Genomic DNA, 230686 nt, shown 5'->3' with positions numbered 1-230686 from the left:
TGACGAAATCTTCATTTTCCACTACTTGACCCGCAACTTCCGAAGCCGCTGTATTATAAAGCCCCGCAATGTAGGTCGCTGGATAATGATCATCAGAAATCGTCATCTCAGGGGTCGTGCCGCGCAAGCCTAAAAAGCCATTGCCGACAGTTAACAGGGACTCCACCGCATATTCATTTTTCCCAGGTACGTAGCCATAATAATCTAAATGCCAAGCCAGATACTGCCGTTTTTCTTCAAATGCTGCCAGCAGATTCGGTGCCGCCGCTTGTTCGGCCGCCGTTATAAGTGGCGTGTTCAGCTGTTCCGCAAACGCTTGAATCACCGCTTGTGGAACTAACGCCAACGTTTCCTCTGGCGAAAAGAAATCCGCTGGGAAATCAGCCACAATCCCCCCCAGAATCGGCGCAGCCTCTGCCAAAATCAATTGACACAATTCAGGAACTGTTTCTTCGATGGTTAAAGCTTCAAAAGGGAACGTTTTTTGGTGAAGCGGTTCCAATTTATGGTTAAAAAAAGTCGTCGTTAGTTGGTTCGTTGCAAATGATAATTCTAAAATGGTCATGTTTGGCGCCTCCTTGTGAACTTGTATAGACATGTTGTGTTTGACTACAGTATAGTATGAACGAATCAGAATTACAAGGATTTTCCCTAGATTCTTAAGAAAAGTTTTCCAGAAGGGCGCTGTAACAGACTGCGCTAGTTTCGAAAAAAAGGCTATAAATCCGCGGTTTGACTGTAGGAGTCAGTAGTGTAAGAAGAGCAGAAAGTGCGGGGGATTTTTCTGACCAGCTCTAGGTTTTTCGGAGGGAATATGCTATGCTTTTAGAAAAGAAATTGTTGGTAGAGGAGGATCGGCATGAACAAGTTTCATGACATATTTTTAGAATTAGAACAACAAATTGTCCAAGGTGAGTATCAGCCGGGCGATTTATTACCTAGTGAAAATCAATTAGTTGAAACCTACAATGTTTCCCGTGAAACAATTCGAAAAGCTTTAAATTTACTGATTAACGCTGGCTACATTCAGAAAAAACAAGGCAAAGGCTCGATTGTCTTAAACTTTAAAAAATTTAATTTTCCTATTTCAGGAGTGACCAGTTACAAGGAGTTACAACAAACGCAACATATTGAAAGTCATACTCATGTGGTTTCCTTAGAAGAAATTCCTGTGGAGCGCAACTTGGCTCAGTTGACTGGTTGGAGGGAAGGGGCCCCTGTTTGGCGCTTAGTTCGGCAACGGGAGATTGAAGGGGAAGTTGATATTTTAGATATTGATTACTTGATTAAAGAGATTGTCCCTGAACTGCCGAAGCATCGTGCCGAAGATTCGATTTTTGATTATTTGGAAAACGACCTTGGCTTGGCGATTAGTTACGCCCAGAAAGAAATTACCGTGGAACCGCTCACAGAGATGGACAAGCAGCTGATTGGTGAAGTCGAAGGCAATCATGTCGTCGTGGTCCGCAGTATCATGAACTTGGAAGATACCCGCTGTTTTGGTTATACGGAATCCCGTCACCGCTTAAACAAATTTAAGTTTGTGGAATTTGCGCGTCGCCGTAAATTGTAAGTCTTAGTGACGAACAAATACAAAAACGGCTGTCATTAAATGGAAATTGACGGTTTTTTCGCAAGAACCGCCGGTAAATGTATAAGATTTTAGGAGAAAACGTCAAAAAGTAGAGGTCCAACTCTTACTTTTTGACGTTTTCTCCTTGTTTTTTAAACGAATTTGACGAAAAAATCATTAAATAACATTTGTAAATATCAAAAAATGCTGAAATTAAAGCTTGAAATCAGTAGAAATGCTTGGTTTTAAAGGAATCATCGATTTTTACAGATGGCTGTTAAATATTTAAAATTACGACGAGGGCAGATTCTTGTATAATAAGGCTATAGCTTCAGAAGTGCCGCAGAAATGATCAGCGCTCTCTGGAAATTCATAATAGTTAAAGGAGACGTACATAGAATGAAAAAGAAAATCTTAGCAAGTTTATTGGTTGGTAGTGCGGTCGTTGGCGCTAGTTTATCACCTCTTTCGGCACAGGCAACTACGACAGGGAAAACACCGGTGACGGTGGGGATTGAAGGGGGATCTTTAGAAAATCAGGAAGATAATGGCAATGGGACAAGTAATCCTGATCCAAATGAATCAAATACCGATTTTGATTTACTAAATATTCCTACAGATATGACCTTTAGTACTAAAAAAATTACAGATGATACATCAGCCATTCCAATTAGGGCATGGGAGTATACCTCACCTACTGGACCAGCTCATACTTATAGTCGTTTTTTTAGTATTGGTGACGTGCGAGGAACGAAAGAAGGATGGCATGTTACTGCTCAAATTCCCAGTATGACCAGTAAAACTGATACATTACAAGGTGCTATTAACTTTACTCAAACAGGAGGGTATGCTGTATATAACTCTGAAACGAAAGTCTATCAACAGTCTAGACCCGGTTTTTCTTCAGATCCATCTGCACCAATTTTTTCAGGTACCAGTATAACTATTGGTACAGATGCATCACTAATGGTAAATGCGGGCGCGGGTAAAGGGCAAGGGCTTTGGACAGGAGAATTGAGTAAAATTAGTTTGAACATTACCACACCTACACCTCAACTAGCAGCAGGCGCCTACACCGGCAACATCACCTGGAACCTCGTCGCAGGACCATCTATCTAAGACAAAACAAAAAAGTCATCCCGTCAGGATGACTTTTTGCTTATTTCTCTGTGAAAGTGCTGTCTGTTTTGACAGTTTCAGCAGGCGGTGTTTGCGCTGCTAATAAATCGCGAATTTCTTTTAAGTAATCTTCGCTCGTTGGTACCACTTCTTCTTCTGCCGCTTCTTCTTTTTTGCCACGGTTTTTCATTTTGTTGGCCGCTTTGACAATCAAGAAGAGGACGAAGGCCGTAATTAAAAATGTAATAAGTGCACTAATCACGCTACCAATATTGAATTCAACGCCTTCGACTTTATAGACAAGGGCACCCAACGCATCGTCAGCGCTCTTTTTCCCAGTCGTCAAGACAAAAATCAGACTAATTAACGGGGTAATCAAGCCTTCCACCACTTGTGTCACAATTGCCGTAAACGCACTACCAATGACAACACCGACGGCTAGGTCTAAGACACTTCCGCGCATGATAAACTCTTTAAATTCTTTAATCATTCCTGTTTCCCTCCTCACTTTAAAAACAGTATACCGAATCTTCTTGAAAATTTGAACTGAAAAACTCTTATCATTCAGAAAGCACCTGAAGCTGTGTTATAATGGAGCTATTGGAAAAAACATTAAAAAATGCTTTAGAATTTACGCGATACATATATTTCACAGCATTCTTTAGGTAAGATGAAGCAAATGAAGGAGCGATGCGGCAATGTCTGTTCAATTAGTTAAAGGCGTGAATTTACACGTCATTCCTACAGAAAAATATAAAACGGTGCGTCTTTTAGTCCGCTTTAATACACGATTAAATCATGAAACTATTACAAAAAGAACGCTGTTGTCCAGTTTGATGGAAACCAACAGCTTAAATTACCCGAATCAAGTCAAGTTAAGTGAGCGTTTGGCGGAACTTTACGGCGCCAGCTTTGGGATTGGCGTTTCCAAAAAAGGCAATCAACATTGGTTTAATATTTCTATGAACATTGTCAATGATCATTATTTACAGGATAGTCAGGTCCTGGCCGAAGCGGTGGACTTTTTGAAGGAAATTATTTTTGCCCCCAATATTCAAGCGGGCCAATTTGAAGCGGAAACCTTCCAACGGGAGAAAGAGAACTTGAAAGCGTACTTGGAAAGTATTGTGGAGGATAAGCAAACCTATGCCTCATTGGCGCTTCAAAGTGTTTATTTTAATCAATCGGAGGATCAAAAAATCCCTAGTTTCGGGACCGTTGCGGCGTTAGCTGAGGAAACAGCGGCATCATTAGCGGCGTATTATCAAAAAATGCTTGCGGAAGATCAAGTGGATATTTTTGTCTTAGGCGATGTCAATGAGGCGGAGTTAGTGCCATTATTCAAGCAATTATCGTTTACGCCTCGTGAAGAAGGCAAAGCTGCGATTTTCTACAATCAACCAATTCGCAATGTGATTGAAGAACGGACCGAGCGTGAGGTGTTAGCCCAATCGAAATTAAACTTGGCTTACAATACGGATATTTATTATGGCGATAGCTATTATTTTGCGTTGCAAGTGTTTAATGGGATTTTTGGCGGTTTCCCGCATTCTAAATTATTTATGAATGTCCGTGAAAAAGAACATTTAGCGTATTATGCTTCTAGTAGTATCGATACCTTCCGTGGCTTGATGACGGTCCAAACAGGAATCGATGGCAAAAATCGGAATCAGGTCTTGCGTTTGATTTCGACAGAATTGGAAAATATTCGCTTAGGTAAGATTAGCGAATTAGAAATTGAACAAACGAAAGCAATGCTAAAAAATCAGTATATCTTAGCGTTAGATAATGCCGGCGCGTGGCTGGAAAAAGAATACTTGAACGAATTAATGCCGCAGACGATGCTGACGGCGGAGGAATGGATTGCGCGGATCAATGCCGTAACTATTCCAGAAATCCAAGAAGTAGCCAAACGCTTGGAACTTCAAGCGATCTTCTTTTTGGAAGGAGAAACGGAAAATGATTAAAAAAGACTATGCACAAATTAAAGAAACATTGTATACAGAAACACTGGCGAATGGTTTAAAAGTTTACCTATTACCGAAAAATGATTTCCAAAAAACGTATGGCTTGTTTACGACCGATTATGGTTCAATTGACAACACGTTCGTGCCAATTGGTCAAGAGGAAATGATTGAAGTACCTGACGGAATCGCCCACTTTTTAGAACATAAAATGTTTGAAAAAGAAGATGGCGATGTCTTCCAAAAATTTGGGCAACAAGGGGCTTCAGCGAATGCCTTTACCAGTTTTACGAAGACGAGTTATTTGTTTTCAACGACGGATCAAGTGACGCAAAATCTAGAAACATTGCTTGATTTTGTGCAATCGCCGTATTTCACGAAGGAAACGGTCGAAAAAGAAAAAGGCATCATCGGACAAGAAATTCAAATGTATTTAGATGATCCTAACTGGCGCTTGTTCTTTGGTATTTTAGGCAACCTTTATCCGAAACATCCATTGCATATTGATATTGCCGGTACAGTGACAAGTATCGCGGAAATTACCGCAGAAGATTTGTATACATGCTACAATACGTTTTATCATCCAAGTAATATGACCTTATTCGTGGTAGGGAAAATGGATCCTGAAGCGTTAATGGCTTTCATTCGTGAAAACCAAGCGGCGAAAGAGTTTCCTGCCGCCCAACCCATTCGTCGGCATTTTCCAGAAGAAACAGCTGCTGACATTGTCAAAGAGAGCGCCATTGAAATGGCGGTCACACGGGCAAAAGTGCTTGTTGGCTTGAAAGGCTTAGACGAAGTACCAACAACGGGTCGTGACTTAATGAAATATCAAGTCACCGTGAATTTGTTGTTACAATTATTGTTTGGTAATACCTCTCAAAACTATTTGGCTCTTTATGATGAAGGCTTGTTAGATGATAGTTTTAGTTATGACTTTAATCTAGATCGCAGTTTCCATTTTGCGGATATTGGCGGCGATAGTGAGCAACCAGAAGTTTTAGCAGAACGAATTGAAGCTATTTTATTATCTGCCACAACAAGTCCAGAATTAACGGAAGAAAATTTGACCTTATTGAAGAAAAAAATGATTGGTAAATACTTCCAATCCTTAAACTCTTTAGAATATATCGCCAACCAATTTTCACAATCATTGTTTGGGGAAACCACGCTGTTTGATAAGATTGAAGTCATTGAAAGCATTCAATTAGCAGATGTCCGCCAAGTAGCAGAGACCTTTATTCGTGAAGAAGGACTGAGCCGTTTCTACATGTATCCTAAAGGAGAAACCGAGCAATAAACCAACTGTTTAAGAAAAAGAAAAATCTTTGAAATCTTTCAATTTTGTTATCCTCAGTTGGCTTCTTTTGTGGTATTCTTAAAGGACGGGAATGTTTTCCTTGGCAATTGAAAAAGACTGATGAGACAATCGATAAATTAACAAAATAGACTGGAGAAGATGGACGAGTGGCCAGCGTAAATATTGGAGAAACACTAAAAGAAGCAAGATTGCAGAAGAACATCTCAATTGATGAACTGCAACAAATGACAAAAATTCAAAAAAGATATTTAGAAATTATTGAACAAAACGATTTTGAGTCCTTACCAGGCACCTTTTATGTGCGGTCGTTTATCCGCCAATATGCAAGTGCGGTTGGCTTAGATGGCAATCAATTGGTAGATATCTATGATGGCAAAGAACCAGCAATTGTCGAAGAGCCCAAGCCAGTGTATGAAGAGCTTGAAGGGTCACGTAAGCAATTACATGACGAAGAAAAGCAAGCCAGTTGGTTACTGCGTAATTTACCGGCCATCGCCTTTTCGTTAATTGGTTTAGCTATTGCGGTCGTGGTGCTGTATATTATGTGGCAAGATCAAAAAGCCGAACCGATTATTCAAACACCGGCAACTAGTGCCAGTGTGGAAAAACCCAAAGAATCAAGTCAAGCCCCAGAAAGTAGCACACAAAGTAGTACACCGCCGTCTTCTTCAAGCGAACCAGAGAAGAAAACAGCTGTGGCTGTGGTGAGTGATGCCAACAATCAAGTAACTGCAACGGTTAAAGATGCGAATAGTCCAATCAATATTACCTTTAAAGGAACTGAAGGCTCTTGCTGGATTGGCGTGATGGTCGATGGTAACTATACTTACCAACACACTCTGCAAGCAGGAGAGACCCAAACAACAGCTTTACCTGCGAATGCCGCCAATGCGACACTGATTTTAGGCGCCTCAAATAACGTCGCCATTCAAGTCGATGGCGCCGATTTAACACTGGAAAAAACGCCAGTTTTAATTCGTAAGGATGTTACATTAGGGATTACGTATCGTTAGAAATGGTGTAAGAAGAATCTGGATAAACTGTCAAACGGCAATTATTCCAGATTCTTTTCTTTTTTTCGTGACACTGCCAGCAAGATAACGTAAAATAGAACAGGAGAAGGAAGGGGCAATTGAAGTGAACTTACCAAATAAATTAACTGTTTTAAGAATATTTATGATTCCGATTTTTATTATTATTGTATCAGTACCAATGGACTGGGGAACGATTAGTTTTGGCGACACAACGTTAGCCGTTACCCAATTAGTGGGCGCGATTATTTTTGCAGTTGCTAGTTTTACAGACTGGCTGGATGGCAAAATTGCCCGTGCGCAAGGCTTGGTGACGAACTTCGGAAAATTTGCGGACCCATTAGCGGACAAAATGCTAGTGATGACCGCTTTTATCGTCTTAGTTGGTCAAGGCAAAGTACCCGCTTGGATTGTAGCAATTATTGTTTGTCGTGAATTGGCAGTAACTGGTTTACGGTTGTTATTAGTCGAACATGGCGAAGTGATGGCAGCAGCTTGGCCAGGAAAAGTAAAAACAGCTACCCAAATGGTTGCAATTATTTTGCTGTTCATTAACAACATTCCATTTTCAGCACTCCATCTACCACTAGATCAAATCATGCTATATGTCTGCTTGATTTTCACCATTTACTCTGGTGTTGATTATTTTGCTAAGAATAAAGATGTTTTTAAAGGTTCGATGTAATGAGAGAATCAAAACGCTTGGCTTATGCCAAGCGTTTTTTAGTATTTTCTTTGAACCAATTGATGAGTTGCAAAATAAAGCAGAGCGGAAAAATTTTTATTTAGCGAAATCTAAAGATAAAGAAAAAAGTAACTAGTAGCGTACAAAAAACTTAGTTAAGAGACCTACAGAAGAGGCAATAATTTTTATGTTTTTAAAGAAGTGTTGCAATAGCTTATGCTTATGTAATAACTCTAATTCTTTTTTATATAAAATTTTGTGTAACAGTATTTTTAATAGTAAAATTAACATGTAAGATAATTGTAAAAAGGAATCAAGTAAATAAATATGGTAAAGGAGAAGTTGTATTCATGGAAATGACATTTATTTATATCGATGCCCCAGATATTGATCTAAAAAATTTTAGTCTGGATGATTTTTATACAGTAACAAAGGAGCTGGATGATGATGATTCAATAACAGATATAGCTAGAGATATAGCTAAGAGGTGTACTGAACATAAAATGAGTAATTTTAAAGGAAAGATAATCAACCAATTTGTTTATCTTTCTCTTAATCCAATAAAAGGACAAAATCTTTATGATAGTATGCTTAACTATTATTTTAACGAAAAAAATGAAGTGATATTTCTTGATATTTTTGATAACGTCAAACATAATTGGAAGCTAAAAGAATTAAAGAATTTGAAGGAAAAAGGACATATAAGAAACGATATTTCTGTCATATATATATATGTACCAAAAGGTATGGGGGCAGCGGCAGGGTCAGGCTCTTTTCTTGAAGTAATAATAAACAATCTTAGTAACATAATGTTTCAAGTTTTTTTAGCATTAGCGGTTGATTATGTAAAAGATAACTTGAAGAATTTACAGTATAAATTAAAATATAAAGATATTCAAAAAATAGCTGAATATTGGGTAAATAAACAAGGAATACGATCTTCAAGGCAACTAAGGGAGTTTATTATAAATAAAGGGAACTGGGAACTTAACGAATTAGCAATCAATTTGAATATTTCTCAGGAGTATGCGATGATTCTTTTGGAGTCTTTAGGATATGAATTAAAGGGTGATCAATTTGTACCTAGTTATTCTGAAGAAGCGATTCGAAGAAGGAAGATTTGGGAAGAAAGAGAAAAATTACAATAGTTAATTTAATACCTAGAGACTAATGAAAACGGAGCTTTGTGGAGTTGATACTGTTTAACACTCTCAAAGGCTTGAATACATTGATTAATTATACATGTCATCTATTGTTCCATAAATAGGGAACTGTTGTTTATCTTAAAATTTAAGGCTATGAAAGTAGTCATGTAAGTTCTTTTTTCTAACTTATTTTTACCCACAAGATAAAAAGCGACCAAAAAATTGGTCGCTTTTTAAATACCTCCATGGGAGTTCACTTGCTTCATAAAATGTAGATTCACGGTGTCAAGCCAATTTGCGAGGCCCCATATTACAAAAAGAAGCACCATTCAGATCTTTACGACAAATAATGTGGATCGGTCTTAGTCGTGCTAATGTTATCACGGATTTTTTTCAAGGAATCGGCATTTTGATCAAAATTGTGATACATCGTATTTGTATATAAAATATCCATTACCGTTAAGTAACTAATCCGTGAAGCCAAGGATTCCGCACGAAACAAACCTTCTTCGGTGACGACAATAATTGCTTCATCGGACAAGCCTGCCAATTCTGAGCCGCTGTTGCCGGTTAACGTAATCATTTTTGCGTTGGTTTTTTTAACTTGTCGTGCTAGGTTGATTGATTCTTTGGTTTTGCCTGAATGGGAAAAAATAAACACGCAATCTTCACTGGTTAATTTTGTGACAAAACTTAACTGCATGTGGTAATCAAAAATGTAGTTGCACCGATAGTTGGTCCGAATGAATTTATGGAAACTATCAAAAGCCACAATCGAAGAGCCACCTTGCCCAAAAAAATGAAGCGTTTTGGCAGAGTACATCAAAGCCAACACGTTATCTAACAACTCTTTTGTTAAGAACTGTGTGGCGTTGCTGAGGGAATAAATATTGGCTTGTAAGACTTTTTTAGCAATCGTAATACTATCATCATCTGGTGAAATATCATCGGCGCCATTCACGCTATTGACGTTTTGAAAAGTCGGCTGATAATTAGAATTTCTGGCGATATCAATTTTAAATTCTTGGAACCCAGAATAGCCAATCTTTTTTACAAATTGATACACGGAAGATTGGGAGACGCCAATTTCGTTGGCCAGACTTTCTAACGTCATTTGTGTCAATAATGATTCAGAATGAACAAAGTAATCGGAAATTTTCTTTTCTGTGAGGCTCAAATTCGGTTTTTTGATCCGAATCCGTTGATCCAAATAGTGGTTTTTCATTAACACGTTCCTCCAATCTTATTTTTTAAAAATAGAATGAATGCCTTTTCATTGTTGGTATAGACTGATTATAGTGGAAAAAGAAGACAAATACAATTTCTCTTTTTCTCCACAAAAAAGAAATTCTTTAAAAAAAGCCAAAAAAAATAAATAATCTTTTTTCTGAAAAATGAGGGAGTCTTGAAAATCCTTCGATCAATTAAAGAAAGTAGCCAGTAAAAAGAACGTGAAACCAAGAGATTTACTTGTGTTTTTTGTATGAAAGCTCCTTAAAAATAAAAACGTTTTACCTTTTGAGTAGGCAAGTTTTTTGCTAAAAAATAAAAAATATTTTTTAATTAGTGTAATCGTTTACATTATTTTTTTTATCCTTTATGATTGAAGTATCAAAAGAGGCAGGTGAAAGAAAAATGGACATTGGCTTTATTGGACTTGGGAAAATGGGTTTGAACATGGCATTAAATGTTCACGAACAAGGCTGGCCCATTATTGGCTTTGATGTAACAAAGGAAGCAAGAGCGACTGCTAGAGAACAGGGTCTTTCCGTTGTAGATTCATTGCCGAAATTATTGAAAGCGCTTAACAACAGGAAGGTGATTTTTTTAAGTACCCCCGCTGGTCAGATTACCAATCAATTAGTGGCAGAATTGGTAGAGCAATTAGCACCAGAGGATATCATTGTGGATAGTGGCAATTCAAATTTTCATGATAGTGTCTCGAATGCTCAGCTTGCCAAGGAAAAAGGGATTTATTTTATTGATTGTGGTACTTCTGGTGGCATCAAAGGAGCGCGGGAAGGAGCCTGTTTAATGGTTGGCGGTGCGCCTGAAGCTGTCAAAGTGTTAACCCCGTTTTTTGAAGATTTAGCTTGTGAACAAGGGTATCTTTATGCTGGAAAATCAGGAGCTGGTCACTATTTGAAAATGGTGCATAACGGGATCGAGTACGTCATGATGCAAGCCATGGGCGAAGGATTCAATTTATTAGAAGCCGCCGAATATGATTTTGCGTTGGAGAAAGTAGCCGATGTGTGGAATCACGGCTCGATTATTGAAGCTCGCTTGATGGGCTTAGCGAAAGAGGTTTTTGCGGAAAATCCTACGTTGGCCAATCTAGAAGGGAAAGTTGCAGCAAATGGCGAAGCCAAATGGATGATTGAAGAAGCTTTGCGTTTGGAAATGCCCGTCCCTACTACGGCGTTGTCCTTATTTACTCGAAATGAAAGTATGCTAGCGAATCATTTTTCAAACAAAGTGGTCGCTTCTTTGCGACAAGGATTTGGTGGGCATGAAGTCGTAAAAAGTCAGTAAAGGAGTTTAGTCATGTTAAAAAAACAAAAAATTGCCATAGTGAATTCCAGTAGTTTTGGTCAAATTTTTCCCGAACACTTGACGCGCTTAGAAAAAATAGGCACCGTGAAGCATTTTACAGTCGACAGTGAAATTGGTGGCAAAGAGTTAGCGGAATGTTTACAAGGATATACGATTATTATTGCTAGCGTGACGCCATTTTTCACGAAAGAGTTTTTTGAACATAAAGATGAATTGCTGCTGATTTCTCGCCATGGCATTGGGTATAACAACATCGATTTAGACGCTGCGAAACAGCACGAGACAATTGTTTCCATTATCCCGGCTTTAGTAGAACGAGATGCCGTGGCGGAAAACAATGTCACAAATTTACTAGCTGTTTTACGGCAAACCGTGGCTGCAGATGCCAGCGTTAAAGCGGATCAATGGGAAAAACGAGCGAATTTTGTCGGTCGGACGTTATTTAACAAAACTGTGGGTGTCATTGGTGTTGGGAACACAGGAAGTTGTGTCGTTGAGACGTTACGAAACGGATTTCGCTGTGACGTGTTAGCGTATGATCCCTATAAATCTGACACTTATCTGCAAAGTTATGGAGCCAAAAAAGTAGACTTAGATACGTTGCTAGCTTCAGCTGACATCATTTGTTTATGTGCCAATTTAACTGAAGAAAGTTATCACATGATTGGCTCGGCGGAAATTGCCAAGATGAAAGACGGCGTCTATCTTTCCAATAGCGCACGAGGCGCCTTGATTGATGAAGAAGCCATGATTGCCGGCTTAGAATCGGGCAAAATTGCTGGGCTTGGGACAGATGTTTTAGAAGAGGAACCAGGTCGGAAAAATCATCCTTATCTTGCGTTTGAAAATGTAGTAATGACGCCGCACACCTCCGCTTATACCATGGAATGCTTACAAGCGATGGGAGAAAAATGCGTGCAAGATGTGGAAGACGTGGTGCAAGGTATTTTACCTCAACGGGCAGTGCAAGAAGTCAGTCGTTATGTTAGTTAAGAAGGAGGAGGAGTATGTTAACTGATTTAAAAGTGAAAGTTGGACCGCAATTTTATCGTTACCACGAAGGCGCCTTAGCTTCGGTGCCGTCACTTTTCAAGGAATATCACGCCCAACGAATTTTGGTGGTGCATGGCACCGTATCCTTTGAAAAAGCTCAGCCATTTTTGCCCTTCTTGGCAGATTCAGAGTATCAATTTTTCTATCACACTTACACAGGAGAATGTAGTTATTTTGGCGCCGAACAAATTTCACAGCAAATAAAGGAACACCAGATTGACTTTCTTGTGGGAGTCGGCGGCGGTAAGTTAGCCGATTTAGTGGGCTACAGCGCCCATTTAAACAATCTGAATTTTGGTTTGGTCCCCACTTTGGCTAGTAACTGTGCGCCGTGGACACCGTTAGCTGTGATGTATCAAGAAAATGGCGCGGCCGAAGGCAAAACGGAACATTTCTTTCGCCAAGCTGCGTTTTTAATCACCGATCCTAAGTTGCTGCTTGATGCGCCCCGTGATTATTTTGTCGCTGGTTTAGCTGATACGTTAGCGAAATGGTATGAATCAGAGACCATTTTACGCCAAGCCCATTTGCAAGGAGAACCCTTTTTACAATTAGCGGGAGCGACCGCCAAGCTTTCGCAAGAAGCGATTATGCGGGACTCGAAAGCAGCCTTAGCAGCGATGGACGAGGGCAAACTCACGCCTGAATTTGTCCATCTTTCAGAAATTGTTTTCGCCGTTTCCGGATTAGTCGGCGGCTTTGGCGACAAATACGCCCGCAATGCAGCAGCACACGCCATGCATGATGCTATGAGTAAATTTTTACCCAAAAGTCATGACTATTTACATGGCGAAAAAGTAGCTTACGGCATCTTCTATCAATTAGCATTGGAAAAAAGGTGGGCCATCATAGACGCATTAATCCCCTTTTATCAAGAGCTAAACTTGCCCATGTCGTTACGACAAATGGGCCTTTACCCAGAAGAAGCAGTACTCGATGCAATGGTTCAATTTATTGATTCAAAAGAAAAGGTTCATTTAATTCCTATTGAGATTTCGGAAGAACGTTTACGTCAAGGGATTGAAGAGCTAGAAAAGTATATCCAAAACCAAGGATAAGAAGGAGGAACTATGGAAACGTTAAGTGTTTTACAAAGTTTGATAATGGCGCTTTGGGTGGCAGCAATTATGTCCAGATGGCTCGGAGGAGGAGCAACGTTAACGTTGCGTTTCTCGCCCTTAATGACAGGGTTAGTAGCAGGTTTAGTGATGGGTGATGTCCCGAAAGCGATGATTGTCACCGCAGCATTACAAATGATTTACATGGGTGTTTTTTCACCAGGTGGTTCTATGCCAGCAGAACCATCAATTGCGGCAGCGATTGCTGTACCAGTTGCGTTGCTAGGGAATTTGAAACCAGAAGCGGCTATCGCCGTAGCGGTTCCTGTCGGTCTTTTAGGAAGTTATTTATATCAATTCCGTTTCTTTATTAACACGTTTTTAGGGAAGTATACCGATCGTGCGGTAGCTGAACTAAATTCTAAAAAAATTGCCCGCTCAATTATCTGGTATCCAACGATTGCCTCATTTATTTTATTCGTTCCATTAGTCTTTTTTGCTCTTTATTTAGGGGCACCAGTCATTGCCGATATTATTAAAGCATTAGAAGGAACCGTTGTGATTCACGTGTTAGAAGTAGTCGGTGGTGGTTTAGCCGCAATTGGGATTGCGACAACGGTCTATGTCATTGGTCGAAAAGATTTCTTGGTTTTCTTTTTCCTTGCATACTTCATGAGTATTGTCTTTAAGTCATTGGAAATTACCATGGTAACATATGCCATCTTTGGCGTAATTATTGCGTTAATTTTTGTGCAAGTTCAAAAAGGAAAACCTGTAGCAGAAAGTGCTGGTTCCGCGAGTGCCACCACTGATTTTGATGATGATGACGATTACGATGACGGGTTTTAAAAGAAAAAGGAGGAACTGAAATGACGGAAACAACAGAAAAAGTCGTGCCGAAAACAACGAATTTAGCACCAGAAGAAATTACCAATAAAGATGTTACAAAAGCCTATCTCCGTTGGCATTTTGCCAATGAAATTCCCCATTCCTTTGAACGTTACTTGGCGCCTTCGTTATTGTACGCAATGATGCCACTTTTAAAGAAATTATATAAAGACGATGAACAATTAAAAGCCGCTTATATGCGTCAACTGCTGTTTTTCAATACGCAATTAAGTTGGGGTGGCGGGGTCATTACTGGGTTGATGGCTTCCATGGAACAAGAGCGGGCCAAAGAAGAACATGAAGGCCGCGAAATCATGATGCAAGATGATTTAATGTATAACACCAAAGCTGGATTGATGGGCGCGTTAGCTGGGATTGGTGATGCGATTGACTCAGGCACGGTTCAATATATTTTTATTGCGATTGCGGTGCCGTGGGCGCAACAAGGTAGCGCATTAGGTGCGATTTTCCCCTTTGTGGCGTTTGCTCTTTATCAAGTACTGTTAGGTGTCTTCTTTGCGAGACAATCCTTCAAAATGGGGCGGAATGCCACAGGCTTAATGCAAAGTGCTGGCATTCAAAAAGCCATTGAAATGTTATCTGTTTTAGGGTTGTTCATGATGGGGATTTTAGCTGGTAATTATGTCAAAGTTTCTTCAACCCTTCAATTTAAACTTTCTGGCCGTGAGTTTGTGGTCCAAGATATTCTTGATCAGATTGTCCCAGGACTCTTACCGCTAGCTGTCGTAATGGGCGTGTATTGGTTCTATACGAAAAAAGGCTTGAAAGTTACGCAAGCATTATTGTGGTTAACAGGTATTTTAATTGTCTTAGCAACAGTCGGTATTTTATAAAAAGAAAAGGACGTGAATCAGATGGGCGTAGTAAATTTAGCAAGAGTAGATGAACGATTAATTCATGGACAAGTGATGGTGACCTTGTCCCAAAAAAGTGGCGTTAATTCCATTTTCGTTGTCGATGAAGTGGTGGCAAAGGATAAATTTATGCGTGATTTATACAAAAGTGCAGGCAGTCGGACAGGACAAAAAACCATTGTCATTACGCCGGAAAAAGCTAAATTTTATTGGGATGAATACCAATTCAAAGAGTACAACTGTATTTTAATCGCTAAAACCGTCGCTGTGATTTATGACTTAGTAAAACACGGAGTTCCTATGAAGGAGTTAAACATCGGCGGCATTGCACAGAAGAATCCAGAAAAAGATTTATTAGTAACCAAATCTGTTTATTTAAATAAAGAAGATGCCGAAAAATTAAAAGAACTACATGAGGTGTACGGCGTAGAAGATATTTATTTCCAAGCAACGCCTTCTGCACCAAAAACTAGTTTAAAAGAGGTTTTAGGCAAATTTAATTTATAAAAAAGGCCAGTCGCTTGAGTCATTGCATGACTGTTTGAAGTAATGACTCAAGCCACTGAATTGAAGGAGGAACTTTTATGTTAGGGATTGTGATTGCTACACATGGTGCACTAAGTGACGGTGCGAAAGACGCAGCTACCGTGATTATGGGCACAACCGAAAATATCGAAACCGTTAATCTAAATAGTGGAGACGATGTCCAAGCACTAGGTGGACAAATTAAAACAGCGATTGAAAATGTCCAACAAGGGGATGGCGTGTTGGTCATGGTTGACTTATTAAGTGCGAGTCCTTACAATCAGGCAGTTTTGGTGATTAACGAACTCGAACCAGCACTACAAAAGAAAATCTTTGTGGTGAGTGGCACCAACTTACCAATGGTCTTAGAAGCGATAAACCATCAATTATTGGGCACGCCGATTGCTGAAGCGGCGCAAGCGATTGTTGCGCAAGGCAAAGAAAGTGTGCAAGCATGGGATATTTCTATGACTTCATTTGAGGATGAAGAGGATGAGGACGATGATTTTTAAGAATGTAGTAAAGGGTGAAAGCAATGAAATGGGGATTTAGATGGTACGGAGCGGCAGGCGATGCCATTCCGTTAAAACACATTCGACAGATTCCAGGAATTACTGGCGTTGTCGGTACCTTGTTAAATAAACTACCAGGCGATGTTTGGACAGTAGCCGAAATTCAGGCACTTAAACAATCGGTAGAACAAGAAGGATTGGCACTTTTAGGAATTGAAAGTGTCGCTATTCACGATGCCATTAAAGCGGGGACGGATCAACGAGACCACTATATTGATAGTTACCGCCAAACGTTGCGTAACTTGGGGAAATGCGGAATTTCCTTAGTGTGCTACAGTTTCAAGCCTATTTTTGGTTGGGCTAAAACGGACTTGGCGTATGAAAATGAAGATGGCAGCTTATCGTTGTTATTTGATCAAGCTGTGGTAGAGAACATGCAGCCAGAAGACATGTATCAATTAATTCACAGTCAGTCAAAAGGCTTCCGGTTACCAGGTTGGGAAGAGGAGCGTTTGCAACAATTTCAAGAATTGAAAGCCATGTATGCCGGCGTAACGGAAGAAGATTTGGTCGAAAATTTGCGCTACTTTTTAGAACGTGTGATTCCTGTCTGTGAAGAAGAAAATATCAAAATGGGGATTCACCCCGATGATCCGCCTTGGGAAATTTTTGGTTTGCCAAGAATCACCAAAAATTTAGCGGATTTGAAACGGATCCTTTCCTTAGTGGACTCACCAGCAAATGGGATTACATTTTGTACAGGTTCCCTCGGTGCGGACCCGACGAATGATTTGCCTACTATGATTCGTGAAATAGGTCACAGAATTAATTTTGTTCATTTCCGCAATGTGAAGTATTTAGGCAAGCATCGTTTTGAAGAAACGGCGCATCCTAGTGTCGCTGGTTCGTTAGATATGGCGGAATTAATGCAAGCACTGGTAGACGTAGGGTATGAAGGCGTTATTCGCCCTGACCACGGGCGGGCAATTTGGGAGGAAACAGCGATGCCTGGTTATGGTTTATATGATCGAGCAATGGGGTTGACCTATATTCAAGGACTGTACGAAGCAACCAAAGCCAAACAAAATAGGAAGTGACAGAATGGAAACAAAAGTTGAAAAAAATCAACTGTATCAACAATTAGCGACATGTAAACTTTTACCACTATACACTGCAACAGATTTACGCTATTTGCCACAAGTAGAATCAGTCTTAGTAGAAAACGAATTACCGTTTATTGAAGTCACTTTTCGGAGTCAGCTGGCCTTGCCTGCCATCAAACAACTTGCTGCTTCAGGGAATTTAATTGTGGGCGCAGGAACTGTTAGAACCTTGAAAGAAGCCCAAGAGGCAGTAGCGAACGGCGCACAGTTCATTGTTTCACCAGCGATTGTTCCGGAAGTCATTGATTTTTGTCTGGCAAAGGAGGTTCCTATTTTTCCAGGAACAGCTACGCCTGGGGAGATTCAGCGAGCGCTGGCGTATGGCTTACGAGTGGTTAAATTTTTCCCAGCCGATATTTACGGCGGGTTAAAAGCTATCAAAAGTTTAAGCGGCCCGTTTTATGATGTTCAATTTTTACCAACTGGCGGGATTGATGAAACAAACTTTATAGAGTATGTGGAAGCGAAAGAAGTGTTAGCAGTGGGCGGCTCCTTTATTTTATCGGAAAAGATGCTTCAAGAAGATGAAGCTTCAGCACGCCAGCATGTTCAAACTTTACTCACGAAAATCAAAGAACGACAGTCAAAATAAAAAATGGGCTAAGTTTTGTTACTTAGCCCATTTTTTATGGCCAAACGTTACTGACATTATTTTAGTTTTCATTTTGTAAAAATAGTATAGGAGAAAAGCAATCAGTTATGTATAATTAGTGAAAGAAGGTTGCGTGAAGTAAAAATAAAAAGGAGAGCAAAGAAATGTTAAAAAATGTAGAAGTGTTCTGGCAAAACTTTTTAGATAAACATGAATTAGATATGTTGATGCCTGATGTTTGGATGTTTGGTGATGGCTCTTCTGAGATGGGCAATCGTTTGGGTCAATTGGTTGTTTCTGGTCGTAAAACAGCGACATGTTCTTCTTTAGATATTTATAAGATGGAAGAAGAACAACTCCCGCAAGCTGGTCAATACGACATAATTTTAGATGGCCAGTCTCAACCGCTAGCTATTATTCGAACAACCAAAGTTGAAATTATGCCCATGAATAAGGTCTCAGAATCTTTTGCGCAAGCGGAAGGTGAAGGAGATTTGACGTTGGATTATTGGTATGAAGAGCATGCACGGTTCTTTAAAGAAGAATTGGCCCCCTATCAGTTACAATTTTATCCCGACATGCTGTTAGTTTGCCAAAGTTTTGAAGTAGTGGATCTTTATACAGAAAAAGAATAGACAGAGAAGCGGTGACTGACACCATTGAAACGAGCAGTCGCCGCTTTTTTTTACTGATTTTTTGAAAAAGTTGCGTATGTTTATATAGACAGGGTGATAGAAAAGAGATGTGTATTTTAAGTGTCGAGGAAAAGATGGTACAATAACCTAAGGAATACTAACAAGGAGTGAATGTTATGAAAGAAGAATTTTCATATGAAATTTTAGAAGAAGTCGCTGTGTTATCTGAGAATGCTCGTGGCTGGCGTAAAGAATTGAATTTAATTAGTTGGAATGGTCGTCCACCAAAATTTGATTTGCGTGAATGGGCCCCTGATCACGAAAAAATGGGTAAAGGCATCACCTTAACCAACGAAGAATTTGCTGAATTAAGCAAAACAATTAAATCCATGTAAAAGGAGCACCCTGTCAATGAAAAGTATGACTGGATTTGGAAAAAAGACCATTCAAAATGAAAATTATCAATTGGATATCGAAGTCAAAAGTGTCAACCAGCGGTTTTTAGATATTCAGTTGCGTATGCCAAAGGAACTGAATGCCTATGAACTGGCGATTCGGCAAGTAATCAAACGCACGTTAAAACGTGGACGTGTGGAAGTCTATGTAAATCTCCAAAAAATCGGCAACAATCAAAAAGAAGTGCGGGTGCAGTGGGACTTAATTGATCAATTGTTAACATCGGTGGATCAACATTTAAAGAAAAACTATCCGGAAGCAACGTTTGATGCAGGGATTACGGTTAACCATTTATTAAAGCAAAATGATTTTGTCGAAATAGTGGAAGCGGAAATCGTTGATCAGACATTTGAAACATTTCTTGTTCAAGTATTTGAAGCAGCCATTGCTAGTCTTGACCAAAGTCGGGTGCAAGAAGGAACGCAAATTAAACAAGTCCTGTTTGACTATGTAGCAGTGTTGACCCAATCAATTCAAGAGCTACAAGCATTTGTTGACGTTTTTGAACAGGAATACCGTCAGCGCTTTGAAGCGAAATTAAACGAATGGTTAGGGAGCCAAGTGGATGAAACACGTTTATTAACAGAAATGGCCATTTTATTGGAAAAAGGCGATATTCATGAAGAATTGGATCGTTTGGATATCCATATTGATAAATTGCATCAGTTGCTTGATGAAACAGAACCAGTGGGACGAGAACTAGACTTCTTAATTCAAGAAATGAACCGTGAAGTCAATACGATTGGTTCGAAATCAAGTCCAATTGAAATAAAAAATAGTGTCGTTCAAATGAAAACAACCTTAGAAAAGATTCGCGAACAAATTCAAAATGTCGAATAGAGAAAATGGTTTCGTGTTTTTCCAGAAAACGCTATAATATAGAAGTAACGAATAAATGACAGAGGTGAAAGCAATGACTAAATTTTATGATGTAACCTTTCAAGAATTAAGTGGTCGTTCTGTGGTAAAAACAGAAGTCGCTTCAGACAGAGAACCATTTGACGTCTGGCAAGATGCTTGTGCAAGCTATTCTGAAACAGAATTAAATATCCAAATTAACGAAGACACGTTTGTAACCTTAAATCGTCACTTTGTTGTTCGCATTGACGTGAAAGAAGTCGACGGCCCTGTCGACAAACAAGTTCGTCGTCGCGATGAATTGATGAACGTGGTCAATACGCTTTCTAATATGGGCTTATAAAAAATACCACCAAGCATTTCACGCTTGGTGGTATTTTTTTTAAAATTAGAATAAAAGAAACAAGCCAACGGCGCATAGGAAAGAAAGAACTGCGGCACTTAAAAAGATTGTCCGCATGGATGCAGTTTTACTGCTTTCTTTGCCGTGTTTTTTCTGACGTTCTACACGTTTTTGAAGCTGACGGGTAATTACTGAGAAGATCAGCCCGAAAAGGACTAAAACACTTGTGGCAATCGATTTGGGAATAAAATGATTCGGTTCTGCAACGGTGGTATCCCCAGAATGTTCGTTTGATTCTTCCGCAGCTTCAGCTGTTGTTTGTTTTGGCTTAACTTCTTGGTAAGCCACTTTAGGCGCTTGAACAGTACTATTTAACAAGGTCAAGGGCGTGTCGACTTGCACCTGCCCTGCTACTAATTTAAAAGTAGGCTGACTGCCTTTGGGAACGACACCGTATAAATCGTTAGCCAAAGTGACTTTTTTGTGATCAATGGTTTGTGGTCCTTTGTCTAAAAGCTTTTTGCGTTCATACGTTGTATAGGCATAGTCTAGCAAAGCATTCCCAGCCACATGCCGTTCGTATTCACCATCTTGGTTTTGCCAATTACCAACGCCTAAAATGACTTCAATTAAACGGAAATCTCCTTGTTTGACAGTCGCAATATAGTTAAACCCGCCTGTTGGACTAGAGCCTGTTTTTAAACCATCCACGCCTTGGTAGCCATACTTAGCGCCTGGCAAAGAATAATTGTACGCTTCAAAGGTTTCCTCGTAAGGCGTACCAACCATTGTTTTCACCACTGGCTTATTGGTGATTTCTAAAATTTCTGGATAATTTTTCAGAAAATGATAAGTTAGTGAAGCTAAATCTCTAGCTGTAGAGACGTTATCGCCATTTGGGTCAATTCCCTGCATTTGATACAGGCCATTAAAGGCACTTGCTTGCGCTCCACTGCAGTTGTAATAGGTAGTGTTTGTCATCCCTAATTCGGCCGCTTTTTGATTCATTAAATGAACAAATTCAGTAGGCTGGTTCCCTGAAATTAAATTTGCCAACATGAGAGTCGCCACATTAGAAGAGGGGACAGCAATCATTTTTAATAGTTCGCGGACTGGGTAAGCAACACCTAACGTAATTTTGTTATTACTAATGGCATATATTTTAGAAATATCGACATCTTTTTGCGTAGCAGTCACAGTGGTATCCATTGTAAATTTTCCTTGTTCCATTGCTTCAAAGGCCAAGTACATAGTCATCACTTTGGCAATACTGGCAGGATTCCACGCTAAATCTGGTTGTTGCGACCAGAGAATTTCTCCAGAATCGGCATCAACAACGATAGCTGCTTTGGGAATGCCATCCGCTTTCAGGGTCGTCCCCATTTTTTTAGCAATCGCGGTAATATCTTCTTCTGCATGAGTCACAGTAGGTTGGGCGAAAAATGCCCCACAACTGACGACTAAGCCTAGCAGAAACAATGTAAATGGTTTAATTCGTGCGATGTTTCTCAGTCCTTTCTTATTCACGTTTTTTCATCCTAAAGGAGTCATCACTTTATTTTACTTAAAAAATGGCTGTCTGTATAGGAATTCTAGATAATTTGTTTAAAAAAAGAACAAGTTATGAAAGCCAAATTAAAGAAGAAATGTTATTTTTTCAGTGAATCTCTAAGAAAGCCTTGAAAATTGCAGAAAAAAAGTGCAAAATAGAACTAATACTGTGAAATTATGTTTTGAAAGGAAGTCGTTATGTCAGAGCGCGGGTTATTAATCGTATTGTCAGGTCCTTCAGGAGTGGGGAAAGGAACTGTAAGAAAGGCTATTTTCGACAGTGAAGAAAATGATTTTCAATATTCAATCTCAATGACCACTCGGAAACAGCGAGAAGGCGAAGTGGATGGAGTAGATTACTATTTCCGTTCAAGAGAAGAATTTGAAGCGATGATTGAAGCTGGTGAAATGTTGGAATATGCGGAATATGTTGGTAACTATTATGGGACACCATTAACGTATGTTAACCAGACGCTAGATGAAGGCAAAGACGTCTTTTTAGAAATCGAAGTCCAAGGGGCTAAACAAGTCAAAGACAAAGTGCCTGATGGCGTATTTATCTTTTTGACACCCCCCGATTTAGCGGAATTAAAATCAAGAATTATTGGCCGCGGAACAGACGAAATGTCTGTGATTGAAGAACGAATGGCTGTGGCTAGAGAAGAAATCGAAATGATGGCGCTGTATGATTATGCGGTAGTGAATGATGAAGTTCCTTTAGCCGTGCAACGAATTAAAGACATTATCGCGAGTGAGCACTTCCGTGTTGACCGTGTAATTGGAAAATATATTAAAATGTTAGAGGAGATGTAGCCTTATGATGTTAAAACCGTCAATTGACTCATTGTTAAAAGAAGTCCCTTCAAAATATTCTTTGGTTATTTTAGCAAGCAAACGTGCGCATGAATTAGATGAAGGCGTTCAACCAACCGTTGAATCCTTTGATTCTGTAAAAAGTGTAGGTCGTGCGTTAGAAGAAATCGAAGCAGGAACAGTGATCAGTGATCCAAATCCTGAAGAAAAACGCGAACGTCTACGCATTGAACGTGAAGAACGCAAACGCCAACGTGAACAAGAACAAAAAGAATTAGAAAACCGTTTACGTGACGAAAAAAATTAATTGAATGATTGTCAACGAATGGAGAAAGCCGTCTGTCTATTTCAGAGGCTTTCTCTTCGTTTATTCTGAAAGGTGCCAACGAGACACACAAGACAAATCAGTCAATCTTTAGTACAATAGGCAAAGAGAATTTACATAAAAAGGAGGACGCACCATGCAAAAAGTAGCCAAAGTTATTGTGGATGTACCAACGATGCAAACCGATCAACCATTCACTTATTTAGTTCCTGAAAATTTAAATGAGCAATTGGCTGTCGGCATGCGTGTAGAAGTGCCTTTTGGTAACGGTAATCGACATGTACAAGGGTTTGTTTTAGCCATTGAACCAATGGCTGCAACGATTCTTGACGAAACCAACGTTCAGTTGAAAGAACTAGTGGCGGTATTGGACTTAAAACCTGTCTTAAATACAGAAATGTTGGCTTTAGCTGATTATATGAAGGAAAAAACGTTTGCCTTTAAAATCACTTGTTTGCAAACCATGTTGCCTAGCGTAATGCGTGCCGATTACCAAAAATATATTTATTTAACTGATGAGCTTTCTGAAGAATTACAAGATCAGTTATTTTATGGTTTAGAGGAAATTTCGTGGGATCAAGCCCAAGAACGTGGGCTTTTGCCTCAACTAATGGCGTTGCGTAAACAGCAAAAAGTCGATATTCGCTACGAAGTCACGACGAGAAATAAAGTCAAAATGGTCCGCTTTATTCAAGCTGCTAAGGAATTTGAACAATTAGAGGAAATTCGTTTGGGTTTACGCAAGGGAGCTAAGAAGAAGGAGCAACTTCTTTACTATTTACAACGCTTGGGCACTGAAAAAGTCACCGCCGTGAAGGAAATGAAAGAATTAGGTTTCAGTACCGCACTTTTAAATGAAGCGGCCAAAAACGGCTGGTTAACGTTCATTGAAAAAGAAGCGTATCGTGATCCGTTTGCCAATCAGACGTTTGAAAAAACGACTGCGTTATCTTTGAATGCAGAACAACAGGTGGCTGTGGAAACAATCTTACAATCGGTCCAAGAACAGCAAAGTCAAACCTACTTATTGGAAGGTATTACAGGAAGTGGGAAAACAGAAGTTTATCTACAGGTCATTGCAGAAGTTCTTAACCAAGGCAAAACAGCCATTATGCTTGTCCCTGAAATTTCTTTAACTCCGCAAATGGTGCAACGCTTTAAAAGTCGCTTTGGCGAACATGTTGCTGTAATGCACAGTGGCTTATCGCAAGGTGAAAAATACGATGAGTGGCGGAAGATTGAACGAGGAGAAGCGGAAGTGGTGGTTGGCGCGCGTTCTGCCATTTTTGCGCCAATCGAAAACATCGGTGTGATCATTATTGATGAAGAACACGAGGCAAGTTATAAACAAGAAGAAACCCCCCGCTACCACGCGAGAGATTTAGCGATTTGGCGTTCGGAGTACCATCATTGCCCTGTTGTTTTAGGTAGTGCCACGCCGTCCTTGGAATCACGTGCTCGCGCACAAAAAAATGTTTATCAGCGGTTACGATTAACACAGCGTGCCAATCAAGCGGCAACCTTGCCCACGATTGATGTAGTGGATATGCGGCAAGAAGTAGAAAATGGCAATGTCTCTTCTTTTTCCATGTCGTTGCAAGAAAAACTCCAAGAACGTTTAGAGAAAAACGAACAAAGTGTTCTCCTACTTAATCGCCGTGGCTATTCGTCATTTGTGATGTGTCGCGATTGCGGCTATGTGTTACCGTGTCCGAATTGTGATATTTCCTTAACTTTGCATATGGATAGCAAAACAATGAAATGTCATTATTGTGGACATGAAGAACGGATTCCTTATCGCTGTCCCAACTGTGGCCAAGATAAAATTCGCTACTACGGAACAGGCACACAAAAAGTAGAAGAAGAATTACAAACATTATTACCAGACAGTCGTATTCTCCGAATGGATGTTGATACGACCCGTCGCAAAGGTGCGCATGAAAAGATTTTGCGAACGTTTGGTGAAGGACAAGTGGATATCTTATTAGGCACACAAATGATTGCCAAAGGACTGGATTTTCCAAATGTGACGTTAGTCGGTGTGTTAAATGCTGATACTGCCTTGAATTTACCCGATTTTCGTTCCAGTGAACGGACCTTCCAATTATTGACACAGGTCAGCGGCCGAGCTGGTCGCGCTGAAAAACCTGGGGAAGTCATCATTCAATCTTTTAACCCCGAGCATTATGCGATACAATTGGCAAAAGCCCAAGATTATGAAGATTTTTATACAAAAGAAATGTATATTCGTCATCGTGGGGATTATCCGCCGTACTATTTTACGGTCCAAATTACGGCTAGCCATCCTGAAGAAAATGAAGCAGCGAAACAAATGTTTCAAATTGCGACGAAATTAAAACAAGGTTTATCACCGCAAGCCATTTTGTTGGGACCAACGCCCAACGCAATCATGCGTGTCAATAATCGTTACTTTTATCAAGTGATTATCAAGTATAAGCAAGAACCAATGCTTCAACCATTATTGAAAGAAATTTTAACCGATACACAACGAGCAACGGCTCGTGGTTTAAAACTTTCTATTGATGCAGAACCCATGAATTTTATTTAAAAAATACAGCTTTGAAAGGAGCACTTATGCGCTATCCAGTTGTGATTCACCCGAACGAACACTTAAAAATGAAGGCTCAACCTGTGACGATTATTACCGATGAAATTGTGCAGTTACTAGAGGATATGTATGAAACAATGCTGGCCCATGATGGGATTGGCTTAGCAGCCCCGCAAATTGGTAAAAATTTGCAAATGGCAGTGATTGAAATCGATGAAGAATCTGGTCGTTTTGAACTAATTAATCCTGTGATTATTGAAAAAAAAGGAACCAGTATTGATGTGGAAGGCTGTTTAAGTATTCCAGAAACATATGGAACCGTTGAACGAGCAGATGAAGTGACTGTCCGTTATTTTGACCGTGAAGGTGAAGAAATGGAAGTTACGGCTTACGGCTATTTAGCTCGAGCTTTTCAACACGAAATTGATCATTTGAATGGCGAGTTATTTATCGACAAAATGATTGAGAAAATTGCACCAGAAGATTTAGAAGCGTATATGGAGGAACATTTTGATGACTAAAATTGTATTTATGGGCACACCAGCCTTTTCTGTTCCGATTTTAGAAAGTTTAATCGAGGCAGGCTATGACGTTCAAGCGGTTGTCACGCAACCAGATCGACCAGTTGGCCGAAAAAAAGTGATTACCCCAACGCCTGTCAAAGAAGCAGCTTTAAAACATAACTTATTAGTCTTACAACCAGAGAAAATTTCAGGTTCTCCTGAAATGGAAAAAGTGATTGACTTAGCACCAGATGTAATTGTGACAGCAGCCTTTGGACAATTTTTACCAGAGAAAATCTTAAAAGCGCCCAAACTAGGTGCGATTAATGTTCATGCTTCACTTTTACCAAAATATCGTGGCGGCGCACCTGTACATTACGCGATTATTGAAGGAGAAAAAGAAACAGGCGTCACGATTATGGAAATGGTGAAAAAAATGGATGCTGGCGCGATTTTATCGCAACGTGCAATTCCGATTACGAAACAAGATGATGTAGGGACCATGTTTGAAAAATTAAGCGTTCTAGGAAAAGAACTTTTATTAGAAACGTTACCTAGGCTAATTGCTGGCGAAATCACGCCTATTCCACAAGTGGAAGAAGCGGCTACTTTTTCACCAAATATTAGCCGGGAACAAGAACGAATTGACTGGCAAAAAAACGCTGAGGCAATTGACAACCAAGTGCGTGGTATGCGTCCTTGGCCAACAGCATTCACAACCTATCAAGGGACCAACTGGAAAATTTGGGCAGTGACACCACTGACTGAAACAACAACCAGCGCCCCAGGAACGATTATCCAGCGTAGTAAAAAAGCGCTATGGATTGCTTGTGGCGAAGGGACAGTCCTTCAAATTGATCGCCTGCAACCAGCAGGTAAAGGTCAATTAACGATTCAAGAATTTTTAAATGGCGTTGGTCAAAATGTCGCAGAAAAAGATAAGGTGGACTAACAAAAATGGCTGAAAAAATCCCCAAGAAATTAAAACGTTCTGTTCGATACGTGGCTTTAGAGACCATCGAACGTGTGGATAAAGGTGGGGCGTACTCCAATCTTTTACTTAATGAAATGATGACAAAATCAGAACTAAGCGAGAAAGATGGCCGCTTGTTTACAGAACTTGTCTACGGCACAATTAGTCGTAAATTATTGTTGGAATACTACTTAACACCATTTGTCAAGAAACCGCAAAAAGTCGATAATTGGGTGAAAAATTTATTGATTTTATCGTTATATCAATTACTTTATTTAGATAAAGTGCCTGATCATGCAGTCATTAATGAAGCGGTTGAAATTGGCAAACGTCGTGGCAATCCTGGGATTGGTAAATTCGTGAATGGCGTGCTGCGGGCGTTCCAACGAAATGGAGCACCTAGTTTGGCAGCAATTAGTGATCCAGTTGATCGTTTAGCAACGGAAATTAGTATGCCACGTTGGTTAACAGAAAAATTACTTGCCCAATTAGGCGAAGAAGAAACACGGCAGTTGGGTTTGTCATTATTTGAAAAAAGCCATGCGAGTGGCCGAGTAAACACACGGTTTATTTCACGAGAAGAAGCGCTGGAAGAATTACAAGAAACAGGGATTGCCGCGAAGGAAAGTCAACTTTCCCCTTATGGTGTTGTCGCTGAAAAAGGCTACTTAGCTGGCAGTGAACTGTTTATTAACGGTTGTTTAACCATTCAAGATGAAAGCTCTATGCTCGTGGCTCCAGCGATGCAAATTGAACCGCATCATCGTGTCTTGGATGCTTGTGCGGCTCCTGGTGGTAAAACGACCCATATCGCAACTTTTTTAGAGGCTGAAGCAGGTGGTCGTGTGACATCTTTAGATATTCATGCCCACAAAATTAAGCTAATTAATGAAAATGCGCAACGCCTCCATGTGGCGGATGTCGTTCAAGCAGAAAAGCTCGATGCGCGACAAGTGGCCGAAGAATTTCCCGCAGAAACCTTTGATCGGATTTTAGTTGATGCACCATGTTCAGGCTTAGGGCTAATGCGCCGTAAACCAGACATTAAATACCATAAAACGGCCAATGATTTTCAAAATTTACCTAAAATTCAGTTAGAAATCTTAGAAAGTGTTGCCCCAACATTAAAACAATGGGGTATAATGGTCTATAGCACTTGTACTATTACGCCAGAAGAAAATCAGGAAGTGGTGGCAGCCTTTTTAGCCAAACACCCTGAATTTGAAAAAATTGAAATTGTTGCAAATGAAAACGTCCAAGCAGTAGTAAAAGAGCAAGAACTGGTTCTGTATCCCCATCAATACATGACAGATGGCTTCTTTATTTGCTGTATGCGGAAAGTTAGTTCAAATGAGGTGAAATAATTTGGAAATCAACGTTCAATCAGATGTCGGTCGCAAAAGAAATACGAACCAAGATTATGCCAACGTTTTTGAGAACCAACAACACATAACCTTTGCTGTTTTAGCAGATGGCATGGGTGGTCACCAAGCAGGTGATGTCGCTAGCCAAATGGCAGTTAATAATTTAGGTGAGAGTTGGTCCAATGCGTCTGTCGACTCAGCTGAAAAATCTGCACAGTGGTTAATTCAAGCAATTCAAAAGGAAAATGAAAAAATTTATGAACGCGGACAATCGAAACCAGAGTATTTAGGAATGGGGACAACCGTGGTTGGTGCCATCCTTTTACCGGATTCATTTGTCTTAGCAAATGTGGGGGATAGTCGCGCTTATTTAGTTCGTGACCAACACATGTTACAATTAACAGAAGATCATTCTTTAGTGAATGAACTAGTAAAATCAGGGGAGATTACTCGTGAGATGGCTGCAAATCATCCACGAAAAAATGTCCTAACACGTTCTTTGGGAATGCCTGGCACTGTCGAAGTCGATGTAACCAATCATGAGTGGCTGCCTAATGACTATTTACTGTTATGTTCGGACGGTTTAACCAATATGGTTCCTGAGACAAAAATTTTAGAAATTTTAGAGACGTCAGATCCCTTAGAATCCAAATTAAGCCAACTCGTTGCCCAAGCAAATGAAGCGGGTGGTTTAGATAACATTACCGTGTTAGCGATACACTTTGACGAACAGAAGGAGGAAAACCAATGATAGAAATCGGCAAGAAGCTGAACGGTCGATATCACATTATTGGCAGCATCGGAAGCGGCGGCATGGCCAACGTCTATTTAGCACACGATTTAATTTTAGACCGAGACGTTGCAGTAAAAGTCCTGCGCTTTGACTTCCAGAACGATCAAGCCGCCATCCGACGTTTTCAGCGTGAAGCACTAGCCGCAACTGAGCTGGTTCACCCGAATATCGTCAGTGTGTACGATGTAGGCGAAGAAGATGGACTACAATATTTAGTCATGGAATATGTGAAAGGAATGGACTTAAAACGTTACATCCAAACGCATTTTCCAATTCCTTATTCCACAGTTGTGGACATTACGCAACAAATTTTATCTGCTGTCGCAATGGCACATGAACATAGAATTATTCACCGGGATTTAAAACCGCAAAACATTCTGATTGACGAACACGGCACAGTCAAAATTACTGACTTTGGGATTGCGATTGCCTTGTCAGAAACGTCAATTACGCAAACGAACACAATGTTAGGTTCGGTGCATTACTTATCACCAGAACAAGCGCGCGGAAGCATGGCAACCAACCAATCAGATATTTACGCTGTAGGAATTATTCTCTATGAAATGTTAACGGGGAATGTACCTTTTGATGGCGAATCAGCCGTAACGATTGCTTTAAAACATTTTCAAGAAGAAATTCCTTCTGTCAAAATGTTTGATCCAGGGATTCCTCAATCATTGGAAAATGTGGTTCGTCACGCAACCGCAAAAGATCCAAGCGATCGCTACAAAACAGCGAATGAGATGGCAGAAGACTTATATACGTCCTTGTCAGCCAGTCGTTTAAACGAACCTGCGTGGGAACCAACGGCTTTATTAGGAGAAACAAAAGTATTAACACCGATTCCCGAAGACATCGCTGAACCGGAAGAGACAACGCCTGTCGAAGTCCCAGAAGATATCGCGGATGATATTTTAGCTGAACAACCGCCAAAGAAAAACCGCAAAAAAATGTGGATTGGCTTAGCAATTGCGGCATTAATTGCTTTAGCAATAGGTGGCTTAGCCTTTGCAATGTCGGGCGGCAAAGATGTTGAAGTTCCTGATGTTACGGGGAAAACGGAAGTGGCGGCTTCACAAGCGCTGCAAAGTGCCGGGCTGAAAGTCGATAATGAAACCAAAAAAATTCCCGACGATAAGATTGAAGAAGGCAAGGTGGTCAAAACAGACCCCGAAGCAAAATCATCTGTGAAAAAAGGCCGATCTGTTACTTTATACATCAGCTCTGGAACAGAAAAAATAGAGATGGCTGATTATGTAAACGAATCTTATGAGTCTACTGTTGAAGCCTTGAAAAAACTAGGGTTTTCAGAAGACCAAATTACAACGAAAAAAGAATACAGTGATTCTGTGTCTACGGATAACATTATTAAACAAAAACCAGCTGCAGGTGAAAAAGTTGATCCGAAAAAAGACAAAGTCACTTTAACGGTCAGTCAAGGACCAGAAGCGGTTACTTTGCCTAGTTACGCTGGTTATTCTTACACAAATGCAGTAAATGCACTGGCACAATTAGGCATTTCTGAATCTCAAATTACGCGTGTCGACCAAGCAAGCGATACGGTAGAACAAGGTTTAGTCATTACGCAAGACCCCGCACCAGGTGGCACCGTGGCACCTAAGAATGGTCAAGTGACGTTATATGTAAGTAAAGGTAGCGACAAAGTGACTCTTTCTGATTATAGCGGAATTTCTTACGATAATGCGGTAAGTCGCTTAATTGCTTTAGGTATCCCAGAATCTCAAATTAAACGAGTGGACGAAGAAAGCGACAAAGTTGAAAAAGATACCGTGATTAGTCAAGAGCCAGCTTCTGGTACTGCTGTTGATCCGAAAAATGACACGATTACTTTACATGTCAGCAAAGGCAGTGACTCAGTAACTGTTCCTGATATTTCAGGCTATTCGCCAAAAGCTGCAGAAGACAGCATCAATAACGCTGGCCTTAAAATCAATGAACAAGGGTTATCTGGCTCTGGCGATGGCCAAGTCGTTGAACGAACTAGCCCATCCGCTGGCAGCAAAGTCAAAAAAGGCGACTCTGTTACGGTTTATTATTCAAAAGCAAATGATTCAAAAAGCACCACTAGTGAAAGTAGTACGAGTAATTAAGACAAGAGGTTGGGACAGGAGTGTTTAGCTTCAAGAACCAAGTAGGTACTGTTTAACATCTATTTGCTTTTCAAATAGTGTTTCTCAGCAATAAGAAGAAGCTGCTCCTGTCCCACCGTTTATCTTAAGATTTAGGTCTAGGAAGGTAAGTCATTTCGACTTATGTCCTAGGCTCTTTTTAATTAATAGAATCGAGAGGCTCCCTTGATTTCTCTGCCACTATCCTGTATATTCGAAAGTAGTTAGGAGTGGTTTATCTGAAAGGTCAAATCAGAAAAGCGTTAAGCGGTTTTTATTATGTATACGCAGATGGAGAAACATATCAAACAAGAGCGCGAGGGAATTTTCGTAATCGCAAAATTACGCCACTCGTGGGAGATGAAGTGCTTTTTGAGAGCGATAATTTAACAGATGGTTATGTGTTGGAAATTTTACCAAGACGAAATGAATTAGTGCGCCCGCCTGTTGCAAATGTGGATCTAGCCGTGGTTGTTATGAGTATGGTTTCGCCAAATTTTTCGTTTAATTTGTTGGATCGTTTCTTAGTCAGCTTAGAGTATAAAGATATAGAACCAGTTATTTATTTAACGAAAGTTGATCTATTAGATGAGCCTCAACGTCAAGAAGTCACTGAAATTAAACAGATATATGAAGCGTTAGGTTATGCGGTAATCGCTTCGGAAGACGTAGAAGCCACCAAAGAATTAGAACGCTTTTTCCCAGAACGGTTAACAGTTTTTATGGGACAATCAGGCGCTGGAAAATCAACATTGTTGAATCAAATTTCACCAGAATTGCAACTAGCGACTGCGGAAATTTCCCAATCTTTAGGACGGGGCAAACATACGACCCGTCACGTGGAGTTGATTCCGCTATACGATGGTTTGGTCGCTGATACGCCAGGATTTAGTGCCATCGATTTCTTGGAGATGGAAGCGGTGGAATTACCGAAGCAATTTCCTGAATTTGTTGCCGCGGCCTCTCACTGTAAGTTTCGTGAATGTATGCACCACAAAGAACCTGGTTGTGAAGTGAAACGCCAAGTGGAAGCGGGAACCATTGCGACGAGTCGTTACGAAAATTATTTACAGTTTTTAATGGAAATCGAGAATCGACGACCTGTTTATAAGAAAAAATCATAGCAAATATAAAGGGAGCGAGCCAAATGAAACTAGCACCATCCATTTTAAGTGCCGATTTTGCCAATTTAGAAAGAGATATCCGTTTAGTAGAAGAATTAGGAGCAGATTATATTCATGTTGATGTCATGGACGGTCAATTTGTGCCCAACATTACCTTAGGACCGAATATCGTTTCAGCGATTCGTCCAGTGACAAAACTACCATTGGATGTTCATTTGATGATTGTACAACCTGAAAATTATATCAATGCTTTTGCGGAAGCTGGTGCGGATATTATTACCGTCCATCAAGAAGCAACACCCCATATTCATCGTGCCTTACAAATGATTAAAAATGCGGGCGTGAAAGCTGGCGTAACTATTAATCCTGGGACACCACTTTCGATGATCGAAAATGTATTAGACTTAGCAGACCAAGTCTTGGTAATGACTGTCAATCCAGGCTTTGGTGGGCAATCATTTATTGAAAACTCACTAGAAAAAATTGCTCAATTGAAAGAATGGAAAGAAACAAAAGGGTACACCTACGAAATTGAAGTCGATGGCGGGATTGTTCCTGAAACTGCCGCACGTTGTAAAGAAGCCGGTGCGGAAGTGTTTGTTGCAGGCTCCTACATTTATAATGCTGAAAATCCTCAAGAACGAATCGATGCACTGAGAGCAGTGCTAGACAAATGAGTCGTGTCTTACTGGTAGCTGGCGGCAATCCAAGTGATTGGCCAACCATTGAACCAGCTGCGTATGATTATTTCGTAGGTATTGATCGCGGCTGTCTCCATTTATTAGAGGCTGATTTACCGTTACAATTAGGGGTGGGCGATTTTGATTCATTATCACGAGAAGAATACCATTTTGTCCAAGAAACTGCCGAAACACTCATTCAAGCACCTGCTGAAAAAGATGATACAGACACACAATTAGCGCTTCAAGAAGCTTTACAACGATTTCCACAAGCAGAGATGACGATTATCGGTGCGACAGGCGGCAGAATTGACCACCTGTTAGCCAATCTTTGGTTACCCTTTGAACCACGATTTCAAGGCGTACTTCGCCAAATCCGTCTATGCGATCGTCAAAATAGCATCCAGTATTACGCCCCTGGTTCGTATATCGTACCAAAAGAGCCAGATAAAGAATATCTGGCCTACTGCTGTTTGACGCCTGTAGAAAACTTGACGCTACGACGCAGTAAATATTTATTAACCAATCAAGATGTTCCTTATCCAACATCGTATGCAAGTAATGAATTTATCGAAGAAGCCGCTGCTTTTTCCTTCGATGCAGGGATCATTGCGGTTATTCAAAGTAAAGACAAGTAAAAAGAGGTTGGACCTTCATCACTTTGTTGAAGGTCCAACCTCTTTTTTTATGCAATAAAAAAAGCCGAACAACGAACGTCCAGCTTTGCTTATTTAAGTTTATTAAACACGTTCGATTTTACCAGATTTCAAAGCACGAGTTGACACCCAAACTTTTTTAGGTTTACCATCGATTAATACGCGAACTTTTTGTAAGTTAGGTTTCACAGTGCGTTTTGTTGAGTTCATCGCATGTGAACGGTTATTACCACTTGAAGTCTTACGACCAGTGAAGTAACATACTTTTGCCATTTTAAGTTTCCTCCTTTGCCTTGATCTTGGAGCGATAATATTCAGCTCATACTAACTTAATTTATCATATTAGGCACTGATTTGCAAGAAGATTTTTAGTGACTAACAACAAAAGTAGCTTGTCAGGTGATAGTTTTTCATTGTCTAATTTTAAATACTTAAGAAATCCATGCACAAACGTAAGACGATAAAGATGAAAATTTAAGAGTTCAAGAAAAAAATGTAGTGGTCCGTGTTTGATTAATATAATTAAAGTACTTAGATAAATGAAAAAGGAGGAAAATATGAGCTTAGAAATCAAAAAGTTGAAAAAGAAAATGAATGAGCAGGAAATTATTAAAGGAATCAATTTGACTATTCCAGAAGGAGAAATTTATGGCTTCTTAGGCGCAAACGGTGCAGGTAAAACTACTATTTTCCGCCATATTTTAGGCATCTACTCTCCTGATGAAGGGGAAATAACATGGCAGGGACGTAAAGTTGATCGCTTTGATGCTAAAGAAGTCGGTTATCTTCCAGAAGAGCGTGGACTATATCCGAAAAGAACGGTGAGACAACAATTAACTTTCTTTGGGAAGCTCCGTAAAATGAAAAAGAAAGAAATTGAAAAAAGTATCCTCTTTTGGCTGGATTTTTTTAAGATACAAAAGAACGTAGATCGAAAAATTAGTGAATTGTCAAAAGGGAATCAACAAAAGATTCAATTTATTGCGTCGATCATTCATGGACCCAAGCTTGTCATTTTGGATGAACCATTCTCTGGGTTAGACCCGATTAATGCGAATCAACTAAAAGAAGCAATTCTTTTTTTGAAGGAAAATAGTGCTACGATAATTTTCAGCTCTCATCAAATGGCAAACGTAGAAGAAATCTGTGAAAACATTTGTATGATGAAAAAGGGTGAGGTTCTTTTAGAAGGAAATTTAAAAGAAATCAAAGATGAAACGGATAAAAGAAAAGTGAGTGTTCAGGCTGATTTTGACAGAGAAATATTAAAGCTAGATTTTGAAATAGAATCGTATAAAGAAGAAAATGATGTTATTTCTTTTTATGTAAAAGATGAATGTACTGCGAAGAAAATTCAAAAATTTATTTTTCAATCAGAAAATATTCAGCAATTCAGAATTGAGCCAATCTCGTTAAATGATATTTTTCTAGAAAGAGTGGGTGAGTAAAGTGAAAAATATAGTGACGATTGCTTTAGAAACATACAAACAAAAAGTCGTGTCAAAAGTGTTTGTTAGTATACTGTTGGTTTTGATGGTAGGGACATTCTTGGGAATGAATTATGAAGGGATTCTAAAAAAAGAGGAACCAAGTAAAGAAACCATCCTTGTTGTTCCAAATAATCAAGAAACTGTTACTATGCTGAAAGAAGTTGGTAAAGGTACCAATCTGAACTTTGTTGACGGCGGTCAAAAGTTATCAGATGCTGAGAAAGAGCTGAAAGATAGAGCGAGTAAAACCATTTTGAAAATTGAAAAGAGTAGCGCTGGTCTATACGAAGGAAAAATTTATTACGAAGGAGCTCTCCAATATAATGTGTCTGAACAATTACAAAGTCTTGTAACCACTGTAAATCAATCGATTAAATTAAATCAATTAAATATTGATGCGGCGCAACAACAGTTTTTGAATGAAAGCACACGTTTATCCTTAGAATCTTTAGCTGGAAATCAAGATAATTCGGTTCAAACGTTAATACTAGTTTATATTGTTGGTTTTATTCTCTACATTGCAGTTATGCTCTTTTCTACAATGGTTGCCCAAGACATTGCGGTGGAAAAGAGTTCAAGAGTTATGGAAATTTTACTCACAACAATTACACCAGTTCAGCATTTAATTGGTAAAATTGTTGGCATTGGGCTAGTTGGGGTGACGCAGGCAGTAGCAATTTTTGGGGCTGCGTATGCATCTTATGGGATTTTTGGGGATAGTGTAGGGGTATTTAAATTTTTGAACGCAGGCAAAAATAGTCAAGCTCTCCTTTTAGCTATGATTTGTTTTGTTTCAGGTTATTTGATTTACTCAGTTGCTGCGGCTATTTTAGGATCAGTGGTTTCTTCTGTCCAAGAAGTACAACAATTGATGTATATTTTGATTATCCCTCTATTTATTGCAATGTTTATGGTAGTGATTCTTGCAACTGGTTCAGGAAGTAACCAAGCGATTATCATTTCATCGTATGTGCCGTTTCTATCACCGATAGTCATGTATGCACGGTATATGCTGGGTGATGCATCGCTAAGTGCTTTTGCTATAGCAATGGGAATTAATCTAGTTTTTACCATGTTTTTAGCCTTTTTAGGCAAAAGTGTTTATCAAGGAGGCGTATTTATCTATAGTGGGGATAAATTTACAAATGTTTTGAAACAAGCCTTCAAATCTGGCAAATATTATGTTAGATGAGTAAAAAAACTTATCACAACTCTCACGTATAAAACATTTATTTTGATAAATAAAAAAGTAATTAAAATTGTACACTCAGTATAGCAAGTGTACAATTTTTGTTTATAGCGTAATAGTCGGGCACTGAAATCTACTTTTTCTCAGTTTCACTTGTAAAGAAAGCTTGAATTGTTTTTTTATTAGAGTATATACTTTTTTTATTAACTGAAATATAAGGAGGTTTTAATTTGGTGAGGTTTATTTTTATTCTAAGTAATATCACGGCAGTGATTCGAGTGTTTTTTGATTATATAAAGTTAAAAGTAGTAATGATTAATAAAAAAATTACTCTACATGGTATTTTCGGCTTGATGGTTATTGCAATTTTGAATGGCAAAATAATTTCCGCTATAGGAATGTATGGATTTGCTTGGATTTACTTGAGTATAATAATTTTAGGTTATTTTTTTATCTCTAAAAGCCTCATTAAAGTTTTGGGTATAAATTCTTATATAGTCATTATTTCTGCTATAAGTGGTCAACTTGCATCCTTTGTAAAGGAAAAAATATTTGGCACAGAACTAATTTTTTCAAGTAATTTAACTATGTTTTTACATAGTACATTTCGGCTAGCGCTATCAGTAATTCTGACGATATTAATGATAAAGGGGATAAAAAAACTAGAAAAAAAGTTTTCTATTATCAATGAATGTCTTCTGCTGTTTAATTTGATTGGAATCGGCACAATGATTATCTACTATACCAGCCTGATTTTAGGAAAATATCTGGGGAATAACAAGGAAATAATTGTAGTAAATTCAATCTTCCTCACGCTCTATTTAGTTGTTTCATTAATTTCTTTTATTGTGTATCTTAGTTCGCTCAAAAATAAATATGATATTCAACAGAAGGAAAGAGAATATTTAGAAAATCAGAGATATATGGAGGCGATGGAGAAACAATTCAAGGAAATTCGGAAGTTTCGGCATGATTATAAAAATATCCTAAATTCATTAGAAGATTTTATTGTAAATGGAGATTACGAGAGTCTTAATGACTATTATTTTAGTAAAATAAAGAAAGCATCAAAATGCATTGACCAAAATGGGTTCAAGTTAGAAGCGATTGGAAACATTCGAGTAAGAGAAGTTAAAAGTCTCCTTGTGTCTAAGCTGATTTCAACGCAAGAAAAAGGAATGGATGTACAGTTAGAAGTGACTGAACCAATTGAAGAATTAGCCATTGATTCAATTTCTTTAGTTAGAATACTAGGTATTTTTTTAGATAACTCTATAGAAGAAATCGAATTTTTAGGTGAAGGTAAGCTTGTAATCGCTGTATATAAAGATGTCTCTGCTGTACATATTATTATCCAGAATTCATGTAGGAAAAATTTGCCAAAGTTCCATCTACTTAAGCAACGCGGTTTTTCATTAAAAGGCACTGATAGAGGAATAGGGTTGAGTAATGTTCAAGAATTGCTTCGAAATCTAAAAAATGTTCAGTTAGCTACCTCCATCAGTAATGGATGGTTTACTCAAAAATTGACGATTGAAAATAATAGGAGGTGCGAATGAGGTGATTTCTGTTATTATTTGCGAAGATGATTGGCGACAACGACAAATGTTGGAAACCTATGTTAAAAATTACATAATGATGGAAAGTCTTGATATAGAACTGGTTTTTTCAACTGGAAATCCGATAGAAGCACTTGAGTTTGTTAAAAGTCAGCCTAGAATAATTGGGTTATATTTTCTAGATGTTGATTTACAACATGAAATGTCAGGATTAACCTTAGCAGCTAAAATCAGAGACTACGATAATTTAGGTAAAATCGTCTTTGTCACAACACATGGGGAACTTTCGTATCTGACTTTTACGTATAAAGTGGAAGCGCTGGACTATATCATTAAAGACAACAAAGAAAATCTACAGCAGAAAATTTGTGAAAATATTCAATTGGCTCATGAACGTATAACTAGTGAGCGTAGAAATACAAAAAAATTATTTAAATTTAAGGACGGCGATACCATTCGGTCTGTAGATATGGCAACAATCATTTTTTTTGAATCTTCTTCCGTATCGCATAAAATCGTTTTACATTTTGAAAACGGAGAAATTGAATTTTATGGTTCCTTAAAGGAGATTGAAGAACAGTGTAATGATTTTTATCGTTGTCACAAATCATATTTAATCAACCGCAAGCATATAAGTAAAGTTATAAAAAGCGAACGGATTGTCGAAATGAGTAATGGAGAAAGATGTTTAGTATCAGTGAGAGCCATGAAAAACCTCTAAAATCACCAGACAAGATTCAATGAACCAAGTCGAATCTTGTCTTTTTCTGCATTGACAATGTACGACAAACGTTGTAAATTGTACAAATGTTGGTAATTATGAGGAAGGGTCTATAATATCTGACGAACTTCCTTTTAATTAAAGGCTGGATATGATAAAATGTTATGGAAGAAAATAGGGCGAATGTGCTCTTATAAGGAGGCTTTCATCAATGGCTGTAAAAATTCAAACACCCGCAGGTACCATTGAGATTACCAATGATGTGATCGCTACAGTAGTTGGCGGAGCTGCGACAGATATTTACGGAATTGTCGGAATGGCAAGCAAAAATCAAATTAAAGATAACTTAAACGATATTTTACGTCGTGAGAATTACTCACGTGGTGTCGTTGTTCGTCAAGAAGACAACGGAATCGCAGTGGATGTCTACACGATTGTTAGTTATGGTACAAAAATTTCTGAAGTTTCTCGTAACGTCCAAGAAAAAGTAAAATATAATCTTGAAACATTATTAGGTGTCACTGCGAATTCAGTTAACGTTTTTGTTCAAGGAGTTCGTGTATTACCGGATTAGAGGTAGTGTACTGTCAACGATGCAATTGCACAAGGAAATCGTGTGTTGCCGTTAGCGGTAAATCTGAAGGAGGATTTTTTAGGTGAATGTAACAGAAATCAGCGCAGGTCAGTTCCAGGAAATGGTCCAGGCAGGTGCGACTCGTCTGCATACAAACGCAGAATATGTCAACTCATTAAACGTTTTCCCTGTACCCGATGGTGATACAGGAACAAATATGAACTTATCAATGACCAGTGGTGCAAAGGCTGTGGCCGATTCTCGCTCTGAAAAAGTAGGAGAATTAGCAGGTGCGTTATCCAAAGGGTTACTAATGGGGGCTCGTGGAAATTCTGGGGTTATTTTATCTCAATTATTCCGTGGCTTCTCAAAACAAATTCCTGAGGTTACAACATTAAATGCCAAAGACTTGGCCGCTGCCTTTACACATGGTGTAGAAACAGCTTATAAAGCAGTGATGAAACCCGTTGAAGGAACAATCTTAACTGTTTCTCGTGAAGCAGCGCGTTCAGGTGAACGTAAAGCGAAAGAAACAGATGACTGTATCGAAGTCATGACAGCTGTTGTAGCAGGTGCCAAACGTGCCTTAGCGAAAACACCTGATTTATTACCTGTCCTAAAAGAAGTCGGCGTTGTAGATAGTGGAGGTCAAGGACTACTATTTATCTATGAAGGATTTTTAGAAGCACTTAGTGGTGAATTTTTACCAACTGAGACATATGAACCAAGTCCTGCCGAAATGGACGAAATGGTGAATGCTGAACATCACCGTGGTGTTAGTGGCCACGTTGCGACAGAAGACATTAAATTTGGCTATTGTACAGAAATTATGGTTCGTATCGGCGAAGGCCCAACTGTGGACAGCGCTTTTGATTATGAAACATTCAGAAACTACTTAAATGAACTAGGCGATTCTCTATTAGTCGTTAACGATGACGAAATTATCAAAGTTCACGTACACACTGAGCATCCAGGTGAAGTGATGAACTACGGCCAAAAATTTGGTTCGTTAGTAAAAATAAAAGTAGACAATATGCGTTTACAACATGAAACGTTAGTTGAACGCGATGCTCAGCAAGAAGCGTTGACTGAAAAAGTTCGCGTACCGTTTGCTGTGATTGCTATTGCAGCCGGTGAAGGCGTTCAAGAATTATTCCGAAGTTTAGGTGCAAGCTACATTATTAGTGGTGGCCAAACAATGAACCCAAGTACGGAAGATATTTTAAAAGCAGTCAAAGAAGTGAATGCAGAGCAAGTCATTATTTTACCAAACAACAAAAACATCTTTATGGCGGCTGATCAAGCAGCAGAAGTTGCCGATGTACCAGTAGCAGTTGTTCCATCTAAAACCATTTCTCAAGGGATGACAGCAATGTTAGCTTTCAATGATCAACAATCATTAGAAGAAAACAAAGCAAGTATGACGGAAATGTTAGACAGCGTTGTGAGTGGTCAAGTAACCACAGCCGTTCGTGACACAACAATTGATGACGTTGAAATTAAAAAAGATGACTTCTTAGGAATGATTGATGGTAAAATCGTTGTATCTGAAGCAGATCGTTTTAATGCATCATTAGACACGTTGAACCGCATGATTGATGAAGACACTGAAATCGTGACAATTATTGTCGGCGAAGATGGTTCGGTTGAAGAAGCGGAAAAGCTAATTGCTATTTTAGTTTCTGAAAACGATGAACTAGAAACAGAACTTCATGAAGGTGGACAACCTGTATATCCATACTTATTCTCAGCAGAATAGGTTTTCATGATGAAGAAATAAAAACAAATAGGCTGGTTTATTAGCTAGGGCTAATGAACCAGCCTATTTAATGAATGATCCATTTTTTTGCGTATATTAATGAGGAGGGGATTTTATGGACATCACAGATTTAGTCAGCGTATTGCCCGGTGTTGGCCCAAAACGTGCTGAAAATTTACAAGAACTGGGGATTACTACAATTGAAGACTTATTGACGTACTATCCCTTCCGCTACGATGATATCCAAGAAAAGGATTTAAGTGAGATTCAGGATCAGGAAAAAGTTACGCTAAAGGGACTAGTGGTTTCGGAGGCAGTCGTTAGTCGGTACGGTTATAAGAAGAGCCGGTTAACGTTTCGAATGATGCAAGAACATGCGGTCATTAATGTTTCCTTCTTCAACCAACCTTTTTTAAAAGACAAAGTAGTTCTTTCCGAAGAAATTGCTGTTTATGGCAAGTGGGATGCCAAGAGAAAATCATTGAATGGCATGAAAATCTTAGCTTCTAAAGGAGACAATGAAGATTTCGCCCCCATTTATCATGTGAATAAAAAAGTCCGCCAAAGCACGTTGGTTCAGTTAATCCGCACTGCTTTTGAAGAGTATGGTTCGCTGATTGAAGAGATTTTACCGAATGATTTATTAGAAAAGTACCGCTTGATGCCTAGAAAAGAGGCAATGTGGGCGATGCATTTTCCCAATAATCCAGAGGAAAGCCATCAAGCCAAACGCCGAGTAGTCTTTGAAGAGTTTTTCCTTTTCCAACTTAAAATGCAAGGGCTGAAGAAACAAGAAAAAGCGGAAAAAAATGGTTTAGCCATTCAATATGACGTGGATCGCTTAAAAACATTCACACAAGGACTGCCTTTTGAATTGACAGGTGCCCAAAAAAAAGTGACCAATGAAATTTGTCGAGACTTGCGAAGTCCGAAGCATATGCAACGATTGCTTCAAGGTGACGTGGGGAGTGGGAAAACGGTAGTGGCTGCGATTGCGCTATACGCCACCATGACCGCTGGCTTTCAAGGAGCGTTGATGGTTCCGACTGAAATTTTAGCGCAGCAACACATGGAAAGCTTACAGCAGTTGTTTAATCCATTAGAAGTTCGAACGGCCTTATTAACAGGTTCCACCAAAACGAAAGAACGTCGTCTAATTCTCGAAGAACTGGCCAATGGCGAGATTGACATTGTGGTAGGGACCCATGCTTTGATACAACAAGATGTCAGTTTCCATCAATTAGGTTTGGTAATCACCGATGAGCAACATCGTTTTGGTGTGAATCAGAGAAAAATATTAAGAGAAAAAGGCTTAAAACCAGATGTTTTATTCATGACGGCCACTCCGATTCCTCGAACGTTGGCAATTACAGCCTATGGCGAAATGGATGTATCAATCATTGATGAAATGCCAGCTGGACGGATTCCAATCGAAACACGTTGGATTCGGCCACCGCAGTTAGATACTGTTTTAGAATGGATGGAAAAAGAGCTGGCTCGAGGACACCAAGCTTATATTATTTGTCCCTTGATTGAAGAATCAGAAGCCTTAGATGTGAAAAACGCAACAGAAATTTTTGAACATATGCAAAGCTTTTATTCCCCAAGATATCAAGTGGGATTACTACATGGTAAAATGAAAAATCAAGAAAAAGATGACATTATGCAGGAGTTCAAAGACAATCAGCTGCAATTATTGGTTTCTACCACCGTTATTGAAGTTGGCGTGAATGTACCAAATGCCACGGTGATGTTAATTATGGATGCGGACCGGTTTGGGTTAGCACAGTTACATCAGTTACGGGGACGTGTGGGGCGTGGCTCCAGTGCTTCTTATTGTATTTTAGTGGCCAATCCGAAAAATGAAATGGGCGTTGAGCGTATGAAAATCATGACAGAAACCACCAATGGTTTTGTCTTGAGTGAGCGTGATTTGGAACTTCGCGGACCTGGGGAAGTGTTCGGTGCACGGCAATCAGGGGTGCCTCAATTTGCGGTAGGAGATATCGTGACGGACTTTAACATTTTAGAAGTTGCGCGCCAAGAAGCAAGTGCCCTATGGCAAGTGAAAGAGTGGTGGCAATATCCTGCTTACCAAGGCTTAGCCAATCGAGTGAAACCCCAAGATGAGGCGGCCCAATTTTTCGATTAGAAGAGGTAATTTTTGAAGCCAGAAAGTAAAAGCCAATGCGTATTTCTTTAAAAAAAATATGTTATACTTGTTAGGAAACAAAAAAGTAGGAGGGAATCACTCATGAAAATTGCTGTAGATGCAATGGGTGGAGATAACGCCCCACAAGCAATTGTTGAAGGGGTTATGCTAGCCAAACAAGACTTCCCAGACATTGAATTTCAATTATATGGAAAAGAAGCCGAAATAAAAAAATACATCACCGATGAAAAAAACATTACGATTATTCATACCGATGAAAAAATTGCTAGTAACGATGAGCCAGTTAAAGCAATCCGTCGTAAGAAAACGGCTTCCATGGTTTTAGCAGCGCAAGCAGTTAAAAATGGGGAAGCCGATGCGATTTTTTCTGCCGGCAACACCGGAGCGCTATTAGCAGCGGGTCTGTTCATTGTCGGCCGCATCAAAAATGTGGAACGTCCCGGTTTGATGTCAACTTTACCTGTCATGGGAGAACCAGACAAAGGGTTTGACATGTTAGATTTAGGAGCCAATGCAGACAATAAACCAGAACATTTGGTTCAGTATGCCGTTTTAGGTTCATTCTATGCTGAAAAAGTTCGGAACGTTCAGAATCCTCGTGTCGGTCTATTGAATAACGGAACTGAAGAAACCAAAGGCAGTGAATTAACGAAAAAAGCCTTCGAATTGTTAGCAGCTGATGAAACGATTAATTTTGTCGGAAACGTTGAAGCACGAGAATTATTAAATGGCGTAGCTGACGTGGTGGTGACAGACGGCTTCACAGGAAATGCCGTTTTGAAATCCATTGAAGGCACCGCTATGAACATGATGAGCTTACTGAAAACAGCGATTCTTTCTGAAGGTGTCAAAGGAAAAATGGGCGCCTTGTTATTAAAGAATGCGCTACATGGCATGAAAGATGAAATGGACTACTCAAAACATGGGGGGGCAGTTTTATTTGGCTTAAAAGCGCCAGTCATTAAAACGCATGGGGCTACGGGTCCTGATGCCGTCCGCTATACCATTCGTCAAATTCATACAATGTTAGAAACCCAAGTTGTCCCACAATTAGTGGAATATTATGAAGGCAAAGCAGAGTAATTTGCAATTGTCTTGACATCAGTTTGTTACTCAAATGAAAAAAAGATGGACAAATACCTAAATTGTGAGTACAATGTATCTTAGCGTTTTAGTAAAAGAAAGAACCTTTTTTCAAAAGCAGTGGAGGTGAATACAGTTGACTCGTGAAGAAGTACTTCAAAAAGTAGCGAAGATTATCTCAAACCACTTTGATATTGAAGCGGATCAAGTAACAGATCAATTAAACATTAAAGATGATTTGAACGCTGACTCAATTAGCGTAATGGAGTTTGTTTTAGAACTTGAAGATGAATTTGGAACAGAGATTTCAGATGAAGATGCAGAAAAAATTGAAACAGTTGGTGCCGCTGTAGATTATATTGTGAGTAATTCATAAAAAATAATAAGACAAAGTCGATTAACAGTCCTGTTAATCGACTTTTTTTTTGCGTACATAATGGTTCTTTTATTAAGCAATAAGACTATTTTTACACATATTTTTGTAAAAAAAATCATACATGTAAAAAAATAACTGCGAAAAAAGTTATTTTATCTTGCTTTTTATGGAATAATTCTATAAAATTATGAAAAAACAATGAGCTGTAAATTAACATTGATAAAAATTAGAAAGTGCTATCATTAAATATTAGTTAATTTATATAATGTTTTTGAAAGGACGTAAGGGGTGCGTATGGATGCAAGGAAATGAACAATTACTAGAGGTTTCAGGATTAGAAACAGCATTTAGAATCAAAGATGATTATTATAATGCCGTCGATGATGTTTCATTTGAATTGAAGAAAAATGAGATTCTGGCAATCGTCGGAGAATCTGGTTGTGGAAAAAGTACCTTAGCAACAACGATTATGGGCTTACATGATCCCAATCATACCAAAATTACGGGGGAAATTTTATACAACAATTTAAATTTAACCACGTTTAATGAAACATTGTACAACAAAGTCAGAGGAAACGATATTGGGATGATTTTCCAAGATCCGTTGTCTGCACTGAATCCGCTCATGCGAATTGAAGACCAAATTAAAGAAAGTCTCACGTATCATACCAAAATGACCGCACAACAAAAACAAGTACGGGCCATTGAACTGTTAGAACAAGTAGGGATTCCCAACCCAGAGCGTGTCGGGAAACAGTATCCTCATGAATTGTCTGGCGGCATGCGCCAACGGGTGATTATTGCCATTGCAATCGCGTGTAAACCACCGATTTTAATTGCAGATGAACCAACAACGGCCTTAGACGTTACCATTCAGGCACAAATTCTCGATTTGTTAAAGGATTTACAAGAAGAAACGGGAAGCGGCATTATTTTAATTACCCATGACTTAGGTGTAGTTGCGGAAATGGCTGATCGTGTAGCGGTTATGTATGCGGGTCAGTTTGTAGAAGTAGCCACTGCTGAAGAATTGTTTAGTCATCCGAAACATCCATATACACGTTCCTTACTTCAGTCCATTCCCCAAGAGAATTCCGATGAAGAAGAACTTCATGTGATTGAAGGGATTGTTCCTTCGTTAACCAAATTACCTCGAAAAGGTTGTCGATTTGCCCCACGAATTCCTTGGATTGATGCATCGGAACATGAAGAAAATCCAACATTACATGAAGTTGCACCGAATCATTTTGTTCGTTGTACATGTTATAAACATTTTCATTTTAGAGACGGGGAAGGGGAAGCGTAATGACAGAAATTATTCAAATTAAAGATTTAAAAGTTCATTATCCAATTCGCAGCGGCTTCTTCAATCGAATCACTGATCATGTTTTGGCGGTTGATGGTGTGGATTTCATGATTGAACAAGGTAAAACGTATGGGTTAGTTGGTGAGTCGGGTTCTGGAAAATCAACGACAGGAAAAGCAATTATTGGTTTAGAAAAAATTACAAATGGTGAAATTATTTATCAAGGACAAGATGTAACCAAGCCGCGCAGTCGAAAAGCGATTGGATACAACAAAGATGTTCAAATGATTTTCCAAGATTCGATGTCAAGTTTAAACCCTAAAAAAAGAGTGTTAGATATTATCGCCGAACCAATTCGAAATTTTGAACGATTAAGTGACCAAGAAGAAAAGAAAAAAGTCAAAAGTTTGTTGGACATTGTGGGGATGCCAGAAGATGCGTTGTACAAATATCCTCATGAATTTTCTGGTGGGCAACGCCAACGTTTAGGCGTCGCCCGAGCGGTGGCTACTAGCCCCAAATTGATTATTGCGGATGAACCTGTTTCAGCACTGGACTTATCTGTGCAAGCACAGGTATTGAATTTTATGAAGAACATTCAACAGGAGTATGGCTTAAGTTACTTATTTATTTCCCATGATTTGGGCGTAGTTAAACATATGTGTGACAACATTGCTATTATGTACAAAGGCCGTTTTGTAGAAATCGGTACACGCCAAGATATTTACACTAATCCACAACACATTTATACCAAACGTTTACTTTCAGCAATTCCTAAAATTGACGTAGCGAACCGAGAAGCTCACAAAGAAGAACGAAGAAGAGTTGAGCAAGAATATCGGGAAAATCATAAAGACTATTATGATGAAAATGGGCGGGTTTATGACTTACATGCGATTAGTCCAACCCACCAAGTAGCGTTAAAAAATGGAGGTGCTGAATAATGTGGAAAACAATTTTACGCCGTTTGTTATTGATGATTCCGCAAGTGATTATTTTAAGTGTCTTGATTTTCCTGTTGGCTAAAATGATGCCAGGTGATCCGTTTACAGGATTGATTAATCCGAACCAAGACCCGAAAGTGATTGAAGCCATGCGCGAAGCTGCCGGGTTAAATGATCCTTGGTACGAACAATATTTCCGTTGGATTGGCAATGCCTTACATGGGGATTTTGGGCATAGTTTTATCTTTAAATTACCTGTGTCTACACTCATTGCTGGTCGGGTGGGGAATACGATTGCATTAGCTGCTGTATCAGTCATAATCACGTATTTAATCGCCATTCCTTTCGGTTTAATTGCTGGCCGTTACCAAAATTCATGGTTTGACAAAATGGTGGTTATCTACAACTTCTTCAGTTTTGCTGTGCCATTATTCATCTTTGCCTTGATTATGCTCTTTATTTTTGGGTATCGCTTAGACTGGTTCCCAACGAGTGGAACCGTGACTGTCGGTTTGGCTGAGGGAACGTGGCCGTATTATTTAGATAAACTGAAGCATTTAATTTTACCAGGGGTCACTCAAGCGTTGCTGGGGACAGCGGTCACTATTCAATATTTGCGCAGTGAAGTGATTGATGTTAAAAACATGGACTTTGTTCGTACTGCTCGTTCAAAAGGAGTGCCAACGAATAAAATTTTTAATCGACACATTTTTAGAAATGCAGCATTACCAATTGCCTCTCAATTAGGTTATGAAATTACTGCTTTGATTGCCGGATCAGTCGTTATTGAAAAGATTTTTGCTTTCCCAGGAATTGGAAAATTATTTATTGATAGTATCATTCAACGTGACTATTCCGTTATTACCGCTCTCGTGTTGATTTTGGGATTGGCAACCCTTATCGGAACCTTAATTTCTGATATTGTAATGAGTATTGTTGATCCAAGAATTCGAATTCAGTAGAAAAAACACGAAGAAAGGGTGATAAAAATGGAATTGACAGAAGAAAAAAGAGAAGAAGTCTTACAAGAAAGTATTCCGCCAATGGGCTTTCGGATGATTGCGCGAGAATTCGTCAAAGAAAAAATGGCGATGTTTTCTTTAATCCTTTTGGTCATTATCTTATTAGCCGTTTTTATCGGTTCGTTAGTGTTAGACCAAAGTGCCGTTATGCATGTAAGTATTTTAGATAAATATGCGGAACCAGGTACCGTTACAATGAATGGCACCAAGTTCATTTTAGGTGCCGATGAAGGTGGTCGTGACGTTTTAGGTCAATTGATTATCGGGGCTAGAAACTCGATTTTAATCGGCTTTGCCATTACGATTATTACGTCTATTATCGGGGTCGGTTTAGGGATTATTTCCGGTTATTATGGAGGCATGATTGATAATATTTTGATGCGTATCGTGGATTTTATTATGATTTTGCCAATTATGTTAATTATTATTGTGTTCGTTTCCGTGATTCCTAAATATAGTATCTGGTCCTTTATTTGGATTATGTGTGCGTTTTATTGGGTTGGAAAAGCACGATTGTTCCGCAGTAAAACGTTATCTGAAGGGCGCCGAGATTACGTCAGTGCCTCTAAGACAATGGGAACAAGCGATTTTAAAATTATGTTTCGAGAAATTATGCCGAATTTAAGTTCATTAATTATTACGAACTTAACGATTAATTTCGCGGCCAATATCGGGATCGAAACAACGTTAACTTTCTTAGGCTTCGGGTTACCACAAAGTGTCCCAAGTTTAGGAACCTTAATTGGCTACGCCAGCAGTGGGGATGTCTTAGTCAATAAACAATGGGTTTGGTTACCTGCATCAATTCTAATTTTAGTCTTGATGTTAAGTATAAACTATGTTGGACAAGCATTTAAGCGCTCAGCAGATGCACGACAACGATTAGGCTAATTAGCCAAAAAATGAGGGAGGAAAAGAGATGAACAAGAAACGGATTTTAGGTGCAATCACGTTAGCTTCTGTGTTAGTATTCGGGTTAGCTGCATGTGGTGGCGGCAATAAAGGCGGGGGCAATAAAGCAACGGAAACAGAAGACATTTCAAAAATGCCAATCGCTGTTAAAAATGATAAAAAAGCAATTGATGGCGGGATATTAGATGTCGCTGTAGTTATGGATACACAATTCCAAGGACTTTTCCAGCAAGAATTTTATCAAGACAACTATGATGCACAATACATGCTTCCAACGGTACAGCCATTATTTAACAATGATGCAGACTTTAAGATTGTCGATGGGGGTCCTGCGGATCTGAAATTAGATGAAGAGGCCAATACAGCAACCATTAAATTACGTGACAATTTGAAATGGTCTGACGGTAAAGATGTGACGGCAGATGACGTGATTTTCTCTTATGAAGTCATTGGTCATAAAGACTATACAGGGATTCGTTATGATGATAACTTTACGAATATTGTTGGCATGGAAGACTACCATGATGGTAAATCACCAACCATTTCTGGCATAGAAAAAGTCAATGATAAAGAAGTTAAAATCACTTATAAAGAAGTTCACCCAGGAATGCAACAATTAGGTGGTGGTGTTTGGGGTTCAGTTTTACCAAAACATGCCTTTGAAGGAATTGCTGTTAAAGACATGGAATCAAGCGATGCAGTTCGTAAAAACCCTGTAACTATTGGACCATACTACATGAGTAATATTGTGACAGGCGAATCTGTTGAATACCTACCAAATGAGCATTACTACGGTGGCAAACCTAAATTAGATAAATTAGTGTTCAAATCTGTTCCTTCTGCGAGCATTGTAGAAGCGATGAAAGCGAAACAATACGATATTGCATTATCAATGCCAACAGATACGTATCCAACATACAAAGATACTGAAGGGTATCAAATCTTAGGACGTCCCGAACAAGCCTACACGTATATTGGCTTTAAAATGGGTACGTTTGACAAAGAAACAAATACAGTGAAATACAATCCAAAAGCTAAAATGGCAGATAAAAGCTTACGTCAAGCCATGGGCTATGCAATTGACAATGATGCAGTCGGCCAAAAATTCTACAACGGCTTACGAACAGGCGCAACAACGTTAATTCCACCAGTCTTCAAGAGCTTGCATGATAGCGAAGCGAAAGGCTATACGCTTGATTTAGACAAAGCGAAAAAATTATTAGATGATGCTGGCTATAAAGACGTAGACGGCGATGGCATTCGCGAAGACAAAGAAGGCAAACCACTAGAAATCAAGTTTGCTTCAATGTCAGGCGGCGAAACTGCACAACCACTTGCTGATTACTATGTCCAACAATGGAAAGAAATTGGCTTAAACGTAACGTATACAACAGGACGCTTAATTGATTTCCAAGCATTCTATGATAAATTGAAAAATGATGACCCAGAAGTAGATATCTATCAAGGCGCATGGGGCACAGGTTCAGATCCTTCACCAACCGGCTTATATGGTCCAAACTCAGCCTTTAACTATACACGTTTTGAGTCAGAAGAAAATACTAAATTACTTGATGCGATTGATTCAAAAGCATCATTTGATGAAGAAAAACGTAAAAAAGCCTTCTACGATTGGCAAGAGTATGCCATTGATGAAGCGTTTGTAATCCCAACACTTTACAGAAATGAAGTCTTGCCTGTCAACGACCGCGTAGTTGACTTTACATGGGCAGTTGATACGAAAGATAATCCATGGGCAACGGTGGGTGTCACTGCGGAAAAACGTTAAACAACGTTCCGCTGATTTAATAGAGATAGAACGAGGTCGGGACAGAAGTGTTTAACTCCGAGAAATAAGAAGGAGGTGCTTCTGTTCCAGCCGTTTATCAGTTTTTGAGCGTGGCGCAAAAATCCAAAGTGATTTTTGTCCCACGCTCTTTCTATCTCTTACGTAAACAAACGCTTTTGTCTCAGTCATAGCTCTATTTATTTATTTTTTTCTAAAAAATAATGAGAACACAGTGAATAACAGGCTTTTTCTGAATAGAACCATTTAAAAAAAGTGAAAAAAAAAGTATAATGAAACAAGGTGTAAATAAATGTAAAGGAATGTGGAGAATGGACAATCAGTTAACAACAGAGTTAAAAGAACGTTACGGCATTGTTTTCCATGATGTCAATCTATTAGAGCAAGCTTTTACTCATTCATCCTATGTGAATGAGCATCGCTATTTAAAATTATCCGATAATGAACGTCTTGAATTTTTAGGAGATGCAGTTTTAGAATTAATTGTTTCACAATATTTGTATTTAAAATTCCCAGAACTTCCAGAAGGAAAATTAACGAAGATGCGCGCAGCCATCGTTCGGGAAGATAGTTTAGCCAAATTTGCGAAAGAATGTCATTTCGACAACTACATTTTATTAGGTAAAGGAGAAGAAGCATCGGGCGGACGAACACGTGCATCATTATTATGTGACTTATTTGAAGCCTTTTTAGGTGCCCTCTACTTAGACCAAAAAGTTGGCGCAGCCAAGAAATTTATTGAAGACGTTATTTTTCCGAAAATCGATGCCGGTGCTTTTTCACATGAGATGGATCACAAAACACAATTACAAGAAGTTTTACAACGCAAAGGCGATGTTTCAATTGAATATCGCTTAATTAAAGAAGAAGGCCCTGCTCATGACCGTACCTTTTTCACCGAAGTTTACATGAATGGTGAACTCATTGGGTTAGGCCAAGGAAAATCGAAGAAGTTAGCTGAACAGGATGCCGCTGAGCGGGCACTGAAAAGTATTCCTCAGTAAGGCTGGAAGGAGCAATATTCGTGTATTTAAAACGAATTGAAATTACAGGATTTAAATCATTTGCAGATAAAACCATTATTGAATTTGAAGATGATGTGACAGCAGTGGTTGGTCCGAATGGAAGTGGGAAAAGTAATATCACGGAAGCCGTTCGCTGGGTATTAGGTGAACAATCTGCGAAAAACCTTCGCGGTGGCAAAATGAACGACATTATCTTTGCCGGTTCGGAAGGTCGTAAGCCGCTAAATATTGCGGAAGTTACCGTGACGTTAGACAACAGCGACCATTATTTAGCATTGGATTACAGTGAGATTAGTGTCACCCGGCGTTTAAAACGAACAGGCGAAAGTGACTTTTTTATTAATAAACAAGCGTGCCGTTTAAAAGACATTCAAGATTTATTTATGGATTCAGGGTTAGGCAAAGAATCTTTTTCAATTATTTCGCAAGGGAAAGTTGAAGCGATTTTTAATAGTAAACCTGAAGACCGTCGAGGGATTTTTGAAGAAGCAGCGGGCGTTTTAAAATACAAACAACGGAAGAAAAAGGCTGAACAAAAGCTTTTTGAAACCGAGGACAATTTAAGCCGTGTTCAAGATATCATTTACGAGTTGGAAGACCAATTGGTTCCTCTAGCTGCTCAAGCAGATGCGGCTAAAAAGTATTTAGCTTTGAAAGAAGAACTTACCGAAATTGATGTCAATTTAACTGTGACCGAAATTCAAGAAGCAAAAGCTATTTGGGAAACGAAAACGCAAGAATTAACAGCCATTGAAGAAAAGTTAGCTGGCGCAAGTAAGCAAGTCCATGACTTAGAAGGCAAATTGGTACGTTTACGAAGCAAGCGCAATCGTTTAGATGAACAAATTGAAACGGAACAACAACAATTATTACAAGTGACAGAAGCGTTGAAACAAGCAGAAGGACAAAAAAATGTTTTAATTGAACGTTCCAAACACACCTCCCAAACGGCAAGCGAATACGAAGAGACATTGGCAGAAACGGCCGAAAAAATTGTTCGTTATCGAGAAGAATTGCAGACGCTGGAAACAGCAATCGCAGAAAAAACGGCACAACGTCAGACGTTAAAAGAAGCATTGGCTTTGGCAACGAAAGATGTGGAAAAATATAGTAAGTCTTCTAAAGAATTGATGGAAGAGTTGCGCAGTCAGTATGTGGAAGTCATGCAAGAACAAGCCAATACAGCCAATGACTTAAAATATTTAGAACGACAATATCAACAAGAAACAGCTAAAAATCAACAATCGCTAGCAAAACATGAAGCGCTAGAAGAACAGATGGTTGAAGCTCTCGCAATGAAAGAGACGCTAGAAAAAGAGCAAAAAGTCGCAAAACAAGGCTTACAAGAACAGCTGGAAGAATACACAGCGTTGAAAGCAACGCTTGAAGCTAAACGTGAACGATTAGCACAGCGTCAAAACGATATGTACCAAGCGATGAATCAAGTGCAACAAGCGAAGGCACGCCAAAAAAGTTTGCAAGAAATTCAGGAAAATTACGCTGGCTTCTATCAAGGCGTGAAAGCTGTATTGCGTCATAAAAACCAATTAACTGGGATTGTTGGTGCAGTGGCTGAGTTAATTGAAGTGCCTAAAGAATATACGTTGGCGATTGAAACGGCCTTAGGTGGCGCGGCGCAACATATTGTTGTGGAAAATGAGAAAGATGGTCGAGCAGGTATTACCTTCTTAAAACAACAACACAGTGGCCGGGCAACCTTTTTACCATTGACCACCATTAAGCCGCGCTCTGTATCAGCGATGGTTCAGAATCGTTTGGCCGGTGCACCGGGCTTCATAGGGATTGCCAGTGAGTTAGTTCGTTATCCAGAACAAGTACAAACCGTTATTCAAAATTTATTAGGTGTCACGATTTTAGCGGCAGATTTAACGAGTGCCAACCAGTTAGCAAAATTAGTCAATTACCAATATCGCGTTGTCTCATTGGAAGGCGATGTGATGAATCCTGGCGGTTCGATGACTGGGGGAGCCAATAAACGTGGCAACCAAGGAAGCCTATTTTCACAAGCGCAAGAACTTCAAACAATTACTGAACAAATGACTCAATTAGAAACACAACTAAGAAGTGTAGAACAAGAAGTCCAAGCGCTCTCGCAAGAAGTGAAAACAGCCACGGAACGTGCAGAAATGTTGCGCTCTGCTGGTGAACAAAATCGTTTAAAACAACAAGAAATTGACAATAAATTAGCCAATCAAACAGAAACGATTACTCGTTTAACAAAAGAAAAACGCTTGTTTGAATATGAATCACGGGAATTGCATCAATTCTTAACCGAATATCAAGCGAAAAAAGCCACATTGACAGAGCAACAAGCAAGCTTAACGGCAACGAAAGAACGTTTAGATGCTGAAATGAAACAAGTGGAACAAGAAGCTAGCCAAATGGAAACCTTTAAAGCCCAAGCGCAAGAACGCTTGACGACAGTTCAAGCAGAACAAGCAGTAGCGGCGGAACAATGTGCCCATTTTGCTCGTCAAAAGCAAGACAAACAAGAACAATTGGACGAATTGTTGATTCGAGAAACGGCCATCCGTCAACAGCTACAACAACTAAGTAGCCATTCTAGCGATCACCAGTTAACCGAAGAAGGCTTAGCGGCACAAGTCGCGCAATTAGCGGAGAAACAAACAGCGTTGCAAACATCTTTACAAACGGCACGCAGTCAACGACAAGCGTTACAAGAAGAAGTAGACGAGTTAGATACAAAATTAGCGGAAGAAAACAAACGCCAACAACAGTATTTAGCAGATAAAACACAAATCGAAGTCCTAAAAAATCGCGCAGAAATGCAATTAGATAGCTCATTAAGTTACTTACAGGAAGAATACAGCTTAACCTTTGAAGCTGCCTATGAAGCGTATTTCCCAATCGATGATTTGGTGCAAGCGCAGCAAACAGTGAAGCGCCTAAAACAAGAAATTGAGCGGTTAGGACCCGTTAACTTAAGTGCCATCGAGCAATTTGAACAAGTCGATGAACGTCACCAATTTTTAGTCAGTCAACGAGATGATTTATTAAATGCGAAAGAACAATTATTTGAAACCATGGATGAAATGGACCAAGAAGTGAAAGAACGGTTTAAAGAAGTCTTTGAAGCAATTCGTGGCCAGTTCAAAGTGGTATTTCCTAATATGTTTGGTGGCGGACGGGCAGAACTGGTGCTAACCAATCCAGAGGATCTCTTGAATACAGGGATTGAGATTGAGGCACAACCACCAGGGAAAAAATTACAACATTTAAGTTTGTTGTCTGGAGGCGAACGGGCATTAACGGCGATTGCGTTACTCTTTTCAATTATTCGTGTTCGACCTGTTCCGTTCTGTATTTTAGATGAAGTAGAAGCAGCTTTAGATGAAGCCAACGTTGCTCGTTTTGGCCATTATTTAAGCGAATTTGAAGATGGCACACAGTTTATTGTAGTGACACATCGTAAAGGAACAATGGAAGCCGCAGATGTTTTATATGGCGTGACTATGCAAGAATCTGGGGTTTCAAAAATCGTTTCAGTTCGTTTGGAAGAGGTCAAAGAAGGTGGCGCAATTGAAAAAAGCAAGTAGCCAGAAGCAAGGAGGAGCGAACGTTTGATAAAATTAGTTGCTATTGATTTAGATGGAACATTATTAAATAGCCAAAAAGAGATTTCTTTACGGAATAAACAAGCACTGATGGCTGCGAAACAAGCAGGAGTGAAAGTTGTTATCTGCACAGGTCGACCTTTGGCAGCCATTGGTCCTTACTTAGAAGAATTAGGGTTACAAGATGAAGGCGATTATAGCATTACTTTTAACGGTGGGTTGGTTCAAAAAAATGATACAGGGGCCATTATTGAGAAAACACTGATGCCTTTGGAAGCAATTCATGAGCTCTACCAATTAGCAACCACACTCAACATGCCGTTTGATGTCTTATCAGATGAGGTCGTGATGCAACTGCCTTCTGCACCAAATTATCCTTCAATTTATAGTTCTCTAAACAAATTATTAACCTTTGAGTCCTACAAATTAGAAGAATTAACCCCAAATCGAATTTATAATAAAGTTGTTGTTGCGATTGATGAAGCGTATTTAAATGAACGCATCAAGGAAATTCCGGCCTCCTTTTATGAGCGCTTTGAAATTATTAAAACGCGAAATAACTTATTAGAATTTATGCCAAAAGGGATTACGAAAGCCTATGGTATTTCCTTGTTAGCCAAAGATTTAGGAATCCGTGCAGAAGAAATCATGACCTTAGGGGACGAAGAAAATGATTTACCGATGATCGAATACGCTGGCTTAGGTGTCGCCATGGCAAATGCGATTCCATTAGTTAAAGAAGCCGCAGATGTCGTTACAGACACGAATGACCAAGATGGTGTTGCCAAAGCGGTCGAAAAATATATTTTAACGCCGTTGGAAGGAGGCCAATAAGAATGGGATTTTTTGATAAAATTAAAAAAGCTTTTTCCGCTGAAAAAAAGGAAGAAGAAAAACAAGAGATAATTGAAGAAACAGTAGACGAAACACCTAGTGATGAATCAGCGCCTACTGAATCAAAAGAAACCGCAGTAGAAGAGGCGCAAACAACGCCAGAAACGACAGCGGAAGAAGTCACAGAAACAGCCGATTTAACAGATAACGCTGAAATGGAAAAATTAGCTGGCGTAGAAGAAGCGTTAGAAGAAGAGCCAGAAGAAATCCTGACAGAGGAAACACAAGAAGTTGTTGTGGAAGCGCCTGAGGAAGAAAGTAGTGTCGTGACTCCGTTGGCAGAACCAACAGACACGCAGGTTTCAGAAGAAATTGAAGAGTCAAAAGAAGAGCAAGTCCAAGAAAAATATGAAAAAGGTTTGGAAAAAACGCGTAAGACATTTGGTCAACGGTTAAATGAATTGTTTGCTAATTTCCGGAGCGTCGATGAAGATTTCTTTGAAGAATTAGAAGAAACATTAATTGGTGCAGACGTAGGCTTTGATACATCCTTAAAAATTACAGAAGCCTTGCGACAAGAAGTGAAACTGCGAAACGTGAAAAAACCAGCTCAAGTTCAAAATACCATCATTGAAAAAATGGTTGATTTGTATGAAGAAGCAGGAATTAATGAAAATAATGCAATTAACTTACAGCCAAATGGCTTAACCGTGATTTTATTTGTCGGTGTTAATGGAGTTGGTAAAACAACCAGCATTGGTAAATTGGCGCATCAATACAAGCTGGAAGGAAAGAAAGTTTTAATGGCAGCTGCCGATACGTTCCGAGCGGGCGCCATCGATCAATTAGTTGTTTGGGGCGAACGGGCTGGCGTTGAAGTTGTACGTGGGAATGCTGGCGGCGATCCAGCAGCGGTCGTTTTCGATGCAGTGGAACGTGCCAAAGCAGAACAGGCCGATGTTTTATTAGTGGATACAGCAGGTCGTTTACAAAATAAAGTCAACTTAATGAAGGAATTAGAAAAAATCAAACGAGTCATCCAACGAGAAATTCCAGATGCGCCTCACGAAGTTCTCTTAGTCGTGGACGCAACTACTGGGCAAAATGCGATGACACAAGCCAAACAGTTCAAAGAAACAACCGATGTCACTGGTTTAGTTTTAACCAAACTAGACGGAACAGCCAAAGGTGGTATTGTCATTGCTATTCGGAATGAATTACACTTGCCAGTGAAATTAGTTGGTCTAGGTGAAGGCATTAACGATTTAGAACCATTCAATGCCAACGATTTCGCTATGGGCTTATTTAAAGGCTTATTAAAAGATGTTTAGTTGTAGAAAATAACAGGTTTGGGAAGAACGTGGGACAGGAGTATTTAGCTTCAAGAATGAAGAAGCTACTCCTGTCCCGCCGTTTATTTTAGGATTGGGACGGATGTTCTAAGTTCTTCCTAAATCGTTTCTGAAAAAATGAAGGAGTGAGGTAGAAGATGACAGAACAAATGTGGATTGAGAAGTTAGGATTAGAAGCGCATCCTGAGGGCGGTTATTTTAAACAAACCAATAAAAGTGAACAATTGATTCCGACCAAACGAGGCGAACGGGCGTTGCATACAGCAATCTTATTTCTATTAAATACAGAAAGTCCGTCACATTTTCATCGTTTAAAAGCGGATGAATTATGGTTTTTTCACGATGGTCAGCCGTTAACCGTTCACTGTATTTTTCCTGATGGAACGTATCAAGCTGTTCAGTTAGGGAAAGACTTAGTTCAAGGACAACAGCTTTCGTTCTCAGTTCCTGCCGGCACAATTTTTGGCTCTACAGTAGCGACAGGATTTGCGTTAGTCAGTTGTGTGGTTACACCAGGCTTTGAGTTTGAAGACTTCGAGTTATTTACTCAAGCGGAGTTGTTAAACGATTATCCACAACATAGTGAAATCATTCAGCACTTAGCTTATCGAGAATTACCTTAAGAAAACGTTTTAGTAACATTTCTTTTATGAATATGCTAGTATAAATCAAACAAGCTTATTGATTTTGGCGCAACGCACAGTTAGCTGTCGTAGATGATTAAAAGAAAGGGATGAATCACATGGGCACAATGGTTTTTGTTAACTTCCCAGTAGCGGATGTCCAACGTTCTACAGCATTTTATGAAAAACTTGGATTCAAAAAGAACGAGGAATTTTCAACAGAGGAAGCTAGTTCGATGATGTGGGATGATCAATTTTGGATTATGTTGTTGAACCATGATTTTTATGGAAAATTTATCCAAGAAAAGCAAATTATTGATGCGCAAACAACCAGTGGAGCATTAATTTCCTTTAGTTTAGAGAGTACCGAAGCCGTAAAACAGTTTGGCGAAACTGCCAAAGCTAACGGAGGCAACTGTTACCGAGTTGATATGGGAATACCAGAAGAGCAAATGTATGGCTTAGAGGTGCAAGATTTGGATGGCAATAGCTTAGAACCAGTCTGGATGAAGATGTAAAAAGAGCCGCAAAATCTCTACAGAAAAAATATTATAATCAAACAAAAATATACGCCATTCTTCAAACTTAGATTAAAAAGTCTAACTTTGAAAATGGGGTATATTCTTTTACATTTGAATTACTTCATCAAATTTACTCGAAATATCATTGTTTACATGATGAAGAACAGCAAGGACTGTTTTAGAACTTTCAGCTAAGAGGGATAAAACTTTTTCAGTATTTTCTTTATCTGTTGAAGAAGTTGGTTCATCTACCAATAAAAATGGACGATTTTCATATAGCGCCCGAGCCAAGGAAACCAACATGGCCTCACCACCGCTGATTGTGGCAGTAGATTGATTGAAAATTATTTCAAAATTGGCACCAAAAACTTTTTTACCAATTTCATATAACTTCTCTTTATTAGGTTTATTGAAAGAAGTAATATTTTCCGCGACTGTCCCATCATAAAGCTTGGCTTTTTGGGAAACATAGCCAATCATTGTCGAGAAGTCGACTGTGCGTAATTCTTGTTGTTGATTCAATAATATTTTTCCTTGATACTGATTTATCTCTTGTGTCAATAATTTTAGGAAAGATGATTTTCCACTTCCGTTTTTACCAATGATTATATACTTTTTTTCTGAATATAATTCTAAATTAATCGGACCAATATTTTTTTCTTCATAAGTAATCAAAACATTATTAAATAAAATTGTTTTGGGAACTATAGAAGAATGAAGAAGTTCAGGTTCGGTGGAAAGCAAGACATCATTAACTTTGCGAATCTCTTTTATAGAATAAAGTTCTGTTAATACAGTTGAGAGCCAAAAAATAGGAGTAGTAATTGTTTCGACAGATTGTGTTATCGCTAATAGTTCGGGAAAAGTCAATTCTTGCTGGCGAATTAAAAAAATACCTATTAATAACAAACCAATTTGAATAAACCACCCACAAGTATCATTAATAACTGTTATCGTTGATTGGAAAAAATTATTCTTGAAAAAATGTTTTTCAGCTTCTTTGTTTTTTTGAGAAAAACGAGGAAAGAGACGTTTGCCAATAGAAAAAATTTTTAATACTGCTAAGTCTTCAAAAATATCTTGCAATGTTTGTACAATATTAGCTTGTGAATCATTAAATTTTTTTTGATGTATAGCGATTTTTTTGACAAAATGTTTCGTTGTAAAAAAAGAAATCAACGTTAAGCCTAATAAATAGAGCCAAATATGCCAATTAATTGTCAGAATTAATAGCGAACCTAGAGAAAATGAACAAATAAAATAAATCAAACTAATTAGCGCACCTAGATATTTTTTTATCACAAAAGGATTATCAATCGTCATTATTTTAACAACTTTTTCTGTAGGATATTTTTTTATTAAAGTAGCCAGCGGTAACCGAATCAAAGCTTGGTACATTTGATTATTCATTTTTTTTAAAGAACTGGCAAAAAAATGTTGTTGAACAATTTGTGATCCTAAATTAATTAAAACAAGACTAAATAGAATTCCTAAGTTGATACAAACTAAGATGTAAAAAGGTAAAGTTTGTTCTTGTTTAATATAATTGGAGTCAAATAAAATCAGTAGCGAAAAAATCGGTTTGTAGGTAGCGAAAAGTAATGTCATCAGAAATGTAGCAAGGAATAACTTTCGATTTTTACTGAATAAAAATTTAAGCATCGAGGTGGGATGTCCTTTCTATGAATAATCTAAAAGTGTGAAATTGTCTATTAAAAAAATTGGTAAACTTAATCACCTCCAGTCTATATTTGTATTTTTCTGAATTTTTGATTAGAATTATCTTAACAAATAAAATTAAGAAAAAATCAGTTTGTACACTTTAGTCACAAGTATTATAAAAAGGAGTGATAGTGGTGAAATGGAATTTTGGGAAAGTTTATAAGGAGGTCAGAGAGTCTAAAGGTATTTCGCAGAAAAAAATTTGTCATGAAGCATTATCCAGAACAACTTTATCCAAATTAGAAAATTGTAAAATAATGCCAAGTTATCAAACTATGGAGTATTTATTACAACAAATAAATATGAGTTTTTCTGAATTTGAGTATATATGTAATGTTTATCAGCCCCAAGAAAGAGAGTGTATCATTGAAGAATTCAATTCTTTAATAAATAATACAGACAGAGTGAATATCAAGGACTTGCTAAAACGATGCGAAAAATTTTTAAAAATAACGGATGATTATTATATCAAAGATATTCAGATGCTATTAAAAGCTCAGTTAGCCTTCCAGTTAGAATCAATCAATAGCAATGTGTGTAAATCGAAACTACTAATTAGTCAAATTTGGAGTAGAATAGAGAAAATGGATGTATGGTATTATAATGAGATTCGCTTACTTAATGGTATTTTGTTTTATTTCCCACTTGAAACAATCGAAGCCATATCCGATAAGTTATTGTATTCTTTAAAGAAATACAGTACATATGCTAAAATTAAAGATCTTGAAATATCTATATTGACTAATTTATCAACCATTTATTTGAAAAATTGTAAGATGGCTGAGTGTGAAATTGTTTTACTTCGAATGAAACAACTAGCACTAGATTTAAAAAGATATGACTTTTTGGGCGTTTATTTTGTTAGAATGGGAATTTGCGAAACAAATAGTGTACTAATAGAGCGAGGAATGAAAATCTTAACATTAACCGATGAAAACGAATTAATCGAAGAACTGAATAAAGAAATCGAATTTTTTAAGATGACTAAACAATAGAGTATAAATTAAGAGCCGCAAAATCTCTACAGATTTTGCGGCTCTTTTCCTACAAAAAACTATTGTAAATTATTGGCATTAGTAGCTTCAACACCATAAGAATCAGCTACTTTTTTCAAGCTGAATCCTTTTCCGTAGACTTCACTCGCACTCATTGAAATTAAAAAGGCTTCTTCATCAATCTCAAGAATAGCTTCTTTTAAGCGGGGAAAATCTTTTTCACGAATGACGGTCATTAAGAGCATGCCTTTCGCGTTTCGGTAACCGCCTTCGATTGGCACCAAGGTCACACCTTTATCTAGTTCACGTAATAGGCGTTCTTGAATAGCGACATATTTTGGCGAAATAATCATCACGTTCTTCGAGCGAACCAGACCAACTTGAATCATGTCAACGACACGACCAATTGTAAATAAACAAATTAAAGAGAATAACACAATATCCGCATTAAAAGCATACATTGCTGATAAAATGACTAAACCATCGACGAATAAAATGGCAATACCTAAAGAAACTTTGAAATATTTATTGACGATTTGTGAAATGATGGCTGTCCCACCAGTTGAGGCGTTACCACGGAACACCAAGCCTAGGCCAGCACCTGTAATAATACCGCCAAATAATGCTGCTAGAAAAATATTATGTGTTAAAACAGGCATCCCCGAAGTAATTCCTACAAAAAATGGATAAATAAGGCTGCCATAAATGGTTTTGACACCGACCTCTTTCCCAAGAAGTAAGAAACAAAGCACTAAAAGAGGAATATTGATGGCGTAAAGAACAATGGCGGGACTAATCCCGAAAACATAATTAATAACAATACTAATGCCATTGGCTCCGCCTGCGACAAGTTTATTTGGCAATAAGACCGCATTGATTGAAATGGCCAAAATGAATGCACCGACTGTTACATAGGCGGTGTCTTTTAAACGTTGGGCTGTAAAAAATTTGTTCATAAAATACCTCCAATTATTTATTATTTTAGTGAATGATGACATAAAAAAAGACAGAATATGAGAGACAAGCCTAATCAACTTATGTCCCACACTCTAAATCTTCAACTAATCAACTGAACACTTTTTCCTTATACTAACATGAAATCCGACAAGAAAACATAGTGAACAAACAATTTTTTGGAAAAGAGGTCGGGACAGAACCGTTTAGCTCCGAGAAATAAGAAGAAATTTCCGAAAATTGCTCTTTAATTTTTGGAGAATTTCGGCTTATTTCCGAAGGAGTTGGTTCTGTTCCCGCCGTTTATCAGGTTTTGAGCACGGAACAAAAATCCAAAGTGATTTTTGTCACAGGCTCAAAAAAGTCAAAAAGCGGCCAGCCCAAATGGCTTCATGGTGTTGGATAATTTGTGCCGCGGTTAAATGTTCATTATCCAAGGTGGAAGTGGTTTTCGGTGTCATCAAACACGCATAGCCTAAACCATGAGCCATCCGAATTGTAGTGTCCACACAAAACTCGGTTTGGACGCCAGCGATTTCTAACGTTTGAACGTCTTGTTCCGTCAATAAATCATTTAAATTTGTTTGGTAAAAGGCATTCGCATGTGTTTTGCTGATGAAAAAATCTGTGGGCTGTGCCTCCAACTTTTCAAAAAGTTGCCAAGAGTCTGAGCCAAAAGGTAGTTCAGCTTCTTCATGTTGAACAAAAATAATGGGCGCATGGTGTTGGCGGTAAACAGCAATACGCTGATTGACCTTTTCCAACACTGCTGGCAGACGGTACAATTGCTGCGTCGGACTTTCGATGCCTTTTTGAAAGTCAATTAAAAGTAATGCACGATTTTTCATGAGCAATCCCCACTTTCTATAAACTAGTTGTTTTCAGTATAACGGAAAAAGGCGCTCTCTAAAAGTGTCTCGAAAATTCCCAAGCGAACGTTCAAAAAAACAGCATATTTACTCGTTTTCCTATATAATAGTAAGAGAAACAGATAGTTTGTAGAAAGAAAGGCGACAAGATGAATTATAGAGAATTAATGCAAAAGAAAAATGTTCGTCCTTACGTATTGATGGCTCGTTTTGGTTTAGAAAAAGAAAACCAACGTAGTACACGAGAAGGGCTTTTAGCGACAACTGATCATCCAACGGTTTTTGGTAACCGTTCTTATCATCCATATATTCAAACAGATTTTAGTGAAACACAATTAGAATTAATCACACCTGTAGCAAATAGCGGCACAGAAATGCTTCGTTTTTTAGATGCCATTCACGATGTGGCTCGTCGTTCGATTCCAGAAGATGAAATGCTGTGGCCATTAAGTATGCCGCCACAATTACCAACAAAAGATGAAGAGATTAAAATCGCTAAATTAGATCAATATGATGCAGTGTTATATCGTCGTTATTTGGCAAAAGAGTATGGCAAACGAAAACAAATGGTCAGCGGAATTCATTTTAATTTTGAATATGATCAAGCCCTGATTCAGCAGTTATATGATGAACAATCCGAAGTGACAGATTGCAAACAATTTAAAACGAAAGTGTACATGAAAGTTGCCCGTAACTTTTTACGTTATCGCTGGTTAATTACGTATCTTTTTGGGGCTTCACCGGTTAGTGAAGACGGCTACTTTAGAGACTATGATGACCAACCGCAAGAACCAATTCGCAGCATTCGGAATAGTACGTATGGCTACCGAAATCATGACAATGTGAAAGTATCGTATGCCTCATTGGAACGCTATTTAGAAGATATTCATCGCATGGTGGAAAATGGTTTACTTTCTGAAGAAAAAGAATTTTATGCGCCTGTGCGCTTACGTGGTGGGAAACAAATGTCTGATCTGCCTAAAACAGGTATTCGCTATATCGAGTTGCGTAATTTAGACTTAAATCCTTTTTCACGTTTGGGAATTACGGAAGATACCGTGGATTTCTTACATTATTTCATGTTGTATTTATTGTGGACAGATGAAAAAGAAGAAGCGGATGAATGGGTGAAAACTGGCGATATTTTTAATGAACAAGTGGCTCTCGGTCATCCTCATGAAACCATTAAGTTAATTGCAGAAGGCGATCGGATTTTTTCAGAAATGATTGATATGTTAGATGCTTTGGGCATTCGTAAAGGCAAAGAAGTCGTCGGTAAGTATTATCAACAACTGCGGAATCCACAAGACACCGTTTCTGGCAAAATGTGGACGATTATTCAAGAGAATTCCAATAGTGAACTGGGGAATATTTTTGGAAACCAATATCAAAGTATGGCCTTTGAACGCCCTTATCAATTAGCTGGTTTCCGTGAGATGGAATTATCCACACAAATTTTCTTGTTTGATGCGATTCAAAAAGGTTTGGAAATCGAAATTTTAGATGAACAAGAGCAATTTTTGAAACTGCAACATGGCGAGCACATTGAATATGTCAAAAATGCCAACATGACTAGCAAAGATAACTACGTGGTACCATTGATTATGGAAAACAAAACCGTGACCAAGAAAATTTTGTCTGCAGCGGGTTTCCATGTGCCTGGCGGTGAAGAATTTTCATCTTTTATTGAGGCACAAGAAGCACATTTACGCTACGCCAATAAAGCATTTGTCGTGAAACCAAAATCAACAAATTATGGCCTAGGAATTACCATTTTTAAAGAAGGCGCTTCGTTGGAAGACTTTACGGAAGCGTTACGGATTGCTTTTAAAGAGGACACAGCGGTTTTAATTGAAGAATTTTTACCTGGAACAGAATATCGGTTCTTTGTGTTAGATAATGATGTAAAAGCCATCATGTTGCGCGTGCCAGCCAATGTTACCGGGGATGGCAAACACACTGTAGAAGAATTGGTGGCCGCTAAAAATAGTGATCCATTGCGGGGCACCAATCACCGTGCACCACTAGAATTAATCCAGTTAAATGATTTAGAAAAACTAATGTTGAAAGAACAAGGTTTAACTATCTATTCTGTGCCAGAAAAAGAGCAAATCGTGTACTTGCGAGAAAATTCTAATGTTAGCACGGGCGGGGATTCGATTGATATGACCGATGTCATTGATGATAGTTATAAACAAATCGCCATTGAAGCAGTTGCGGCGTTAGGCGCGAAAATCTGTGGCATTGATTTAATCATTCCTGACAAAGACGTAAAAGGCACACGTAATAGCTTAACGTACGGCATTATCGAAGCAAACTTTAATCCAGCTATGCATATGCATGTTTACCCTTACGCTGGAAAAGGACGCCGTTTAACAATGGATGTTTTAAAATTATTGTATCCAGAAGTGGTTCAATAAAAAAGAATACCGCTAAAAAATTCATAATAGATTTTTGGCGGTATTCTTTATAAAAACGTTTTCTTGACGAACCTAATAGGTTATACTAAAGCTATTATCAATGAAAGTTGTATGACGGTGGCTCTGAGTTAGAGAGGCAGGTGATGCCTATGTGTATCCGATGCACTTTAACGAAAGGAGCATTTTTTTGTCAATCGAAGCGACATTGGAATTGATGATTAGTTTTGCGACCCTTGTTGCGTTACTGATTTTCGGTATCCTTGAAGCAACGAAAAACGATAAAAAATAACCGTTCATAAGCTTGACAGGCCGAACGGTTAAGATTCAAAACTTAACTCAGTAAGCCACCAGTTCTTATAACTGGTGTTGGTATAAAGGAGAGGTATGTAGTAGCATACCTCTCTTTTTCATCTTTATAATAGCACAATTCTATTATAAATGGAAGCGCTCCTAACTTATGTTTAAACAATCCAATGACTCGTAACTTTCCTCGAGCTTTTTATAAGTGAAATAGCTTTTGCCAAAAGCCTTTTTTAGCTGTTGGCTCTTCTTTTGGCGTTTCTGTTGCTTGAGGATATTTTTCTGCAACGTCAATCACAGGTTCATCGACTGCGTGTTTTTCAGCTAACAGTAAGCCGAGAGAGTCAGGGGTGTTCTCCACAAAGTTGTTAACAATTTTAAACGTTGCGCCATGTTGATTTAATAATTTAATGTAGGTATTTTGCAAATCTGAAGAAATCTCGCCGTTTAAAAGTACAGTAGCTTCAGGATGTTTAGCTAATTCTTCTAACAAATGTTGTTGGTTCTGTACATCTTTCATTTCAGCGACAGTCATGGAGAGACGGCAGCGTTCACGAAATGTGCCCATATATTTGTGTTGTTCTTCAGGATTGACGAGGGGCGTACCGTACATTCCTTTATCCAGACGTTGTTGTAAGTCATCATTCGCCATTCAGTAACACTCCTTTCCTCATGTTTCCCTCCATTATAGCATATCTTAGATAAGTCGTTGAGCAGTCGGATTGAGAAGAAGTTTTTAATAAAGGAAAAAAAGTGGTTGCATTTGTGATGGTTTTCTCATACACTGTAACTAAGAATGAGAATCATTCTCAATTAAATAAAAATGGAGTTTTCTCATGAAAAAGATTGGTTTGTTTGTTCTACTATTACTTTTCAGCTTATTGTCATTAGTGATAGGGGTGAAGGACATTGCACTTTCTCAGTTGTTTCAATTAGATGCACAGCAACAATTTGTTTTATTTACCACCCGTGTTCCCCGCACGTTGAGTTTAATCATTGCTGGTAGTACGATGAGTATTTCTGGATTGATTATGCAGCAACTCACACAAAATAAATTTGTCGCTCCTAGTGTCGCTGGCACCACCGATAGTGCAAGGTTGGGTATTTTAGTCGCGATGTTATTTTTCCCAACAGCTCCGTTTCTCTATCGAACGGCAATTGCTTTTATTTTTGCGCTAAGCGGGACCTTATTATTCTTAGCGCTCATTCGATTATTACCAAGTAAGAATCAAGTGATGGTTCCTTTGGTGGGGGTGATGTTTGGTAACATTCTAGGCTCAATTGCCACATTCTTTGCCTATCAATACCAATTGGTTCAAAATATGTCTGCTTGGTTACAAGGAAATTTTTCCACAGTTATGAAAGGGAATTATGAATGGTTATTTTTAATGATTCCTTTGTGGTTTGTTATTTATTTATTTGCTTATCATTTCACTGTCGTTGGTATGGGTGAAGCATTTGCAAATAGTCTTGGTGTCCACTATCAGCGAATTCAGTTTTTAGGTTTGACGCTGGTTGCTTTAGCAAGTGCCATCGTTTTATTGATGGTGGGGAATATTCCGTTTTTAGGGGTTGTGATTCCCAATCTCGTGTCTTTACGTTATGGCGATCATATGAAAAATACCTTGTGGTTAACTGGGATTTGTGGGAGTTTATTCTTGTTAATCTGTGATATTTTAGCACGAGTATTGATTGCCCCCTATGAAATTCCTGTCAGCGTGGTTGTCGGAACATTAGGGAGCATTTTGTTCATTTTATTATTACTAAGGGGGCGCAAACGATGAAACGGCCTTTAAAAAAATGGCTTTCATTACTTTTGCTTTTAGCTGCCGTAGTAATTGTGAGTCTTTGTTATTTAACTTATAACACGTATGGCAATTGGTCCTTTGCTTTGGCGTTACGAGGGAAAAAGTTGTTGGCTTTTATTTTTGTCGGAATCGCTGCGGCTTTTTCAACCATTAGTTTTCAAACGGTCACGCAAAATCATTTCCTAACGCCAAACATTTTAGGAATGGATTCCTTGTATGTCTTTGTGCAGACGGTGTTATTTTTTCTTTTAGGAGGCGCACAAGCGTTAGGTCAAGTAAGTCTTGGATCGTTTTTGATGAACGTCTTTTTAATGGTGTTTTTAAGTACTAGTTTATCGTATTTTCTATTACGCAAAAATCAATCCGACTTATTTTTATTATTGATGATTGGCATGATTTTAGGTACTTTTTTCAGTAGTATTAGTACGTTTTTACAAGTGATTATGGATCCTAACGAATACGACTTACTCCAAGGAAAGTTGTTTGCCAGTTTTGGTAACGTCAATAGTCAGTATCTCATTTTCGTTGGTGTGGCGGTGCTCATGATTTGTGGGATACTTTGGCGGGAAAGTTACCGTTTAGACGTTTTACATTTAGGGAACCATCAAGCACAGAATTTGGGGATTGCTGTGAGTCAGTTTCAATTAGTGTTGTTGTGTTTAATCAGTAGTCTGGTCGGCTTATCAACAGCATTAGTGGGACCGATTACATTTTTAGGTTTTATCGTGGCCAATATGAGTTATCAATTCATGAAAACCTATCGCCACCGAGAACTGTTTGTGGCCGGGAGTTTAATAGCAGTCTTTTTACTGGTGTTCGGTCAATTGATGGTTGAACAGGTCTTTCATTTGAATACCCCGCTAAGTGTGGTGATTCAATTTGTTGGGGGCGTTTATTTTATATGGAAAATTATTGCAGAAAGGAAGCAACGTACATGATCCAGATGAGTGATGTATCAAAAAAATATGGCGATAAATTTGTCGTTTCAGACATTGATTTACCTATTTCTGAAGGCAAATTAACGGCCTTTATTGGGCCGAATGGCGCTGGGAAAAGCACGCTGCTAGCCATGATGAGCCGCTTAATTCCCAAAGATACCGGGGAAATTTATCTGGACAAGCAAGAAGTAAAAACCTGGAAGCAATCGGCTCTTTCGCAAAAAATTGCCCTTTTAAAACAAGCCAACGGTGTGCAACTCAAATTAACCGTGCGCGAACTTGTTAATTTTGGTCGTTTTCCTTATTCCAAAGGTCGCTTAAAAAGCGCTGACCATGAAAAAGTAACAGAAGCACTGGAACAATTGGGCTTAACTGAAATGGCGGAAGAATACATTGATACCCTTTCTGGGGGCCAATTACAAAGGGCGTATATTGCCATGATTTTAGCCCAAGATACCGATTATATTTTATTAGATGAGCCCTTAAATAACCTCGACATGAATTATGCGGTTCAAATGATGCAGATTCTTAAACGCTTAGTGGATGAACTAGGAAAAACGATTCTGATTGTTCTACATGATATTAATTTTGCCGCAAGCTATGCAGATGAAATTGTCGCCATGAAAGGCGGAAAGCTTTATGCGCATGGCGCAACAGAAGAAGTTATTCAAACAAGTATTTTAAATGATCTTTATGAAATGAATATCCGGATTTGTGAAATTGAAGGAAAACGCTTTTGTCTTTATCACTAAATCGGGCAATTTAAAAATAACGTTTTTGGAGGAAAAGAATGAAAAAGAAATTTTTAGCAATGATGGCAGTTTCAATGATGGGACTGTTGCTGTTAAGTGCTTGTCAAACAAATAAAAAAACAGCAGATTCTACAACAACGGAAACAACAACTAAAACGGAAGTCACAGTCAAAGATACCAATGGTCAATTAACCGTTCCCAAAAATCCTAAGAAAGTCGTTGTTTTTGATAATGGTTCCTTGGATACAATGGACGCACTAGGTGTCGGTGACCGCGTGGTAGGTGCGCCAACCAAAAATATCCCTGCATATTTAGAAAAATACCAAAAAGTTGAATCAGCAGGTGGTATTAAAGAACCAGATTTAGAAAAAATCAATCAACTAAAACCAGACTTAATTATTATTTCTGGTCGTCAACAAGATTATCAAGAACAATTAAAAGCGATTGCGCCAACCATTTACTTAGCTGTAGATGCCAAAAATCCTTGGGCATCAACGAAACAAAATATCGAAACGTTAGGCACTATTTTTGATAAAGAAGAGATAGCCAAAGAAAAAATTACCGAATTAGAAAAAGAAATTGCTGACGTGAAAAAACAAGCAGAAGCTAGCGCGAATAATGCGCTTGTTGTGTTAGTTAACGAAGGACAACTTTCTGCTTACGGAAAAGGCTCTCGTTTCGGTTTAATTCATGATACATTTGGCTTCAAAACAGCAGACGATAAGATTGAAGCTTCCACTCATGGGCAAAGTGTTTCTTACGAATATGTTTTAGAAAAAAATCCTGGAATTCTCTTTGTGGTAGATCGCACCAAAGCAATTGGTGGCGATGATTCGAAAGATAACGTTGCAGCAAACGAATTGATTCAAAAAACCGATGCTGGAAAAAATGATAAAGTCATTATGCTTCAACCAGATGTTTGGTATCTAAGCGGTGGTGGATTAGAATCAATGCATTTGATGATAGAAGATGTTAAAAAAGGATTAGAATAAAATTGTTTTAGAAAAGAGGAATTGAAACCTCTTTTCTTTTTTTAATGAAAAACAAAAAAGTTTTAAATTAAAAATGTGGTTGACGGCCTCGAAAATGTTTGCTAAACTATCCGTAAATCAGTATGATTGATGAAACAAATAAAAGAACAAAATGTGATGAGAAGGAAAGTACTTTTTAAAATAGCTTGCAGAGAGCCTCGTTTGGTGAGAAGAGGTAGTGACGTTAAAGGGGAAAATGGCCTTTGAACAGGTTGGTTGAAGCAGTTTGCTTAAACCAATTCAGGTGCGCCTGTTATAGCGCTACAGTATGATTGTACTGGAAACGAGCGGATCTTTTTTAGCGAAGAGATCAACAAAGGTGGTACCGCGATTGCATAAGCATTCGTCCTTTTTAGGACGAATGCTTTTTTTATTTGTTTAAAAAATATGAGGGGGCAACAACATGAAATTGGGGAAAAAAGTAGTAGGTTTGATTGCAACTGGGTTTCTTTTAGCCGCATGTGGCGGAACTAAAGAAGCGGCAGAGAAAGTAGATTCGGGAAATTTAGCAGCTGAACAAAAAATCAGTATTAGTTCACCAGCACCAATCTCAACATTGGATACAACACAAACAACAGATAAAAATACCTTTACAATGGCGCAACATTTATTTGAAGGCCTTTATCGGTTTGATGATGATAGTGCCACGGTGCCAGCTCTAGCTAAAGACGTCAAGATTAGTGACGACGGGCGTAAGTACCACTTTACCTTGCGGGAGGGGATTAAGTGGAGCAACGGCGAACCAATCACGGCCCAAGATTTTGTTTATTCTTGGAAAAAACTAGTGACACCAGCAACGATTGGACCGAATGCTTATTTACTAGACAGCGTTAAAAATAGTTTTGAAATACGCAACGGGGAAAAGCCAGTCGATGAATTAGGAATTTCGGCCCCTAATGACAAAGAATTCATTGTTGAATTAAAACAGGCCCAACCTTCCTTCTTAGCAGTCGTTTCGATTGCTTGGTTAGCGCCACAAAATCAAAAATTTGTCGAAGCGCAAGGCAAAGATTATGCCTTGGATAGTGAACATCTACTTTATAGCGGGCCGTTTACGCTAGCCAATTGGGATGCGACTTCAGATACTTGGACATTGAAAAAAAATCCAGAATACTATGATGCGGATCAAGTGAAACTGGCAGAAGTTGCGGTTAGCACAATCAAAGAAGATAATACCGGGATTAACTTATACCAAGCGAATGAACTAGACTTAGTTCGCATTAACGGACAATATGTTCAACAATATCAAGATGATCCAGGTTATGTCAGTCATCCAGATGTCGCCAACTACTTCTTAGATTTCAACAAAAAAGAAGGAACACCATTAGCGAATGTTCATTTACGAAAAGCGATTGGTCAAGCAATTGATAAAGAAGCCTTAACACAAAGTGTCTTAAACGATGGGTCAAAACCGCTCAACGGATTGATTCCAAGTAAACTTTACGCGAATCCAGAAACAGATGAAGACTTCCGAGCTTACAGTGGTGAATATTTGAAAAATGACGTCAAAAAAGCCCAAGCTGAATGGACGAAAGCCCAAGCGGATATCGGTAAAAAAGTGAAACTTTCCTTGCTGGCGTCAGATACAGATCAAGGCAAACGAATTGCTGAATATGTTCAAAGTCAGTTACAAGAAAATCTACCCGGTTTAGAAATTACCATTTCATCGCAACCAAGTAATAATGTGAACCAATCGCGACGTGAAAAAAATTATGAGTTGTCTCTTTCAGGATGGATTGCCGGCAGTAGTGAATTAGACTCTTACTTTAACTTATATGCGGGAGAATCAAGTTACAATTATGGTAATTATCATAATGCCAAATACGACCAATTGGTAGAAGATGCACGAACGATTAATGCCAATAATCCAGAGAAACAGTTTGCCGAATACAAAGAAGCGGAAGACATCTTGCTGAACCAAGATGCTGCTCAAGTACCGCTGTATCAAAGTGCCTCAAATTATCTAACCAATCCTAAATTGAAAGGCATTAGTTATCACTTGTATGGGGATTATTTCCACTTGCGCAATGCCTATTTAACAGAATGATTCAGGAAGAAGGAGTAAGAAATGGAAAAATTAGTCGAACGATTTTTAACTTATGTCAAAGTTAATACACGTTCAGATGCCAACAGTCACACCACGCCGACGACGGTCGGTCAAGTGGTTTTAGCCAGGATGATTGAAGAGGAACTTCGTGAATTAGGTTTGGCCGATGTACGTTATAACGAACAAAATGGCTTTTTAACGGCGCGGTTGCCTGGGAACCAACCTGCAGCGAAGAGCATCGGGTTGATTGCGCATCTGGATACGGCGGATTTTTCAGCAGAAAATATCTGTCCACAAGTCATCACTAATTATGATGGCCAAGATGTCGTCTTGAATCAAGAACAAGGCATCGTTTTATCGGTTGCTGAGTTTCCCAATTTAAAAGAGTATCGAGGGGAAACGTTGATTACTACAGACGGAACCACACTTTTAGGAGCAGATGACAAAGCGGGAATTGTCGAGATTTTAGCTGCTGTTGAGTATTTTTTGGCACATCCAGAAGTAGCGCGGGGCGATGTTTGGCTCGCCTTCGGTCCAGATGAAGAGATTGGACGCGGCGCCGATCAATTTGATGCGCCGAACTTCCCAGTCGTTTTTGCGTATACAATCGACAGTGGCCGCGTGGGGCATTTCGAGTATGAAACGTTTAACGCCGCTCAAGCCGTGATTACAATTGAGGGAACCAGTGTCCATCCGGGAACGGCCTATGGTTCGTTAGTAAATGCCATTAAATTAGGCGAACAGCTTGATCAATCACTGCCGCAAAAGGAAGTACCAGAACAAACGCGTGGAAATGAAGGATTTTATTTACTCAATAAATTTACAGGAAGTATTGAAAAAGCAGAACTTGTCTATATCATTCGGGACCATGATCAAGAAACCTTTCAAGCGAGAAAGCAATTTTTGGAAAAACAAGTCCAACGTTTAAATGCGTTGGCAGATAAACCCAGACTAACAATTACTTTCCAAGACCAATACTATAATATGAAGGAAATCATCGAAAAAGATTGGACACCGGTGGAATTAGCTGTCCAAGCAATGGCAAGTTGCGACATTGAACCAATTATCACACCCTTTCGTGGCGGGACAGATGGTTCTAAGATTTCTTTCATGGGCATTCCAACGCCTAATCTATTTACAGGTGGCGAGAATTTTCACGGGCAATATGAATTTATTACTGTTGAATCAATGGCCAAAGCTGTTCAAACGATCATTGCCATCATTCGCTTAAACGCTAAGTAAAGAAACACGCAAGGGAAATGCCGATTTTCCTTGCGTGTTTCGCTGTTTTTCGGTAAAGTATGTAGAAAAGTAGGGAGTTTTGCTCATGGATTATCTCTTGATTTTTGCAGAAAACCAACAATTGGAAACGGAACGATTGCATTTACGACCAGTGACATTAGCAGATACAGATGATTTATTTGAATATGCTTCAGATGAGGAAACGACGCGTTTTGTGTTTCCTAAAAATGAAACCAAAGAAGAAACAAGAGCCAGTATTGCGAAATATTTTATGGGGGAACCTTTAGGAAAATATGGGATTGAAGTGAAAGAAACAGGTAAAATGATTGGCACGATTGATTTGCGGGTCAATGAAACCAATAATGTTGGAGAATTAGGCTATGTTTTGAACCGTGCCTTTTGGGGCAATGGCTACATGCCTGAAGCCGCGACGGCGTTAGTCGAACTGGGTTTTGCAAAAATGAAACTCATGAGAATCTTTGCTTTACATGATCAAGACAATCCAGCTTCTGGTCGTGTCATGGAGAAAATTGGTTTTACCTACGAAGGAACACTGCCCAATGCCCGAATTAGTAAAGGGAAAATTGTCACAGATGTTTATCGTGGGATGACACTGGAAACATGGCAAAATCGACAAAAATAGAAGCGGAAGATAAGTTGAGAGAGGAATTAGAGAAATGTTGATGTTTACAGAAAAAGAATTTGCAGCCTTTGAAGTTGCTGGATTAGATGAACGAATGGCGGTTATCCGTGCGCAGATTCAACCTATTTTTAAAGAATTAGGCACGTACTTTGCCACACAATTAGCGCCTGAAATAGGGACGGAGTTGTTTGTCCATATTGCGCAACATCGCCGTCGCACCGTGTATCCACCAGAAAATACGTGGTCCGCACTCAGTCCGAATAAGCGCGGCTATAAAATGCAGCCGCATTTTCAATTAGGGATTTGGGACGACTATGTGTTTATGTGGTTGTCATTCATTGATAATCCTAAAAACGAACAGCAGATTGCGCAAGCCTTTTTAGAGAATCAGCAATTATTCCAAGAACTACCCAAAGATACTTATGTTTCCTTGGATCACACCGTTCCCCAAATCACGCCACTGACGGAAATTGACCTAGAAAAAGCTTTAACTCGTTTTAGAGAGGTCAAAAAAGGGGAGTTTGAAATTGGGCGCATCATTCCCAAAGATAGTGCTTTGTGGCAAAACCCTGAAAAAGCACGGGCTTATATGTTGGCAACCTATCAGCAACTTGTACCATTGTATCAATTGGCCGTTGCCCAATAAGAGAAATAGACAGTTATTTTGTGTTTTAGTGTTATTTTATCGAATTACCCATTCATCAAAAATGAGAAAAGCTCACAATGTTAGTTTTCGATACTAACATTGTGAGCTTTTCTTTATTTTAGGTAGCGAAAACTTAAGAAATTAAAGGCGATTTTTAAAGAATAAACGTGTTTCGACAATCATTTTCAGAGAATACTTTTAAATAACAAAGTGCAAAGCGCTTGCTATATAAGTAACTTGTAAAAAATAGGGTTGTCAAATGGAAAATAATGGTGTTTTGGAAAGCTTTTTCTTTGTTATTATAGAGGTATGAAAAAAGGTTGTATGATATGTTGAGCATTAATTAAAAGGAGGTTTTTCAATGAAAAAAAAGCGGTATTTAATGATTGCGTGCCTACTATTTTCCCCTAGTTTTTTTATAAATGTTGAAGCGTCTGATGGTGGTTCTAGTTCGGTGGGGGTCGAATTTTACAAACAGGCACCCTCTCAAGAAGCTCCGCAAGAGCCCTCACCGAAAACAGACGCACCAGATCCGAGTCCCAAGGGGAAAGCACGGGGACTGTCTGGTACCAATCAAGTGCAGCAAGGAGCAACGACTACCGCTGCTAAGCAACTCCCACGAACAGGGAGTTTGCAGCAAGCAAATTTAAGCATTCTCGGCTTAGCCTTAATTGGCTTGGTGGGAATGGTACATAGAAAGAGGGGACGACATGAAACAGATCCGATTTAAACACTTAGCGACCTTGGGTGTCTGTTGCTCCCTATTTAGCAATTCACTGGCGGGCGTGACCGCCGTGGCGGAGACCATGACGATTGAAAGTAGCCCAACTGCGGAGAGTACACAGGTTGAGGAAGAGGAAAAGACGGAAGAAACGGAAACGCAGGAGTCATTGCTAAAAACTGCAGAACAAAAAGAAATGAGCAATTCACTTATTGGTAGCTCTAGAGCTGTAGCTAATTTTGCTTTTCCTGAACGTGTGGCAAAATTTCAATTCGTAGATGAAAATGGAAATTTATTAAACCCAAGTCTATTTGAGCTTACCTCGGACTTTGCTCTTAGAACTAACGGCAGCCTGTATAATCCAGTACATTATGCAGGTACTGATGTTGGTACGACAAAACAAATTATTTTTCCACAAACATCAATTGTTACAGAAAATTCACCTAGCAACCCTGTTTTTGTAGGTGCTACTGACTCACAGGTGGCTATTCCTAGGTTTGCTGAGTCTATTAGCGTGGTTCCACCAACAAATTATACAGGTAATACGTATGTGCAACCTAATGTTGAGCAATATAATAGAAGCGGATCTAACTGGGTCTTGAATGCAACGTATACTACTGAAAAACTAAACGTACATAAAAAGGATGCTAGCACTTATGGAATTGGCGCAGCTCCACCGTTTCTAGGTTTGTTACCTACTGAAAGTAATGCATCTAGATTGTACTATGTAGCTGCAACTAGTACTACCAGCTATCTAAATCGACTTTTTTCTGTTTCAGGTGTAACTACTCTTTATGTTACCAACCGTAAAGTCACCGAATCCTTCAAAAACCAAGCGGGCGCAACCATTCCACCGCCACCGAACTTTGAAGAAGGGCGGAAAACCAGTATCACCAACAATGACTTTACGTATACTCAAAGTGGCACCTTACCAAAAAGCTACAAAGGTGCTGATGGGAAAACCTATTTCCTAAAAGGTTGGTACAAAGGGAAAACGAAACCGAGTACATTACGGACAGACGCGCCGAGCTATAAAGTCACCTATGATGATAACGATGATTTGACGGTGGTGTATGAAGAAGCGGTAGAAAAGACAGCGACGATACCCGCTATCACTTATAAGTTCGGCTTTGTTAGTGAAAAAGGGACGTTGATTGCCCCTACTAATTTTGTGATGCAAACGAATTTAACGACTGTTATGAACGCAACGCCGAAACAAGTCGGCACAGCTACAGGCGTGGATAATGGTGGTTTGAAACACTTGACGATTCCAAGCCAAGTGTTGACGTACACACCGGTTATTAAACCTGCTTTTTCAGGTGCAACAGATTTCCGGGTAACAGTCCCTAGATATTATAAAACACCGACAGTCAAACCAGGAGCATATTATACTGGTTCAAGTACAGCCTATCCAATGGCTACTACAAGATTAAGATATACGGATAGTACGATAGCAGATGATCGTTTAGCAACAGATGGCCAAGAATACGGCTTGTTTCCAACGACCACCCCTCACTCATATCAAATGTATCGAAATTTTTGGATCACAGACACAAACAAAACGTTATTTAACGGAGTTTTATCACGTGCAGTTACAGATGAATATGTACCAAACTATTATACAACAGATGATACCATGTACTATTTCTTAGAAAATCGTCGCATTAATGCGAGGTATGTCGACCAAGACGGCAATAAGCTAACCAGCTTACCGCCAGATGTGAAGCAAGATGCCAAAACACCAATTACCAGTGAGAACTTCACCTTCATGCACGGTACGACCTTACCAGACAGCTACAAAGGCACTGACGGTAAAACGTATAAATTCAAAGGCTGGTATAAAGGCAAGAGTAAACCAAGCACGTTGAAAACCACGAAACAACCAAGTTACATGGCGAGCTATAATGATGATGATGATTTGACGGTGGTGTATGAAGCTACCGAAATAGTTGACTTCCCAGCACGGACCTATCAATTCGGCTTTGTCGATGAAGCAGGTAAGCGAGTCGATGCCACGAAAGTTGGCTTGACCTATGATAATTGGGCGGGAGAACTACTAACCCAAAATATCGCTGACTGGAAAACAGTCAGTCTTGAAAAAGGCCAAGTAGCCCCAACTAAAAACAATTTGAAAGAAATTGTTTACCCAGGTCACTCGGCAGAACGTGTCAGTGGACGGAGTTCGCAGTTTAGTGCGGCGAACCTAACGTTTACGCTCCCAAGATATTATGAAAAAATGAGCGTTTACAATAAGCAAGGAACATTTGATACCGCTTATCCAATGCCTAACGTGCAATCTAGTAATTCAACAACACCGATTGTTGAAAATAGTACTAAAAATGTTTCTAGGTGGTTTGAATTAAAGAAAAGTGGTGCGCAGTCCTTCATTTTTAATGAAACAACAGCAGCAGCACCAACAGATGTGAAGGTTCCTGCGTATTTACGAGAGATTGTTTATAATCCAGCAATTACACCAACAAAGTTGAATTATTCCACAGTAGATAAACCAGTCTATTACTATCTAACCAACCGTAAAGTCACAGAAAACTTTATTGACCCAGCGGGGAATAAATTAACTAGTGCACCAACCAATTTTAAACAAGGACAACAAACGGCAATTACAACGGACCCTTACACGTACACCTCCGCGCAAGCTTTACCAGCTAGCTACAAAGGGCAAGATGGTAAAACCTACATTTTCAAAGGCTGGTACAAAGGTAAAACGAAACCTTCTACATTGAAAACCACGAAAACACCAAGTTATCCAGTCACTTTTGATGGCAATGATGATTTGAATGTGGTGTATGAAGAAGGGGTAGCCAGTGTCGAAGCTTCAATGAAAGGTACCGCAACAATTATCCCAAATGGGGGCAGCCAACTTTGGAATATGACCCTTAAGAATACCGGCACAGCACCTTTAACAGGTTTGAAAGTGACACCAACGGCGAACTGGTCAAGCGGCTTAGCGGCACCAACCCAAATTTCTGTGAAAGTAGGTACAGGAGGATATAAAAATATTCCTGTTACTACCGAGACATGGAAACAAGGAATTGCTTTAAATACAGAGATTCCAGTTGGTCAAACAGCAACAGTCCTGTTTTCAACCACTGGTACAGGGGCACCACTTGAAGTGCTTCAAGCCGCAGTGAACATAACGAGTAATGCACCAACAGCTACCGTTGCGAGCACCGTTCGAATTCAAGGGGCGGATCAAGAAGTTACTGATCCAGTTGGTGAAGGCTTTATCAGCTTACCAACATTTGATTTCGGTCAAGTGGGCATTGCTGGTGCTACGACACAACATGGCTTGAAGAAAGCAGCTGATTATTATGGCAACGGCACCCGTAATCCGTTTGTTCGAATTAAAAAATCACAACCGAATTGGTCACTGACCGCTCAATTATCACAACCGAAGTCAGCGAAAGACAGCTTGCCGACTGCGACAAGGTTATTACTAGGTCAAGCGGCTGTTTCAAAAGTTGATAACTACAACTTAGTAACGGAAATGCTGAATCCAGTGGGCACGACATCCGCCCTTAGTTTAACCGCTAATAATGCGGTCACGAATGTGATTACCGATAAACAATTCACAGGCAATGATGTCTATAATTTGGACTTCAATTTCAATAACGTCAAACTCGAAGTACCTGCTAATCAAGGAACGAAAGGCGAGCAATACAATGCCACGGTCACCTGGAACTTAGTCACTGGACCGTAACAAGTAGTGGCAACTAACAGTAACAACTTTTAATTAGGGATTTTCTGAATGGTTTCATAAGCTTACCAATGAAACCAACCTCAGATTATTTAATAGTTCTTGTTCTTCCTCGGGCTAGACAGCGAGGGGTAAAACAAGAACACTGGCTATCTGGTTCCTTGAAATCCAGAAGTACTCTCCTTGAATGAACCAGCTTTCAGAGAGGATAGCCAGTCAAACACGCCCCAGAGTGGCCCTCTCTGGGGCGTGTTGTTTTAGGGCGTGATTTTACAAGTAACAGCGTTATCGGAGCTATGCGCTAACATATCTCTCTGATGTAGAGCCCGTTTAAGTTATAAAAAATAACCGTACTCGATCAAAGTAGACGGTTATTTTTTATTGTCTTCTTTAAGCAATTTCACAATCAGTGCCATCAAAGCAATGGTAAACATACCAAATCCTAAGATTGTCTGAATTGTTTCATTTGTTGTACAGTAAACGATAATTTTATTCGTATTTTTCAGAGAAATATGCTACAATAAAAATGAAAAGAGAGATATGCGTCAACATACCTCTCTGATGTAGAGCCGTTTAAGACGGTGACCTATTATTATTTTATAAAAATAACCGCTAGGTCAAAGTAGACGGTTATTTTTTATTGTCTTCTTTAACAGCTTTTAGGATTCCGAAGATTAAAGTTGCGATAAAAGAACCGAAACTAATCATCAGAGCTAAAGCTTCTGCGATAGACAAAAGGCCTCTCCTTTCATAGATTTTAGCACTTACATTCATAAGCACCACCACCTTTCAGATTGGATAGCCACCGCCATAACTTCTCTACACTTTTATTATACCATGGGAAACTTAAAAATAATTAGTTTTCAATACTTTTTTTTAGGAAAGTGTGCTACAATAGAAACGAAAAGAGAGGTATGCGCTAACACATCTCTCTAATGTAGAGCCGTTTAAGACGGTGACCTTTTTGATTATTTAAAAATAACCGTACTCGATCAAAGTAGACGGTTATTTTTTATTGTCTTCTTTAACAGCTTTTAGGATTCCGAAGATCAAAGTCGCGATAAAAGAACCGAAACTAATCATCAGAGCTAAAGCTTCTGCGATAGACAAAAGGCCTACTCCTTTCATAGATTTTAGCACTTACATTCATAAGCACCACCTCACCGAAAGAGGAAAGTCTCTGCTCCTACGCTTCTCACTTTGTTGCGATGCTCGTCGCAAAGCGCATGTTCCTTTGCGCTTGCCTCCGCATTAACTTTTCTGCACTTAGATTATACCATGTGGAACTAAAAAATAATTAGTTTTCCATACTTTTTTTCAGGGGAGTGTGCTACAATAGAAAAGAGAGCTATGCGCTAACATACCTCTCTAATGTAGTGGTGGCCGTTTAAGTTATAAAAATAACCGTACTTGGTCAAAGTTAAACAGCGGTCATTTCTTTTTGTCTTCTTTAAGCAGTTTCACAATCAAAGCAGTATAGTGCCCCCAAAAAGTCTAACTTTTTGGGGGCACTATATTTTGTTTGGGTATTTTTTTATGGAAAGCCAATTTTATCTAATGGATAATAACGAAAAGTCAAAACACCTTCCACGCTCGCTTGTTTAACAAAGCCAAAGTAACGACTGTCGTCTGAGCGCGGGCGATTATCGCCCAAGACAAAATACATGCCTTCTGGAACGGTCAGGGATTGGGTGGCTTCTAAGGTTTCTAGCGTAAAATCTTGGGTATAATTTTCATTTTTAGAGACATCTCTTTTAGCACTTGCTAAGTAATCTTCACTGAGCGAGACACCATTGATATAAAGAGTATCATCGCGATACTCGACTGTTTCGCCAGGTAAACCAATTAAACGTTTGGCTACTCGTTGACCGTTACGAGGACTGGGGAAAGCAATAATGTCAAAGCGCTGTGGCTTTTTAATCGAGGTCACCCATAAACGGTCGTTGTTATGAAGTGTTGGTTCCATCGAAGAGCCGTTCACTGCAGCAGGGGAGAAAACATAGTGTCGAATCAGCAAGACTGCGACGACTAACAAAATCAACTGAACCAATCGTTTGAATAATGAGGACATGGACTTCACTCCTTTGTCCTTTTAGTGTACTACAGACAAGGCAAAGAAAAAAGTTTTCCCCTTAAGAAAGGTGTGCTAAAAAGCGTTTCATAAAGCGTTGGCGAATTAAAATACCCACATAAGCAGCTGCGACAGCCTTGATGATACCAGGAATAATAAACGGAGCAAACCCGCCAGCGAAAGCATTTGGCCACGGCAGATTCGCAGAATATTTCAACCAAATCATGCCGAAAACTAAGGTAACTAAGGCGCCGACAATATTTGCGATAATGGCCCAAGTATAGTTAAAGGTTGTTTTTTCTAAAATATAACCAGTTAATAAGCCGTTAAAGATAAAACCGATTAAATAGCCGCCAGTTGGTCCAAAGAGTACACCGAACCCGCTAGACATCCCAGCGTAAACGGGTAAACCAATTAATCCTAATAAGAAGTAAATTAAAATAGCGTAGGTCCCCGTTCGTTTGCCTAAAACGGTAGCGGTTAAGCCGATGGCAAATGTTTGTCCGGTTAGTGGGACAATCCCCAATGGAATTGTAAATTGTGAAAGTACAGCAATAATCACTGCAAATTCTGCTGCTAAAATCAAGGAGCGTAACGATGCTTTATTCATAAGAAGCCTCACTTTCTATTGTTAACCAATTATTTTTATTTGGTTAACAATAGTTTAGCGGAAGTGAACCATTTTGTAAAGAGGGCAAAGAAAAAAACCTTGCTCAAGAAAGGCAAGGTTTTGCAAGAAGGTAAGAACCGTAGTTCGACCTTTTGAAATCTTAAAGTTTTTGGTTGTAGTATTCAACGACAAGTGCTTCGTCGATTTCTGGGTAAAGTTCATCACGTTCTGGTAAACGAGTGAAGCTACCTTCTAATTTTTCAGTGTCAAAGCTTACGAATGCTGGACGTCCAACAGTTGCTTCAACCGCTTCTTTAATTGTTGAGATGTTTTGAGATTTTTCACGAACACCGATCACTTGACCAACTTCAACGTGGTATGATGGAATATCAACACGTTTGCCGTCTACAGTGATGTGGCCATGGTTAACTAATTGACGTGCTTGACGACGAGTAGTTGCAAGACCTAAACGGTAAACAACGTTATCTAAGCGTTGTTCTAGTAAAACCATGAAGTTAACACCGTGTTTACCTTCTTTGATTTTGCTTGCTTTAATGAATAACGTACGGAATTGACGTTCGTTCATGCCATACATATGACGTAATTTTTGTTTTTCAGTTAATTGCATTCCGTATTCAGAAACTTTACCACGGCTGTTAGGTCCGTGTTGTCCTGGTTTGTAAGGGCGACGAGCTAGTTCTTTACCAGTACCTGATAAAGAGATACCTAGACGACGAGATACTTTCCATGATGGTCCAGTATAACGAGACATTAAAAATTCCTCCAATAAATAAATGTTTTTTTGGAGTAAAATAATTAGATGAAAAATTCATATTCGTTCAGTTCATTCTTCAACCTTCGCCTTTGCAGCCGCGGTTACGCAGTTGAACCAAGTTTGGCAATGAACTGTTGACGAGTTATTATTCTTCTGCTGCAATTATTTTACACAAAATCTAGTATACTTAATAGGATAGGAAACGTCAAGGTTTTAAAGTGAAATCTGAAAAAAAGGTAGACAAAAACACTTTTCCTCATTAGAATAAGGGAAGATGTTTTGAAAATATAAGTTGAAAACGAAATGAAAGGGAGTTTACAATGAAGTCTGGTTCACCATTGTTTGAACAAATTGATAAATCTATCGATAAGAAAGTGAATTTATTCTCAAACAGCTTTTCCCGCTACGCTGTTCGTGCAATGCTTGCTTGTCTATTTTTAACGTTGGGAACAGCCGTTGCTTTTGCAATCGCAATTAAAGGAGAAGGAATTTCTCATGGTTTAGGGAAAATGCTTTACGCCTTCATGTTCAGTTGGTCACTTGTGATGATTTTATATATGAATGCCGAGCTTGGTACCTCGAATATGTTGTACATGACTGTAGGTGTCTATCGTAAAAAAGTCAACTTTTCCTTAGCTGCAAAAATTTTATTTACCTGTATCTTATTCAATTTAATTGGTGGGGTCTTGTTTGGTTTCTTGGTATCACTTACGGTGCCGTTCCAAGATTTGCCAAAAGATAGTTTCTTCTTTACGTCGATTGCTGGAAAATTAGAAAAAACCACCCTACAAATTTTAGTTGAAGCTATGTTCGCCAATATTGTGGTTAACACAGCCGTATTAGTGAGTATGCGAATGAAAGATGACGCCGGCAAAGTCGCGGCCATTATTTTCATTATCTTTATCTTTGCTTTCCTTGGTTTTGAACACGTGATTGCCAACTTCCCAGCCTTCAGTTTAGCTTACTTTGCTTCAAACGGAGCAATTGAAGCTTTCACAGCTGGTAATGTCATTCATAATCTGTTCTGGGCCTTTATTGGTAACTTTATCGGTGGCGGCTTAATTATGGGTCTCGGCTATGCCTGGTTAGATAAAGACAACAAAAACTTAACGTATTTTGATTAATTGACCAACCAACTATACTAAAACATGGTACACTGTTTTAGTATAGTTTTTTTTTATTATAAGGAGCGAAGGAATGGACACACTTCAGTTTCAGAAGAACCCAGAAATAGCAGCAAAAATGTCTGCTTATATGAAAGACCAATTTGTTTTTGCAGGTATCACCGCCCCAGAACGTCAAGCTTTAAGTAAACAACTTTTAAAAGAAAGTCATAAGTGGTCAAAGGAAAAATTATGCCAAGAGATTGAGGACTACTATCAAAAAACAGAACGAGAATATCAGTGTGTCGCTATTGATTTAGCCCTTCAAAATGTTCGGAGATTTTCATTAGAAGAGGTCGCAGCGTTTAAAGCTTATGTTCCACAAAAAGCGTGGTGGGATAGTGTGGATGCTTGGCGAAAATTTTTTGGGTCGTGGGTGGCGCTGCATCTGACTGAATTGCCAACGATTTTTGAACTTTTTTATGGCGCTGACAATTTCTGGAATCGGCGTGTTGCGCTGAATTTACAGTTGATGTTAAAAGAAAAGACCAATCAGGACCTGTTGAAAAAGGCGATTATTTATGATAGAACTACAGAGGAGTTCTTCATTCAAAAAGCGATTGGCTGGTCATTACGCCAATATAGTAAAACGAATCCGCAATGGGTCGCGGAATTGATGAAAGAATTAGTGTTGAGTCCTTTAGCACAACGAGAAGGCAGTAAATATTTAGCGAAAGCGAGCGAATAAGGAAAAATGATGGAAAGAAAACTTTTTGCATTTGATATTGATGGGACGTTGTTAAATTCGGAGAAGAAAGCATTGGATAGCACGAGAGAAGCGCTAGCAAAATTGCGGGAGCAAGGACACTTAGTTACGCTGGCCACTGGCAGAAGTCGTTATATGGCGCAAGAGGTGATTTGGGATTTAGATTTTACCAATTACGTATTATGTAATGGCGCCGCGGCTTTTGTGGATCATGAGCAATATTATCAAAATTTATTGCATGCTGAAGCGTTGGAACGTTTGGCACAAGATAGTGATCAACGCGGCTTAGGGTTTGCTTGTGTGGGCTTAGATGATATTAAGAAGAGCAACCAGCACCGTGCTGAAAAAATGGAAATTGCGATGAACTCTTTTCATTTTCATTCACCTGCTTATGATGAACACTTTTACCGTCAAAATGATATTTATCAAGCGCTGGCATTTTATGACGCAGAAGATCAGTGTACGTTTGAAGAAGAATACCCAGAATTTCGCTTTATTCGCTGGCATCAACATAGCGTAGATGTTGTGCCTAAAGATGGCTCAAAATCAGCTACGTTAACGTATTTAGCTAAACGTGTGGGTATTGATGCAAAAAATATCATTGCCTTTGGGGACGGCGAAAATGACCGAGAAATGTTAAGCCATGCAGGGATTGGCGTCGCAATGGGCAATGCGAGTCCTTCCATTCAAAAAGTGGCCACGATGGTCACAGATACCAATGATAATGATGGCATTTGGAAAGCCTTAAAAGAAATGAAGGCCATTTAAAAAAACTGCACCGTTTGTCTGAAAACAAACGGTGCAGTTTTTTTCTTTATTCGATGACTAAAACGCCCTCTTTTAAAGCAAAGGGATTTTCTTTGTTAATGTGATCGTAGAACATGATACCATTAATATGATCAATTTCATGTTGCACCACAATCGCTTCGTAGTTTTTTAAACGAACTTTGTGTTTTTCGCCAGCCATGTCGAAATAACTTACGGTAATTTTGTTATGACGAACGACATACCCTGGCACATCCCGATCGACAGATAAACAGCCTTCACCTTCACCTAAACAGACATCTTGCACAGAATGGCTCAAAATTTTAGGGTTGTACATCACCGTACTTAATGAAGGGGTTTCGTTTTCTGGGTCGTTACTAGGAACATGAACAGCGATAATTCGTTTAGAAATATCTAATTGTGGTGCGGCTAAACCAACGCCACCACGTAATTGTAATTCTTCAGCTTTAACTGGATCTTGACTATTTTTTAAGAAAGTCAACATGTCTTCGCCTAATTGACGGTCTTCCTCAGTGATAGGGATAGGCACTTCTTCTGCCACAGCACGAAGTGTCGGATTCCCTTCGCGAATAATATCTTTCATTGTAATCATGCAATGGTTCCTCCTTTGAAACATAAAAAAATTCTTCTTTTATTTATTCATGCGCTGAAATAATCAGTTGTTTACCACCATTTAGTGTATCACAAAATCACCAAAAAAGGGGCTAGATTGTTTAAAAAAACTATCGAATAATAGAGATTAAGCTTGCATTTTAGCGGTGTTTCCTGTAAAGTAAGCTTGTGTGGAAACACACCATCTATCACTTGGTTTAGCGAGTCACCAACGCTTCACTCAGTGATCAGACGAATAATAGAGAAAGAGGTGGAACAAATGGCAATTTCACAAGAAAGAAAAAACGAAATCATTAAAGAATACGCACGTCATGAAGGAGATACTGGTTCTCCAGAAGTACAAATTGCGGTCTTAACTGAAGACATTAACCAATTGAACGAACATGCGCGTACACACAAAAAAGATCACCATTCTTACCGTGGTTTAATGAAAAAAATCGGTCACCGTCGTAACTTGTTAGCTTACTTACGTAAAACTGACATCCAACGTTACCGCGAATTGATCCAACGTTTAGGATTACGTCGTTAATCATTACGTAAAAAGCGAGGTTCAATCAGAATCTCGCTTTTTATCTTATTGTCACTATTGAAGGTCCTCTTTGGAAAGTTTTTAGGAACTACTAACCAAATGAAAGAGCAGCAACGACTTGTTACTTTTTCATTTGTTTAGTAGCCGTCTGACTTTTCCAAAGAGCAAGAGTAAAGGAGAAGAATTATGACAGAAAAACAAGTCTTTAAAACAACTTGGGGCGGCCGCCCGCTAGAAGTAGAAATCGGCCAATTAGCCAAACAAGCCAATGGGGCTGTCTTGGTACGCTACGGCGATACAGTCGTTTTAAGTGCTGCTGTTGCCTCTAAAGAAGCAAAAGATGTAGACTTTTTCCCATTAACTGTAAACTATGAAGAAAAAATGTATGCGGTAGGAAAAATTCCTGGTGGCTTCATTAAACGTGAAGGTCGTCCAAGTGAACGTGCGACATTAACTGCTCGTTTAATCGACCGTCCCATTCGCCCAATGTTCTCAGAAGGCTTCCGTAACGAAGTCCAAATCACGAACATCGTTATGAGTGTGGATCAAGACTGTACACCAGAAATGGCTGCAATGTTTGGGTCTTCCTTAGCGTTAGCAATTTCAGATATTCCGTTTGACGGACCAATTGCTGGTGTTGACGTTGGCCGTATTAATGGCGAATATGTCTTAAACCCAACGGTAGAACAAGCGGAACAAACAGATATTGAATTAACTGTTGCTGGAACAAAAGAAGCCATCAACATGGTGGAAAGTGGTGCCAAAGAAGTATCAGAAGAAGATATGTTAGGTGCCTTACTTTTCGGTTTTGATGCCATTAAAGAACTAGTGGCGTTCCAAGAAGAAATCGTTGCCGCTGTAGGTAAACCAAAAATGGACGTGGACTTATTACAAGTGGACGCTGATCTTAAAAAAGAAATTTTTGATGCGTACTATAATACAATGAAAACAGCCGTAATGACGGAAGAAAAATTAGCACGTGAAGTTGAAATTGACAAAGTAAAAGATACAGTCAAAGAAGTTTACGCTGAAAAATTTGCAGAACACGAAGAAGAAGCACAATTACTAAAAGAAGTGAAACAAATTGCGGAAGATCTTGAAAAAGATGTCGTACGTGAGTTAATCACGATTGATAAGATTCGCCCAGATGGCCGTAAATTAGACGAAATTCGTCATTTGTCGTCAGAAGTAAGTATTTTACCACGTGTGCATGGTTCTGGCTTATTTACTCGGGGTCAAACACAAGCTTTATCCGTTTGTACATTAGCGCCTTTAGGGGAACATCAAATTATCGATGGTTTGGGTGTCCAAGATAGCAAACGTTTCATCCATCATTATAACTTCCCGCAATTCTCTGTTGGTTCAACAGGACGCGCGGGCTCACCAGGTCGTCGTGAAATCGGGCACGGTGCGCTAGGTGAACGTGCCTTAGCACAAATTATTCCATCAGAAGAAGACTTCCCTTACACAATCCGCTTAGTAGCAGAAGTGTTAGAATCAAATGGTTCTTCTTCACAAGCAAGTATTTGCGCGGGAACATTGGCATTAATGGATGCGGGTGTGCCAATTAAAGCGCCAGTTGCAGGTATTGCAATGGGTCTTGTTAGTGATGGCGAAAACTATACAATCTTAACAGATATTCAAGGCTTAGAAGATCACCTAGGCGATATGGACTTTAAAGTAGCGGGAACGAAAGACGGAATCACTGCTTTACAAATGGACATCAAAATCCAAGGAATTACAGAACAAATTTTAACGGAAGCATTAGACCAAGCGAAGAAAGCCCGGATGGAAATTCTAGAAGAATTAACAACAACGATTGCTGCTCCTCGTGAAGAATTAAGTCAATATGCACCGAAAATTGAAATGATTCAAATTAAACCAGCCAAAATTAAAGATGTTATTGGTAAAGGTGGCGAAACGATCAACAGCATTATTGATGAAACCGGCGTTAAGATTGATATCGATCAAGACGGTAACGTAAGTATTGCTTCATCAGATGCTGAAATGATTAAAAAAGCCATCAAGATTATTGAAGAATTAACCAAAGAAGTCGAAGTCGGTCAAGTTTACTTAGCAAAAGTTGTCCGCATTGAAAAATTTGGTGCGTTTGTTAACCTAATTAAAGGCAAAGATGGCTTGATCCATATTTCTCAATTGGCAAACGAACGTGTGAACAACGTTGAAGATGTCGTGAAATTAGGCGACGAAGTCCTTGTCAAAGTAACGGAAATTGACAAACAAGGCCGTGTCAACGTTTCAAGAAAAGCGTTATTAAACGAAGAAAACAAAGAAAAATAATTTCTTTTTAAACCAACGAAAACCAAGGAAGTTTCCTTTCTTTTCGTTGGTTTTTTCGTTGAAAACAAGCCCTAAAAAAGAAATGATAAAAAAAGCTAAAGACGATCGCCAACTCTTTTGTTTATAGTCAATTAGTGGTAAAATTAATACTATCAGTCTGAAGAATATCTGGGGTGTCTTTGTGAAAAAATTTAATCCAAATAAAAATATAATCATTACCTTAATTTTAGTCATTATTTTAGTAACCATTATTAGTTTAACTGCTGCGCAACGTTCTGAAAAAGGCAAAACCAATATCGTTCAAGGTGGCGTCAACAATAGCGTTAGTATGGTGGATCGTGTGATTTCTTTTCCAGCCCGTGTGGTGGAAAATGGCTTGTCTTCAATGGGCAATTTAATTAACACGTTTAAAGAAAACGAACGTCTGAAAGAAAAAATTGATAGCTATAATGAATTAGCTGTCCAAAACAATAACTATAAACGTGAAATTGATAGTTTAAAACAAGAATTGAATCTGAACGAAACGTTGGCGAATTATGAAAAAGTAACTGCGAATGTTATTACGCGTTCGCCTGATACTTGGCAAGACTTATTAATTATCGATAAAGGAACCAATGACGGCATTGAAGCGGGCATGGCGGTCATGGCGCAAAAAGGGTTAGTGGGGCGTGTTATTGAAGTCAATGCAACAACTGCAAAAGTGGAACTACTAACGTCTAAAAATGTCAACTCAAACCATTTCCCTGTGCGAGTAACTTCCGCAAATGGCGAATCGTTTGGTTTGCTTAAAAATTACGACAATAAGACGAATGCATTAATTGTGTCGCAATTAACTGGCGATGCCACTCTGAAAGAAGGCGATGTCGTTCAGACTTCTGGCTTAGGTGGTAATTCACCAGCCGATTTAGCGGTGGGGACAGTTATTAAAGTGAAACCAGATAGTTTTGGTTTAGATCGTGAAGTGTATGTGAAACCTTATGCGGATGTCTATGGGATCTCAGTTGTGACGGTCGTGAAAAGATCGGCAGGGGAAAGCGAATGATTCGGAAAGAGTATTTAAAATACGTCACACCTATTCTCTTGTTTTTCTTAATGTTAATTGATGCTCATTTAACAAAGTCTTTTGAAACATGGACAAGTAATGTTTACTTCGCCAGTTCTCATCTGTTGTTACTTGCGTTTATGTTTGCCGTTCCTAATTTCTCTAAACGTTATTTATTAATTACTTCGTTAATTTTAGGCTTTATTTGCGATAGCTACTACATTGGCATTATCGGGATTTATACAGTTGCACTGACGATTTCGGTTATGTTGATGTATACATTTAAAGAAGTAATTCAAACAAATATATTAACTGGTTTTTTTGGGATCGTTATTTTTACCACCTTGTATGAACTTATTGCAGTTCTGATTCAAGTGGCCTTTCATTTAGCTGATGTTAGCCCAATTTTATTTATTACGCGTGTGTTGGGTCCTACACTGCTATTGAACATGGTGTGGTATGTTATTTTATCTTATCCGCTGAAAAAACTATTTTCCGTAAAATAAAAATTGAAAATTTCGTTCATTTACGAGAAGTGCTCATTGAGTAGCATTTCTCGCTTTTTTTGTTTTTTTTAATAACAAAACAATGAGAAGGTTATCCTGAAGTTTTGAAGAAAGTTGTGAAAAAAGTGAATCATTTTTTTGTCATTTACAAGAAGAAAATTGAAATATTACTGTAACATCCATATTATCTCAGTGACATACAGCTATGCTACAATTGCTCTATCGTTGAAAAAGAGAAATTTATTCAAATTTTAATAAATAAGGAAAAAGCTTAACAAAAAAGGATTTTCGGAGGACAACAGATTGAAGAAAAGTGTATTATCGGCTCTAATGGTATGTTCCATTACATTAACAAGCGTAGCGTTGCCATCCGCAGCATTTGCAGATGAATACGATACAAAGATTCAGCAACAAGATCAAAAAATTAATGCGTTAACTAGCCAAATGTCAGATGCAGAAGCAAAAGTTGCCGCTATTGAAAATGATATGGTTGAAACGGCCAAACAAATCGATACATTAACAGCTAAAAAGAACAAGCTATCATCAGAAGTATCTAAATTATATAGTGAAATTTCCGATTTGAATGTCCGTATTCAAAAACGTGAAGTACAAATGACAAAACAAGCACGCGATGTCCAAGTGAATGGTCAAAGTGATTCAATTATTGACGCAGTTTTAGATGCAGATTCAGTAGCAGATGCCATTGGTCGCGTTCAAGCGGTCTCAACAATGATGAGCGCCAACAATGAATTACTAGAACAACAAAAAGAAGACAAAGCGACTGTTGAAAAGAAAACAAAGAATGTTGAAAAGCAAATTGCTGAATTAGAAGCAGCAACAAAAGAATTAAATGACAAAACAGAATCATTAAAAACATTGAAGATTCAACAAGAAGTGGCTAAAAATGATTTAGAAGCGCAACGTTCTGAAGAACAAGGGAAAAAAGACAGCTTCATTAAACAGAAAAAAGAAGCGGAAAAACGTTTAGCAGAAGAACAAGCACGCCAACGTGCAGCTGCTAAAAAAGCGGAAGAACAAGCGGCAGCGCAAGCCCAAGCCGCAGCACAAAAAGCGGCAGCAGAGCAAGCGAAAGCAACAAAAGCAGCCAATGAGGCAGCAGCATCCGCCGCTGAAGAAAAAGCCGCAACACCAGTTGTAGAATCATCAACAACTACTGAAAGTACAACAACGCAAGAAACAACAACTTCAAGTACTGAAACAGAAAGTGTTGTAACAACACCTGTGGCATCAGCACCTGAAAAAGAAAAAGAAGTTCCTGTAACTAACCCAGCGACTCCTGAAAAAGGCAATGAAGCAAAACCAGGGAATGGTGGCGTGACTTCAGGAAAACAAGCAGCTATTAATGCGGCTATAGCAGATGTTGGTAATTCTTATGCAACAGGTTGGAATCAACCAGGAGAATGTTTAGTATCTGTTCGTCGTTGGTTAGCGGCAGGCGGCATTAACTTCGGTTACGGCGGTCCAAATAGTGGCTATGTTGGCTCTGGCGCAACACAAGTTAGCTGGAGTAACGTGCAACCTGGTGATGTTGTTCAATATGAAAGTGCCTATAGTCCAGATAGCTGGATTGGTGGCGTGCATACTGTCTTAGTTACAGGTGTAAGTGGTGGAAGTGTTCAAATCGTTGAAGCGAACAACCCAGGAGGTTCTGGCTATGTTTCTTCTAACTCTAACTGGTCACCAGCACCACCAGCAGGATTCCGCGCTGTTGTATGGCGTTTTCCAGGCTAAATAGTCATCTATTAATAATTGATAACAAGGAGTGGTAACTAACAAAAACTGTTAGTTGCCGCTTTTTTTATTCATTTAATTTTAAATATACGCATAAAAAGCATCTGAAAAGATTGTAATCTGGCCGTTTTTTTGCAATTATAGAGGTATATACATATTAGGAGCGGAGGAATCAGCATGAGCGGAACGCACGATACAAAACAAGCAATCGCTTCAGCTTTAATAGAATTATGTGAACAAAAGGATTTTCGTAAAATAAGTGTCCAAGATATTACCCAAAAAGTGGGTCTGAATCGCCAAACATTTTATTATCACTTTACAGATAAATATGATTTGTTACGTTGGATTTATCGTCATGATGCATTGATTTACTTAGAAACAGATATCTGCTTGGAAAACTGGGAGGAACAAGCCCTAAAGTTATTAAAAGCAATTAAAGAGAAGAGTCATTTCTACTATACAACGGTGACCTCAGATTCAGAAGTTCTTCTTAATGTTTTTTCTGCTTCGACCAATCGCTTATTTATTTCATTATTTGAACAAGTCGATGTTGAGAATCATTTAACAGATAAAGACAAACAATTCTATGCGAATTTCTTTTCCTATGGATGTAGCGGTGTCTTAACGAAATGGATTCTCGAGGAATATCCTCAAACACCTCTGGAAATGGCAACTCAATTATTCCGTTTAGCGAAAGATACAGAATTTATGGCTTATCATTTGTATGAACAAGAAGCCAATGAGTAACAAGTAAAGAATAAAAAGTTTTATGAAGGAGTGAAGCGTTGTGGTAACTGTGTTATTTGTTTGCTTAGGCAATATTTGTCGCTCGCCGATGGCAGAAGCGATTTTTCGTCAGAAAGTCCAACAAGCTGGTTTAGAAGCGACTATTCAAGTGTTTTCAGCAGCTACTAGTCACTGGGAAGTGGGCAGTCAGCCCCATAAAGGAACCAGAAAAATTTTAGAGGAACAGGGGATTTCCTATCAAGGAATGCGGGCGACACAAATCCAGCCAAGCGATTTTAAAAAATATGACTATATCATTGGAATGGATGCGAATAATGTGGCAGATTTAAAAGCATTAGCCCCGCAAGAAGAGCAACAACGGATTCATTTATTTATGGAAGTTGTGGCTGGTAAAGAAACCATGGACGTGCCTGATCCGTATTATACTGGCGATTTTGAGGAAACGTACCGCTTAGTAGACACAGGTACTTCAGAATGGTTGAAAAAAATAAAAGCACCGCTGAAAGATTAGGACTATAGTCCGATAGTACTTTCTGTTTCCCCTTGGTACAATAGTGTTAACAAATTGTTCAGGGAAAAAGAGACAGGAGGGAAGTAAGATGAACAGTCGTTATTTATCCTATGTTGTTGAATTGAGTTTGTATTATTTATTGTTGATAATGAGTCTGCCGCTAGTTTATGCTGTCACGTATCATTTATCTTTTAGTAGTATGTATACAAGTGAATGGTTAATGATTTCTGTCTTCTTATCTCCGCTAGTTTTATTATTTGCAGGTATTCGTTATGGTTTTGCTCGTTTGAAACAGCAAGAACGCCAAGTGATGAAATAAAGCAAAAAATCCTTGAAAAGTGTCAAAACTTTTCAAGGATTTTTTATTAAGCGACCCAATCGGCTAAGGTTTTTTGCTCCAATTGGAAAGCCTTCAGCATATCGTCGTTGGCGTCTTTAATAGGCGTCGTTGCTGCCAATGTTCCTTGGACAGCAATTCGCGTGGTGGCTTGTAAATCACCACAGGTAATTAAGGTAATCATATTTTTGCCAGGAACGTCATCAATTAACTCAACACGGGTGGGTTCGATTTTTTCTACAGAAGTTATTTTGTATGTATAAACAGTAGATAAATCAGTAATATAAATAACTTCGTCTTTTTTAGTTCTTTCTAAAGGTGAAAATAAGGAAACGCCATCTTCCGTTCGATGACTAGCCAAGGCATAATTGTTTTTCCCCATGACTTGATCTTCTTTCATGGTCCCCGCACCAGTTAATAAAGCGACATTTGACAATCCTTTAAAAATGGGCAAATTAATTTCGACACTTGGTATCGCAATGGCACCAATTACAGGTAAGTTTTTGTTTTCAAATTGTGCTTTCATCACTGCTTCTGTGCTCAAAGATTCAACTGAATCAAAGTCAAACGTTGTTTCACGAGCCATATTTTTCTTCACATCGGCTGGTTTCAACTTGCTAACGGCGTACGAGCGGCTATTTTGTTGAACCACCCAACTGCGTATCTGATTGTTAAAAATTAAGGCCAAGCCAATGATAAATAGTAAAACTAATAAACTATTGATTAACCAATTTTTTCCTCTTTTTTTCTCTTTTGGGCGCATATTCTCCCTCCTTTTAATGTATCAAGTTTACCACAATTTATTTGAAAAACCTATTTATTTTCTTTGGGGAATAGGTAAGCGGGTCGGACCTTGATTTAATAAAAAACAACTGAACCGATTGATTTTTCAAAAAAAACCTCATTTTGTAATGGAATTTTAAAGTAAAAGAAACAAGCTTTTCTTTTGAAAATATTGTAAAATGGTAAGGAGGCTAGTAGAGGGGAGATGGGAATTTGCTTGATTTAATTTATGTACATATAGATGTAACCAGCAACGCGGTTTTATCTAAAGGGATTACCCATTCCGATTTTGTTCGTTCAATTGTGCATCACCCACAGAACTTACTATTATTAGATCCTTCTGCCGAAGCTGGCGAATACGATATGCATTCAGGTTTGAAAATAATTCGTGGAGAAGAAAGCGTCAATCGCTATTTTCAATCGCTTCAACGTCGTTGGATGACTGAAGAGATTAAATGGATTGACTTTTCCGATGTGACAATGCTAAAAGAGCTAACGCCATTAGAAATTTCGGAACTTCTTTATTTTGGACACATGAAGAATAGTTTGCATTCGCCTTTCTTTTATAAGCTACAAAATGATTTTGTCTTTTTTGAATTTGCAGATCAGATGACGCGTGTCTATTATCGTTATATTGATGAATTTTATCGAATCTTTGCTGATAAAATTACACGTGTTGTTTTGGAGAAAGTGAATCAGAAAAAGGCCTTCTTTAAACGAAATACGCCTGTCGAAAAATTAAGTCCTGAATTACTTAAAAATATGAAAGGGATCTTACAAGAAGGTGTTATTTTTTGCTTCCAACAAACAGAAGTGGATAAAGAAGAATATCGGATTCCTATTTACTTGGTGGAAGATTCACTTAGCAAAATGAAAAATACGTCTTACCAAAAAGAAGAAATTTTGGCAACGCTTGTCTATAATAGTGAAAAACGCACTTGGCACATTGAACAAGAGAATGATTTCGGTGAAATTTTTATGCTGGCTCATGAAGGCTGAGAAAGCTCTAACTTTATTAATAAAGTAGAGCTTTTTTTGTAGCTATGCTTTGGTTAAGCAATCAAGTATAATAAAATGATAAAAGGGAAAGAAGGTTGTTTCATGAAAAAAATTTTACTTGGTTCATCTGTGATTTTGGCCCTGCTATTAACGGCAGGTTGCACAGCTAAAACACCTACGACAGAACCAACAAAAAACGAACAAAAAGTAACGACTACCTCAAAGAAGAAAACTGCGGTAGCTGTCTCTTTAGAAAAAGTCACGACAGCATTTGAAAAAAAATATCCAGAAGCTAAACTAACAAGTCTGCAGTTAGATACAGATTTTGGACGTTATTTTTATAAAATAGAAGGCGTGGATCAGCAAAAAGAATATCAAGTTGAAGTGAACGCAGAGACAGGCGAATTCACAAAAGAAAAAGTCGAAACCTTGGATACCGATGAACAAAATGGCGTTAAAATGCAAGAAGAGGCCCTTGATTTAACAAACATCATTTCCAGAGAACAAGCCACAACCTTGGCTGAAAAAGAAGCAAAAGTTGGCCAAGCAACAGATTGGAAGTTAGAGAAAGAATTAGGAATCACCTACTGGGAAGTGAAAGTGAAAGAGGGGCAACAAAAAATAGAAGTAAAAATCGATGCCCATTCTGGAAAAATTTTGACAACTGAGCGGGATGATTAATTGATAAAAAGTAGCTGACGTGCGTTTGAGTAAGAGCTGATTCCCTTAAACGCTGATCCAGCTATTTTTTTGCTTGTTCGACAAACGTGTTTTTCTCAAGTCCCTATGGTAAAATAACGATGTATTAGTGGTTGAGAGTGTCAGAACATAGGAGGAAATTTGTTTGGCTAGAAAAATGGATTTACGTATTTGGGTAGAAGGAACAGTCGTCGCAGCAATGGCCATGGCCCTCTCTTTTTTACCGATTGAATTTGCCAATAGTGGCCTGGACCTATCGTTGGGAATGGTCCCATTAGTTCTTTATTCGTTTCGTCGTGGGTTGCTTCCCGGAGTTGCAGCAGGCTTTGTTTGGGGCATGTTAAATATTATTCTCGGTACAGCTATGAAAAATTTCTTGTCCGTGCCACAGATTATTTTTGAATATCCCTTTGCTTTCGCGTTTGGGGGAATGGGTGGTGTCTTCGCTAGAAAAATTCAACTGTATTTTCAAGCGAATCACTTAAAATCAGCCATTCGTACGATTATTTTAGGAAGTATTGTCGCAGTCTTCGCCCGCTGGTTTTGGCATTTTTGGGCGGGTGTATTGGTTTGGGGCATGTATGCACCAGAAGGGATGAGCCCATACCTTTATTCCTTTGTTCTAAACGGTACGAGTACCGTCGTCAATTGTTTGTATGTGAGTCTAGTTCTAGGCTTATTGGCAAAAGTAGCGCCGCAATTATTTGTGCCTAAGAAATAAGTAGGCTCCTGAGTCAGAAGTTTCAAGGGCTTTTGACTAAAGTCATAAATAAAAGAAACCACCAACCATGTCGATTGCAGGTTGGTGGTTTCCATTTATTTTATAAATACTTCAATATTCTAGTGAATTTGACGTTGGTGACGATTGGCTAACGTGCTGACTTTCATGACAGAAGCAACAGGAATCATGCGCAACTGTTGTTCATCCGTTTGTAAACGAACAACGATATTGTCCGAAATATTTTTTGAGACAATCCAGCCGATCACCGTTTCGAATTTATGCGCTGTAGGGACTTCTTTCAATTGTAAGACCACTAAGGATTTTTGGGCGGCAGCGACTTGGAGCTCTTGTAAAAGCGCACTGCGTTCCTTTTCTTTATTCTTTTGATCTTGAGAATCTTCTAAAAATGCCGAAAAGAAATGTTGGGAAGAGAGCGTAATCAGTTTAGAAATGCTCTTGATGGTAGCTTTATGTTGATCCATTCTTCTGCCTCCTTTACGAATAAAATAGAATAAAACTCAAATGACTAATTACCTGTATTTTACCTAATTTTGTGATAAAATTCAAGAAAATATGTTCGCCTTCGATAATTATGAGAATTTACCAACGTTTCTGTTTTTCGAAAAAGAAAGTAGTATAATGTGTGAGCATATAAGAAATACATAAGATTATTGGATGTAGTCAATAGATAGAAAAGGATGAATAGTATGTCAAAAAAACCATCAGGTTACCAAAAAAAAGTTCTCACGGTGTTGTTGGTATCGTTTGGCTTTGGCGGGTTGTTAGCGCAGTTTTCGCCGATGAAATCGGGTGGGTTTTCAAGTTGGTTTGATGATTCATATGTCAAAGCTAGTGCTGAATCAAGTAAAACAAAAGAACCAGCACCAGTTAAAATTGAGAAAAAAGTCAAACCTTTAAGCTATGGACAACAGGTCAATCAAGAAATTGAAAAGAAGCAATATAATGGACATCTGGATTTGCCGTTAGAATTGCAGACAGATGCTAAATGGAAAGACACCGCATACGGATTTGGCAATGTGGATAAGCCGAATACAATCGAAATTAATGGCTGTGCGATTGTGTCGCTTGCAATGGTGGGTTCTTACATGGATCACCAAGAAGTTACCCCTCTGGATGTGTTAGCTTGGGCAAAAAATGACTTCTTTATGGAAGGGCAAGGAACGGCGTGGTCTATTTTTGGTGCATATGCTGAAATGAAAGGCTATAACTGTCAAGAAATTGGGGATATTGAAACAGTGGCCGCTTTCTTGAAGGAAGGTCATCCAGTCATTATTTCTGTAAAACCGGGCTATTTCACTACAACGGGTCACATTATGGTGATGAGTGGTGTGGATGAAAAAGGCGATTTCTGGATTAATGATCCAAACGATTCAGAAGAAAAGGGCCATTCAAAACGGACATTTACAGACGAAGAAGTCATGAATGAAGCGTTAAACTTCTGGGCATTTTATTAGGAATAGGAAAAGGTGTGGAACAACAGGCAGGACCCTTTATTCGCATCTTTTTTATTAAATAAAAGGAGGCAGGACAATGGAGCGATGTACTTGGGCAATGAATACAAGTGAAGAGATGCAAGCCTATCATGATGATGAATGGGGACGTCCAGTTCATGAAGAACAGAAATTATTTGAGTTGTTGTCCTTGGAAAGTATGCAAGCGGGCTTAATCTGGGCGATTATTTTGAATAAACGAGAAGCGCTCAGGGCAGCTTATGATGCGTTTGATTATCGGGAAATTGCACGATATGACGAGGAAAAAATTTTAGCTTTACTAGCAAATCCTGGTGTGATTCGTCATCGTTTAAAAATTCAAGCGACCATCACGAATGCGCAAGTTTTTCAAGAAATTCAGGCAGAATTTGGCTCCTTTGATCGCTACCTTTGGAACTTTGTCGATCAGCAACCAATCGTTAATCACTGGCAACGGCCAGAAGAGGTTCCAGCCTCCACGGAATTATCGCAACAGATTAGTCGAGCATTAAAAAAACGAGGGTTTAAATTTTTAGGCGCAACGACAGTCTATTCCTTTTTACAGGCAGCAGGTTTGGTGAATGATCATTTAGAAACGTGTCAATATAAATAATAAAAGGCTCCTTCCAAAATTGAAGGAGCCTTTTATTTTATTCTTTATACGCCCACTTGAAGTCGTATTTAGCACCTGTTGGATGATAAATAATTTCTTTCACGTTTGGTGCACGTAAATGTGATTCTGCTTTTTGGTAAATTGGCACAACGCCCATATCAGCAATTACTGTTTTTTCAGCGTTGATTAAATCTTCCCAGCGTTTTTCAGGATCGTTAACATCCGTGGTTTTTGAAGCAGCGATGAATTTGTCGTATTCAGGATTGCTGTAGCGTCCACGGTTATTAGAAGTTGAGCTTTCTAATAAATCTAAGAAGTTAATTGGGTCTGAATAGTCGGCACTCCAACCACGCACGGCGATTTGGAAATCTCCTTTTAAGGTACGATCTAAACGAACGGCCATAGGGACGGGCGTTACAGTTACTTTTAAGCCTTCCAACGTATCAGACAGTGATCCTTGAAGATATTCGCCCATTTTTTTAGCGCCTTCAGAGTCGTCTACCATTAAATCAACTGTTAAGTTGGAAACACCAAGTTCTTGTTTCGCTTTGTTCCAGTATTCCACCGCTTTTTTCTTGTCGTATTTGACTAATTTGTCGCTGCCAGCTTCTTTAACAAAGTCTTCACCCGTTTTTGGTGATTTCGCGACATCCACAGGGACGAAGCCTTGTGAAGGAAGAGAGCCATTGGCTAAAATGTTTTTAGCTAATGAATCGCGATCGATCGCATAAGACATAGCACGACGTAAGTTTGCATTGGTCAATGGTGATTTTTCATCTGCTTGATTCATTTCTAAATAGAAAGAAGAAGCGGCTTTTAATTGGACCAAGTCAGGCGAGTTTTGCATTTGTTGCGCCAGTTCGCCAGATAAATACGTATCATCCACTTCACCAGTTTCATAAAGATTTAAGGCAGTTGGGGCTTCTTTCACCACGTTGATAGCTACTTTGTCTAACTTAACTGTATCCTTGTCCCAATATTCTTCATTTTTAGTTAAAGACCATTTAGTATCTGTTCCGGGACCATCAAACTCAGTTAGCGTAAATGGACCATTGTAGACTGCTTTATCGCTACTCTTTGTATAATCTTTACCAAAACGTTCAACGATATCTTGACGTTGCGGCAAGAAAGAAGGGAAAGCCAATAAATCGTCAAAATATGGCGTTGCTGTTTCTAAGGTGATTTCTAATTCATGATCATTGATTGCTTTAATACCCAATTCTTCTTTAGGTAGTTCCCCTTTAGAAATTTTTTCAGCATTTTTTACTGGTTCAAACATGTAGGCATATTCTGAAGCAGTGGCCGGGTCCACTGTTCGTTGCCAACCGTAAACGTAATCTGCAGCAGTAACCGGTTTGCCATCAGACCATTTTGATTCTTCACGTAATTTAACTTTGTAAACTAAACCGTCTTCTGAAACAGTTGCTTTTTCGGCTGCCCCAGCAGGCGCAGGTTTGTTGTCTTTATCTAAACGATAGATTCCTTCGTAGACATTATTTAAAGTGGTAAAACTCACTTCGTCTGTCGCAAGAGACGGATCGGCACTAGGCATTTCTTGGGATTCAACCATTGTGAATACTTGGTTGTTGCTGCCACCGTTGTTTGCTCCTTTATCGTCACTGCCACCGCCGCAGGCCGCTAAAGCTAAGCTTGATAATACAAGTAATGAAGTAAATAAAACAGATTTCTTCATTTGACACGCTCCTTTTCATTTTTAGCAATACTCTCAGTATAATGTAAAAATGAAAAGGAGAAATTAAAAAATCGTTAGAAATGATTATTCTTTTATCAATTTTTAAAAAATGTCTAATCTTTTTTATGAAAAAAGCGGACAAACGTTGATAAGTAAAGATTTAAGCTGATTTCCATGCAGAAAATATTCTATTTTTGAGTATTTATTCATCATTGATTTGATTTTTTTGACATAAAATAAACATCCCTTTTACAAAAAAGAAATGAGAAGAAAAAAAGATTGTTACAAAAGCAAATAAGTGCTTTTGTAACAATCTTTTTAATCTTTTAATCGTTGGATGTCAATGACAGTTCCTGTGTAGGCATCTGCAGTGAATTCGTATTGAACAATGCCGTCGTCTTCAATACGACAAATTCCGCCAGTATACGTTTTGGAGTGGATGGCGAATTTCCGCAAGGGTTTTTTCTCAAACTCAATCCACGAACCTTCAATCGGTCCTTCTTTTAAAAAAGCAGCTTTTACATTTTCTAAGACGAGATCAGCGGAGATTGTTTTTTTCTTATGGTAGAACAAGGTTGAGGCAATGCCGCCTACTAAACCAAGACCAACGCCTAGCGCTAAGCCGCCTTTAAAGTATGTCAACTCATTTTCTTCGTTCATTTGTATGACCTCCCTTGGTCGGTTTCTGCTTACTATTACTTTTGTCAGTATCACTCTTATTTTACCATAGAGAAGGGGCCGCTGAGAAATAAAAAAAGTTTTTCAATCATTCTTTTAGGGCATTCTCATTGTCACGTTTAAAAAGAGAAAGCGATGTGCATTTTCTAGTATTTGCGTTATAATAAGAGTGAAATCATATGAAAGGAGTACCTATTTTTATCGACAGGATAAAGTGACTTTTTTAGAGGAAAAGTGACGCTTGGTTGGCGTAATTTCCAACAAATCAAAAGCAATAGGACATACATCTATGGAAGAAAAAACATTTCAACGAATTAAGGAATTAACTGAATTACAAGGAACTAGCGGATTTGAAGATGACATTCGCGCGTATATGAAAGAACATATCACCCCTTTAGTGGACGAAGTTCAATATGATGGTTTAGGTGGTATTTTTGGGCTTAAACGTTCAAAAGTGGAAGCAGCGCCCCGCGTAATGGTAGCAGCCCACATGGACGAAGTTGGCTTCATGTTAACTCAAATTAACGATAATGGTCTATTCCAAGTGGTTCCTTTAGGTGGTTGGAATCCCTATGTTGTTTCAGCACAACGTTTTACGTTAAAAACAAGTAAAGGGAACTATCCATGTATTTCTTCATCTATTCCGCCACACTTGTTACGTGGTACGAGTGGTCAAAAACAATTAGAAGTCTCTGATGTGTTATTTGATGCAGGATTCTCTTCAAAAGAAGAAGCTGAAAGCTTTGGTGTTCGTCCAGGGGATTCCATTGTTCCACAAACAGAAACGATTAAAACAGCCAATGGCAAAAATATTATCAGTAAATCATGGGATAACCGCTATGGTTGTACGTTGGTATTAGATGCATTGGAAACGTTACAAAATGAAGAATTAGGCCACACATTAATTGCTGGAGCAAACGTACAAGAAGAAGTTGGTTTACGTGGTTCTAAACCATCTGTTCATAAATTTAATCCAGATATCTTCTTTGCGGTGGATTGTTCAGCGGCAGATGATATTCACACGAAAAAAGGGACGTATGGTCATTTAGGTGAAGGAACGTTATTACGGATTTTCGACCCAGGTTTGATCACATTGCCTCGCTTACGTGAATATTTATTAGATACAGCAGCGACACACAATATTCCGTATCAATATTTTGTTTCTAAAGGCGGAACGGATGCTGGGGCTGCGCACACAACTAATAATGGTGTACCAAGTACAGTCATCGGCGTTTGTGGTCGTTACATCCATACGCATCAAACAATGTTTAGTATTGCGGATTATGAAGCAGCGCGGGAAATGTTGTTACAAGCATTACGTGGCTTGGATAAATCAACAGTTAATACAATTGTTTACGGAAAGTAGAGGATGTTTAAATGATTTATCCCAATTCATTAGAAGAACTAGCCACTTATGTTGAAAAAGGTAAAAATGTTTTCTTCTTTACTGCTGATTGGTGCGGAGACTGTCGTTTCATTAAACCAGTCATGCCTGAAATTGAAGAAGCATTTCCAGCGTTTCAATTTATCGAAGTCGACCGTGATCAGTTTATTGACGTGGCTGCCGAGTGGAATATTTTTGGTATTCCGAGTTTTGTCGTAATTGAAAACGGTCAAGAGTTAGGACGCTTAGTAAACAAAGACCGAAAAACAAAAGAAGAAATCAGTGCATTTTTAACTAGCTTAGGCTAATTTTCATGAACCAGAGGAACCATTAAATTAAGAGAGAATCAGCTGGACAAAAGGGCGTTCTGCACAAGGGTCCTAAATTCGTTTTTGACTCTAGTTTCTTAGTCAAAGAAGCCTTTTAGATCAGCCTCCATCGGGAAGGTGACGAAAATGGAAGAACAAATGTATAAAAATATTCTTGTCGGCGTAGACGGTAGTGATCAAGCCAATTTAGCTTATGAACGTGCAATTGAGGTTGCTCGTCGAAACGGAAGCCGAGTCATTGTTGCAAATATTTTAGAAAATCAAGTGTACACAATGATGGGGTATTCGACGTTAAATGATCAATTAATTGATCAAGAAACAGCTGCTGCAGAAGAATTAATGGCCGATTGTAAAAAGTATGCGGAAAGCGTTGATTTTCATAATGTTGAAACAGTTACCATGTTTGGTTCACCCAAAGAAGTCATGAGTCATGAATTACCTGAAAAATACAATGTTGATTTAATTATGGTGGGACAATCAGGATTAAACGCCGTCGAACGTGTGGTTATGGGAAGCGTCAGTAGCTACATTATTCGTCAAGCCCCTTGCGATGTCTTAATTGTTCACTCTGAAGAAAAATAAGTAAAAAAGTAATTGATTAAATAGAGAGTTGACCGAATGTTTCTTTGGGTTTTTCCAAAGGATCAACGGCTTGTCACTCAAAATTGAGGACTTGGAGAATAAGTCGTAGCGACATATTTTCCAAGTCTTTTAGTTTTTCGACAAAAAAGTATGCACAATGGGTCAATTTTTGATAAGATAAGACAGGAAAACGACAGAGGAGGAACAGAAATGATTTTTGCATATAATAAAGAGCACGTTGGTGATGTTTTACTTGTCATCGTTGCGGACGATCAAGGTGCGGAAAACCAAGTAAAACGTGTTGGCGATGTAGCACGTGTAAGTTTAGTTGAGGCGCCAGAAACGGTGGTAGCTTGGAATATTTTCAACGCTTCAGCACTTCTAGGTGACATTAATGGCACAGGCCAAGTGACTTTAACAGATGAACAAATTGAAAAAGTCAATACAGCGATTAAAGATGCGGGATTTTCAGAAACTATTGAAAAAGACGACACCCCTAAAATTGTGGTCGGTTTTGTTAAATCATGTAAAAAACACCCAGATTCAGATCATTTATCTATCACACAAACAGAAGTAGACAACGGCGAAATTTTACAAATTGTTTGTGGCGCACCGAATATCAAAGCAGGACAAAAAGTAGTTGTTGCCAAACCAGGCGCAATGATGCCTGATGGCTTAATGATTTGGCCAGGGGTTTTACGTGGTGAAGAAAGTTTTGGAATGATTTGTTCAGCAAAAGAATTACGTTTACCCAATGCACCAGCTAAAAAAGGCATCTTAGAGTTGCCTTTTGATGCAGAAGTTGGTTCTGCATTTGCGGTAGGAGAATAAAAGAAAGAAACGACCTGTTGTTCAGACAACAGGTCGTTTCTTTCTTTTATTGACTTTTATTGATTGCTGCGATTATTTTGTTGCGTTAAAGCTGATTTATCAATGGTTAAATCGATGGTTGCTTTCATTTCTTTAGAACCACGATAATAAGTCACTTCCATTTTGTCGCCAACTTTTTTCTTGTAAAGCGCGCTTTGTAAATCTGTAGTAGAGCTTACGTCTTGGCCGTCAACTTTCGTGATAACATCGTATTTTTCCAAGCCAGCCTTTTCAGCAGGGGTAGCTGCTTCAACACCACGAACTACTACGCCCGTTTTTACGGAAGCTGGAATTTTTAAAATTTGTTCTTGTTGTTGTGAAGAGATTCCTGTTAAATCAGACATCGTAATCCCTAGAGCCGGCCGCGTCACTTTACCATCTTTTTCTAATTGGTTGATAATGTTGACTACGTCATTACTTGGAATCGCAAAGCCCATCCCTTCAACACTCACTTGACTAGTTGATTGCACAATTTTTACTGAGTTAATTCCAATGACTTGCCCTTCAATATTAATTAGTGGGCCCCCAGAATTTCCTGGATTGATTGCAGCATCGGTTTGAATGGCATTAATATTGATGGTTTCACCAGACTCATTTTTATTGGTAATATTTCTATTCACAGAAGAGATGATTCCTTGTGTGACAGAGTTAGCATAATCAGAACCTAGCGGGGAACCAATCGCAATAGCAGGCTCACCGACTGTGAGTTTACTAGAATTCCCAAACTCAGCGACTTGATCAACCTTGTCGGAAGAAATTTTAATCACGGCTAAATCCGTATAAGCATCGGTTCCGACTAGTTCGCCTTTCACTTTGGTACCATCAGATAAAACAACTTCCAATCCTTGTGCTTTATCTACGACGTGGTTATTCGTCACGACATAAGCCGTTTTACCATCTTTCTTATAAATAACTCCGCTTCCTTCACTGGCTGCTTCTAAATCGTTACCATTGTTGCCAGAAGAGTCTTGCGTACCTTCATTACCACCGAACAATCCCCCAAAAGGATCATCTGCCGAAGAATTGTTGTTAGCACTTTGCATATTAATGACAGAAACCACAGAATTTTGAACTTTTTTCACGGCTTTTGTGACATCGCTAGAAACATTGTAACTCACATTGCTAACTTTTGTATCGCCATGGTTAGTGGATGTCGTCGTCGCCGCATTATTTCCGCCGTTGGGGGAGGGAATAATCCCAGAATAAGCGCCTCCTAGAATAAGGGCGCCACCAAGTAAGCCGCCAGCTAAACCAATCCCAAATTTTTGCAATAAACTTTTTTTATCTGAATTAGGTGTAACATCTTTTCGTTGCATAAAATAACCTCCCAATAAGTGCATCTGAATTTTCTATATTAAGTATATCTGTTTCCTACTCCTTTAGTCTATCGAATAGCTTTGAATTTTTTATGAACAACTTAGGGAAAAATTACAGAAAAAATACGAATGAAAAAGTTATACACAGAAAAATGTGAACAAATCGGGAATAAGTCTGTGTACAGTTTTTAGAAAAGTTATCCACAGAATGTGGATAATGTGGACAAATAAGTGGCGAATATGTGTTTGTATTGAAAAAGCTGTTAAATAACGTAATTTTCCGGTTTGTTCTGTGGATAACTCTGTGTATATGTGTATAAGTATGTGGAAACGTTGTGGAAAGTAGCAAAGCTTCGTGCTAAAATAAGAACGAAAAGAAAACGAGAAAGTAGTGAAATAGGTGAAAATTAAACTAGTAACAGTCGGAAAACTGAAAGAAAAATACCTGATTCAAGGCATTAATGAATATCTGAAACGTTTAAATAGCTATGCCAAGATGGAAATCATCGAAGTACCAGATGAAAAAGCCCCGGAAAAACTCAGTGAAGCTGAAATGCTTCAAGTCAAAGAAAAAGAAGGCCAACGTATTTTGGGGAAAATTAATGACAATGAATACGTCTTTGTTTTAGCCATCAATGGCAAACAATTATCTAGTGAAGAATTTTCAAAAGAAATTGAACAATTAGGGATTAGTGGCAAAAGTAACCTAACCTTTATCATTGGTGGCTCTTTAGGTCTCAGTGATTCAGTCCTTCAGCGAAGTAATCAACAAATTTCTTTTGGCCGCTTGACTTATCCACATCAGTTAATGCGTTTGGTATTAGTGGAACAAATTTATCGAGGTTTTCGGATTATGAAAGGGGAACCGTATCATAAGTAGGGGCGGTGTTTAAGAAGCGGAAATTTAGAAAGAAGGAGTCAAAATAGATGTTAGATAAATTTTCTGCCCCAACACTAAATAAGTTACAAAAAGATAATCAGCATATTTATTATGTATACTGTTTGGTTGATCCAAGAAACAACCAACCTTTTTATATTGGTAAAGGGAAAGATAATCGTGTTTTTGCTCATCGACAAGCTGCGCTAAATTTGTTGCGACAATCAAATTTATTAAAAAACGATGAAACAGCGGGAACATTAAAAATAAAAACGATTCAAGAGATAAATGCATTGGGGATGCAAGTACTAAGCTATATACTTAGTTATGGATTATCTGAAGCTGAGGCTTTTGCAAGTGAAAATGCGTTGATTAATTATGCACGGCTTATTCAAAGGCTACCGTTGACAAACTTAGTAAAAGGGCATGGTTCTAAAGCTATGTTAGTGGAAGACATTGAAGAATGTTTTGGTTTTCAACCTATGTCAATAAGTGAAATAGCAACAGATGAGTTAATTCTAGCGGTGAAAGTCAGAGATGCTTTTCGCCTTAGTAAGGATGAAACGAAAGAGTATCCATTAGATGATACATTACGTGATGTTGATAACTTGAAATCGCGGACCTTGGGTAACTGGGTAATTGGTCGTGATAAAATACACCGTATTCGCTATATTATAGCCATTAACACTGGAGCGGATAATGCTGTTGTTGCTGCATACAAAGTTTCTTCAAAGTATTCAGAATCAAAAATATCTGAGAATGGCCTGACTCGTTATGCATTCCAAGCTTTATCAAGTAGAAAGGACACGTTAAAAGAGCTCAATTTATATAAAAAATGTTTGCCAGGAATTAAGTTTGGTAGCGGTAGTGCTGTTGCGTATATTAATAACTAGAATTTTTATTTAAAATAATTATTGTTTTATGAATATATTCAAAATAACAATAACGAAAAAAGCAGACTTCCATTCAAGAAGTCTGCTTTTTCATTAATTACTCCGCTTCCGCATTTTCCAAGTCAGCGACATCAGTCAGATAAGTGGCTTCATCCAACAAATCTTCCGAATGTGCGACATAAATCGCAGTGGCGCTATCACCAACCACGTTTAGGCTAGTAACGAGCATTTCGATTGGACGATTAATGGCTAAAATCAATGAATACGTCGCAATCGCAATCTCATTGTTATAGTTTAAACCAGTTAAAATAGTGAAAAGGATAATCCCGCCAGCGCCAGGTGCCGCCGGTGTACCAATAGATGACATCAAAGCTAAAATGGCAATCAAGGCAATATTAGCTGGTGTCACTTCATAACCAGCGACGCCCGCCACAAAAATAGCCGCAATTACTTGCATAATCGCTGTGCCGTTCATGTTGATAGTCATTCCTAACGGCAAGACAAAGGCGGCAACATCGCTGTCGACACCTAACTCTTCAACCGTCGTTTTTGTATTTAACGGTAAAGTGGCTGCCGAAGAAGAAGTAGAAAATCCAAAGACCACAACTTTCATAATCTTTTTAATAAAAGGAACAGGATTTAATTTTGTCGCAAATAAGATAAATAATGGGTAGCCGATCATCAAAAAGGCTAAGAGCGTCGCTGTCGTTGTTACGACGTAGACTAACGCTGGTTTTAAATAATCAATCCCGTAAGAAGCAAACGTCCGAACTAACAACATAAAGACGGCGATAGGAGCAAATTTAGTAATTACAAAGGTTAAAAATAACGTGACCATCGCATTGACTTCTTCAATTAATTTTTTGAAAACACGAATTTTATCCCCTAATGCATTAATACATAAACCAGTAATCACTGCTAACACAACAACTGCTAAAATCGCACCATTGTCGCTAAATGCAGAACCGATATTTTTCGTGACAGCATTGACAATCACCATTAATGGATTGCCGCTAGTACTTACTTCGACAGGAGCTAGCGCTTCAGATAACGACACATTAAAAGCACCAGTTAAATATACGCTATAGCCCACAATCCCTGCTGTTAGTAGAGCAATCAGTGACATCGATAAAAAGCCAAAAATCGTTTTATAAGAAATTCGTCCTAATTTTTGCGTATCGGTAATATGACAAATGGCTAAAGTAATTGAAGTAAAGACCATCGGCACAATCACTAATTGTAGGCCGTTGATAAATAGTTGACCAATAATATAGAAAAGCCCAATCGCAGATTGTCCTTTTTCAGGATCTGAAATATCTTGGAAAAGAATCTGATTGATTGTCTGCCACACGGCGCCTTGATTGCTGCGAATAAGGTGCTCTCTTAAAAATAAAAAGCCGAGCCCAACGATTAATCCTCCCACCAATGAAATCACCATTTTTTTGGTAAATGAGATACCTTTCACTTCACGTTTTTTCTTTTCCACTTTGTTGCCTCCCAAATAAATTGATTAAGCACCGCGCAAAAAAAGCCTTGCACACAAAAAAAGGGCAAGACATCTCGTATCATTCATTATACAAAAATACAGAATTTTACAGAACTTTGCCTTGTTAGCCTCTCGGACTATCTTAAAGGTACTTTTCCACATACTAAGGGAAACTACGAGAATTGTCAATTCTTTTTTACTTAGGGGGGTGTTATTTTTGAAGAAAGAAAGTGACCTTACTCTTTCCGAAGATTAAGCAGCCAAAAAAGAACTACAACGGATTTTTTTGCAGTATAATAGAAAATAGAAACGGAAAAACAGGCACCAACACAAAGGAGGTATTTTTATGAAAGTCACTCAACTTTCTAGTGAAACCCTTGACCGAGCGCACGAACGTTTTGAAGAAACACTTGCGCAAATGACCGTTGCCGAAGCAAACACGATGCCCGCGCCATTAATTAAGTCTGTTACTTGGCTAATGTGGCACACAGCCAGAGAATTAGACCTACAAATTTCCGCACTTAATCATAGTGATCCGTTATGGCTTAGTCAACACTGGACAGAAAAATTTGCCTTGGATTTGCCAGATGAGACAGAAGACTGGCATCACACACCAGAAGAAGCGGCGAAAGTCGTGGTGGCAGAAAAGCAATTGCTTAGTGACTATTTGGCTGCTAGTGTGGCACTTACCAAAAGCTATTTAGACCAAGTCAAAGAAGAACAATTGTCAGACGTGATTGATAAAAATTGGACCCCACCCGTGACTAGACAAGTACGTTTAGTTTCAGCGATTGATGATGCAGTGATGCATTCTGGGCAAGCTGTTTATACACGAAGATTAGTCATTGGAAAATGATAAATAAGCAAAAATAAAAATGCTTCTGCCTAAGCAGGAGCATTTTTTATTGAAAGAAAAAATACATAAAAAAATGAACGAAGGACTGTCCACTTTTTCCTTAGTTGAAACGTTGTATAAGTGAAAGGAGCAATCAGATGAAAAAGGAGGCAAATTTTGACGAAGTACTATTTTCTTTGGGGCAAGAAGTCATCCAAGTCTTGATTCGCCGAGGAGCAAGTCTTGAAGATGCACAAGATGCAGTGTCGCAAACATATACAACGATTTTTTCAATATTACCTGAAATTACGTCCGAAAATCTACGCCCGTGGTTTTTCCGAGTAACATTTAATTACTACATTACGATGTATCGAAAAAAGAAGCGAGAACGCACTTTTGTGGCAAACAGTCATCCTGTGCAATCAATAGAAAAAATGGAAGGTCAAGAGTTATTATTATTGATTGATTCCTTAAAAGATGAGGAACAAGAACTATTACTTTTAAAATATTATTATCAATTATCGTATGCCGAGATTGCGTTAATTTTAGAAGTATCTGTTGAAAATGTTCGCAAAAAATTGTATCGCACACGTCAAAAACTAAAAAAAGAACTGGAGGAATAGCAGTGGATTTAAAAAAAAGTATTCGTAAAGCGAAAAGAAAACAATTTCTCGTGATTGGTGCAATAACCGTTGTTAGTTTTGTCGTATTGTTTGTCGGTTTTTTTGTGGGAATGGATAAACTTTCGACGAAAAACTATCAGGCCTTACTAGAAGTAATTAATGATCAAGAAATGATTGCTTCACCAAACACTCAATTAGACTCCCAAGTAATTGCTAATAGTTCGCCTTTTGGGGGCGAAGTTGTGACCAATCGTTCAAAAAATATTGATGGTTACACGGTGGAATGGAGTAATTTACGCAGCAGATATAGCTTTTTCAGAAATTCGATTGACTGGAATGAAGCCTATCCTGGCAGCTATTATTCTTCTAAGAATTTTTATGAATACAACCGCCAAACTAAGCAGAAAGTGGCGTCTTTTTATAACCCAGCGATTACCAATTACTATGGTGGTATCAAAAATGAATTAACTGAATTAGACAAAATGGAAAACCAAGTAGCGGAAGTGGCGATTTCTTTTGATAAACCTTATCCATATGAAGAAGTCCGTAAAATGTTGCCAAGTAATGTCAACTTAGTTTGGCTCTATGTTTACTCCGAAACGGTTAATGAAACAGAAGGTCCTTCAGGTACGCTACCTTATGGTTTTCAATTAAGCATGGACGATCACAACGAAATATTTGATCCTGAAAATGATAAGCAACACTTTTTTGAAACCTTAGAAAAATCCCCCATGTTTGCTGACAACCAAGAAGGCCAAAAGTTTATCCAACAAAATAAAAATAAAAAAGTCGAAAAATTACCTGTTTGGGGAGTCATGCTCACCGGACAAACCAAAAATTTCAAAGCCTTACAAAATGAACCTTTTGTTCGTGGTGCTTCAATTGGCGTGACGGCACCTATCGTTCCCTATATTCAGCCAGAGAAATAAACGTTCTTCAAAATTCTAAGCCTTCCGACTGATTTTGCTTCAACGATATTGTCAGTAAAAATAGAAAACGTTATAATAGAATGGATCACAGAAAGTGCTTCTACAATGCGTGGGAGCACTTTTTTTACTTATCTATGAGGAGGACAAGTGAATGTTTTTTAATTTTATTGGGTTAACGTTATTTTTTGGTATCGGAATCTTAGTTGCGAATGGCGCCAAAATTGTAGCGAATAAAGGGAAAAAGAGTAAGGGGACCATTCTATTAATGGTGATGGAATTGCTCTTGTTAGGTATCTTTTTATTTGTGACTTTGCCAAGTAAAAATCTTTCAACCGTGTTGTGGATTAATTTGATTGGCGCAGTGATTGCTAGTGGGGTGTTATTAGGTACACGCTTAGCTAGTAAAGTCGAAGTTCCTGGTCTCCAAAAGTTCCGCAAAGAAGTAGGGAAGAATACCAACAAAACGGCTAACAAAGACTGGTCTGGCAAAATTATGGGTGTTGCCGTTTTGGCAATGATTTTGTTGACCATTGTCAGTAGTATTACCAGAATTTCTTCTATTGATGAAATTTATCAAACGATTCCTTTAAAAACGGAAGAAAAAGCTGAAGTTTTAACTTCGGCGAAAGAAACGCCAATTGCGATTGCACCACAAACGGCGAAACGAAAAATGTTACAGAAATTTTCTGTCATTCCCAATTCCAATATGTTTACTTTGGATGGTATAACGGCACAAGTTGTCAATGGCGAGTATGTTTATGTAGCAACAGTCGAATTTAATGGCTTCTTTAAATGGCTAAAACTGGGGGAAGTACCTGGCTATTTCATCATTAGTGCGACAGATATCAACGCACAGCCAGAATTTGTAGAAAAACCAATTGTTTACACTCCCTCAGCTTACTTTGGCAAAGATGCCGCACGAAAAATTTACTCTGCTTATCCAGGTTATGCAGCAACTGGCACAATCAATTTAGAGCTGGACGACCAAGGGAATCCTTACTATATTCAAACGCTTTACAAAGAGTATGGCGTTTCTGGTCGTATGCACTATAATGAATTTAAAACGGCAGTATTGAATGCTACAACAGGCGAAGTCAACGTTTATGACAGTCAAAAAGCCCCAAGTTTCGTTGATGCGCCGATTACTAGTTCAGCGGCGAATAGCTTAAATGAATTCTTTGGTCGTTACAGTCAAGGCTGGTGGAACCAGACGATGTTTGGTGCCAAAAAAGACGTCAAAATTCCAACTGAAAATGGCATTTATGCATCAGGACAAATTACGCCGATGATGAACAAAGAAGGGAACCAATTGCTTTATTTTACGGACTTTACAAGTAGTGAAAAAGACCAAGATTCTGCTTTAGGTTATTCCTTAATCAATGCACGAACAGGCCAAGTTACGTATTATCGTGATACTAAAGTCGGCATTATGGATAGTGATGGCGCCATTTCTATCGCCTCAAAAATTTATCCAGAAAAGAAATGGAAAGCTAGTATGCCAGTCCTTTATAACATTGATGGCGTGCCAACATGGATTGTTTCGTTAATGGACAGTAAAGGGATTTTCAAAAAATATGTTTATATAAACGCTGTAGATAACGATATTGTGATTGATGCAGACACGGCACAAGGCGCATTGGACGCTTACCGAATTGAGTTAGTAACCAAAGGAAGCAACAATGAAAATACAGATAAAGCCAACTTGAAAACGATGCAAGGTAAAGTTGCTCGTGTCTCAGTAGTAGCTGGGGAAGCGCAAACGGTAGTTTCATTTTTACTAGAAGATGAAAAAACCATTTTTAGCGTAACAACTAATAACAGTCCGCTGGCGCTATTCTTAAAAGAGGGCGACCAAGTGTCATTTAAAGCCGTAGTGACTGAAAATGCTAAAGCAGCGAATGTTGAAGAATTGAAAATTGCAGGATTAAATTAAATAAAACACCTCTTTTCTATGAAAAAGAGGTGTTTTATTCTTGGGAAAGAAGAAAAATCCACTTAATTCTGCTATGATAAGAGAGAAAAAGAAAACGAAGGAGCTTCGCCCATGCGCAACATAAAATTAACCATTGAATACGATGGTAAAAGATACTCAGGTTGGCAACGACTAGGCAATTCAGAGAAAACGATTCAAGGAAAAATTGAAAGTATTTTAACACAGATGACGGGTGAACCGATTGAAATTATTGGTTCAGGCAGAACGGATGCTGGCACACATGCACGTGGTCAAGTAGCGAATTTTAAAACGACTAGTTCACTGACAACGAACGAAATGTTATCCTTTTTAAATCGATATTTACCTGGCGATATTGTTGTTAAAGCAGTCACAGAAATGCCTGAACGTTTTCATGCACGGTATAACGCCACAGGCAAACAATATAGCTACTATGTTTGGAATAGCCCAATTCCTAATGCTTTTGAACGGTATCATAGCTTTCACTTTCCCAAAGCGTTGGATCAAGAAAAAATGGAACAAGCTTGCCAAAAATTAATAGGGACCCATGATTTTATTGGCTTTTCAGCATTGAAAAAAACCAAAAAATCGACCACTCGAACGATTGAAAAGATTACGATTGAAAGAAACGGTGAAATGTTACAGTTCACTTTTGTGGGCAATGGTTTCTTGCATAAAATGGTCCGCATCCTCGTTGGGACACTTTTAGAAATTGGTGCCGGCACCAAAGAATTAGCGATAATTGACGAATTATTCGCAACAAAAGTCCGAGAAGGCGCAGGTGAAACGGCTCCTGCACAAGGGTTGTTTTTAGATGAAGTGTATTATAAATAACAAAAAAATAAATTTTCTTTAACCACACCAATTAAAAAGTTGAACTTCATCTAAAAAGTGCTAACGTTAAGAAGAGATTAACAATAGAAAGAGGTCATTTTGTTGCTATCTTTACTTATTTCTGTCAAAAAATTATTTTCATCTTTTTTAGGTATCTTAAAAAAAGAAGACACTCGTGCCTTGTTCTTTTTATTGGCAACCACGTTGTTGAGTGGGACCATTTTTTATTCAACAGTGGAAAAATTGTCGCCATTAGATTCGTTATATTTAAGTTTCATGACGTTAACCACGATTGGTTATGGGGATATTCATCCAGTCACTGACTTGGGAAAAATTTTCACCATGGTTTATGCTACAGTGGGCTTGGGGATTATGGCTATGTTTATTTCGGTCGTAGCAAAATCCTACCTGTATTCTAAACAAAATCATCACCACCATCACCACCATCACCATAAAAACAAAGAACATTCGGCGGAAAAGTCTTCAGAAAAATAGACGAAATTGATTAGTTGACCAAGTGTTTCTCGAAAAATGAAAGTTTTTTGAGAAACACTCTTTTTTTATCTTAATAATTATGGTAGTATGTCCCAAACTGTATTTTATTTTAAAGGAGCGTGAAGTGAATGGTCAAAGCGATTCGGAAATTATCGTTAATTCAAAAAATCATGATAGGGATTGTGATTGGAACCACCTTGGGTTTCTTGGTGCCTGAATGGACCTTCATCAGCGTTCTTGGTGAATTGTTTGTGGGTGCCTTAAAAGCAATTGCGCCGATTTTAGTTTTTGTCTTAATTATTGCATCGCTAGCCCAACAAAAGGCTGGAGCGAAAACATATGTGGGATCAATTTTAGTTGTGTATCTGTTAGCGACATTTTTGGCAGCTGTTGTTGCCGTGACGGCAAGCTATCTGTTTCCCGTTAAGATTGTCTTGGAGGCGGCGCAGGAAGCGCAAGCAGCTCCAACGCAACTTAGCGATGTTTTAAGCAATGTGTTAACAAGCGTTGTCCAAAATCCGATTCAAGCGATGATTGAAGGCAATTATTTATCTGTTTTATTTTGGTCCTCATTAATCGGCATTGGGTTACGCCAAAGTTCGGTCGCTACCAAGGATGTGATTGCTAACCTTTCAACAGGAATTACCACGGTCGTTCAAATGATTATCGGCATTGCGCCAATTGGCATTCTAGGCTTGGTGTTTCATTCGGTGGCAACAACAGGCATTGCAGGGTTAGCCAAGTATGGTCAGTTATTATTATTGTTAATTGGTACGATGGCCGTGGTTGCTTTAGTCGTTTATCCAGCGATTGTCTTTTGGAATATTCGACAAAATCCGTATCCGTTAGTCTTTTTTGTATTAAAGGAAAGTGCGATTCCCGCATTCTTTACACGCAGTTCTGCGGCCAATATTCCCATTAATATGGAATTGGCGAAAGCAATGGATTTAAATGAAGAATCTTATGCGGTCTCTATTCCGCTGGGCGCAACGATTAATATGGGCGGCGCAGCCATTACGATTACTATTATGACATTGGCGGCAGTCCACACATTAGGCATGTCCGTACCAATCTATTTAGCATTATTGTTGAGTATCATCGCCGCTGTTTCTGCTTGTGGGGCTTCAGGAATTGCTGGTGGCTCCTTGTTGTTAATTCCGCTTGCATGTAGTTTGTTTGGCATTTCCAATGACATTGCCATGCAAGTCGTCGGCGTTGGCTTTATTGTCGGCGTAGTCCAAGATTCCATTGAAACAGCGTTGAACTCTTCTAGTGACTTGTTGTTTACCACCTCAGTTGAGTTAGCAGACCGACGTAAAAATGGTGAAATTATTGATGTCAAAGCGTTAATTGGCAAAAGTCAATTGGTGGTCGAACAAGAAAATATTTAAAAGAAAGGAACAACCCGCTAAAATGTGGGTTGTTCCTTTCTTTTATAATCTCGGCCCCATTTTTTTCAGGGGCCACTGAAATTATCGACCATTTTGTGAAGAAAATCCTCTCTATAATAAAGGTATCAAGTAAATAGGAGGTACACGAAATGAAATGGTATCAACTTTCCTCAACAAAAGTAATCGAGCAGACTAAGACGAAGCAAACGGGTCTTTCTAGCGAAGAACGTCAGCAACGTTTACAAACGAATGGTTCAAATAAAATTGAAGAAAAACAACAACTGAAAACGTGGCAAAAGCTAGCCAAACATTTTACAGATTTACTAATGGTGGTCTTACTTGCTGCCGCAATTCTAAAATTTGCCACAGGCGAAGTGATCGAAGGAAGTATCATTTTTCTAGTGGTGCTTGTCAATGGCTTTGTCGGTTATTGGCAAGAGCGTAAAGCAGAAGAATCATTAGACGGCCTGAAACAGATGATGGGCCAAGAGGCAGTCGTTCTAATTGATGGACAAAAAACAACCGTTTCTTCTGAAACATTGGTTCTGGGGGATGTAGTCACGTTACAAGCTGGCGATGTAGTTCCAGCAGATTTGCGCTTATTTGATGTTCATAATCTGATGATTGAAGAATCAATTTTGACAGGCGAATCAGAAGCCGTGGAGAAAATTACCGGTTCCTTGAATGAGGAATTGCCAACAGGCGATCAAAAGAATTTGGCTTTTTCAGGAACACTTGTCCAAGCAGGTTCGGCATTAGGTGTTGTAGTAGAAACAGGAAATGCCACTGAAGTTGGAAAAATTAATCACGCGTTGCAGTCAGTAGCTCAAAAAACAACGCCGCTCGTACGGAAAATGCACCAATTAAACAAGCAAATTTTCCAAGGGATTATGGTCTTGATCGTGTTTCTGATTTTCTTTACCACTTTTCGTCATGGCATGGAATGGAGCCTCTTATTTTCTGCGATGATTGCATTAATTGTAGCAATGATTCCAGAAGGCTTACCTGCTGTGTTAACGATGATTTTATCGATGGGTGTTCATGAGATGGCTAGAGAAAATGCGATTATTAAAGGCATGCCTTCCGTTGAAACATTAGGTTCAATGACAGTTATCTGTTCAGATAAAACGGGAACGCTAACTAAAAATGAAATGACGGTAATGGATGTAGTGACTGAAGAAATGACCATTGTCAAAGAGATTATGGCCAACTGTCAAGAATTGAAATTACAAGACCAACAAAAAATCGCCGACTTGCAAGGGAATCCTACCGAGTTAGCTTTACTACAATATGTCGATCAGGAGCAACTGTCTTTACGCCCTGTAGAAAAGAAAATTCCGTTTAGTTCAAGTTACAAATACATGGCCACTCGCCATCCGCAAGCAGAAGGTTCAATTATTTATGTCAAAGGTGCACCAGAAGTATTGTTACAACTTTCTACGTTATCTGATAATCAAAAAGGTGATTGGCAAGCACAAGCTGCGCAATTAGCGCAAAAAGGACAACGAGTATTAGGTTTTGCCTATAAGACAGTTACGTCACAACAGGAACTGACACATGAAACATTGTCAGGATTGACGTTTGCTGGTCTGGCAGGCATCATCGATCCGCCAAAAGAAAGTGCCATTCAAGCCGTCAAAGAATCTCAAGAAGCAGGTATTTCAGTCAAAATGATTACCGGAGACCATAAAGATACAGCGCAAGCCATTGGCGAGCAAGTTGGTTTAAAGCATACGAAAAAAGTGCTTGAAGGACTAGAAATTGATGCTATGTCAGATGGAGAATTAGCTCAGCACGTTCAAAATGTCGATGTATTTGCACGAACGACGCCAGAACATAAATTACGAATTGTCACGGCGTTACAAAACAATGGCGAAATTGTCGGCATGACCGGCGATGGTGTGAACGATGCGCCAGCATTAAAGAAAGCCGATGTTGGAATTGCCATGGGAATTAAAGGAAGTGAAGTAACAAAACAAGCCGCAGATATGGTTTTGGCAGATGATAATTTCCATACGATTGCTAAAGCTGTGAAAGAAGGGCGCCGCATTTTTGATAACTTGAAAAAGACGATTACCTTCTTCTTGCCAACCTCTTTGGCACAAGGCTTAATTGTTGTCTGGGCGCTTTTAATGAATCATCCTCTCCCGTTGACACCTGTCCAGATATTATGGGTAAACATGGTAACTACGATTACTTTGTCTTATGCATTAGGTTTTGAAAAAGCGAGTGCTGATATCATGAAACGACCACCAAGAGATGTCAATGAAGGCATTTTAACAAAGTACAGTATTTTTAGAATCGTCTATGTGTCGGTACTCATTATGGTACCAGGTTACCTCATGGCGTTACAATTCGAGGGACAAGCCTTACAGCAAACCTTCCTCTTACAAAGTATCGTCTTAGCACAAGCAGCGTATATGATAAACTGTCGTAAGTTGGTTGATCCGTCGTTAAGCACAGGCTTTTTCCAAAATAAAGTGTTGTTTGCTTCATTAGGAATCCTCTTTTTACTACAAGCACTAGTGGTCTACTTGCCAGTAGCGCAGCAATTAATTGGCACAACTTCTTTAAATGGCCTTCAATTAGCAATGATTTTCGTCCATGTTGTGAGTCTGTTCTTCCTTGTCGAAGGGGAAAAATATATAACCAAACGATTCATGACGAAAGAAAGCCAAAAAACTAGCGAATGTCCTCGCTAGTTCCTTTAAAAATAAGAATGAAGAGTGAGCTCTGCTAGTCGGCGGAGTTCATTTTTTGTTGGAATTAAAGAGAGATAAAAGACAGGAAGATCAAGATGATCCAAGGGGAAATTGGAAATAATTATGTCGGCTTCATTTAACGTCAACTGGCTTAGTTCCACATATTCAATAGCTTGTAATTTCACGCGAGTACCTAAATAAGCGGCTAATTCTTGTTGCAAAAAAGCTTTCCAAGCAGGTTCCCCTTGAAAGAGGAAATAGGCGGTCATCGTTTGCGCCTGAATGGAATAAATAGCTTGTTTTTCTAACAAAGAAGCCAAACTAAGAAAATAAGTTGGTTCTTCAATCGTGGTGTAGCGAGATAAAATCTCCAAAAGTTCTTGGTTGCTCTTTGATAACGCAAGGTCCTCCGCGGCTTGTTCGGTCATTAATTCTTGATATTCCAATTGAAATTGCTCAGAAAGTGTTGGGGACTCGGTATATTTAATGAATAACAATAACAGATTATCTAATAAATTTGTTTGGGTTAAATCAGGTCGGGCTTCTTCAGTGGAAAAATTAGTGACAAACTGCTGTAACGACTTTCGCAGCTGACTGTAATGAGTGTGGAGCGCAGAAGCCAACGTTTTGCCATAGACATTATCGTAATTCCAGCTTTCTAAGAAACAAAAGAAGGCAAAAAAACTTTCCTCTCCTTGCAAATAGATGCCTTCAGAAGCATAAAGCTTTGCCAAGGACGGTTGATAAAGTTGAAATAAGACATCTTTTGAGTCAAAAGAAAATTGACTCACTCGGCAGTTGGCTTTGTTGCGAATCGTGTTAATAAAAAACCAACAAGCGCCAAAAATTTCTTCCGTTTCCACCGTCAACTCACTACTGTAAACTTGTTTTAAAAATTGGAAATAATGCTCCTCATGAATAGAATAATCGTCAAAAAAATAATTATTGTGAGTAAAAGGCACCAACAAACGATGATAAAAAATCCGAATATTGCTTTCTGCCCCGATCAGCTGAATGGTGGTTGTGGTTAGCTGAATCGTTAAATGAAAATCACGTAAGGCCTGATTCATTTTCTTGATATGTCGCTTCAAAGTTTCATAAGAAATACCACTAGTGCTCAAAAAAGAAGTTGTCACCAACTCTTTCGTAAATAGTAGCTCTTTTAATAGCTGAATACTAATGGATTGAGGTAAAAATAATGACCAAAGCTCGTTGGTTTGCGCATTCCCCTGATTGCGTAACCGAATACCACTGCTATCGGTTTCAATGGACCAGTCGGCGGGTAATTGACTGCGAATATACTGCAAATCCGAAAAAACGGTTCGCCCTGTCGTCTGGATTTGCGTGGCTAAACGCTTCGCTGTCAGTTGTGGAACATTTAATAACTGTTCCAACAAACGAATTTGCCGAAGCAAATCCTTTTCTGTTATCACACGTTTTAACATGGAGTACATGGCAAAACCTCCTTTTGCTTAAGAATACGGATAAAAAGGGGATTGGTCAATTAAAAAAAGAAGCGAATCATCATTCGCTTCTTTTTATTCACTATACAAAAATATCAAATGTATGCAAAACGGCTGACAATAAAATAGTTACAACAGCCATTCCAGATACAAAGCCGACAGCACCAGGAACAAAGGGAGGTAATCGTTTAGCAATATAGCTACCGACAGGGGCCGCACTGATTCCTGCTAAAACGGCGATGGTCAGGGAAAGCCAAAAGCCACCACCCATCATTAAAATCACACCAGGAACAATACTGACCAGTGGCATAAACGTTGGATACCAACCTTCTTCAGCGAAATGTTTTCGATAAAGAAAAACACCAACAGCCGAAGCAATCATTTGTCCCATTAAAATGTCAGGAACTAAGCCAGAACCATTTGTAATATGATTAATATTGACAAACCAATCTGTTAAAACGCCTAGAATTACCAAACCTCCAACTAACTCATTTCCATAAAACCAAGCTTCGGAGAAGTCAGCAAAAGTGCGTCGTATTGACCATTGAAAGGTTTGCGTATTTTCAATTTTAGGTTGTTTTTGTCGCTTCTGAGCGATTGGTGCAATAGAAGGAACCATCCAAGGCAGTTGATGACAGATGGCTGAAACAATCCAGCCAACAAAAGCCATTGTGGTAACGTTGGAAACTGTCCCAGGTACATTTAAAAGGGGCATCAATTGCGCATTCAGCCAATTGGCAAACGGAAAGGTGAAAAGCGCACTCAAAAGAGAAATCGTTCCTAATTTTTTCCAGCCAGGACCGTAAACGAGTGTTAAAGCTGGCGGCGTGCCAACAACCACAATAAACGTTGGTAACCACAACACTTCTTTTGTAAAAAAGCGTGTAAAATCAAAAACATAAATAGTTAAAAAGAGGGAAAGTAGCTGAGAAGCAAGTACCCAAGGCCAAATACCAGAACCACCAGCAATTGCAAATCCCTGCCATTTTGAATTTTTTCGATAAAGTTGCCAAGCAATCAGACCGCCGATTAGTAAGAAAAGCGTTGTAAAAAGTCCGCCGTAAAATTCACCTTCCGTGAAGTTCATGACAAAATAGATAAATTTGTAAAACCCCTGCTGATTCACTTTGGTAACTACGTCATTGTAAGGAAAAAAGTTAGACACATGTCGAAAGCCATTCATGATCCAATACAGGAACATTCCCAAAAAAATTTTTACACCAAGAGCTAAAACGGCTTCGTAATTGATCGATTTATTTTTCATATGATCGCTCCAAAAAAATGACATTTTACTAAGTTTTTGAAATTAGTTTATTGTAGCTACTAAAGCTTTTAGTGCCTCGTTAAAGACATTTGCTGGCGGATTAGTCAATCCAGCGCCAATCATACCAATCCCCGGTTCTTTATGAGCAATAGCAGTATTAATGACAGGCAGCATCCCTGTTTCTAAGACTTTTAAGACATCAATGCCTGAAGGAATCCCCATAAAATCTAAAACAGGAATCGTGACATTGGGATTTTCTTTCGTAGTAATTTCCAGCATTTCTTTTGAATAATTCAATGCTTCTGCCACTGTTCCGCCAACTAATGGGACAATTGCTGGTGCAGCTGCCATGGCAAATCCGCCAACACCATACGTTTCTGTAATAGCACTATCGCCCATATCCAAACCAGCATCTTCTTGTGTGTAACCGGCAAACATCGGACCAATCACCCGTTGGGCAGGCCCTGTAAACCAGTGATTTCCACCAATCCCACTGACACGAATCCCAAATTCGACCCCATTGCGACACATGGTGGTGACAATTGTACTATTTTCCACATTATGTCCAGCATCTAACGCACATTTAGCGGCGCCCATCCAAGTTGGACCAGAAAAATAGTCAGAACTGCCAAGAAATTCAAATACTTCTTTTAATTGTTCACGAGAAAAATCAGTTTGAACCATGTAAGGCGTTAATGCTTGGACTAACAACGTACTTCCAGCTACATTGCGATTATGGCACTCATCGCCCATATGCAAGGCTTGCGAAAGCATTAAGCGTAAATCAATGCCTTCTGGACAAAAAGTCATGGCATCATGAAGTAATGGACCTAAAACATCGCGCATCCAAATCAGACGATCCACGACGGATTGATCATTTGCACCAAATCGTAAAACTTTCGCCAATTGTTCACTTAAATTAGTAAAAGCCGTGTTGCCGTACGTTTCATTTTTGATAATATGAACGTACATATTCGGAGAAGTCACGCCAGCCATAGAACCAACGGCATCATGTTCATGACAAGGCGAAAACGTAATCGCGCCAGAACGAGCAACCCGATCGGCATCAGCTAGATCTTTTGCTAATCCTTCAAAAACAAGCGCTCCTTGAACGGCACCTTTCATCGGTCCGCACATATTTTCATAAGTAATGGGCGGCCCAGCATGTAAAATGGTCGTTTCAGTCATCTTGGGCATGACATTAATTGTTTTATCAAATCCCACTAAAATAGGTTTTGATTGAATAATGCGGGTAACCGCTTCTTCGTTGGCTTGTTGGATTTTTTCATAAAGTGTTGGACTTTTTAATTGATCCAATAATTTCAATAGCTCTGGGTCACCATTGGCAGGCGGTGCCCAATTTACTTGATGTGAAGGAATCCCTTGTTTTTTCATATCTTCATGAATAAAGTCAATGCCTACATTGATCGTATCTAAAGGCTGGTTAAAAAGATCATTTCTGCTCATGTTCGTTCGCTCCTTTTACAAAAGTTTTGGTGGCTTCGCAAAGTTGATGACTGCTGTCGACAACGAGAACCTCTAAATCTTCTAAAATTTTCCGCTGTTCATGAATATCTTGTGGATCTTCTTCGGTCCCTAAAACATAGCCAATAATGGCTAACTCACGACCATCTGCTTTTGCTATTGCTTTGGCTTCCTTTAACGCCTCCGCTAACACGCCAACAGGATTTTCGTGAGAACCATAACCTAATTCAAAATCTAACGCTAAAACTGCCACTTCAGGATCTTTGGCTTCTTGAAGAATGCGAGTAATCCGAGAAGTCGGATCGATCATTGGATGTGGGCGGCCTTCTGTGAAACGATCATCACCGAAATCAATCAATGTATGTGCTTGGCTGTGGTCAGGATTTGCTAATTGCCGTTCAGGAATTTTATGAATATTACTATAAACATCATCAGAGACTTCTGTTAAAGTATATAAAAGTTCATCACAAAGAGTGCCACCACAGAACAACCCACGAACAAATTTTTGAGAAGGGGCTTGTTGCTGTTGGATGGCTGTTAACATTGCGCCTGTCGGATTTTGATAGAGGCTGGTTTCCGCTTCCTGTGTTTGACTAAATTGAATCACCTTTTGAACTGCATCCAGAGAAGAAGTAGCAAAAGTGACGTTGTCTATTTTTCGTTCCGTTTGTTCACTGCCGATAAAATAAATAACAACTGGTTTAGTTGAAACAGCTAATTTTTTTAAAATTTTCTCTGTTACTTCTGGAGCAGGCGGTTTAGAAATAAGCAAAATTGCCTTAGTTTGTTCGTCAGCCATTAAAGCATCCAGCCCGTCAAGCATCATCAGCCCACCAATTTCAGCAGACAAATCACGGCCACCAGTACCAATTAATTGTGAAATCCCATAACCATATTTATGGATTTGAACACTAACTTCTTGGCTACCAGTACCAGACGCGCCGACAATTCCAATATCTCCTGAACGTACCTCGTTAGCAAAACATAACCCAACGCCATTAATAATCGCTGTTCCACAATCAGGGCCCATCACAAACAGTTCTTTTTCGTGTGCTTTTTGTTTTAACGCTAATTCCTCGTCAACCGTCACGTTATCACTAAAGAGCATGACGTGTTTTTGCTGATCTAAAGCTTTATGCGCTTCTCGTGCAGCAAATTTCCCATTGACAGAAATTACAACTAAGTTGGCATCAGGCTCTTCATGAAGGGCTGAATCTAACGTCTTATAGGTTACTTCAGAAGAAGCGGTTGTCTTTTTCTTCGTAAATAACTCGTCGACTTGCTGTAAAATTTCTTCTGAGTTCGCTTGGTCATCAAGATCTAAAACAATTAATAAATCACCCGTTGTAACATGATCCAAGGCGGGTGTATATAAACCAACATTCCGAATCACTTCAAGATTCATGTCGGTTCCCATCCCAATCATTGCAGTTTTAACTCCAGCCAGTTCATTGGCTCGTGTTGAAATGGTCATTAAAGTAACTGAATCAAAATAGGCGTTCTCTTTAATTACTGTTTGAATTGTCATGATTATTCTCCTCACAAAATAGTTTTAAACCAAAAATAATGCCGCAAAGTATGTCGCTTCCTGAAGTTGAGCCCACCTCCTCTAAAGCCGAAACCGCTTGAGCCATTTCATTTGTATTTCCACTTTCAATTGATAAAAAAACACGCTGAACTAGTTGAGAAAATCGCTCGTTCACTGCTTCATGGATTTCCGCATAACTGACCGCATTCGTTCGTTCCTTGGCTAGCACAGCCAGCTGTTGGAATTTCGAGGGAAGTTGCTGTAATGCAGAAAAACTAGCAAGTAATCCTGTGATAAAATCATCGCCAGTGGGAGTTAAACCAATCCCCAATCCCAAAATCTTCGTTAAACAATCAAGAGCTATTTTAAAAGATTTTTGCGCCCAAGCTTGTTGAAAATAAATCATTTCTTTTTGAATCTGGGTCCGACTATAAGAATCAAAAAGAAAGGTTGACGGCGAAGCAGGAAAAAGCGCTTGCCAAGGATTGAAACGAGTTTGCTGAATATACGTTAAAAAAATAGCTATTTTTGTTTTACTGGGTGTTAAATAAAGTGGCGTTGGTTGCCAAATTTGGGCATCGGCTAGGGTTAAGTGTCGTCGGCCTAACCGGATAAACAGGGGCTCAATTTGGACAGGTAAATCAGCGAAATGGCTAAGTTTTTTTTCATCGAGTATAATCGTGTTAGGTGCTATATGTTCGGGATGCGTTGAAATGGTCAAGAGAATTTCTTGGGTGTCTACATGACCATAATTAATAGCGTGCGTAAAACATTGCAAACTAGTCAATGTTTGATGAGGGAGTTTCGATAAAATCGTTTGGTCATAAGCTAAAATTTTTGTCATTCCAACGACCTCCTTTTTAATAGCGCTTTCACGACTTCATAATAAAAGAATCCAGCAGGCTAAACAATTGCTAAAAATGACATTGATTTACAAGTTTGAATGGACAATTTGTACATTGGGAGGATAAATGATGTTAAAAGTGAGTGATTTATTAACGTTAGAAGAATTACCTGGCATTACCTTAGTAGCAGGACATAAAAATCAGGACCAACCGATTTTAAAAGTCAATATTTTAGAAAATCCTGATATTTTAGATTGGTTAACAGCAGGTGAGCTACTGTTAACGACAGGGTACATATTTAAAGATGATCGGAAATTACAGAAAAATTTTTTGAAAGAACTAGCCAAACACCATTGTGCTGCCTTGGGATTTAAAACCCAACGTTATTTTGAAGAAGTTCCACCAGACCTAATCAAACTAGCAAATGAAATGAATGTACCTATTTTAGCAATTCCTTACAATTACACCTTTTCGCAAATTGCTGACGTGTTGAAAAGTCGTGTCACGTTAGAACAATTTGACATGAATGCGCAAGAAACCGCATTGCATAATAAAATTTATCAAATCTTAGAAACGGGAAGTAGCAGTTTTCATTTGCTGCAGGATCTAGCAGAAACCATTCAAAATCCTGTCTTGTTATTGAATGACCACTTTGAAGGAGTTAATTTTTTTGACTTGCCTAAAAATCCAATTCGTATTTCTAGCATTTTAGAAGATAGACAAGAAACCTCAGAGTTCCAAAAACAATTACTTGAACAAAGTCATCCATTATTACGCTTTTATCAAGAACCGATTCATTTACAGTTGAAACTCCAGAACCAAGTGGTGCCAATTGAAATTTATCCAATTAAAAAGAAAAATGTTATTTTATATTATTTACTCGTCTGGAACACCTTGGCTCCATTACGACCAGTCGACGTGGCGCATTTTAAAATCACAGCTCATTACTTGCTTTTACAATTGCAATTGGAATACTCACGGAAATTTGAAGAATACCAACAACGAAACGAATTATTTTTTAAGCTGATTGCGCATGAAAAGAGGGACCAAGCTGTCTTCCAACAATTTCAACAATATTATCGCTTGGCAATAGATAAGCCCTATGCGATTTTGCTAATTTCATTAACCTTAAATGAACGCCAAAGGCAAGAAAGAATGTCTATTTCAGGTAACCAGCTAAACCAAGTTATCTTAGGGGACAAACAAAAAATTGTTTGTATTGAAATTGATAGTTCCTTTGTTTTGTTAGTTGAAGATCCACCTGAAAAAGAAGGCGATTATCTGAAAATGATGCAACGCCTAGCACAAAGTAGCATAAATCAGTTAATGAAAGTACAAGAAGATGTGGAACTTTTCCTAACAATAGGACCTAAGATTCAAGGTCTGACCCAGATTCATGAATCTTATCAACAAGCGATTGACGTTTTAGCCTTTCAACGCCAATTCGTTGCAGAAAAACCTGAAATGAGGATTGCTTCCTACGCGAATTTTCATTTTAGACAGACACTACAACGTTATTTTTTAGAAGAAGGACAAGCAACCCTCAGAAAAAAATATGTTCAACCATTGCAGAAAAGTGATCAACAGCAACATACCGACTTTGTCCATACACTGAATGTCTATTTTCAATCAAAGCGAAACTTGTCTCAAACAGCCAAAAAGCTCTTTATTCATCGCAATACTTTGTTACAACGATTGGAGAAAATTGAACAGCTAGTGCTGTTGGATTTTGATAAGGAAGTGGACTTGTTGGCGCTGGAAGTGGCGTTGTTTGTGGAAACTTAAGAAGCAATATAAGTGGCGGTTTTTAATTTAATGGAATATATAAAGCTAAAAGAAACGATTATACAAGAAGGATAATTTAATCAATAAAAAATGGCATCTTTATTGAAAAGATGCCATTTTTTATTGAAAAAGTTGGGGTATTTCATTACACTTACACTGTTCCCAATCGTCTCTATACACTATCTGTTTTATATATCATCAAAAATTACATCATGATATAATAAATAATTTTAACAAAATACACCCTAGAAAGAAGCCCAAAAATGAACCTAACCCATCAAGACTTCAACCTATTCAACCGAGAAATCTTCACATTCAAACAACTCAAAGAGCAACAAACATCAGCAGAAATCGATGCCTTAAAGCAAATCTACAAGCAACATTGGGAAAAGTGGAAAGCCTTAAACCTCGTCATCGCCCAAAGTTTACCAGCTGAACTCGGCATCACTAAGCCGAAAATCGAAAGCTGGACCAACGGCTGGAATTTACGCAGTCATTTCTGGGCTGCGTATCGCAGTGAGCAACGCCAAGCGGAAAATGCTTGTCTGGCGTTGTTATTAAATAAAAAGCAATTTCAAGTATATTTGATGTTTCAACAGTACAAAAGTGAGGAGCGGGCAGGCTCAGTCGTCGCTTACAATCAATTGCTTAATCGTTTAGAAGCTTGGAGTCAAACCATCGACTGCGAAGGTTATTATATTTGGCCGCAGGAGGAGGATGAACTAGTGGACCATTTGCCTTTAAAAGATTATTTAGCAGATGAAAAACAACGGAAAATTCTAGAAGAGCGGATAGGCAATCGCTCATTTCAGATCGGTAAGTTGTGGTTTGCGACGGAAAAGCTTGAAACGATTGAAGAAAAAAGTTGTCAGGCGCTTCAAGAATTAGCTCCTCTGTACGTAGCATTACATGAAGAAAAAAACTTCTTTGATTGATTTATTGATCAGAGAAGTTTTTTTCTTCTAGTCATCAACAATTAACTCATTAATAATGGAGAGAAGACGAAAAAATTGCGATTTACTTCACAAAACACCTTATTATCTTTCCGAAAATATGATATCTTTAGAATGGAAATTTCATGAAAAGAGGATGCGAATGTTTAAAAAGTACACACAAATGATAAGGGATGAATTTAAAGGGTATAATCAAAAAAAATTGAAAAAAGATTTTTTGGCAGGTTTGACTGTCGCAGCCGTCGCGTTGCCATTAGCGTTAGCGTTTGGTGTTTCTAGTGGCGCCACTGCAGCAGCTGGCATGATCACGGCGATTATCGCTGGAATTGTGATTGGAAGCCTTTCGGGTGGGTTTTATCAAATTTCAGGACCAACAGGTGCGATGGCAGCTATTTTAATGTCAATTGCGGCAGTGCATGGCATGCAAGGGATTTTATTGGCCACCTTTTTGGCGGGAATTTTCTTGCTTTTGGCAGGGATTTTGCGTTTAGGGAGCTTGACTTCTTTTATTCCGTCACCGGTCATTACTGGGTTTACTTCAGGAATTGCTATTATTATTGCGTTGGGGCAGCTTGATAATTTCTTTGGGGTTCGTTCAGAAGGCCACAATTTAATTGAGAAAATCAGCAGTTATCGTTCATTGGGCTTTGATTTAAGTGTACCAACGACGGTTATGTCGTTTTTAGTGGTGCTTGGATTAGTGTTCTTTCCGAAAAAGTGGAATGCGATGATACCAGCTTCATTGGTGATGATTATTTTAGCTACTTTAGCGACAGTGGTTTTTCAACTGCCAGTGGCCACTGTAGGGAAAATTCCGACAAGTATTTTTAGTGATACACGTTTGGAACTTGGTTCGCTTCAATTAAGTGCGTTTCAGGATATTTTGGTGCCTTCGATTAGCATTGCTATGTTAGGCATGATTGAAAGTTTGCTTTGTGGCGCTTCGGCTGGTCGCATGACAGGGAAACCATTAGACAGTAATCAGGAACTAGTGGCACAAGGAATTGGCAACTTAATTTTGCCATTTTTCGGTGGCGTGCCTGCGACGGCAGCGATTGCCCGCACGAGCGTAGTGATTAAATCTGGGGCGCAAACACGTTTAGCGGGTATTTTTCATGCGGTCTTTTTATTGTTATCGATGTTGCTTTTATCGCCAGTCATGTCTAAAATTCCCATGCCTGCGTTAGCTGGTGTTTTAGTGGTGACAGCGTGGCGAATGAATGAATGGTCGGTGATTAAAGAATTCTTCCAGAAACGTTTCCACACAGCCTTATGTTTATTCTTTTTAACGATGATAGCGACCGTTATTTTTGACTTGAGTTTAGCGATTGTTTTAGGGGTCTTAGCGGGTTGCCTGTTTTTCATTGCGAAAAGTGCCGTGATTACGATTAATGTCGAGGAAGTTGATTGGTCAAGAATGGGGCTAGTACCGACCGCTTGTACGGAAAATTGGGTGGTGGTTTATTTGAGTGGCCCGTTATTTTTCATGTCTTCAGAACGATTGAAACAAACGTTACTGAAATTGGAAACAAAAAGTGGCGTGGTATTTTCAATGCGAGGAGTTCCTAGCATTGACAGTACGGCGTTAGATATTTTAGAAGAATTTTGTCTTGCAGCAGAAGGACGTGGACAACAAGTTCAGTTTGCCGCTCTGCAACCAGAAGTTGAAAAAATGATTCGAACCATTCAAGGAAATCAAGAGAAAGAATACCATTTCTCAGTCGCAGAATTTTTACAAACAGTGCATGTTGCAGAACAATAAGTCATTTTCAAATGAAATGTTCTATTTTCTATTGCGTGCTTAATGGGTGAAGAAATAAGAAAAATAAGTGGGGACTAAAACGAGTTTCTAGAGGAGTTCCTAAAAAATAATAAAGAGAAACCTTCTAAGTATGAAGTTTTCTCTTTATTATTTTTTTTTAGGGTATTTATTGAATTACTTCTAGCATAACGTCTTTTTGATCATCCGTAACATTGCCTGCGTAGTTAGGAGTGATTAAAGATATCGAACCATTTTTATTGTTGAATAAGTATAAAGTACCCGATTTATTTTGTTCATTGTTTGAAGAAATATTAGTTCCTAAAATTAACTCTGTATTTACTTTAACGGTGCGAATACTGTTATCGCCCGCTGAAAATATTCTAATCTCTTTTGTAGGAATTGTATTTATAGATAGGTCATATTTATTAATGGCTTCTTTCACTTGACCATTTTCAGCCCCAAACAATTTAGTTCGGAAGGTAGCAGTTGGTGTTGAATTTAAGTTCTCTAATGTAATTGAAGTTGGCACATTCATTCCTTTAAAATTAAATACGAGTGGATTGTTTAAACTACTAAGATCGACAGCATAAGGTGTTGCTTCTAAAGAATTTGCTTCTTCGACATTTGTAGATACTTCATTTTTAGACTTTGACGAAGCCTGAGTGGTACTGGAACTTTCAGAAGTTTCTTTTAGTTTATTACTAGAGCTTGTTTCTGTGCTAGAACTGTAATGATTAGTACTGCTTTTCATTGATGTTGTTCTATTGGTAGAATTTTCTTGTTTTTTAGGTTCATTCGCTTTCTGAGAACTACAACCTGTTAAAAAAATAACTAAAATAACACAAACTAATTTTTTCATACTATTCCTCCTATAGACGCTATAACTAATTTTATCTTACTTGTTAATATAACAAAAGGAATAATTATTTTATTTTCACGAATGCTCAAATTGTTTAAATCTGTAGTTTTTATACTTATTTTTGTTGCATTTACAACAAAAATAAGTTAAAGTAATGACAATCATAAAATATTAGCGAAAGGAAGTGTCCTAGTGACAGATATTTTAAGAGAAATTGGCATGATTGCGCGGGCCTTAGATTCAATCAGTAATATTGAATTTAAGGAATTATCTTTAACACGAGGACAATATCTTTATTTGGTCAGGGTCTGTGAAAATCCTGGAATTATCCAAGAAAAGATCGCCGAACTGATTAAAGTTGATCGAACCACAGCGGCGCGGGCGATTAAGCGTTTGGAAGAACAAGGCTTTATTTATCGTCAAGAAGATGCAAGCAACAAAAAAATTAAGCGGATTTATGCCACAGAAAAAGGGAAAAACGTTTATCCAATCATTGTGCGCGAAAATCAACACTCGAATCAAGTTGCTTTGCAAGGCTTGTCAGAAGTGGAAATTTCACAATTGGCAGAGTACTTAGTTCGGATGCGTAAAAATGTTAGCGCAGATTGGGAATTTGTTAAAAAAGGGAATACCCGAAATTATTAAGGAAAGGACGACTGATTGATGGGAGAAATAAAACAATTAACAATAGAGGATGCACCAGTGTTACAAGAAATCAGCATTGAAACATATACAGATACTTTTGGACCGTATAACACGCCAGAAAATATGCAAGCCTATTTAGTAGAAGCCTACAATTTAGAAAAATTACAAAAGGAATTGGCTAATCCCTACTCTGACTTTTATTTTATCTTTGTCGATAATCAATTAGCTGGCTACATGAAATTAAATCGTGAGACGGCGCAAACGGAACCGATGGGGCCAGAGAAGCTCGAGGTTGAGCGATTGTATATTTTACCTGCGTTTAAAGGAAAGAAGCTGGGAACACAATTGTTAGAACTGGCGGAAGAAAAAGCTCGTGAATTTGGTAAAAAAGCACTGTGGCTAGGTGTCTGGGAACACAATGATGCGGCGCGGGCATTTTATAAAACCATTGGCTACCGCTATTACAGTCAACATTCATTTTTTATGGGAGACGATGAACAGACGGATTTTATTTTGTTAAAGGAACTGTAGCAAGGCAACTTCTAAACAAAGATTTCTGATTTTATCAGAAATCTTTGTTTATTTTTTTGATTAAAACTAAGTATTTTTTTATTTTCGAAATGTTATTTTTTAAAACGTAAAAATTGAAAAAGAAGATTTTAAATCTGTGAAAAAATGTTGATCTTGTGAGAAAACTCTTTTGTCAGCGTCTTTTTTCAGAATGGGTCTCTTCTTGAAAGTCTACCTTGATTTATCTGATTTGTGTGTTTTTGATTAAAAAATGTTGTGTTTTGTTTCATTTAAACATATAATTTATTTGTGTCTTTTTTAATAATAAGTGTATTTTAGTATTTGAAAAGAGAAGTTGTACATAATATGTGAATAAAAAGATTTGTTTCTTACTTTCTAGAGTGAAAGAACGATACAAAAAAGGTTGCTATTTTTTCGTTCAAAGTGAACAAAGAATCGTTTGTTATTTAGTTGGGGTAACTAATGATTCTTGTTATAAAAAGCGCTTACAATCTATGTGATGAGAGAGGTGCACATGCTTGTGCAAAAGTGACAAAAAAAGAGAAGGCAGGGTGTTTTAATAGAAAAATTTTTAATAAAAAGGAGAGTTTGTCGTGGAGAAAAATGTGTCTCAAGTAACAGCTCAAGAAGAAACAGCGATGAAAGCACGTGGCTACAATGAAGATTTGTTGCCAAGTAACCCGAAACAACGGACGATGGGCGCGCACAATTTTTTTACATTATGGATGGGTTCGATTCATAATATCCCGAATTACGCAGCAGTGGGTGGCTTTATTTTCTTAGGTTTATCGCCGCTGCAAGTTATGCTGGCAGTTGTGTTAAGCTCATTCATTGTAGCAGCCTTCATGAATCTGAATGGCGTGGCTGGCTCTAAATATGGGATTCCTTTTGCGATACACTTACAGTCTACTTACGGCAGTCTCGGGGCAAAACTGCCAGGGTTCTTAAGAGGTTGTGTGGCTGCGATTGCTTGGTTTGGCTTGCAAACATTTACTGGATCGCTTGCTTTATTAATTATTCTAGGGAAATTTTGGCCGAACTTTTTAGAAATTGGTGGGTCATTCCAGTTTTTTGGTCTCGGGCTGCCTGAATTAATGGCGTTTACTCTTTTCTGGCTCTTAAATGTGGCAATAGGTTTCGGTGGTAGCAAAATTTTGAACCGTTTTACCGCCATTTTAAGTCCGTTGATTTATGTCGTTATTATTGGATTAACGATTTGGGCCATTCGTGCTGGGGGTGGTTTAACATCAATTTTGTCCTATCAAGTTTCTAGTGCGATTCGTTCAGTCAATCCACTGGTGGCGTATCTGATTATTTTTAACTCGGTTGTGGCCGTTTGGTCAGCGCCTGGTGCTAGTGTGGCGGATTTTACTAAGAATGCGCGCTCGACACGTGCTCAGGTTGTGGGGCAAACAGCAGGATTAGTTGTTGGTTATGGGATTTTTGCTTTTTCCAGTGTAGTGATTCTGTTAGGCGGTTCGCTGTATTTTGGGATTCAAGAATGGAATATTTTAAATATTATTGATCGTTTAGATAATGTGGCGGTGGTGGTCTTAGCCATGTCGGTTTTCTTATTAACGACTATTTCAACCAATGCAACGGGGAACATTATTCCGGCAGGTTATCAATTGGCGGCCATGTTTCCTAAAAAAATGACGTATAAAAAAGGCGTCATGATTGCCAGTGTTATCAGCTTTCTCATTATGCCTTGGAAACTGATGGAAAACGCCGATAGTATTTTTATTTTTCTGAACGCAATTGGGGCTGTTTTAGGACCAGTCGCTGGCGTGATGATTGCGAATTATTATTTTATTCAAAAGCAACAAATTGATTTAAATGCTTTATACGTAGATAAACACAAAAAAGAGGAAGCCAATCCTTTTTACGGATTAAACAAGCCGGCGTATGTCGCTACTATTCTGGCGTTGGTTCTTTCCTTAAGTGGTCAATTTATTCCACAGGTTAAAATCGTTGCTGATATTTCGTGGTTTGTGGGCTTTGCCACAGGTTTTGTGCTGTACTTAGTGTTAAAAAAATGGACTTGGGATTCAAAAAAAGTGAAAGAAACAGCTTATCAGGAGGGAAAATAAATGCAAGCAGAGTTAGTGATTAAAAACGGGTTAGTTATTTTAGAAACTGGAGAAGTCATTACGGATGTGGCCGTTCAAGGAGGAAAAATCGTAGCGATCGGGCAAGACTTGTCAGGAGAACGTGTGCTTGATGCGACGGGTTTAGTCGTTAGTCCTGGGATGGTGGATGCCCATGTTCATATTACCGATCCTGGTGGTGGTTACCGCGATGAATGGGAAGGGTATGTCACAGGAACGGCCGCTTGTGCCAAAGGGGGCGTGACGACCTTTATGGAAATGCCTTTAAATCAGATTCCAGCAACTGTGGATAAGACCTCTCTTGAGATCAAATACAAGGCAGGAGAAAATAAACTAAAAGTAGATGTAGGGTCATTTGGCGGCGTGGTCCCGACCAACTTGGCTGGCGGGATTCAGGAACTTGATGAAGGAGGCGTTTCCGGCTATAAATGCTTTTTAGGAACGTGCGGCGATCGTTCAATTGAAGGAGATTTTCAAAATGTCGACGATTATTCGCTATATGAAGGAATGAAACAAGTTGCCAAGACTGGCAAAGTGCTAGCAATCCATGCAGAAAATGCGCCAATTACGGATAAATTAGGCGCGTTAGCTTATCAAAATGGCGAAACGACTTTAGCAGCATATGTAGCTACACGTCCTGTGTTTACCGAAGTTGAAGCGATTCAAAAAGCTATTTTATTTGCCAAAGAAACAGGTTGTCGGATTCATATTTGCCATGTGGCTTGTCAAGAAGGTGTGGAAGAAGTTTTAAAAGCCCAAGCAGAAGGGGTAGATGTGACTTGTGAAACATGTACGCATTATTTATATTTTACCACGGATGAACTTGATGCCATTGGTCCAGTTGTCAAATGTTCGCCGCCGATTCGTGACGCGGACCAACAAGCCGCATTATGGAACCACGTGCAAACAGGCGGCATCGCGTTTGTAACCTCTGACCATTCTCCTTGTACGCCAGACTTAAAAGATACAACTAATGCTTTTGAAGCATGGGGCGGCATTTCTGGTGTTCAAAATAACGTCGATGTGTTATTCGATGAAGCCGTCCAAAAACGTGGTTTATCCTTGAAACAATTCGCGGATATGATTGCAGCAAATCCAGCTGACCGTTATCACTTAGCACAAAAGGGCCACATCAGTATTGGTAAGGATGCCGATTTTGTACTAATTAAACCTAATGCGCCGTATATCTTAAAAGCAGAAGATTTAGAATATCGAAATAAAATTAGTCCTTACATTGGTCGTGAAATTGGGGCCCAAGTGATTCAAACAATTTTAAGAGGCGAAACAATTTACGCACAAGAAACTGGGGTAACCGAGGCGTTTAACGGCGTATTTATCAAAAATTAAACATTTATTTTAGAAATGGAAAGGGACAGAAGCGTGATTGAATTAGCGCCTCTGTCCACGAGTTACGGGATATACATTAGTTATTTTGCACAAAAAAACACTTAACTTTGTTTGATAAGTACAATGAAGATGGTTCGGGAAACGTTTACAATCAGAGTGTAATCAGTCAGGAGGTTTTGTGATGGACTTGGAAAAAGTTTTAAAACAAAGAATCGAAGAGTTGTCAGCAATTGGGAGTGATCCTGCAGGAGGGATGACACGCTTACTTTATACCGATTCGTGGTTGGCAGCACAAAAGTATGTGCAAAGCCAAACTGAGGCGTTTGGACTGGAAACGCAATTTGACGAAGTCGGGAATCTGTTTTGTCGAGTGGCAGGAACGGAATTTCCTCAGGAAACGATTTTAACTGGGTCACATATCGACACAGTAGTTAATGGCGGGACCTTAGATGGTCAATATGGTGTTATTGCTTCCATGACGGCTGTTCAATATTTATTAGACAAATATGGGAAGCCACGGCGTTCTTTAGAAGTGCTTTCGATGGCTGAAGAAGAAGGGAGCCGGTTTCCAACGGTTTTCTGGGGAAGCAAAAATGTCGTCGGTGAAGCCAAACGTGAAGAAGTGGTCGACATCTCTGACAACGAAGGCAAAAAGTTTGTTGATGAGATGCACCGCCAAGGCTTTGATTTTCGGCAGGAGCAAACAAGACGTGAGGACATCGAAGCATTTGTCGAAATTCATATTGAACAAGGCAATATTTTAGAGAACGAAAAGCTCCAAGTCGGTGTTGTTCATAGTATTGTGGGGCAACGTCGCTACACGGTTAATTTAAAAGGGCAAGCTAATCATGCAGGGACTACGCCAATGAGTTACCGTCATGATGCGGTGTATGGTTTTGCTAAAATTTGTGCAGAAGCCATTGATCGTGCGAACGAAATTGGTGATCCGTTAGTTTTAACATTTGGCAAAGTCATTCCGAAGCCCAATACAGTCAACGTGGTGCCTGGAGAAGTGGAATTTACAATTGACTGCCGTCATACCGACGCTGCTTTTTTACGACATTTTACCGGTGAATTAGAAGAACGGATAAAGACAATTGCTCAAGAATTAGGCTTAACTATTGCGATTGACCGCTGGATGGATGAAGCACCCGTACCGATGAATCAAGCAATTGTAGAAGTTATTGAACAAAAAGCCAAAGAAGGCAAGTATCAGTATCGTATGATGCATAGTGGCGCTGGGCATGATTCGCAAATTATTGCGCCCCATTACCCGACAGCGATGATATTTGTGCCAAGTATTGGTGGGATTAGTCATAATCCAGCAGAAGCAACGGCATTTCCAGATTTGGTTGAAGGCGTCAAGCTTTTAGCAGATACCTTATATGAATTAGCGTATAAATAAGATAGAAAAGGAAGAATTGTGATGGGTTATAAAAATAATCGAGTAGGTTACCAAAAAGAATTGTTAACATCAAGAGCTGTGATAAAAAAAGACAATTACGCCATTATTCCCCATGATGGTTTGGTGCAAAATGCAGTACCTGGTTTTGAAAATGTCGATATTTCCATTTTGGGATCGCCTAAATTAGGTGCGACATTTGTGGATTACATTGCTACGTTTCATAAAAATGGTCAACAAACAACTGGTTTTGGTGGCGACGGGATTCAAACGTTGGTTTATGTCATTGACGGTCGTTTGCGCGTTTCAGATGGTCAAGAAACCCATGAGCTTGAAGCAGGGGGCTACGCCTACTTTACGCCTGAAATGAAAATGTATTTAGCGAATGCACAGGAAGCGGATACAGAAGTTTTCTTATATAAAAAACGCTATCAGCCGTTGGCAGGCCATCAACCTTATAAAGTGGTTGGGTCAATTCATGACCAACAACCCGAAGAATATGAAGGAATGACAGATGTTTTACTTTGGAGTTTATTGCCGAAAGAGTTTGACTTTGATATGAATATGCATATCTTATCTTTTGAACCAGGCGCTAGTCATGCCTACATTGAAACGCATGTCCAAGAGCATGGTGCGTATTTAATTAGTGGCCAAGGGATGTACAATTTGGACAATGAATGGTATCCAGTGGAAAAAGGGGACTATATTTTCATGAGTGCCTATGTGCCACAAGCAGCCTATGCGGTTGGCCGTGAAGAACCGCTAATGTACGTTTATTCCAAAGATGCCAATCGTGAACCAGAATTATAAAGAAAAGCCGAATGTAAAGTAATGACCTCGGAACAATAGGATTTGAACACGCAGTGGTGAACGGTAGAGTCCTTCTTCTTGGTAGACGTTACTTTTATTCGGCTATTTTCCTGTTAATTATTTTTCTGAAAGTTCCAGCGCTACCCGTAAGAGTAAACTCGTCTCAGGCTCTTGAATAGAGGTGCCTAATAATTTTTCACATTGATTCATGCGATATTTAATAGTGTTTCTGTGAAGGTAAAGAGCGTTGGCCGTTTTAGTAATTTCGCAATTGAAATCTAAAAAAACTTTCAAGGTTTTTCGTAATTCTTGTAACGACGGTTCCGTCGGATAGGCCAACTCTTTCAATTGTTGCTGGCAAAAGTATTCAACGTCTTCAGTGCCGATCTTTTCAAAAAGTCCAGCTAAGCCTTTAGGATGGAACAATTGCACAGTCGTTGGTTTTTGAGTGTGTAAAGAGGCCTCTAAAGTCGAGGAAGCTTCAATATAAGAATTAGGCAAATCTTCTAGGTTTTCATAAGCATTGCCTAAAGCAAAGCGAATGGTAATAGGCAAAGCCTGTTGCAAACGTTCAGCGAGATTTTGCAAAATCATCAAATGGTCATTTTTCTTAGATTGAAAAATCAAGATACTTTTATTTTGATTTTTTAATTTAAACAAGGCGACATCTGGCAGGATTTCCGGCAATTGTTCTTTGAGCCATTGGAAAATTAGTTGCCCTTCCGCTTGCTGATAACGAATATGGGTTTCGTTTTCTGGTTTAGTCACGCCGTAGACAATCGCTAATTGATAATAATCACTGTTGATTAAACGATAATTTTTCCAAAGTTCCAACCAATTTTGATGTTTACTCAGCGCTTCTTGATGTGTATCGAGCAAGCGGTCCAAAAAGTCTGTTTTGAGATGCTCAAAAGACTCAGCAATTTTCTGGTTTTTAAATAACATAAAGGTCAAAACTAAAATGGCCTGATCAATGGCAAATTCAGAAATAGGATAAGGAATCTGTTCAGGAGATAAGACCAATAAATAATAGGGAAAATAATCGTTCACACGAATTGGAAAGCCAGCTACTTGAATGTTTTCTTGTCGTTCATCCTGTAAACGAAAGATTTTCTTTTCTTGTGCCAATTGTTGAAAGTGGTCTTTTGATAATTGTTTGATAAAAAACTCCGCTGATTTTTGATTGCCATAAAAATAATTCGAGTGGGCAATCACCTGTTGCCAAGGACTTAATAAAATAATTGGTGCATTTAAAATTTTCGCAAATTCAGCGATGAAACGCGTAGCATCAACATCTTGCATTAATAATGTTGAAAAACGCTTTTGAATGTCAAAGGCCACAGACATCTGTTCGGTTTTGCTATCGCGAAGATAGCCTACAATTTCATGCAACAACCCGCCTAGTGGCTGTGTGCTAGGAATTTTAATCAGGGGCAAATCAACGGCACTGGCATAGGCAACAATTTCTGGTGAAATTTCGTCAAGGAACCGCCCAACTTTGATCCCTAAAGCCGTACATTCTGCTTGTTTTAGCGAGTCAATAAAAGGTTTCAATTTTTCTTGATCATCTTTATAAATCATTGCCGTTGTTAAAATCATGACATTTTTAGGGATAAAGTCAGCCACATCAGGTGTTTCCGTGATTTCTACACTTTCCAAGGGCTGTGTTAAGTTTGAGTGAGACGATAATAATTGTAAGTCAGAAAATCTTGGTAAAGCCAAGACCTCAGCTAATATTTTCATCACAACAACCTCCTTTTTTTATAGTATAGCGAAGAATAAAAAGGAGTACAAAAGATAGTTATTGAATATGTCTAAAAAACAAAGTCAAAATAGTGCAAATTGAACAATGAATTTCTGGGTTTTTCCAAAGATAATAAAAGAGAAGAATTAAAAATGAAGTGAGGGATTACTATGTATCAACAACCAAATTTTGTACGGCGAACAATCATGACACCAGGACCAGTCGAAGCGCATCCATCGGTACTTCGTCAAATGGGTCAACCAATTTTAGGGCAATTCGATCCAGAATTTCTACAGATTATGGATGAAGTTCGGGAAATGATTAAAGTACCTTTTGCCACAAAGAATCAACAAGCCTTTGCCATTGATGGCACGTCACGTTCAGGCTTGGAAGCGGGATTATTTGCATTGATTGAGCCAGGCGACAAAGTGCTTGTGCCTGCGTATGGCCGGTTTGCTTATTTATTAGGTGAAATTTGCGAACGCGCCCGGGCCGAAGTTATTTATTTAGAAAAGGACTGGCTCGCACCGTTTGAGCAAACAACGGTGATTGAAGCGATTAAAGAACATCAACCAAAAATTGTTGCGATGGTCCACGGCGAAACGGCGAATGCACAAATGCAACCGCTGGATCAAATTGGCGCCTTTTGTCGGGAAAATGAAATTTTCTTCGTAGTAGATATGGTGGCGACTTACGGCGGTGTCGAAACAAAGGTCGATGATTGGAAGATTGATATTGCAGTAGCAGGTACTCAAAAATGTGTTAGCGTCCCTTCAGGCCTTTCTTTGATTACCTACAACCAACGTGTGGCCGATTATCTGGCGGGCCGTTACCAAAAAGAGTTAGGACTTGGCGCGGATGCGCGGAATGAACGGTTCATTCAAAGTAACTACTTGGATTTATCGCAATTAGAAAAATATTGGGGACCAGAGCGCTTAAATCACCATACAGAAGCGACTACAATGATTTATGGGTTACATGAAGGATTGCGTTTGTTGCTTCAAGAAGGCATGGAAAATGTCTACGCACGCCATCGGAAAAACGATTGTATTTTAGTTGAAAGTCTGCAAAAAATGGGCTTAGAAATTTTTGGGAAGTTAGACACAAAAACACCAACAGTCATTCCTGTGGTCATTCCAGAAGGAATTGATGGTGAAAAGGTGCGGAGCTTATTACTGGATCATTTTAAAGTCGAAATCGCCTCTTCCTTCGGTGATTTAAAAGGAAAAATTTGGCGGGTCGGTAATATGGGTTACAGCAGTCGCGAAGACAATGTGTTGCATTTCTTAAGTGCTTTTGAGACTGTATTGAAACACCAAGGCTATCAATTTGAAGGCGGTAGCGGCAGTACTCATGCATTGGCTGAGTATTTAAACTAAAAAAGAAGGTAGGACAAAGGTCACTACGTAAAAAAAGCGTAGTGCTTTTGTTCCTTGTGAAACGTTAACCAAAAAAATGATTGGTGGAGGAAAAGAAAATGACAGACAAGACAAAAAGTTCGTTGGCTTATTGGAAAAAAATCGTTATTTTACTATGTATGGGCTGGGTAACAATCTGGATTTATCGTTCCGCGCTTTCTCCCGTTTATCCACAAATTCGCGCGTCTCTAAATGGTAACGCTTCCGATACGGCCCTAGGGTCCATTTCTAGCTTTTATTTTCTCGGTTACGTAGTCATGCAGATTCCTGCAGGCTTCTTGGTAGACAAGATTGGGAAAAAACGTGTATTAATTCCAGGCTTTATCTTGTTTGCGCTGGCAGCATTACTGATTGCCCAAGCCCAAACGATTGGAACAATTTACTTAGGTAGCTTATTGGCAGGTTTAGGATGTGGTTCTTTCTATGGCTCGGCTTACTCGTTGACGTCGCAAAACATTCCTCAAGCCAAAAAAAGTTTTGCAACAGCTATTGTCAACAGTGGTTCAGCAGTTGGTTCAGGTTTAGGGATGATTTTATCTAGTTATTTAGTTGCCCAAAAAGGATTGCCTTGGCAAGTGATGATGTACATTTCCGCTTTTATGATTATTTGTATGTTAGTGGCTTTTCAAGTGATTATTCGCAATCATAAAGAAGACATGGCTTTGATTCAGCCAACCGTTGTTGATGAAAAAGATAACGGAACGGTAAAAGAAAAAGTGCCCTTTAAAAAACTGTTTGCACCACATATGTTGTTTGCGTATATTTTATATTTTGGCACTTGTTATGCGTATTATATGATTGTGACTTGGTTACCTAATTTTTTAAGTACCGAACGTGGCTTCCAAGGAGCGGCGATAGGATTATCCTCTTCGCTGGTCGCATTTGCTTCTATTCCAGGAGCGTTATTTTTTAGTCGGTTGGCGGATAAGTACATGCATAAAAAAGTTCAATTCATCGTTGTTTTAGAATTTTTAGCCACAGCCATGCTTTTGTTAACTGTACAAGTAAGTAATGCGACGTTGTTATTAATTGCTTTAATTATGTATGGGTTTTTAGGGAAATTAGCTGTAGAACCGATTATTATTTCTTGGCTAGGTGAAAATGCACCAAAAATTGGAATTGGCACTACTTTGGGCGTGTTTAACTTTTTCGGCATGATGTCCTCTGTGATTGCCCCAGCTTTGACTGGGAAAATTTCTGACACAACGGGTTCGAAAGTTATGGGCTTTTATATCGCCGTCGTGATTTTACTAATTGGCACGATTCTTTTTATGCTTGTCAATTTAAAAAAACGTGCGGCAGATTCGTCTAATAAATAAAAAAACAACGCAAACTTATCTTTCGCTGAATAAGTTTGCGTTGTTTTACTTTTTGATAATCATATTAATCGCTTGTGCTAATCGCTCTTCTTGTTCTTTAGGATCTTTTTCAGGATTTTCAAAGCAATGCTTTAAATTCTCCGCAACAATCATCCCCATTACGCGATCAATACTAGAACGGACCGCACTCAACTGAGTGATAACATCGATACATTCTTTTTCTTCATCAATCATTTTTTGAATCCCGCGAATTTGACCTTCTGTGCGGCGCAAACGATTCAGCACTTTCTTTTTTTCTTCAGTCATTTTGCCCCTCCTTAAGAGTAGTGATTGGTTTAAAATATACCTACACGAGGTATTTTTGTCAACTATCTTTTCTTTGAATCTAAAAATGGCAGAAAGCTCTTCAGTTGACAAGTCTAACTTTTTCATGTTAAATATACCCCGTAAGGTATATAAGAGGGGGAGAAAAAGATGTTATTTCAATTATTTAAGAAAGTTCCAAGTATTTCAACAAAGGAATTGCAGTCACGTTTATCTAAAGAGATAACCTTGTTAGATGTCCGGACACCTAGCGAATACCGCGCAGGGCATATTCCACAAGCGATTAATGTCCCGCTTAACCAAATCCCCGCCTATAACAAACCCGTTAATGAGGTCTATGTGATTTGCCAGTCCGGCATGCGCAGCAAAAATGCGGCCAAAATTTTAGCGAGAAAAAACTATCACGTGATTAACGTTCGTGGTGGGATGTCTCAATGGTCTGGTCAAATTAAAGGAGGAAAATAAATGAAAATTGTAATTATCGGAGGCGTGGCGGGTGGCATGTCAGCAGCGACACGTTTACGTCGTTTAATGGAAGATGCTGAAATTGTTGTCATAGAAAAAGGCCCTTTTGTTTCTTTTGCTAACTGTGGTTTGCCTTACTACGTTTCTGGCGAAATCGCGGAAAGAGAGCAACTGCTTGTTCAAACACCCGAAGCGCTAAAGGCCCGATTTAATTTGGATGTTCGTCCTCACCATGAAGTCGTGGCGATTGATCCAACGGAAAAAGTGATCACAGTGAGACATGGAACAGAAATTTTAACAGAGGACTATGACAAATTAATTTTATCACCTGGGGCGAAACCTTTTGTGCCACCAATTAAAGGGGTAGCAGAAGCCGAAAATGTCTTTTCATTAAGAAATGTTCCTGATTTAGATCAAATTATGACAGCCCTGACGCCAGAAACAAAACGAGCCGTCGTGATTGGCGCAGGCTTCATTGGCTTGGAAATGACAGAAAACTTGCAAAAACGCGGATTAGAAGTCACTCTCGTGGAAAAAGCGCCCCATGTTTTACCACCATTAGACGAAGAAATGGCCGCTTTTGTCAAAGCTGAATTAAGCAAAAACAATGTTCAAGTAATTACGGGACAGTCCGCGGTTGCTTTTGAAAAGGCGGGACAAGTGATTCGCTTAGAAGATGGTCAGACATTAACTTCTGATTTAACCATTTTGTCGGTGGGGGTCCAACCAGAAAATACCATAGCGGTTGAAGCAGGTGTAGCAACTGGTTTACGTGGCGGCATTATTGTTGATGAACACTATCAAACGAATCAACCCGATATTTATGCGGTTGGGGATGCTATTGTAGTGAAACAACAAATCACTCAAGAAGATGCGCTGATTTCTTTAGCTTCTCCCGCTAATCGCCAAGGACGTCAAGTAGCAGATGTGATTGCTGGGTTAGAGAGAAAAAATCAAGGGAGCGTTGGGACCGCCATTGTGCGAGTCTTTGATTTAACCGCCGCTTCAACTGGTTTAAGCGAACGGGCTGCTAAAGCTGCTGGACTAACAACAGCTGTTGTGCATATCAGTGGAAAAGACCATGCAGGGTATTATCCTGGCGCAACAGATCTTCAGTTAAAATTAGTTTTCCATCCTACCACAGGGGAAATTTATGGCGCACAAGGAATTGGGGCAAAGGGCGTAGATAAGCGGATTGATATTCTCGCGACCGCTATTAAAGGCCAGTTAACTATTTTTGATTTGCCTGAATTAGAGTTTACCTATGCTCCGCCGTTTGGTTCAGCGAAAGATCCTGTGAACATGTTAGGCTATGTAGCGATGAACCTTGTAGAAGGACTGAGTGAAAACGTTCAATGGTATGAGTTATCCAACAAATTAGCTAATGGAGCTGTTTTATTAGATGTCCGTAATCCCGCCGAACAAGCCAATGGTCAATTTAAAAATGCTGTGTCTATTCCTTTAAATGAGTTAAGAGAACGTTTGGAGGAATTAGACAAGTCAACGGAGTACATTGTTAGTTGTCACAGCGGCTTGCGTAGTTATATTGCAGAACGGATGCTAAAACAAGCAGGCATCTCAGCCAAAAATTTAGATGGTGCGTTTGCGCTATATAGAATGGTAAGACCGGAGGAACTAGAAAATGTATAACACGATTGGCATGCCTGAATTTTATCAGGAAGCAAAACAAAAAAAATTACCGATTATTGATGTACGAGAAGAAATGGAATACCAATTGGGGCATGTACCTAATGCCATTAATTTACCTTTAAGTACTTTAACCGAAAATTATCAGCAATTAGATAAAAAGCAACCTTATTATCTGATTTGTCAAATGGGATCGCGCTCCGAACAAGCTTGTGCGTTTCTCAGTCAACAAGGGTATCAAGTAACCAACGTTCTAGGTGGTACATCTGGCTGGTTGGGTCAATTAGAACAATAAAATAACAAAAAACGTTTATCCTTTTACGCAGGATAAACGTTTTTTGTTAGATGAAGATGTGTCAAAACTGTAAGAGGAATGATAGGAAGATGAAGGGACCGGTTTTTTTATTCATTATATACTAAATAAAATGACAAACTCGTCAACAGAAATCAAGGAGGAACAAATAAATGAAAAAGTCAGGCCAGAAGAAGCGAAATAAAAAAGTGTGGTTCGGTATTGGTGCCGCAGTGGTCGTCGTCGGATTTATCGGAGCAAAAACAGTTTTTTCTTCAAAAGAAGTTGAACCTGAATATACAACTTATACCATTACAGAAATGGCCTCATTAAAATTAGATGGTCAAGTGAGTTTTCTAGATACTCGGGATATTTTCTTTGATCCTTCTTTAGGAAAAATTGCCGAAATAAATGTTGAAAATGGTAAAGAAGTCAAGAAAGATAGTCCATTGTTAACGTATAATAACTCAGAAATCCAAGCCACAGAAACAGAGCAAGCAAATGCCGTTAATCGGAACAATCTTCAAGTTCAACAAGCACAAGAGAACGTTAACTTAGCCACTCAAAAATACAATGAAGCCTTAAACAAAGTTGCTGCAGCCAAGCAAAAATTGAACACCACAAAAGAGGCTGAAGAGAAAGCAACGCTAAATGCCGAAATTCAGCAATTGAATGAAGCCGTTAGTGCTGCGAATAGTGAAGTCGCCCAAGCTAATCAAGCTCTGCAGTTAGCCAACAGCGATGCCGCTGGAGCAGCAACCACGCTTGAACAAACACGTGGCAAAATTAACACGGTCGTCACAGCACCAATTGATGGCCAAGTCACTGTTGATGCTAGTGCTATGAGTAGTACTGACAAACCAGTCATTAAAATTGCGACACAAAAGAAAAATATTCAAGGAAAAGTAACCGAGTATGATTACGATAAATTACAGACAGGGGAAGAAGTGACAGTGACGACCGTTGGTTCAGGTAAATCAGCGCCAGGCAAAATCGTTTCCATCGCGCAAACCCCAATAGCTAAAAATGAAGGCAATCCCGTAGTGAGTTATCAATTTACAGTAGAAGGTGATTTTCCTTGGGCAGAAGGCTTGTCCACCAGCATCGCTGTGCCGCAAAAGCAAATGATTATACCAACAGCAGCAATTCAAAAAGAAGGCGGAAAAGAATTTGTCTATGTTTACAAAGCGGGCAAAGCGAAAAAAACACCGATTGAAACAGAAACAAATTTAGGTCGTAAAGTTGTCAAAAGTGGCTTGAACTGGAAAGACCAAGTGATTGCCAATCCCAATAAAGAATTAAAAGATAATCAAGATGTTCAGGTAGCTGCCAATGATTAAGCTAGCCCATATTCATAAATATTATTATTCCGAAGAAGAAACACTGCATGTGTTAGATGATATTAATCTCCAAGTAGATGCTGGAGAATTTTTAGCGATTATGGGGCCTTCGGGTTCTGGTAAATCGACTTTGATTAATTTGCTAGGCTTTATTGATAAAAAGTTTGAAGGAACGTATTTATTTGAAGACCGTGAAATTGGCGACTTTTCTGATAAGGAACTATCCCGAATTAGAAATGAAGCAGTCGGCTTTGTCTTTCAGAATTTTAGTTTAATTGAAACACTAACAGTTGAAGAAAACATTGAATTACCTCTTTTATATAGTGGTTTAACCCCAAAAGAAGCCAAAGATCGTGTCCACGAAGTTCTGACAAAAGTCGGCTTGCCAGATAAAGGCAAGAAGCATCCAAAACAACTTTCGGGAGGACAACAACAACGTGTGGCCATTGCGCGTGCGATTGTCAATCGGCCAAGTTTTATTATTGCAGATGAACCAACTGGGGCTTTAGATAGTAAAACATCGGAAGAAATTTTAACGTTATTTCAACAATTAAATAATGAAGGAGTCACCATTATTTTAGTGACACATGATGAAGAAACAATTGAATACTGCAATCGTTTGATTAAAGTTCGTGATGGAAAGATTTTAGAGGAGGTGCTGACATGAAACGTTCAATTATTTGGAAAACCGCCTTCCGTTCCATTTTGAAAAATAAGCGACGCAGCTTGTTAACGATGCTAGGAATTGTTATCGGGATTGCTTCAGTGATTACCATCGTGGCTATCGGTAACGGCTTTAAAGAAGACATGGTCGATAAATTATCCGCTGAAAAACAAAAAGAAAATGTGAAAAAGATTTCTTTTTCGGCCTACAACACTTCAGATATGTTTAGTGACCAAGCAATGTTTACCGACAATGATTTAGGGATCGTGCGCATGGTTCCTGGCGTAGAAAAAATTGATTTTGATCAAAGAGAAGTTGATGGCGCCCCAAAAAGCACACTGAATTTTCAAGCAGGGCCGAAAAATCTTTCCGTAACCTATGAACTTGCCGACAAAACCACCAAAGAATTGTTGGCGGGACGCCAACTGAATGATGGAGACAATGCAAAACTGGATAAAACAGTGGTGGTGGATGAACTGGTTGCCAAAGAACTCTACCAAGACCCAACAGCAGCAGTTAATCGAACTTTTCCATATAAAGATCAACTTTTTACCATTGTTGGCGTGACAACCAATACCAGCGGTGCCATTGGTCCAGGGAATAATGACTCATTGCTTTATTTTCCCAAAAAAACCTATGAACATTATTTCGGCAAGCTAAAAGATACATCTACGTTGAAGCTAACAGTGGCATCTGGCTACCAACCAAATCAAGTATTGAAAGAAACAATAAAGACCCTCTCTCAACAAGGAACCATGAAAAACAGCGGGACGTATCAAGAATATAATGTTAAAGATACCATCAAAGAAATGGGCTCTTTATTAAATAATTTAACCTTGTTTATTTCCGCAATTGCGGCTATTTCACTAGTAATTGCTGGAGTTGGCGTTATGAATATGATGTATATTTCGGTCTCAGAACGTATTAAGGAAATTGGTATCCGACGTGCATTGGGCGGGACAGCCAGTGATATTAAAAAGCAATTCTTAACAGAAGGGATTGCCTTGACCTTAATCGGCGGAATTACTGGTTATCTTTTAGGGATGATTATTGCCTACTTAGCCTCAATGGCACTACCATTTTCTGTTCGTCCAGATTTAATGACCGTTTCATTAGCCATCGGGATTTCTGTCTTTATCGGGGTTGTATTTAGCTATTTTCCTGCTTCGGCAGCTTCGAAAAAAGACTTGATCGATATTATGAAATAAGTATAAACAGCAAGAAACAGCCACTTTTTGGCTGTTTTTTTTAGTAAAAGTAGAAAAAAATCCAAAGATTTCAAGAGGAAATAGCTAACAAACGTCAAAAGGTTGATATTAGCTACTAACCTTTTGACGTTTGTTAGCTAAATAAAAAAGAAAAAAATTGAAAAAATAGCACGTTGAGGATTAAATAACAAACATTTTTTAAATAAGACTATCGGAAAGCCTTTATAAATCTGGGATTATAGGAATCACTGTTAATGGTTGATTTGATTGTGAATTTCTAAATTTTAATTCGAAAAATTTCCAGTATACTAAATATATCAAATCAAAACACGAAAATTGAGAAATTTTTGAACTGAAACAGGAATTAAGGAGGAATCAATAATGAAAATAATGGTCATCACAAAAAATGTCTTATCAGAAAGTGCTTTTCAAAATCGCTTACAGCATTTAAATCACCAAGTTTTTTGTACGACTTGTTTGATTGGTGAAATTAAGGAAAGTCATTTGTTTTATCGGAAATTTGATGCAATCATTCTCAGCGAAACGATTCCTCGCAAAGAACAATATTTATATCTAAAGGAATTAGCCAGAGTTAAAACGCCGTTGTTTCTTCGCTCGGAAGACATTCCTACCTCAGAAGAATTGAGCATTAGTTATCAATATGGCGTTCTCAATTGGCTACGATTGGATGCGACCTTGGATACTTTAAGAGAAAATCTCCTCTTGGTAGAATTAAATAAACCCAGCCAACGAGAAGATGAAAAGTTAGATGTAGAGGGGATAAAGCTAACAGCCACAGAACGTGCACTACTGGCTATCTTGTACAGTACGCCAAAAGAACACTTACCAATGGAGCGCCTTTGTAAATTAATCTATGACACAGAAGAAACAGCCACTAATCGAAAAAAAATGACCAAACAACTGACAAAATTAAATAAAAAAATTCAAGCAGGGGGCTTTAAAAAACAAGGTATCCAAAATACACGGTATAAAGGCTACAAACTACATCCGCAGTTGCTTCCTTACATTGGCGAATTATTTGCTTAAAATAGAGAAGCATTTGACGAATGAAAATCATCCTCAAAGGATACCCACTAAAAACCATGCTATACTAACACTGAATAGTATAGGAGGTGGGTCTGTATGAAAGACGGACTATATTGGGTACAACAATTAAAAGAACAGAAAATAAGTAGCACAGAACTCTTAAAGGATATTGAGAAAAAAGTCCAAAAGTTAAATCCTCAGATCAATGGCTTTGTAACTTTTGACAGCCAAGAAGCAGAAGTAACTTATCAAAAAAATAAACAGCAGGACACACTATTTGCTGGTTTGCCATTTCCTTTGAAAATGTTAGGCCAAGAAAAAGCGGGGTGGTCAGCAACGGCCGGCTCGCAACTTTTTAAAAATAGTACTGCGACAACGACCTCTAACTTTGTTAAACAAGCAGAAACGATTGGTTTGATGCCCTTAGGACAAACCAACGCCCCAGAGTTTGGCTTTAAAAATATTACGGACCCTGCGCTTTACGGGCCAGCCCGCAATCCTTGGAACCTGGAACATTCGCCAGGCGGTTCCAGTGGCGGCGCCGCCGCAGTTGTCGCTAGCGGGATTGTTCCTATAGCCGGTGCTAGCGATGGCGGTGGCTCTATCCGAATTCCCGCCTCTTTTAGTGGCTTAATTGGCTTAAAACCCAGCCGTGGCTCTATGCCTGTCGGCCCAGAAGGCTGGCGAGGCTGGCAAGGTGCCTCGATTGACTTTGCGTTGACTATTTCTATGAGAGACACCAAAGCGTTATTTTATGGTTTACGTGGTAGCCACAGTGGTGCCCCCTACCAAGCGCCTTTAACAGAATGGCAAACACACCCTAAAAAACAGCGGTTAAAAATTGCTCTGTGCACCGCTTCGCCTATCGGCTCACTGATTTCGCCAGAAGCAACCCAAGCGGCGAAACAAGCGGCTGATTTTCTGGCAGCCGCTGGTCATGAAATCATTGAGATTCCTTATCCAGTCGATGGCGCAGCGCTGATTCGCTCCTATTATCAAATGAACGGCGCAGAAACTACAGCGATGATGAACAGCATTCAACAGGGGCTCGGGCGCCCAATTCGCAAAGAAGAAATCGAACCTTTTTCATGGACCATGCATCAATTTGGGCAAAAGATTCCAGCAGCCACCTATGTTCATTCATTACAATTGTGGGATCAAGCCGCAGTGACGATGGAAGAACTTTTCCAAAAATTTGATCTGTTTTTATCACCAACAACGGCTTTTTCAGCACCAAAAATTAACGAAGATTTGCAAAGTGAGCACATTCGTCAACGAATGGAGCAAGCAGCAGAATTAACAGAAGCAGAGCTAGCTGAATTAATCTACGATTATTTTGATAAAAGTTTACAGCTAACACCTTATACTCAATTAGCGAACCTGACAGGACAACCAGCCATCAGCTTGCCCACACATGTTACGGCAACGGGGTTACCCTTAGGTATTCAATTGCTGGCTGCTCGTGGACGTGAAGATCTCTTATTCCAAGTAGGCGAACAGTTTGAGCAAGAAGGCAAATTTAAATTACCAGAAAGTTACCGCTAAATAGGGTGTTATTGTGACCAAATTTCGGATAAAATAGACACAAGACAAAAAACTGAGGTGGAAAAATGCTGTACGTAGTGAGACATGGTGAAACAGATTATAATGTGGCCCGTAGAATTTGTGGTCATGCGGAAGCGCAATTGACCGAAAAAGGCTACCAACAAGCGGAGTTGGTGGCTGAAAAAATTGCCAAACAAGGAATTCAAATCGACCGTTTACTGGCGTCTCCTTTAAAACGAGCGCAAGAAACAGCCCGTAAAATTGCGGAACGAAATCAGTTGACGATTGAAACAGAACCTCGTTTAATTGAGATGGATTTTGGCATTTATGATGGTGAACCGATTGAAACAACGGCTTTCCAAGAAAATCGTTCTGAGATTTCCTTGCCGTTTCCGGAAGGGGAATCAGTCCTAGATGTCGCGGGCCGAATTTATCCTTTGATTGAGGCAGCCTTGGCTTCAGAGGAAACTTACCTATTTGTTTGCCACAATGCGGTTATGCGAGTCATTGATAACTACTTCAATGGTAAAAAGATCCAAGATTTCTTGGACTTTCATTGTGAAAATACACAACTTGTACAATACGGAGAATAAAAATCAAGTCTTTAATCTTTTGGTTAAAGACTTGATTTTTTATGATAAATAAGAAACCGCTTCCTTTTTAATGTATAATAAATTAACTTTTGGATCAAAAAAGAAATGGGGAAAAGACTATGAGAATTGATAATATTCATCAAGCGTTAAAACAGTTTCACGTACAAAATCCAAGTAGCAAAGAAAGCTTGTTACCTGCAACGGCTTCGCAATTAAGTCAGGCCTCTGGCTATACCCGAACCGCTGTTAGTGAAGAGCTTTCAGAATTAGTGAGAAAAGACCAAGTCGTTAAAGTTAAATCAAGACCGGTGTTATTTTTTGATAAAAACTACTTAGAGGAACAGTTTCCTTTTTTTAAAAGTAGCACGTGCTACGATTCCCTCGCTTCGTTACAAGAGGATATTTATCAACAAACAGAACAGATACATAAGAAAAAGCAGCTACTGAAAATGAATCCATTTGCGAACGTAATTGGTTTTGACGGGAGTTTAGCAGACGCCATCAAGAAGTTGAAAGCCGCTATTTTATATCCGCCGAATGGCTTGAATATTTTACTTACTGGAGAATCTGGGGTGGGGAAAACCTTAATTGCAGAACAATTACACCAATTTTATCAAGTTAAAATGAACCAAGAAGTTCCGTTTATTTATTTTAATTGTGCAGAATATTTCAACAATCCAGAATTATTAACTTCTCATCTGTTTGGCTATAAAAAAGGCAGTTTCACTGGTGCCGTCAATGACCAAAAAGGCTTAGTAGAGTTGGCAGATGGTGGTTTTTTATTTTTAGATGAAGTCCATCGATTAACGAGCGAAGGCCAAGAAAAATTGTTTACAGTTTTGGATAAAGGGTATTTTACACGGATGGGCGAAGCCGAAAAACAAAGAAATGTATCGATAAAATTTATTTTTGCAACAACCGAAGCAGTCAATCAACATTTTTTGAAAACGTTTTTAAGAAGGATCCCTGTGACATTAGCTATTCCAGCTTTAGCCGAGCGCTCTTTGAAAGAAAAAATTCAATTGATTTTGTCCTTTTTCTTAGAAGAAAGTCAACGGATTCAAAAGAATATCCATATTCGTTATGAGGCGTTGAAACAATTAACGTTTACTCATTTTGAAGCCAACGTTGGCGAATTGAAAGCGGCGATTCAATTTATGAGCGCACAAGCCTATTTAGAAGTGTTCGATCAATTAACGGAAACTATTTGCATTGAAGCAAACGAGGGGACAGTCAAAGAGCAACCTGATGTAGAAAGTCTGCTGGCTTTTAATGAGTGGATACCTAACGATGGCCTCACGATTCAATACAACCATTTTTATTTAAGCAGTCAAGAGTTACTTAAATCAGAAAGTCTGAAAAATGATCGTTTTTATAATTTTCTATTGAAAGAATATGCGGATTTGAAAAAATTAACTCTTTCGACAGAGGATGCGCTAGCAATCATGCAAAACAAAGTCGAGCAACTTTATGATATGGATATTTTTGCTCAGGAACCGCTAGCCTTAGAGGCTATTGACGAAACATTGCAGCCAAAAATTCAAGAAGCCATTGTCTTTTTTGAACAACTAATCCAAGAAAAATTGACAGAGGATTTCCAGAATATTTTAATTGTCCACCTTTATTCTGCTGTTTTTTATTCTGCACAAATGAATGAAACATTTTATTCAGATACCAAAAATATCTATTCTGGCAAAGTAACCCAGTATCAAGCTGCTAAGACCATGGTGGACTTTTTACAAACGTTGTTTGGCATTTCTTTTGCTGATACGGAAATTCTCTTTTTCGATCTATTTATTCGTAAAGTCACAGCTAAAAAAAGAGCGCACTCAGTTGAAGAAAACTGTGGCGTTATCGTCGTTGCTCATGGTGCCGCGACGGCCAGCAGTATGGTTGAGTACACCAACCTTCTGTTCTCATCAACTGTCATGCGTGCAGTTGATATGCCGATTAATCAATCAGTGGAAGAAACATTAGAAAAAGTCCGTACAATTGTAAAGCAAAATCAGTATAAAAAAATTATTTTAATGGTGGACATCGGTTCCCTGGTTTACTTTGGTAATGCTATCAGTCAAACGTTTCAAATAGAAGTGCTACTAATTAGCAATATCAATCTCTTAACATTGCTAGAAGTGGCCCGAGAAGTGATTTATGAATCGACGGCGTTTGATTATCTATTACCAGTCTTAAAAGAAAAAAATCATCGCGCCTTGATTTGCAGTAAAGGTCGCTTCAACGAGGCAAAAGTTCTCATTATTTCCTGTCTAACTGGTATGGGGACCGCTATTAAAATTGAACAGTTGTTACTAAAAACTTTTCCTAATGAATTACTAACGAATGTACGCATCATTACTTTAGAGAAAAGAGAAGTGGAAGACATCGATCGCTTGCATTCTTTTGTTCGGAAAGAAGAGAAAATCGTTGGCATCATTGGTACCGTAAAGACAGAAGTACCAGATATTCCGTTTATTTCTTTACAAGATTTACTATCGAAGCGTGGCATTCAGCTTGTTTTCGAATTATTAGGCCATCATTTAGAAGAAAAACAAAACCAAGAGTTACTAAAGAAAGTTTCAGCTAAATATATTCAAGGATTATCAATCGAAGCTATTACAGACTTACTAACGGTTTTGAATCCTACAACCATTACGATCGAATTAGCTAAGATTTATTCAGACATCTGCTTGCAAACCAAAATAAAAAGTAACGAAAAGATTTTACTTCGTTTTATCATTCATTGTGCCTGTATGTTAGAACGGCAATTGCTAAATCCAGAATATGACCCGACAGCTTATGAAGTGTCATACCGAGAGTTGCCAGAAGCAGTATCTGTCATAAAAATGGCGTTTCGACCGATTGAAGTGTCCTATAATCTGTTGATTCCACCTTTGGAAGTGCGCTATATTTATGAATTGCTTTTTGAAAAGGCTTAATTCAAACGGAAATGAAAGTTGGCACACTTATTGCTTTTAATAAAATGATTAATTAGCAAAGGAGTTTGTTTATGGAAAATGAACCAATTTTACTTTTAACACACAATGGTTGGGGCTTGGAATTAGTCAAAAGCGTCCAGATGATCGTTGGAGAAGTCACAAATGTACATGAAGTAGCATTACAAGCAGAGGATTCATTGGGGGATTATTTAGAACGAGTCACAGAAAAAATTGACCAATTAACGTGGCACAACCAGTTGCTAATTTTAACAGATGTTAAAGGTGGCACACCTAGTAATGTTGCATTACGTTTATCAAAAGATTATGATCTCCTGATCGTGTCAGGACTATGCACATCGTTATTATTAGAATCCGTCATGAAACAAAGTGGTCCTGGATTTCGTTTACAAGACGCAGAAATGATTCAACAAGCAGCAGTAGACAGTTGTCAAATTTTAGAAATTCCAAAATAAGAAAGTACAGGTGAACAGAATGTCAAAAATCGTATTAACAAGAGTCGATAGTCGTTTAATCCATGGACAAGTAGTGACTAAATGGTTACAACAATCAGGTGCAAATGAAATTTTGGTAGTGAGTGATGAACTAGAGCAAGATGAATTTTTACAAAGTATTTATTTAATGGCGGCGCCTCCCGGGGTTTCTGTAGTAATTAAAGGGATTGAAAGTGCCAAAGAATATTGGGAATCGCAAGAAAAGGAAGAGAAAAAGGTGTTATTTTTAGTGCCAGATTTAACGACTTTAAAAGCGATGGTGGACCAAGAAATTATTAAAGAGGAGATTCAAGTTGGTGGCTTAGGTGGCGGGCCTAATCGGAAAAATGTCTTAAAAAATATCAATTTATCTGAAGAAGATGTTGCAATTTTAACTGAACTTTTAACGAAGGGCATCCATGTTTTCTTCCAAGCGATTCCCGAAGAAAATCCCCTACCAATTCAAAAATTAATTGAAAAATATCAATCACTATAATCAGAGAAAAAGGAGAGAATCATATGGGCGTTTTAGGTGTTTCAATTATTATGGGACTTTATTATTGGTTTGCACGTTTGCGTTTTGGGTACACATTTTCAGGCATGCTGTCTCAGCCATTAGGTGCAGCGTTGGTGGCTGGTTTAGCAACAGGAAAACTTAGTGAAGCAATGGTTGTGGGTGCGGGGATTCAACTTGTTTATCTAGGAGTCACCTCCACACCTGGCGGCAATGTGCCTAGTGATCCAGCTTTAGCTTCAGCTATTGCGATTCCAATTGCTTTAGGTGTGGGAATGAATGCTGAGGCGGCTGTTGCACTAGCTGTTCCTTTTGGTGTGTTAGGCGTCTTTATGGATCAATTACGGCGGACCATCAATGCGACTTGGGTGCATATGGCTGATAAATATGCGGAAGAGTTAAATTATGGGGGGATTTACCGATCTGCGTTTGTTTATCCAGCTTTAGCGGGATTTTTAATTCGCTTTCCGTTGGTTTTTGCGGCGAACTTTTTTGGTCAATCTGTGGTGAATAAAGTCTTAGAAGTTATCCCAGCATGGTTAATGCATGGATTTGAAGTAATGGGTGGTATTTTACCAGCGTTAGGATTTGCCTTAACAATTATGGTAATTGGCAAGAAAAATTTGATTCCTTATTTTTTAATTGGTTTTGTTGCAGTAGTATATTTTGGCGCAGAAGTTATGGCCGTCGCTATTTTAGGAATCTGTATTGCCTTTTTAGTTAGAAACAAGGCATTGAGTGAGGAGGCAGCATAATGGAACAAATGACACAAGCAAATGAACAACAATTGGAACAGAAAAAAATTACCAAAAAAGAATTATCCAAAGCTTTTTGGATTTATCAACTAGGCTGTGAATTATCAAATTCTTATGAACGTCTTCAAAGTTTAGTTTTTTGTGCATCGATGATTCCTGCAATTAAAAAACTTTACGCAGACGATGAAGAACAACAAAGAGAAGCTCTGAAACGTCATTTGAATTTTTTTAATACTGAAGGAACAGTAGGGGCTTCAATTCAAGGGATTGCAATTGCTATGGAGGAAGAAAAATCCAATGGCGCAGCGATCTCTGATACGGCGATCACATCGATTAAAACTGGGCTGATGGGTCCGCTGGCTGGGATTGGCGATTCGATTATTTGGGCAGCATTAATGCCGTTAATCATTTCCATTTTTATTCCAATGGCTAAAGGAGGTAACGTGATTGGAAGTATCGGTCCGTTGGTTCTGTACACAGCCATTACGTTATACATCAGTTGGACGTTAGTGAATAAGTCCTATACATTAGGGCGTAATTCAATCTTAAGTTTGTTAAAAGACGGCAAAATTAAGCAAGTCATTTATTCAGCGAATGTTTTAGGAATGATGATGATGGGTGCTTTAAGTGCAAGTTATGTTAAAATTGCTAGCCCGATGACGTTTAAAGTTACTGGCGGTGCCACGATTGTTTTACAAGATATTCTAGATCAAATTATGAAAGGGTTACTTCCTTTAGCAGCAGTCATGGCTATTTATTTCTTCATGGTAAAAAAAGGCCCACGTTACGGTATCATTATCGGCACGATTGTCTTAGTTAGTTTGGTCACTTCATTCTTTGGTTTGTTATAAAGGAGAAAATAATGAATAGTTACGAAAAATTCCACTTAAAAGAAGTCATCAATGCTTCTGGGAAAATGACCATTCTAGGTGTCTCCAAAGTTTCGGAGGCAGTCCTCGCGGCTCAACGATTCGGCGGCGAACATTTCTTTGAAATGAGTGAACTTAGTCTGCAAACAGGGGCCTTTTTAGCCAACTTGTTGAAGGTAGAAGATGCCCAAATCGTTTCCTCGGCTTCGGCGGGGATTGCCCAAGCGGTGGCTGCCTTGATTGGAAAAGGCAGCTTGTACCACGCGTATCATCCCTATACAGAAAAAATTGAACAGCGAGAGATTGTTTTACCTAAAGGGCACAACGTGGACTACGGCACGCCTGTAGAGGTCATGGTAGCGCAAGGCGGCGGCCAAGTGGTGGAAGCTGGCTACGCCAACATGTGCAGTCCAGAACACGTGGAAATGATGATTTCCGAAAAAACAGCGGCCATTCTATACATCAAAAGCCATCATACCGTGCAAAAAAGTATGCTGACGGTGGCCGAAGCGGCCAAAGTGGCGCAACGCCACAAGGTGCCGCTAATTGTTGATGCGGCAGCAGAAGAAGATCTTTTCAAATACACCGAAGCCGGCGCTGATTTGGTGATTTACAGCGGCGCCAAAGCCATTGAAGGGCCAAGTGCCGGTTTAGTGATCGGGAAAAAAGAATACATTGACTGGGTGCGCCTCCAAGGCAAAGGCATTGGTCGAGCAATGAAAATTGGCAAAGATAATATCTTGGGCTTTACGCAAGCAGTGGAAGAATATTTGACGCATGGCAGTGAGTCAGGGACTTCGATGCAAGAGCGCTTAAAACCGTTTGTTGAAGCCATCAACAATCTGTCAGATTTAACCGCTAAAATCGTCCAAGATGGCGCTGGACGAGACATTTATCGCGCCAGTGTCAAAGTGGACGGCAGAAAAACCGCTAAGGAAGTCATCCAAGCATTAAAAGCAGAAAGTCCAGCCATTTATACGCGAGAATATCAAGCCAACAATGGCATCATTGAATTTGACATTCGTTCTGTCAATCAAGAAGAAATGAATAAAATCGTGCAACGATTACAAGAAATTATGGACACAAAGGAGAAATAAGCCATGTCATTAAAACCTAATTATTTAGAAGAACGCATTTGTTTAAACGTCTTAGCCAATTCAGTAGAAAATGCCCAAGCCTGTTATGAAGCAGCAGAAGGGCATGTTGTGTTAGGCGTCCTTTCAAAAAACTATGAAACCGATGAAGCAGCCATTGACGATATGAAAAAATACCAAGCAGCAACCAACAACGCTTTATCTGTCGGCTTAGGAGCTGGTGATCCCAATCAAAGTCAAATGGTGGCTCGCTTATCAGAAGTTCTACAACCGCAACACGTGAACCAAGTCTTCACAGGTGTCGGCGCTTCGCGGGCCTTACTTCGTCAAGACGAAACAGTGATTAATGGCTTGGTTTCACCCACAGGCAAAGTTGGCTATGTCAACATTGCGACAGGTCCGTTAAGCTCGGGTGCGCCAGCGGCGGAAGTGCCTATCGAAACCGCCATCAAATTGTTGAAAGACATGGGGGGCAGTTCCATTAAATATTTCCCGATGAAAGGCTTGGCTCACAAAGAAGAATATCAAGCAGTAGCAGCAGCTTGTGCCAAGTATGACTTTTACTTAGAGCCAACAGGGGGCATTGATTTAGAAAACTTTGAAGAAATTGTTCAAATTGCGGTGGATGCCGGCGTTAAAAAAATCATTCCTCATGTCTACAGCTCAATTATCGATCAAGAAACAGGGGACACTAGAACAGAAGACGTGAAAACGTTACTAACCATGATGAAAAACACATTGAATAAGTAAAGGACCAACCTTTATTTGACTTTCTCCGCCAGATTTGCTACTCTCAAGTGGAGAATAAATAAAAACCAACAAATGAATGTGGGGTATTTTGGTGAGTGTCGTAGGTATCTAATTGATAAGTTGAATAACCAGTGAACCAAGCAAGGTTTATTTGGTGTGCTTAGAAAGTGATACCTGTCAGTCATCTCAATTACTAAATACCTCCTTTAAAAGAGGTTTCTTTAGTAACCTTTATCCAACGATAAAGAGGACAGCGGTAGAACGCTGTCCTCTTTTTTCTGTAGAAACTGGTTTTTATTTAAAGGCGCCAGGTATTCTTTTCGCGATAGAAAGGAAGAGAAAACAAATGAATCATGAAACCATTCAAAAATTACAATTTACAACAATTCTTAAAGAAGTTCAAACACGTGCGATTGGCGAGTATAGTAAAGAACGGTTGGCGAAAATGGTCCCTGCAACACGTTTAGAAACAGTGCAGTCCCGCTTAACGGAAACAACCGAGGCCCGCTTAATTATTGATAGCGGACAACACGTCCCTTTCATGGGCTTGAGTCAAATTACCCGCTTGCTTCAACAAGTGAAAAAAGGCTTAATCCTTACACCAAACGAATTGATTGAGGTGGCTGACTTTTTAAGAAGTAGTCAGCGAATCCAGAAGTTTTTTGAAAAAAATCAATACCAAACACCACGCCTATTTAGTTACAGTCAGCACTTAGCTGATTTCAGAGCAATCGAAGAACAAATTTATACGAAAATCCATAACCAAAAAGTTGCCACCGATGCTTCTCGACAACTTCGGAAAATCCGGCGTCAAATCAATGAATGCCAACAAGAAATTGAAACAAAAGTTACCAAATTTTTACGCAATAAAAATAATCAACTGTATATTCAAGAAAATATGATGGTGAAAAAAGGGGAACATTACACGGTACCAATCAAAGCTAGCTATAAAAATAAGGTTTCAGGCACAATCATTGAGCAATCCAATAAAGGACAAACGGTCTTTATTGAACCTGTAGCAATTAGTAAATTAAATGAACAATTGACACTCTTAAAAGCGGAAGAAACAGCGGAAGAATATCAAATTTTGGCAGAACTAACTGGGTTAATTAATGAGCAAGAACGACTTGTCGATCAAGCCGTCGATACAATGACAACCTTAGATATTATTTTTGCACGAGGAAAGTATAGTCGCGAAATTGGTGGGATCACGCCAAAAGTCAACAAAGAAGAACGCTTGCGCATTGTTCAAGGAAAACATCCTCTTTTATTAGAACACGCAGTACCATTGACCTTTTCTTTAGGAGCAGATTATCGAGGACTTGTCATTACAGGCGCCAATGCTGGTGGTAAAACGGTTGTCTTGAAAACAGTTGGCTTATTGACTGTCATGACACAATTTGGGTTGCAAATTCCAGCACAAGTTGGCACAGAGATTCCAGTATTAGATGAAATTTTTGTCGATATTGGTGATCAGCAAAATCTGGAAAATGCGTTAAGCACTTTTTCTGGACACATGAAAAATATTGCGGAAATGTTGCATAATGTTAACCGACACACGCTTGTTTTATTAGATGAAATTGGCAGTGGCACCGAGCCGAACGAAGGAGCTGGCTTAGCGATTGCTATCATGGAAATGATGTATCAAAAGGGCGCCTTGGTGGTTGCGACGACCCATTATGGTGAAATTAAACGTTTTGCCCAAGAGCATGACGATTTTGTGCCAGCCGCAATGGCCTTCGATCGTGAAACATTAACGCCAAAATATCAATTGAAAATTGGTGAAGTTGGCGATAGCCAGGCGCTTTGGATCGCACGTAAAATGAAGATGGAGCCACAACTCATTGAAAAGGCGGCTCATTATATTCAGCGGAAAGAATACCCTACTAATCGAATTCTATTTAAACCCCTGAAAGCAAAAAAAACGACCTTTGCTACATTTGTAGAAGAAACAGATCGTTATCAAAAAGGTGATCGCGTCCTATTGACAGAAACACAACAAATTGGGTTGGTTTTTACAGATGAGGGTGAGCAAGAAATCCAAGTATTTGTGAATGATAAAATTGAAAATGTACCACGAAGACGGTTGAAATTACAAGCGAAAGCACAAGATCTATATCCGCAAGACTATGATTTAGAAAGTTTATTTACAGATTTCCATGAACGAAAGAAACTCAAAGATATTGAACGCGGCTCAAAAAAAGCGCAGAAACAATTACGCAAAGAGGCCGAAAAAAGAGCTGCAAGACGTGACAAATAAGGGACTTAACAGAAGCAATACAACAACTTAACACTTTGTTTACTTGTTATTTATCAGAAATCAACTAAGACTTGTTATAGTCAATGTATGGGTAGATATGAAGGAGGAAACAAGGAAATGAAGAAAAGAGCTTTGCTAGGGATTACCTTATTAACATTCACAACATTAGCGGGTTGTACAAATTTATCTGAACAGAAAAACGGTGAAAAACAAACAGAGGTTGCTGAAGCAAAGGCAACTGAATCCGAAAAAGCAACAGTGAAAAATGTTATTTTTATGATTGGAGATGGCATGGGGAATCCGTATACAACAGGCTATCGATATTTCAAAGCCAATCACTCAGACAAGCGTGTTCCCCAAACAGCTTTTGATACCTATTTAGTTGGACAACAAGCCACTTATCCAGAAGATGAAGAAGAGAATGTCACCGATTCAGCTTCCGCAGCGACAGCGATGGCTGCGGGAGTGAAAACCTACAATAATGCTATTGCACTCGATAATGACAAGTCCAAAACAGAAACCGTGCTCGAACGTGCGAAAAAAGTGGGTAAATCAACGGGACTTGTAGCAACATCAGAAATAACACATGCAACCCCTGCTGCATATGGCGCGCATAATGTTTCCCGCAAAAACATGGCAGAAATCGCCGATGACTATTTTGATGATCAAATCGACGGACAACACAAAGTCGATGTGTTACTTGGCGGCGGCTCTGAATTATTTGCACGGAAAGATCGTGATTTAGTCAAAGAATTTTCCCAAGCGGGTTATGGTCATGTCACAGACAAAAAGTCGTTACATGAGAACCAAGACGACAAAATTTTAGGCTTATTTGCACCAGGTGGGCTACCTAAAATGATAGACCGAACGGAGGAAGTTCCTTCGTTAGCTGATATGACAGAAGCGGCTCTTCAACGTTTAGATAAAAATGAAAAAGGCTTCTTTTTGATGGTTGAAGGTAGTCAAATTGATTGGGCCGGGCATAGCAATGATATTGTTGGCGCGATGAGCGAAATGCAAGACTTCGAAGCGGCGTTTGAAAAGGCTATCGATTTTGCCAAAAAAGATGGTGAAACATTGGTGGTTACAACCGCAGATCATTCTACTGGTGGCTTGTCTTTAGGTAAAGGAGATCAATACAATTGGTTGACGGAACCTTTACATTCGGCGAAACGCACGCCTGATTTTATGGCAGAAGAAATTGTTAAAAATGGTAATGTAGAAAAAATAGTGACTGAGTATATTGATTTTCAATTAAGTGAGGCTGAATTGAAAGCAGTGAAAACAGCGGCGGAGTCAAAAGATGTTGAAAAAATCGCTCAGGCATTAAGAAAGATTTTTGATGAACGTTCGAATACTGGTTGGACTACTGGTGGACACACAGGGGAAGATGTAAATGTCTATGCTTATGGGCCACAAGCAGAAGCTTTTTCAGGACAAATTGATAATACGGATCAAGCAAAGATTATTTTTGGCTTAGTAGATGGCACAGGGCAAAAAGCCGAGATTAAAGATAAAGGCATCGTTAAATAAAAAAACAAAAAAACAGAATTGCTACTCGTTCTGTTTTTTTGTTTTGGGCATAAAATTTCGTCTCTGTTATATCTCTGCTATAATTAAGTTAAATGGATAAAAGTGAGGTTAAAATAATGAAAAAAATGCATGTGGAAAGTGAGTTTGCACCATTACGTTCAGTTGTATTAGCACAATCGCAATTTTGTTTGCCAAGTCGAGGCAATAAAATAGATACATCTTTTTTAACAGAGGAAAATGCCCGTTTAACAGAGAATAACGAAGGACGTGATTTGGCAGACTTTGCGCCCGAACATCAAGTGCGTTGGGAAAAAGAAAAAGAAGTTATGCAAGGATTATTAGAATCTTATGGCGTAGAAGTCTTTCGACCACGCTTATTGACAAACTATGAAAAAGAACATGGCAAAGAATTAGGCGTAGGGTACAGTAACTTCTTTTCTCGAGATCCCTTTTTTACAATTGGCAATCTCTTAATAGAAGGAAACTTACGATTCCAACACCGCCGACAAGAAATTTTACCGATTCGTCCGATTATTCAGCAATGGGTGCAAGAAGCAGAAGGCTATTATTTTGCTGCGCCACAACCTGACACTTCTGAAGGTGCTTTAAGTGAAACAGGTCCCTTTATTGAAGGTGGTGACGTTTTAGTTTTAGGCAAAACAATTTTTGTAGGCTATTCTGGTTTGGCGAGTAATTTAGCGGGGATTCAGTGGTTAGCCAAAATGATTGGTCATTTTGGTTATGAAGTGGTGCCGGTTCGGTTGCATCCACATATTCTCCACTTAGATTGTGCGTTAAGCTTGTTGAGAGAGGGTTTGATGATCATTTGTGAGGAAGCCTTTTTAGATGGGATTCCTGCACAATTAGCAAACTGGGAAAAAATCCATGTTACTTTACAAGAAGCAGCTTATTTAGTGACGAATGGTTTGCCGCTTAACGAAGAAACGTATATAACGGATCAATCCTTTACAACTCTAATTCCTCAAATAGAGGCAAAAGGCATCAAAGTGGAAGCGATTGACTATCATGTTTCCAGAATGTTGGGTGGCTCCTTCAGATGTACAACACAAGCGTTGATTAGAGAATAATTAGTGACTGGTTGCCGATATTTGTAAGAAAAAAGGCACATTTTGTTTATGAAAACGATATAATTCTAGTTTTCACTATTTTTTTAAAAAAAATTGAGGGAATTTCGATTTAATAAATGCGAGAAAACGTCAAAATATAAGTATTGATTACTTACTTTTTGACGTTTTCTTGCTATTTTTTTAGATATTTACAGAACGAATAACAAAAAAAAGTCAGGTTTTCTTTGAAAACAACGTTTTCAATTTTAATAAAAGTCATCGAAACGCTGGTATTATAATAAATTCATTTTTTTCGTCTAGGGTGTTTAAAATTTGAAATCACAAGTGCTCTTTTTTTCGTTATACTTAGAGTACGTTCTACCGCGATAGGAAAGTTTTTACTTTTTTATCCAGTTCATTAATCGACAAAACAAAAAGGAGAGATTTAAATGAAGAAAAAAACATTGGTAACTTTATTTGCAGGAACGGCTATTTTAGGTGCGAGCATTGCTCCAGCTGCAGCTCACGCAACAACAACAGGTACAACGCCAGCGAGCGTGTCAGTCACAGATGGTTCATTACCAGATGGAAAAGGTGATGATAACGACGGAAGTACAACAGATCCAGATCCAGAGAACCCAAATACAAACTTTGATTTGTTATATGTTCCAACAGAATTCAAATTTGCAGCTACTGAAGTTGGTTCTGACTTCTCAGCAATTTCGTTAGATGCTGCTGGTTCGCAAACAAAACGCTATGGTGTTGGGGATGTTCGTGGGACACAAGCAGGTTGGTCAGTTACAGCAGGTGTTGCTGAAATGAAAAACGGCACAGCGACGTTAGAAGGTTCAATTACTTTTGCGCAAACAGGTGCGGTTGCTAAGTACGATACAACAGCAAAAACATACTCACGCGATGTGGCGGCATTTGCAACAGATCCAGGCAGTCCTGAATTTGCTGGAACAAGTATTCCAGTAGGTGGAGCAGCCGTATCAATCGCTACAGCTGCCGTGGGTAAAGGACAAGGTACATGGGATTCTGAATTATCAAATGTGAAATTAAACGTAACAACACCTAGTTCAAAAATTAAAACAGGTGCATATACAGGTAACGTAACTTGGACATTAGTGGCTGCGCCATAAACAGTTACTAACGAGAATACTGTATTACCAGAAAAGGAGCTGCGCAGAGGTGCACGGCTCCTTTTCGATACATAGGAGGAACTAACAATGAAGAGAATGCGCTGGCTAATCGTCACAGTTTTTATGTGTGTGATGGCATTAACCATCCCTTTTGTTGCACAGGCAGAAGAAGCGGATGACAACATGAATACAAAATTTACAGTTAAACCAACGATTCCAGAGAATCAGGCAAAAAATACGCAATCTTATTACGATCTCATCGTAAAACCAGGACAGAAACAAGAAGTCGAATTATCATTAATTAATAAAACCGATGAAGAATTAATGATTGAGTTGAATTTGGCAAATGCCGTTACGAATGATAATGGTTTAATTGTTTACAATGATATTGAGAAAAAACCAGATGCAAGCTTAAAAACACCACTGACAACATTAATGAAATTACCTGCAGAACAAGTAAAAGTACCTGCTAGAAAAACAGTGGCAGCTAAAATGACTATTGAAATTCCAGAGAAAGGTTTCCAAGGCTTAGTCTTAGGTGGCGTTTATGCGTCGCTCGCAGAAGATAACAAAGAAGAGACGGGGAAATCAACGGGGTTAACTAGTCGTTATGGCTTTAATGTAGCGGTTGCTTTACGAACGTCAGAAGATACACCAATGTATCTAGCAGAGACTCTTCAATTAACAAAGTTAGTTCCGACCATCGCTTTAGGAAATAAATCGGTTCAAGCGGTTATTCAAAATCCAACGTCAGCTATTTTTCCTGAAGTACGTTTAGAAGGAAAAGTAACGAAAAAAGGCGAAACGAAAGAGTATGCTAAACGGATTTTACCAAGTGTTCGTTTTGCACCGAATTCAACGATGAGCTTTAACTTAGATTTTGGGAAAGAAGATGTTCGTCCAGGAACCTATATTTTTGAAGGGAAAGCAGTCTTGAAAGAAGATGAACAACAAGTTTGGCCGTTTAAGCAAGAATTTACCATCAGTAGTCAAGAAGCCAAAAAATTAAACAAAGAAGCGGTGGTGAAATTGGTCCTACCAACTTGGTGGAATCAAGCTTTTTATGGGTTGTTAGTTGTAACGTTTGTGAGCCTAATTCTAGCTATTTGGCGTTTTACACAACAAAAAGCGGCACTGAAACAACAAGTCTATTTACAACAAGAAAAACAGGCAGCCTTGAAAAATAGGCAGGGAGCACGCTATGATGACAGCGAAAAATAAATGCTCATTTCTAATGATATTAGGAATATTTTTAACCGTCGGCATCGCGAGTCTGAACGCTTCTTCTGAGAGTTTTGCGGAAGAAGCAGGGCAAACGAATATCGGTGTGATGTTCTATGGAGGAAAGACACCGCTAGAAACGGAAGATATCACTAAGTCGACAGAACAGCCAATTACTAACAAAGATAAAAAAAAGCCACAACCCCAAGAAGAGGTGACCGAGAAAAACACTGCTAAAATAAATCCAACTGCTGCTCAGATGTCATTACCAAGGACAGGTGAACGAAATAGTAGGTGGCTTTATAGTCTCGGTGTTGTCTGTCTGCTCATAGTAATAATAAGTTTCTATTATTTGAATAAAAAAAGGAAAAAAGAAAAATAAGCTGCCGTTTTTACAAATAAAATCAATTGTAGAAGGAGGAAGATAGATGGGAATTACGATGTGGATTTGGATTTGTGCCGGCTTAGCTGCCCTTTGTTTTGCTTTGTTTTTACTGTTCTTAGTAAGTAGCATGAATTTTGTTCATCAGGCAAAGCCTAAGCAGTCTTTAGTAAAACAATCAATGTATAGTTGGTTACTTCTGCTAATTTGTGGTGGCTGGGTAGCAATAGCTATCTTGCTGAATATCGCATTACAAACACAATTAACATAAAGACAACCCGTTGTAAGTTTTTAGAAACTTGCAACGGGTTTTTATTCACTCTAAAATAAAGAACGGTACAATTTATCAAAAAAGTACAGTAGACATTTGTACCCAACTTAGATAGAAAATAAAGCGCTACCATTATATGATAATTACAGGAGGAGGACACAGCTGTGAATTATAAAATAAGTTATCTCCTTGACGAGTATGCAGGCCAAAAGATTACGCTCTCTTTGGCCCAACAAGTAACCGATCTTTCACAACGAGAATTAGTGACGCAACTTTCGACAATAGGCGGAAAAGTTCAACAGAATACCGTCAGCATTCCAAGCCTTTCCGCAAATGAATGGGGGAAACAACTGTTTCAACAACGTCAAGTGATCTATAGCGAAACAGAAAGACAAGCACTCATTTTTTTACTCACTTATTCAGAAATCGAAGAACTATCGGTTTATCATTATCAAAATTTTTTAGACGTTTCGAAAGGCACTATTTTAGCGGATATCAAAAAAGTACGCCACCAACTAGCAACTGAAAACATTGCTTTATCTTACGAGCGGAAACGAGGGTTTTACCTGGAAGGAGATGAATTTCGGATTCGTCGTTTCGGCAAAAATTGGCTTGCCCGCCTCTTACAAAAAAAGTCGGGCACCTTCGCTTTATTTTGCTGGCTCAGTCAGCATCAAATGAGCCAGTACGCAAAAATGCGTGACGGCATTCAATTAGCCGTCCAAGAAGCACAGCTTCAACTAGTACCCAGCAGATTGGATGAAATTAGTTATTTTCTTGCTTTTTCTCAAAAAAGATTAGGTAAATATGAAACAGTTGCTTGGCCTGAGAACCAGTTGATTCAGTCCTTACGCGCTTATCCTGTCAGTTGTCGTCTTTTAAGTGATTTAGTTGGGCCGGTGGCGAATGTAGAAACTGAGAGTATTTTTTTAACGATTTGTTTAATGACAGCCTTGCAAGGAGAATTGCGAGATACGAAGTTAGAGTTTTTATTAGATATTTCTGGTGAAATTATTCGGAAAATGGAATTATTGGCCGTCGTTCAATTTGAACAGCCTCGTGAATTGCTCATGAATGTGTATTATCATCTGGTTCCAGCTTATTTTCGGATTAACTATGGCTTTTACTTACCGAATGTTTTGATTAAAGATATTCGACAATCATATCGATCGCTTTATAATCTTTGTGAACAAGCGTTAGCTCCTTTAGAAAAATTAACGAAACGTTCCATTCCGTCAGAGGAAATCGGGTTTTTTACCATATTATTTGGTGGAGAAATTTTCGGCCAAAAAAATGAGCAGCGACAAGAAAAGCTAAAAGCGCTAATTGTTTGTCCCAGTGGGATCAGTTCTTCGTTGATTTTGCAATCGGAATTGCGTCGCCTATTTCCAATGATTGAATTTAAAGAAACAAATGCGGTGAGGGAAATAGAGAATGTATCTGAAAAAAGCTATGACATTATTTTCTCAACGGTCCCTATTGAAACAGCCAAAAAAGTTTATCTTACCAAGCCTATTATGAACTCTTTGGAAAAAAATCAATTGATGCATCAAGTCCAATCAGATTGGCTATTGCCAGGTATTTCCATGCCAGATGTTAAAGATATTTTAGATGCGTTAAAACCTTATATTTCCTTAAAAAAAGGCGTCACAGAAGCGCAGTTATATCGTGTCTTACATCGTAAAATGAACAAAATTATAGAAAAAGAGGAGGATCTGCGCCCAATGTTATCGGAACTATTAACAACAGAAACAGTCCAAGTCTTGCCTGAAGTTGCAGACTGGCGAGCAGGAATTACAGAAGCTGCCAAGCCGTTATTAAAAAATGGAAGTATCACGGAAAAGTACATTGACGCGATGATTCAAAAAGTCGAATCGTTTGGGCCGTTTATCCATATTTGTCCAGACGTAGCATTGCCTCATGCGCGACCAGAAGATGGCGTTAATCAGTTAGGCATGTCATTACTAAAAATTCAAAAAAGTGTCGATTTATTAGAAGACCCTAAGCATGAAATTCACCTTTTTATCTGTTTAGCTGCTTCAGATAACGAAACACATTTACGGGCCTTATCTAGCCTGACAAAAATTCTATCAAAAAAAGAATCATTACATCGCTTAGTGGCGGCTGAAACCGTCCCAGAAATATTATCAATTATCCAAGAAGGAGAGAAATAAGATGAAGATTTTTACAGTTTGTCAAAGTGGTTTAGGAACAAGTTTTATGGTGCAAATGAATATCCAACAAATTTTAGAGGAAGTTGGTGTTGACACAGATAATTTTCAAATTGATCACACGGATGTCGGGAGTGCCAGTGGCGATATGGCTGATTACTTCTTTGTCGAAAAAACATTGCAAGATGCTTTAGGGTCAATTCCTGATGAAAAAATTATTCCTTTAAATGCGATTATTGATTACGATGAAACGAAGGAGAAAGTCTTGCAAGTTTTAGATGACAATGGCATTGCACATCAATAAGAAGGAGGAAAAACATGGAAACTTTATTGAATTTATTTGTTTCAATTGTTAGCCAGCCAGCGATTCTGGTTTCATTAATTGCTTTGTTGGGATTAGTTTTACAGAAAAAGAAATTTTCTGATGTTGTTCAAGGAACGTTGAAAACATTCGTCGGCTTCTTAGTTTTAATTGGTGGAGCAGGGCTATTGGCGAACTCGTTAACGCCTTTTGCCGAGATGTTCCAAACCGCGTTAAATACACAAGGCGTGGTGCCTAGTAATGAAGCGGTTGTAGCGATTGCCTTACAACAATATGGGACACCAACCGCTCTGATTATGTTGGTGGGCATGGTTGTTAATATTCTGTTGGCGCGTTTTACACGTTTTAAATATATCTTTTTGACAGGTCAAGCGATGATGTATGTTTCATGTTTGACAGCCGTTATTCTAGTGGGGGCCGGTTTTAGTGTTAGTTTGCCAATGATTCTTTTAGGTGGTTTATTTGAAGGAACCTTATTAACAGTGACACCTGCTCTTTGTCAGCCCTTTATGAAACAAATTACTGGAAATGATAAAGTGGCAATGGGTCATACAGGGAATATTGGCTATGCGGCAAGTGGCTTTATTGGAAAAGTCTTTGGGAATAGAGAAAAGTCAACGGAAGACATTAAAATTCCTAAAAGTTTTGGTTTTTTAAGAGACTCAACTATCTCAATTATGATTTTGATGTCGATCGTCTATGTGATTTTGGCTTTGTTGGCTGGCACAGGCTATGTCGAGCATGAGTTAAGTAATGGCGAAAATGCGATCATCTTTTCGTTAATTCAAGCAGGAACCTTTACGGCTGGTTTCGTTGTGGTTTTACAAGGTGTGCGCATGGTTTTAGGAGAAATTGTGCCCGCTTTCCAAGGAATTGCTAAAAAATTAGTACCTAATTCTAAACCAGCACTTGATGTTCCAATTATCTTTCCTTATGCGCCAAACGCAGTCTTGATTGGGTTCTTTGTGAGCTTTATCGTGGGAACTATTTCAATGTTAGCGATGGTTGGTCTGAATACCACCGTGATTATACCAGGTGTTGTCGGGCACTTTTTCTGTGGTGCCGCAGCAGGCGTTTTTGGAAATTCCACAGGGGGACGTCGGGGAGCGATTTTAGGGGCTGCATTTAATGGCCTATTAATTAGTTGGTTACCGTTATTCATTTTACCAGTCTTGGGTGATCTACAGTTAGCATCCTCAACGTTTGCGGATACAGATTATTTAATCCCAGGCCTATTTTTAGGCAAATTAGGTGAGGCAGGTCCGAGTCTTTTAGTAGGAGGAATCATTGCTTTTGTAGTGGTTGTTCTTTTGGCTAGCGCTGTTTTGACTATGCGGGAGAAAAAAGTCGCTGAAGAAAACTAAGCGTTTTGTTCTGAAAAAAGACAAGTGGGACAGAAGTCAAAACGACTTCTGTCCCATTTGCTTTTTTACAATTGTTCTTGGATAAACTGCGCAATTTGTTGCCGTGCTTGTCGTCCTTCTGGCAAGTATTGTTTCATTGCGAAAACGTGTTGCATGCCAGGCACCAATCGGCAAGTATCTTGTGGTCGTGGCCCTAATTGTTTTAAAAATTGGTGATAGGAAGGGCAAAAAACTTCATGTGTGCCGCCCACGAAAAAAAGTGGCGGAAATTTTTGATAATCAAAGGACAAGCAATTTAAAGAAAGCGTGGCGTGATTAGCTGTGTCGTCAATCTCTTGAGCAATTAATTGTAAATAGTTCATGCCAATCATTTTGTCCTTTTTTTGATAACTTTTGGCAACGGGAATGTCTAAGTGTCCATCTAACCAAGGAGAAATTAAAACAGCAGCTTTGGGTAAGCGTTCAGGGGAATCAGTGACTAAGTTCTGCAATACGTTTAAAACCAATGTGCCACCAGCTGAATCACCTAATAAAATAACATCTTTGGGGTCATAATGCTGTAAAATTTCTTGGTAAGCAGCATAGCAATGATTGTAAATATCAGCAAAAGACTTATTTGGTGCTAATGGATATACAGGGATAAAATAATCTGTTGCAAAAGGGAGATCTTCAATTAGTTTATAACTAAAGTCTAATTGGCTATAGGCGAGATTCAGTGTAAAGCCCCCACCATGTAGGTACAGTATAGCTTTCTTGGTAGGCGCAATAACGGAGTTCGACATACGATACATCGTAGGAAATTGAGTCATTTCTTGAAGAGGAAAAAGATGACGTAAATGTTTTGGCAAAGCTACTTGTTCATTTAATGATCGTTGCCAATGATAAAAAGCCTTGGTAACTTTCGGATTTCGTTCAAGTCGAGCAATTTGGGAAAGACGTAAAGAATCTTCAAAAAGACAAGCTTTTAAGGATTTTTGACGAGAACGTGCGTGGAACAAATATGCGCTAGCTAACAACAAACCAATCGCTTTCTTTTTCAATTGAGGCCCTCCATTCAGCAAAGTAAATCATTTTTTCTACAGTATAACATTTTAAAAGTAGAATAACGAAATTTGTTGAAGGGAGGAAAGGACGGTTTAAACGAATGTACGTATTTATTTGTGGTTGCGTAAAGTAAATGATTGTAGTAAATTAAATGAGATTAAGAGGTCTGGTGAATGGGCGCGTTCACGGCAAGGAGAGAAGTAGGATGACAAATAAAAAGGTTACAATTAAAGATGTTGCCAATGACTCAGGTGTCTCCATTACTACCGTTTCACAAATTTTAAACGGGAACGGGGCACGGTTTAGTGGGAAAACGGTCGAAAAAGTATTGGCTGCAAAAGAGCGATTAAACTATCAGCCGGACTATTTTGCGCAACGTATGGTGATGAAAAAAAGTAAGACGATTGGCGTAATCGTACCTGATATTACCAATCCATTTTTTGCGCAATTGATTCGAGGAATTGAAAGTGTTTTATACAAAGAAAATTTTATACTGATGTTATGCAATGCGGACCAAGATGTTACAAGAGAACATGAATATTTAACAGAGTTGATTCGTCGCAGTGTCGATGGTTTTGTGATTGCGAGTTCTGAAATTTCCAATCAAACGATTAATGAAACCCTACGTGCAAAAAAGATTCCTTTTATTGTACTTGACCAAAAAAAAGCAGAAGGCTTTAGTGATGCTGTTTTGACAGACGATTACAGAGGTGGGCAACTAGCAGCAAAACATTTGCAAGAGCAACGACATGAACAGGTCATCGTGGTAATGCCACCACATGCGCCAGTCAATATTCAGCAACGGTTAAAAGGTTTTTGTTCTGTTTATACGGAAAAGGTCCAGTTGATCGAAACAGAATTATCAAAAATTGGCGGCTACCAAGCTGTTCCTGAGATTTTAAAAACAGAGAGCACAGGAATTTTTGCTATCAATGATGAAATTGCTTTTGGTTTATATCGAGGATTAGCAGAAGCGGGCAAAAAGATTCCTGAGGATTATAGTATTATTGGTTATGACAATGTTGACATGTGCGAGTATGTTTCGCCGCCGCTAACAACAATTGCTCAACCTGTTTTTCAATTGGGGCAAACTACGGCGACTTTATTATTAGAAAGAATCCATCAGCCTACAAAAGATTGGGAAGAGCAAACCTTGCCTGTCCAACTGATTGAACGATTTTCGACAGCACCCTTGAAATAGCTTTCAAGGTGTGCTATATTTTTGTTGTGGAATTAAAACGTTTTACTAAAACGTTTTAATTAGAATGGAAAAATAAATTTTATTGAGGTGGATGAAAATGAACGCGGTTACAATTATTGGAAGTATCAATTTAGACACGACATTAAGAGTCAAAGAAATGCCAAAACCAGGCGAAACAATTCACGCCATTGAACATTTTACAGCGGGTGGTGGTAAAGGAGCAAACCAAGCAGTTGCAGCGAAACGTTCAGGTGCAGAAACATATTTTATTGGTGCTGTGGGAAATGATGGCGCTGGAGCTATGATGACTGATTTAATGAGTCAAGATGAAATTAATTTAACTGGGGTCACCACTTTAGAAAAAACAGCTACTGGCCAAGCCTTTATTATGGTGGATAACGCTGGTGAAAATAGCATTATGATTTATGCGGGGGCCAATAACGCCTTTACGCCAAAACAAGTACAGGAACATCAAGAAATTATTGAAAAAAGTGATTTTGTGATTGCCCAATTTGAAAGTGCGATTGACAGTACAATTGCAGCTTTTAAAATTGCTAAAAAAGCAGGCGTCAAAACGATTTTAAATCCTGCACCTGCGTTAGAACAAGTTCCTGAAGAATTACTAAACGTTACAGATATGATTGTACCAAATGAAACAGAAACCGAAATTTTAACAGGCATTAAAATCACAGATGAAGCGAGTATGCGTAAAGCTGCGGATACACTTCATCAATTAGGGATTGAAGCAGTAATTATTACAGTAGGCAGTAAAGGCGCTTTTTATGACGTCAATGGTCGAAGTGGTATTGTGCCTGCTTTTAAAGTGAAAGCGGTTGATACAACGGCTGCTGGCGATACTTTTATTGGCGCATTAAGTAGTCTATTAGAGAAAGACTTTAGCAATTTGGAAGAAGCTATTCGTTATGGAAACAAGGCCTCCTCTCTAACTGTGCAACGTTTTGGAGCCCAACCTTCGATTCCTTATCAACACGAATTGGCAGATAAATAAAAAGGAGTGAGCGACATGAAAAAAACAAAAGTCATTAATTCAGATATTTCCCGCGTCATTGCACAAATGGGTCATTTTGATAAATTAAGTATTGGTGATGCAGGCATGCCTGTGCCTCGAACTACAGAAAAAATTGATTTAGCAGTTACCAATGGCGTCCCTAGTTTTATGGAAGTTTTAAACAATGTTCTTGAGGAATTGGCAGTTCAACGAATTTATTTAGCAGAAGAAATTAAAACAGAAAATCCAGACATGTTGACAGCAATTAAAACTCGTTTACCCGAAACCCCTATCAGTTTTATTCCTCATACAGAAATGAAACAAGAATTAAACAATTGCCATGCCTTTATTCGGACAGGAGAAATGACTCCTTACGCAAATATTTTATTAGAAAGTAACGTTGTCTTTTAAACGAGAGAGGGGAAATAGAGATGAATGCAACTGCATTATTAATTGGTTTAGGACCGCTTCTAGGTTGGGGGCTTTTCCCAACAATCGCTTCAAAAATTGGTGGACGTCCAGTGAATCAAATACTTGGCACCAGTTTAGGAACATTAATTTTCGCCGCTATTTTTTCAATGATTAATGGTTTGGCTTTTCCAGCGGGCATGGATTTATTCTTTTCAATTTTATCTGGTGTCGGTTGGGCTTGTGCGCAAATCATTACGTTTAAATGCTTCACGATGATTGGCTCATCACGTGCCATGCCAGTAACTACCGCGTTCCAACTTCTAGGTGCTTCTCTCTGGGGTGTCTTTTTCTTAGGAAATTGGCCAGGAGCGACAGCTAAATTATTAGGCGCATTTGCCTTAGTGTTAATCATGATTGGTGCCAAAATGACGGTCTGGTCGGAAACGGAATCCGCTGAAAGTGCTGGAATTATGAAAAAAGCAGTTCTTCTATTAGCCGTTGGTGAAATCGGCTATTGGGCGTACTCTGCAGCGCCCCAAGCGACGGCAATTGATGGCATGCATGCCTTTTTACCACAAGCAATAGGCATGGTAATTGTTGCAGTTATTTACTCAGCGGTTGTCACTTTTAAGGGTGGGGAAACATCGCCATTTATAGAAGCTGTTTCCTACAAACAAATTTTTTCAGGCTTTTTCTTCGCCTTTGCAGCGTTAACTTATTTAATTTCAGCGCAGCCAGATATGAACGGCTTGGCAACTGGCTTTATTCTATCCCAAACATCAGTTGTCCTTGCAACGTTGACAGGTATTTGGTTCTTAGGACAAAAGAAAACAGCCAAGGAAATGACCGTAACGATTATCGGCTTAGTTTTGATTTTGGCAGCAGCTACGATCACAGTGATGATTTAAGTAAAGCCAAGTTAGACGTGTTGGTTACGAGAAGTAAGAAGGAATTTTGGCGGAGTTACTTCTATACTCAACCTTTATCAGTTTTTAAGTTTGAGACAAAAAATCCGAAGTGATTTTTGTCTCAAGCTTTTTTTCGTGATTGTTCGTTTTTTACAGAATTTAGAATTTGATATTTACTTATTTGTTGGTTTATTATATGATTAAACACGTTGTTTCATTAATAAATTGAATATTTTACGAACATTGTAAAATGTCTGGATTTTAGGAGGACGGAACATGAAAGAAAAAATAAGTTCATATTTTGAACTTGAACAATTGAATACGAATATGAAACGAGAAATGTTAGCTGGTTTCACAACATTTATCTCAATGGCGTATATTTTGTTCGTTAATCCAACCGTACTAGGTGCTTCTGGCATGGACGAAGGAGCTGTTTTTACTGCCACCGCTTTAGCGAGTGCCTTAGGTTGTATTTTAATGGGTGTGTTGGCAAAATATCCGATTGCGACAGCGCCAGCTTTAGGAATTAATGCATTCTTTGCTTATTCAGTCTCTGTTGGTATGGGGATTCCTTGGCAAACGACATTAGCAGGCGTTTTTGTGGCTTCATTGATATTTATTTTAATTACAATTTTTAAATTACGCGAGCTAATTATTGATGCAATTCCTGCAGACTTGAAATTTGCAATTTCAGGTGGGATTGGGTTGTTTATTGCTTTTCTTGGTTTAAGCCAAGGTGGCTTAATTGTGGCAAATGATGCGACACTCGTTGGCTTAGGACCTTTGAATGTTGGCTCAACATGGGTCACCATTGTCGGTTTGGTCGTAACTGCGATTTTGTTAGTTCGTCGAGTGCCTGGTGGTATTTTTATTGGGATGGCAATTTCAACGATTGTTGGTTTAGCGACAGGGGTTATTCCAATGCCTGATAAGATTATTTCAAGCGCGCCAAGTTTAGAACCAACATTTTTAGTGGCGTTAGGACATGTGAAAGATATCAATACGATTCAAATGTGGGTCGTGGTTTTAACATTCCTATTAGTGACATTCTTTGATACTGCTGGTACATTGGTGGGCTTAGCCAACCAAGCTGGTTTTATGAAGGACAATAAAATGCCGCGTGTGGGGAAAGCTTTAGCGGCTGATTCAACAGCGATGCTAGCTGGTTCTCTATTAGGGACCTCGCCAGTTGGTGCATATGTTGAATCATCTGCGGGGATCGCTGTGGGTGGTCGTTCAGGAATTACAGCTATTACAACAGGGATTTTATTTATTTTCAGCTTACTATTTTCTCCTTTGTTAGCGGTTGTCACTTCGCAAGTTACAGCACCAGCGTTGATTATTGTTGGCGTTTTGATGGCGCAATCCTTAAGCAAAATTAAATGGAACGAGATGGAAATTGCGATTGCGTCATTCTTAATTTTATTAGGGATGCCCTTGACATATAGCATTTCAGATGGGATTGCCTTAGGCTTTATCTTCTATCCAATTACAATGATTGCGGCAAAACGTGGCAAAGAAGTTTCGCCAATTATGTATGGCTTGTTCTTTGTTTTTATCGGGTTTATGTGGATATTGAATGTGAAATAAGTAAGAGAAATTGATCAAATAGTTGATTCATAAGACAATGAACTTATGAATCAACTATTTTTTCGACTAAGTACTAGAAAAACGCCCCTTATTTGATGTATAATTTGCAAAGACATTGACCTGTGAAGGTACAGGAATAGAGAGGAATTTATTGAGTGAAGTCTACAGAAATTATGATTTCAGGTAGTAGTTTCTGTTGAAATGTATTGAGAATACTGGTTTTTAAGGTCTTTTTTCGTACAGTAAATAAGTTCAAAAAGCAATGATTGTTAGCTCTTGTGTTAGCAGTTGTTGCTTTTTTTAATTGGAGACAATGTAATCTATGGAAATCAATTACTATTAAAAAAACTTGAAATATGTTAAGTGTTTTTACCGACAAACATTAATAGAAATTCTATCTGATAACATAGAAAATTACGTTGAATTTCAGATAATACAGAGAATTAAGTCTCTGTATAGGAGCAGAATAAAATACAAAAAATACTTCCGTAATTAAGAATGTTTCATTTAATTTATCAAAGAATATTGCCTGTAAATCATCCGTACACGATTGAACAAACATACACCTTGAATGTTTGTTCAATCGTGTATTTTTAGTATGTATAATATTAGGATGTATTAAATATCTTACAAAATTGATAGATGTTTAAATATTTTTATCTATTGTATTAGGACTACGCTTCAAGTATAGTGGTTGATGTTCTAAAATTTTGTTGATTTCCTACTTCGTATTTGAATCCTATCTTTATTGGAATCTTATTTTTGGTATATACAACTCAAAATATAGATGATAAGAAGGAGGAATTTATATGAAACTAGATAAATTAAAAAATCTTGTATTAAGCCAAACGCAATTAAAGAGCTTGGTTGTAGTTTATAATCTGTATCCTAGAGGCAAACAAATGAATGAGCTAGAAAATCTCTGCCAAGTTTCTAAAAATGAATTAAAGAGAGTCCTAAAAGTATTGGATGAAGAAGTCAAAAGCCTTCACTTCTTTGATAAGGTTAATAATATAATAGTAGTTAAAGATAAGTTTGTTTCATTTAATTCTGAAATAAATGAAGCAACTTATACAATGTTGCTTATGCAGTTAAGAAAAAAATATTTACTTTCTTCAAGTGTTTACAAAGCATTGCTATTCGTATTAGAACAACGCTATTTTTGTTTGCAAGAATTAGCTGATCACTTGTTCTATAGTGATTCTTATACGTATAAAATAATAAAAAGATTGAAAAATTTTTTCTATTACTTAGAAACAGATTTAAAATTAGTGAAAGTTAATAAATCTGATCTTTATATTGAGGGGCGTGAATCTTCTAAAATAATTTTTCACTATTTATTAGTCATGTTAGTTTCCCATGGAAATGATTGGGTATTTCAAGACAGTGAAAAAGAAGCACTGTTATCTTACCAACCCCCAAAAATTTTAGATAGCTTAGAGTTACTCAGCGACTGTAATAGAGATAAAATTTTGAATATTTTAGCAATCTATAAAATAACCTCTCACGTTAAGGACCCTTTACTTTGCCTATCTAAAAATATTATTGAAATAGGTGAACTGATGGATAACGATGGTGAATTTCCATTTTATATAAATCAAACTGTCGACGTATTCAATGATGATCGAAACATTCATTTCTTATTTATGGTTCATTATTTCATACAAGAATTACGTGATAGAAGTCAGAAAATTCTAGTTGGAAAGAATTATACGACACTTGAAGAAAATGAAATCATACAAACGTGTATGTATTTTCTAGAGGATATCAAACAAAATTTTTCGATATCTCAAGATTGTTACTATGAACTGCTATATACGTTATGTAAAAGGTTAGTTGTTGTTCATCATTTAGGGTTGCACCAGTTTATGTTTGAGAGACATACTGTAGAATTTAAAGGTGTTGTTGATAGGCGTGTTGAAGTATTATTTGATAAATATTTTTATGGTTATCAAAATGAAAGGTCATACGCAAAATTAAAATATAGCCTAATTCCTTTAGTCACTAGTTATGTGAAGTTAGCTGTGGAACAGCCTCTAAAAATATACGTTGAATTCCAACATCATTCAGAAGACAGAATGATTGTTGTGAATGCATTAAAACACAGATATAGTACAAAAATTTTAGAAATAGTAGAAAGGTATGAATTGGCAGATATTATTATTTCTGATACTCCTTCGACCTCTTTTAAAGAAAAAACTTATTTTTTAATTCGTCATGCTTTAGATCCACATACTTGGTGTTCTTCCATCGTTGAATATGTTAACAGTATTTTAAATACTAAATAAATTTAAGCGAAACCTCAATTAATAAAATTTGAGGTTTTTTTGTGTATCAATATACAGCTGAACCTTACTAGTTATCACAGAAGACTAGTCTTTTGACTTAGACTATCAGACAGGTTTTTATCCAAAAAGTAACAAAACTAAAAAAAACAAGATAAGACTTTAGCGGAAAAAGATGCTATTTTTTACGTGAGGTATCAGTATACACATAATCATCTATTTATTCAGGCAACTGTTTGATAAAGGATAAAGATTCATATACCAAGTGGATAATAAGTCAACACTATGATTTTAGATAGTTACTAGCATTAAATACTGTATCTCATAAGGATAAATAGGTGTATACCAAACATATATGTCTGGTGTGTAAGCACAAAATATTACTCTATCCATAGTAGATGTATAAGAAAATTCCCCCTATTTTTATTTTGAAGCAAGAACAGACTGACATATGTGTTTGGTTATCTTATTAAAGTAAAGGAGGAAATACAGTAAATTACACACGAAAAAGTCATTATGTGTAGGGAACAGCTATGCTATGACAGACAAGTTATTTTGAGGATAATTCTTGTCCATACAAAGAAAGAGTGGAAACTAGCTAGATTTTTTAACAGACAAACAAAACAGGAGGAGAAATATACGTATGAAAAAACTATTTTTAGGAACCAGTTTAGTTATTACTTCGCTTTTCGTTAGTGCTCAGATCACACATGCGGAAATGAAAAATGAAACAGAAACAAAAAGTAAAGCAGAATCAAAAAGTACAGTGAAAACAATTTTAGGAGAAACTACTGATCCAGTAGCGCCAGTAGATCCTACTGATCCAAACAAACCAAACCCAGATCCAGAAGTACCTGGTACAGGAAATACTGGACCGCTTACAATAGACCATGTTTCTAACATTGATTTCGGAGAACAGGAGATTAAAGAGAAAGAAGCTATCTATAATGCGAAAACAGAACATCCTTATGTACAGGTAACTGATCGACGAGGTACTGGAGCTGGTTGGACACTAAAAGCCTCTATTGATGAGTTTAACAATGAAGATAAGACAAAAACGTTAAAAGGAGCAGAACTTTCTTTAAAAAACGGGATCATCAAATCAACAAGTGGAAACGTATCTGAAAAACCTCAAGGATATGATGTTAACTTAAATAAAGATTTGCAAGTAATTATGAAAGCAGAAACGGATCGAGGTATGGGGACTTGGCTAGATGTCTTTTCTGGAACAAAAGATGATAATACAAATGTACAATTAAAAGTACCGGCTGGATCAGCGAAAGCCAAACAAAATTATTCAAGCGTTATCCGTTGGGAGTTAACTGATGCGCCTGCCTAATAAAAATAGGTTCTCTAAAGCTAATAACTAGTTATTAGCTTTAGAGAGTAAATTACATACATCATATAATTAGTTAGAGGTGAATAAACTTGAAAAAACTAGCTATACTCTTATTTATGTTAAGTGGATTTTTAGTCAAAGAGGACATATACGCTGCCAATACACAACAAAAATCAAATGCTGAAAGTCAAGTTACAATTACATTTGTAGAAAGCTCAGAGAAGCAAGAACAGGCGGAAAGCAAAGATTTTCAGAAGATGACTTTCGATAGAAGTTCAAAAACATTTTTGCCTAGTACAGGGTTAAAAATGAGTGGGCTATTATTCATATTGGGTATGTTAGCGTTTTTTCTAAGTGTTACTATTCTATCAATGAGAAGAAAACATAGGAGGAATAACTTATGAGAAAAATCATCTATTCGCTCTGTATCATTTGTTTTAGCGCCATATTACCGGCCGGCGGAGTCTCTGCAGCGGACATGGCATATAGTGTCAAAGCAAACTTGCCAGAAAATCAGCGAAACAATGAACATACGTATTTCGATTTATTCATGCAACCTAAACAAAAGCAAGTAATCAGCATTACCTTTGAAAATCATTCAGAAGACCCAATTGAATTAGAAGTGAATTATCATGCAGCACAAACGAATGATAATGGTGTCATTGATTATAAAGGAACAAAAGAAAGAAAAGATAGTAGTTTAGCATACGATTTAAAAGAGCTTATTACAGGTGACCAAACCGTAAAGTTGAATGGTAACGAAAAAAAAGAAGTACCCTATACTATCACAATGCCTGAACAAAAATTTGAAGGAATTCTTTTAGGGGGGTTCCATATTCATAAGAAGGACAAAGAAGCTGCTGCGAATCAAAAATTTCAAATTAAAAATGACTATTCTTATGTCATTGGGTTGCAGGTGACAGAAACAGAGCAAAAAGTAACACCAGAATTAAAACTAAACACAGTTGAGCCTGGCTTAAATAATTATCGAACGACATTGTTTGCTAATCTTCAAAATACGACTGCGACAATGATTACGGATATGACTGTCACCGCTGAAGTCTACAAAGAAAATGGTACAGAAGTCCTTCATAAAACGGTTAAAAACAATCAATCAATGGCTCCAAATTCAAATTATAACTTTCCAATTTCATGGGATAATCAAGCATTTCAACCAGGTAAATATAGTTTAAAACTAAACGCAAGTGACAAAGCAAGTCACAAGTGGTCGTTTAATAAAGAATTTGAGATAAAAGACAACGTAAAAAATTATAATGAAGAAGCAGTTAATCTAAAAGATCAATCTAATAAAAATGATTATATAATGTATGTTTTAGTTTGTTTACTGGTTTTCACAGTAGTAATTATTATCTACTTATTGTGGAAAATAAAACGAAAGTGAGGTAGACATTGATTATATGAAAAAAAGATTATGTTACTTCTATGTATGCTGATTTTCCAGATTTTCTCTATAAATCAGGAACAGATAGCTTTTGCAGAAATAGCAAATGTACAAACTGAAGAACAAATAGATAATAATAGCTTTAATGAACCTGAAATATCTCCAAGTATAAGCAATTATAAATACGGTATCCAAGCTATCGCACCGTATGAGATCAATATAGGAGATGGATTTGACTTATCCTATCCTTATATCTATGCGAAGGCCCCAGATGGTAAGGTAATTCATTTTAAAGAACTTAAGGTATATTGGTATGGCGGAACTCCAATTTTTGCAAATGTGTTAGGTGATACTGCAACTTTGGTATACGAATATAGATCTCCTAGTTATAATGAGACGCTAAAAATCCCTGTTAAGGTTGTTGCTAGAGATGGGAGAAGAGCAGAATTAAAAAATACAGAGTTATATGTAGGCCAGAAATGGGACTTAGGAAGTGTTTTTTTAAATGTGCGAGATAGAGACGGAAACCCAATGAAACCAGAGCAAGTAAACGACGTTTGGATAAATGACTCTAAAACAAACAAAGTAGATACTAGTAAACCGGGAAAATACAACGTAGCTATTGCTGTATCAAGTCCAAGAACCAAACCTAAGGTATATAGTGATAAAGCTTTTGTAACTGTAAAAGAAGATAAAACAAAAGCAGAATTAAAAGACACAGAGTTATATGTAGGCCAAAAATGGGACTTAGGAAGTGTCTTCAAAAATGTAGTAGATAAAGACGGAAATCCCATTAAACCAGAAGAGGTAGAATGGGTCTGGGTAGATAGTCAGGAAAAAGTTAGAGAAATAGATACTAGTAAACCAGGTAAACATACTGTACAAATTGCTGTACTCAATGCAAATAATCAATGGGTCAATAGTAATACAGCTTTTGTAACTGTAAAAGAAGATAAAACAAAAGCAGAATTAAAAGACACAGAGTTATATGTAGGCCAAAAATGGGACTTAGGAAGTGTCTTCAAAAATGTAGTAGATAAAGACGGAAATCCCATTAAACCAGAAGAGGTAGAATGGGTCTGGGTAGATAGTCAGGAAAAAGTTAGAGAAATAGATACTAGTAAACCAGGTAAACATACTGTACAAATTGCTGTACTCAATGCAAATAATCAATGGGTCAATAGTAATACAGCTTTTGTAACAGTAAAAGAAGACAAAACAAAAGCAGAATTAAAAGACACAGAGTTATATGTAGGCCAAAAATGGGACTTAGGAAGTGTCTTCAAAAATGTAGTAGATAAAGACGGAAATCCAATTAGTGTAGAACAAGTACCATGGGTAAAAATAGACGGAGAATGGATCGATATACGTGAAAACAAAATAAAAGAATTGATAGATACTAGTAAGCCAGGCAAACATACTGTAGCAATTGCTGTATTCAATGCATCCGACAGCAAGCCAGCATACGCATATAGTAATATAGTAACGGTAACAGTAAAAGAAGAACCATTTACTATTAAACAGGTGCCATACTTTGACTTTGAAGATCACATTCTTGTATCAACAAATAAATCAGTAATTAATAAGAAAGAAAACCCCACAATTGAAGTAGAAACCCCTTCAATCGTAGGAAAAGATTGGCAATTACAAGTTGAACTATCTCCGTTTCTAGATAAAGAGAATAGTAAAAGTATTTTGAAAGGAGTGAGTTTGTTTATTCCGAAGGGAAAACTAGAATCTGATTTAGAAACAGAGGAACCTACTCAATATGACTGTCAATTAGAAGCAAATGGAAAAGCGAGTATTTTAATGCATGGAACGAAAACAAAAGGTAAAGGTCGTTGGAAAAATAAATTGGCAACAAAAGGAATAACCTTGTCCATTCCGCCAGAAAATAAAACAGGTAATTATGAATCGACATTGCATTGGACACTATTAGATGTGCCTGGATAAAGTATTAATGGCGACTTGGCGTAGAAACAAGAATCATTTAAACGAATAATATATATGATCAAGAACAAAGATATATTTTTGAAATAAATGTAAATAAAGAAGCTATCCAGAAGTTAAAATTTCAACTTCTGGATAGACTTGAGAAACTGATAGTGAGGCTTGTAAACATGAAGAAATATTTAACAGGATTTCAATTAAAGATTATCGGATTGATTACAATGGTAATTGATCACTTAGCAGAATTTTTCAATTTTTTAGGAGTTCCATTATGGTTCCATTGGATTGGAAGAATTACTGCCCCTATTTTTTTATTTGAAAGTTCTGAAGGCTTTGTTCATACGAGTAATCGAAAAAAATATATGTTGCGATTACTCGTCGGCTTTTGGGTAATGAATTTAATAAATCTAGTATTGAATCAATACTTTGTGGTTAATGGAGAAATTATAGCAAATAATGTTTTTAGTACATTATTTTTAGGAACAGTTTATATGCAATCTATTGCATATCTTAAAGAAAGAAAATTTGTTGCAAGCTTCTTTTGGTTTATCATTCCTATCTTAATAGGATTAATTTCATTTATATTTACAATAGGTGAAATGAGTACGTTAAAAATGATTAGTTTACAACTATATACCTTATTTGTACTATCTTTATTTGGTACTGAAGGTGGATTTTTGATGGTAATGTTAGGAGTATTGTTCTATATATTTCATGGAAAAAAACATTTTCAGGTTTTATCGTTAGGAATTGTGTCTTTTATTTCAGCAGCAGCAACCGGTTTTTCAGATTTATTTTCTAGTAACGACCAATGGATGATGTTCTTCTCAGCAATTCCTATTATTTTATATAACGGAGAAAAAGGAAAAGGGTTAAAAAGTTTCTTCTATTATTTTTACCCTGCACATATTATCTTATTTGCCATTCTTTCTTTTGTCCTTCGTCAATAGGAATAGTTCAGAATTAAAATTTGTTCACGCATATAAAGAAATCTATGAGTGAGTGTCTTTAGTCGGTAATTCCTAAATTTTGTATGTTTTTTTTCTTAAACTAAATTGGTAATACTTTTGAGAAAAAACAATAAAAGATGTACTTCATGTGTTTTCACTTTTTACTGAAATTATAGTGTCACGGAATAGTTCATTTCAAAATATTGTAGCAAAACTATTAGTATGGACTTAGAGTCAATCTTTCATTTTTGTTAGCAGAATTTTATATTGTTCAATAGACAAGTGTATCCTGAATATATTTTAATAAGATTAAGTACTTTGAAATTAAGGAAAGTTGATATAAAACATGTTGAAAGATAAATAGATAAAGGAGAACTTAGGTTGTTATTCATACTATCATTAAAATTTGTTTCGATGATAGCAATCATTTTCATCGGGATTAAGGCACATTGCGAAAATCATGATGACTATTTTTGAAAATGAGTATTGATTATTAGTAACTTAAATAATAAGTGACTATAAAAAGATGAAATTTATTTTCTCTTCTGGATGTATGTGATCTTGTCTATCAGGCACCAGTAAATGGAAAATATTTAAAATAGAAAAAGAAAATTTATTTTATATAAATTTCCAATTAAATTATCAAAGAAAGGGCTAAAAAAGTATGTGTACGAAAAAAGATATTATTGAATTACTGAGGAATCCAATGATCACATCGTATTCTATTGAAAAAATGTCTAACGGACGAATATCTACTACTACAGCATCCAAATATCGGAATCGTGTAAAACAAGAAATAGATCCATTCCTTATATTCACTAAGATGTCTTATAGAACTATAAAAAATTTCGAGGAATTAGCGAAAGAATTAAAAGAAGTGAATCCTAAGACAAAAGAAGAAGTTACAATGATGATTGACAATTATAGTTTGAGAAATTACTACAAATTATAAAGTATCAAACTTTAATAAAACTAATTACCATTTTTGGATATAAAATCATGATAATATAGGTTAGGAGCTGACTGTATTGAATTTAAAAAGAATCTTTTTTTTCGTAGCAATGCTAGGAGGAATCGTTGCTTTTACTGCCTGTGGTCTGGGTAAGGATGAGGTAACAAACACAAACTATAAGGTAACTGTTGAAGACGCAGCAAATATTTACCAAAAAAATACGAATAATTCAGAAATTCTGTCTATTAACTTTGACATTGGTGAAAGCTCTAAAGAATATGAGTATATGTTTGTTAACAAGACTGAAAAAATATATATAAATCCACAAAACGAAAAAGTAAAAAAAGAAAGTATTACTAGCGGTGGAGAGAATAATAAAGAACCATTTAATGCAAAAGAGCTTGAAGGGACTAAATCTACAAAAAAAGTTCTAGAAGAAGCTAAAAACAAGGTAGGAGGGATTTCTCCACGAGTATTGGATTGGCGATTAGAAAAAAAAGACGGAACATTAGTTTATGATATCAATGTTAAGACAAACACAGGCTCTGAAAGAGTTCTATTAAGTGCGAAATAATTTATAAGTGTTATAAATTATGTAACATGTAAAAAAAGAAGGGAATGGTTAAATGAAACGTTCAGCTAAGTTATTTATTTTAGGAATAGGACTAACTTTTGGAGGTCTTATAACGAGTGTTCCAGCAGAAGCAAAAAATATTGTGACGAGTAACTATGAATTAGGAAGTTTTGCTCAAAATGACCCTGTCAATCAACCCTTGCTAAGAAGTAAACGTAGTCTCAGTGAAACACCTCCGAGAGTGGATTTTATCGATATTTCCTCTCACAATGGAGAGATTTCTGTAAAACAATTTCAAAAGATGAAAAACATGGGAATTAAAGGCGTAGTAGTCAAATTAACTGAAGGAACAACCTACAAAAACCCGTTAGCCCCTAGTCAAATTACCAATGCTAAAAAAGCAGGTTTAACTGTTTCAACGTATCATTTTTCTTGGTTTGAAAATCAACAAGAAGCAATTGATCAAGCCAATTACTATGCGGATTACGCAGAAGAATTAGGGCTATCCCCAAATAGCGTCATGGTTAATGATGCAGAAACCACGCCAATGATTAATGCAGATGCTACAAAAGTTTCTGTCTACTTTAGAGATCAATTAGCAAAACGTGGCTTCAAAAACGTTGTCCATTATTCTAGCGCTAGTTGGTTCAATAATAATTGGATGGAATATGACGTTTTAGGTAAAGAAAATAGTTGGGTGGCAGAATGGCCGGCAAATCCAAGTGCCAATAACTTACTACACACAGACACAGCTGCTTGGCAATGGAGTAGTAAAGGATCTTTTGATTTCGTTCCTGGAATTAACTTTGACTATAATGTAGATTACCTAGGACGCTTTACTAATAAGTGAATAAATGAGAGTAAAATATAGAGGCTGAGAAAGATAAAATAGAAGACTGAAAATCTTTTTACGATTTTTGGTTTTCTATTTTTTAGAGTAGTGAAAAAGAATTAAAGAAAATGAAATGATAGAAAAAACTTTAAACAAAATAAATAGTCATGAAACTTAGTTTATTAAAGGCAAAGTTTATAGTAGAGAAAACATAGAGGATAACTATTTTAAATGGAAAACTATCCAATTACAATGATTGCGGCAAAACGTGGCAAAGAAGTTTCGCCAATTATGTATGGTTTGTTCTTTGTTTTTATCGGGTTCATGTGGATATTGAATGTGAAATAAGTAAGAGAAATTGATCAAATAGTTGATTCATAAGACAATGAACTTATGAATCAACTATTTTTTCGACTAAGCACTAGAAAAACGCCCCTTATTTGATGTATAATTTGCAAAGACATTGACCTGTGAAGGTACAGGAATAGAGAGGAATTAATTGAGTGAAATATACAGAAATTATGGTTCGCTATGGCGAATTATCAACTAAAGGAAAAAATCGTAAAACGTTTATCATGCAGTTAGCACAAAATGTGAAACGTGCGTTAGCTGATTTTCCAGCATTGAAAATCCATGCAGATCGAGACAGAATGCATATTTTATTAAATGGGGAAGACAGCGAAGAAGTGATTCCAAAACTAAGCAAAGTGTTTGGGATTCAAAATTTTTCGCCAAGTATTCGTATTGAAAAAGAAATGCCAGCGATTCGTGCAATGGTTCAAGAGGTTGTTCAGGAAGTTTATACGCCAGGTAAGACGTTTAAAATTACTGCTAAACGTTCGGACCATTCATTTGAACTTGATTCCAATGGCTTGAATCAAGAATTAGGTGGGGCTGTTATTGAAGCCATTCCGGAAATTCAAGTACAAATGAAAAAACCTGATATTAACTTAAGAATTGAAATTCGTAAAGATGCGGCGTATTTATCTTATGAAACGATTCGCGGTGCGGGTGGATTGCCAGTGGGCACCAGTGGTCGTGGTATGTTGATGCTGTCAGGAGGCATTGATTCGCCAGTTGCTGGTTATTTAGCTATGAAACGTGGCGTGGAAGTGGAAGCTGTTCATTTTGCTAGTCCGCCTTATACAAGTGAACAAGCGTTACAAAAGGCCAAAGATTTAGCTGGAAAATTAGTCCCTTATGTAGGAACTATTCAATTCATTGAAGTCCCCTTTACAGAAATTCAAGAAGAAATTAAACGAGTCGTTCCCCAAGGCTACTTAATGACAATTACACGACGTTTAATGTTACGCTTAACAGATGCCATTCGTGAAATGCGGAAAGGTTTAGTCATTATTAACGGTGAATCGTTAGGACAAGTGGCTTCGCAAACACTTCAAAGTATGGTAGCAATTAATGAGGTTACCTCAACACCGATTATTCGACCCGTTGTTTCAATGGATAAGACAGAAATTATCGAAATTGCCGAAAAAATTGATACGTTTGAATTAGCCATCCAACCGTTTGAAGATTGTTGTACAATTTTTGCACCACCGCAACCGAAAACACGACCTCGCTTGGATAAAGCGCAAGATTATGAAGCGCGTTTAGACTTAGAAGGTTTAATGGCTCGGGCCTTAGAAGGTCTCAAAATTACAGAGATTTCAGCAGAAACAGCGAAAGATAAACAAGAAGACGAATTTGCGGAGTTCCTATAAGAAATAAATACAGTGATGATCGCTTAGACGTCACTGTATTTATTTTGTACTTATTTCACAAACAAGTTGCTCGGAGAGAGGAACCGTGATAAACTGAATATGTGAAGTAGGTAACAAGGAGGACAGAGGATGGAGAAAAAAATGCCTAAAGCAACGGCAAAACGTTTGCCGGTTTATTTACGTTATTTAAAAATGTTAGGGGATTCTGGTGTTAAACGCATTAAATCACGAGAGTTTAGTGAAATGATCCAGATTCCTTCTGCAACGATTCGGCGTGATTTTTCCCACGTTGGTGAACTGGGCCGAAGCGGTTATGGTTACGATGTGCCGTATTTAATTGAGGTATTTAGTAATATTTTAAATACGCAAGAAGAAAAAAGAATTGCCCTGATTGGTTGTGGCAATTTAGGCAAGGCATTACTAAAAAATAATTTTAGACGCAACGAGAATTTGAATATTGTCTGTGCTTTTGATAATGATTCAGCTTTAGTTGGCACCACGATTAATGGATTATTAGTTCATGATATGTCTGAGTTAGAAGCATTCGTTCGACAAGAAGGGGTTACGGTAGCCATTTCTACAGTACCCAGTCACCATGCCCAAAAAGCCATCGATAAAATTGTTCAAGCGGGTGTGACTGCGATTTTAAATTTTGCGCCAGACCGTGTCAGTGTGCCAGCCAATGTTAGTGTGCAATATATTGATTTAACAACGGAACTGCAAACACTGATTTATTTTAATGAAACTTTTTCACTTGCAAATAGCCCAAAGCAATAAAATTGTCTTCATAAAAATCCTTTACTATACTTATTATTGAAAGTGGAAAAGGAGGATTTCAGAATGAATGTTACAAGAAAAGGGCACGTATTAGAATTGACAGGTGAACAGCCTAAAGTTGGCACAAAAGCCCCCGTCTTTTCTTTGAAAAATTTAAACAACCAAGAAATCAACTTGGCAGATTATAAAGGTCAAACGGTTTTAATTAGTGTGGTTCCTGATATCGACACACGTGTTTGTTCACTGCAAACGAAACGTTTCAATCAAGAAGCGGCGAAATTAGATGGTGTTCAAATTATTACGATTTCCAATAACACGGTTGAAGAACAAGCAAATTGGTGTGCCGCAGAGGGCGTCGAAATGGAAATGCTTCATGATACTGAAGACTCATTTGGTGCAGCTTATGGTTTGTATATTCCAGAAATGGGCCGTTTAGCACGTGCTATTTTTGTGATTGACCCAGAAGGAACGTTAGTTTATGAAGAAATCGTCTCAGAAGTTTCGTCGGAACCCGATTATCAACAAGCGTTAGAAGCTGCAAAAAAAGTCTAATCCCTCTAGATTACAAATTGACTTTGCTTGCGCTTCATTGTAGAATGAAGCAAAGACAGCGAACAAGAGGAGTATCATTGGCGTCGTTTTAGAGAAAAAGTCATTCAGGTGCAAGACTTTTACACAACCAGTGAGAAGGTAGCTTGTGAGTCAATGGTTTGAACACAGTACGTTAGTAGAACGATTCGTTTCGTGAACGTTATCTCACGAATGAGTGGCATTTGAATGAATTCAATTCAAATGCAATTTAGGTGGTACCGCGTAAATAAGATGAATCTACGCCCTAAAATACGAAAGTATTTTAGGGCGTATTTTAGTGTTTAGCCCAAAAAACTCATTTGTAAAATAATTACCGCTCCAAATCGCGTATTTTAAGAAAGAAGGGGAAAAAATGTCAGAAGAAAAAAACTTACCAACGAAATATCAACCGACAGAAATCGAAGCTGGCCGTTATCAAAAATGGCTAGATCAAGATTTATTTAAACCAAGTGGCGACAAAAAAGCGAAGCCCTATTCAATTGTTATTCCACCACCCAATGTAACAGGGAAACTACACTTAGGACATGCTTGGGATACAACATTACAAGATATGATTATCCGCCAAAAAAGAATGCAAGGCTTTGATACGTTATGGCTACCAGGAATGGACCATGCCGGAATTGCCACGCAAGCAAAAGTAGAAGAGAAACTAGCACAACAAGGGATTTCACGTTACGACTTAGGTCGTGAAAAATTTGTTGATCAAGTGTGGGAATGGAAAGAAGAATATGCTTCTCATATTCGTGAGCAGTGGGCAAAAATGGGTCTTTCTTTAGATTACAGCCGTGAACGTTTTACTTTAGATGAAGGGCTATCTGAGGCCGTTCGTAAAGTGTTTGTCTCTCTTTACGAGAAAGATTTGATTTACCGTGGTGAATATATCATTAACTGGGATCCGAAAGCGAAAACAGCATTGTCTGATATCGAAGTAATTCATAAAGATATTGAAGGAGCTTTTTACCACATGAGCTACCCATTATCAGATGGTTCTGGCGTTGTTGAAATTGCGACAACACGTCCTGAAACAATGTTGGGAGATACGGCGATTGCGGTCCATCCAGAAGATGAACGGTATCAGGAACTTATTGGTAAGACAGTTATCTTGCCACTAGTCGATAAAGAAATTCCAATTATTGCGGATGACTACGTAGATATGGAATTTGGAACAGGGGTTGTAAAAATCACGCCTGCCCATGATCCAAATGACTTTGAAGTCGGTAATCGTCATGACTTACCTCGAGTAAATGTTATGAACGAAGATGGCACGATGAATGAGCTGGCTGGAAAATACGAAGGAATGGATCGTTTTGCCGCACGTAAAGCGATTGTCTCTGACTTGAAAGAATTAGGTCGCTTAATTAAAATCGAAACAATGAACCACAGTGTGGGCCATTCAGAACGAACAGGCGTTGTCGTGGAACCACGTTTATCGACCCAATGGTTTGTAAAAATGGGACCACTAGCTGAAAAAGCAATGAAAAACCAAGAAACAGAAGACGCTGTAGAGTTTTATCCACCACGCTTCAATCAAACGTTTTTACGTTGGATGGAAAATGTACATGATTGGGTTATTTCGCGACAATTATGGTGGGGCCATCAAATTCCTGCTTGGTATCACAAAGAAACGGGCGAGATGTATGTTGGAATGGAAGCACCAGCCGACAGTGAAAACTGGGTTCAAGATAGTGACGTCTTAGATACATGGTTTAGTTCTGCTTTATGGCCATTTTCAACGATGGGTTGGCCGGATGAAGCAAGCGAAGATTACCAACGTTACTTCCCAACAAGCACATTAGTTACTGGCTATGACATCATCTTCTTCTGGGTAAGTCGCATGATTTTCCAAAGTTTAGAGTTTACAGGTGAACGTCCCTTCCAAAATGTCTTAATTCATGGCTTAATTCGTGATGAGCAAGGTCGCAAAATGAGTAAATCATTGGGGAATGGGATTGACCCAATGGATGTCATCGAAAAATACGGCGCAGATGCGTTGCGTTGGTTCTTATCAAATGGTTCAGCTCCAGGCCAAGATGTTCGTTTTAGTTATGAAAAAATGGATGCTTCTTGGAACTTTATCAATAAGATTTGGAATGCAAGTCGCTTCGTTATCATGAATGTAGAAGGTATGACTGCTGCAGATATTGACTTTAGTGGTGAAAAGACTGTCGCTGATCGTTGGATTTTAACGCGCTTAAACGAAACAGTCGCCCGTGTGACAGAGTTGTTTGATCGCTTTGAATTCGGTGAAGCAGGTCGCCAATTATACAACTTCATCTGGGATGATTTCTGTGATTGGTACATTGAAATGAGTAAAGAGATACTTTACGGAGAAAATGAAGCAGCTAAACAAACAACACGGAGCATCTTGGTGTACACATTGGATCAAATCTTACGTTTGTTGCATCCAATTATGCCGTTTGTAACAGAAGAAATTTGGGAGAAAATTCCGCATCAAGGTGAATCATTGGTTGTGGCAGAGTACCCAGTTGTTCATGAAGAATTTAATGATGAAGCAGCAGCTCGTGGTATGGAAGTTCTGAAAGAAGTCATTCGTTCGGTTCGGAATATTCGAGCAGAAGTGAATACACCACTTTCTAAACCAATCACCTTGTTAATTAAAACAAACGATACAGAAGTAGAAGAATTTTTAACAGCTAATACTAGCTACTTAGAACGCTTCTGTAATCCAGAAGAATTAGTCATCAGCCGTGAAATAGAAGCGCCAGAATTAGCTATGTCCGCTGTATTAACAGGCGCAGAACTATTCCTACCATTAGCTGGTTTGATTAATATCGAGGAAGAAATTGCTCGCTTAGAAAAAGAATTAGACAAATGGACAAAAGAAGTCAAACGTGTGCAAGGCAAACTTTCAAATGAACGTTTTGTTTCCAATGCACCAGATGAAGTCGTGGAAGCAGAACGTGCAAAAGAAAAAGACTACCTTGAAAAACAAGAGGCTGTCAAAGAGCGGATTGCCCAATTACGTTCAATTTAAAAAAGAAAAGACAACAAAACCAAACGTTGGTTTTGTTGTCTTTTTGTTATAATTTGCCAAATAATTGAAACAAATACAACATTAAATAGCTATAAGTAGCCACAGACCAGAATTTCAATAAAAGAACAATTTTCATGAATTCCTTTAAAGAAATATCTGTAATTCCCGCTACTAAACAAACAATATCATCTGGAGCGAAGGGGACTAACATAGTAAAGATTAAGAGCTTTTTGACATTGTGTTCATTTTTGTCTAAAATCTCTTCAAATTTTTTGTATTTATTGGGTGAAAGGATTATTTTTACAAAGCTACGTCCATAGTAACGAACCAGTAAAAAGCCAATAAATTCACCAATGATCAATCCAAGATAGCTATACAAAAGTCCTTGCAAGTTGCCAAACATCAACATTCCCGCAACAGAAGAGATTCCTCCAGGTAGAATAGGAATAATCACTTGGATGATTTGTAAAAGAATGAAACAAAGAACTGCATAATTACCAAACTGTTTAATAAAAGCTTGCAAGGAAGCAACAGAATGAAAAATTCCTCTGGAATATCCCCATAAAATTAAGCCGAAGAAAATCACAAGTCCAACCAAGGGTAACCACCGAATGAGTCCATTTAAAAATTTTTTCTGATTAGTCATGAGTGGCCTCCTGACGTTTTCGACGGTATTTTTTTAAGCCAAGATAACCAGCCGTTCCCAGTAAAATCGTTCCGCTGACGGCAGTGCCGAGATAAATCATTCTTGGCTGATAGGTAAAGGTTAACTGCTGTTTGCCAGCTGGAACTTCAACAGCTAAAAAGCCACCTAGAATCCGTTGTGTTTTTAATGGTTCTTTTTGTAGAGATGACTTGACTTGCCAATCTTGGTCATAAGGAATGGACGTATACAGTAACTGAGTATCATTTCCAGTTACATTTAGTGCACCATTTAAATGGCCTTTTTTATTTACGTTCACGTGAAGAGCTTGTTGGCGTAATTTGTCAACCGCACGATTAAAGGCTGTTTGGTCTAAAGTTTGGAGCTGCCAATTGGTTAAATCAACCATTTGTTCAGCAGTTAGTGACAGGGTCACGGTAGTTCCTTTTTCAAAATGCCCTAAATTGAACAGCTGATTGGTTGCAATATAAATTGGCGTCGAGATAACTTGTTGGTTTACCTTCAATTGTGTGACCTTTTTCCATTTTAAATTCGGAATATAAAGATGCAAGTCGCCAGTGCTATTCACTTTAAAGGTTGCTTCAATTGTTTCGTTGGTATGATGAGGTTCATTTATCAACGAAGCTGTTTTAAAGTAAGGTTTATCAATCGGCACGAGCGTTTGCAGGAGTTCTTCTTGGGCAGCTAAAGGATTATTTTTTGCTAATTTTAACTTGGTTAATGCGGTTGGCGCCAAAAAGCCCATACCGATCGCTTCATCATTATCCATGATTTTCGTGGAACCAACTGTTTTTAGCAATTTTTCACTCGTAGGTTTTTCAATTGGTAAAAAGTCATATTTCACATTTAAAAGTAAATTGGTTAGTTGTGAATTATCCACATAGGCAATCCGGCGATCATTTTTTCGATATAAACCTAGCGCACTTAATGTGTCTTGGGTAGTGGCAGTTAAAGTCGAAGTATAGCTAGAAACGCCAGCATAGCCATAAAGTAAAGGATTGTTGTAGCCGTTATTGATTTCACGGAACCCTGTTTCTTTGGAAGGAATGACTTGTTTCATGCGATAAAGTTCTGGTGCTGCAGCCGTTTTTTCATCGATTAATTGACTGTGTTTTCGATAATCTTGGGCAAATGTTGCTTGGCTACCAAAGGGCATGTGTTTAAAAGAAATCCAGAAATTCGTTGTTAATTCTGTGCTGACCAGTAAGAATAAAGCCACGACTACATAGTTTCTTAAGGCCTTTTTGTGTGCTAAACGCAAGCAAAAGAAAATCAACCAAATAAAAAGTAAACTTAGCCATAAATAATTGATTGAAATTAAGAGGTTCTTTTGTGGTCCATAATACAAAGATCCGTAGCCAATGACTAACAGCAGACTAAAAATAATAGGTGCAGACCAAGGAATGGTCACCCTTTTAAGCCAAGCTTCATAAGCAAAGACAATCAATAAAAAGCTAAAGATGAAGACATTTCGGTAAGGGAAACCAGCTGGGCTTTGAAACATGTGCCACACAGTGTTAAAGGCTTCTAACCAAAAGCTTAAAAAGAGAATGAATAAAAGAATCGCTGAAGCCATTCTTTCTTTTAACGCAATTTGTTTCGTTTGAAAATAGGCAACACAAAGGAGTGTCACGAATAATCCAGCAAAAACGGTTGGTAAATGGTCTAAACGCAACTCATAATTAATAGAACCTAAGCCTAATTGCGAGAAGAACGAAGTGTTGAACTTAGGCGTTAAAAAGAAGGTCGAGACATCAAAATCTGCTTTTTTTGTATAGAGCATCCCTTCTGCTGCAGGTAATAATAAAAAGCTAGTTGCGGTTCCAGTTAAAAAAGAAACGAGGATGAATAACGGACTTTGTTTAAAAAATTGCCGAATAGCATGGGCTTGGGTATTTTTTTTAAAGAACCAATAGATACTGTACAAAACAGCAAAGAGACAAATCATGTAACCCATGTAGTAATTCGTCACAATGGCTAAGAACAGGGTTATACTATATAAGCCCCATTTTCGTTGATCCCATAAACGTTGAAGTCCCAATAAGATAAGCGGGAATAGAATCAGTGCATCTAACCACATAAAATTTTGGCTATAGACGGTGACAAATCCACAGAAACTATAGGACGTTGAAAAAAGTAACGTGGTGACATCAACTTTTTGATAGGTGTATTTTAAATAACTAAACATCGTAGTACCCATCAAGGAAAGTTTTAAGGTAATAATCCATAAAATTGCTATAGGTAATTGTTCATAAGGAAAAAAGAAAGCCAACACATTAAAAGGGCTTAGTAAGTAATAGGCTGCCAAAGGAACAATCGATTCACCAATCTCATTTGAAAAAGAGTAGAATGTAGTTATTCCCTCATGAAAAGAGCGTTTTAAAAAACTCAAGAAAGGCATGTATTGCGTGCCTAAATCACTAACTAATAAATTGTTGTCACCGAACGGCGCAAGTTGTAATGTCATCCATACAAGCAACAGAAGTAAAAACGGCAAGAAAAAACTTCCTAACCATAAAAGCTTCGATTTGTTTTTCATCAAAATAAGTCCACCTTTATAAAAAAATCATGAATAAGCGTGTTGAACGCTCTAAAAATAGTTTTTAATTGGCTGGCTAGAATGAACCATCCAGAATGTTAGTTTACCATAAGTTCATTAATGTATCCGCTAATAACGCAAAATTATGAAAAATGCAAAAAGTTTTCAATAAAAAGTTTCAATTGGTTATGAGTGAAAAAGTCACCTAACTTGGTTATAATGTAGAAGAAGACAAGGAGTTGGACAAGATGCAATTAACAATAGAAGAAGCCATTGAATGGATTCATAGCCGGTTACCCTTTGGCTCAAGACCTGGTTTGGATCGGATCAATGCGTTATTAGAAAAAATTGATCATCCAGAAAACAAAGTACCAACGATTCATATCGCAGGGACCAATGGTAAAGGCTCAACCGTGACATATTTACGCTGTTTATTAGAAGAAATGGGCTTGAAAGTCGGAACCTTTACCTCTCCTTATATTGAATCATTTAATGAAAGAATTGCGATAAATGGTCAACCGATTTCAGACGAACAATTGATTACCTATGTGGAAAAATACCAACCAATCATTAAAGAATTAGACCAGATCACTGAAGTGGCTGGAATTACAGAATTCGAAACATTGACAGGAATGGCCTTGGACTATTTCGTGAATGAACAAGTGGATATCGCAGTTGTTGAAGTTGGCTTAGGTGGATTACTTGATAGCACCAATGTCGTGCAGCCTTTATTGACGGGAATTACGACAATTGGGAAGGATCACACAGAAATTTTAGGTGAAACAATTGCTGAAATTGCCTATCAAAAAGCGGGTATTATTAAAGAAAAAGTCCCAGTAGTAACGGGCAATATTTGTGCTGATGCGCTAGCAGTCATTGAAAAAGTCGCACAAGAAAAACAGAGTCCAATTTTTCGTTTTGGCAAAGAGTATCAAGTGGAATACCTACATCCCGACACACAATGGGGGGAAGTATTTAATTTCTATGGAGAAATGGGCAAACTGACAAAAATTAAAGTTCCCTTGTTGGGGCGTCACCAAGTAGAAAACGCGGCGGTAGCTATTCAATTATTTGACAAGTATTGCCAACTACAACATTTGCCATTTAAAGAACGAGACATTACTCAAGGGTTAGCTAAAGCGCAATGGCCAGCTCGAATGGAACGTCTTAGTGATGAACCGTTGATTGTTTTAGATGGTGCGCACAATGATCATGCAGTAAAACGCTTAGTTGAAAACTTGCGCAAAGAATTTCCACAACACACGATTCATATTTTATTTTCAGCTTTAGCAACTAAAGATGTGGCTGAGATGATTCAGGACTTAAAGCAAGTACCGAATGCGCATCTTTACTTAACTAGCTTCGATTATCCTAAAGCTATTGCACTCACAGAAATGGAAAAATATGAAGACGATTTAACAGAAATTGTGTCTTTATGGCAATTTGGCTTAGGCGAAATTTTAGAAAAAATGTCGGCAGATGATTTATTATTAGTAACAGGTTCATTATATTTTGTTTCTCAAGTAAGAGAATTACTTTTAACTATAGGAGGAAATGATGAAGAAATTTGATGGCGTAATTTTTGATATGGATGGGTTGCTTTTTGATACGGAGTTGATTTACTATACATCTACTCAAAAAGTAGCAGATGCAATGGGGTTACCATATAGTAAAGAAGTCTATTTAGACTATGTTGGGATTTCCGATGAAGAAGTACAAGAGAATTACCGACGTATTTATGCATCCTATGGTCACGACACAGTGGAAGAATTTATCCGCCGTTCTTATGATGATACCCTGCAAGAGTTTCGATCTGGTAATGTACCTTTAAAACCAGGGGTGGTGGAATTTCTCGACTTTTTAGATGATCAAAAAATTCCTCGATTAGTTGCTTCAAGTAACGTCCGTCCAGCAATTGAAATGTTATTAAGCCATGCTGGGATTCAGGATCGTTTTGTAGGAATTGTTTCAGCAGAGGATGTTAAACGAGCAAAACCGGACCCAGAAATTTTTCAAAAAGCTCGTCAACTTTTAGGAACAGAAGCCCCGAAAACCTTGATTTTCGAAGACTCATTTCATGGGGTAAGTGCGGCTCATAGTGCGGGCATTCCAGTGATCATGGTACCTGATTTATTGCAACCAACTGAAGTTATCCAAGAGAAAACATTACATGTCTTGGAGAGTTTACATCAAGCGCCACATTATTTAAAATAATAAAAACAACACTCCTTTGCGTAGTTTATTAATGACTAGCAAAGGAGGTTTTTTATGCAAGTATCGGATCTATTTATTCGCGAGATGCCGAGTGATTGTTTACCACGAGAACGGCTCTTAGCGATAGGAGAAAAAGCATTATCGAATCAAGAGTTGTTGGCGATTCTGTTACGAACTGGCTCAAAAGAAGCAGACGTGATGACTGTTGCCGCAACGCTATTAAAACAGTTTAAGCAACTTTCTTATTTCCAGCAAGCCACGTTGAACGAGTTAATGGCTATTAAAGGCATTGGCCAAGTGAAAGCCATTGAATTACGTGCGGCCATTGAATTGGGGTGTCGAATTTATCAAAGTAGTCAAATCAAATTTGGCAAAGTTACGTCCAGTCAACAAGTCGCTCAACGATTACTCCAAGAGATGAAGGGGCTGCAACAAGAACATTTAATTTGTATTTACTTGAATACCAAGAATGACATTATCCAACAGAAAACGATTTTCAAAGGATCACTAAATCAAAGTATTGCTCATCCACGCGAAATTTTTCGGGAAGCGGTTAAATATTCTTCTGCTCGCATACTATTAGCTCATAATCATCCATCTGGCAATCCGACACCGTCACCACAAGATATTCAATTTACCAAACGAATGGAAGAATGTGGCGAAATGATGGGGATTCAATTGTTGGATCATATTATTGTTGGTGATAGCGGATACATTAGTTTGAGAGAAGAGAATTTTTTTGCTTCAGAATGAGGACAATTCTTGCAAAAATATTTTATCACGTGTAAAATGAAAGGGTAATCTTGTTTGGAATTATGTAGACTTTTTAAATTTTTTTAAATATTCTATTGGAAGCGAGCAAAGTTACGACTATTTATGTGCAAATGCACGAGGAGGAACAAAAGAATGGAACAAGGAACAGTAAAATGGTTTAACGCAGAAAAAGGTTTTGGGTTTATCTCACGCGAAGACGGAAGCGACGTATTCGTACACTTCTCAGCTATCCAAGGTGATGGTTTCAAAACTTTAGAAGAAGGTCAAGCAGTGACTTTTGATGTTGAAGATTCAGACCGTGGCCCTCAAGCAGTTAACGTAGAAAAAAACTAATAAAAAATAATCCAAAAACACCTAACGCATGTTAGGTGTTTTTTTGTTATAAAAAAATAGAGAAGAAAAATGGACAAACATTTTTCTTCTCTATTAAAAGAGCTTTATTGATCACTAACTGTGGCAGTCATAATCATTGGCAGAATCATTGGATGACGTTCTGTTTGTTCAAACAAGAAAGGCTGTAAAGCGGTCGTCATGGCTTCGCCTAATTTTGCTTCTGTACAGTTTTTATCTTTCATTGCTTCACGTAGAGCATTGAATAAAAGACGTTGGCCTTCATGAATCATATCACCAGACTCACGCATGTAGACAAAACCACGTGAAAGAATGTCTGGACCAGCCATAATTTCTTTATTTTTAATATCAACCGTTGCTACCGCCAGAACTAAACCTTCTTCAGATAAGATGCGACGATCCCGTAAAACGACATTTCCGATATCACCGACACCATTTCCATCAACGTACACGTCGTTAGCGTTGAAGTGACCAGCAGGACGTGCGCTATCAGCCGTTAAAGCTAAGACATCGCCGTTGCCCATGATAAAGCAATTTTCTTCAGGAACCCCTGTATCTTGAGCGAGCGAAGCATGGATTTTTAACATTCTGAATTCACCATGAACAGGCATGAAATATTTAGGCTTCATCAAGCGAAGCATTAATTTTTGCTCTTCTTGTCCACCGTGACCAGAAGTATGGATATTATTGATTTTTCCATGGATAACTTCCGCACCAGCTTCAGATAATAAGTTAATTAAACGGTTAACACTTGTCGTATTTCCAGGAATTGGTGAGCTTGAGAAAACAACCGTATCGCCTGGTTGAATACTAATTTGGCGATGTGTACCATTAGCAATCCGACTAAGCGCGGCCATAGGTTCTCCTTGCGAGCCAGTACATAAAATCATTGTTTCATTTGCTGGCAATTGATTCAGTTCCGACGCATCGACAAACGTTCCCTTTGGCACTTTGATGTAGCCTAAGCGTTCGCCATTGACAATGGCATTTTCCATGCTACGACCAAAAACAGCAATTTTACGACCTGTTTTCACGGCTGCATCAGCAGCTTGTTGTAAACGGAAAATGTTTGAAGCAAAACTGGCAAAGATAATCCGACCATCAATTTTTTCAAAGATTTTTAAAATAGAGGTACCAATTGTTTTTTCGGATTTTGTAAAGGTCGGTATTTCAGCATTGGTACTATCCGAAAGAAGACAAAGGACGCCTTCTTCACCTAATTTCGCCATTCTGTGCAAGTTGGCTGGCTCGCCAACGGGTGTAAAGTCAAACTTAAAGTCGCCTGTTGCAACAACGTTACCAGAAGGCGTTTTAACCACAACGCCCAAGGCATCCGGAATACTGTGAGTCGTCCGGAAAAAGCTAATCGCTGTTTTTCTAAAACGAATCACCGTGTCTTCATTAATTTCGTGTAATTCCGCTTCTCGCAATAAACCATGTTCATCCAGTTTGTTGGTAATTAAAGCCAAGGCTAGTGGTCCCGCATAGATTGGGATATTCGCTTGACGCAAAAGATAAGGAACGCCACCAATATGGTCTTCATGACCGTGGGTAATAACGAGTGCTTTGACTTTATGCAAATTTTGAACGATGTAGCTATAATCTGGAATCACGTAGTCAATCCCAAGTAAATCATCTTCTGGGAATTTGATCCCAGCATCAATAATGATAATTTCATCTTGGAATTGTACCCCATATGTGTTTTTTCCAATTTCGCCTAAACCACCGATTGCAAAAACGCCAGTTTCGTTATTTTTTATGTTTACTTTCATGTTAAAACTCCGTTAGAGTGAAGTCCGCATGTTCTTGCTCGTAAGCAAGATGTTTTTCGTCTAATAATTGAACGTATTCAATATTGTATGGGGTATTTTCTTCAACTAATTGGCGCACGATTACATCGCTATCGGCTTCCATGTAAAGAGATTTTGTGTCTTCTCTTTTTGGGTTTCTGATTTTTGTTTCTTGATAGTATACTTTGTAAATCATCGATTCATTTCTCCTTCAGCTACTAATAGTAGCAATTTATAGTTTTTTTCATTTTAAGACAGAAAATTAAACACAACAAAACGAGGTGCTGATCACCTAAAAAAGAATGCTCATCAAAAACATCTGTTAATGATGAAATGAAGCCTCGACTTTGCTTCATTCTGGGTATTTGATTTTATGTGTTCTTTTTCAACCGTCCCGTGTGTTGTGAATAACAACAATTAAGCTTATTTTATCATAGAATGATAAGGAAGTATAGAAACACTCACTGGACTTTTAAAAAAAACAAACATCTTGTTTCGCCTTATTCTTGATCAAGTTCGAGTGCCTTTTTTTTAGGACGCCAATACCAACTTAAGCCAATCACGTGGGCTAAATAAACAATCGCTAAAGTCGTAGTCATCAACGTATTTCGGACAATTAAACAAGGAATGGCAAATAAAAGAAACATGGAAATAAATAGTTTCCATTTGCCTTTACGAGTAATTTTTTTCTCAAAGAAGGCTTCTTGGATATATTTTTGATAATAAGAAGAAGCTAAAAATTTGTTATAAAGTTTATCTGAACTACGCATCCAAAAAAAGGCCGTTAATAAATAAAAACCAGTGGTGGGTAAAAGCGGCAAAAAGATTCCTAACGTGCCTAAAGCAAACGTACAGGAACCGAGAAAAATGAAGAATAATTTTTTCATTCAAAGGGTCCTTTCAGTTTTTCCCAATTATGGCACAATCAAAAGGAAGTAGCAATTTTAATCGTATAAGTAAATCATTAAAATTATCTGTTTTTTAGAAAATCTAAAAGAGAAAGGATAGAAAGAGAAAGGCTGTTTTTCTAGCTAGACAGCTTGTATTACCGATTTCTTTTTGATACAGTGGGGGTACTAGAAAATTTAAAGTAAGATAAGAAGGAGATGATTAATTGAAGTTAATGTGGCGTTACACAATGCGTTATAAGAAATTACTTTTTGCTGATTTTATTTGTGTGTTTGGTTTTATTTTAATTGAATTAGGCTTGCCGACCATTTTAGCACGAATGATTGACAAAGGAATTATTCCTAGAGATATGGACTATATTTATCAGCAAGGGATTTGGATGGTTGTAATTACGATTATTGGTGTCGCAATGAATATTTTGCTGGGGTACTTTGGTGCCAGAATTACAACAAACATTGTTCGTGATATTCGTGATGATTTATTTGAAAAGATTCAAACTTTCTCACATAGTGAATATGAAAGTATTGGGGTTTCTTCCTTAATTACGCGAACTACCAATGATGCATACCAAATTATGCTCTTCATGGGAAATATTTTACGTCTTGGCTTTATGACGCCAGTTATGTTTATTGCCAGTCTTTACATGGTGATGCGGACGAGTCCGTCGTTAGGAATGTACGTTTTAGGTGCCTTGCCTTTTCTACTGCTAGCCGTTGTCGGAATTGCTCGTTTGTCAGAACCGTTATCTAAAAAGCAACAAAAGAACCTAGATGGCATCAATGGGATTTTAAGAGAAAATCTTTCTGGATTGCGGGTAATACGCGCATTTGTTAATGAAAAATTTGAAGAATCTCGTTTTAATAAAGTCAATGAAACTTACACTAAAAGTTCAAAAAGTCTGTTTCGTTTAATGGCAGCAGCCCAACCAGGTTTCTTTTTCTTATTTAATATTGTGATGGTCTTAATCATTTGGAGCGGGACTGTTCAAATCAGCCATGGGGATTTAGAAGTTGGGAATTTAATTGCTTTTATTGAATATATTTTCCATGCGCTGTTCTCGTTTATGTTATTTGCCAGTGTCTTTATGATGTATCCTCGGGCTGCAGTTTCGGCTTCACGGATTCAAGAAGCCTTAGATATGGAACCAGCTATTCGTGAAGAAGAAGGCGTAACAGAAACAGCTACTAAAGGCTATCTAGAGTTTAAAAATGTAACATTTGCCTATCCTGGACATGCGGAAAGCCCAGTTATCCGCAATGTAAGTTTTAAGGCATCGCCTGGTGAAACAGTGGCTTTTATCGGGAGCACAGGTAGTGGGAAATCAACATTAATTCAATTGATTCCGCGGTTTTATGATGTATCAGAAGGTGAAATTTTAATTGATGGAGTCAACGTAAAAGAGTACAAACTTAGCGCATTACGCAATAAGATTGGCTATATTCCCCAAAAAGCGTTACTTTTTACTGGTACAATTGCTGACAATCTTCGCTACGGTAAGGAAGATGCGACGTTAGAAGAAATGGAACGAGCAATTGACATTGCTCAAGCAACAGAATTTGTGTCGCAAAAACCGCAAGGCTATGATGAGCCTCTTTCAGAAGGTGGCACGAACTTTTCTGGTGGTCAAAAACAACGTTTAGCTATCGCACGGGCGATTATTCGCAATCCAGAAATTTATATATTTGATGATAGTTTTTCTGCGTTGGATTATCAAACAGATGCAAATTTACGAGCGCGTCTGAAAAAAGAAACAACAGAATCTACTGTTTTAATTGTGGCACAACGTGTTGGAACAATTATGCATGCGGACCGCATTGTTGTTTTAAACGAAGGCGACGTGGTCGGAATTGGCACACATCGTGAATTACTTGAGACTTGTCCAATTTACTATGATATTGCGGCTTCTCAATTGTCAGAGGAGGAATTAGCATGAAACACGCCTTTTCTTCTATGAAACGAATCGGTCGCTACATTAAACCGTACCGGGTTACGTTTTATTTAGTTATTTTATTTACAATATTAACCGTTGCCTTTAATGCAGCGTTGCCTTATTTGACTGGATTACCAACGACAGAAATTAGCCGTAATATTGCGGCTGGCGAATCAATCAATTTTGATTATGTAATCCAATGTTTAATTTGGATTTTAGTTGTGGGCACAGGTTATTGTGTGGCACAATTTTTGTCGGGTTTTTTAATGACGAATGTCGTTCAACAATCCATGCGCGATTTACGTCGAGATATTGAAGAAAAAATCAATCGTTTGCCAGTTTCTTATTTTGATAAGAACCAACAAGGAAATATTTTGTCACGGGTGACGAACGATGTGGATGCTGTCAGCAATGCGATGCAACAAAGTTTTATCAATATTGTTTCAGCAGTCTTAGGTATTGTGATGGCGGTAGTGATGATGTTTTTAATCAATCCGCTGATGGCGATTTTTTCAGTGATTATGATCCCGTTGTCTCTGATTATTTCCAGAACAATTGTTAAAATCTCCCAGAAATATTTCCAAGGAATGCAAAATTCTTTAGGAGACTTAAATGGTTATGTCCAAGAAAATATGACTGGGTTCAGTGTCTTAAAACTATATGGTCGGGAAAAAGAAACCCTTGAAGGCTTTAAACAAGTCAATCACCGTTTAAATGGTTTTGGTTTCAAGGCATCCTTTATCTCAGGATTAATGTTGCCATTGGTTCAAATGACCGCTTATGGGACCTATATCGGTGTAGCTGTCCTTGGTAGTTACTATGTGGTTGCTGGTGTGATCGTAGTGGGGCAGTTACAAGCGTTTATTCAATATATTTGGCAAATTAGCCAACCAATGGGAAATATTACGCAGTTGTCTGCAGCTTTACAAAGCGCTTCAGCTTCGACCATGCGGATTTTTGAAATCCTAGATGAACCAGAAGAAGAACTTAACGAACAAGATGTTCCTTTGCCAGAACCTATTTTAGGCTCTGTTGAATTTGAAAATGTCAGCTTTAGTTATGACCCAGAAAAACCGTTAATTCGTAATTTGAACTTTAAAGTTGAGGCGGGCCAAATGGTTGCGATTGTGGGACCAACTGGTGCTGGTAAAACAACCTTAATCAACTTACTGATGCGTTTTTATGATGTAACAGAAGGCGCCATTAAAATTGATGGCATTGACACGAAAAAAATGAACCGTAGTGATGTCCGATCTGTATTTGGAATGGTATTGCAAGATGCTTGGTTGTATAAAGGTACCATTGCAGATAACATTCGTTTTGGGAAGTTGGATGCCACGGATTATGAAGTTGTGGATGCAGCGAAAACGGCCAATGTGGATCACTTCATTCGGACAATGCCAGACGGGTACGAAATGGAAATCAATTCTGAGGGCGATAACGTTTCCCTTGGTCAAAAACAATTGTTGACCATTGCCCGAGCGGTAATTTCTGATCCGAAAATTTTGATTTTAGATGAGGCGACTAGTTCAGTCGATACGCGCCTGGAAGCCTTAATTCAAAAAGCAATGGATCGTGTCATGGAAGGACGAACGAGTTTCGTTATTGCACACCGCCTATCAACTATTCGTGAAGCTGATTTAATTCTTGTTATGAAACAAGGAGAAATCATTGAAAAAGGTACGCATCATGAGTTGCTGGAACAAGGTGGCTTCTATGAAAAACTATACAATAGTCAATTTGCTGAAGAAGGCGACTATGAGGAATAAAAAAACGGCTGTCTGAGAAGACAGCCATTTTTTATTGTTTTTTACTATGAAAGTGAAGGATTCTTGTCTATACTTAATGAAAAGAGGTGACAGGGTTTGAAAAAAGAGTATTTTATTGCTGCTAGTGCAGATGTCTATGGCAAAGTGCAACTAGCAAAGGATAGTAATATTTGGTTTCAGTCAGTCTTAAGAGGTGACAGTAACACAATTACCATTGGTGAAGGTAGTAATATTCAAGATGGCACGATTATTCATGTTGATGAAGATGCCCCGACAATTGTAGGCAAGTATGTAACGGTGGGCCATCAATGCATATTACACGGTTGTAAAATCGGTGATGGTGCTTTGATTGGCATGGGTTCAACGATTCTAAATAATGCTATTATTGGAGAAAACAGCCTGATCGGTGCGGGCTCTTTAGTGACAGAAGGCAAAATTATCCCGCCAAATGTTTTAGCATTTGGTCGACCAGCGAAGGTTATCCGTCCGTTAACGGCAGCAGAAATAGCCAGTAATCATACGAACGCCTTACATTATGTTCAACGAGCAGAAGAATTTCGCCAACAAAAATATCCGAAACTAACATAAAATTAGGAGGAAAATGATGAAGAAAATTAAAGTAATGACGGTTTTTGGAACACGGCCAGAAGCGATCAAAATGGCTCCCTTAATCAAAGTTTTAGAAGAGCAAAGTGAAGGATTTGACTCTATAGTAGTCGTAACAGCGCAACATCGCCAAATGCTGGATCAAGTGTTAGAAGATTTTCAAATTACACCGAATCATGATTTAAATATCATGAAAGATGGGCAAACCTTAACAGATATTACAAGTCGTGTTTTGAATTTATTAACTGAGGTTCTTGTGACAGAACAGCCGGATATTGTCTTGGTTCATGGCGATACTACCACGTCATTTGCGGCTGCGTTAGCTGCTTTTTATCAACAGATTCCAGTGGGACATGTGGAAGCAGGATTGCGGACCTGGCAAAAATATTCTCCGTTTCCGGAAGAAATGAATCGTCAACTGGTAGACGTGTTAACTGATATTTATTTTGCCCCAACCACTCAAAGTATGGACAATTTAATCAAAGAAAATCATCCGGAAGAACATATTTATGTGACTGGCAATACAGCGATTGATGCGATGGCGTACACTGTTGAGGCCCACTATCAAAATGAGTTATTGGAAAAAATCCCTACAGACCAACGCATCGTGCTAATTACAATGCATCGTCGTGAAAATTTAGGCATGCCTATGGCAAATGTATTTAAAGCTGTTCGCCGACTTGTTATGGAACATCCAGAAATTGAAGTCATTTTCCCCATGCACAAAAATCCCAAAGTCCGTGAAATAGTAGCGGAACATTTAGGTGAATTAGCTCGTGTGCATTTAATTGAACCATTGGACGTCAAAGATTTTCAAAATTTTGCAGCGAAAAGTGCGTTAATTTTAACTGATTCTGGGGGTGTGCAAGAAGAAGCTCCTTCCTTAGGTGTGCCAGTTTTAGTTTTACGAGACACCACGGAACGTCCAGAAGGCGTAGCGGCTGGAACGTTGAAATTGGTCGGTACAGACGAACAAGTAGTGTATCAAGAGGCGAAAACATTGTTGACTGATTCTGATGCTTACCACGCGATGGCGCATGCACAAAATCCATATGGGGATGGTCAAGCTAGCCGCCGAATTGTTGAAGCCATTGCTTATGAAATGCAGCAATCAGATAAAAAACCAGATACGTTTACAGCAAAATAAATAAAAAGGCAGAGAAGCGCTGAAAAATGTGCTTCTTTTGCGTATCTTATTTTTGAAGAATCAATTAGAAAAAAATGCTAGAAAGTAGTGAAGTGAAGATGTATCAAACGATTTTATTTGATTGGGATGGCACAATTACGGATTCTGGTAGCGGCATTATGCGTTCTATTTTGTACGCAACAGAACAATTAGGCTGGCCAGTTCCTAGCGAGGAGACGTTACGTTCTTTCATAGGGCCGCCTTTATACGAGTCGTTTTTGCACGTGGCGCCTTCAGCTGAAGCAGCGCAACAAGCCGTGGATTATTATCGAGAGTATTATCAGAAAAAAGGCATGTTTGAAAATCATGTGTATCCAGGAATTCCTGAAGTGTTAACGAGGTTAAAGGAAGCGGGAGCAAAGTTATACGTTGCGACTTCCAAGCCAGAAGAGTTTGCTAAAAAGATTATTACTCATTTTGATTTAGATCGTTATTTCACAGGCATCTATGGAGCGAGCATGGACGGTCAACGCTCTAAAAAAGCAGATGTGATTCAGTATGCATTAACGGAAGCTCAATTAGACCCAACCAAAGAAGCGATTATCATGGTTGGTGATCGCAACCATGACATTCTTGGTGCCCGACAAAATGGCTTAGATAGTATAGGTGTTTTGTATGGATTTGGCGAAGAGACAGAATTACAAGAGGCAGGAGCGAGATTCCTAGCGCAATCGCCTAAAGACTTAGGCGTTATTTTGCTGCAAAATCCTTAATAGAAAATGGATTTTCGATAAATTTAGGAGGATTTTAAGATTTATTATCGTTTCAATAGAAAAGCGCCATCATAGGCTTTAAACGTTGTCAATGATGAATTTTTTATCGGGGAATGACGGTCTTTTTATTAAAAACATTTAATTTTAAAGAGGTTTCATGTATAATAGTTTCAGTCATAAACGATAGAATAGTAAGGAGGGTTAGTTTTGGCTAATGATAACCAAAATAACCAAGATCCCAAATCTTCGCTTAGAGATCAAGTAACTGGGTCTTTAAAAGGCAGAAATGATGGCGATCAACCTGATTCCTCTGAAAAAAATGATAGGTCTCCCCAACCTTCATCTGATGAATCACAAGAAACAGCGAGCCGCACAACACAAACACGTGCAGGTTCTAGAGCTGCTCGAAGACGTGGGAAAGACAAGACAACGCAGACAGTCGAAGAACCAACCCCGATTGAAACAGACGAAAAGCCAACAAATACAAAAAAACAAACACGTAAAAAAGAAGATCGTTTAGTCGGTCGTATTGTGTTAATTGTAGTTTCTGTATTGGTTTTAATGATGGCAATCTTTGGGTTTACTTTTTATAAATATGTAGATGCTGGGTTACAACCACTAGACAAGAACAATAAGAAGCTTGTTCAAGTGCATATTCCAGAAGGATCTTCTAATAAGCAAATTGCTGCAGTTTTAGAAGAAAGCAACGTTATTAAAAGCGGCATGGTTTTTAACTACTACGTAAAATTTAAAAACTTAACAGATTTTCAAGCGGGCTATTATCAAATGTCTCCAAGCATGACACTCGATGAAATTGGTGAAATGCTAAAAGAAGGAGGCACGCCAGAACCAACTAAAATCGCAGATGGCAAAGTAACGATTCCTGAGGGCTACGATATAGATAAAATTGGCGAAGCCATTGAAAAAAATACGGATTTCAAGAAAGCAGATTTCATTGCATTAATGAAAAACGAAGACTTCTTCAATCAAATGAAGGCTAAGTATCCTGATTTACTTGAAAGTGCTGCAACCGCAGAAGGTGTTCGTTATCGCTTAGAAGGCTATTTGTTCCCAGCAACTTATGATTACTACAAAAAAGCAACACTTCCTGAATTTGTCGAACAGATGATTGCTAAAATGAACACGGTAATGGAACAATATACGCCGACAATTCACGCAAAGAATTTAACCAATCAGCAAGTCTTAACGTTAGCTTCACTGGTTGAAAAAGAAGGAGTCAAAGAAGCGGACCGCAAACAAATTGCGCAAGTATTCTTTAACCGCTTAGCTGCTGATATGCCAATCCAATCAGATATTTCTATTTTGTATGCTCTAGGAGAACACAAAGAAACTGTGACGTATGCTGATTTGGAAGTGGACTCGTCTTATAACTTGTATAAAAATACTGGTTATGGACCAGGACCGTTAGATAGCCCAAGTGAGGAGTCAATTAAAGCAGTCTTGAATCCGACACCAAGTGACTATTTATACTTTGTAGCAGATATTTCTACAGGAAAAGTATACTTCTCAAAAACATATGAAGAACATCAAGTGTTAGTAGATCAGTATGTCAATAATTCAAGTAGTGAATAAAATTAAAACATAAAAGAGCTTGGTGAATCAATTTTGCATGATTCACCAAGCTTTTAGATACTCAAAAAGTAATCTGTTTAACAGAGTGAAAGAGTAGCAACTAGAAATTTATATAAATAAAATTTAGCAAAATCACAAAATTTCAATAATTATATTTACAATTTAGAAAAAGCGTGGTACTCTTTTGTGGATTGAAAGCGGAATTTTTTTCAATAACCAACCAAGAACTACGTATCGTTAAGCGAAAAAGGAGAATTAACATGGTAGAAAAAGTATATCCAATGACTCTTGAAGGAAAAGAAAAATTAGAACAAGAGCTAGAAGAATTAAAAACAATTAAACGTAAAGAAATCGTAGAGCGTATTAAAATCGCTCGTAGCTTTGGGGATCTTTCAGAGAACTCAGAGTATGAATCAGCTAAAGATGAACAAGCTTTCGTTGAAGGACGGATTACAACGTTAGAAAATATGATTCGTTTTGCAGAAATCATCGATAATGATGGCGTGGACCAAGACGAAGTTTCTATCGGTAAAACAGTTACTTTCCAAGAATTACCTGATGGAGAAGAAGAGGAATACACAATCGTAGGAAGTGCCGAAGCCGATCCGTTTTCTGGTAAAATTTCTAACGATTCACCGATTGCGCAAGCCTTAATTGGTAAACAATTAGGCGACCAAGTAATTATTGCGACACCTGGTGGCGACATGACAGTTAAAATTACCAAAGTTGAAGCAAACTAAATAATTGAGTAGGGCAGGCAGCTTCTAAGGCCTGTCCTTTCGCAATCTATGACATTTAGGGCTAAAGTCCTATGGTAACCTGAGGCGCAAACCACTATGATTAAATAAAATAAACGAGTAAAATAAATGACATAAGGGAGGAGGCAAATCTATGAATAACCCTTGGCGCTTTTTTATCGTCGCAGAAGCATTACTTTTTATTCTAGCGTTATGGCAAATTGTACATAATCCTGGATTAGCTGTTTTATTAACAATTGGCGTTTTACTTGTTGCCTATGTTTCCAGGAAAGCATCTAAAACACATTTTAACAACTTTCAATTCGTCCTTGGCATTGTTTTTATTGTCATTGGCGCAATGAACAGCACGGCTGTTTGGTTTATGTTGATTTTTGGCGTACTCTTTATCGGCTTAAAAGGCTTTGAGATTTCAGGCGTGGATATAGCTGAGCGAGCACCTTGGCGTAAAAAACAAATGATTATGGTGGAAACGGCGGCCAAAGAACCGAAAAATGGCAAACGATTTAAACGCCGTTGGTTTGCCAACGAACGTATTGGCAACAATATCTATGAATGGGACGACATCAATATTGATTTAATCTCTGGGGATACTATTATTGATTTAGGCAATACGCTACTTCCGAAAGAAGATAATATTATTATTATTCGTAAAGGTTTTGGCCGCACGCGAATTCTAGTGCCGTTAGGTGTAGCTATTTTGTTAGAACATTCAACGTTTTACGGAACAGTGCGTTTTGAAGAAGAAAAATATCAATTGAAAAACGAATCATTAAAAATTTACAGCAATGATTATGATACCAATCTTCGTCGTTTGAAAATTATGACGAACACTTTAGTAGGAGATGTTGAGGTGATCCGTGTATGACCGATCGGATTTCAAGACGCATGATTTCATTATATGCGTCCCTTAGCACCTTTATTGTTATTTTAATTACCTTGTTTTCATATTTTCATTCAATTAAACAAAACCGGTGGCTCTTAGAACTTCTTCAGAGAAAAGTCTTTTATCTGCCACTAATTGTGCATATTGTTCTTATATCCTTACTAATAGGCTTATTGACCTTTTTACTGATTTCGTTGGTCCAAAAAGGCCAATATGGACGGATTGAAGAAAAACTTCGGTTATTAGCCAATGGCAATTATGAAAGTCCAGTCTTAAACAAACCAATGACTAGTGAAAATCAAGACCATTATCTAATCGAAGTCGAACAAGATATTTGGTCGATTAAAAATAAATTATTAGAGATGTCTAAAGAATTGCAATTATTAAACAGTCGACCGCAATTAATGGATGGGCAAACAAAAGAAGAAATTTTAGAGAACGAGCGGCATCGTTTGGCACGGGAGTTGCATGATTCAGTCAGTCAACAACTTTTTGCAGCCATGATGATGTTGTCTGCCTTAAATGAACAAGCACAACGAACAGAAACCCCTGAACCATATCGTAAACAACTAGCCATGGTGGCAGAAATCATTAATGCCTCCCAATCGGAAATGCGCGCGTTACTATTACACTTGCGTCCTATTAGTCTAGAAGGGAAAAGTTTGCGTAAAGGCATTGAACAATTATTGAAAGAACTACAAACAAAAATTAAAATTGAATTGATTTGGGATGTTGAAGATGTTCATTTAAATAGCAGCATTGAGGATCATCTTTTCCGAATTGTTCAGGAATTACTTTCAAATACCTTAAGACATGCCAAAGCAAAAGAATTAGAGGTATACTTACACCAAGTCGATAAAAATGTTTTATTGCGCATTGTTGATGATGGTGTCGGCTTTGATATGAAGGAACAAAGTAATAAGGCCGGTAGTTATGGCTTAAATAATATTCGAGAACGTGTTGTCGGCATGGGCGGTACAGTTAAAATTATTAGTTTTAAAGGGCAGGGAACCAGCGTTGAAATTAAAGTTCCTGTCATAAAGGAGGAAACTGCAAGTGATCAAAGTAATGTTAGTGGATGACCATGAAATGGTCCGTTTAGGCGTTTCATCATATTTATCTATTCAAGAGGATATAGAAGTCGTAGGCGAAGCAGAAAACGGTAAGATTGGCTATGAAAAAGCATTGGAACTACGTCCAGATGTTATTTTGATGGACTTGGTAATGGAAGAAATGGACGGCATTGATTCAACAAAAGCGATTTTGAAAGATTGGCCAGAAGCCAAGATTATTATTGTGACGAGTTTTATTGATGATGAAAAAGTGTATCCGGCAATTGAAGCTGGTGCAGCGGGCTACCTATTAAAAACATCAACAGCACATGAGATTGCTGATGCGATTCGGGCGACTTATCGCGGAGAGCGTGTGTTGGAACCTGAAGTGACGCATAAGATGATGGAACGGTTAACAAAAAAACAAGAGCCGGTGCTACACGAAGATTTGACAAACCGAGAACACGAAATTTTAATGCTGATTGCACAAGGTAAAAGTAATCAGGAAATTGCTGATGAACTCTTTATCACTTTGAAAACAGTTAAAACACATGTTTCAAACATTTTAGCAAAACTAGATGTGGATGATCGGACCCAAGCGGCGATTTATGCATTTCAACACGGTTTAGCCAAATAAATATCAGATAAATCCATAAATAAATTCTAGGAAATCCTTCTAGGAATTTATTTATGGATTTGTTATACTAAGTTTAACGAACAGACAGGAGCGGTCAGAAGAAATGAAACAAAATTTTGCAATTATTGGTTTAGGACGTTTTGGCGGCAGCATATGCCAAACTTTGGTGGAAGCTGGTCAAGAAGTTTTGGCCATTGACAGCAGTGAAGACCGTGTCAATGAATACATGAATATTGCAACGCATGCAGTGGTGGCCAACGCCCAAGATGAAATGACGTTGCGTTCTTTAGGAATTCGGAATTTTGATCACGTAGTGGTGGCGATTGGCGAAGATATTCAAGCGAGTATTTTAGTGACGCTAATGGTCAAAGAGATGGGGGTTCCCAATGTCTTAGCCAAAGCCGTCAATGAATATCATGCCCGTGTCTTAGATAAAATTGGGGCAGATATGGTCGTTCACCCAGAGCGGGATATGGGCATTCGAATTGCCCACAAACTTGTTTCACGCAATATTTTAGATTATATTGAATTATCTAGCGAATTTTCATTAGCTGAGGTTCGGGTCACCAATCCTAAATTTTACAATAAAACCTTAGCAGAATTAAATTTCCGTCAACGATTTGGTTTAACTGTGGTAGCGATTCGCCGCTCGAAAACAGAAGTAATTGCTTCGCCAGATGCTTCTGAAATTGTTCGAGAAAACGACAATTTATTAGTTATCGGTGATACCGCAGATGTTGATTTATTAGATGAAAAAATGAATGGCTAAGCACTTTATTCTCTAAAAGCACTGCGCTGTGCTACAATAAATGGCGACAGAGATGTGAAGGAGGAACAAAGAATGAAATTAGAAGTGACACCGAAAGCCCAACAATGGTTTAAAGAAGAAACCGGGGTTCAGCCTGAGACAGGCATTCGTTTTTTCGGAAAAATTTACGGAAAAACACCTGTTCATGACGGTTTTTCCATTGCGATGTCTGTAGAAGCGCCAGATGAGCCAATGATTAAAGAGAACCTAGATGGGATTACCTATTTTATTGAAGAAACAGATGATTGGTTCTTTAAAGGGTATGATTTGATTGTTGATTATGATGAAAAGAATGATGAACCGCGTTATCAATTTGAAGCAAACCAAGAAGATTTAACAAAATAATTTTAGTGCTAAACAGAAGAGGCTGAAGTAGTGTGTAGGACTATTTCTGTTGCTTTCGTTTAACCGCTAGTCAACCTGAGAAAAAATCGTTTTAGATTTTTCTCAGGTTCTTTCTATTTAAGTTATTTTTAGTTGGATATCGTTATTTAATAAGGCTATTATATGGTATAATGATAATTAACTGAAGTGTGGAGGAAATAAAATGTTATCAATTGTTGTCCCTTGTTATAATGAGGAAGCAGCGATTCCGCTGTTTTTTGAAGAAGTAGAAAAAATTAGCCAGCAACTGCCTCATTCAGTAGAATATATATTTGTGAATGATGGCTCAAAAGATAATACATTAGCCGTTTTAAGACAGCTTTATCACGAGCATCCAGAGAAGGTACATTATCTTTCTTTTTCACGCAATTTTGGGAAAGAAGCGGGCTTATATGCTGGCTTAAAAGAAGCAACAGGTGATCTAGTGACAGTCATGGACGTTGATTTACAAGATCCGCCTGAGTTATTACCTCAAATGATTGAGATGATTGAAACCAGTACAGATTTAGATTGTGTTGGAACACGCCGCATAACAAGAGACGGCGAACCACCCATTCGTAGCTTTTTTGCACGGATGTTCTATAAACTCATTAATCGAATTGCTGAGACGGAAATGGTAGATGGTGCCCGTGACTTTCGTGTCATGACCCGCCAAATGGTCGATGCGATTTTAGAGTTATCTGAGTATAATCGTTTTTCAAAAGGAATTTTTAGTTGGGTCGGCTTTAAAACAGAATATATTGAATTTAAAAATCGAGAACGAATTGCTGGAGAAACCTCTTGGTCTTTCTGGAGTCTATTAAGTTATTCAATTGATGGGATTGTCAATTTTTCAGAAACACCATTGAATATTGCTTCATACGTTGGTGCCTTTTCATGTATTGGTTCTGCACTAGCAATGTTAGTGATTATCTTTCGAACATTAGTCAATGGTGATCCAACAAGTGGCTGGCCTTCAATGGTTTGTATTGTACTTTTTGTAGGTGGTTTGCAACTATTATGTTTAGGAATTATTGGTAAATATATCGGCAAAATTTTCTTAGAAACGAAAAAACGACCAATTTATATTGTAAAGGAATCAGAAAAAGATTCTAAAAAATAACCAAAAAAGCAGAGAAAAATTCTCTGCTTTTTTGTTATATGTTAAAAAAATATGAACAAGCTTTTCAGAAAAACAACATTTTTTACATAAAAAATACATTAACTTTACCTATTTTTATCTTAATGAAACAGGTTTGCTCTCGCGGTTGCAAGAAATAAATGTTAAAATCAAAAAGTATGCTATTAAATGTTTTTTTGGAGGTTGGGTCATGATAGAAGTTATCGACTTGAAAAAAGTATTCGATAATGGGTTTGAAGCGTTAAAATCGGTCAATTTTACGATTGAGCAGGGGGACTTGGTTTGTTTGTTAGGGCCAAGTGGGTGTGGTAAATCCACGATTTTAAACTTAATTGCAGGTTTGTTACATCCAAGTGATGGAGATATTCAGTTTCGACAGCAATCGGTTGTCAAAACAGCACCAAAAGATCGGAACATTGGGTTTGTTTTTCAAAACTATGCCTTATATCCACATATGACTGTTCTAGAAAATGTGATGTTTCCTTTGACGGTAGGGAGTAAGAAAATTCCTAAGGCAGAGGCACAAGCTATTGCCGAAGAATATATGAAACTGACGAATATTGAAGAGTTAAGTCATAAAAAGCCAGGCACACTTTCTGGTGGTCAACAACAGCGTGTTGCGATTACCCGGGCGTTAGTTCAAAAACCAGATGTTTTATTATTAGATGAGCCTTTAAGTAACTTGGATGCACGTTTGCGTTTGAAAATTCGTGAAGAAATCCGTCGCTTGGTGAAAGAAGTTGGCATTACAACCATCTTTGTAACGCATGATCAAGAGGAAGCGCTATCAATTAGTGATAAAATTATTTTATTAAACGAAGGGGTTATTCAACAAAATGATGAACCTCAAAACCTTTACTTAGAACCAAATAACTTATTTGTTGCTCAGTTCATAGGTAACCCAATTATTAATTTATTGTCTGTTGAAGTGAAAGACGGCAAAATGTACCACGAAAGTTTTGAAATTCCGCTTGAGCGTTTTGAGCAAGCACGCTTTAAAATGCCAATGACTGATGGGAAATATACGTTTGCTTCTCGTCCAGAAGATGTGGTGCCAACTGAAACAGGTCTCTTTACCACAACGGCAGATTTAGTCGAATTGATTGGTCGAGAACGTATTTTACGATTTACATTAGGAAATGAACAAGTGAAATCAATTGTAAGTGTAGAAGAAGCGATTGAAGAAGGAGACACTTTATCTTTTGATTTTTCATATAAAAAAGTATTTATCTTTAACGAAGCGGGAGACCGGGTTTACTAATGAAAAAATACAATCCAGAAAATCAACCAAAAGCATGGCTCTTCCTTCTGCCATCATTAGGAATTATTTTACTGTTTAGCGTTTATCCGCTGTTTCGTTCTTTGTGGATGAGCTTCCAAAAAGGTTCCTTAATTAACCAACGTTACGCTGGTTTAGAAAATTATCAACGTGTATTGAATGATCCAATCTTTTATAAAGCGTTAAAAAATACAGCGCTCTATGCATTTGCAGTGGTACCGATTGCCTTGATAATTTCCCTAGCAATTGCTTGGATTATCTTTGAAAAAGTTAAACATAAGAGTTTCTTTGAAACGATTTTCTTTATGCCTTATGTAACGAGTACGATTGCCATTGGGATTGTCTTCCGTTACTTCTTTAATGGCGATTATGGAATTGTCAATTACGTCTTAGGATTTTTCGGCATTCCTTCTGTCAACTGGCTAGATAATGTTCAAATGAGTATGCCGACATTGATTATTTTTGGGGTTTGGACGAGTTTAGCATTTAATATTATTATTTTGTTGGCTGGGTTGAGAAATATTGATGAAGAACATTTTAAAATAGCGAAAATGTTTGGCGCCTCAAACGGCGAAATTTTTCGACGTATTACGTTTCCACAGCTAGTCCCGACCATTGCCTTTTTATTAACCGTCAATTTAATTGGCGCCTTTAAAGTTTATACACAAGTTTATGCTTTATTCGGTGGCCGTGCGGGGATTGCCAATAGTGCCACAACCGCAGTGTACTATATTTATGACAAATTCCACATTGCAGGACGTCCCGGAATTGCGATGGCAGCCACAGTGATTTTATTTGTGATTATTTTAGTGGTCACTTTCTTACAAAATAAACTCTTAAAGAAAGTGGGGCAATAAACCAATGAAAAAAGTTTTAACGATTATCGCATTTGTTTTCTTAGGCATTTTAGCCGTTATTACGTTATTTCCATTTGTCTATATGATTTTAGCTGGTTTAATGAGTTACTCTGAAGCGACCAGCATGCCGCCAACCATGTTTCCAAAACAACCACAATGGCAAAACTACACAGAGGTCTTTCAAAAAGCACCATTTCTTCGGTATTTCTTGAACACAGTCTTTGTTTCAGGCGCTACAACGATTGCTACGGTAGTCACCGCCGTTTTAGCTTCATTTGCGTTAACGAGTTTGAAGTTCCGTTTTAAAAATGTAGTCATTGCTTTGATGATTTCGTTGTTAATGGTTCCGTATGAATCTATTATTTTTACCAATTATCAAACGATTGCGCAATTAGGTTTGCTAAATACTTACAGCGCCTTAATTATTCCATTTTTAACGAGTATTTTTTATATTTACTATTTAAACGGTTATTTAAAAGGCATTCCTGATACTTTTTATAAGGCTGCCAAGATTGATGGCGCTAGTGATTTAGAATATATTTGGCGTATTTTAGTACCGATGTCAAAGCCAGCGTTAGTAACAGTAGGGATTTTAACATTTATTTCTAGTTGGAATTCTTTCTTGTGGCCATTGCTGGTGACGAACGAGAAAAAATACCGTTTATTGAATAATGGACTATCAGCCTTTGCGACAGAGAGCGGTAGTGACGTACATTTACAAATGGCTGCTGCAACATTAACCGTTATTCCAATTTTAATTATTTACTTGATTTTCAGAAAAGAAATTATCAGAGGAGTTGCAAAAAATGGAATCAAAGGCTAAAACAACTGTGACTTTTCACAGTGGCATTTTAACAATTGGAGGAACCGTGATTGAAGTGGCATATAAAGATGCCCACATCTTCTTTGATTTTGGTACAGAATTTCGACCAGAATTAGATTTGCCCGATGATCACATTGAAACCTTAATTACTAATCGTTTAGTGCCAGAATTAAAAGATTTATACGATCCGCGTTTAGGTTATGAATATCATGGTGCAGAAGACAAAGAGTATCAACACACAGCTGTTTTCTTATCTCATGCCCATTTAGATCATTCGCGCATGATTAATTATTTAGACCCAGCTGTTCCTTTGTACACATTAAAAGAAACGAAGATGATTCTAAATAGTTTAAATCGCAAAGGTGATTTTTTGATTCCATCACCGTTTGAAGAAAAGAATTTTACCCGAGAAATGATTGGTCTTAATAAAAACGATGTGATTAAAGTTGGCGAAATTTCAGTGGAAATCGTACCTGTTGATCATGATGCGTACGGTGCTTCGGCATTACTGATTCGTACGCCTAACCATTTCATCACATACACAGGTGATTTGCGCTTACATGGCCATAATCGTGAAGAGACTTTAGCTTTTTGTGAAAAAGCCAAACATACTGAATTATTAATGATGGAAGGCGTAAGCATTAGCTTCCCAGAACGTGAACCAGATCCAGCTCAAATAGCGGTTGTCAGTGAAGAAGATCTTGTTCAGCACTTGGTTCGTTTAGAACTAGAAAACCCAAATCGACAAATTACCTTTAATGGCTATCCGGCAAACGTGGAACGTTTTGCTAAGATTATTGAAAAGTCACCTCGTACAGTCGTTTTAGAAGCAAATATGGCTGCGTTGTTACTTGAAGTATTTGGAATAGAAGTTCGTTATTATTATGCTGAATCTGGTAAAATACCAGAATTGAATCCAGCGTTAGAAATCCCGTATGACACGTTACTAAAGGACAAAACAGACTATTTGTGGCAAGTTGTGAACCAGTTTGACAACCTCCAAGAAGGTAGTTTATACATTCACAGTGATGCACAACCGTTAGGGGACTTTGATCCACAGTATCGCGTGTTTTTAGATTTGTTGGCTAAAAAAGACATTACTTTTGTCCGCTTAGCTTGTTCAGGACATGCAATTCCAGAAGATCTGGATAAAATTATTGCATTGATTGAACCTCAAGTATTGGTTCCAATCCATACGTTAAAACCAGAAAAACTGGAAAACCCGTATGGTGAAAGAATATTGCCAGAACGTGGCGAGCAAATTGTTTTATAAATTTTTTTAAGGGAGAGAAAAAAATGAAGTTCAAAACTCTAGCAACAACAGTGTTAGCAACCGCAGCTATTTTCGCATTGGGGGCTTGTGGTAACGGTAATGGGGCCAAAGAATCAAACGATATTGTGAAAGAAGTGAAGGAAGATACGACAATTACTTTCTGGCATGCAATGAATGGAGTTCAAGAAGAAGCGTTAACAAAATTAACGAAAGACTTCATGAAAGAAAATCCAAAAATTAAAGTGGAATTACAAAATCAATCTGCTTACCCTGATTTACAAGCCAAAATCAATTCGACTTTAACTTCACCAAAAGATTTACCAACAATTACGCAAGCGTACCCAGGCTGGTTATGGAATGCTGCACAAGATGAAATGTTAGTGGACTTAAAACCATATATGGATGATGACACAATCGGCTGGAAAGATGCAGAACCAATTCGTGAAGTATTGTTAGACGGCGCCAAAATCGACGGCAAACAATACGGAATTCCATTTAATAAATCAACAGAAATGTTATTCTATAATGCTGATTTGTTGAAAGAATATGGTGTTGAAGTACCGAAAACATTAGAGGAATTAAAAGAAGCTTCTAAAACAATTTACGAAAAATCCAACAAAGAAGTCGTTGGTGCTGGTTTTGACTCGTTAAATAACTATTACGCAATTGGAATGAAAAACAAAGGCGTTGATTTTAATAAAGACTTAGATTTAACAAGCAAAGATTCACAAGAAGTCGTGGACTATTACCGTGATGGTATCGAAGCAGGTTACTTCCGCACAGCTGGTTCAGATAAATATTTATCTGGCCCATTTGCAAACAAAAAAGTAGCAATGTTTGTCGGTAGTATTGCTGGTGCTGGTTTTGTTCAAAAAGATGCTGAAGCTGGTGGCTATGAATACGGTGTTGCACCACGTCCGGAAAAAATTAACTTACAACAAGGAACAGATATTTATATGTTCGATAGTGCTACGCCAGAACAACGGACAGCGGCATTTGAATTCATGAAATTCTTAGCAACGCCTGATTCACAATTGTACTGGGCACAACAAACAGGTTATATGCCAATTTTAGAATCTGTTTTACACAGTGACGAGTACAAAAATTCTAAGACTACCAAAGTACCTGCACAACTTGAAAACGCAGTAAAAGATTTATTCGCTATCCCAGTAGAAGAAAATGCTGATTCAGCCTATAATGAAATGCGGACAATTATGGAAAGTATTTTTGCTTCATCAAATAAAGACACGAAAAAATTATTGAAAGATGCAACGTCACAATTTGAACAAGCATGGAACCAATAATCAATAAATAAACAGACGTGGGAGGTTGGGATCTGAGTCGTTATGGCTCGTGTTCTAACCTTCCTGTTCTTTTGGGCGGAAGAAGGAGAGAAACAAAATGCAAATAAAAATTTTAGCAACAAGTGATATGCATGGATATATTATGCCGACAAGTTATAGTGAAAAAAAGATGGATTTGCCTTTTGGAACCGCAAAAGCAGCAACCATGCTGAAAAAGTTACGTGCGTCTGCCAAAGGTCCAGTTTTTCAAATTGAAAATGGGGATTTTATTCAAGGTTCGCCACTTAGTTACTACGTAAGAAAAGCAGAAACACATTCAGTGGCTGCCATCACTAAGATCATTAATCAAATGAAGTATGATGTTAGTATTTTAGGCAACCATGAATTTAATTACGGATTAGATTACTTAAAAGAAACGATTGCCAGTTATCAACAGCCAGTTTTAGCTGCCAATATTCTTGGTAAAGATGGACAACCTTATTTCGGTCAGCCGTATGTCATCATAGAAAAACAAGGGGTTAAAGTAGCCATCCTTGGCGTGACGACCCAATATATTCCTCATTGGGAACAGCCGGCAACAGTCAAAGATTTAACGTTTAAAAGTGTTGTTGAAACAGCGGAAGAATACGTGCCAAAATTACGGGAAGAAGCGGATCTAGTTGTTGTCGCTTACCATGGCGGGTTTGAAAAAGATTTAGAAACAGGGGAACCCACGGAATTACTAACAGGAGAAAATGAAGGCTATGATTTATTGGAAAAAGTTCCTGGGATTGATGCCTTAGTCACTGGTCACCAACATCGAGAAATTGCTACAAAACTGAATGGGATACCCGTGATTCAACCAGGTTTTCGAGGAGCTTTTGTTGGAGAAATTACTTTAGAAATTGAACCTATGGCTAAAGGCTATCGCGTTATTGAAAGTGACGCAGCTATTCATCCTGTTGGAAACGAACAACCAGATGCAGAAATTTTAGCTTTGACAACAGCGTTACATGACGAGGTAGAAGAGTGGCTTGACCAACCAGTAGGAAATGTGGAAGGGGACATGACGATTCAAGATCCGAATGCCGTACGCCTCAAAGAACATCCATATATAGAATTTATTAATAACGTCCAAATGGCTTCAAGCGGAACAGATATTTCAGGGACTGCACTTTTTAACAATGAAGGCAAAGGGTTTAATAACCAAATTACGATGCGCGATATCATTACCAACTACATTTATCCAAATACCTTGGCTGTATTGCGTGTCACTGGACAAGACCTCCGTGAAGCGCTAGAACAAAGCGCTACTTATTTTGTGTTAGAAAAAGGCCAACCAATTTTTAACCCGAAATATGTCGATCCAAAACCACAATACTATAATTATGATATGTATGAAGGCATTGAGTATACGCTTGATTTAAGACAACCGTTTGGTGAAAGAGTGACGAAACTTAATTATCATGGCAAAGCAGTGCAAGCAGAAGATGTTTTGGAAATCGTGACAAATCAATACCGAGCAGTCGGTGGCGGAAACTATCAAATGTTCCAACCTGAAAAAATTATTCGAGAAATCCAAATTGATATGACGGAACTGATTGCAGAATATTTAAAAAAACATCCAATCATTCAAGCGTCGACAAATGACAACTTCAAGGTTATCTGGTAAAAAAATAGCAAAAAAGCCTTCAACCATGCAATTACTTGAAAGATGGTTGAAGGCCTTTTTTGACTTAATAGCCTTTTTTTAAGGAAACTTGGTTTTTGACGAGGGTTTGATCCGTCACAAATTGATTTAAGTTTGGAATAAAAATCGCCAGTAATTTTGATTTGAACTTCGGTGTCATGCCAGAAATATGAGGTGTTAATAAAACATTCTGCATCTCCCATAAAGGGCTATCTTCGGGAAGAGGTTCTTCTTCAAAGACATCTAAGGCAGCAAAAGCAATGGTTTTATTGTTTAAGGCAGTTATCAAATCGTTCGTTGCTACTGAGGCGCCGCGACCAACATTTACGAAAATTGTTTCAGGAGCCATTTTTTCAAAAAGCGCCTGATTGTATAAATGTTTTGTTGTTTCAGTCAAAGGAAGAATGTTCACAACAATGGACATTTCATGGATAATTTTACTCATATTCTTCTGTGAGTAGCATTCAATGAAACCTTCCGTCACATGTCCAGAGGTATTCACGCCATAAACTTGAAGATTTAAACCTTTAGCAAATTTAGCTAATTGTTGTCCGATTTGCCCCGTGCCTACGATTAACATTTTTTGCCCAGAAAGTTGTTGATAGGAAGGGGCTGCTTGATCCCATGTGTGTTGCATTTGTTGTTGGATACTTTCTTGCAGTCCGCGGGTATGTGCTAATAAAACGCCTAAAACATGTTCTGAGATAGAAACACTATGAATTCCGCTACCATTAGACAACAGAATACCTTTTTCTCTTAATTTATCAAAATCCATATAATCAGCACCAGCAGAAATTAGCTGAATCCATTTTAGGTGACTAGTATCAGAGGCTAATAAACACGGACCAATTTCTTGATGCCAGCCTAACATAATTTCAATGGACTCTTCTTCAGCAGAGGATAAATGATCGGTAGATGTTTTAACTAGATAATTGGGCGCCACAGCTTTCACTTGTTCCATTTGTTCTTCGTTGAATGCTTCATTTAAATAAATTATTGGTTGGTTCATCTTTCTTCCTCCTAGCACTTTTTATTGTATCAAAAATAAATTTAAAAGAGAAAAAGAAAGGCTTTTCAGTAAAGCAGAAAGCCAAGGACAAAAATCCAAAATAGATTTTTGTCCTTGGCTTAAAAACTGCTAAAGTCCAGTGCTAACCTTATTTAGGTACGCCGTTTTCAAATAAACTTGTACTATGAACTGGTTGACGTCGAGCATCGGGCCGTAAGTAATGTAAGGCATTATTTACGGCAGTAGGTGCCTCACCAAAGCCCGTAGCGATTAATTTCACTTTTCCTTCATAGGAACAGATATCCCCTACAGCGTATACGCCAGGAATGTTAGTTGACATATCGGAATGAACATTAATAGCATTTCTAGAAACGTCTAATCCCCATTCTTTGAGGTGTGTTAAAGAAGAAGTGAAGCCATAATTGATAATTAAATCATCCAGAGGGAGATCCAATGTTTGGTCACCTTTTGTCTCCGTTAATTGGATGCCTGTGAACGTTTCGTTTTCCTTTAAAATATCACTAATGATATAAGGAGTTCTGATAGAAACACTAGATTTTTCCAGTTGTTCCACGCTATGTTCATGGCCGCGAAATTGTGGGCGACGATGGATAATAGATACTTCTTCTGCGACGTTTTCTAGCATTAAAGCCCAGTCAATTGCAGAATCGCCGCCACCAGCAATCGCAACTTTTTTGCCAGCGAATTTTTTCATGTCAGTCACATAATAATGGATTGACTCACCTTCAAAGGCTTCAACATTTTCGATAGCTAAACGTCGAGGTTGGAAAGCGCCGTTACCAATCGCAAAGATAACCGTTTTAGAATAATGTGTGCCTTTAGTTGTGTCTAAGCGCAGAAGTCCATCTGCTTCCTGTGCAAGGTGTGTGACCTCTTCTTCCAAACAAACATCGTGCTGAAATGGCTGCATCTGTTTTTCCAAATTGGCGATTAATTCACCCGCTTTAATAGCAGGGAATCCAGGAATATCATAAATATATTTTTCGGGATACAGCATTGTTAGCTGACCGCCTAATTGTGGCAGGCTATCAATGATTTTCGTTTTCGCTTTACGAATTCCCGCATAAAAAGCGGCAAATAATCCGACAGGACCGCCGCCGATAATCGTTAAATCATAAATATCTTTTTCATCAGACATTTGCAAATTCCTCCTAATTCATTTAGGGTTGAGACAACTATTGATCGTTTTGCGAACACTTCACAAAATAGCACGGCTTTTCGAAAAAAGCAAGTTTGGCTAACGAATCAAAGCATTCTTTAATCATTGGAAAAAGATCATAGCAATTTTCAGCATTTTTCGATATGATGGAACTATAAAATAATTATCTAGGAGGACATTCTCATGTCACAATTTCCACAATTAGATTTAGAAAATGCTAAAGGCCCAAAAGCGGTCATTAAAACAAACCGAGGCGACATCACTGTTCAATTATTCCCAGAACAAGCGCCTAAAACGGTTGAAAATTTTGTTGAATTAGCGAAAAAGGGCTACTACGATGGCGTTATTTTCCATCGTGTGATTCCTGATTTTATGATTCAAGGCGGTGACCCAACCGGAACAGGAATGGGCGGCGAAAGTATTTATGGAGAAGCATTTGAGGATGAATTTTCTCGAGATGTTTTCAATTTGCGTGGCGCATTGTCAATGGCAAATGCTGGTCCTAACACAAATGGTAGCCAATTCTTTGTTGTTACTAATCAAAATGTTCCAGCTCAAATGATGAGTCAGTTAGAAGATGCTGGTTTTCCAGAAGAAATTATTGAAGCTTACAAACAAGGCGGAACACCTTGGTTAGACTTCCGTCATACTGTTTTTGGTCATGTTGTTGATGGCATGGATGTAGTAGATGAAATTGGCGGAGTCCAACGGGATGCCCAAGACCGTCCAACATTTGATGTCGTGATGGATACAGTTGAAATCATTGGTGAATAAGTTTAACCAATCGAAAAAGAGAGTACCAACGAAGTACAAATTCGTTGGTACTCTTTATTTTTTTCTTAAAACAACTAACTTTTTTTAAAAAGCATCCAAATCACTTTTTTTAATGAAGTCTTTATAGGATACTGAGTTAAAGAATAGAAGGAGAGGAAGCAAATTTGTTAGAAAAATACAGATATCCAATTGCCTTGACTTTGTTTGCAGTAATACTCCCGTTTATAGGAACGTTTTTTACGTATGTAGATCAGCAAGGAATCGTTCATGAACCAGGATTTTATACAATAATCATTGGAGAAATTTTACTTCTATTTTCAGGTATCTGGTTCGTCAGAGTTTATTTAGCTAAACGCAAAAGAAAGAATTAAAAACAGCTGTCCTAAAAACTAGGACAGCTGTTTTTAATTAAAGGCTTTTTTGATGCGTAAAAGGCCTTCTTCGAGAGTTTCTTTTGAACAAGCTAAGTTTAAACGCATGTGTTGAGAACCTTGGGGACCGAAACTAATTCCTGGATTTAGAACTACTTTTCCCTTATGAATTAAGGTATCGCGAAGTTCTCGATCCGTTAATGAATAAGAACTAAAGTCTAACCATAAAAGATAGGTTCCTTCAGGCTCCATTACACGAACGCCAGGCATCTCTTCACGGAAAAAGGAAAGGGCAAAATCAATATTTTCTTTTAAATAATCAAGTAACGCCGTTAGCCATTCTGCCCCTGTTTGATAGGCAGCTGCCGTTCCCACGTAGCCAAAAGTATTGATACCGCCTTGATGATTTTTGTCTTGTAAAGATACGAAAGACTGCCGTAGTTTTTCATTAGGAATGAACAGCATTGAATTTTTAATCCCCGCTAAATTAAAGGTTTTCGTTGCCGCTGTTAAGGTAACAGTGAATTCCTTAAATGCTTCATCAGCGACAGTGAAGGAAGTGAAGGTATGCGGTTTAAAAATCAAATCCTGATGAATTTCATCGCTAACCACAGTTACTTGGTATTTTTGGCACAAACGCCCAATTGCTAGCAATTCTTCTTTTGTCCAAACACGTCCTCCAGGATTATGGGGATTACAAAAAAGTAACAGTTTCACCTTTTCTACGATTATCTGTTGTTCCATTTTAACCAAATCAACTTCATAATGTCCGTTAACTTCTATTAAAGAATGTCGCACAAGTCTACGCTCATTTTGTTTTACGACATCTGCAAAAGGGGGGTAGACTGGATCACAAATCATGACAGAATCCGCAGGCGCTGTATAAGCCTGAACGGCTGTGGACAAACTGGGTACCACGCCACTATTAAACAAAATTTCTTCTTTTTCAACAATCAATTGATGGTGTTGCCGTTGCCAAGCTTGAATTGCTTGATACAGTTCATTAGGTGCAACTGCATATCCTAGAATGCCCTGTTCAATAACTTGTGACAAGGCATCAAGGATGGGCTGATGCACTTTGAAATCCATATCAGCAACCCATAAAGGTAGTAAATCTTTTTCGTGGTAACTTGTTTCAACGGTGTCCCATTTAACACAATTCGTGTGGCGACGATCAATGGTTTCATTAAAATTAAACATAAGATAACTCCTTTTCTTCTATATAAAGTCTTACTTCCTATAGTATAGTAGATTTTGCTTGAAAGATGAAACAATAGTTTTAACAACTAGGGAAGAAATAATGCACAAACGTTGAAAAAATGCTATTATTTTAAATGAATAGAAACGGAAAAAGAAATTTATCGTATGAAAAGAGGAAATTTGATGAAGTACAAAATTGGTATGGTACTTTCTGGCACAATTACCGGACTTCAACCATATGGCGCATTTGTTTCTTTAGACGAAGAAACACAAGGACTGATTCATGTTTCGGAAGTACAAGCTGGCTTTACTAAAAATATCCATGGACTCTTAACCGTTGGACAAAAAGTAACCGTTCAAGTTATTGATGTTGATGAATATTCTCAAAAGATTAGCTTATCTTTACGGACCCTTGAAGACAAAGTTCATTCAGTGAACCATCGACGCAAAAAATATTTTACAGATAAGAATAAAAAAATTGGCTTTGCAACCTTAGACAAAGAACTTCCAGAATGGATTGATGAAGCCATGGACAAGTTGCTTGAAAAATAATTCTGTATTTTTTCAGAAAGTGTGTTACAATTTCTTTTGTTAGTGAATCTAAAAATTAATTGAGGTGGATGTCGTGTCTAACAAAAAAGTCGCTGGAACAATCATACTGAACTTAAACGATGGTAGTAAAAAATTTTTGATGCATCCAATAGGTGAAGCGATTGAGTTTGCGATGGCAAAAGTTTCTGATGAGATGACGGGTTTAGCTAGTATGCTACAATGGTTCAAAGAAGAGGTTCAATTGGACGTTACTTCAATTAGCTTAGTAGAATTAACTAACGCGCATATCAATAAAGAAAACGTTCCGCTGTTTGTCTTCGAGATGGATGAACAAGCACTTAAAAATGAAATGGATAAAGACTATACATGGGTAGCACCTGCAGAATTAAAAACGATTTGGTCAAAATATCATATTGAGGGTGTCCCAATGTTTTAAACAAAAAAGAAAGAATCTGTCGATAATTGAACAGATTCTTTCTTTTTTTACGTTGGATGTAAAAAAGTTAATCGAACTATTTTAAATATATGATTCAAATTGTTCGATTTTTAATAAGGAATTAAACTGTTTTGATAGATAATCAGACTTTGGAAAGTTTAAAAAACGAAATAATTGAAAATAATGAAAACAGATTGAAAACTTCTTTTAATTTTTTTGAAAAAAAGTGTTGACCAAACATCAAAATCTTGATATATTATTACATGTCGCAAGGCGAGTCACACAGCTGAGCGATTTAGAAATCAATAATTAAATAACAATTCTTGATTTCAAATCTCTCGAAAAAGTTTGAAAAAACAACAAAAAAGTTGTTGACAAATAACAAACGAGATGATAAGATATAGAAGTTGTCACAACAGACAACAACGACTGAGCAAAACAACTTAAAAAAACTTTTTCAAAAAAGTTCTTGACATTCAAACGAAAGTTTGTTATGATATAAAAGTTGCTGCGAGGTAACGTAGACCTTTGAAAACTGAACAAAGAATAGACGAACCAAATGTGTAGGGCGTCTTGATTCAATTCAAGACAACAAACATTTTTAACAAGCAAGCAATATGCTAGCAAACAAATTGAGCTTAACAATCGCAAGATTGTTCTAACTTTTATTATGAGAGTTTGATCCTGGCTCAGGACGAACGCTGGCGGCGTGCCTAATACATGCAAGTCGAACGCCTCTTTCCTCCCGAGTGCTTGCACTCAATTGGAAAGAGGAGTGGCGGACGGGTGAGTAACACGTGGGTAACCTACCCATCAGAGGGGGATAACACTTGGAAACAGGTGCTAATACCGCATAACAGTTTATGCCGCATGGCATAAGAGTGAAAGGCGCTTTCGGGTGTCGCTGATGGATGGACCCGCGGTGCATTAGCTAGTTGGTGAGGTAACGGCTCACCAAGGCCACGATGCATAGCCGACCTGAGAGGGTGATCGGCCACACTGGGACTGAGACACGGCCCAGACTCCTACGGGAGGCAGCAGTAGGGAATCTTCGGCAATGGACGAAAGTCTGACCGAGCAACGCCGCGTGAGTGAAGAAGGTTTTCGGATCGTAAAACTCTGTTGTTAGAGAAGAACAAGGACGTTAGTAACTGAACGTCCCCTGACGGTATCTAACCAGAAAGCCACGGCTAACTACGTGCCAGCAGCCGCGGTAATACGTAGGTGGCAAGCGTTGTCCGGATTTATTGGGCGTAAAGCGAGCGCAGGCGGTTTCTTAAGTCTGATGTGAAAGCCCCCGGCTCAACCGGGGAGGGTCATTGGAAACTGGGAGACTTGAGTGCAGAAGAGGAGAGTGGAATTCCATGTGTAGCGGTGAAATGCGTAGATATATGGAGGAACACCAGTGGCGAAGGCGGCTCTCTGGTCTGTAACTGACGCTGAGGCTCGAAAGCGTGGGGAGCAAACAGGATTAGATACCCTGGTAGTCCACGCCGTAAACGATGAGTGCTAAGTGTTGGAGGGTTTCCGCCCTTCAGTGCTGCAGCAAACGCATTAAGCACTCCGCCTGGGGAGTACGACCGCAAGGTTGAAACTCAAAGGAATTGACGGGGGCCCGCACAAGCGGTGGAGCATGTGGTTTAATTCGAAGCAACGCGAAGAACCTTACCAGGTCTTGACATCCTTTGACCACTCTAGAGATAGAGCTTTCCCTTCGGGGACAAAGTGACAGGTGGTGCATGGTTGTCGTCAGCTCGTGTCGTGAGATGTTGGGTTAAGTCCCGCAACGAGCGCAACCCTTATTGTTAGTTGCCATCATTCAGTTGGGCACTCTAGCGAGACTGCCGGTGACAAACCGGAGGAAGGTAGGGATGACGTCAAATCATCATGCCCCTTATGACCTGGGCTACACACGTGCTACAATGGGAAGTACAACGAGTCGCTAGACCGCGAGGTCATGCAAATCTCTTAAAGCTTCTCTCAGTTCGGATTGCAGGCTGCAACTCGCCTGCATGAAGCCGGAATCGCTAGTAATCGCGGATCAGCACGCCGCGGTGAATACGTTCCCGGGCCTTGTACACACCGCCCGTCACACCACGA

213 protein-coding genes, 1 rRNA gene, 3 pseudogenes and 2 other annotated features (2 of these 219 running past the window's edge) are annotated in these 230686 nt (G+C 38.3%); of the genes and pseudogenes, 178 read left to right on the top strand and 39 right to left on the bottom strand.

Annotation, left to right across the window (positions count from 1 at the left end; genetic code table 11):
• A protein-coding gene (locus IGI87_RS12705; protein ID WP_113794671.1) for a glycoside hydrolase family 65 protein crosses the window boundary here: on the bottom strand, positions 1-598 show its start. It extends 2147 nt beyond the left edge of the window; 598 of the gene's 2745 nt are visible here — the first part of the coding sequence; its start codon is at positions 596-598; the stop codon falls past the left edge of the window.
• A gap of 261 nt (positions 599-859) precedes the next feature.
• Here IGI87_RS12705 and treR point away from each other — a divergent pair, with 261 nt between their 5' ends.
• Both treR and IGI87_RS12695 read left to right on the top strand, forming a co-directional pair.
• On the top strand, positions 860-1573 hold the full coding sequence (gene treR / locus IGI87_RS12700; protein ID WP_002415630.1) for a trehalose operon repressor: 714 nt from the start codon (positions 860-862) through the stop codon (positions 1571-1573).
• A 399-nt stretch (positions 1574-1972) separates the two neighbouring features.
• Complete coding sequence (locus tag IGI87_RS12695; protein ID WP_113794670.1) at positions 1973-2692, top strand: WxL domain-containing protein; 720 nt, start codon at positions 1973-1975, stop codon at positions 2690-2692.
• 40 nt (positions 2693-2732) lie between these two features.
• On the opposite strand, the gene mscL is transcribed toward IGI87_RS12695, so the two are convergent.
• Positions 2733-3182: a large conductance mechanosensitive channel protein MscL gene (gene mscL, locus IGI87_RS12690; RefSeq protein WP_002354883.1), complete on the bottom strand. Its 450-nt coding sequence runs from the start codon at positions 3180-3182 to the stop codon at positions 2733-2735.
• Between the two features lie 208 nt (positions 3183-3390).
• On the opposite strand from mscL, the gene yfmF reads away from it, so the two are divergent.
• From yfmF to IGI87_RS12665, 5 genes are all read left to right on the top strand, one after another.
• On the top strand, positions 3391-4659 hold the full coding sequence (yfmF, locus tag IGI87_RS12685) for an EF-P 5-aminopentanol modification-associated protein YfmF (protein ID WP_113794669.1): 1269 nt from the start codon (positions 3391-3393) through the stop codon (positions 4657-4659).
• Positions 4652-5956 (top strand): EF-P 5-aminopentanol modification-associated protein YfmH, encoded by a 1305-nt coding sequence (gene yfmH, locus IGI87_RS12680; protein WP_438737270.1) that lies wholly within the window; start codon positions 4652-4654, stop codon positions 5954-5956. The genes yfmF and yfmH overlap by 8 nt, the downstream gene beginning before the upstream one ends.
• A gap of 167 nt (positions 5957-6123) precedes the next feature.
• A complete protein-coding gene (locus IGI87_RS12675; RefSeq protein ID WP_104854416.1) occupies positions 6124-6990 on the top strand; it encodes a RodZ domain-containing protein in 867 nt (288 codons plus the stop codon).
• Positions 6991-7114: 124 nt separating this feature from the next.
• Positions 7115-7693 (top strand): CDP-diacylglycerol--glycerol-3-phosphate 3-phosphatidyltransferase, encoded by a 579-nt coding sequence (gene pgsA / locus IGI87_RS12670; protein WP_104854417.1) that lies wholly within the window; start codon positions 7115-7117, stop codon positions 7691-7693.
• A gap of 350 nt (positions 7694-8043) precedes the next feature.
• On the top strand, positions 8044-8841 hold the full coding sequence (locus IGI87_RS12665; protein WP_438737268.1) for a hypothetical protein: 798 nt from the start codon (positions 8044-8046) through the stop codon (positions 8839-8841).
• Between the two features lie 334 nt (positions 8842-9175).
• Here the strand turns inward: IGI87_RS12665 and IGI87_RS12660 are convergent, their stop codons facing one another.
• Entirely contained in the window at positions 9176-10063 is an 888-nt protein-coding gene (locus IGI87_RS12660; RefSeq protein ID WP_002383224.1) for a MurR/RpiR family transcriptional regulator, read from the bottom strand.
• A 374-nt stretch (positions 10064-10437) separates the two neighbouring features.
• Between IGI87_RS12660 and gnd the strand changes: the two genes are divergently transcribed.
• From gnd to IGI87_RS12595, 13 genes are all read left to right on the top strand, one after another.
• Positions 10438-11373 carry a phosphogluconate dehydrogenase (NAD(+)-dependent, decarboxylating) gene (gene gnd / locus IGI87_RS12655; RefSeq protein ID WP_438737266.1) on the top strand — a complete coding sequence of 312 codons (936 nt, stop codon included), beginning with the start codon at positions 10438-10440 and terminating at the stop codon, positions 11371-11373.
• A gap of 12 nt (positions 11374-11385) precedes the next feature.
• The gene (locus IGI87_RS12650; protein ID WP_438737264.1) at positions 11386-12387 is read left to right on the top strand and encodes a D-isomer specific 2-hydroxyacid dehydrogenase family protein; all 1002 of its coding nucleotides are present in this window, start codon (positions 11386-11388) and stop codon (positions 12385-12387) included.
• Positions 12388-12401: 14 nt separating this feature from the next.
• Positions 12402-13505 (top strand): iron-containing alcohol dehydrogenase family protein, encoded by a 1104-nt coding sequence (locus IGI87_RS12645; protein ID WP_438737262.1) that lies wholly within the window; start codon positions 12402-12404, stop codon positions 13503-13505.
• A gap of 12 nt (positions 13506-13517) precedes the next feature.
• Entirely contained in the window at positions 13518-14354 is an 837-nt protein-coding gene (locus IGI87_RS12640) for a PTS mannose/fructose/sorbose/N-acetylgalactosamine transporter subunit IIC (protein WP_002354902.1), read from the top strand.
• A gap of 20 nt (positions 14355-14374) precedes the next feature.
• Positions 14375-15247: a PTS system mannose/fructose/sorbose family transporter subunit IID gene (locus IGI87_RS12635; protein ID WP_002354903.1), complete on the top strand. Its 873-nt coding sequence runs from the start codon at positions 14375-14377 to the stop codon at positions 15245-15247.
• Between the two features lie 21 nt (positions 15248-15268).
• Complete coding sequence (locus IGI87_RS12630) at positions 15269-15775, top strand: PTS system mannose/fructose/N-acetylgalactosamine-transporter subunit IIB (protein ID WP_024797226.1); 507 nt, start codon at positions 15269-15271, stop codon at positions 15773-15775.
• 77 nt (positions 15776-15852) lie between these two features.
• Positions 15853-16305: a PTS sugar transporter subunit IIA gene (locus tag IGI87_RS12625; RefSeq protein WP_002381074.1), complete on the top strand. Its 453-nt coding sequence runs from the start codon at positions 15853-15855 to the stop codon at positions 16303-16305.
• A gap of 23 nt (positions 16306-16328) precedes the next feature.
• A complete protein-coding gene (gene uxuA, locus IGI87_RS12620) occupies positions 16329-17402 on the top strand; it encodes a mannonate dehydratase (protein ID WP_438737259.1) in 1074 nt (357 codons plus the stop codon).
• A 4-nt stretch (positions 17403-17406) separates the two neighbouring features.
• Positions 17407-18060, top strand: a complete 654-nt coding sequence (locus tag IGI87_RS12615) for a bifunctional 4-hydroxy-2-oxoglutarate aldolase/2-dehydro-3-deoxy-phosphogluconate aldolase (RefSeq protein WP_104854422.1) — start codon at positions 17407-17409, stop codon at positions 18058-18060.
• A 164-nt stretch (positions 18061-18224) separates the two neighbouring features.
• Positions 18225-18695, top strand: a complete 471-nt coding sequence (locus tag IGI87_RS12610; protein ID WP_113794664.1) for an ASCH domain-containing protein — start codon at positions 18225-18227, stop codon at positions 18693-18695.
• A 176-nt stretch (positions 18696-18871) separates the two neighbouring features.
• Positions 18872-19090, top strand: coding sequence for a YdbC family protein (locus IGI87_RS12605; RefSeq protein WP_002381076.1), 219 nt, complete (start codon positions 18872-18874; stop codon positions 19088-19090).
• Between the two features lie 16 nt (positions 19091-19106).
• Positions 19107-19991 (top strand): YicC/YloC family endoribonuclease, encoded by an 885-nt coding sequence (locus IGI87_RS12600; protein ID WP_438737257.1) that lies wholly within the window; start codon positions 19107-19109, stop codon positions 19989-19991.
• A gap of 55 nt (positions 19992-20046) precedes the next feature.
• On the top strand, positions 20047-20352 hold the full coding sequence (locus tag IGI87_RS12595) for a hypothetical protein (RefSeq protein WP_002383233.1): 306 nt from the start codon (positions 20047-20049) through the stop codon (positions 20350-20352).
• Positions 20353-20397: 45 nt separating this feature from the next.
• On the opposite strand, the gene IGI87_RS12590 is transcribed toward IGI87_RS12595, so the two are convergent.
• The gene (locus IGI87_RS12590; protein ID WP_113794662.1) at positions 20398-21879 is read right to left on the bottom strand and encodes a DUF1958 domain-containing protein; all 1482 of its coding nucleotides are present in this window, start codon (positions 21877-21879) and stop codon (positions 20398-20400) included.
• 222 nt (positions 21880-22101) lie between these two features.
• On the opposite strand from IGI87_RS12590, the gene gmk reads away from it, so the two are divergent.
• From gmk to IGI87_RS12535, 11 genes are all read left to right on the top strand, one after another.
• A complete protein-coding gene (gmk, locus tag IGI87_RS12585; protein ID WP_002354915.1) occupies positions 22102-22716 on the top strand; it encodes a guanylate kinase in 615 nt (204 codons plus the stop codon).
• 4 nt (positions 22717-22720) lie between these two features.
• Entirely contained in the window at positions 22721-23023 is a 303-nt protein-coding gene (gene rpoZ, locus IGI87_RS12580; protein WP_002354916.1) for a DNA-directed RNA polymerase subunit omega, read from the top strand.
• Between the two features lie 154 nt (positions 23024-23177).
• A complete protein-coding gene (priA, locus tag IGI87_RS12575) occupies positions 23178-25610 on the top strand; it encodes a primosomal protein N' (protein ID WP_438737254.1) in 2433 nt (810 codons plus the stop codon).
• 26 nt (positions 25611-25636) lie between these two features.
• On the top strand, positions 25637-26131 hold the full coding sequence (gene def, locus IGI87_RS12570; RefSeq protein WP_002371656.1) for a peptide deformylase: 495 nt from the start codon (positions 25637-25639) through the stop codon (positions 26129-26131).
• Entirely contained in the window at positions 26124-27065 is a 942-nt protein-coding gene (gene fmt / locus IGI87_RS12565; RefSeq protein ID WP_104854426.1) for a methionyl-tRNA formyltransferase, read from the top strand. The genes def (IGI87_RS12570) and fmt overlap by 8 nt, the downstream gene beginning before the upstream one ends.
• A 5-nt stretch (positions 27066-27070) precedes the next feature.
• The gene (gene rsmB / locus IGI87_RS12560) at positions 27071-28450 is read left to right on the top strand and encodes a 16S rRNA (cytosine(967)-C(5))-methyltransferase RsmB (RefSeq protein ID WP_002354921.1); all 1380 of its coding nucleotides are present in this window, start codon (positions 27071-27073) and stop codon (positions 28448-28450) included.
• A 1-nt stretch (position 28451) separates the two neighbouring features.
• Complete coding sequence (locus IGI87_RS12555; RefSeq protein WP_113794659.1) at positions 28452-29201, top strand: Stp1/IreP family PP2C-type Ser/Thr phosphatase; 750 nt, start codon at positions 28452-28454, stop codon at positions 29199-29201.
• A complete protein-coding gene (gene ireK, locus IGI87_RS12550; protein WP_438737251.1) occupies positions 29198-31354 on the top strand; it encodes a serine/threonine protein kinase IreK in 2157 nt (718 codons plus the stop codon). The genes IGI87_RS12555 and ireK overlap by 4 nt, the downstream gene beginning before the upstream one ends.
• 248 nt (positions 31355-31602) lie before the next feature.
• The gene (gene rsgA, locus IGI87_RS12545) at positions 31603-32496 is read left to right on the top strand and encodes a ribosome small subunit-dependent GTPase A (RefSeq protein WP_242365894.1); all 894 of its coding nucleotides are present in this window, start codon (positions 31603-31605) and stop codon (positions 32494-32496) included.
• Between the two features lie 23 nt (positions 32497-32519).
• Entirely contained in the window at positions 32520-33173 is a 654-nt protein-coding gene (gene rpe, locus IGI87_RS12540) for a ribulose-phosphate 3-epimerase (RefSeq protein ID WP_002354925.1), read from the top strand.
• Entirely contained in the window at positions 33170-33814 is a 645-nt protein-coding gene (locus IGI87_RS12535) for a thiamine diphosphokinase (protein WP_242365895.1), read from the top strand. Before rpe ends, IGI87_RS12535 begins: the two co-directional genes overlap by 4 nt.
• Before the next feature lie 102 nt (positions 33815-33916).
• Here the strand turns inward: IGI87_RS12535 and rpmB are convergent, their stop codons facing one another.
• A complete protein-coding gene (gene rpmB, locus IGI87_RS12530; RefSeq protein WP_002354928.1) occupies positions 33917-34105 on the bottom strand; it encodes a 50S ribosomal protein L28 in 189 nt (62 codons plus the stop codon).
• A gap of 284 nt (positions 34106-34389) precedes the next feature.
• On the opposite strand from rpmB, the gene IGI87_RS12525 reads away from it, so the two are divergent.
• From IGI87_RS12525 to IGI87_RS12430, 20 genes are all read left to right on the top strand, one after another.
• Positions 34390-35280, top strand: a complete 891-nt coding sequence (locus IGI87_RS12525; protein WP_242365896.1) for an ABC transporter ATP-binding protein — start codon at positions 34390-34392, stop codon at positions 35278-35280.
• On the top strand, positions 35273-36514 hold the full coding sequence (locus IGI87_RS12520) for an ABC transporter permease (RefSeq protein WP_438737247.1): 1242 nt from the start codon (positions 35273-35275) through the stop codon (positions 36512-36514). The genes IGI87_RS12525 and IGI87_RS12520 overlap by 8 nt, the downstream gene beginning before the upstream one ends.
• Before the next feature lie 227 nt (positions 36515-36741).
• Entirely contained in the window at positions 36742-38070 is a 1329-nt protein-coding gene (locus IGI87_RS12515) for a sensor histidine kinase (protein WP_438737245.1), read from the top strand.
• A 1-nt stretch (position 38071) separates the two neighbouring features.
• A complete protein-coding gene (locus IGI87_RS12510) occupies positions 38072-38791 on the top strand; it encodes a LytR/AlgR family response regulator transcription factor (RefSeq protein WP_242365899.1) in 720 nt (239 codons plus the stop codon).
• 211 nt (positions 38792-39002) lie between these two features.
• A complete protein-coding gene (locus IGI87_RS12505) occupies positions 39003-39365 on the top strand; it encodes an Asp23/Gls24 family envelope stress response protein (RefSeq protein WP_002354933.1) in 363 nt (120 codons plus the stop codon).
• An 82-nt stretch (positions 39366-39447) separates the two neighbouring features.
• Complete coding sequence (locus IGI87_RS12500; protein ID WP_002354936.1) at positions 39448-41124, top strand: DAK2 domain-containing protein; 1677 nt, start codon at positions 39448-39450, stop codon at positions 41122-41124.
• Between the two features lie 115 nt (positions 41125-41239).
• Positions 41240-43276 (top strand): ATP-dependent DNA helicase RecG, encoded by a 2037-nt coding sequence (gene recG, locus IGI87_RS12495; protein ID WP_438737242.1) that lies wholly within the window; start codon positions 41240-41242, stop codon positions 43274-43276.
• A 102-nt stretch (positions 43277-43378) separates the two neighbouring features.
• Positions 43379-44380 carry a phosphate acyltransferase PlsX gene (gene plsX, locus IGI87_RS12490; protein ID WP_438737240.1) on the top strand — a complete coding sequence of 334 codons (1002 nt, stop codon included), beginning with the start codon at positions 43379-43381 and terminating at the stop codon, positions 44378-44380.
• Positions 44381-44516: 136 nt separating this feature from the next.
• A complete protein-coding gene (acpP, locus tag IGI87_RS12485; protein ID WP_002354939.1) occupies positions 44517-44756 on the top strand; it encodes an acyl carrier protein in 240 nt (79 codons plus the stop codon).
• 265 nt (positions 44757-45021) lie between these two features.
• Positions 45022-46062 carry an oligopeptide ABC transporter ATP-binding protein Opp2D gene (opp2D, locus tag IGI87_RS12480; protein ID WP_438737238.1) on the top strand — a complete coding sequence of 347 codons (1041 nt, stop codon included), beginning with the start codon at positions 45022-45024 and terminating at the stop codon, positions 46060-46062.
• Positions 46062-47006, top strand: coding sequence for an oligopeptide ABC transporter ATP-binding protein Opp2F (gene opp2F, locus IGI87_RS12475; RefSeq protein WP_002383246.1), 945 nt, complete (start codon positions 46062-46064; stop codon positions 47004-47006). The genes opp2D and opp2F overlap by 1 nt, the downstream gene beginning before the upstream one ends.
• A complete protein-coding gene (opp2B, locus tag IGI87_RS12470; RefSeq protein WP_002354943.1) occupies positions 47006-47968 on the top strand; it encodes an oligopeptide ABC transporter permease Opp2B in 963 nt (320 codons plus the stop codon). Before opp2F ends, opp2B begins: the two co-directional genes overlap by 1 nt.
• 27 nt (positions 47969-47995) lie before the next feature.
• Positions 47996-48919, top strand: coding sequence for an oligopeptide ABC transporter permease Opp2C (opp2C, locus tag IGI87_RS12465; protein ID WP_002365358.1), 924 nt, complete (start codon positions 47996-47998; stop codon positions 48917-48919).
• A gap of 28 nt (positions 48920-48947) precedes the next feature.
• On the top strand, positions 48948-50726 hold the full coding sequence (gene opp2A / locus IGI87_RS12460; RefSeq protein ID WP_438737236.1) for an oligopeptide ABC transporter substrate-binding protein Opp2A: 1779 nt from the start codon (positions 48948-48950) through the stop codon (positions 50724-50726).
• Between the two features lie 329 nt (positions 50727-51055).
• Positions 51056-51748, top strand: a complete 693-nt coding sequence (gene rnc / locus IGI87_RS12455) for a ribonuclease III (protein WP_002354946.1) — start codon at positions 51056-51058, stop codon at positions 51746-51748.
• Between the two features lie 20 nt (positions 51749-51768).
• Complete coding sequence (gene smc, locus IGI87_RS12450) at positions 51769-55347, top strand: chromosome segregation protein SMC (RefSeq protein ID WP_438737234.1); 3579 nt, start codon at positions 51769-51771, stop codon at positions 55345-55347.
• Between the two features lie 24 nt (positions 55348-55371).
• Positions 55372-56199 carry a Cof-type HAD-IIB family hydrolase gene (locus IGI87_RS12445; protein WP_002359053.1) on the top strand — a complete coding sequence of 276 codons (828 nt, stop codon included), beginning with the start codon at positions 55372-55374 and terminating at the stop codon, positions 56197-56199.
• Positions 56200-56201: 2 nt separating this feature from the next.
• Positions 56202-57530 carry a signal recognition particle-docking protein FtsY gene (ftsY, locus tag IGI87_RS12440; protein WP_438737232.1) on the top strand — a complete coding sequence of 443 codons (1329 nt, stop codon included), beginning with the start codon at positions 56202-56204 and terminating at the stop codon, positions 57528-57530.
• Between the two features lie 158 nt (positions 57531-57688).
• A complete protein-coding gene (locus IGI87_RS12435) occupies positions 57689-58174 on the top strand; it encodes a cupin domain-containing protein (RefSeq protein WP_002381091.1) in 486 nt (161 codons plus the stop codon).
• 119 nt (positions 58175-58293) lie between these two features.
• A complete protein-coding gene (locus tag IGI87_RS12430) occupies positions 58294-58692 on the top strand; it encodes a VOC family protein (protein WP_169062857.1) in 399 nt (132 codons plus the stop codon).
• Between the two features lie 108 nt (positions 58693-58800).
• Here IGI87_RS12430 and IGI87_RS12425 read toward each other — a convergent pair whose 3' ends face one another.
• Positions 58801-60357 (bottom strand): ATP-binding cassette domain-containing protein, encoded by a 1557-nt coding sequence (locus tag IGI87_RS12425; RefSeq protein WP_438737229.1) that lies wholly within the window; start codon positions 60355-60357, stop codon positions 58801-58803.
• Positions 60358-60551: 194 nt separating this feature from the next.
• On the opposite strand from IGI87_RS12425, the gene IGI87_RS12420 reads away from it, so the two are divergent.
• Positions 60552-61412 carry a helix-turn-helix domain-containing protein gene (locus tag IGI87_RS12420; RefSeq protein ID WP_240185130.1) on the top strand — a complete coding sequence of 287 codons (861 nt, stop codon included), beginning with the start codon at positions 60552-60554 and terminating at the stop codon, positions 61410-61412.
• A gap of 59 nt (positions 61413-61471) precedes the next feature.
• Here IGI87_RS12420 and IGI87_RS12415 read toward each other — a convergent pair whose 3' ends face one another.
• Positions 61472-62368 carry a YitT family protein gene (locus IGI87_RS12415; RefSeq protein ID WP_002354953.1) on the bottom strand — a complete coding sequence of 299 codons (897 nt, stop codon included), beginning with the start codon at positions 62366-62368 and terminating at the stop codon, positions 61472-61474.
• A 345-nt stretch (positions 62369-62713) separates the two neighbouring features.
• Positions 62714-63214, bottom strand: a complete 501-nt coding sequence (locus IGI87_RS12410; RefSeq protein ID WP_438737227.1) for a cysteine hydrolase family protein — start codon at positions 63212-63214, stop codon at positions 62714-62716.
• 170 nt (positions 63215-63384) lie between these two features.
• Here IGI87_RS12410 and gshAB point away from each other — a divergent pair, with 170 nt between their 5' ends.
• Together gshAB and IGI87_RS12400 are read left to right on the top strand one after the other, a co-directional pair.
• Positions 63385-65655, top strand: coding sequence for a bifunctional glutamate--cysteine ligase/glutathione synthetase (gshAB, locus tag IGI87_RS12405; RefSeq protein ID WP_438737225.1), 2271 nt, complete (start codon positions 63385-63387; stop codon positions 65653-65655).
• Between the two features lie 187 nt (positions 65656-65842).
• Positions 65843-65944 (top strand): putative holin-like toxin, encoded by a 102-nt coding sequence (locus IGI87_RS12400; protein ID WP_021164442.1) that lies wholly within the window; start codon positions 65843-65845, stop codon positions 65942-65944.
• 210 nt (positions 65945-66154) lie between these two features.
• On the opposite strand, the gene IGI87_RS12395 is transcribed toward IGI87_RS12400, so the two are convergent.
• Positions 66155-66607, bottom strand: coding sequence for a YueI family protein (locus tag IGI87_RS12395; RefSeq protein WP_104854442.1), 453 nt, complete (start codon positions 66605-66607; stop codon positions 66155-66157).
• Positions 66608-66791: 184 nt separating this feature from the next.
• On the opposite strand from IGI87_RS12395, the gene IGI87_RS12390 reads away from it, so the two are divergent.
• From IGI87_RS12390 to IGI87_RS12345, 10 genes are all read left to right on the top strand, one after another.
• Positions 66792-67739, top strand: a complete 948-nt coding sequence (locus IGI87_RS12390; protein WP_002394759.1) for an ABC transporter permease — start codon at positions 66792-66794, stop codon at positions 67737-67739.
• Positions 67736-68701, top strand: coding sequence for an iron chelate uptake ABC transporter family permease subunit (locus IGI87_RS12385; RefSeq protein ID WP_438737223.1), 966 nt, complete (start codon positions 67736-67738; stop codon positions 68699-68701). The genes IGI87_RS12390 and IGI87_RS12385 overlap by 4 nt, the downstream gene beginning before the upstream one ends.
• Positions 68698-69453 carry an iron ABC transporter ATP-binding protein gene (locus IGI87_RS12380; RefSeq protein WP_113794646.1) on the top strand — a complete coding sequence of 252 codons (756 nt, stop codon included), beginning with the start codon at positions 68698-68700 and terminating at the stop codon, positions 69451-69453. Before IGI87_RS12385 ends, IGI87_RS12380 begins: the two co-directional genes overlap by 4 nt.
• A 38-nt stretch (positions 69454-69491) precedes the next feature.
• On the top strand, positions 69492-70445 hold the full coding sequence (locus IGI87_RS12375; RefSeq protein ID WP_438737220.1) for a siderophore ABC transporter substrate-binding protein: 954 nt from the start codon (positions 69492-69494) through the stop codon (positions 70443-70445).
• Positions 70446-70592: 147 nt separating this feature from the next.
• Positions 70593-70838, top strand: a binding site (T-box leader).
• A 49-nt stretch (positions 70839-70887) separates the two neighbouring features.
• Complete coding sequence (locus tag IGI87_RS12370) at positions 70888-72531, top strand: peptide ABC transporter substrate-binding protein (protein WP_438737218.1); 1644 nt, start codon at positions 70888-70890, stop codon at positions 72529-72531.
• 21 nt (positions 72532-72552) lie between these two features.
• Complete coding sequence (gene pepT / locus IGI87_RS12365; protein WP_438737216.1) at positions 72553-73773, top strand: peptidase T; 1221 nt, start codon at positions 72553-72555, stop codon at positions 73771-73773.
• Positions 73774-73858: 85 nt separating this feature from the next.
• Positions 73859-74416, top strand: a complete 558-nt coding sequence (locus IGI87_RS12360) for a GNAT family N-acetyltransferase (RefSeq protein ID WP_113794642.1) — start codon at positions 73859-73861, stop codon at positions 74414-74416.
• Between the two features lie 34 nt (positions 74417-74450).
• The gene (locus IGI87_RS12355) at positions 74451-75062 is read left to right on the top strand and encodes a YktB family protein (RefSeq protein WP_438737214.1); all 612 of its coding nucleotides are present in this window, start codon (positions 74451-74453) and stop codon (positions 75060-75062) included.
• Between the two features lie 361 nt (positions 75063-75423).
• The gene (locus IGI87_RS12350; protein WP_438737212.1) at positions 75424-75792 is read left to right on the top strand and encodes an LPXTG cell wall anchor domain-containing protein; all 369 of its coding nucleotides are present in this window, start codon (positions 75424-75426) and stop codon (positions 75790-75792) included.
• Positions 75773-79501 (top strand): WxL domain-containing protein, encoded by a 3729-nt coding sequence (locus IGI87_RS12345; protein WP_438737210.1) that lies wholly within the window; start codon positions 75773-75775, stop codon positions 79499-79501. The genes IGI87_RS12350 and IGI87_RS12345 overlap by 20 nt, the downstream gene beginning before the upstream one ends.
• 368 nt (positions 79502-79869) lie before the next feature.
• On the opposite strand, the pseudogene IGI87_RS12340 reads toward IGI87_RS12345, so the two are convergent.
• From IGI87_RS12340 to rpsD, 6 genes and pseudogenes are all read right to left on the bottom strand, one after another.
• Positions 79870-79962, bottom strand: a pseudogene (locus IGI87_RS12340) (putative holin-like toxin); the annotation flags it as partial.
• A gap of 166 nt (positions 79963-80128) precedes the next feature.
• Entirely contained in the window at positions 80129-80272 is a 144-nt protein-coding gene (locus IGI87_RS12335) for a putative holin-like toxin (protein ID WP_141426903.1), read from the bottom strand.
• 231 nt (positions 80273-80503) lie between these two features.
• Positions 80504-80648, bottom strand: a pseudogene (locus tag IGI87_RS12330) (putative holin-like toxin).
• Between the two features lie 384 nt (positions 80649-81032).
• On the bottom strand, positions 81033-81569 hold the full coding sequence (lepB, locus tag IGI87_RS12325; RefSeq protein ID WP_104854453.1) for a signal peptidase I: 537 nt from the start codon (positions 81567-81569) through the stop codon (positions 81033-81035).
• 61 nt (positions 81570-81630) lie between these two features.
• Entirely contained in the window at positions 81631-82179 is a 549-nt protein-coding gene (locus IGI87_RS12320) for a biotin transporter BioY (RefSeq protein WP_368553621.1), read from the bottom strand.
• Between the two features lie 160 nt (positions 82180-82339).
• Positions 82340-82951 carry a 30S ribosomal protein S4 gene (gene rpsD, locus IGI87_RS12315; RefSeq protein ID WP_002365342.1) on the bottom strand — a complete coding sequence of 204 codons (612 nt, stop codon included), beginning with the start codon at positions 82949-82951 and terminating at the stop codon, positions 82340-82342.
• 323 nt (positions 82952-83274) lie between these two features.
• Here rpsD and IGI87_RS12310 point away from each other — a divergent pair, with 323 nt between their 5' ends.
• From IGI87_RS12310 to IGI87_RS12300, 3 genes are all read left to right on the top strand, one after another.
• Positions 83275-84078 (top strand): formate/nitrite transporter family protein, encoded by an 804-nt coding sequence (locus IGI87_RS12310; RefSeq protein WP_002375588.1) that lies wholly within the window; start codon positions 83275-83277, stop codon positions 84076-84078.
• Between the two features lie 73 nt (positions 84079-84151).
• Complete coding sequence (locus IGI87_RS12305) at positions 84152-84805, top strand: DNA alkylation repair protein (RefSeq protein ID WP_438737207.1); 654 nt, start codon at positions 84152-84154, stop codon at positions 84803-84805.
• Positions 84806-84814: 9 nt separating this feature from the next.
• Positions 84815-85591, top strand: coding sequence for an HAD family hydrolase (locus IGI87_RS12300; protein WP_002361040.1), 777 nt, complete (start codon positions 84815-84817; stop codon positions 85589-85591).
• Between the two features lie 46 nt (positions 85592-85637).
• On the opposite strand, the gene def (IGI87_RS12295) is transcribed toward IGI87_RS12300, so the two are convergent.
• A complete protein-coding gene (gene def / locus IGI87_RS12295; protein WP_438737205.1) occupies positions 85638-86201 on the bottom strand; it encodes a peptide deformylase in 564 nt (187 codons plus the stop codon).
• A 279-nt stretch (positions 86202-86480) separates the two neighbouring features.
• On the opposite strand from def (IGI87_RS12295), the gene rpsO reads away from it, so the two are divergent.
• From rpsO to IGI87_RS12255, 8 genes are all read left to right on the top strand, one after another.
• The gene (rpsO, locus tag IGI87_RS12290; protein WP_002354983.1) at positions 86481-86750 is read left to right on the top strand and encodes a 30S ribosomal protein S15; all 270 of its coding nucleotides are present in this window, start codon (positions 86481-86483) and stop codon (positions 86748-86750) included.
• Positions 86751-86936: 186 nt separating this feature from the next.
• Positions 86937-89051, top strand: coding sequence for a polyribonucleotide nucleotidyltransferase (pnp, locus tag IGI87_RS12285; RefSeq protein ID WP_002367402.1), 2115 nt, complete (start codon positions 86937-86939; stop codon positions 89049-89051).
• 181 nt (positions 89052-89232) lie between these two features.
• Complete coding sequence (gene mreC, locus IGI87_RS12280) at positions 89233-90093, top strand: rod shape-determining protein MreC (protein WP_104854458.1); 861 nt, start codon at positions 89233-89235, stop codon at positions 90091-90093.
• Complete coding sequence (gene mreD / locus IGI87_RS12275) at positions 90090-90599, top strand: rod shape-determining protein MreD (RefSeq protein ID WP_104854459.1); 510 nt, start codon at positions 90090-90092, stop codon at positions 90597-90599. The genes mreC and mreD overlap by 4 nt, the downstream gene beginning before the upstream one ends.
• 330 nt (positions 90600-90929) lie before the next feature.
• Positions 90930-92351, top strand: a complete 1422-nt coding sequence (locus tag IGI87_RS12270) for a CHAP domain-containing protein (protein WP_438737440.1) — start codon at positions 90930-90932, stop codon at positions 92349-92351.
• 177 nt (positions 92352-92528) lie between these two features.
• Entirely contained in the window at positions 92529-93098 is a 570-nt protein-coding gene (locus IGI87_RS12265) for a TetR/AcrR family transcriptional regulator (protein ID WP_113794633.1), read from the top strand.
• Between the two features lie 40 nt (positions 93099-93138).
• A complete protein-coding gene (locus IGI87_RS12260) occupies positions 93139-93609 on the top strand; it encodes a low molecular weight protein-tyrosine-phosphatase (protein WP_113794632.1) in 471 nt (156 codons plus the stop codon).
• A gap of 88 nt (positions 93610-93697) precedes the next feature.
• A complete protein-coding gene (locus IGI87_RS12255) occupies positions 93698-93928 on the top strand; it encodes a hypothetical protein (protein ID WP_162782551.1) in 231 nt (76 codons plus the stop codon).
• Between the two features lie 46 nt (positions 93929-93974).
• Here the strand turns inward: IGI87_RS12255 and IGI87_RS12250 are convergent, their stop codons facing one another.
• Positions 93975-94709: a class A sortase gene (locus IGI87_RS12250; protein WP_104854464.1), complete on the bottom strand. Its 735-nt coding sequence runs from the start codon at positions 94707-94709 to the stop codon at positions 93975-93977.
• 233 nt (positions 94710-94942) lie between these two features.
• On the opposite strand from IGI87_RS12250, the gene IGI87_RS12245 reads away from it, so the two are divergent.
• The 3 genes from IGI87_RS12245 to thiT all read left to right on the top strand — a co-directional run bounded on the left by IGI87_RS12245 (position 94943) and on the right by thiT (position 97148).
• Positions 94943-95728, top strand: a complete 786-nt coding sequence (locus tag IGI87_RS12245) for a hypothetical protein (protein ID WP_104854465.1) — start codon at positions 94943-94945, stop codon at positions 95726-95728.
• Positions 95729-95803: 75 nt separating this feature from the next.
• On the top strand, positions 95804-96409 hold the full coding sequence (locus tag IGI87_RS12240) for a PepSY domain-containing protein (protein ID WP_438737202.1): 606 nt from the start codon (positions 95804-95806) through the stop codon (positions 96407-96409).
• A gap of 163 nt (positions 96410-96572) precedes the next feature.
• Positions 96573-97148, top strand: coding sequence for an energy-coupled thiamine transporter ThiT (thiT, locus tag IGI87_RS12235; protein WP_438737200.1), 576 nt, complete (start codon positions 96573-96575; stop codon positions 97146-97148).
• A 119-nt stretch (positions 97149-97267) separates the two neighbouring features.
• Here thiT and IGI87_RS12230 read toward each other — a convergent pair whose 3' ends face one another.
• Positions 97268-97630 (bottom strand): hypothetical protein, encoded by a 363-nt coding sequence (locus IGI87_RS12230; RefSeq protein WP_002354999.1) that lies wholly within the window; start codon positions 97628-97630, stop codon positions 97268-97270.
• A 216-nt stretch (positions 97631-97846) separates the two neighbouring features.
• Between IGI87_RS12230 and IGI87_RS12225 the strand changes: the two genes are divergently transcribed.
• Both IGI87_RS12225 and IGI87_RS12220 read left to right on the top strand, forming a co-directional pair.
• Entirely contained in the window at positions 97847-98623 is a 777-nt protein-coding gene (locus IGI87_RS12225) for a peptidase C39 family protein (RefSeq protein ID WP_164982927.1), read from the top strand.
• A 76-nt stretch (positions 98624-98699) separates the two neighbouring features.
• The gene (locus IGI87_RS12220) at positions 98700-99251 is read left to right on the top strand and encodes a DNA-3-methyladenine glycosylase I (RefSeq protein WP_438737198.1); all 552 of its coding nucleotides are present in this window, start codon (positions 98700-98702) and stop codon (positions 99249-99251) included.
• Between the two features lie 37 nt (positions 99252-99288).
• Here the strand turns inward: IGI87_RS12220 and IGI87_RS12215 are convergent, their stop codons facing one another.
• The gene (locus IGI87_RS12215; protein ID WP_280211559.1) at positions 99289-100944 is read right to left on the bottom strand and encodes a peptide ABC transporter substrate-binding protein; all 1656 of its coding nucleotides are present in this window, start codon (positions 100942-100944) and stop codon (positions 99289-99291) included.
• A 318-nt stretch (positions 100945-101262) separates the two neighbouring features.
• A complete protein-coding gene (locus tag IGI87_RS12210; protein ID WP_002355012.1) occupies positions 101263-101604 on the bottom strand; it encodes a PepSY domain-containing protein in 342 nt (113 codons plus the stop codon).
• 307 nt (positions 101605-101911) lie between these two features.
• Between IGI87_RS12210 and pepA the strand changes: the two genes are divergently transcribed.
• The 4 genes from pepA (at position 101912) to ytpR (ending at position 104748) form a co-directional block, all read left to right on the top strand.
• Entirely contained in the window at positions 101912-102988 is a 1077-nt protein-coding gene (pepA, locus tag IGI87_RS12205; RefSeq protein WP_104858270.1) for a glutamyl aminopeptidase, read from the top strand.
• 11 nt (positions 102989-102999) lie between these two features.
• Positions 103000-103314 carry a thioredoxin family protein gene (locus tag IGI87_RS12200; RefSeq protein ID WP_002355015.1) on the top strand — a complete coding sequence of 105 codons (315 nt, stop codon included), beginning with the start codon at positions 103000-103002 and terminating at the stop codon, positions 103312-103314.
• Positions 103315-103461: 147 nt separating this feature from the next.
• A complete protein-coding gene (locus tag IGI87_RS12195; RefSeq protein ID WP_002385249.1) occupies positions 103462-103917 on the top strand; it encodes a universal stress protein in 456 nt (151 codons plus the stop codon).
• A gap of 210 nt (positions 103918-104127) precedes the next feature.
• The gene (gene ytpR, locus IGI87_RS12190) at positions 104128-104748 is read left to right on the top strand and encodes a YtpR family tRNA-binding protein (protein WP_129317351.1); all 621 of its coding nucleotides are present in this window, start codon (positions 104128-104130) and stop codon (positions 104746-104748) included.
• Positions 104749-104804: 56 nt separating this feature from the next.
• Here ytpR and IGI87_RS12185 read toward each other — a convergent pair whose 3' ends face one another.
• The gene (locus tag IGI87_RS12185; protein WP_342214538.1) at positions 104805-106103 is read right to left on the bottom strand and encodes a S1C family serine protease; all 1299 of its coding nucleotides are present in this window, start codon (positions 106101-106103) and stop codon (positions 104805-104807) included.
• 400 nt (positions 106104-106503) lie between these two features.
• Between IGI87_RS12185 and rlmH the strand changes: the two genes are divergently transcribed.
• Together rlmH and IGI87_RS12175 are read left to right on the top strand one after the other, a co-directional pair.
• Positions 106504-106983 (top strand): 23S rRNA (pseudouridine(1915)-N(3))-methyltransferase RlmH, encoded by a 480-nt coding sequence (gene rlmH / locus IGI87_RS12180; RefSeq protein ID WP_438737193.1) that lies wholly within the window; start codon positions 106504-106506, stop codon positions 106981-106983.
• A gap of 47 nt (positions 106984-107030) precedes the next feature.
• The gene (locus IGI87_RS12175) at positions 107031-107873 is read left to right on the top strand and encodes an LEM-3-like GIY-YIG domain-containing protein (protein WP_438737191.1); all 843 of its coding nucleotides are present in this window, start codon (positions 107031-107033) and stop codon (positions 107871-107873) included.
• A gap of 97 nt (positions 107874-107970) precedes the next feature.
• On the opposite strand, the gene IGI87_RS12170 is transcribed toward IGI87_RS12175, so the two are convergent.
• A complete protein-coding gene (locus tag IGI87_RS12170; protein ID WP_438737189.1) occupies positions 107971-109374 on the bottom strand; it encodes a dicarboxylate/amino acid:cation symporter in 1404 nt (467 codons plus the stop codon).
• Between the two features lie 331 nt (positions 109375-109705).
• Here IGI87_RS12170 and gst point away from each other — a divergent pair, with 331 nt between their 5' ends.
• The 8 genes from gst (at position 109706) to IGI87_RS12130 (ending at position 119119) form a co-directional block, all read left to right on the top strand.
• On the top strand, positions 109706-110215 hold the full coding sequence (gene gst / locus IGI87_RS12165; RefSeq protein ID WP_104855184.1) for a DinB family glutathione transferase: 510 nt from the start codon (positions 109706-109708) through the stop codon (positions 110213-110215).
• 137 nt (positions 110216-110352) lie between these two features.
• The gene (locus IGI87_RS12160; protein WP_104855183.1) at positions 110353-110817 is read left to right on the top strand and encodes an RNA polymerase sigma factor; all 465 of its coding nucleotides are present in this window, start codon (positions 110353-110355) and stop codon (positions 110815-110817) included.
• 2 nt (positions 110818-110819) lie between these two features.
• Entirely contained in the window at positions 110820-111746 is a 927-nt protein-coding gene (locus IGI87_RS12155) for an anti-sigma factor (protein WP_104855182.1), read from the top strand.
• 151 nt (positions 111747-111897) lie between these two features.
• The gene (locus IGI87_RS12150; RefSeq protein ID WP_438737187.1) at positions 111898-113679 is read left to right on the top strand and encodes a DNA-binding protein; all 1782 of its coding nucleotides are present in this window, start codon (positions 111898-111900) and stop codon (positions 113677-113679) included.
• 111 nt (positions 113680-113790) lie between these two features.
• On the top strand, positions 113791-114531 hold the full coding sequence (gene truA / locus IGI87_RS12145) for a tRNA pseudouridine(38-40) synthase TruA (RefSeq protein ID WP_438737185.1): 741 nt from the start codon (positions 113791-113793) through the stop codon (positions 114529-114531).
• Positions 114532-114633: 102 nt separating this feature from the next.
• Positions 114634-115026 carry a potassium channel family protein gene (locus IGI87_RS12140; protein WP_438737183.1) on the top strand — a complete coding sequence of 131 codons (393 nt, stop codon included), beginning with the start codon at positions 114634-114636 and terminating at the stop codon, positions 115024-115026.
• A 128-nt stretch (positions 115027-115154) separates the two neighbouring features.
• A complete protein-coding gene (gene sstT, locus IGI87_RS12135; RefSeq protein ID WP_002355037.1) occupies positions 115155-116417 on the top strand; it encodes a serine/threonine transporter SstT in 1263 nt (420 codons plus the stop codon).
• A gap of 149 nt (positions 116418-116566) precedes the next feature.
• A complete protein-coding gene (locus IGI87_RS12130) occupies positions 116567-119119 on the top strand; it encodes a cation-transporting P-type ATPase (protein WP_438737181.1) in 2553 nt (850 codons plus the stop codon).
• Between the two features lie 5 nt (positions 119120-119124).
• Here IGI87_RS12130 and IGI87_RS12125 read toward each other — a convergent pair whose 3' ends face one another.
• The 5 genes from IGI87_RS12125 to IGI87_RS12105 form a co-directional block, all read right to left on the bottom strand.
• Positions 119125-120564 carry a helix-turn-helix domain-containing protein gene (locus IGI87_RS12125; protein ID WP_438737438.1) on the bottom strand — a complete coding sequence of 480 codons (1440 nt, stop codon included), beginning with the start codon at positions 120562-120564 and terminating at the stop codon, positions 119125-119127.
• Positions 120565-120664: 100 nt separating this feature from the next.
• The gene (locus tag IGI87_RS12120) at positions 120665-121846 is read right to left on the bottom strand and encodes a hypothetical protein (RefSeq protein ID WP_438737179.1); all 1182 of its coding nucleotides are present in this window, start codon (positions 121844-121846) and stop codon (positions 120665-120667) included.
• A 42-nt stretch (positions 121847-121888) separates the two neighbouring features.
• The gene (locus IGI87_RS12115; RefSeq protein ID WP_438737176.1) at positions 121889-123313 is read right to left on the bottom strand and encodes an oxamate carbamoyltransferase subunit AllG family protein; all 1425 of its coding nucleotides are present in this window, start codon (positions 123311-123313) and stop codon (positions 121889-121891) included.
• Complete coding sequence (fdrA, locus tag IGI87_RS12110; RefSeq protein WP_438737174.1) at positions 123300-124859, bottom strand: acyl-CoA synthetase FdrA; 1560 nt, start codon at positions 124857-124859, stop codon at positions 123300-123302. Before fdrA ends, IGI87_RS12115 begins: the two co-directional genes overlap by 14 nt.
• Positions 124837-125703: a DUF2877 domain-containing protein gene (locus IGI87_RS12105; RefSeq protein ID WP_104855173.1), complete on the bottom strand. Its 867-nt coding sequence runs from the start codon at positions 125701-125703 to the stop codon at positions 124837-124839. Before IGI87_RS12105 ends, fdrA begins: the two co-directional genes overlap by 23 nt.
• 127 nt (positions 125704-125830) lie before the next feature.
• Between IGI87_RS12105 and IGI87_RS12100 the strand changes: the two genes are divergently transcribed.
• From IGI87_RS12100 to IGI87_RS12090, 3 genes are all read left to right on the top strand, one after another.
• Positions 125831-127489: a PucR family transcriptional regulator gene (locus IGI87_RS12100; protein ID WP_438737172.1), complete on the top strand. Its 1659-nt coding sequence runs from the start codon at positions 125831-125833 to the stop codon at positions 127487-127489.
• A gap of 263 nt (positions 127490-127752) precedes the next feature.
• Entirely contained in the window at positions 127753-128424 is a 672-nt protein-coding gene (locus tag IGI87_RS12095) for a glucose-6-phosphate 1-dehydrogenase family protein (protein ID WP_438737170.1), read from the top strand.
• Between the two features lie 118 nt (positions 128425-128542).
• Complete coding sequence (locus IGI87_RS12090; protein WP_438737436.1) at positions 128543-130204, top strand: SulP family inorganic anion transporter; 1662 nt, start codon at positions 128543-128545, stop codon at positions 130202-130204.
• 166 nt (positions 130205-130370) lie between these two features.
• Here the strand turns inward: IGI87_RS12090 and IGI87_RS12085 are convergent, their stop codons facing one another.
• Positions 130371-131063, bottom strand: a complete 693-nt coding sequence (locus IGI87_RS12085; RefSeq protein ID WP_438737168.1) for a hypothetical protein — start codon at positions 131061-131063, stop codon at positions 130371-130373.
• 192 nt (positions 131064-131255) lie between these two features.
• Here IGI87_RS12085 and sylA point away from each other — a divergent pair, with 192 nt between their 5' ends.
• The 6 genes from sylA to allE all read left to right on the top strand — a co-directional run bounded on the left by sylA (position 131256) and on the right by allE (position 137906).
• Entirely contained in the window at positions 131256-131708 is a 453-nt protein-coding gene (sylA, locus tag IGI87_RS12080) for a transcriptional regulator SylA (RefSeq protein ID WP_438737166.1), read from the top strand.
• A gap of 18 nt (positions 131709-131726) precedes the next feature.
• On the top strand, positions 131727-132239 hold the full coding sequence (locus IGI87_RS12075; RefSeq protein ID WP_164982924.1) for a GNAT family N-acetyltransferase: 513 nt from the start codon (positions 131727-131729) through the stop codon (positions 132237-132239).
• A 593-nt stretch (positions 132240-132832) separates the two neighbouring features.
• Positions 132833-134329, top strand: a complete 1497-nt coding sequence (gene allW, locus IGI87_RS12070; protein ID WP_438737164.1) for an allantoin permease — start codon at positions 132833-132835, stop codon at positions 134327-134329.
• Entirely contained in the window at positions 134330-135694 is a 1365-nt protein-coding gene (gene allB / locus IGI87_RS12065; protein WP_438737162.1) for an allantoinase AllB, read from the top strand. It begins immediately after the preceding gene.
• Between the two features lie 181 nt (positions 135695-135875).
• Entirely contained in the window at positions 135876-137099 is a 1224-nt protein-coding gene (allC, locus tag IGI87_RS12060; RefSeq protein WP_104854793.1) for an allantoate deiminase, read from the top strand.
• 21 nt (positions 137100-137120) lie between these two features.
• Positions 137121-137906, top strand: coding sequence for a (S)-ureidoglycine aminohydrolase (allE, locus tag IGI87_RS12055; protein ID WP_002384779.1), 786 nt, complete (start codon positions 137121-137123; stop codon positions 137904-137906).
• A 117-nt stretch (positions 137907-138023) separates the two neighbouring features.
• On the opposite strand, the gene IGI87_RS12050 is transcribed toward allE, so the two are convergent.
• Positions 138024-139649, bottom strand: coding sequence for a PucR family transcriptional regulator (locus IGI87_RS12050; protein ID WP_438737160.1), 1626 nt, complete (start codon positions 139647-139649; stop codon positions 138024-138026).
• Positions 139650-139820: 171 nt separating this feature from the next.
• On the opposite strand from IGI87_RS12050, the gene IGI87_RS12045 reads away from it, so the two are divergent.
• Both IGI87_RS12045 and IGI87_RS12040 read left to right on the top strand, forming a co-directional pair.
• Positions 139821-141029: a pyridoxal-phosphate-dependent aminotransferase family protein gene (locus tag IGI87_RS12045; protein WP_438737158.1), complete on the top strand. Its 1209-nt coding sequence runs from the start codon at positions 139821-139823 to the stop codon at positions 141027-141029.
• Positions 141030-141127: 98 nt separating this feature from the next.
• Positions 141128-142387, top strand: a complete 1260-nt coding sequence (locus tag IGI87_RS12040) for an MFS transporter (RefSeq protein WP_280211515.1) — start codon at positions 141128-141130, stop codon at positions 142385-142387.
• Positions 142388-142432: 45 nt separating this feature from the next.
• Here IGI87_RS12040 and IGI87_RS12035 read toward each other — a convergent pair whose 3' ends face one another.
• Positions 142433-142693, bottom strand: coding sequence for a metal-sensitive transcriptional regulator (locus IGI87_RS12035; protein ID WP_104854797.1), 261 nt, complete (start codon positions 142691-142693; stop codon positions 142433-142435).
• 168 nt (positions 142694-142861) lie between these two features.
• On the opposite strand from IGI87_RS12035, the gene IGI87_RS12030 reads away from it, so the two are divergent.
• The 26 genes from IGI87_RS12030 to IGI87_RS11905 all read left to right on the top strand — a co-directional run bounded on the left by IGI87_RS12030 (position 142862) and on the right by IGI87_RS11905 (position 170651).
• Entirely contained in the window at positions 142862-143176 is a 315-nt protein-coding gene (locus IGI87_RS12030) for a rhodanese-like domain-containing protein (RefSeq protein WP_104854798.1), read from the top strand.
• Positions 143177-144826 (top strand): FAD-dependent oxidoreductase, encoded by a 1650-nt coding sequence (locus IGI87_RS12025; protein ID WP_438737155.1) that lies wholly within the window; start codon positions 143177-143179, stop codon positions 144824-144826.
• A complete protein-coding gene (locus tag IGI87_RS12020) occupies positions 144819-145118 on the top strand; it encodes a rhodanese-like domain-containing protein (protein WP_438737153.1) in 300 nt (99 codons plus the stop codon). The genes IGI87_RS12025 and IGI87_RS12020 overlap by 8 nt, the downstream gene beginning before the upstream one ends.
• Positions 145119-145288: 170 nt before the next feature.
• Positions 145289-146455 carry an efflux RND transporter periplasmic adaptor subunit gene (locus IGI87_RS12015; RefSeq protein ID WP_113794605.1) on the top strand — a complete coding sequence of 389 codons (1167 nt, stop codon included), beginning with the start codon at positions 145289-145291 and terminating at the stop codon, positions 146453-146455.
• Complete coding sequence (locus IGI87_RS12010; protein WP_002365285.1) at positions 146448-147122, top strand: ABC transporter ATP-binding protein; 675 nt, start codon at positions 146448-146450, stop codon at positions 147120-147122. Before IGI87_RS12015 ends, IGI87_RS12010 begins: the two co-directional genes overlap by 8 nt.
• Positions 147119-148327: an ABC transporter permease gene (locus IGI87_RS12005; protein WP_438737151.1), complete on the top strand. Its 1209-nt coding sequence runs from the start codon at positions 147119-147121 to the stop codon at positions 148325-148327. The genes IGI87_RS12010 and IGI87_RS12005 overlap by 4 nt, the downstream gene beginning before the upstream one ends.
• A 381-nt stretch (positions 148328-148708) precedes the next feature.
• Positions 148709-149374, top strand: a complete 666-nt coding sequence (locus IGI87_RS12000) for a helix-turn-helix domain-containing protein (protein ID WP_317095712.1) — start codon at positions 148709-148711, stop codon at positions 149372-149374.
• A 96-nt stretch (positions 149375-149470) separates the two neighbouring features.
• Positions 149471-150919, top strand: a complete 1449-nt coding sequence (locus tag IGI87_RS11995) for an amidase (protein ID WP_104858175.1) — start codon at positions 149471-149473, stop codon at positions 150917-150919.
• A gap of 65 nt (positions 150920-150984) precedes the next feature.
• Entirely contained in the window at positions 150985-151512 is a 528-nt protein-coding gene (locus IGI87_RS11990) for a histidine phosphatase family protein (protein ID WP_104854128.1), read from the top strand.
• A 119-nt stretch (positions 151513-151631) separates the two neighbouring features.
• Positions 151632-154445 carry a sigma 54-interacting transcriptional regulator gene (locus IGI87_RS11985; RefSeq protein WP_438737148.1) on the top strand — a complete coding sequence of 938 codons (2814 nt, stop codon included), beginning with the start codon at positions 151632-151634 and terminating at the stop codon, positions 154443-154445.
• 71 nt (positions 154446-154516) lie between these two features.
• Entirely contained in the window at positions 154517-154918 is a 402-nt protein-coding gene (locus IGI87_RS11980; RefSeq protein WP_002365282.1) for a PTS sugar transporter subunit IIA, read from the top strand.
• 19 nt (positions 154919-154937) lie between these two features.
• A complete protein-coding gene (locus tag IGI87_RS11975) occupies positions 154938-155432 on the top strand; it encodes a PTS system mannose/fructose/N-acetylgalactosamine-transporter subunit IIB (protein WP_002355078.1) in 495 nt (164 codons plus the stop codon).
• A 23-nt stretch (positions 155433-155455) separates the two neighbouring features.
• Positions 155456-156205 (top strand): PTS mannose/fructose/sorbose/N-acetylgalactosamine transporter subunit IIC, encoded by a 750-nt coding sequence (locus IGI87_RS11970; RefSeq protein ID WP_421503289.1) that lies wholly within the window; start codon positions 155456-155458, stop codon positions 156203-156205.
• Complete coding sequence (locus IGI87_RS11965) at positions 156205-157056, top strand: PTS system mannose/fructose/sorbose family transporter subunit IID (RefSeq protein ID WP_002359140.1); 852 nt, start codon at positions 156205-156207, stop codon at positions 157054-157056. Before IGI87_RS11970 ends, IGI87_RS11965 begins: the two co-directional genes overlap by 1 nt.
• An 11-nt stretch (positions 157057-157067) precedes the next feature.
• Positions 157068-158171 carry a DgaE family pyridoxal phosphate-dependent ammonia lyase gene (locus IGI87_RS11960; RefSeq protein WP_438737146.1) on the top strand — a complete coding sequence of 368 codons (1104 nt, stop codon included), beginning with the start codon at positions 157068-157070 and terminating at the stop codon, positions 158169-158171.
• Positions 158172-158174: 3 nt separating this feature from the next.
• Entirely contained in the window at positions 158175-158918 is a 744-nt protein-coding gene (dagF, locus tag IGI87_RS11955) for a 2-dehydro-3-deoxy-phosphogluconate aldolase (protein ID WP_002361094.1), read from the top strand.
• 346 nt (positions 158919-159264) lie between these two features.
• Complete coding sequence (locus IGI87_RS11950; RefSeq protein ID WP_438737144.1) at positions 159265-161178, top strand: endonuclease MutS2; 1914 nt, start codon at positions 159265-159267, stop codon at positions 161176-161178.
• An 87-nt stretch (positions 161179-161265) separates the two neighbouring features.
• Complete coding sequence (locus tag IGI87_RS11945) at positions 161266-162711, top strand: alkaline phosphatase (RefSeq protein ID WP_162782545.1); 1446 nt, start codon at positions 161266-161268, stop codon at positions 162709-162711.
• 116 nt (positions 162712-162827) lie between these two features.
• The gene (locus IGI87_RS11940; protein ID WP_438737142.1) at positions 162828-163799 is read left to right on the top strand and encodes a dimethylarginine dimethylaminohydrolase family protein; all 972 of its coding nucleotides are present in this window, start codon (positions 162828-162830) and stop codon (positions 163797-163799) included.
• A gap of 428 nt (positions 163800-164227) precedes the next feature.
• Positions 164228-164920: a WxL domain-containing protein gene (locus IGI87_RS11935; RefSeq protein ID WP_104854136.1), complete on the top strand. Its 693-nt coding sequence runs from the start codon at positions 164228-164230 to the stop codon at positions 164918-164920.
• An 87-nt stretch (positions 164921-165007) separates the two neighbouring features.
• Positions 165008-166141 (top strand): DUF916 and DUF3324 domain-containing protein, encoded by a 1134-nt coding sequence (locus IGI87_RS11930; protein WP_104854137.1) that lies wholly within the window; start codon positions 165008-165010, stop codon positions 166139-166141.
• Positions 166122-166523, top strand: a complete 402-nt coding sequence (locus tag IGI87_RS11925) for an LPXTG cell wall anchor domain-containing protein (protein WP_104854138.1) — start codon at positions 166122-166124, stop codon at positions 166521-166523. The genes IGI87_RS11930 and IGI87_RS11925 overlap by 20 nt, the downstream gene beginning before the upstream one ends.
• A gap of 46 nt (positions 166524-166569) precedes the next feature.
• Complete coding sequence (locus IGI87_RS11920; protein ID WP_104854139.1) at positions 166570-166794, top strand: hypothetical protein; 225 nt, start codon at positions 166570-166572, stop codon at positions 166792-166794.
• A gap of 164 nt (positions 166795-166958) precedes the next feature.
• Positions 166959-168968, top strand: a complete 2010-nt coding sequence (locus IGI87_RS11915; protein ID WP_438737140.1) for a BglG family transcription antiterminator — start codon at positions 166959-166961, stop codon at positions 168966-168968.
• A gap of 1 nt (position 168969) precedes the next feature.
• A complete protein-coding gene (locus IGI87_RS11910; RefSeq protein WP_104854141.1) occupies positions 168970-169269 on the top strand; it encodes a PTS sugar transporter subunit IIB in 300 nt (99 codons plus the stop codon).
• A gap of 14 nt (positions 169270-169283) precedes the next feature.
• A complete protein-coding gene (locus tag IGI87_RS11905) occupies positions 169284-170651 on the top strand; it encodes a PTS ascorbate transporter subunit IIC (protein WP_104854142.1) in 1368 nt (455 codons plus the stop codon).
• 65 nt (positions 170652-170716) lie between these two features.
• Here the strand turns inward: IGI87_RS11905 and IGI87_RS11900 are convergent, their stop codons facing one another.
• Positions 170717-171691 carry an alpha/beta hydrolase gene (locus IGI87_RS11900; RefSeq protein ID WP_113794594.1) on the bottom strand — a complete coding sequence of 325 codons (975 nt, stop codon included), beginning with the start codon at positions 171689-171691 and terminating at the stop codon, positions 170717-170719.
• A gap of 209 nt (positions 171692-171900) precedes the next feature.
• On the opposite strand from IGI87_RS11900, the gene rbsR reads away from it, so the two are divergent.
• The 18 genes from rbsR (at position 171901) to IGI87_RS11810 (ending at position 193179) form a co-directional block, all read left to right on the top strand.
• Positions 171901-172896, top strand: a complete 996-nt coding sequence (gene rbsR, locus IGI87_RS11895) for a ribose utilization transcriptional repressor RbsR (protein ID WP_104854144.1) — start codon at positions 171901-171903, stop codon at positions 172894-172896.
• A 91-nt stretch (positions 172897-172987) separates the two neighbouring features.
• Complete coding sequence (gene rbsK, locus IGI87_RS11890) at positions 172988-173905, top strand: ribokinase (protein WP_174108245.1); 918 nt, start codon at positions 172988-172990, stop codon at positions 173903-173905.
• A 15-nt stretch (positions 173906-173920) separates the two neighbouring features.
• On the top strand, positions 173921-174316 hold the full coding sequence (gene rbsD, locus IGI87_RS11885) for a D-ribose pyranase (protein WP_002355102.1): 396 nt from the start codon (positions 173921-173923) through the stop codon (positions 174314-174316).
• A 20-nt stretch (positions 174317-174336) separates the two neighbouring features.
• Complete coding sequence (gene rbsU, locus IGI87_RS11880) at positions 174337-175224, top strand: ribose/proton symporter RbsU (RefSeq protein ID WP_438737137.1); 888 nt, start codon at positions 174337-174339, stop codon at positions 175222-175224.
• Positions 175225-175500: 276 nt separating this feature from the next.
• Positions 175501-176814: an NCS2 family permease gene (locus tag IGI87_RS11875; protein WP_438737135.1), complete on the top strand. Its 1314-nt coding sequence runs from the start codon at positions 175501-175503 to the stop codon at positions 176812-176814.
• An 809-nt stretch (positions 176815-177623) separates the two neighbouring features.
• Positions 177624-179102, top strand: coding sequence for a helix-turn-helix domain-containing protein (locus tag IGI87_RS11870; protein WP_438737133.1), 1479 nt, complete (start codon positions 177624-177626; stop codon positions 179100-179102).
• 640 nt (positions 179103-179742) lie between these two features.
• On the top strand, positions 179743-180438 hold the full coding sequence (locus IGI87_RS11865) for a WxL domain-containing protein (protein ID WP_280211476.1): 696 nt from the start codon (positions 179743-179745) through the stop codon (positions 180436-180438).
• Between the two features lie 89 nt (positions 180439-180527).
• Positions 180528-180842, top strand: coding sequence for an LPXTG cell wall anchor domain-containing protein (locus IGI87_RS11860; protein ID WP_438737131.1), 315 nt, complete (start codon positions 180528-180530; stop codon positions 180840-180842).
• The gene (locus IGI87_RS11855) at positions 180839-181840 is read left to right on the top strand and encodes a DUF916 and DUF3324 domain-containing protein (RefSeq protein ID WP_438737129.1); all 1002 of its coding nucleotides are present in this window, start codon (positions 180839-180841) and stop codon (positions 181838-181840) included. Before IGI87_RS11860 ends, IGI87_RS11855 begins: the two co-directional genes overlap by 4 nt.
• 30 nt (positions 181841-181870) lie before the next feature.
• Entirely contained in the window at positions 181871-183793 is a 1923-nt protein-coding gene (locus IGI87_RS11850; protein WP_438737127.1) for a bacterial Ig-like domain-containing protein, read from the top strand.
• Between the two features lie 167 nt (positions 183794-183960).
• A complete protein-coding gene (locus IGI87_RS11845) occupies positions 183961-184740 on the top strand; it encodes a TraX family protein (protein ID WP_438737125.1) in 780 nt (259 codons plus the stop codon).
• 664 nt (positions 184741-185404) lie between these two features.
• Positions 185405-185692: a hypothetical protein gene (locus IGI87_RS11840; RefSeq protein ID WP_033592782.1), complete on the top strand. Its 288-nt coding sequence runs from the start codon at positions 185405-185407 to the stop codon at positions 185690-185692.
• Positions 185693-185768: 76 nt separating this feature from the next.
• Positions 185769-186266 carry a PepSY domain-containing protein gene (locus tag IGI87_RS11835; protein WP_438737123.1) on the top strand — a complete coding sequence of 166 codons (498 nt, stop codon included), beginning with the start codon at positions 185769-185771 and terminating at the stop codon, positions 186264-186266.
• 52 nt (positions 186267-186318) lie between these two features.
• Positions 186319-187116, top strand: a complete 798-nt coding sequence (locus IGI87_RS11830; protein ID WP_438737121.1) for a GH25 family lysozyme — start codon at positions 186319-186321, stop codon at positions 187114-187116.
• A 485-nt stretch (positions 187117-187601) separates the two neighbouring features.
• Positions 187602-188816, top strand: coding sequence for a tRNA uracil 4-sulfurtransferase ThiI (gene thiI, locus IGI87_RS11825; protein ID WP_438737119.1), 1215 nt, complete (start codon positions 187602-187604; stop codon positions 188814-188816).
• A gap of 129 nt (positions 188817-188945) precedes the next feature.
• Positions 188946-189593 carry a redox-sensing transcriptional repressor Rex gene (locus IGI87_RS11820; RefSeq protein ID WP_002365189.1) on the top strand — a complete coding sequence of 216 codons (648 nt, stop codon included), beginning with the start codon at positions 188946-188948 and terminating at the stop codon, positions 189591-189593.
• 63 nt (positions 189594-189656) lie between these two features.
• The gene (gene tpx, locus IGI87_RS11815) at positions 189657-190145 is read left to right on the top strand and encodes a thiol peroxidase (RefSeq protein ID WP_113794583.1); all 489 of its coding nucleotides are present in this window, start codon (positions 189657-189659) and stop codon (positions 190143-190145) included.
• Positions 190146-190194: 49 nt separating this feature from the next.
• Positions 190195-190434 (top strand) — a binding site (T-box leader).
• A gap of 102 nt (positions 190435-190536) precedes the next feature.
• Positions 190537-193179, top strand: a complete 2643-nt coding sequence (locus IGI87_RS11810; RefSeq protein ID WP_438737116.1) for a valine--tRNA ligase — start codon at positions 190537-190539, stop codon at positions 193177-193179.
• Between the two features lie 46 nt (positions 193180-193225).
• Here the strand turns inward: IGI87_RS11810 and IGI87_RS11805 are convergent, their stop codons facing one another.
• Both IGI87_RS11805 and IGI87_RS11800 read right to left on the bottom strand, forming a co-directional pair.
• On the bottom strand, positions 193226-193825 hold the full coding sequence (locus tag IGI87_RS11805; protein WP_104854156.1) for a TVP38/TMEM64 family protein: 600 nt from the start codon (positions 193823-193825) through the stop codon (positions 193226-193228).
• On the bottom strand, positions 193818-196382 hold the full coding sequence (locus IGI87_RS11800; RefSeq protein WP_438737114.1) for a YfhO family protein: 2565 nt from the start codon (positions 196380-196382) through the stop codon (positions 193818-193820). Before IGI87_RS11800 ends, IGI87_RS11805 begins: the two co-directional genes overlap by 8 nt.
• Before the next feature lie 248 nt (positions 196383-196630).
• On the opposite strand from IGI87_RS11800, the gene IGI87_RS11795 reads away from it, so the two are divergent.
• The 4 genes from IGI87_RS11795 to IGI87_RS11780 all read left to right on the top strand — a co-directional run bounded on the left by IGI87_RS11795 (position 196631) and on the right by IGI87_RS11780 (position 199703).
• The gene (locus IGI87_RS11795) at positions 196631-197953 is read left to right on the top strand and encodes a bifunctional folylpolyglutamate synthase/dihydrofolate synthase (protein WP_104854158.1); all 1323 of its coding nucleotides are present in this window, start codon (positions 196631-196633) and stop codon (positions 197951-197953) included.
• Positions 197937-198596, top strand: a complete 660-nt coding sequence (locus IGI87_RS11790) for an HAD family hydrolase (RefSeq protein ID WP_002385286.1) — start codon at positions 197937-197939, stop codon at positions 198594-198596. Before IGI87_RS11795 ends, IGI87_RS11790 begins: the two co-directional genes overlap by 17 nt.
• Positions 198597-198650: 54 nt before the next feature.
• The gene (radC, locus tag IGI87_RS11785; protein WP_085406584.1) at positions 198651-199349 is read left to right on the top strand and encodes a RadC family protein; all 699 of its coding nucleotides are present in this window, start codon (positions 198651-198653) and stop codon (positions 199347-199349) included.
• Between the two features lie 153 nt (positions 199350-199502).
• The gene (locus tag IGI87_RS11780; protein ID WP_002355121.1) at positions 199503-199703 is read left to right on the top strand and encodes a cold-shock protein; all 201 of its coding nucleotides are present in this window, start codon (positions 199503-199505) and stop codon (positions 199701-199703) included.
• A gap of 104 nt (positions 199704-199807) precedes the next feature.
• Here IGI87_RS11780 and rnjA read toward each other — a convergent pair whose 3' ends face one another.
• From rnjA to IGI87_RS11765, 3 genes are all read right to left on the bottom strand, one after another.
• The gene (gene rnjA, locus IGI87_RS11775) at positions 199808-201493 is read right to left on the bottom strand and encodes a ribonuclease J1 (protein WP_104854174.1); all 1686 of its coding nucleotides are present in this window, start codon (positions 201491-201493) and stop codon (positions 199808-199810) included.
• A gap of 1 nt (position 201494) precedes the next feature.
• Positions 201495-201707 (bottom strand): DNA-directed RNA polymerase subunit epsilon, encoded by a 213-nt coding sequence (locus IGI87_RS11770; RefSeq protein ID WP_002355123.1) that lies wholly within the window; start codon positions 201705-201707, stop codon positions 201495-201497.
• A 304-nt stretch (positions 201708-202011) separates the two neighbouring features.
• Positions 202012-202398 (bottom strand): YbaN family protein, encoded by a 387-nt coding sequence (locus IGI87_RS11765; protein ID WP_002355126.1) that lies wholly within the window; start codon positions 202396-202398, stop codon positions 202012-202014.
• Positions 202399-202625: 227 nt separating this feature from the next.
• Between IGI87_RS11765 and efrA the strand changes: the two genes are divergently transcribed.
• The 19 genes from efrA to IGI87_RS11670 all read left to right on the top strand — a co-directional run bounded on the left by efrA (position 202626) and on the right by IGI87_RS11670 (position 223046).
• The gene (gene efrA / locus IGI87_RS11760) at positions 202626-204353 is read left to right on the top strand and encodes a multidrug efflux ABC transporter subunit EfrA (protein ID WP_002414139.1); all 1728 of its coding nucleotides are present in this window, start codon (positions 202626-202628) and stop codon (positions 204351-204353) included.
• Complete coding sequence (efrB, locus tag IGI87_RS11755; RefSeq protein ID WP_113794578.1) at positions 204350-206119, top strand: multidrug efflux ABC transporter subunit EfrB; 1770 nt, start codon at positions 204350-204352, stop codon at positions 206117-206119. The genes efrA and efrB overlap by 4 nt, the downstream gene beginning before the upstream one ends.
• Before the next feature lie 96 nt (positions 206120-206215).
• Complete coding sequence (locus tag IGI87_RS11750; protein WP_113794577.1) at positions 206216-206707, top strand: gamma carbonic anhydrase family protein; 492 nt, start codon at positions 206216-206218, stop codon at positions 206705-206707.
• 13 nt (positions 206708-206720) lie between these two features.
• Positions 206721-207872 (top strand): non-hydrolyzing UDP-N-acetylglucosamine 2-epimerase, encoded by a 1152-nt coding sequence (wecB, locus tag IGI87_RS11745; protein WP_162782542.1) that lies wholly within the window; start codon positions 206721-206723, stop codon positions 207870-207872.
• A 74-nt stretch (positions 207873-207946) separates the two neighbouring features.
• Complete coding sequence (locus tag IGI87_RS11740) at positions 207947-208624, top strand: HAD family hydrolase (RefSeq protein WP_438737111.1); 678 nt, start codon at positions 207947-207949, stop codon at positions 208622-208624.
• A gap of 207 nt (positions 208625-208831) precedes the next feature.
• Positions 208832-210217, top strand: coding sequence for an endolytic transglycosylase MltG (gene mltG / locus IGI87_RS11735; protein ID WP_002375722.1), 1386 nt, complete (start codon positions 208832-208834; stop codon positions 210215-210217).
• Positions 210218-210477: 260 nt separating this feature from the next.
• Positions 210478-210957: a transcription elongation factor GreA gene (gene greA, locus IGI87_RS11730; RefSeq protein WP_002355133.1), complete on the top strand. Its 480-nt coding sequence runs from the start codon at positions 210478-210480 to the stop codon at positions 210955-210957.
• Positions 210958-211108: 151 nt separating this feature from the next.
• Positions 211109-211840, top strand: a complete 732-nt coding sequence (gene liaF, locus IGI87_RS11725) for a cell wall-active antibiotics response protein LiaF (RefSeq protein WP_104854179.1) — start codon at positions 211109-211111, stop codon at positions 211838-211840.
• Entirely contained in the window at positions 211837-212940 is a 1104-nt protein-coding gene (locus tag IGI87_RS11720; protein WP_104854180.1) for a sensor histidine kinase, read from the top strand. The genes liaF and IGI87_RS11720 overlap by 4 nt, the downstream gene beginning before the upstream one ends.
• Positions 212915-213547: a response regulator gene (locus IGI87_RS11715; protein ID WP_002355137.1), complete on the top strand. Its 633-nt coding sequence runs from the start codon at positions 212915-212917 to the stop codon at positions 213545-213547. The genes IGI87_RS11720 and IGI87_RS11715 overlap by 26 nt, the downstream gene beginning before the upstream one ends.
• A gap of 103 nt (positions 213548-213650) precedes the next feature.
• On the top strand, positions 213651-214316 hold the full coding sequence (locus tag IGI87_RS11710; protein WP_002355139.1) for a potassium channel family protein: 666 nt from the start codon (positions 213651-213653) through the stop codon (positions 214314-214316).
• A 54-nt stretch (positions 214317-214370) separates the two neighbouring features.
• Positions 214371-214700, top strand: coding sequence for a HesB/YadR/YfhF family protein (locus IGI87_RS11705; protein WP_002355140.1), 330 nt, complete (start codon positions 214371-214373; stop codon positions 214698-214700).
• Between the two features lie 202 nt (positions 214701-214902).
• Complete coding sequence (locus IGI87_RS11700) at positions 214903-215841, top strand: glycosyltransferase family 2 protein (protein ID WP_438737109.1); 939 nt, start codon at positions 214903-214905, stop codon at positions 215839-215841.
• A gap of 145 nt (positions 215842-215986) precedes the next feature.
• The gene (locus IGI87_RS11695) at positions 215987-217120 is read left to right on the top strand and encodes an ABC transporter ATP-binding protein (protein WP_162782540.1); all 1134 of its coding nucleotides are present in this window, start codon (positions 215987-215989) and stop codon (positions 217118-217120) included.
• A complete protein-coding gene (locus IGI87_RS11690) occupies positions 217120-217995 on the top strand; it encodes a carbohydrate ABC transporter permease (RefSeq protein WP_104854182.1) in 876 nt (291 codons plus the stop codon). Before IGI87_RS11695 ends, IGI87_RS11690 begins: the two co-directional genes overlap by 1 nt.
• Before the next feature lie 4 nt (positions 217996-217999).
• On the top strand, positions 218000-218818 hold the full coding sequence (locus IGI87_RS11685; protein ID WP_438737106.1) for a carbohydrate ABC transporter permease: 819 nt from the start codon (positions 218000-218002) through the stop codon (positions 218816-218818).
• Positions 218802-220091 (top strand): MBL fold metallo-hydrolase, encoded by a 1290-nt coding sequence (locus IGI87_RS11680; protein WP_438737104.1) that lies wholly within the window; start codon positions 218802-218804, stop codon positions 220089-220091. Before IGI87_RS11685 ends, IGI87_RS11680 begins: the two co-directional genes overlap by 17 nt.
• Positions 220092-220114: 23 nt before the next feature.
• Positions 220115-221395: an extracellular solute-binding protein gene (locus IGI87_RS11675; RefSeq protein ID WP_002359172.1), complete on the top strand. Its 1281-nt coding sequence runs from the start codon at positions 220115-220117 to the stop codon at positions 221393-221395.
• Positions 221396-221492: 97 nt separating this feature from the next.
• Positions 221493-223046, top strand: coding sequence for a bifunctional metallophosphatase/5'-nucleotidase (locus IGI87_RS11670; RefSeq protein ID WP_438737102.1), 1554 nt, complete (start codon positions 221493-221495; stop codon positions 223044-223046).
• A 64-nt stretch (positions 223047-223110) separates the two neighbouring features.
• On the opposite strand, the gene IGI87_RS11665 is transcribed toward IGI87_RS11670, so the two are convergent.
• Both IGI87_RS11665 and IGI87_RS11660 read right to left on the bottom strand, forming a co-directional pair.
• Positions 223111-224073, bottom strand: a complete 963-nt coding sequence (locus IGI87_RS11665; protein ID WP_438737100.1) for a phosphoglycerate dehydrogenase — start codon at positions 224071-224073, stop codon at positions 223111-223113.
• 148 nt (positions 224074-224221) lie between these two features.
• The gene (locus IGI87_RS11660) at positions 224222-225232 is read right to left on the bottom strand and encodes an NAD(P)/FAD-dependent oxidoreductase (protein ID WP_002368301.1); all 1011 of its coding nucleotides are present in this window, start codon (positions 225230-225232) and stop codon (positions 224222-224224) included.
• A 204-nt stretch (positions 225233-225436) separates the two neighbouring features.
• Here IGI87_RS11660 and IGI87_RS11655 point away from each other — a divergent pair, with 204 nt between their 5' ends.
• Positions 225437-226027: a peptidylprolyl isomerase gene (locus IGI87_RS11655; protein WP_002361120.1), complete on the top strand. Its 591-nt coding sequence runs from the start codon at positions 225437-225439 to the stop codon at positions 226025-226027.
• A 164-nt stretch (positions 226028-226191) separates the two neighbouring features.
• Positions 226192-226398: a DUF3955 domain-containing protein gene (locus IGI87_RS11650; RefSeq protein ID WP_438737098.1), complete on the top strand. Its 207-nt coding sequence runs from the start codon at positions 226192-226194 to the stop codon at positions 226396-226398.
• A 33-nt stretch (positions 226399-226431) separates the two neighbouring features.
• Here IGI87_RS11650 and IGI87_RS11645 read toward each other — a convergent pair whose 3' ends face one another.
• Positions 226432-227598, bottom strand: a complete 1167-nt coding sequence (locus tag IGI87_RS11645; RefSeq protein WP_438737096.1) for a MalY/PatB family protein — start codon at positions 227596-227598, stop codon at positions 226432-226434.
• 183 nt (positions 227599-227781) lie between these two features.
• Here IGI87_RS11645 and IGI87_RS11640 point away from each other — a divergent pair, with 183 nt between their 5' ends.
• The 4 genes and pseudogenes from IGI87_RS11640 to IGI87_RS11625 form a co-directional block, all read left to right on the top strand.
• Complete coding sequence (locus tag IGI87_RS11640) at positions 227782-228150, top strand: CvfD/Ygs/GSP13 family RNA-binding post-transcriptional regulator (protein ID WP_002365178.1); 369 nt, start codon at positions 227782-227784, stop codon at positions 228148-228150.
• A 64-nt stretch (positions 228151-228214) separates the two neighbouring features.
• Positions 228215-228586 (top strand): hypothetical protein, encoded by a 372-nt coding sequence (locus IGI87_RS11635; RefSeq protein WP_002385270.1) that lies wholly within the window; start codon positions 228215-228217, stop codon positions 228584-228586.
• A pseudogene (locus IGI87_RS11630) lies at positions 228570-228819 on the top strand (hypothetical protein). Before IGI87_RS11635 ends, IGI87_RS11630 begins: the two are co-directional and overlap by 17 nt.
• Before the next feature lie 433 nt (positions 228820-229252).
• A 16S ribosomal RNA gene (locus IGI87_RS11625) occupies positions 229253-230686 on the top strand (it continues 127 nt past the right edge of the window).

It is taken from the genome of Enterococcus sp. DIV1444a (genome assembly GCF_051712125.1).
GTDB lineage: Bacteria > Bacillota > Bacilli > Lactobacillales > Enterococcaceae > Enterococcus > Enterococcus faecalis.
This window is presented reverse-complemented; position numbering and strand designations above follow the sequence as displayed.

Bases quoted from the DNA above. Each gene is read 5' to 3' on its own strand.
- treR (WP_002415630.1), top strand. From the start codon at position 860: ATGAACAAGTTTCATGACATATTTTTAGAATTAGAACAACAAATTGTC.
- IGI87_RS12695 (WP_113794670.1), top strand. From the start codon at position 1,973: ATGAAAAAGAAAATCTTAGCAAGTTTATTGGTTGGTAGTGCGGTCGTT.
- mscL (WP_002354883.1), bottom strand. From the start codon at position 3,182: ATGATTAAAGAATTTAAAGAGTTTATCATGCGCGGAAGTGTCTTAGAC.
- yfmF (WP_113794669.1), top strand. From the start codon at position 3,391: ATGTCTGTTCAATTAGTTAAAGGCGTGAATTTACACGTCATTCCTACA.
- yfmH (WP_438737270.1), top strand. From the start codon at position 4,652: ATGATTAAAAAAGACTATGCACAAATTAAAGAAACATTGTATACAGAA.
- IGI87_RS12665 (WP_438737268.1), top strand. From the start codon at position 8,044: ATGGAAATGACATTTATTTATATCGATGCCCCAGATATTGATCTAAAA.
- IGI87_RS12660 (WP_002383224.1), bottom strand. From the start codon at position 10,063: ATGAAAAACCACTATTTGGATCAACGGATTCGGATCAAAAAACCGAAT.
- gnd (WP_438737266.1), top strand. From the start codon at position 10,438: ATGATTGAAGTATCAAAAGAGGCAGGTGAAAGAAAAATGGACATTGGC.
- IGI87_RS12650 (WP_438737264.1), top strand. From the start codon at position 11,386: ATGTTAAAAAAACAAAAAATTGCCATAGTGAATTCCAGTAGTTTTGGT.
- IGI87_RS12645 (WP_438737262.1), top strand. From the start codon at position 12,402: ATGTTAACTGATTTAAAAGTGAAAGTTGGACCGCAATTTTATCGTTAC.
- IGI87_RS12640 (WP_002354902.1), top strand. From the start codon at position 13,518: ATGGAAACGTTAAGTGTTTTACAAAGTTTGATAATGGCGCTTTGGGTG.
- IGI87_RS12635 (WP_002354903.1), top strand. From the start codon at position 14,375: ATGACGGAAACAACAGAAAAAGTCGTGCCGAAAACAACGAATTTAGCA.
- IGI87_RS12630 (WP_024797226.1), top strand. From the start codon at position 15,269: ATGGGCGTAGTAAATTTAGCAAGAGTAGATGAACGATTAATTCATGGA.
- IGI87_RS12625 (WP_002381074.1), top strand. From the start codon at position 15,853: ATGTTAGGGATTGTGATTGCTACACATGGTGCACTAAGTGACGGTGCG.
- uxuA (WP_438737259.1), top strand. From the start codon at position 16,329: ATGAAATGGGGATTTAGATGGTACGGAGCGGCAGGCGATGCCATTCCG.
- IGI87_RS12615 (WP_104854422.1), top strand. From the start codon at position 17,407: ATGGAAACAAAAGTTGAAAAAAATCAACTGTATCAACAATTAGCGACA.
- IGI87_RS12610 (WP_113794664.1), top strand. From the start codon at position 18,225: ATGTTAAAAAATGTAGAAGTGTTCTGGCAAAACTTTTTAGATAAACAT.
- IGI87_RS12605 (WP_002381076.1), top strand. From the start codon at position 18,872: ATGAAAGAAGAATTTTCATATGAAATTTTAGAAGAAGTCGCTGTGTTA.
- IGI87_RS12600 (WP_438737257.1), top strand. From the start codon at position 19,107: ATGAAAAGTATGACTGGATTTGGAAAAAAGACCATTCAAAATGAAAAT.
- IGI87_RS12595 (WP_002383233.1), top strand. From the start codon at position 20,047: ATGACAGAGGTGAAAGCAATGACTAAATTTTATGATGTAACCTTTCAA.
- gmk (WP_002354915.1), top strand. From the start codon at position 22,102: ATGTCAGAGCGCGGGTTATTAATCGTATTGTCAGGTCCTTCAGGAGTG.
- rpoZ (WP_002354916.1), top strand. From the start codon at position 22,721: ATGATGTTAAAACCGTCAATTGACTCATTGTTAAAAGAAGTCCCTTCA.
- priA (WP_438737254.1), top strand. From the start codon at position 23,178: ATGCAAAAAGTAGCCAAAGTTATTGTGGATGTACCAACGATGCAAACC.
- def (WP_002371656.1), top strand. From the start codon at position 25,637: ATGCGCTATCCAGTTGTGATTCACCCGAACGAACACTTAAAAATGAAG.
- fmt (WP_104854426.1), top strand. From the start codon at position 26,124: ATGACTAAAATTGTATTTATGGGCACACCAGCCTTTTCTGTTCCGATT.
- rsmB (WP_002354921.1), top strand. From the start codon at position 27,071: ATGGCTGAAAAAATCCCCAAGAAATTAAAACGTTCTGTTCGATACGTG.
- ireK (WP_438737251.1), top strand. From the start codon at position 29,198: ATGATAGAAATCGGCAAGAAGCTGAACGGTCGATATCACATTATTGGC.
- rpe (WP_002354925.1), top strand. From the start codon at position 32,520: ATGAAACTAGCACCATCCATTTTAAGTGCCGATTTTGCCAATTTAGAA.
- IGI87_RS12535 (WP_242365895.1), top strand. From the start codon at position 33,170: ATGAGTCGTGTCTTACTGGTAGCTGGCGGCAATCCAAGTGATTGGCCA.
- rpmB (WP_002354928.1), bottom strand. From the start codon at position 34,105: ATGGCAAAAGTATGTTACTTCACTGGTCGTAAGACTTCAAGTGGTAAT.
- IGI87_RS12525 (WP_242365896.1), top strand. From the start codon at position 34,390: ATGAGCTTAGAAATCAAAAAGTTGAAAAAGAAAATGAATGAGCAGGAA.
- IGI87_RS12505 (WP_002354933.1), top strand. From the start codon at position 39,003: ATGGCTGTAAAAATTCAAACACCCGCAGGTACCATTGAGATTACCAAT.
- recG (WP_438737242.1), top strand. From the start codon at position 41,240: ATGGACATCACAGATTTAGTCAGCGTATTGCCCGGTGTTGGCCCAAAA.
- plsX (WP_438737240.1), top strand. From the start codon at position 43,379: ATGAAAATTGCTGTAGATGCAATGGGTGGAGATAACGCCCCACAAGCA.
- opp2D (WP_438737238.1), top strand. From the start codon at position 45,022: ATGTTTTTGAAAGGACGTAAGGGGTGCGTATGGATGCAAGGAAATGAA.
- opp2F (WP_002383246.1), top strand. From the start codon at position 46,062: ATGACAGAAATTATTCAAATTAAAGATTTAAAAGTTCATTATCCAATT.
- opp2B (WP_002354943.1), top strand. From the start codon at position 47,006: ATGTGGAAAACAATTTTACGCCGTTTGTTATTGATGATTCCGCAAGTG.
- opp2C (WP_002365358.1), top strand. From the start codon at position 47,996: ATGGAATTGACAGAAGAAAAAAGAGAAGAAGTCTTACAAGAAAGTATT.
- opp2A (WP_438737236.1), top strand. From the start codon at position 48,948: ATGAACAAGAAACGGATTTTAGGTGCAATCACGTTAGCTTCTGTGTTA.
- rnc (WP_002354946.1), top strand. From the start codon at position 51,056: ATGGACAATCAGTTAACAACAGAGTTAAAAGAACGTTACGGCATTGTT.
- ftsY (WP_438737232.1), top strand. From the start codon at position 56,202: ATGGGATTTTTTGATAAAATTAAAAAAGCTTTTTCCGCTGAAAAAAAG.
- IGI87_RS12435 (WP_002381091.1), top strand. From the start codon at position 57,689: ATGACAGAACAAATGTGGATTGAGAAGTTAGGATTAGAAGCGCATCCT.
- IGI87_RS12430 (WP_169062857.1), top strand. From the start codon at position 58,294: ATGGGCACAATGGTTTTTGTTAACTTCCCAGTAGCGGATGTCCAACGT.
- IGI87_RS12425 (WP_438737229.1), bottom strand. From the start codon at position 60,357: ATGCTTAAATTTTTATTCAGTAAAAATCGAAAGTTATTCCTTGCTACA.
- IGI87_RS12415 (WP_002354953.1), bottom strand. From the start codon at position 62,368: ATGAACAAATTTTTTACAGCCCAACGTTTAAAAGACACCGCCTATGTA.
- IGI87_RS12410 (WP_438737227.1), bottom strand. From the start codon at position 63,214: ATGAAAAATCGTGCATTACTTTTAATTGACTTTCAAAAAGGCATCGAA.
- gshAB (WP_438737225.1), top strand. From the start codon at position 63,385: ATGAATTATAGAGAATTAATGCAAAAGAAAAATGTTCGTCCTTACGTA.
- IGI87_RS12395 (WP_104854442.1), bottom strand. From the start codon at position 66,607: ATGGCGAATGATGACTTACAACAACGTCTGGATAAAGGAATGTACGGT.
- IGI87_RS12390 (WP_002394759.1), top strand. From the start codon at position 66,792: ATGAAAAAGATTGGTTTGTTTGTTCTACTATTACTTTTCAGCTTATTG.
- IGI87_RS12385 (WP_438737223.1), top strand. From the start codon at position 67,736: ATGAAACGGCCTTTAAAAAAATGGCTTTCATTACTTTTGCTTTTAGCT.
- IGI87_RS12380 (WP_113794646.1), top strand. From the start codon at position 68,698: ATGATCCAGATGAGTGATGTATCAAAAAAATATGGCGATAAATTTGTC.
- IGI87_RS12375 (WP_438737220.1), top strand. From the start codon at position 69,492: ATGAAAAAGAAATTTTTAGCAATGATGGCAGTTTCAATGATGGGACTG.
- IGI87_RS12370 (WP_438737218.1), top strand. From the start codon at position 70,888: ATGAAATTGGGGAAAAAAGTAGTAGGTTTGATTGCAACTGGGTTTCTT.
- pepT (WP_438737216.1), top strand. From the start codon at position 72,553: ATGGAAAAATTAGTCGAACGATTTTTAACTTATGTCAAAGTTAATACA.
- IGI87_RS12360 (WP_113794642.1), top strand. From the start codon at position 73,859: ATGGATTATCTCTTGATTTTTGCAGAAAACCAACAATTGGAAACGGAA.
- IGI87_RS12355 (WP_438737214.1), top strand. From the start codon at position 74,451: ATGTTGATGTTTACAGAAAAAGAATTTGCAGCCTTTGAAGTTGCTGGA.
- IGI87_RS12350 (WP_438737212.1), top strand. From the start codon at position 75,424: ATGAAAAAAAAGCGGTATTTAATGATTGCGTGCCTACTATTTTCCCCT.
- IGI87_RS12345 (WP_438737210.1), top strand. From the start codon at position 75,773: ATGAAACAGATCCGATTTAAACACTTAGCGACCTTGGGTGTCTGTTGC.
- IGI87_RS12335 (WP_141426903.1), bottom strand. From the start codon at position 80,272: ATGAATGTAAGTGCTAAAATCTATGAAAGGAGAGGCCTTTTGTCTATC.
- lepB (WP_104854453.1), bottom strand. From the start codon at position 81,569: ATGTCCTCATTATTCAAACGATTGGTTCAGTTGATTTTGTTAGTCGTC.
- IGI87_RS12320 (WP_368553621.1), bottom strand. From the start codon at position 82,179: ATGAATAAAGCATCGTTACGCTCCTTGATTTTAGCAGCAGAATTTGCA.
- rpsD (WP_002365342.1), bottom strand. From the start codon at position 82,951: ATGTCTCGTTATACTGGACCATCATGGAAAGTATCTCGTCGTCTAGGT.
- IGI87_RS12310 (WP_002375588.1), top strand. From the start codon at position 83,275: ATGAAGTCTGGTTCACCATTGTTTGAACAAATTGATAAATCTATCGAT.
- IGI87_RS12305 (WP_438737207.1), top strand. From the start codon at position 84,152: ATGGACACACTTCAGTTTCAGAAGAACCCAGAAATAGCAGCAAAAATG.
- IGI87_RS12300 (WP_002361040.1), top strand. From the start codon at position 84,815: ATGGAAAGAAAACTTTTTGCATTTGATATTGATGGGACGTTGTTAAAT.
- def (WP_438737205.1), bottom strand. From the start codon at position 86,201: ATGATTACAATGAAAGATATTATTCGCGAAGGGAATCCGACACTTCGT.
- rpsO (WP_002354983.1), top strand. From the start codon at position 86,481: ATGGCAATTTCACAAGAAAGAAAAAACGAAATCATTAAAGAATACGCA.
- pnp (WP_002367402.1), top strand. From the start codon at position 86,937: ATGACAGAAAAACAAGTCTTTAAAACAACTTGGGGCGGCCGCCCGCTA.
- mreD (WP_104854459.1), top strand. From the start codon at position 90,090: ATGATTCGGAAAGAGTATTTAAAATACGTCACACCTATTCTCTTGTTT.
- IGI87_RS12270 (WP_438737440.1), top strand. From the start codon at position 90,930: ATGGTATGTTCCATTACATTAACAAGCGTAGCGTTGCCATCCGCAGCA.
- IGI87_RS12265 (WP_113794633.1), top strand. From the start codon at position 92,529: ATGAGCGGAACGCACGATACAAAACAAGCAATCGCTTCAGCTTTAATA.
- IGI87_RS12255 (WP_162782551.1), top strand. From the start codon at position 93,698: ATGAACAGTCGTTATTTATCCTATGTTGTTGAATTGAGTTTGTATTAT.
- IGI87_RS12250 (WP_104854464.1), bottom strand. From the start codon at position 94,709: ATGCGCCCAAAAGAGAAAAAAAGAGGAAAAAATTGGTTAATCAATAGT.
- IGI87_RS12240 (WP_438737202.1), top strand. From the start codon at position 95,804: ATGATAAAAGGGAAAGAAGGTTGTTTCATGAAAAAAATTTTACTTGGT.
- IGI87_RS12230 (WP_002354999.1), bottom strand. From the start codon at position 97,630: ATGGATCAACATAAAGCTACCATCAAGAGCATTTCTAAACTGATTACG.
- IGI87_RS12225 (WP_164982927.1), top strand. From the start codon at position 97,847: ATGAATAGTATGTCAAAAAAACCATCAGGTTACCAAAAAAAAGTTCTC.
- IGI87_RS12220 (WP_438737198.1), top strand. From the start codon at position 98,700: ATGGAGCGATGTACTTGGGCAATGAATACAAGTGAAGAGATGCAAGCC.
- IGI87_RS12215 (WP_280211559.1), bottom strand. From the start codon at position 100,944: ATGAAGAAATCTGTTTTATTTACTTCATTACTTGTATTATCAAGCTTA.
- IGI87_RS12210 (WP_002355012.1), bottom strand. From the start codon at position 101,604: ATGAACGAAGAAAATGAGTTGACATACTTTAAAGGCGGCTTAGCGCTA.
- pepA (WP_104858270.1), top strand. From the start codon at position 101,912: ATGGAAGAAAAAACATTTCAACGAATTAAGGAATTAACTGAATTACAA.
- IGI87_RS12200 (WP_002355015.1), top strand. From the start codon at position 103,000: ATGATTTATCCCAATTCATTAGAAGAACTAGCCACTTATGTTGAAAAA.
- IGI87_RS12195 (WP_002385249.1), top strand. From the start codon at position 103,462: ATGGAAGAACAAATGTATAAAAATATTCTTGTCGGCGTAGACGGTAGT.
- ytpR (WP_129317351.1), top strand. From the start codon at position 104,128: ATGATTTTTGCATATAATAAAGAGCACGTTGGTGATGTTTTACTTGTC.
- IGI87_RS12185 (WP_342214538.1), bottom strand. From the start codon at position 106,103: ATGCAACGAAAAGATGTTACACCTAATTCAGATAAAAAAAGTTTATTG.
- IGI87_RS12175 (WP_438737191.1), top strand. From the start codon at position 107,031: ATGTTAGATAAATTTTCTGCCCCAACACTAAATAAGTTACAAAAAGAT.
- gst (WP_104855184.1), top strand. From the start codon at position 109,706: ATGAAAGTCACTCAACTTTCTAGTGAAACCCTTGACCGAGCGCACGAA.
- IGI87_RS12160 (WP_104855183.1), top strand. From the start codon at position 110,353: ATGAAAAAGGAGGCAAATTTTGACGAAGTACTATTTTCTTTGGGGCAA.
- IGI87_RS12150 (WP_438737187.1), top strand. From the start codon at position 111,898: ATGTTTTTTAATTTTATTGGGTTAACGTTATTTTTTGGTATCGGAATC.
- truA (WP_438737185.1), top strand. From the start codon at position 113,791: ATGCGCAACATAAAATTAACCATTGAATACGATGGTAAAAGATACTCA.
- sstT (WP_002355037.1), top strand. From the start codon at position 115,155: ATGGTCAAAGCGATTCGGAAATTATCGTTAATTCAAAAAATCATGATA.
- IGI87_RS12130 (WP_438737181.1), top strand. From the start codon at position 116,567: ATGAAATGGTATCAACTTTCCTCAACAAAAGTAATCGAGCAGACTAAG.
- IGI87_RS12125 (WP_438737438.1), bottom strand. From the start codon at position 120,564: ATGTTAAAACGTGTGATAACAGAAAAGGATTTGCTTCGGCAAATTCGT.
- IGI87_RS12120 (WP_438737179.1), bottom strand. From the start codon at position 121,846: ATGAAAAATAAATCGATCAATTACGAAGCCGTTTTAGCTCTTGGTGTA.
- IGI87_RS12115 (WP_438737176.1), bottom strand. From the start codon at position 123,313: ATGAGCAGAAATGATCTTTTTAACCAGCCTTTAGATACGATCAATGTA.
- fdrA (WP_438737174.1), bottom strand. From the start codon at position 124,859: ATGACAATTCAAACAGTAATTAAAGAGAACGCCTATTTTGATTCAGTT.
- IGI87_RS12105 (WP_104855173.1), bottom strand. From the start codon at position 125,703: ATGACAAAAATTTTAGCTTATGACCAAACGATTTTATCGAAACTCCCT.
- IGI87_RS12100 (WP_438737172.1), top strand. From the start codon at position 125,831: ATGATGTTAAAAGTGAGTGATTTATTAACGTTAGAAGAATTACCTGGC.
- IGI87_RS12095 (WP_438737170.1), top strand. From the start codon at position 127,753: ATGAACCTAACCCATCAAGACTTCAACCTATTCAACCGAGAAATCTTC.
- IGI87_RS12090 (WP_438737436.1), top strand. From the start codon at position 128,543: ATGATATCTTTAGAATGGAAATTTCATGAAAAGAGGATGCGAATGTTT.
- IGI87_RS12085 (WP_438737168.1), bottom strand. From the start codon at position 131,063: ATGAAAAAATTAGTTTGTGTTATTTTAGTTATTTTTTTAACAGGTTGT.
- IGI87_RS12075 (WP_164982924.1), top strand. From the start codon at position 131,727: ATGGGAGAAATAAAACAATTAACAATAGAGGATGCACCAGTGTTACAA.
- allB (WP_438737162.1), top strand. From the start codon at position 134,330: ATGCAAGCAGAGTTAGTGATTAAAAACGGGTTAGTTATTTTAGAAACT.
- allC (WP_104854793.1), top strand. From the start codon at position 135,876: ATGGACTTGGAAAAAGTTTTAAAACAAAGAATCGAAGAGTTGTCAGCA.
- allE (WP_002384779.1), top strand. From the start codon at position 137,121: ATGGGTTATAAAAATAATCGAGTAGGTTACCAAAAAGAATTGTTAACA.
- IGI87_RS12050 (WP_438737160.1), bottom strand. From the start codon at position 139,649: ATGAAAATATTAGCTGAGGTCTTGGCTTTACCAAGATTTTCTGACTTA.
- IGI87_RS12045 (WP_438737158.1), top strand. From the start codon at position 139,821: ATGTATCAACAACCAAATTTTGTACGGCGAACAATCATGACACCAGGA.
- IGI87_RS12040 (WP_280211515.1), top strand. From the start codon at position 141,128: ATGACAGACAAGACAAAAAGTTCGTTGGCTTATTGGAAAAAAATCGTT.
- IGI87_RS12035 (WP_104854797.1), bottom strand. From the start codon at position 142,693: ATGACTGAAGAAAAAAAGAAAGTGCTGAATCGTTTGCGCCGCACAGAA.
- IGI87_RS12030 (WP_104854798.1), top strand. From the start codon at position 142,862: ATGTTATTTCAATTATTTAAGAAAGTTCCAAGTATTTCAACAAAGGAA.
- IGI87_RS12025 (WP_438737155.1), top strand. From the start codon at position 143,177: ATGAAAATTGTAATTATCGGAGGCGTGGCGGGTGGCATGTCAGCAGCG.
- IGI87_RS12020 (WP_438737153.1), top strand. From the start codon at position 144,819: ATGTATAACACGATTGGCATGCCTGAATTTTATCAGGAAGCAAAACAA.
- IGI87_RS12015 (WP_113794605.1), top strand. From the start codon at position 145,289: ATGAAAAAGTCAGGCCAGAAGAAGCGAAATAAAAAAGTGTGGTTCGGT.
- IGI87_RS12010 (WP_002365285.1), top strand. From the start codon at position 146,448: ATGATTAAGCTAGCCCATATTCATAAATATTATTATTCCGAAGAAGAA.
- IGI87_RS12005 (WP_438737151.1), top strand. From the start codon at position 147,119: ATGAAACGTTCAATTATTTGGAAAACCGCCTTCCGTTCCATTTTGAAA.
- IGI87_RS12000 (WP_317095712.1), top strand. From the start codon at position 148,709: ATGAAAATAATGGTCATCACAAAAAATGTCTTATCAGAAAGTGCTTTT.
- IGI87_RS11995 (WP_104858175.1), top strand. From the start codon at position 149,471: ATGAAAGACGGACTATATTGGGTACAACAATTAAAAGAACAGAAAATA.
- IGI87_RS11990 (WP_104854128.1), top strand. From the start codon at position 150,985: ATGCTGTACGTAGTGAGACATGGTGAAACAGATTATAATGTGGCCCGT.
- IGI87_RS11985 (WP_438737148.1), top strand. From the start codon at position 151,632: ATGAGAATTGATAATATTCATCAAGCGTTAAAACAGTTTCACGTACAA.
- IGI87_RS11980 (WP_002365282.1), top strand. From the start codon at position 154,517: ATGGAAAATGAACCAATTTTACTTTTAACACACAATGGTTGGGGCTTG.
- IGI87_RS11975 (WP_002355078.1), top strand. From the start codon at position 154,938: ATGTCAAAAATCGTATTAACAAGAGTCGATAGTCGTTTAATCCATGGA.
- IGI87_RS11970 (WP_421503289.1), top strand. From the start codon at position 155,456: ATGGGCGTTTTAGGTGTTTCAATTATTATGGGACTTTATTATTGGTTT.
- IGI87_RS11965 (WP_002359140.1), top strand. From the start codon at position 156,205: ATGGAACAAATGACACAAGCAAATGAACAACAATTGGAACAGAAAAAA.
- IGI87_RS11960 (WP_438737146.1), top strand. From the start codon at position 157,068: ATGAATAGTTACGAAAAATTCCACTTAAAAGAAGTCATCAATGCTTCT.
- dagF (WP_002361094.1), top strand. From the start codon at position 158,175: ATGTCATTAAAACCTAATTATTTAGAAGAACGCATTTGTTTAAACGTC.
- IGI87_RS11950 (WP_438737144.1), top strand. From the start codon at position 159,265: ATGAATCATGAAACCATTCAAAAATTACAATTTACAACAATTCTTAAA.
- IGI87_RS11945 (WP_162782545.1), top strand. From the start codon at position 161,266: ATGGGTAGATATGAAGGAGGAAACAAGGAAATGAAGAAAAGAGCTTTG.
- IGI87_RS11940 (WP_438737142.1), top strand. From the start codon at position 162,828: ATGAAAAAAATGCATGTGGAAAGTGAGTTTGCACCATTACGTTCAGTT.
- IGI87_RS11935 (WP_104854136.1), top strand. From the start codon at position 164,228: ATGAAGAAAAAAACATTGGTAACTTTATTTGCAGGAACGGCTATTTTA.
- IGI87_RS11930 (WP_104854137.1), top strand. From the start codon at position 165,008: ATGAAGAGAATGCGCTGGCTAATCGTCACAGTTTTTATGTGTGTGATG.
- IGI87_RS11925 (WP_104854138.1), top strand. From the start codon at position 166,122: ATGATGACAGCGAAAAATAAATGCTCATTTCTAATGATATTAGGAATA.
- IGI87_RS11920 (WP_104854139.1), top strand. From the start codon at position 166,570: ATGGGAATTACGATGTGGATTTGGATTTGTGCCGGCTTAGCTGCCCTT.
- IGI87_RS11910 (WP_104854141.1), top strand. From the start codon at position 168,970: ATGAAGATTTTTACAGTTTGTCAAAGTGGTTTAGGAACAAGTTTTATG.
- IGI87_RS11905 (WP_104854142.1), top strand. From the start codon at position 169,284: ATGGAAACTTTATTGAATTTATTTGTTTCAATTGTTAGCCAGCCAGCG.
- rbsR (WP_104854144.1), top strand. From the start codon at position 171,901: ATGACAAATAAAAAGGTTACAATTAAAGATGTTGCCAATGACTCAGGT.
- rbsK (WP_174108245.1), top strand. From the start codon at position 172,988: ATGAAAATGAACGCGGTTACAATTATTGGAAGTATCAATTTAGACACG.
- rbsD (WP_002355102.1), top strand. From the start codon at position 173,921: ATGAAAAAAACAAAAGTCATTAATTCAGATATTTCCCGCGTCATTGCA.
- rbsU (WP_438737137.1), top strand. From the start codon at position 174,337: ATGAATGCAACTGCATTATTAATTGGTTTAGGACCGCTTCTAGGTTGG.
- IGI87_RS11875 (WP_438737135.1), top strand. From the start codon at position 175,501: ATGAAAGAAAAAATAAGTTCATATTTTGAACTTGAACAATTGAATACG.
- IGI87_RS11870 (WP_438737133.1), top strand. From the start codon at position 177,624: ATGAAACTAGATAAATTAAAAAATCTTGTATTAAGCCAAACGCAATTA.
- IGI87_RS11865 (WP_280211476.1), top strand. From the start codon at position 179,743: ATGAAAAAACTATTTTTAGGAACCAGTTTAGTTATTACTTCGCTTTTC.
- IGI87_RS11855 (WP_438737129.1), top strand. From the start codon at position 180,839: ATGAGAAAAATCATCTATTCGCTCTGTATCATTTGTTTTAGCGCCATA.
- IGI87_RS11850 (WP_438737127.1), top strand. From the start codon at position 181,871: ATGTTACTTCTATGTATGCTGATTTTCCAGATTTTCTCTATAAATCAG.
- IGI87_RS11845 (WP_438737125.1), top strand. From the start codon at position 183,961: ATGAAGAAATATTTAACAGGATTTCAATTAAAGATTATCGGATTGATT.
- IGI87_RS11840 (WP_033592782.1), top strand. From the start codon at position 185,405: ATGTGTACGAAAAAAGATATTATTGAATTACTGAGGAATCCAATGATC.
- IGI87_RS11830 (WP_438737121.1), top strand. From the start codon at position 186,319: ATGAAACGTTCAGCTAAGTTATTTATTTTAGGAATAGGACTAACTTTT.
- IGI87_RS11820 (WP_002365189.1), top strand. From the start codon at position 188,946: ATGGAGAAAAAAATGCCTAAAGCAACGGCAAAACGTTTGCCGGTTTAT.
- tpx (WP_113794583.1), top strand. From the start codon at position 189,657: ATGAATGTTACAAGAAAAGGGCACGTATTAGAATTGACAGGTGAACAG.
- IGI87_RS11810 (WP_438737116.1), top strand. From the start codon at position 190,537: ATGTCAGAAGAAAAAAACTTACCAACGAAATATCAACCGACAGAAATC.
- IGI87_RS11805 (WP_104854156.1), bottom strand. From the start codon at position 193,825: ATGACTAATCAGAAAAAATTTTTAAATGGACTCATTCGGTGGTTACCC.
- IGI87_RS11800 (WP_438737114.1), bottom strand. From the start codon at position 196,382: ATGAAAAACAAATCGAAGCTTTTATGGTTAGGAAGTTTTTTCTTGCCG.
- IGI87_RS11795 (WP_104854158.1), top strand. From the start codon at position 196,631: ATGCAATTAACAATAGAAGAAGCCATTGAATGGATTCATAGCCGGTTA.
- IGI87_RS11790 (WP_002385286.1), top strand. From the start codon at position 197,937: ATGATGAAGAAATTTGATGGCGTAATTTTTGATATGGATGGGTTGCTT.
- radC (WP_085406584.1), top strand. From the start codon at position 198,651: ATGCAAGTATCGGATCTATTTATTCGCGAGATGCCGAGTGATTGTTTA.
- IGI87_RS11780 (WP_002355121.1), top strand. From the start codon at position 199,503: ATGGAACAAGGAACAGTAAAATGGTTTAACGCAGAAAAAGGTTTTGGG.
- rnjA (WP_104854174.1), bottom strand. From the start codon at position 201,493: ATGAAAGTAAACATAAAAAATAACGAAACTGGCGTTTTTGCAATCGGT.
- IGI87_RS11770 (WP_002355123.1), bottom strand. From the start codon at position 201,707: ATGATTTACAAAGTATACTATCAAGAAACAAAAATCAGAAACCCAAAA.
- IGI87_RS11765 (WP_002355126.1), bottom strand. From the start codon at position 202,398: ATGAAAAAATTATTCTTCATTTTTCTCGGTTCCTGTACGTTTGCTTTA.
- efrB (WP_113794578.1), top strand. From the start codon at position 204,350: ATGAAACACGCCTTTTCTTCTATGAAACGAATCGGTCGCTACATTAAA.
- wecB (WP_162782542.1), top strand. From the start codon at position 206,721: ATGATGAAGAAAATTAAAGTAATGACGGTTTTTGGAACACGGCCAGAA.
- IGI87_RS11740 (WP_438737111.1), top strand. From the start codon at position 207,947: ATGCTAGAAAGTAGTGAAGTGAAGATGTATCAAACGATTTTATTTGAT.
- greA (WP_002355133.1), top strand. From the start codon at position 210,478: ATGGTAGAAAAAGTATATCCAATGACTCTTGAAGGAAAAGAAAAATTA.
- liaF (WP_104854179.1), top strand. From the start codon at position 211,109: ATGAATAACCCTTGGCGCTTTTTTATCGTCGCAGAAGCATTACTTTTT.
- IGI87_RS11720 (WP_104854180.1), top strand. From the start codon at position 211,837: ATGACCGATCGGATTTCAAGACGCATGATTTCATTATATGCGTCCCTT.
- IGI87_RS11710 (WP_002355139.1), top strand. From the start codon at position 213,651: ATGAAACAAAATTTTGCAATTATTGGTTTAGGACGTTTTGGCGGCAGC.
- IGI87_RS11700 (WP_438737109.1), top strand. From the start codon at position 214,903: ATGTTATCAATTGTTGTCCCTTGTTATAATGAGGAAGCAGCGATTCCG.
- IGI87_RS11690 (WP_104854182.1), top strand. From the start codon at position 217,120: ATGAAAAAATACAATCCAGAAAATCAACCAAAAGCATGGCTCTTCCTT.
- IGI87_RS11685 (WP_438737106.1), top strand. From the start codon at position 218,000: ATGAAAAAAGTTTTAACGATTATCGCATTTGTTTTCTTAGGCATTTTA.
- IGI87_RS11680 (WP_438737104.1), top strand. From the start codon at position 218,802: ATGGAATCAAAGGCTAAAACAACTGTGACTTTTCACAGTGGCATTTTA.
- IGI87_RS11675 (WP_002359172.1), top strand. From the start codon at position 220,115: ATGAAGTTCAAAACTCTAGCAACAACAGTGTTAGCAACCGCAGCTATT.
- IGI87_RS11670 (WP_438737102.1), top strand. From the start codon at position 221,493: ATGCAAATAAAAATTTTAGCAACAAGTGATATGCATGGATATATTATG.
- IGI87_RS11665 (WP_438737100.1), bottom strand. From the start codon at position 224,073: ATGAACCAACCAATAATTTATTTAAATGAAGCATTCAACGAAGAACAA.
- IGI87_RS11660 (WP_002368301.1), bottom strand. From the start codon at position 225,232: ATGTCTGATGAAAAAGATATTTATGATTTAACGATTATCGGCGGCGGT.
- IGI87_RS11655 (WP_002361120.1), top strand. From the start codon at position 225,437: ATGTCACAATTTCCACAATTAGATTTAGAAAATGCTAAAGGCCCAAAA.
- IGI87_RS11645 (WP_438737096.1), bottom strand. From the start codon at position 227,598: ATGTTTAATTTTAATGAAACCATTGATCGTCGCCACACGAATTGTGTT.
- IGI87_RS11640 (WP_002365178.1), top strand. From the start codon at position 227,782: ATGAAGTACAAAATTGGTATGGTACTTTCTGGCACAATTACCGGACTT.